The organism is Enterobacter sp. JBIWA003, from assembly GCF_019968825.1.
Taxonomy (GTDB): domain Bacteria; phylum Pseudomonadota; class Gammaproteobacteria; order Enterobacterales; family Enterobacteriaceae; genus Enterobacter; species Enterobacter quasiroggenkampii.
This window is the reverse complement of sequence record NZ_CP074171.1, coordinates 1-221,552: the sequence shown is the minus strand read 5'-3', so window position 1 is coordinate 221,552 and position 221,552 is coordinate 1. Positions and strand designations below refer to the sequence as shown.

The window sequence follows — 221,552 nt, the reverse complement described above, 5'->3', positions numbered from 1 at the left end:
TTATGTTGCACGGAAGGAGCAAATGGCACAGAAACAGGTATTGAACTTTTCTGAGCATAAAACTATACTCCCTGCATAGAGCAACAGCTTCTATACAGTTTAAGTAGGCCCCGTTAATCTTACCGTCCCGCCAAGAATGGATGAGATTATCGGGGTTTTTGCTTTTCTGGCTCCGGGTAGACACCTCATCAGAACCAGTTCCCTGCCACCTTACGGCGTGGCCAGCCAAGAATTCGTTAAAACGATCAGTAATCTAGCACCCAACGAGAAAACGATCAAGAATGTGAAGTCTTTACATCCAGAACACCACGTTCAGAAAGTTCACGTTCGAGTAAGGTCTCAATAAACTGCGCTTGAGTGAGTCCTTCCTCTTCACAGATCGTAATCATCCAGTCTTTAAGAGGATTTTTAACAAAAACCTTCACTTCTTTATGTGTTTCACGTTTACGCGCAATCGCGGCAAGCTGTCTTTCACTTGCCGACATCGGCTTACCTTTTCGGTAAGAACGCTTTTCTTTCGATGAGGAAGTTACTGCATTTTCAGCCTGCGACATCTCTGCCCCCTCAAGGATCAAACAAGGATCGTTTCGCAGAGGATACTACAGATTCCTGAAATCAGCGACTTACTTTATGAACGTAACCCGCGTTGGCGCACGGTTTACGTTTAACGATCGTTTCTTTGGGGTCAGTACGTCTGTTTCCAGTCTGATCCCTGTGCCCATCGGGATGGCGGACTCACAAGTGACGAGCGCCAGCGCCTCAAAGAGCTGGAGCAGGAAAACCGGGAATTACGGCGTAGTAACGATATCCTGCGGCAAGCCTCAGCTTATTTTGCGAAGGCGGAGTACGACCGCCTGTGGAAAAAATAATGCCGCTGCTGGATACACTCTGCGACGGGGTCGGACCGGTATGTCATGAGCTGAATATCGCCCCGTCGACGTACTATCGGCACCGTGAATATCGCCAGCATCCGGAGAAACGTAGTCTGCGTGACCGCCGTGACGACCTGCTGAGACCGGAAATACAGCGGGTGTATGGCGGAAACTACAGTGTCTATGGCATCCGTAAAGTCTGGAGACAGTTGCAGCGGGAAGGCTTCAGTGTAGCCAGATGCACCATCGCGCGACTGATGAAGGCTATGGGGCTGGCTGGTGTGCTGCGGGGTAAAAAAGTGCGCACCACGGTCAGCCGGAAAGACGTTGCGGCAAGCGACAGGGTAAACCGTCAGTTCGTGGCAGAGCGGCCCCAGTCAGCTTTGGGTGGCAGATTTCACGTACGTCAGCACCTGGCAGGGCTTCGCATATGTCGTGTTCATCATAGATGTGTTCGCCGGCGTTATTTTAGGCTGGCGGGTATCATCGTCTATGGAGACAACGTTCGTACTGGATGCGCTGGAGCAGGCACTGTGGGCACGTCGACCTTCCGGCACCATCCATCACTCGGATAAAGGTTCGCAATATGTTTCACTGGCCTACACGCAACGGCTGCAGGAAGCGAAGCTTCTTGCTTCAACGGGCAGCACGGGTGACTCTTACGATAATGCCATGGCCGAAAGCATCAACGGTCTGTGCAAAGCAGAGGTGATACACCGCCAGAGCTGGAAAAACCGGCAGGAAGTGGAGCTGGCAACACTGTGGTGGGTGGACTGGTACAACAATCGTCGACTGCTTGAGCGGCTCGGTCACATCCCACCTGCTGAAGCAGAAAAAGAGTATTACGCTTCCATCGGGAATAAGGAGCTGGCAGCCTGAGTTCCCGGACTTAACTCTCTCCCACAAAACCGGTACGGTTCATCATCATATAATATTGGTTCTTTTCTCTTCTTATAAAATCTCTCATATCCTCAATAAAGTCAGTAATTTAATTACAGGCTGCAGTCCTGTAACCAAGTGCTGAAGGCAGTCAATGCCGTAGATTTCTGTTTTGATTTTAAAAACGTCAACCAATAACTTCCCATGTTTACTTCAATATCAAAAGGCATTTTAAGCAATCCTATCTCCAATTCCCTTCTGAACATACATGCAGGTGCCAGAGCTATTCCATCAGATATGCTAGTAGCATCAACCATAAGTCTAGATGAATCAAAAATTGGTCCTGTAATTACCCATGGCTCAACACCAGCAACTTCAAGCCAGTGATACCATTCATCCTGCCGATAAGTTCGTAATAACAATTTATTTCTTAGATCATTCGGTGAGAGAAGACTTTCTGCAACAACAGGAGAGCATAGTACAGTGTGCGGTGCAGAAAATAGTTCAATATTGTCAGTAAGAGTCCATTTTCCTGTTCCAAAGCGAATTGATGCATCAATACCTTCAGTTGCCAAATTGATTGTATTGTTATGGGTTAAAATCCTTAAGTCAATCCAGGGGTATTTTTCATAAAAATCCTTAAGCCGGGGCAAAAGCCATCCAATCGCAAAAGTTCCCACCACAGCAACAGTAAGCACTTCGAGAAATTTACCTCCACGGAATTTTTGTAAAGCTGAATCCATACGATTGAACGCATCATTAACGACAGGAAGTAAATGTGCCCCTTCTTCTGTAAGAAGTAATCCTCGCGGTAACCTTCGAAACAGAGTGACATTAAGAATGTTCTCCAGAGAACGAACGTGTTGACTTACAGCGGCTTGACTAACATGCAGTTCAAGACCTGCACGTGTAAAGTTAAGGTGGCGGGCAGAAGCCTCAAAAGCCCGTAACCCGTTCAATGGGAGGCGATTTCTCATGGCGTATTAACCTAAAAGTTTTACTTATGTCTAAGCAAATATATTATAGCTTGTCACCATAAAGAGCAAATGTATAATTCATTTTGATAGACATTTTTATACCGTTATTTTTAAATTGTTATATAAATTATGGCTGTTTAATCTTGTTTTTACTAAAATTAGCTGGAGGTATCTTAATGTTAAGTTTCTATTCCCACCCCAAGAATTGCAATGTTTCAATTAAATTCCCATCGCATGAGGAATTCATATTAAATACATTGAATAATGTGCTTATGAAGCATTTTTGATTTTTATGCTAAAGGTGACCCTTTTTATTAATTGTTAGCTGAAAGGTAATCTAATATTTTAAAATTTAAAAATCATTTACTAAAAATAAAGAAATATATCACCTGGCTTGCACTGTATAATTTAATGGATCAGAAAATGAATGGTTTTTTTGTGTATTAAAAATAAATTATCTGTTTATTAAATAGCCTACCTTTGTTTTTTACAACCAGGGAAATGCTTTCAATAAAAAACATCACCAGGTTGCTAACATATTAAAAGATAAAATGTTTTTATTTTAATGAAAGTATTTAATTTCGCTTTATGTTTTACATGCGTCAACAAGCGCGGACTAATAGATGGCGTATTAATTTCTGATTTATAGCCAGTAAACTTTATAAAGGTGTTAAATATGTTAAAAAAAATGCGAAAAAATGCGATTATTCTTTCTTTTTCGCTCTGCCTTCCTTTTGCTTCATCTAACTCATTTGCAAATCAGGAAAGGAATGGCCTGGCTCAAATTAAGGAACTGGAAACTGTTTTTGGAGGGCGGATAGGTGTTTATCTTTTAAATACAGAAAATGGGAAAGAGTTTTCCTACAGGCAAAATGAGAGATTTCCTTTATGCAGTTCATTTAAGGTGTTCTTAGCTGCATCCGTATTAAAAAAAACTCAGGATAAATCTTTTTCTCTTAATGATACGGTAGAGTATTCCGGTCGTGTTATGGAGAAGCATTCTCCTGTATCAGAAAAATACCTAGAAACGGGTGCAAGCGTTCAGACTTTGGCTATGGCAGCAATTCAGTACAGTGATAATGGAGCGTCTAATCTATTAATGGAAAGATACGTCGGAGGTCCTGAAGGTTTGACTGCATTTATGCGATCAACGGGAGACACGGAGTTCAGGCTTGATCGCTGGGAGTTAGAATTAAACTCAGCTATTCCAGGCGATAAACGTGATACTTCAACTCCGAAAGCAGTAGCAATGAGCCTAAAAAATATTGCATTTGGTTCTGTACTTGATGCTAAAAATAAAGCCTTACTGCAGGATTGGCTTCAAGGAAACACGACTGGCAATGCGCGAGTCAGAGCCGCAGTTCCTGATAAATGGGTTGTTGGCGATAAAACAGGCACCTGTGGTTTCTATGGTACAGCTAATGATGTTGCTATTTTATGGCCTGATTCCAATTCACCTGCTGTTATCGCTGTGTATACAACGCGTACTAATCAAAACGATAAACATGATGAAACAATAATTAAAAATGCTGCAAAAATTGCTATAAATGCAGTGTATGGAAGTTATAAATGATTTTGTTGTAATTAAATAGAGGTATTACCTGTGTAAGCGCCCCATCAGCGACGTCTGTCGACGAACCTTTAATCCGGCGATGATAGAGTCCACTTAATTTTAAAAATGGACTCTATCAAAAATGGGTAATACCTCTGATTAGTTGAATTTGATGTATAATACTCGTTTTTAGGGTTGATGATCTTACCCAGATAATGTGGACACCGCCCTAAGCGAGGTTCTGGTTTTCAAATTGTTCCGGGCTGAGTCCGCCACAGGCACTGTGACGACGCCACCGATTGTAATCACACTCGATATAATTGAACACCGCCGTTCGCATTAATTCCCGGCTGATAAAGCGCTCTCCATGGATACATTCCACCTTCAGCGAATGGAAGAAGCTTTCCGCGCAGGCATTGTCGTAACAACACCCTTTGGCGCTCATGCTCCCGCGTAGATTATGCCGTTTCAGCAATGCCTGATAATCCGCTGAACAATATTGCCCGCCACGATCCGTATGGACGATGACATTTTCCGGTCGCTTACGTCGCCACAGTGCCATCTGTAGCGCATCACACGCGAGTTGTGCCGTCATTCTTGGCGACATCGACCAGCCAATGACAGCCCTGGACCACAGGTCAATCACCACCGCCAGATACAGCCAGCCCTCATCCGTACGTACGTGATTTCACCAGCCCATTTCTGGTTCGGCCTGCTGGCGTAAAAATCCTGCTTCAGCAGGTTCTCTGATACCGGCAGACCATGCTTACGGTAGCTGACCGGCCTGAACTTACGCGCTGCTTTTGCACGAAGCCCCTGACGACGCAGGCTGGCGGCGATGGTTCTGATGTTGTACCGGGGCAATTTATCAGCCAGACGCGGTGCACCATACCGCTGTTTTGCATCACTGAACGCCTGCCGGACAGCGGCATCACAGACCAGACGGACTGCCGTCGCCGGTTAGTCTGATGACGGCGCAGACACCATGAATACCAGCCACTCCTGGCCACGCGCAGCACCCGGCACATGGCTTTGATACTGAACTCTGGGACTCTGGGTCGAGTCCGTCAAGGTGGTGTAAATTCAGTTACAGCCTTCCGGTCCGGTAACGGGCCTGTTATGCACTGAGTGGCAGCGCGTCGATTACTTCGGTTTCAGCGGGCTGGTCTGTCTCCGCCATGCTGTGTTGCGGCAGGTAGCGGTTCTGCAGCAGCCATTCTTCGTTCTGCTCCGTCAGTACCGCACCCAGTAGCCGCATGATGCTCTCTTCGTTGGGGAAGATACCCACCACGTCGGCACGACGCTTCACCTCTTTGTTCAGGCGCTCCAGCGTGTTGGTCGAGTGGATTTTCACCCGGTGCGCTTTCGGGAAGCCGAAGTACGCCAGCACGTCCGCCTCCGCTTCATCCATCATCGCCGTGACCGCCGGGTTGCTCTTCTCCAGCTGGCCGGCAACTTCACGCCAGGTGGCATGGGCGCTTTTCTCGTCGGTCTGCACGAACACCTGCTGCAATGCGGCACGGACCACCGACTGGTTCGCCCGGCTGACGCGGCTCAGCATATTGCGCATGAAGTGGACCCGGCAGCGTTGCCAGCTGGCGGAGAACACCTGCTGTATCGCTGCTTTAAGGCCGCTGTGCGAGTCGGAGATAACCAGCTTCACGCCCTCCAGACCGCGCTCCTTCAGGCTCAGCAGGAAGGCCTGCCAGAACGCTTTGGCTTCAGACTCACCGATACCCATCCCGATAATCTCCCGGCGACCGTCCGGGCTGACCGCGCAGGCGATTATTACCGCCACGCTGAGCACCCGTCCGTTCTTGTGCACCTTCACGTAGGTCGCATCCAGCCACAGGTAGGGCCATTCCCCTTCCAGCGGCCGCTGCAGGAACGCCTACACGCGCTCATCGATACCGCGGCAGATGGAGGACACCTGGCTGCGGGAGATGCCGGTCATCCCCATCGACTGGACCAGCGCGTCAACCTTGCGGGTCGAGACGCCGTTTATCCATGCCTCCTGGATAACCGCGTTGAGCGCCTTCTCCGACAGCCTGCGGGCCTCGAGAAAGGGCGGGAAGTAGGTGCCTTCACGCAGCTTCGGGATACGCAGGTCCAGCGTGCCGAGCCGGGTGTTGTACTGCCGGTCACGGTAGCCGTTGCGGTATGTCTCGCGTTCATCGCTGCGCTCGTGAGGCTCTGCGTTGATGCGCTGAGTGACGTCAGCTTCCATGATGAGGTTGAGCATAAATTCGGTGAGCTCATGCAGGAAATCCTCGCCGCCGAGTTGCATCAGGGTGTTGCTGTTACCATCGGCACGAGTTCCGTAGACCAGTACTCTGACCACCCTGACCCGCCATTCCTGCAACCTGCGTTGCAGTGTTCTGCGATGACCTTCAGTAAATTGACCAGGATGTACGCCTTCAAGTTTGAGAAGTAATTCGGTACTGCCCAGTTGCGGTTCATCTTTAAGCCAGCATTCTATTTCGTTCCAGACGTCAGCGAAGGGATCTTGCACTGATTGCTCGCGGAGTGCCGGATTCAGGCTGAGATGCCCGTGTTTCTCCATCGCCGGAATAAGCTGGGGCAGTAACGCCCTGAGACGCTTACCGCACAACCGATCTCAAGCTTCCCACAGTACGATCAGAGCCTGCTGAACAGCTGCGCCATAAACTGAACGAGCCGTGGCTGATCGACGCCGTTGGTTGCCGCTGGTGACGGCACCATTCAGTAACCGGATTACTGATTTACGATGGTACCCACTGATCAGTATGAACTCTTTGAGGATCCGGGTTTTCTCGGCTTTACTGGCTGCCTGATAGCGTGTTTTCAGCGCCCGCAGAAGCTGACGACGGGTATCCATAGGCAACAATGCATTGCTCATAGGTGGACCTCTGGCTGATTATTTATCACACAGCCAAAGTAACAATTTTGGTGAGGCAACAGTGCACGTTGGGTAACAAAAATGCTGAGTCAATGCGCGGACTGAGTTATTTTCGTCTCATATTATACAAAAATATGTTCTTATTTGAATATTCACAATTAAGGCTAATGGTTTAAATTCATCCTGTGCGGTGAATCCCCCTGAGCGGAGGGGCTAAACAGCCAATACAGAGTTATTATCAGGTTCGTCCGTATAATAGCGAGTCACGGCGGCTGTCCAGGACTCACCGGGAGGCACCCGGCACCGCGCGTTACAATATCTATCCCTCATTCGTGTTTTCAGATGCAATGATGTGAAACCCCTGTTTTTCTCTGAACATCATATTTGTCTGATGGTCCTGACCTAGGCCACTCCCGCTTTTTCTGCCAGAGCTCCAAGTCCAGGGCCTGCAGCTCCTGCGGCTTCAAAGCACGGAGCAGTGGGTGTCGCAGCAGAGCCACATCCTGTCCGACTGCGACTGGCTTTACCATGCCCCATCTGCTGTAGCCCTTCTTTAACAAAAACTGGCCCCTGCTCAACCAGCTCTTTCAGGCCGCCACCCGCGCCATACTACACCGGGCCCGTAAGCAGGGCGTGGAAGCCGGCATCTTCTGCACCCTGCACACCCGTGGCCGCCAGCTCAGCCAGCATCCGCACATTCATGCCTCCGTCACCCGCGGCGGGCTCGATGTTAAACATGGCGTCTGGCGGGCGCTGTTTTTCAAAAAGAAGGTGGTGGAAGAAATCTGGCGGGGTGCCGTCATTCGCCTGCTGCGCAAAAGTTACGACCTGATTAATCCCGGCAGCCTGCCGGGGCTGGGGCATATCCGCGACAGGGAACAGTGGCGGCGTTACCTGCAGGCTCAGTATGGTCGCCACTGGAAAGTCCATTTTGCGAAGAAGACCCGGGGCGTGGCACAGCGTGAAATATCCGGGATGCTACTTCAAACTACCTTTTTCTTTGGCCATTCTATACCAAATCCATTCATTATGATAAGTTACATATATAGTAGTTTAACATGTAAGACCATGCTCGTTAGACGCGCTCTGATTGCTCTCTATCTATGCTTTAAAAATTTCAGGCCAATTTTTTCTGTTTTATTTTTGAATTCGATAAAATTATCTGATCCTACCCGCGAATAGTGGACACGGATGAACCACTTGCTTAGCTGTGGTTTGTTTTTGGTTTTCAGGATCTGGTAGAACTCGAGTGCCAGTTGCTGTGCTAATTTCAGCTGTGGCTCTTTTTCACACATCAGACTAATAAAACGGGAAGCGTAATTTTCTTCACCTCTGATGATTCGCCAGGGCATCAGCCAGCGGCTCACACGGGAAGCGGAAGGAAGTCGGCAGGTGATAGTAACCGGAGGGAGCCAGCCTTTACGCCATCTGGCAACGGCGTCCCTGACGATGGTTTCACTGCCTGTGAACCCTTTCGCCGCCATTTCTCGCCATATCTGACTGGCATTGTGGTTTCCGCTTTCTCGCTGTTCTTCAAGCCAGTCCTTCCATGGCTCGAGAAATCCCCGTTTTGGTGGACGGGTCGACATTTCGGGGAATGTCCCGGATTGTACCCATCGACTTATAGTCACCCGGGATAACCCGGTGATACGGGATATTTCCCTGAACCCGCATCCCTTATTATGCAGTGACATCACCTCCGACCTGCGTTGATATCGTTTTTTTCGGGTTTGCTGTTTCAGCCGCTCCAGGCGACGGAGTGATGATGGTGGCTCTACTGGCGTTGACTCTGCTGATTTTTTTGGCGACAGTTCGCTGGCAACAAGACGTATCAAAGGCATATATCTGTACATCATCCGTTCGAGCGCATCACCAATATTTTTCAGTAGATGCCAGCGATCGGCCACTTGCCTTGCCTGAGGTGCGCCTTCCCTGGCAGCCATAGCATAGATCCCACCGCGATCCCGTGATACTACCTGTATCTCCGGATATTTTCTGAACCAGGATGCCAGTGCACGCCGGTCGCGTCCGGGAAGCAGAACCAGGGGGCGGTGAGTATCCAGATTGACTATCAGCGTGCCGTAACGATGACCCCGATACCAGGCCCATTCGTCGATCCCTACGTGTGGAGTATCCCCTCATCCGAATAGCAGAAGTGCTCTGTGTATCGCGTTCGAATCTGTATGACCGGTTGCTGGAGAAACGCCAGCAACGTTCAGCCCGCTACAGCAAAGACGATGACGCCCGACTGTTACCGCTTATCCGCCAGATATGCAGCGAGCGGGCAACAAACGGCTATCGTCGCGTGACTGCGCACCTTAAGCGTGCGCTGAAGGAACAGAACTGGCGGGTTAACCCCAAACGTATTTACCGGATCATGCAGGCGAATAAGCTGTTACTGGCAAAATCTGGCTATAAAAAGCCAGAGCGCTGTCATACCGGCAACGTCGTGACACTTAAGCCGGATACGCGCTGGTGTTCAGATGGCTTCGAGTTCGGCTGTGACAACGGCGAAAAACTACGTGTAACGTTCGCGCTGGACAGCTGTGACCGTGAGGCCATAGACTGGGCAGCAAGCACGGGAGGCTATGACAGTTCGCCGTGCAGGATGTGATGCTGAGGTCGGTGGAAAAACGCTTCGGCGACAGGTTGCCCGACACACCGGTGCAGTGGCTGACAGATAACGGTTCAGCGTATACTGCGCATGAAACGCGGAGGTTCGCCAGAGAGCTGAATCTGGAACCCTGCACAACAGTAGTGAGCAGCCCACAGAGTAATGGCATGGCAGAGCGGTTCGTGAAGACGATGAAGGAAGACTATATTCATGCCAAAACCGGATGTGAGAACAGCCCTGCGAAACCTTGCAGCATCGTTAACGCATTACAACCGTACAGCGCGCTGGGATATCACTCCCCAAGGGAATACCGGAGAGGGTGGGCATCGTTAAATTAAGAGACAAAGCTGTCCGGAGATGGCGGGTCAAGATCAACTGAGTACGAGATGGCAAAAGAGAGAGCATTGACGCTTGAGGCGCTTCGAGTGATGGACGCGATTGACCGGCGTGGCAGTTTTGCAGCGGCGGCAAATGAGTTGCGGCGCGTTCCGTCTGCGCTAAGTTACACCATGCAGAAGCTGGAGGAAGAGCTGGACGTGTTGTTGTTTGATCGCTCAGGTCGCCGAACAAAATTCACTAATGTGGGGCGAATGCTGCTGGAGCGAGGGCGCGTGCTTCTGGAAGCTGCGGACAAGCTTACAGCGGACGCCGAAGTGCTGGCGCGAGGCTGGGAAAACCATCTGACATTAGTTACCGAAGCACTGGTGCCTGTAAAAGTATTGTTCCCGCTAGTCAACCGTCTGGTAGATAAAGCGAACACTCAGCTGTCGATCATTACCGAGGTTCTGGCAGGAGTCTGGGAGAGTCTGGATACAGGCAGAGCAGACATCGTCATTGCGTCGGGCAGGCATTTGCGTTCCAGTTCGGAAATCAACTCGCGCAAGCTTTACAGCGTGAATAACATCTATGTTGCTGCATCCAGTCACCCTATTCACAACGAGCCGGAACCGCTGTCTGAAGTCACGCGCGTGAAGTATCGCGGTGTTGCAGTCGCAGATACCGCACGTGAACGTCCTGTATTGACGGTACAGTTGCTGGATAAACAGCCTCGTCTGACAGTTACCTCGCTGGAAGACAAACGGCAGGCGCTGTTGGCAGGGCTTGGCGTGGCGACAATGCCGTATCCGTTTGTGGAAAAAGATATTGCTGAAGGGCGGCTGCGCGTTGTCAGCCCGGAATATAGCCATGAGGTGGATATCATTATGGCGTGGCGTCGCGACAGCATGGGAGAAGCTAAATCTTGGTTCCTGCACGAAATACCGAAGCTCTTCTCCTGCTATTCTAAATAGATTTTCGACGCCGCTAAACGAGCGTGATTCCGGACATTATCACCAGCGACGACTGGGGCAGCTAAGCCAGAGAAGTTCCGAAGGATAAGCATCTGACCTGCACAATCTTCACCCAACGCATTGAGCGCAACAACCTGAACCAGAAAACCAATAGACAGAAGATGGAGGGCATACGCTGGTGCAAACCAGCACCCCGCGCGAATGCGCGTAAGCGTACAGCGAGGGCCGTATTGACAGGGATGTATTATTGAGCTTGCAGTGCTATGCGCCAGGGTAGCAGTTCGCTGACCCGATTGACTGGCCAGTCGGCTATGACGTCAAGCACATAGCGAAGATAGCCTTCTGGCTCCACGCTGTTCAGTTTGCACGTCCCGATCAGGCTGTACAGCAGAGCCCCCCGCTCACCACCATGATCAGAACCGAAGAACAGGAAGATGGTATGACCTTTATATAATCACTTTAGCATCGGTGCATTATTGGAGGTCATCATGTTACAAAATTCCCCTTCGATTTATGTTGGTCTGGATGTGCATAAAGAATCACTGGCTATCGCGATAGCCAGTCCTGAGCGCGGTGGAGAAATCCGCTTTTATGGTAACATCCCAAATCAACAGCAAAGCATTAATCACTTATTTTTAAAGATAAAAAAGCAATACTCATACATTATGGCTTGTTATGAAGCGGGTCCCTGTGGATACAATATTTATCACCAGCTAACAGCTATGGACGTTGAGTGTATTGTTGTAGCGCCATCACGGATCCCAAAATCACCCACAGACCGCATCAAAAACGATCACCGTGACGCAGTTGGTCTGGCAAGATTATTACGTGCCGGTGAATTAACCCCAGTCTGGATCCCTGACCTGACGCACGAAGCAATGCGTGATCTGGTTCGGGCCAGGGCTGCTTCAAAGCAAGATAGCCGCATTGCCAGGCAGCGAATACAGAGCATATTGCTGCGTAATGACCGGAGATATGACAAGAAGCCGTGGAGTTACAAACATCGGATCTGGCTGGCCAACCAGACTTTTCCTCTACCATCGCAACAGATTGCATTTCAGCACTATTGTCAGAGCCTCGAACAAATAGAAAGCCGAATAATACAACTGGATCAAGAGATTGATCGGCTGTTACCCGAATGGTCGTTATACAATCTAGTCTGCCAGCTTCAGGCGCTAAAAGGCGTGGGTAAAACGATTGCAATCTCACTTGTGTCAGAACTTGGCGATTTCTCTCGTTTCCCTAATCCAAAACAAATCATGGCCTATATAGGGTTAATTCCGGGGGAATATTCCAGTGGTAACAAAACTCGTTCCCGGGGCATAACAAAAACCGGTAACAGTGAACTACGAAGGCTATTGTACGAAGCTGCGTGGGCATATCGTTCTCCGGCAAAAGTTGGAAGCTGGCTCATTACCTACCGACCAACTGAAACCACACAGGAATCAAAAGACATTGCCTGGAAAGCTCAACAGCGGTTATGTGCCCGCTACAAAGCGCTCTTACAGAGAGGTAAACGGTCACAAATTGCTGTTACAGCGGTCGCCAGGGAACTGACAGGATTCATGTGGGATATTGCCCTGACGGCTCGACAATCAGGGTAACAGTACAGCGTTAAACCCTGAAGTGCCGGGCACGGAATGAGTGATCCTCGTCAAGAACGTAGGTCGGAAGGCAACAATCCGATACCAGCAGGTAGAAAGAGGCAAGCTCACTACGAAAACCTTCGTGGGGCAACTAATCTCCGAATAAGAGTCTGTTCAATTCAGGATACAGCTCGGTCACTTCAGGTTCTCTGACGCCTGCGACTGTTTTAAAGCACAGAAAAATCAGGCTGTGCAGGACAAGTACGGCCGAAATTCTTGACAAAGGTCATAAGAGTTTTTACGACCCAGACTGACCGTCCGCAGGGCATTTTCAGCGATATTATTGTGTGTGCCTTGCAAGGCACGATCTTTCCGTCGGTGAAAGTCCGACCCGGCTAACTCTCGCTCCGGCCGGAAGTACAGGGGGCGGTCCAGGAGGTAACGAATGGGCTGAAGCTCTCCCTGAAACGGCTTCTTAAGGAAGTCAACAGGTTATGCGGTCCGTAACGTGAGTGAACACTGAGCAGGCCTCGAAATGCCGTCGTGGGTGCTGACACGCCATAATAACGGGGAAGGCCGACGATGACCGGGAAGAGAGTGAGAAATGCACCGGTCATACCCACCGGGGTAGTGGTGACAGCACGCATAACGATTGATTGAACCGCCCCGGTTTTGTGGGAGAGAGTTTAGTCCGGGAACTCAGGCTGCCAGAGCCTTTTCTCCGATGGAAGCATAATACGCTTTTTCTGCTTCAGCAGGTGGTATGTGGCCGAGTCGCCCAAGCAGCCGACGATTGTTGTACCACTCCACCCATGTCAGCGTCGCCAGCTCAACCTCTGTACGGTTTTTCCAGCTCTGTCGGTGTATCACCTCCGCTTTGTACAGGCCATTGATGCTCTCCGCCATTGCATTGTCGTAGGAGTCCCCCGTGCTGCCCGTTGAGGCCAGCAGTTCCGCCTCCTGTAGCCGCTGCGTGTACGCCAGCGACACATATTGCGATCCCTTATCGCTGTGATGGATTGTGCCTGACGGACGACGGGCCCACAGCGCCTGCTCCAGCGCATCCAGCACGAATGTCGTCTCCATCGAGGATGACACCTGCCAGCCCACGATGACGCCGGCGAACACATCGATGATGAACGCCACGTACGCGAAGCCCTGCCAGGTGCTGGCATACGTAAAATCTGCCACCCAAAGCTGGTTGGGACGGGCAGCGACGAACTGGCGATTGACCCTGTCATGAGCGGCCTGCGTTTTACGACCGACTGTCGTGCGCACTTTTTTACCACGGAGCACACCGGCCAGCCCCATAGCCTTCATCAGCCGCGCGATGGTGCATCTGGCCACGCTGAAGCCTTCCCGCTGCAACTGACGCCAGACCTTGCGAACACCATAGACGCTGTAGTTTTCGTCGTACACGCGCTGTATCTCCACTTTCAGCTGGTCGTCACGTTGCTGCCGCAGGCTACGCTTCTCCGGATGCTGACGCTGCTCCTGGTGCCGGTAATATGTCGACGGGGCGATATCCAGCTCATGGCATACCGGTCCGACCCCGTGGCTCCTGCTGAGGGTATCCAGCAGCGGTATTATTTTTCCACAGACGGTCGAACTCCGCCTTCGCAAAATAAGCGGAAGCCTGCCGCAGGATATCGTTGCTGCGCCGCAGTTCCCGGACTTCCCGCTCCAGCTCCTTGAGACGTTCGCGCTCAGAGGTGGAAAGTCCACCGTCACCTCCGCCTGCATCCCGCTCATGCTGACGAAGCCAGGTGCGCAGGGTGTCGGTGCTGCAGCCTATTTTAGGGGCAAGAGAATGGATAGCCGCGTGTTCAGAACGGTACTCATCACGCTGGTCCAGCAACATTCTGACTGCCCGTTCACGAAATTCCGGGGAGTAACGGTTTGCTGATTTTGATGCCATGTCGGATCTCCTTTTTCACTGAGAGTTTAGTCTCCCGGAAACCCGGTGCGGTTCAGCGTCACGGGGATTAACAACGGGGGCCTGGGTTCATATTCAGATGGTAGTTTTACTTTCCCTTGTCGCCATTGCTGGCGCCATTTAAACAACAGGTTGGCATTAATGCCGTTGTCCAGCGTCAGCCTGGAGATTGAAACACCAGGCTCAAATGATGCCTCGATCAGACGTTGTTCAAACACTGGCGGATAATTAGTGCAGCCCTTAGGTCTGCCGGGTGTAGCTCGCTTCTGTAAATCTGACATTTTTGGCACCCACTATTTTTAGTGGTGGATATTTTGTCGAATACGTCAGATATCAGTCCAGACGGCACAGACTGATCGCTTACCATCATGCGGCTGGATTGCCAGGCTGGTAAGAAGGGTTAACACATGTGAACTGTTAATAAACGCCGTTATCGGCAACAGGGCAAAGATGCTGAAAGACCTGAACCAAAAGGGTACGAGATCTGGTTGCTCCACAGGGCCACCCGGAGCACATAGGCACAGAGATCTCCGGTGAATAGACGGAACCCACCCTGACCTTTTTTATGCCCTGCTACCCGGACCGGGCACCGCTGGGTCGGTAAAAAGGGCGTGGAGAGCGGTATCATCTGCGCACTGTGAGTTTTCTTTCGACTGAACATCCGCTCCTGATAAGAAACAGTTATTTTAGGTTACAATAAATAATCTATGATAAGTAATTAATGCGAATTTTTTGCAATAAAAAGGGTTCTGTTATGATTAACAAAATAATATATACTGTAAACCCAACCGACACCTTAGAAATAAAAAGACACAACAGCGATAGGTTAAATAAGCTTAAAACCCACCCGCTAGCTATTATAATAAAAAACATTGCGATAGAACACAGATACGGTTTGTATATACTAACCATTAATTCAATCATACCACCATTTAATATTTTAATAGCCATAATCATGTTTGGAATAAACATGATTATGTTTGCCAGCAAATATAACCGTGCTAATGTCTCTATATCATAGAACACCCCAACTACAAAAGAACCTACCTGGAGCGTTGCATTAAAGATTGAAATATAAAATAACAAATCGGTCCTTCCTCTTGACATGAAAACAGCGCCCGTAGAACTTACCATCGCTTGTAAAATACCAACAATTGATAACCAAGTTAATAATTTTGGTAAAATACTCCACTGGTTACCAAAAAAAATAATTACAAACTCATTGCTTACTGCTGATAAACCCAGCATCATTGCCGGAACTATTAATGAAATAGCCTTAATGGTTTTTAGATAGATCCTGAAAGAATCATTTGGTGATGATTGCAATCTACTTAAAATGGGATAGAGAGACCTAGTTAAGACAGATGTTATATTTTGCACTGGGAATAACATCAATCTATATGCTAATGAGTACTCACCTAATATCGATGTGGGGAAGAACTTCCCAATAATCAGTTGGTCACTATTTCTAGAGAAATAGTTAATGAAATTAAAAAAAACCAAATTTGAACTAAATCTGAATGTCGACTTAATGTTATCTGTATTAAATGTAAAAGAAGGCTTCCATCCCGATAAGATATAAAATGAGATTGAGGTAAAAATAGAAAAACTAATTGCTTGATATACCAAGCTATAAACACCATAACTATTAACCGCAAAATAAACACCAATTATAAGTGAAGATATTGATGAGAGAGATTCTATAAAAGCTATTTTTTTAAACATTGATCCTCTTTCAAGAAGTGCTAAGTGTACGGATGTGACACTATTAAATATAAAAGATAGTGTAATTAATTTTATGGTGTACTCAAGTTTTTCCTGCTCAAAGAAAATAGATATAAAATGAGCCGAAGCATAAAATAAAATAGCCAATGCAAACCCAACAACCACATTCATTATGAAGACAGAACTTTTGAATGTCTCATCTATTTCTTCTTTTTGAATTATGGCTGCTGAAGATCCCATATCTCTAAGAATATTAACAAAATTAACCACAACTAATGTGATTGACATTAACCCTATCTCCTGTGGTGTGAGATATCTTGCAAAGACAACCAAGCCAAGTAATTGACAAATAACCTTAACACATTGAGATATTGAAACCCATCGCACATTATTTAAAAAATTCATTTATCACCTTGTTAAAAATTAATATCTCTGAAATAAGAATGAACTTTTTGTATTGATAAATCATTGTTTGTCTTTTGCATGCCAAAATATGAAAGGATTTTTTGGTAGAGCATATTGCCTAATTTAAATATGATATTATTTCTCCTGAATTGGAATGTGTTTTGCACGCTGAGGGGATTATTCCTGTGCATTATCTCCTGTACATAATTTAGTGCATCCGGACAAGCCTCAACTTTTGCATTTGATAATTCTAATATTTTACTTATCCAGATGTCATCTGTCGTTGGGGCTAAGGATATATATCCCTTATTTGTTAAAAGAGATTCTTTTATCATCTTTTTAGTTAGAACACACCCGCCGACGCCAGTAATAATATAACCATGGTTTAAGATTTTCTTTTCTAGACAAATATCATATTGACTATAAGACTGCAGTGTTCCTATGATATTTCTCTTTGTTACTCTAATTCTCGAAGCGATTGCTATCCTTTCTTCATTAGAATAAAATGCATTCAGTAATGTATCTAACCATAACTCTCCATAAATAACATCATCATCAGCGTAAACAAGTACATCAGACGGGGCCGCCTCTATTAATGCGTTTATTATCTTCCTGTAAGGTCCTGTATTTTCAACAAACTTAACATCAATAATATTTGCTATTTTATTAAAGTTGTATACCCATTCAGGAATATCTTTTATTCCATCATCTGATAGATATGCCTCTTTAGATATCCATAATACAATTTTATCTGGCTTCTTTTTTTGATTGATCAATGACCATACCGTTGCACTACAAAGCCCAAGCCGTGAAGATGTTGTTGTTAGGTTTATAGAAATCATAATAAACTCTTTTCATAGTTAAGTGATGTGCTAAAGAGCAGCTTCATAAAAATGGATTTTGAATATATTACATCGATTTATATGGCACAATTGCAAACTTATAGATGAAATAGTATTTCACATTTAGGAGATGTTCGTAAATTTAAAAAGATCTGCATTTACGCAGAAGATAACCATAATAAGAAGGTGTGTCCTGATTTTACGCACTAATCCCTTTGATTGTTGCGCATGCTGTATTTATAAATTTGAATTCCCGCGTGGTATACCAATTTTAGCTTTCCATGATCGCACTCAATGACGTTATTAAATACTTATTCTATCTATTGGCTCACGATAGCTAATAAAACATTTTTATAACCAGTTTATTACTCACTGGATAATACCAAACTGGAAAATTCCGTCCTTAGAGTGGGTTCATGTGATTCTCAAGCGGCACTAAGTCACTTGTCATCAGTATCCCGATAAGAGTAGTCGATATATTTAACTACATCCATAGAATGGCGTTCTTTAAGATAAAACCATACGCATAAAATTGCAACAAACATAATTGTTGCCAAAAATAGAATTAAAAACCACATTATCTTCACCCTTCTATGAAAAAAATGTTAATGTTCGGCCATGCTTAATATTTCAAATAATATATCAGGCATCAAGTGTTTAATGCAAGTAAGCAGGAGCCATATAAGATTTGGCGGGTAGATGTAAAGTTCACAATTTTGAAATTGCAACCTTTTCAGCCTTAGAGTGAAGTGGTTGATTTTAAAGAAATATTTATCTCAAAAGTTACAATATAAGCCAGCATCTTCCTATATTATTTTAATTTACCTATAGTTATGTTTATTTTTGCATCTTTGGGTGATTGGAAAATATTTTGATATTGTTGCAAAGAGCATCATCTCTGATGAACTTTGTGCTCTGAATAGCCACAGGTTTAACAGACACCTCAGAGTCATTTAAGATGGCTTTAAGAGAGGTGCCCATGAACGGTAAGCGTTATCCCGAAGAGTTTAAAATTGAAGCAGTCAAACAGGTTGTTATTCAGCCCATACCTGGCTGGATATACGGGCCGGAGGTCAAGATAAAAGGTCCCGATTAGCTCAGATAGCTCAGAGACGAGCCTGAGTATGACGATATCCGTTAAAGCGGCCCCGAAAAGAAAGGATTTGCCCCTGCTGCAAATCAAGAGGTCGGTGAACCCAGCGGTTCTTATTAGAAAACACGCAGAGCTATACCTTCAGCATAACGATTCAGTTACTTTATAAATGCTTCGTTGTTTCACTGCGTAATTTAAAACCACATCACATTTGACCCATTTCAGTTATGTAGTTTTTATATTACGATTCTATTTATTAAAATATACGTTTGAAAAAGTAGACTCTCTGCTGTACGCTTTGGTGTATAACTTTTCCCCGATTTTTCACGCAGCGCGCCGGAGGTTTTCCGGCCCGGACGGAGCCGAAATGACCCTGATGCCCGATGACGAACCGGATCTGAGTCTGTCCGCAGCGGTCATTCCACCTGGTGAGGCGTTTTTGCCGGCGCTGGCCGGTGAAAATGCTCCGGTCAGCCCGGCGCGGGCATACCTGCTTTCCCTTAATTCCCCCCGCAGCCGGCAGACCATGGCCTCGTTCCTGAACATCGTTGCCGGCATGCTCGGAACCCCGTCTCTCGAGTCCTGCTGCTGGGGCAGCCTGCGGCGCTATCACGTGATGGCCGTGACCGAACTGCTGCGCGACACCGGCCGGGCCACCGCCACCGTCAATACCTACCTTTCTGCACTGAAAGGGGTGGCAAAGGAAGCCTGGATGCTCCGACTGATGGACGTCGAGAGTTTCCAGCACATCCGGGCGGTGCGTAACCTGCGCGGTAGCCGTCTTCCGCGCGGCAGGGCCCTGCCACCGGAGGAGATCCGTTCTCTGTTTTCTGCCTGCGAGGCCGATGATTCCAGTATCGGTATCCGCGATGCGGCGATACTTGCCGTCATTCTCGGCTGCGGCCTGCGCCGTTCGGAGGTCGTGGGGCTGGATTTGAGTGACGTTGTCACAGATGAACGGGCACTCCGGGTACTGGGTAAGGGAAACAAGGAAAGGCTGGCCTACATGCCGGCCGGCACCTGGCAGCGGCTCAGAACGTGGATCGATGACGTCCGGGGGGAAAAAGACGGGCCGCTGTTCACCCGTATCCGCCGCTTTGACACCCTGACCAACGACCGGCTGACCGACCAGGCGGTGTACCATGTCCTGCAGGTCCGCCAGCATCAGGCAGGCATTGCTAAATGCGCCCCGCACGATTTGAGGAGAACCTTTGCCACGGCCATGCTGGATAACGGCGAAGACCTGATTACCGTTAAGGATGCCATGGGCCACGCCAGTGTCACCACCACTCAACAGTACGACCGCCGCGGTGAAGCGCGTCTTCGCAAGGCCAGAGATCGTTTAAAAATCTAACCGTCATCCATAAGGTATATAAATGCTTTTGTATCATTACAGTGACCAAAATGGTTTTATTGGAATTACTATTCCGCGCAGCTATTTAGCCAAATGACTTCTGTGTGTAAATTAAGTAAAAAAAACATATAAAAATACACCATTATAATAATAAGTTTCCATTATAATGAAAAGGTTGGATTACATCATTATTTGTTTCACATTTTTTTTTGCCCGTTCATACGGGCTTTTTCTATATGACGTTATATTATATCTCACATGAAATTGGCTTTCTCTAAAGCCTCGCATGTTAGACGCCTGAAGATGCAATTTGCTATGAGAGTAATTGGAAGCATAACGGGTTGCCATGATTTAATTCCTGCTGAAACTGAATTTTCTTTGAAGAGCAAGCAATTTAGTAACCTGGTAACACCTGAGGTGCTTAATCAGAGATAGCCCATTGATTTTATGTTCGATACGCTAATCCGTGGTATAAACTTCAAGACCTTCAATGTGTGGGTGGTTTTAACCGTGAAGAGCTGGCAATAGAAATCGATCTTAATATTCCTGCTCAGCGAGTTGTCTGGGTGCCAGACAGCATAGTGGTAAACCGGGGTTGCCTGCTGAAATTATTGACACTGGCACAATAGGAGGACTGAAGATGTTACCGACTATCCTGAAATGCTGCCCGTACTGCGGAAAACTGACGAACCCCTATGCGGGATATTGCTATCACTGTCATATATCGTCTCCTTTTGAAAGAGGAAGAAGGCGCGAGCGGAGAAGGAATATCTTGTGGGCTGCATTGGTGATGATTTTCGGTGTCATCATGATGCTCACGCTACTATAGCTGAATTTTCTGTATAATTTTTCTATTCCTTAATATGTTCATCAAAATAAGACTACTCACGGAACGGGAACAACTTTATCACTAAAAGTGATTTTGTTATTTTTGGGGAATATTTACATGCATGACACTAAACAAATATTTTTATGTATCTCTGTCATGTATTGCCCGTTTTATATGGAACTTGTAATTAAACACATCTTGTTATTAAGGAAAAATCATAAATTAACTACCCCCCCCATTAATATGGGCTTACCAACGTGTTATTGTTTTTACCACATCTATTAAAGAGAAAATCAAACCTACAAATAACAACAAATTCCCTGTATGCATTGTTGGTAGTTTTGTTTGGTCAACAAAAAAAATTGAATAACACCCCATCAAAACTGCAACAATCCAGATTATACGGCGTAATGGAAATTTCATAGGATACCCTTGAAATGTAATTGCCCAGTATATAGTCTGCTCACTTTTTTTATTTAGTTTGATTTCAGTGTGATATCATATTAACCTAATAACTCTTTAAATGGCTATTTTCCATTCCAATATCACACCCTGAAATATATAGTACAGATTATAACTTTAGTATTGGTTAAGTGATTTATATTAATTTTGAATTCATCCATGTCATTGCTAATGGATTTATAACGTATTGTATCTAACAATGGCAGCAATAAACAATGAATGATAGATTTTTTTATGTGTTTTATTGGCTATTATTTTCAAACCACTGTGCTTATAAAAATAAAAAAAGAGAACTGACCACACTGCTGCTGTCTTTCCCTCCGTATTTCGGAGATCAACTTATACAATCTAAAGGGAAAGTATCAAACACCACTTCTGAACAGATTCAAGGACAATGTAGGAGATATAATCATTTTCTGATGCCACTTCTTACAAATACACTATACTTGGAATTGAGCATATCTGCATCCTGTTACGTGAACAGATAAAGTATTCTCCCGGTGATTTTGGTTATCAGCGTTCGCGCTGGAGAACAGAACGTCTGGCGATAAAAAAATCAATGAGATAACAGGATCCCCGCTTCATGTGGGAACTCTTCATCGCTGGTTGCCCATCGCTGGGATAGTATGGCGCAGGGCGGCTCCGACGCTGTGTATGCATGATCCGCATAAAGATGAAAAGATGGCCGCCATCCATAAAGCGCTGGACGAATGCAGCACAGATCACCCGGTCTTTTATGAGGATGAAGTGGATATCCACCTCAATCCCCAAATCGGAGCGGACTGGCAGTTGCGCGGGCATCAGAAACGTGTGGTCACACCGGGGCAGAATGGAAAATATTATCTGACCGGGGCGTTGCACAGCGACACAGGAAAAGTCAGTTACGTGGGGAGAAGCAGCAAAAGTTCGGTACTGTTTATCAGCCTGCTGAAACACCTTAAAGCCACGTATCACCGGGCAAAACCATCACGCTTATCGTGGATAACTACATCATTCATAAAAGCCGTGAAACACAGCGCTGGCTGAAGGAAAACCCGAAGTTCAGAGTGATTTACCAGCCGGTTTACTCGCCGTGGGTGAACCATGTTGAGCGACTCTGGCAGGCCCTGCACGATACGATAACCCGGAACCATCAGTGCCGGACAATGTGGCAGTTGTTGAGAAAGGTTCACCATTTTATGGAAACCGTCAGCCCGCTCCCCGGAGGAAAACATGGGCAGGAAAAGTGGAGCGGTATTAGACGCAGCTATTTAGATCAGCGGCTTGTTAGCACCTTGCTTTTGTGATATTTTCCAAAAATTATCGAGGTAAAGGCAGGCAGCAGAATGAGATATATTTCATTGTTATGTTTTAGTGTTTCTATTGTTTTTTCCAGCACATCTTTGGCAAGCTCAAGTGATTCACCCCTTGGATGGTATTCTAAAAATCAGACTTTATATTATGGGAAGGAAAAATCCGATATCCGATATGGTGCATTTGCGTGCGATAAAAAATCACAAAAAATATATTTTTCTATCAATCAGGAAATGGAAGGATTAAAATCTAATAAAGAGAAAAGGATAGAAATTGTAGTTAATGAGAAAAGTTTCAGCCTTAAAGTAAAAGGTAAGTTTGATGCGGGTTGGGAAAATGCAGTTCCAGAAATATCATTCACAAAAAAAGAATTCAACAATAAAGAAAGCTTTGTTAATTACATTGCAAATCACCAGGGGGTGATTACTCATTTTTTGGGCGGAGAAAACCCGCATATCCCTCTCAATCGTGACTTCCATGAAAGATACAGCAAGCTAACAAAGCAATGTTTCGGAAATTAAAATAAAGAGGGAGACCATGTGTATATAGATTAATTACATGATCAATACATACGAATTCAGATAATAAGAATCAATCCCAGAAGGGATTGTCAGATGTCGTAACTGATAATTTCTGAAGGAGAAAATATGACGGGCGGCAAATGGCAGATCAGCGATGAACAATTCCGCCAGTGGTGTAAGTGCTGCCCCCGCACGCCCTACCATATCAGCCATCGTGCTGACGGGCAGATGGATATCTGAGCGGGCCAGCACCGACTGCTGGCGGTACAGGGGCATATGGTCGCAGTGCTTGCTGATCACCATCTGGGCGATGAGTGACGGCTCTGCCGCACCTTTCGGGATAATGTGTGCAGGCATATCACCGCTGACCACCCGCTGGCAGCAGGTACATCCATACTGCGGGCGAACGTACCGGTTAACCACGACGCGAGCCGGGATATACTCCAGTTTTTCGCTCACCTCATCGCGGATGTGACGCAGTGCGCCCTGGCAGTCAGGACAGCTTTCGGTTGAGGCCGGTTCGATAGTTTTTGTGACACGCGGGAGATGGGCCGGTAGCGGTTTTCGTGCCGGACGTTCCGGAGCTGATTTTTCTTCAGCAGGAAGCAGCGTGTCCAGTTGCGCTTCAACCGCAGCGATATCCGCATCCATATCCTCTTCGAACAGGGAGCGTTGCATACCGGCCAGTGTTTCGCCCTTTTTACCGAACCGTTGCTGGCGTGCCAGTTTCAGCGCTTCTTCCAGCAGAAGGATGTGTTGCTGAAGAGAGATATTCTGCTGGCGAAGCTTTTCTTCTTTTTCAGCGTTCTCAGACACGACATTTTGCACCATGGCAAGTGCCAGTGTGCGAAGTTGCTCGATGTCGTTGGTGGTGGAGAGAACAGAGATATCCATGCGGGTAATTATACCGCATCCGGCACAGATAGTCATTATTGTTCATAAGGTTATACTGGCTTTTGGTGCAGATTCAGTTGCATCCCGGAAGACCCATTTTGTGAGATCGTGACCTTTGACCTGCTGCCAGTCAACGCCGCTGACGAGCCAGCTGAACTCATCGGTAGTGAGGGACCAGGCAACATCACTCGCCCGGGACCAGCGGAAGTTCCCCTTGTGCAGACGGCGAACGCATAACCAGACGCCGTGTTTATCCCAGCGCAACACTTTGATACGCGAGCGGGATTTATTGGTGAAGACGAAGGCGGCTCCTTCGTGCCACGACGCGTTGAGCTCATTCTGGACATACTGCGTCAGCGTGTCGATCCCCCGACGCATATCAACGGGTTTGACGGCGAGAAAGACATTTTCAGGCGTCAGCATATTTGAGAGCCCTGAAGACATCGGTGAGTTGCGAAGGATGGCAGCACATGCGTATCCCGCCGGGGAGAAAGAGGGTTACGGGCTCATTTACCACGGGTGAAAAAGGTTCAGCAGGCGGCGTAGCTTCCGTGATATGTACGGGCAGCACAGCGGGCTCGCTGGCGCGTCGCTCTGCCTTTGCGACATCCTGCGGCCATTCACGGAATGAAGTAAAGGGTATGTCGTTAAGTTCGCAATACTGCTGACGGGTAAGACCGCTGGCCCGCCAGCTGGCGACATGGTGTTTTTTCTTCTCAATGAACCATCGTTGTCTCATCAGTAAACATCCTTCGTCAGTTAAAGATGTTGCTGATATTACCCGCTGAAATAATTAAGAAAATATGAGTTCACCGGATGCTTACGTTGTGGCAATGGCTGGAGCAGCAGAAAGAAGCGTGCCCGGAGAGCTCCGCGCTGGGTAAAGCGATCGCGTATGCACTAAAACGTCGTGTGGTTCTCAGTCGCTTCCTGGAGGATGGCGCGTTACCCCTTGACAATAATCGCTGTGAGAGGGCCATCAGACCTGTGGTGATGGGACGCTCCAGCTGGCTCTTCGCCGGTTCGGTTGCAGCGGGTGAGCGTGCCACAAAAATCATGAGCCTGCTGGAAACAGCGAAGATGAACGGTCTTGATCCACATGCCTGGCTGACGAACGTTCTGCAACAGTTACCGGGCTGGCCGGAAGAAGACCTAGACGCCTTGCTGCCGCTGCCGGGGTTCGTCTTCGTGCGCGAAGGAGCCTGACAGAAAGCCCCCGATATCCGCACTAAGGACTTGCGCGCCTGAGTCCGTAAATAGCGGGAGCCCGCTTCCCACAAGGCTTCATCGCCATAGCATACCTGACTAAGTTCCAGCGCCACACGCGCGGAATACCTCACTCAGTACTTCACCACCTGACGAACGCTTCCCGGAGAAACCTGATGCCGGCCCCATCGGAGCTGTCATTATGAGTTCACCGGATGCTTACCAGTATCTCAGCTTCTATGGCCTGATTGGTGCTGCCGGCACGAAGGCTGACTCCCGTCTGGTGTGGCGCAACAGTGTGCGGGCTGACGAGCCGGGCGGTAATCAAACGTTTAATGGTTCTTCGGTTTCCACAAACTTTGCGTACGCCGCAGGGGTGAGCATTAACCAGGTAGAAAATCTGTCCCTGAATGTCGGTTACGAAGGCAGCCGACCGGAGTACTGGAATACAACCTATTCCATCAACAGCTTCAGCGTGGGCTACCGCTTCTGACGAGATTTCACACGCCCTTCCAGGGGCGTGTTTTTATTTCCTTCAGGACAATCAAGCGGCGCTTAGTCTACCCGGATTTCAACGAATTACTATCCGCAGATGTTACAGCGAGTTATTCGCTCATGGCATCGCGCCAGAGCCTTTCCACAATGCGCTGCGCCAGAATGGCCTGCTCGCCGGACGTTTCAGGAACCGTCTGATTTTGCACGCAGGTGATAAAGTGACGGGCGCATCCTGCGAAACCGCGCTGCTCGAGGGTGCTCTGCCAGCCTGGCGCCGGGAGCGTCACCACGCCGTTGCCCTTCTCTTCCCGCCATTCGCGCATGTCCGTTATGTCGTACAGCGCGCCCTCGGTCACCGCCTGCACGGATTCACGCTGGCTTCCCGCCCGACGGTGCATGCTGGTGGTAATCTGAAGATGCTCAACGGCGAAGTGGTGCTCCGCGTAGACCATCTGCCCCTCGTCATTCGTTAACAGGGTACCGCTTTTCAGCAGCGCTTCGCCGTTGCTCAGCCACAGAGCCGTATCCACAACGTGCAGATAATCATCCAGAAGGGTGAAGTGCAGATCGTTCGGCCCAATGCTGTCGGTGCGGTGTTTATCCATCCGCAGCGAGGCGAGCGTGTCCGACTGCGCCTTCAGCTGCTGGTAAAGCGGCGCGAAGCGGCGGTTGAAGCCCACCATCAGCGTCAGTTTTTTGCGCGCGGCCAGCTCAATCAGCCGTTCGGCATCCTGAACATTTTCCGCCAGCGGCTTATCCACGCAGACGTGAACCCCCAAATTGAGCAGCTCGCTCACCACCTGATAGTGGGTTGCCGTTGAGGTATGCACAAAAACCGCATCACACTCGCGGGCCAGATCCTGCAGAGAGGCGGCATACGGAATGCGCCAGGTTTCGCAGATACGTTCTGCCTTTTCTCGGGTGGGTGACCATGCCCCTTGCAGGGTCCAGTCCGTCGCCGCACCTAAAACAGGCAGCCAGGCTTTTTGCGCGATGCCGCCGAGCCCCACCACGCCTACGCGTAATTTTTTCACCGTCATTCTCCCAGATGTGCCAGCAAGGCATCCAGACGCTGTTTCAGCCCGGCGACCTCGTCTTCCAGCGCCTCTACCCTAGCGACAAGAGTGTCAGTGCCTGCTGAGGATCCCGCGTCGCTCTCCACGGTAGCGACATCGACGTCGCCGCTGAACAGATGCATATAGCGGCTTTCACGTTTGCCCGGCTCGCGCGCCAGACGCACCACGTATGGGCCGTCTTCGCGAGAAGCCAGCCCTTCCAGGGTCTGCTCAACTTCCTGCATGTCGCTGAACTCATGCATACGGGAAGCGCACGTGCGCAGCTCTCCCGGCGTCTGCGCCCCGCGCAGCAACTGCGTGGTGATGACCGCCACTTCCGCACCGCTCAGCTTCAGGTCGCCGAATTCGGAGTTACAGAAGCGCTTTTCGTATTTGGTCACGCGGTTGCCGAAGCCGCTGACGGTGCGCAGATAGTGGCGTTTTACCAGCGCATCCAGCACGTCCTGAACCTCATGCTAGCTGAGGTTCATCACCGGCTCGCGGTTGGTCTTCTGGTTGCAGGCCATGGTTACGGCGTTGACGGAGAGCGGATACTGCTCCGGCGTGGTGACCTGTTTTTCGAGTAAGCACCCAATCACGCGCGCTTCTGTACCGTTTAGCTGATACTTCATCTTTTCTCCTTAACGACCTGCGGTCCAGTCCCGGGTGGTTAACGCCGTCAGAACGTGGTCGCGCCACTCTCCGTCTATCAGCAGCAAAGAACTCTATAGTACAATGGAGTTAATCATATAGTACGATGTTACCGCTCTTTATATATAACAAAGCCTCTGTTTTATATAGGCGCTTTTACTGCTAACGGTTTTAGTCGTCACTTTTTCTGAAGCTATTTTTAATGCTCGGTTAAACGCAATTAATGTCAAAGGGCTCTGATTAAACTTTTTGTAATTTGAATGGCTCTGGAAAATATAGACATCATCAGGATATCGTTTAGCACGTATTTGAATCAACTTTTTAAGGCTTATATTCATATTTAAAAACTCCCCTTTATATCTCCTGTGGGATTTCAGGAAAATCACATCTTCATGAACATCATTATATTTCAGCATCAGAATCCTTCCGACTGGCACTCTGGTAACAAACAACATCATCCAGAGATCAGCCCAACTGTCGGAGATTGAATAGAGATTGTTATAAATCCCAGTGAACTCAACGGGAGTTAAATGCTTTTCCAATCTGAAACCCTTAAAAAGCACCATGAGTGTATCTAAAAATAGCATGTCATGGAAAAGTTAAAAACTCAAAATAACTCATAAAAAATATTAAAACACATGCAAATCATTATAAAAATCAATTCACACAATAAAAAACACAGAACCACAACAATATGCCGGGATATTTTTTGCTGTGAACTCAGACAACCAGAACCGCAGTTTGGAGATCGGAAATTTTTGTACGTTAAGCGCATTATTTAGCCAATCGAGATTCGTAACGGATTGATTTTACGTCAGCGGCTATCGCTTTTAAGTTGTTGTTCTTGCTGTATTGCATTTAGGTTATCCAATTAAGGTCAAATCCCTGAAAACGGCGTATAGAGCGGGAGTACACCCTATTACAACAGTAAGCCTGTTCAAAAAACAGGCTTACCGTACAATAATTATCTTTACATTTGACACACTATATTTGAACGATCTGAAACTGGAAGAAAATAGACCTGTCCATATTCAAGCATAATTCCAAAACCTTGAATTCCGACTATATTGCTAACCCTGTAGACTCCATGAGTGATAGATTGAAAATCTAAAAAACCTGATCCTGAATAAGAATTCAAGGCACCCCATTCTGACCATAGAGCACCTATACCACGCGAAGGATTAAAATAGTCAGGAGTAAAAGCAGTGCTATCCGGTAGTGAATAACCCAAGTTTTCGCAATAATTTTTAGCGTTATCAAAATTTTCGATAGTTGTTCCCGCGTTAATAAACCATTTATTTACTGTAAATGTATAATTCAAGACCCTACCACCGGTAATTGGTTTTGCCGTAATGGTAACAGGAGATATAGTCCCTTCTGCAGTAAACATCACTACTCCGTTACTGACCGAGACCCATGATGCGTCTGAAGTCCATGTATAATCGCTGGCGACGGCACCGTTAGTCAGATTGAGGGTGAATTTTGCCCCTTTAAAGCCGGTAGTAGGGAACCCGGCAGCTTTAGCGAATGTGTAACCACCTGCGGTGACACCTGTTATATCTCCAGTCAGGGTGACGCCGGCCGGGGCCACCCCGAAGGCCGCACCGCCCAGCGTGGCGCTCACCGCCGCAGCGCCCGCCGTCGTTCCGGTCAGGGTCGCCGTGTAGCTGCCGTCTCCGTTGTCCGTCACCGTGCTGAAGGTCACCCCCCCGAGGGTCGAGGCAAAGGCAACCGCCTGCCCGCTCACCGGGTTGTTCAGCGCGTCGCGCAGCGTCAGGGTCAGCGTGCTCGCCGCCACCCCGTCAGCCGCTATGGTCGCCGGCGCCGCGGCCAGCGATGAACGGGCCGCATCCGGCGCGCCCGCCGTCACGCTCACGCTGGCATCTGCCGCGATGTTACTGGCTGGTATATTCGCTTTAAGAGTGTTTATGCCGGCAGACGTCATCACAACGCTCGCGGAATAACTTCCGTCTCCGTTGTCTGTCCAGACAATTCCACTGTAATCCTGTCCCGTCAGGGTGTTACTCAGCACGATATCAGAGGATTGCAGGCCTGTTACAGGAGCTGAATCGCGGTTGACAACCTTTAACGTCAGCATGCTGCTCTGCCCGGCTGTTACAGGAGAAGTTGCCAGCAGGGTCATACCGGTAACGGAGGCATTCACCGGTACAAAAGTCACACCGGTTACAAAACTGTTGCCGTTGATGAGCGTTGTACTGAGCGCGTACTGGCCCGCCCTTAAGTGAGTTATATTGAGAGCAACCTGGCCTGAAGCATCCGTTGTTGCCGCAAACCCTCCGCAGTCAGACGAGCCATTGATGGTACATTCATTCTTTCCTGTCGAAGGGGATATAATCACCTTCAGCGCCATTCCGGACACTGGCTTCCCGCTGGCGTCCGTCACCTTAACCACCACCTGATTGGCAGACCGCCCGTCTGCAAGCGCATTATCTGACACAACGCTGAGAGTGGCCTGAACGGAAGACGCCTTCACGGTTATAACCGTCCGGGCTTCCGCTTTGTTGCCTTCCCTGTCGGTCATTACTGCAGTAAGAGTGTAGGTATTTTCTTTTCCCGTTTCAGGCGAATTCCAGGCAGGCAACACCAAGCTGACCTCAAGAGGATTTGCCCCTGTGACAATCTGCCCTCCGGCTGCAATAAAGGCGCCGGCCTCCCACTCAACGCGGGAAACTCCGTACTTTGCCTTCGCCTTTGCGGTAACCGGAATACTCGTCAGCGCCTCCCCCTCAAATGACGGAGGTAATGACAATGAAACAAGCTCCTGCTTGCGGTACTGCATGACAATATTATAGTTACGGTCAACAAGGTCATAACGGCCGCCCTTAAGACTACGCATAATGCTGACATTGTCAGCACTTAACTGCTCAGAAAGCGACAATCCAAACCGCCAGTTAAAATCAATCCTGGCAAACAGGTCAGATGAGTCACCTGAACGGTGACCGGCAGTGACTGTCATTAACGGGAAAGGCGTATAATTTACGGCAGTCGTAAAGGTCTGCGGAGCATCCCGGAGGGAATCAGGAGAGGCAGAGCCTGTTCCGGAAGCTATTCCTTTTCCGAAATATTTTTCGTAGGTAAATTCCCCACCAACCTGCGGATATGCCGGCAGCCAGTACCTGGCCCTCAGGTCATAACCGTTAGCAGGGCGCTCATCATAATCACGCATGGAATCAAGCACCGACTGATGCCAGTCAGTAATTCGGAAATAACGGTTCGCTGAAAGACTGATATAGTCAGTTCTGGCCTCGAGCCCTACACCATAACGGGCATTATTGCCCGTCTGGTCATAATCATAAAAACTGTTAACTCCCAGCATGAATTCCTCTGCCGGGTAATACCGCACGCCCAGACCGCCATTCCAGATTGTTCTGTCTCTGTCACGCCGCACGCCGGCCTGACCATAAATAAGATGCTCCTGAGCATCCACCAGAGGAACCAGTAAATCAGCGCTCCCGCGTTTTTCCGTATCTATCTGAACACGTGCATTGCCTTTTTGCCCAAGCCAGTCACGTATGGCATTATTCATCACCCCATTGGCCATTCCGTTGATACGTCCAAGCGCTGCTGAGCGCGCAGCCCCGGCGCGGTCATCCGCCCCCATAACTCCCCAGACGGACTGAACCCCGCTCAGCAGGGCCTGAGGGGGTTCGGTTTTTTGGGGGGAAGTTTCATTATGTATACTGCCCGGCATTAATGGTGGACTCGCAGGCTCTGAAGAGTCCGTTCCGGCTGAATGAACTGAAATATCAGGGTTGCTGTGGTTGTTGTTTTTGCCGGGAAACGCTGCACCCCGCAAAGGCTCTGAGGATGGCTTAACAACAGACACCTCAGGCGCCGGGAGTGACGATGCCTTTCCGTAAGGTTCAGAGAGCAATGCCTCCGTCTTCCCGTGACCAGCCTCCATCAGATGACTCATCTCCCCGAGCCTTTCCATCCCATCAGGCTGGGAAGCAAATGCAAGCGGGGCAAGAGGGAAAAGAAAACTACTTATGACCCAGTAAAATAAAACAAACAGCCGCGTTTTTTCAAAAACCCTGATGTCAGCAAACACAAACAGCCCCCCGAATATATCAATAATTAAATCTTAGAAACCTGTAACATGCGGTTTCGTATTTCAACAAACGTCTGACTTTTAACCCTGTCACAAATCATATTCAGCTTATCATTCAGAGTGATGACCATAACTTCTTTAGGGTCCTTTTCCATTAATTCTTCATTAGCTTTATAGTACGCGTACTGTCGGTTAACGCTGTCAAACTGGGCTTTATATCCGGAATACGCAGACATATTAAGTTGCTTCAGGAGGTCGAAGTTATCAACACACTGGCGACCATCTGATTTTGCGCTGATGCTGCTTTTCTGGCCCTGAGATGAAACAAGAGAAACTGAAGAAGGCCGGGTCTTTCCGACCGAATTACATCCAATCAGGAGTGAAGAAACAACAGAGATAATTACTAGGTGCGTTTTTCTGTCCATGTATTAACCATCACCGTGAGATAATTTCAAAATAAACTTAATTATGATCACATAAACACATCGCTGCAAATATGCAATAAAACTCATTCAAAAACCCAAAAATCCACATTATTTAAGTCTTTTGCGTATTGAGGTAGTGACCGGGTAGCTGTGTTAATAGCTAACTTTGTACAGCGCGCTGGAAATGGATAAACCGGAGCCGGCGGCAAAGGTCTGCTACGCGCAGATGAGTAAGCAGTCCTGCGGTATGACCCGTTTGCCTGCGTACTGTGAGGTGGCCAGATGGTGTACCGCCGGGCGGTGGCGGGCCTGAATGTGCAGGAGCTGAAAATCCACGCTCGGGAAATCAGTCTGATGAGGTATATCCCGGCCTGACACAGGGAAGATCCGCCCTGAGCACTCTGACAGCCTGAAAAAGGGTTCCGAAGCCCAACCGTACGGAAACGTACGCTAAGTGCATTTCTGAACAATTCAATATGCACATAGCATATGTGAATATTGATGAGTTTTGGACATATTCCTTGTCTACGTTGGGGGCTGAGCCACAATGTAGACTTATGGAAATTGAGTTTGAAAAGATTATGTAGTGCTAATACCTATGTAGATATCAGCTTCTTCAGGACTTTTATAAGCTTCAAAATCAGTAAGAAAACTGCGACATATCTCAGGGTGTTGCTCAAAATAAGACCAGATATAAGACCAGGTTTGAATCATCGCATCGGGCATAGCCCCTCTTGCTTCAAAAACGAGATATTCCCCAGCTTCAATGACAATATTTTCAAAATCGCTGTTTGATTTATCAACAGATACACCAACGGTTAAATCATAGAAGCCGGTAGCGTCAGTTTCATAAGCTGAGTAAACGCCAAAAATTGGAGTATTTGGTAACCGTGTTGAGATCTGCTCTGTCACCCCCTCTGAATAGAACTTTGCCCATAGTCCAGGGATTTTTGCACTTTCAGAATTGAACTCATCAATGTTTTTCGTACGTACGCAAAGCCCCGCCACGCAGAAGCTTTTTATATGTTCAGTCTTTGGTTTCATAATGATTGTCTCTCTATGTAAATTTGAATTATACCCCAATGTGACAGGTTGACGCGCCCTGCGGGCTTGCCCACCCCCTCGCTCAGATGCAAGCTCTGAACATACTCACGATTTGTGCTGTGGGTCAACAAAATTAAACACGTCGCCAACTGTTGAGAGCAAAATCAAAATATTATGATTTTTTCCTTGTAACATGATGTTTTTTGCTCAAAATAACAAAAAATGTCATGAGGTGATAAATGGAAAATATTGAGCAGTTACGGAAAGTAGCTACACGTGCAGGTAAACTTCTGACATCCTTGAGCGAAAGTATCCGCCAGCAAAAAGAGGAATTGAAGCTTACTGAGTTCTATCAGGAATACAGCAAAGCTGCCCTGTATAAGCTGCCTAAGCTCAGCAAAGGGAGTGTTGAGTATGCTGTAGCCGAAATGGAAGCAAGTGGCTACATTTTTAAAAAGAAACCTTCCGGCAATACGATGAAGTACGCGATGACGATTCAGAACGTCATCGATCTGTATTTCCATCGAAAAGTCCCCAAGTACAGAGATCGATTCGATAAAGCCTTCACTATTTTTGTATGTAACCTTAAAGGTGGCGGTTCCAAGACAGTTTCTACCGCTTCATTATCCCATGCTTTTCGGGCTCATCCTCAGCTTCTGTTCGAAGACATGCGTATTCTGGCCATCGATTTCGATCCGCAGGCATCTCTGACAATGTTCCTGAGCCATGAGAATTCAGTGGGCCTGGTTGAAAATACGGCTGCTCAGGCCATGCTCCAGAACGTGTCTCGTGAGGAATTACTGTCCGATTTCATCGTGCCGTCAATTATCCCGGGCGTTGATGTTATTCCCGCTTCCATTGACGATGCATTCCTTGCTGAAGGCTGGAAGGGATTGTGTGAGGAACATCTGCCCGGGCAAAATATTCATGCAGTGCTTAAAGAGAACCTTATCGACAAGCTCCGGTATGACTACGACTTTATCTTCCTTGATAGTGGTCCTCACCTCGATGCGTTCCTGAAAAACTGTATCGGAGCGGCAGACCTGATGTTGACCCCTCTTCCTCCGGCAACGGTTGATTTTCATTCTTCCCTGAAGTTTGTAGCCAGCCTTCCTGCGCTTATTGATTCGATCGAACAGGATGGACACACCTGCAATCTCATCGGAAATGTCGGTTTTATGTCCAAAATCCTGAACAAGTCTGATCACAAAATTTGCCATAGTCAGGCTAAAGAGGTATTCGGTGCCGATATGCTCGACATGGTTCTGCCGAGGCTGGATGGCTTCGAGCGCTGCGGGGAGACTTTTGACACAGTTATCTCCGCAAATCCAGCAACCTATGATGGAAGCGCAGAGGCGCTTAAAAGCGCAAAATCTGCAGCGGAAGACTTTGCGAAGGCCGTATTTGATCGCATTGAGTTCATTCGTACTAACGGAGGTATGTGATGTCGAATGAGAAAAGGAAAACCATTGGTAGACAGTTAAATACCCAGGCGTCAATGGTCGAGATGACTGACACCCAAAGAAGTCAGGTATTTACCCTAAAAACCGGCAGGAAGATAACGTTCAGGTTTGTTCGGGTACCTGCATCGGACGTTGAAAGTAAGACATTCGTAAACCAAGAAACCAACGGAAGAGATCAACTTGCTCTGACCAGGGAGTCCCTTAAATCTATTATCCAGACGATTAAGTTTCAGCAGTTCTTTCCCTGTATTGGAATTAAGCAAGGTGAAAGGATTGAGATACTGGATGGTTCAAGACGGCGAGCCTCAGCGATTTATATCCGTACAGGGCTTGATGTAATGGTTACCGATGAACTTTTATCAGCTGATGAAGCTCGCCAGCTAGCTAAAGATATCCAGACAGCTAAAGAGCATAATCTTCGGGAGATCGGCTTAAGATTGATGGCTCTGAAAGAGTCTGGATTCAATCAAAAGGAAATTGCTGAACTGGAGGGGTTATCCCAGGCTAAGGTCACCAGGGCACTGCAGGCGGCAGCAGTACCGCAAGAATTGATTTCTCTGTTCCCAGTTCAGTCTGAGCTGTCGTTTAGTGACTATAAAATTCTGTTAGAGGTTAATGAAAAACTCAGTGAAAAGGGCTTAACGTCTGAAGGGCTCATTCAGTCTGTCTCAGATCAGCATGATGCAATTTTGAGTGACTACGAGCGACCAGAAGACGAAAAGAAAGTCAGTATACTGAAATTGATTTTCCAGGCCTCTCAGGCATTGATAGCTCCGCCTCCTAAGGAAAAGTCAGTAATTTCCGCACTCTGGACCTTTAACGAAAAAGACAAGTTCGCGCGCAAACGTGTGAAAGGGCGTACGCTGACTTATGAGTTTAGCCGTATGCCAAAAGTGGTTCAGGATGAACTGGACAAAGCTATTAACGAGGTCCTTGATAGAAATTTGAGTCAATAATTTCGCCACGGCGATTTCATATCTAACTTATTGTAATTAAGTTATTTATTTTGATAATTTCAAGGTGAAATCTCCACAATTTCAAGTCAATTTTGCTGCAGAAATATCCGCCCAGCGTGTCGTGTAAGCTGGCGAAAGTAGTTCCCTTTTAATCTACCACTCGGGGGCAATCCCCCGACCGGCGAACCTCCGGTAGAGCTGGCTAAGGAAACACCCACACGTGCGTGGGGAAGACGACACAGTCGGGCAGGCGACGCTGGCGTGGGTGGACTGGTACAACAATCGCCGGTTGCTGGAAAGGCTGGGGCATATCCCACCGACAGAAGCCGAACAGGCATATTATGCTTCCATCGGGAATAAGGATCTGGCAGCCTGAGTTCCCAACCAAAATACTCTCCCGGAAAACCGGGGCGGTTCAGGTTCACACGTTCCGTATCTGAGCCTGAGCAGAGATCATGCCACCTCAATGCCGGTTGCCGGATGGTCAGTAAACAGGTTTCCACCATCCTTATCCCGGGGTAACGACAAGAACCCGGTTTTGACAACGCTTACACGTAACGACACTTGTCCAGTGGTTCACTCGCGTTCATCTTCTCTGCTCCTACCTGACGGCTTCTTGCCGCCTTTTCCCCAGCGCTTCCTGCTGTGGCTCTTTACCACAACAGTCTGAGGTGGTTTGTATCATCCTCCTGTAAGGCGAATACGGAAGGCCATCTTCCATCTCAGACACAGCATGGACGGAGCCTTCCCGGTTCCGTCCTTCGTGTCACACTATCATCGGTATGCACTTTGCAAGCCTGGAGTGCCTCATACAGCGGACGAAGCCGGTTGCCCATCATCGCGACCCAGCGGACCATCGTGTTACGGCTCAGCACCAGCCCATGACGGGTGTAGATTTCAAAGTGTCGGTACAGCGGCGTGTGCTCCACATATTTTCCGACCAGGATACGGGCCAGCAGGCTGCTGCCCACACGACTGCCTTCTACTGGTTTGGACGGGAGCGGTGCCTGCACGATCACGTCGCACCGGCTGCACGCCAGTTTTGGCCGGACCGTTTCGATAACTTTAAAGGCGGTATTGATGATTTCCAGTTGTTCAGAGAGATTTTCTCCCCTTCAGTTCTCCACCACAGGACGGGCAGACGCTGTCCGCTGGCAGGAGAATCTGCGTTTCCCGTGGCAGGTCGGCTGGCAGCGGTTTTCGGGTGGTGTTGCGGGCGGTTTTTCCTGGCGTCGTTTGTGGTGCAACCTCAGCATCTGTTGGCGCATCCAGGACCGGTTTGTCGTCGTTCAGGCAGTTTTGGCCGCCTCCAGACGGGTATCAAGCTCTGACAACCGTTTCTCTGCCTGACGGATTTTGTTTTCCAGCTTATTACGGCTCTTTTCCGAACTCTGACCGAACAGCATTCGTCGTAGTTTATCCAGCTGTGCTTTCAGGCGGTTTATTTCCAGCTCGTAACCCGCAACCTGTCCTGCATACTGGCGCAACAGGGTCTGTTGTTTACGTAGCATGACCTTCAGCTGGTCGATGTCGTCAGGAAGTTCATTTTCCATACCACGACATTACAACAGGTTACACCCGCAGGCCAGGACGTTGTGATGACTGCGGATGTTTCCAGTTCAGGCCTTCCAGCAGCATAGCCAGTTGCGCCGGGGTCAGGTGGAGCTTCCCGTCGCTGACAACGGGCCAGGTGAAGTGTCAGCGCTCCAGTCGTTTGATGAACAGGCACAGACCATCCTCATCTGACCACAACAGCTTCACCATATCACCACGGTGTCCCTGGAAGATGTCAATGCCAAGATTTATGGCCATGACAGTCTTATATCATTGGCACTAACAGTATTGCAGGAGGAGTTTCAGACACAGGTTTTGAACCGCTCCAGAAATCCGGGAGAAAAAAGTGTCAGGGGGAGAGGTGTACAGAATAACTGATTAAAATCCGGTGCGTTTCAGCCGGTGCGGATGGCCATCAGTATCCACTGGGTGTCGTTGCTGACGGCCTCCCAACCACAGCTTTTCAGCAGCGTATTCAGTCCGCCAGCCCTGCCGCCAATTCTCGCCGGAACCGGCATAACCTGCTTCCCGTCATCATTAAAACCGATTTCCAGCGCGCTTTTCAGCAGAAAGATGCTGTTTACCGACGCTGATGGCTGAATCTGACGCCGGCCGCTCCACTCACTGTCGCTGAGGACGTGATACACCCAGTCATACTGCTTCGCCAGCTCCAGGGCGTATGTCAGGCGAAAGAGGTCGTTCTGCTCTGACAGTTCGCCCGTACAGCTGCGCCAGAGATAATCGAGCTTATGCCGTAACCCTGCCCGAACGCCAAGTCTTCGCCCCTGATCCAGTATCCAGTCAATATCCGTGGCCACGTCACGCGGGAAGCGGCGCTGTTTTTTCGCCTGCGCAAACCAGCGGTTGATAAACAGGTTTTCCTGCGACTCTGACAGTACCAGTCCGTCTTCCCGCGCCGTGTGCAGGGCAACAAGAGCGCACCATGCCAGATGGCCCGTTTTTTCCATGTTTCTCATAAATATATCCCCTGCTGAGATATTCTTACAACCCGGCTGCTGGGGTCTTTGTTATTCTGTATCTGGCAGAGAAAAGTAGCTCATTATCATATGAAGTAGTCCCATAGCTCCGTGAGCAAAAAAATAAATCTCAATGAAACTGGTCAGAAATTTATGTAATCCAATCATTATTTCTGTGTTAACACCAGAAAAGAGATAAAAATAGTCAGATAAAAACCATGATGCACCTGAAAGAGTAACGCCCAGCAGTGCCAGCACGCCAAGTCCCTGCACAGTAGCTGCAATTCCCCCTGAGTGAGCGTCAGGAAGACTCTTTTCCCTCAATGTAAGCAGATCTTTCTTAATTCCGGTAAAATCCATGAAAAGCCAGCAGTAATAATAACGAACACCTCTCTTCAGTAACATCCAGGAAAACAATACAGTACCCAGAATAATCAGACTTAGGCCTGAGATAATATGAAACCACGTGACGATATTATCAATTCCAGTCTGCTCCAGGGCATCAGTGCTTGTCATATTTGAGTTAATAATCTGGGAAAGAATCAAAAGAGCAATGAAAATATGCAGAAGACGAAAGCCTGGAAAGCTGCTATGAGGAAGCAAACCCCATATTTTTTTAATCATCTTGATTTACCTGCTTTTATTCTTAAAAATTTAATGTTTTTGTTTATGATTAATTTCGGATATACAAAAGGTATTACAGATATAAATATATCAGCTTTTATGTCATAACGACATGGAGGAGCCATCCAATACGTAATATTGTACATTCTCTGAATGTCGCAGCTACCAACGTGATAGCCTGTGGCTGTTAACATTCCTCGCCGTGTAAATCCATAATCGGGGTATGACGCTCAATGGCGCGAAAAGTCACGTTAAGAGCATTAACAATGAGGGGTCACCTCAGAAAATAGAAAATTTCTCACAGCGCATTCTACGCAACGTGAAGCGAAGATATATAGCCCTCTCACAGCTCGACGCAAGAATGGATTAGGGAGCGGAAAATCCGTGAGTATGTCCATTCGAGGAAGCAGAAGGGAGCTGATCTGTCATATGGCACTTTCTCGCCGATGGTTGAAAATTGAGCGTTTGATGTTTTGCATTGAGATTAGGGCAAAGACAGGGAACTGTCCCCTGCTTTCTTGCAGAGTTATCCACAGAGTTTGTGGGTTAAAAACTGAACCGCCCCGGTTTTGTGGGAGAGAGTTTAGTCCGGGAACTCAGGCTGCCAGAGCCTTTTCTCCGATGGAAGCATAATATGCCTGTTCTGCTTCAGCAGGTGGTATGTGGCCGAGTCGCCCAAGCAGCCGACGATTGTTGTACCACTCCACCCATGTCAGCGTCGCCAGCTCAACCTCTGTACGGTTTTTCCAGCTCTGTCGGTGTATCACCTCCGCTTTGTACAGGCCATTGATGCTCTCCGCCATTGCATTGTCGTAGGAGTCCCCCGTGCTGCCCGTTGAGGCCAGCAGTTCCGCCTCCTGTAGCCGCTGCGTGTACGCCAGCGACACATATTGCGATCCCTTATCGCTGTGATGGATTGTGCCTGACGGACGACGGGCCCACAGCGCCTGCTCCAGCGCATCCAGCACGAATGTCGTCTCCATCGAGGATGACACCTGCCAGCCCACGATGACGCCGGCGAACACATCGATGATGAACGCCACGTACGCGAAGCCCTGCCAGGTGCTGGCATACGTAAAATCTGCCACCCAAAGCTGGTTGGGACGGGCAGCGACGAACTGGCGATTGACCCTGTCATGAGCGGCCTGCGTTTTACGACCGACTGTCGTGCGCACTTTTTTACCACGGAGCACACCGGCCAGCCCCATAGCCTTCATCAGCCGCGCGATGGTGCATCTGGCCACGCTGAAGCCTTCCCGCTGCAACTGACGCCAGACCTTGCGAACACCATAGACGCTGTAGTTTTCGTCGTACACGCGCTGTATCTCCACTTTCAGCTGGTCGTCACGTTGCTGCCGCAGGCTACGCTTCTCCGGATGCTGACGCTGCTCCTGGTGCCGGTAATATGTCGACGGGGCGATATCCAGCTCATGGCATACCGGTCCGACCCCGTGGCTCCTGCTGAGGGTATCCAGCAGCGGTATTATTTTTCCACAGACGGTCGAACTCCGCCTTCGCAAAATAAGCGGAAGCCTGCCGCAGGATATCGTTGCTGCGCCGCAGTTCCCGGACTTCCCGCTCCAGCTCCTTGAGACGTTCGCGCTCAGAGGTGGAAAGTCCACCGTCACCTCCGCCTGCATCCCGCTCATGCTGACGAAGCCAGGTGCGCAGGGTGTCGGTGCTGCAGCCTATTTTAGGGGCAAGAGAATGGATAGCCGCGTGTTCAGAACGGTACTCATCACGCTGGTCCAGCAACATTCTGACTGCCCGTTCACGAAATTCCGGGGAGTAACGGTTTGCTGATTTTGATGCCATGTCGGATCTCCTTTTTCACTGAGAGTTTAGTCTCCCGGAAACCCGGTGCGGTTCAATCCGTATGTTTTGACGGACGCTACCATGCTGCTCTCCCTTATTTGAGAAGTTAACCAATAGTTTTGCAATGAAAGACCAGATGGAAGTGGGCACGCTTTAGCGTCAGGGCAAAGTCTGAACCCCTATCGTCACCATTACAGTCACGCATTCGCTTTTTCCATCCTCCTCTACCCGCACTGCCAACAGCGTCTCTTACGATTTGCCTGCCCTTAGGGCAGCAATACGGGCTTACCACGTTTCTGATGGGCTTGCCTATCTGCCGGGGGCTGTTCTGGCGACGTGTCCCAAAACTACAATGAAACATCCAGCCACCTTTACCTTTTGGTTAATGCCTGTCAGCCGTTTGGCATCTTCTTCGTTGACGACATTTATCAGCAATTCACTCATGTTGCCCATACCGACCAGCCTTGCCTCTTGGCCCTCTTTCGGCTGAGAGCTTCTGCCCCACATTTCACAATGATGAGGCACCCTGCCAGGGGAGTACGTTGTCAGAGGAGCTCCAGACAGTTCCGTTACCAGCACTGCCTGTCCTCTTAGGCTACAGTTGGTCGCACAACTGGTTAACTAACAATGCTCAATAAGCTATTGGTTTAACAATGATAAATCAGACAGTCACGTTTGTTAGGCGTGTACGTGTCGCACGAAGTTAAAGGAGCCGACCTGGGTGTTGCGCCCGTCAGCGACGATCACTTTGTCATGGAGAATTTTGTAAGTACTGACTGTACGAACCGGAATGCCCGCACCAGCCAGAAGGTTCATCGCGGCCTTACTCGCGTTGTTGTTCTTTCCGGCATTTGATTTCCAGTCCAGCACCACGGCCACATCCACACCGCGCCTTTTTGCCCGGACAAGCGCCGTACTTCCTGTGACTCTCGATGCAGCTGCCGTACAGTCAGAGCCACTCGTGGAGGCCCCGGAAACCCTCAGTATCAGCTGTGAGGTAACGTTCCGGCACGGAACGCTCCGTCTCAATGGCACTGTCAGCGAAAAGCTCCTGACCCTGCTGATACAGGAGCTCAAACGGTGATCCCGTTACCAACAGGCACCAAAATATGGCTGGTTGCCGGTATCACCGACATGCGTAACGGCTTCAATGGTCTCGCTGCAAAGGTGCAGACGACGCTGAAAGACGATCCGATGTCCGGCCACGTCTTCATCTTCCGGGGCCGCAGCGGCAATCAGATCAAACTGCTGTGGTCTACCGGTGACGGGCTGTGCCTGCTGACCAAACGGCTGGAGCGCGGCCGCTTCGCCTGGCCGTCAGCCCGCGATGGCAAAGTGTTCCTGACACCGGCGCAACTGGCGATGCATGTGTTCTGCATATTTTCCAACCAGGATACGGGCCAGCACGCTGCTGCCCACACGACTGCCTTCTACTGGTTTGGCCGGGAGCGGTGCCTGCACGATCACGTCGCACCGGCTGCACGCCAGTTTTGGCCGGACCGTTTCGATAACTTTAAAGGCGGTATTGATGATTTCCAGTTGTTCAGAGAGAGTTTCTCCCATCACCTTCAGTTCTCCACCACAGGACGGGCAGACGCTGTCCGCTGGCAGGAGAGTCTGCGTTTCCCGTGGCAGGTCGGCTGGCAGCGGTTTTCGGGTGGTGTTGCGGGCGGTTTTTCCTGGCGTCGTTTGTGGCGCAACCTCAGCATCTGTTGGCGCATCCAGGACCGGTTTGTCGTCGTTCAGGCAGTTTTTGGCCGCCTCCAGACGGTTTTCCAGCTCTGCCAGCCGTTTCTCTGTTTGGATTCTCTAACTGGTGCCTCAATGGGAAAAAGAAATTTCAGATACCTTGGCTATTCAGTCGTTTGCCGCAGTGAAGTGGTCCACAAAATTCTTTGCCTGATCGTCAAGCCATTTAGAAAAACGCTCCAGAGTGCCCCAATTGTGTGAGCGGTGAGGCCAGACTAGATAGTAGCTGAATGTGTGTGTAGCTTCGATAGCTGTTACCTGAACAAGTTCTCCACGTTCTAGCAGACCTGAAGCAATTGAGCGGCGGGTGAGTGCTATGCCCATTCCTGTTCTTGCAGCTTCCAGCATGTGTGTCGAATCGCTGAAAAGTAATGAAGGTGGGAGGGCGTCAAACGTACACGCCTCTGTTCTTCCGGACAACCATGTTGACCAACTCTCGGTGGCTTGTAACCTAGGAAATGCAAGGACTTCTTCCACAGTTTGCAGCCCACCAGTAGAGAATAGCCGCGGAGCAGCAACCAGCAACAATGAATCCCCCATAAGTCGGTGGATATGCATATTTGGCCATTCACCGTGTCCGAAGCGAATTGCACAATCTGCTGGCCCAGTATCAAAGTCGGTCAGATCCGTCGACGCCTCAAGATTGAGAGTAATAGTGGGGTTGCAGGCTAGCCAGTCAGACAACCTAGGTACTAACCAGTGCATGGCAAAGGAGGGTAAGACAGATATCCTCAAATACTGGCTACCTACTTGGTATCGAAGGTGCTCGGTGGCAGAGACAATATTCTCCAGTGCTTGACTAATCTGGTACGCATAAACTCGCCCCTCATCAGTGAGGATAGTCCGGCGGCCGGTACGGTTTACCAGTGATATACCAAGATAATTTTCAAGGGCGTGCATCTGGTGACTGATCGCACTGTGTGTCACATGTAATTCATCAGCAACAGCACCAACCGAGCCCAGACGTGCTAAAGCAACGAAGGCACGAAGTGCCGTTAAAGGAGGGAGTTTTGATTTCATGTTAGTTTTCCTAACCGCGTAAAAGAAAATATGTCACACATAGTTCTAGGCCGCAAAGCTATACTTTGGTGGCATTGCAATTCTTTCATGTCAGAGGAATTATATAAATGGTTATTAAAGAAATTCAGGAGTTTCTTGGTTCATACTTTGATGTGCTTCAACATCAGGATCTATCGCTATTTGATCGGGTGTTCCACCGTGATTGTGTGCTCTATTCACAGCAACAAGGTAACACAATAGTACGTCCATTATCCGAATACCGGAAAATGGTTAAAGGACGAAAATCACCGGAAGAAGGTGGATTTCCACGTTCTGATGAAGTGTTAATGATCGATGTTCTGGCATCGGATATGGCACTGGCTAAGGTCCGCTTACGTTTGTTCGACAATATTATGATCGATTATTTGAATCTTATGAAAGTTGACGGGCAGTGGCAAATTGTGTCGAAGCTCTTCTATCGAGTGGAGTAATAACATAGGTTCTGTTGCATTAAGGGAGGGGGCTGGCAAAATCCCCCTTATTTTCTCAAGTAACCAGTCATGTCTCTGATCCGAAAAGCCTTCAAACGACTCCATTATCCTGTCGATGTTATCGCCCTGTGAAGTTAAAATTCCTAGCTTCGGAATGGGTCTTGCAATTGTTGACGGGCTTGTGAAAGCCTTAAAAGGCGAAATTGAAGTAAAAAGTGAAGAGGGGATAGGCAGTGAGTTGATTGTAAAATTACCAGTCATTGTTGAACAATCAGTTGATCTTCAAAACACTTCACTTAAACAAATAGATTATCCAGTGCCAGCCAACCTAAACATCATTGTTATAGATGATAATGAACTATCATGTTTTACAATAGCTGAAATGTTATCAACCTATGACCATATATGTGAAACATCAACCTCCCCTACTCGAGCACTAGAAAAGCTTGCAAGAAAACCATATGATATAATTTTATGTGATTTGCAAATGCCAGTCATTACCGGCGATCAATTACTTAAACATATAAGAGATAATGAAGGCCCTAACATGAGAACCCCCTTCGTTTTCATAAGTGCTTACGCAGAAAAATTTAAAGTAATGAACACTAAAGTTATTTCAAAACCTGTGCATTCAGAGGAACTTCTTTCTGTAATATCTAAAGCCATCATAAAATAAATACCATAGTCCATTGTCAATAACTGACAATGGACTTTCCATTCTATTAACCTTAACCTTCATCATCCGGAAAGAAAATTCCAACATTTTCTTTAGCAACCTTATCAATAAATAGCTTAATAGTTTGTCCGTCAAATTTACCACTAGCTACAGACTCCTCACTAAGCATATTCATTCTCATAATTTCACTACACATAGCCCTGACTCTAACCAAACTGTCCAGCATAACCTTGTTGTACTCCATCTGGTTAAAACCGCCTTCCTTCCTTTCTCTCTGAATACGATAAACTCTGAGCCCTAGCTCTACTAACATGGAAGTTATTGACGAAACTGTTGCATCAGTCTCCGTTGCTCCTTCCTGCCTGCGCTCAGTAATAATCGCATCTATTTCTTCCCTGACCTGATTACTGACAAATGTTTGTATCCGTGGCATTCTTTGCTTTTCCTTACAGATTTAGAATCTTATTAAAATATAAATTCGGAAAATTATCCATAGTATGTTCAGAGTATATCATTTATTTTTGCAGAGTATAGTAACGAGTACACCCCCTCGGAAAACCAGAGTATACTCTAGAGTGCACTCTATCTATATAATTGATTTTAAATGTATAGTATAAAAAGAGTATATATATACTCTAATTATACTCTGCATAGAGTATATATATACTCTATGCATCAATGATGCAAATGACTTTGCAGTCTTAAAAAAACTATAACAGCATGATTTCAAAGAAAAACCAGGCAAGATGCAATCTTGCGAGGTGTGTGGGACTTTGAAGTTAAGAAGCAGGTTTAGACAAAATTGTCCGCCGGGCAGGATTCAGTAATTAGTGAGCAAAAATCCCGCCAGCGAAAGGGCGGGATTAATTTTATTCTTTAGGATCTGATGGCGTCTTTTTACGAGCGTTAAATACATCAATTAGTTTAAAAACGACAGCGGCAACTGTTATCGCCGTGCCTGCAATTGTTCCAAAAACCAAAGCTCTTTTGATTTGATGTAAAGGGAAAAACCAATATCCCTTACTGAAATAAATTAATGATGCTACCCCTGCACCCAGTACCAAACAAACTCCGATAGAGAAAACACAGGCATAGATGAATAGCTTCAAGTAACTAATCATTTTTTAGCCCCTGATTTTTCTTCAGATGGATTGTTTAATGCTTCTTTCGAGAATCCGTTAATAAACTCACTACCAACACCTCCGATAGCATCATAAACAAAATCAGGAATGTTATTCCCGTTTAATACTTTATCTACGCCAACTGGCGCATACTTCCCAAATGCCCCACCCAGACCAGCACCAATACCAGCCCCGGCCAGTGACACTGTATTTGGACCATCAGTAAAGAATGCCCTACCCATTGCGATACCTGTGTTCGCAAGGACACCACGACCGGGAGCCATCATGCCTGTTGTAAATGAGGTCGCGCTTCCCAGATAGTCCCACGACTTATTCGCATTCTGCGGCTGGTTTAAATCATAGACCTGATAACCACTATTGGCCGCCAGTCCAAGAAGCCCGCCACCAAGAACTTTACCTGCTGACGCAGCAGGCCCCAGATACCATGCCCCGGCAATCATCACACCATCCTGGTAGCCATCCACGATCACTTTCGTGATATTGGTGCTGTCCGGCATATCACCTTTCGCTATCTTATCCAGCCCGGCCTGCTTTTGTTCCGGTGTCAGATTATTGTCCACCGCGTACTTGTTCCATGATGTAGCCGCCGCAGCATTGCTTTCAAAACCATCACCGAAGCTGAGCGCGTTATTCTCAACAACAACTCACTCCGATAGCGTTATTTGCGTCTGTTTTTCCTATAGTGCTGGTAGTACACAAACCAGCAACCTATAGCTCCAATAACACCACCAACAACGCTGCCTTTCAAAATTTTCACATAATCGATGGATAATAAATCCACAGACAATCCGCTAGTAATAAAATAAAACAATTTTATTACAACTTGAGTGGCAACCGTTGTAATAAATATTCCAATAGGTAAAGCAATTACTAAGTAGAGTAAGATCAAAAGCCATTTTGAGAGTGAAACTTTCATTTCTGCCCCTCCGTTGCTTTTCCTGCTTGATCATTGCCATACTCTGTTGTGACTGAACCAGTTATGTTGCCAGCAACGCCGGGCACTGGATTAATCGGCAGTGGTTTTGATATTCCCATCCCGACATCTGTCCAGATCCAGTCTTTCCATGGTTTCATTGGATTAAGGACTTTATCAAATGGCAATTCAACCAATTTACCTGCGCCATAACCCAACCCAGATGCTATGCCGCTGATTGCTCCACCTTTCCACGGGTCATCACCTTTAAGGTAACTTGATGTCGCTCCACTACCAGCATTCACCGCCATTGTGCCCCATAACCCAGTTCCTGCTGTCAATGCACCTGTCCAGTAACCAAGGATTACATCATTCGGATTCACTTCACCATTAATCAGTAAGCCTACACCAGCATTTGCACTCGCACCGATCAGACTAGTGGTAGCAGCCATCTCGGGCAATAACGGCCAGGCAAGAGCGCTTCCTACCGCTGCCATTGCCGTTTCACAGGATACTGGAGTATTTCCACTACAAGCCTCTTTAATTGCTGCCTGAGTACCTGACGCGTAGTTTTCTGTTGTACCTGGTTTATTCGCGTTTGCGGCAGCTAAAATACTTCCAAGCGCGTTATTCTCAACTTAACCCCAGCCGCAAGGTCTAGGATTTGTATCCTATCTGTTCTTGTTTTTCCTGTAGTGCTGGTAATAGATACACCAACAACCTGAACCTGCAAGTCCTCCACAGAATACACCCGCTTTTATTGTTTTATTAAAATGAATATTTGAGAAACTAAACTCCCCACTATAATACAGCGAGTAACATAATTCAGTTCCAACTTGCACAAGCATGAACCATAATGGGAAAATAAGCATTAAGGCTAAGTTGAGATATAAAAAAACAAATAAGTATTTAAATTTGCTAGACCTCATTTTTTGCTCTCCGAATGATCTTTAACCCATTTACCTGCTTGATCATTAGAGACTTCAGTTGTACCTGAACCAAATATATTTCCAGCAACCCCAGGTAATGGCTCTAACTGTAAAGGCTTCGATATCCCCATTCCGACATCCGTCCAGAGCCAATCTTTCCATGGTTTCATTGGGTTAAGGAGCTTATCAAACGGAACCTCAACAAGTTTAGCGGCACCATAACCAAAACCGGACGCAACACCACTGATCGCTCCGCCTTTCAGCGGATCATCACCTTTAAGATAACTTGACGTGGCTCCACTACCAGCATTCACCGCCATTGTGCCCCATAAACCAGTTCCTGCTGTCAATGCACCTGTCCAGTAACCAAGGATTACATCATTCGGATTCACTTCACCATTAATCAGTAAGCCTACACCAGCATTTGCACTCGCACCGATCAGACTAGTGGTAGCAGCCATCTCGGGCAATAACGGCCAGGCAAGAGCGCTTCCTACCGCTGCCATTGCCGTTTCACAGGATACTGGAGTATTTCCACTACAAGCCTCTTTAATTGCTGCCTGAGTACCTGACGCGTAGTTTTCTGTTGTACCTGGTTTATTCGCGTTTGCGGCAGCTAAAATACTTCCAAGCGCGTTATTCTCAACAACAACTCGTTCCGGTACACATTGCTGCGATGAACACGTTTTTTCCCTGTCCTTTCCGTGAGTTACAGCCGCTTTTGCACGCTGTACTTCCGGCACTGCAACTTTTTGCCCCGACGCGCCTTTTTCGCCCGAACACCCTACCGCCCCGGTGAAGATCACCAGGCACAGTAACAGGCTCATCAGACGTGTCAGCTTTTTTGGCATGCAGCATCATAACCCATCTTTGCTGTAATGAGTTATGCCGTTTTGAGATTCTATTCAGGGAGTTAGCGGGATTATACGGGGACAGCCGGGATAAGGCCGGAGAGGCCTCTGCGGGCCTCAGCTCTGGCTGTATTGCCCGGCTATCTTGCGGGAGGTGTGAAGTACTCGCAGGATGCGCACACGAGCGCTTTCTGCCACATACACTACGATGAACGGGAAGTGCGGCACCACCAGTTTACGCTGCTTCTCTGAGCCTCCGGCTTTCACTCCGGCAAGCGGGTTTTCCGCAAGGATAGTGACCATACCCGCCAGACGGTCGTCAGCCGCGATAGCCACCATTGCCCCCGCCTCGCGGTTCAGGTACCGGAAGAGGTTTTCTCTGTCATGCTGTGCGCGTTTTTCCCACTCAACCCTGATGCTCACAGCTTACCCCGCATGGCCTGTTGTTTCAGCGCCTTCATTCGCTTTTCCATTTCATCGTTGCTGATGTACTCGCCTTCACCTGCATCATGGCGGCTGAACGCCTGGGCTATCTGTGTTTCCAGCCAGCCTTCATGCTCGCTGCTCTGATGGCGACGTTCTTCTGCGGCCAGCTCTTCGGCCCGCTGGCGCATCAGCTCTGTAAGGCTCATCTGCTGGCGCTCTGCGGCCTGCATCGCCAGGCGTTTGGTTTCTTCGTCGATTCGGAAGTGGATAGTGCTGCTCATCGCCATAACCTCACGTGGTGTCAGTTGTGTTGTCATTATGATGATTGTCCTCAAGGTTGTCATCCAGGATTCGTGCTTCCCGCTCTGCCGGATGGGTTGAGGCATGAACCGCCTGTAACGCCCGCACCGACACCTGCGTGTATATCTGCGTCGATTCCACGCTGACATGGCCCAGCATCGCCTGTATCCACCGCAGATCTGCGCCGTTTTCCAGCATCTGGGTCGCCATCGCGTGCCGGAACAGGTGACAGCTTCCCTGCGCAACCAGCCCGGAGGCTCTCATATGGTGGCTGACGATGTTAGTGATCCCGTTGGGCGTCAGCCCCTCCACACCATCAAGGGCCACGAACAGCGCCTTACAGTGCGGGTTAACCAGTAACTGTGGCCGGACGTGGTGCAGGTAACGCTGCACCCACCACAGCGCACGCTCGCCCACCGGCACCACCCTGTCCTGCTTTCCCTTGCCCTGAACGATGGTCAGGATGCGGCGGTTTGCATCCACGCTGAACACCTCAAGCCCTGCGGCTTCGCTGCGCCGTATGCCCGTTGACCACAGCACCTCCATCAGCGCACGGTCACGGATGCCGCCGGGCGTGCTCAGGTCAGGCAGCGCCAGCACCTGCTCCACCTCGTCCACGCTCAGGATATAGCGCGGCAGGCGTTTTTCCAGCCTCGGCAGCTCAAGGTCGGCCGCCGGGTTCGCCAGTATCAGGTTCTGCTGCGTCATCCAGCGGAACCACACCTGGATGGGCTGCACCGCCGTGCGCTGGGTCCGGGTGGTCAGCGGCTCGCCGTTGCGCTTGCGGTACTGGTACAGGTGGCGCTGGTAGCGTTCCAGCACCGGACGCGTCACCTCTGCCGGATGGTGCAGCCCGCGCTCTGCCGCCCACTGGACGAACCGGTAGCTGTGGTGCGTCTGCACCTTCAGCGTCGTCTCTGACCAGTTGCGCTCCCGCCGCCACGCCACGAACCGCAGCAGCAGCGCGTACAGGCTCTTCGGGTCTGAGGCCGGGCCGACAGGCTGACGGTACACGTCATCGACCGTCAGCAGACTGCCACGCCGTTTTCGGTTAGCCATGCGTTACCGCCGCTGCGAAGGCGCTGTTGTGGTGATTATCGCTGTGATGATGGGGGGCAGTAGTGTGATGCGGCGCTTGCGGGTTATCACTCTTTACTGCGTTTTCGTTCAGCCCGTCCGGTTGTGGCTCCGGGCCTTGCACCGTGAGGCCTGGAGCTGTCTGCTCTGTACCAGACAACGGGCAGACCTGACCCTGACCTGAACCAGACCTTACGCCATCAGAGGCAGACTTGCGCTCGCTGCCCTCTGTTTTTGAGGCCGCGTTTATCAGCTCGCCCACATCCGGCAGACCGCACAGGTGCGGGGCCTGTGTGTTGTCGCCGTCCCACAGCAGCTCGTAGTGCAGCAGGTGGCCCCGACTCCCGCCGTGCAGCAGCAGGTATTCCATTTCCACCAGGCGCACACAGTGGTTTTTAAGCTGGCTGTCGCTCCACCCGGTACTGGCCCGGATATCACGGCGGGTGAAGCGAACCTCGCCCGGCAGACACTGCTGACGACCCGCCATCTCCCTGACCATCGCCTGTATCAGCAACAGCAGTTTGCGCGTCTGTGGCGGCATTTCATCCAGCGTCCGGCCCAGCACCTCGTGCGCCAGCCGGGTTGCCAGCGCGATATCGGCTTTTGTCACCTCGGTATACTCGATGACCTGCCCGCGATGGGTCGCACGTTTCACCTCCCGCTGGTACTGGTGCAGCAGCGCCACCGCCTGTATCAGCGTCAGGTATTTCATATGGTCGCGCCGGGTGCGGGTTTTGTCGCTGAGGAACGTTAACTGGTGCGCATACGGGTTCACTACTTTCAGCGGCCGCAGCAGCCGCTGGGCGTTCTGATGCAGGGTCGTCAGGTACTGTTTCTCACTCTGCGCCAGCAGACCCTCCAGCGTCTGCCCGTGGCGCTGCATCGCGTGTATCGCCTGCGTCTGCTCCCGGCTCTCGTTCACCGTCAGCACCAGGCAGCGGTTCAGCAGCTCTTCGTCCACGTCGATGGCCGTGGTCGTCAGCATCAGCATCACCGGACCCTGAACGCTGTATTCCCGCGTCACCAGTTCGCCGCTCTGCTCGTTCTTCCCCGTGCTGGCGATGGTCAGCGACCCGTCTGACTGCAGCAGCTTCAGCGCATACGCCGCCTGCCGCACACCTTCTTCCTCGGCGATGGCCAGTATCTTGTGTTGCAGCGAGGTTTCACCCAGGTAGTACAGGCTCTGGCCCGTCATCGCGCTGTACTGCACCCGTTCTTCATCCGGCATCAGCCCCAGCACCGCATCCATCAGCGAAGACTTCCCCGCCGCCGACGAGGACTGGATAAGTACTGCCAGCGGTTTATCCAGCTTGCGCGATACCGCCGCAAGATACCCGGTCAGCAGATTGGTGGACTCACCCACCACACCGCAGGCCGCCAGGTCATCGGTGATACGCGCCGCAAGGTCCGGGGATTTCAGGAGTGCCAGCGCCGCCGCTTCATCGTCAGCGTTCATCGTGATGGCGGTCCTGTTGTCGGTGGCTTCAGACTGTCGCGCCTCGTCCTGTTTCTGCTCCAGCAACAGCAGCAGGCGGCCGCATTCGCGTTTGATAACCGATTGCTCACAGGCCAGCTCTGTTGCCGCCGTGCTGACGTAGTTCTGCCGGCTCCGGGCATGGTACATATCCAGGCTGTCCACATGGACCGCCCCGCTCAGGCTGTCGCGCACCTGCACGTTAACTTTCATCACCTCCGGCTGACGCTGTTTCTGCCAGCCCCGTACCCGCCACGCGCGCGGGCCGCAGGTCAGCAGCAGGTCGCCGGACGCGCTCACCTCGTGCGCCACCGTGTCTGTCGTGGCCGCTGACGGTGCGGGGGCTGAGACGGCTAAGGAAGGGCTGTTGTCCGGTATGCCCGCCGTTACTGACGAAGACGGGGATTCATGGCTGAACACCACGCCGGGGCCATTACCCGTTCCCAGCCACTTCGCCTGCTGCAGGGCCAGACCCAGCGCCGACTCCGGGCTGCCGCTTTTCAGCGCATATTCATTCGCATCCATCCCCGCCGGGAACGGCACCCGCCACGCCTCCAGCCCACATGCCAGCAGTTCAGTTGCCACACGCTCTGCGCCACGGTCGCCCGCCTCGTCACGGTCATACGCGATAAGCACCCGCTTCACGCCGTGGTAGCGCAGGGCCGTCAGGTGGTCGGGGGTGAAGCCGTTCACCCCGTAAGCCGTGGTGACGTTGCGCAGCCCGGCACACCAGAAGGTCATCGCGTCGATCAGGGATTCACACAGGATGATGTCTGAGGAACCCCGCATCGCCGCTTCGTTCCATACGCCACACAGCGGCGACGGCAGATACAGGTGACGCGAAGATCCTTTCTTGATCTGGTTATCGGCCATTGTTCGCCGTCCGTACACTTGCAGCATTCTGCCACGGTGCGCCACGATGGCAGATTCAGACCATCCCTCTACAGGCATTGTCACGCAGCCACGGAAGTGATCCTGTCGGGTCTGCTCACGCAACACACCCAGCGCGGCCAGACGTTCCCGCAGACGACGGCCCTCTTTGCTCGTCGTTGAAGGCAACAGCCCCGTATCGCCGCTGATACCGTGCGTACCCGCGAACCCCAGCCGGAAGTGACTCACCAGTTCGGGATGCGTCAGGCCACGGTGCGCCAGCCATGCCTGCGCTTCCGGGCTGTCCAGCAGATTGCGGTGATAGAAGTCCGTTACCTGACGCAACAGTGCCTGACCGTCCACGTCCAGATCGACGAGCAGCTGACGCGCTGGCGTCGCTTTTGGCTCCACAGACGGGACAGCTAAGGAAGAAGCGTTACCGTCAGTCCCCGCCAGCCGGGCTTTCAGGAACGCCACCGCCTCCCGAAGCCCCTGCCCGGTGGTGCTCATCTGCCAGTCGATAACCGAGCCTTTGGCCCCGCAGCCGAAGCAGTGGTACAGCCCCTTTGCCGGGGTGATCACGCAGGACGGCGTTTTCTCGTCATGGAACGGGCACAGGCAGACGTAGCTGTCTGCCCCATGTTTTTTCAGCTTATGGCCCTGCGACTGGGCCAGTGTGAGCAGCGAGACGTGGCGTTTCAGCTCATCCAGTTCATGCTTCGGGATCCGGGCCATAAGCGTACTCCTTGCAAAAATGCGTCAAGATTCTGTTGTGGTTTATTTTAGTATCCCATATGCTACCAATGTCAAGATGATTATTTTTAGGGGGATATGATGACTGCATTGTTTTCTTATTGGTTAAATTCAATGAGTGTTGCCGATCGTCTGATTCATCTCCGCAAGAGTAAGGGTCTGACTCAGCAGGCACTGGCGGATGCTATAGGCCTGCATGTCACACAGATAAAACGTTATGAGGCTGGAAGCTCCCAGCCTTCGCTGGATGCGATTAAGAAGATTGCACAGACCTTACGCGTCACCACTGATTCGTTGATATTCGAGTCTGATGAGCTGGCTCCGGATGCTGATTTGGCGTTACAGTTTCAGGCCATTTCGCATATGGCCCCGGAGCAGCAACAGGTTATCAAGCAGCTTCTGGAAGGAATGATCATCAAGTACGAAGCAGAACGCTGGTCTTCAAGAGTGAAGTGACCGACGGTTAAAAAAGGCCGTCACACAAGACAGTTAATAAAAAATAACCATGCGCGATCTGTGCATGGTTTGGGGTGCCTTTTTTTATTTTTAATACAGTAATAAAAACAATACTTTTAAACCTTCTGCATCAGTATGATCCTTCCGCTATTTATCCCTCCCCTGCTACATCTGATATCCAATAATAAAAACGACGAACACTGACAGATTTTAATCTGGCGGTGTGAAGCGTTGGACAACGAGCAACGCGAGGCGTCAGGTAATATGTCCAGCATAGCTTATTTACTTACCCGTTGCCCCCGAAATTTATTCGGCAGCTTCCCCTGTTACTTGCAGGTGTGATTAGCACCTTAAGGCACCATGTCGCATGAATTATATTTACACATGTCACACTTACACAAAATAATTTATTTTTGTAGGTGCTTGCTTTTATTTAAAATTTATTTACCTCGTGGAAGTGGTGATTCAGAAACGATTCACACAATTAAATATGGTGATTCACTAACGATTCACAGGCTCCAGAATGACGATTCACATATAACGTAAATGGCGATTCGAATCTGGATTCGAATCGCATTAAGTCACTGATTTAAATGAAGTGAATCACATGTGAATCTAGATTCGAATCGGATACGATTCATGTACGATTCGTAAGCGATTCATAAATTCATCCCAGGTTAAAAAATACCACTTTAAAAGTTTCATAAACCATTTTTTTTAATGACAAATCAGGCAAGATACAATCTTGCGACGGGTGTGGGGATTTTGAGGTGAGAAGCAGGCTATTGTGAAATAGCCTGCCGGGATGGGTTCAGGTATTACCGGGAGAAGGAAATTTTAATTATATTATTCTTTTCATTCACCTACAGGCAAACAGCCTCCAACGGTTCAATATAATGCCAGACATTATGCATAGTTCAGAACAACGAACCACGCATAATTTGCGTTATGTCTGGAACCCTACAGATGCCTGCAACTGTACTGTCTGCGTTATGTCAAAAGTCACTCAGAGTTAGGCGGTGTTTTCTTTGATTTATATCTGGCTATCAATTTAGAAAAAACAATCCCAACCCATGCAGTAAACCCGGTAATAGCACCAAAATAAAAAGCCCTTTTTATTTGATTGATTGGGAATAAAAAACCATCATTTTTGAGAGAAAAAAACAGAGATACAACCAAACCGACTCCAAGTAACGCTATTGTAAAAAACAGGCAGCAGTACAGAAGGAGAGTTAAATAATTCCACAAAATTCTCATTTATTCTCCTTTTTTTCAGGAGTTTGAGGATTATTGAGATCCTTGATAATTCCATTGGTAAACTCAGAGACAGCACCACCGCCAAGCTCATAAATAAAGCCCGGCACAGGGTCACTCCCTAAGATTTTCCCCACGGCTGTGGGGGCATACTTCCCAAATGCCCCACCCAGACCAGCACCAATACCAGCCCCGGCCAGTGACACTGTATTTGGACCATCAGTAAAGAATGCCCCCCCCATTGCGATACCTGTGTTCGCAAGGACACCACGACCGGGAGCCATCATGCCTGTTGTAAATGAGGTCGCGCTTCCCAGATAGTCCCACGACTTATTCGCATTCTGCGGCTGGTTTAAATCATAGACCTGATAACCACTATTGGCCACCAGTCCAAGAAGCCCGCCACCAAGAACTTTACCTGCTGACGCAGCAGGCCCCAGATACCATGCCCCGGCAATCATCACACCATCCTGGTAGCCATCCACGATCACTTTCGTGATATTGGTGCTGTCCGGCATATCTCCTTTCGCTATCTTATCCAGCCCGGCCTGCTTTTGTTCCGGTGTCAGATTATTGTCCACCGCGTACTTGTTCCATGATGTAGCCGCCGCAGCATTGCTTTCAAAACCATCACCAAAGCTGAGCGCGTTATTCTCAACAACAAAAATCATCTATCCGGCTCGTCAGATGTTTTTTTTCTGGCGTTGTACCAATCAATAATTTTGCTTAATAAAGCATACAGCCAGACAGCACAACTTGCGATTAAAGAAAAAACAACCCCTCTCTGAACCTCGGATAAAGGAAAGTTAAAGTATCCATTATTGTAATAAGATAATAGTGCTACCGCCGCTCTGAATAAAAAACCCATCACCATAAAAAAAACAAAGCAGTAGATAAACAAAACAAATGATTTCAATAAGTTACTTAGCATTTTTATCTCCTTTGTTTTCAGATGGCTTTAATGCATCTTTTATTGCACCGCCAGTAAACTCAGATATAAATGAACCACCAATGTCATAAGCAAATCCGGGAAGCTCTTTACCAATCTGTTTATCCACAATAACTGGCGCAAATTTCCCGAATGAACCACCGGCCAGCCCGCCGAGTGCAGCTCCGGCAAGTGACACTGTATTTGGACCATCAGTAAAGAATGCCCCCCCCATTGCGATACCTGTGTTCGCAAGGACACCACGACCGGGAGCCATCATGCCTGTTGTAAATGAGGTCGCGCTTCCCAGATAGTCCCACGACTTATTCGCATTCTGCGGCTGGTTTAAATCATAGACCTGATAACCACTATTGGCCGCCAGTCCAAGAAGCCCGCCACTAAGAACTTTACCTGCTGACGCAGCAGGCCCCAGATACCATGCACCGGCAATCATCACACCATCCTGGTAGCCATCCACGATCACTTTCGTGATATTGGTGCTGTCCGGCATATCACCTTTCGCTATCTTATCCAGCCCGGCCTGCTTTTGTTCCGGTGTCAGATTATTGTCCACCGCGTACTTGTTCCATGATGTAGCCGCCGCAGCATTGCTTTCAAAACCATCACCAAAGCTGAGCGAGTTATTCTCAACAACAACTCGTTCCGGTACACATTGCTGCGATGAACACGTTTTTTCCCTGTCCTTTCCGTGAGTTACAGCCGCTTTTGCACGCTGTACTTCCGGCACTGCAACTTTTTGCCCCGACGCGCCTTTTTCGCCCGAACACCCTACCGCCCCGGTGAAGATCACCAGGCACAGTAACAGGCTCATCAGACGTGTCAGCTTTTTTGGCATGCAGCATCATAACCCATCTTTGCTGTAATGAGTTATGCCGTTTTGAGATTCTATTCAGGGAGTTAGCGGGATTATACGGGGACAGCCGGGATAAGGCCGGAGAGGCCTCTGCGGGCCTCAGCTCTGGCTGTATTGCCCGGCTATCTTGCGGGAGGTGTGAAGTACTCGCAGGATGCGCACACGAGCGCTTTCTGCCACATACACTACGATGAACGGGAAGTGCGGCACCACCAGTTTACGCTGCTTCTCTGAGCCTCCGGCTTTCACTCCGGCAAGCGGGTTTTCCGCAAGGATAGTGACCATACCCGCCAGACGGTCGTCAGCCGCGATAGCCACCATTGCCCCCGCCTCGCGGTTCAGGTACCGGAAGAGGTTTTCTCTGTCATGCTGTGCGCGTTTTTCCCACTCAACCCTGATGCTCACAGCTTACCCCGCATGGCCTGTTGTTTCAGCGCCTTCATTCGCTTTTCCATTTCATCGTTGCTGATGTACTCGCCTTCACCTGCATCATGGCGGCTGAACGCCTGGGCTATCTGTGTTTCCAGCCAGCCTTCATGCTCGCTGCTCTGATGGCGACGTTCTTCTGCGGCCAGCTCTTCGGCCCGCTGGCGCATCAGCTCTGTAAGGCTCATCTGCTGGCGCTCTGCGGCCTGCATCGCCAGGCGTTTGGTTTCTTCGTCGATTCGGAAGTGGATAGTGCTGCTCATCGCCATAACCTCACGTGGTGTCAGTTGTGTTGTCATTATGATGATTGTCCTCAAGGTTGTCATCCAGGATTCGTGCTTCCCGCTCTGCCGGATGGGTTGAGGCATGAACCGCCTGTAACGCCCGCACCGACACCTGCGTGTATATCTGCGTCGATTCCACGCTGACATGGCCCAGCATCGCCTGTATCCACCGCAGATCTGCGCCGTTTTCCAGCATCTGGGTCGCCATCGCGTGCCGGAACAGGTGACAGCTTCCCTGCGCAACCAGCCCGGAGGCTCTCATATGGTGGCTGACGATGTTAGTGATCCCGTTGGGCGTCAGCCCCTCCACACCATCAAGGGCCACGAACAGCGCCTTACAGTGCGGGTTAACCAGTAACTGTGGCCGGACGTGGTGCAGGTAACGCTGCACCCACCACAGCGCACGCTCGCCCACCGGCACCACCCTGTCCTGCTTTCCCTTGCCCTGAACGATGGTCAGGATGCGGCGGTTTGCATCCACGCTGAACACCTCAAGCCCTGCGGCTTCGCTGCGCCGTATGCCCGTTGACCACAGCACCTCCATCAGCGCACGGTCACGGATGCCGCCGGGCGTGCTCAGGTCAGGCAGCGCCAGCACCTGCTCCACCTCGTCCACGCTCAGGATATAGCGCGGCAGGCGTTTTTCCAGCCTCGGCAGCTCAAGGTCGGCCGCCGGGTTCGCCAGTATCAGGTTCTGCTGCGTCATCCAGCGGAACCACACCTGGATGGGCTGCACCGCCGTGCGCTGGGTCCGGGTGGTCAGCGGCTCGCCGTTGCGCTTGCGGTACTGGTACAGGTGGCGCTGGTAGCGTTCCAGCACCGGACGCGTCACCTCTGCCGGATGGTGCAGCCCGCGCTCTGCCGCCCACTGGACGAACCGGTAGCTGTGGTGCGTCTGCACCTTCAGCGTCGTCTCTGACCAGTTGCGCTCCCGCCGCCACGCCACGAACCGCAGCAGCAGCGCGTACAGGCTCTTCGGGTCTGAGGCCGGGCCGACAGGCTGACGGTACACGTCATCGACCGTCAGCAGACTGCCACGCCGTTTTCGGTTAGCCATGCGTTACCGCCGCTGCGAAGGCGCTGTTGTGGTGATTATCGCTGTGATGATGGGGGGCAGTAGTGTGATGCGGCGCTTGCGGGTTATCACTCTTTACTGCGTTTTCGTTCAGCCCGTCCGGTTGTGGCTCCGGGCCTTGCACCGTGAGGCCTGGAGCTGTCTGCTCTGTACCAGACAACGGGCAGACCTGACCCTGACCTGAACCAGACCTTACGCCATCAGAGGCAGACTTGCGCTCGCTGCCCTCTGTTTTTGAGGCCGCGTTTATCAGCTCGCCCACATCCGGCAGACCGCACAGGTGCGGGGCCTGTGTGTTGTCGCCGTCCCACAGCAGCTCGTAGTGCAGCAGGTGGCCCCGACTCCCGCCGTGCAGCAGCAGGTATTCCATTTCCACCAGGCGCACACAGTGGTTTTTAAGCTGGCTGTCGCTCCACCCGGTACTGGCCCGGATATCACGGCGGGTGAAGCGAACCTCGCCCGGCAGACACTGCTGACGACCCGCCATCTCCCTGACCATCGCCTGTATCAGCAACAGCAGTTTGCGCGTCTGTGGCGGCATTTCATCCAGCGTCCGGCCCAGCACCTCGTGCGCCAGCCGGGTTGCCAGCGCGATATCGGCTTTTGTCACCTCGGTATACTCGATGACCTGCCCGCGATGGGTCGCACGTTTCACCTCCCGCTGGTACTGGTGCAGCAGCGCCACCGCCTGTATCAGCGTCAGGTATTTCATATGGTCGCGCCGGGTGCGGGTTTTGTCGCTGAGGAACGTTAACTGGTGCGCATACGGGTTCACTACTTTCAGCGGCCGCAGCAGCCGCTGGGCGTTCTGATGCAGGGTCGTCAGGTACTGTTTCTCACTCTGCGCCAGCAGACCCTCCAGCGTCTGCCCGTGGCGCTGCATCGCGTGTATCGCCTGCGTCTGCTCCCGGCTCTCGTTCACCGTCAGCACCAGGCAGCGGTTCAGCAGCTCTTCGTCCACGTCGATGGCCGTGGTCGTCAGCATCAGCATCACCGGACCCTGAACGCTGTATTCCCGCGTCACCAGTTCGCCGCTCTGCTCGTTCTTCCCCGTGCTGGCGATGGTCAGCGACCCGTCTGACTGCAGCAGCTTCAGCGCATACGCCGCCTGCCGCACACCTTCTTCCTCGGCGATGGCCAGTATCTTGTGTTGCAGCGAGGTTTCACCCAGGTAGTACAGGCTCTGGCCCGTCATCGCGCTGTACTGCACCCGTTCTTCATCCGGCATCAGCCCCAGCACCGCATCCATCAGCGAAGACTTCCCCGCCGCCGACGAGGACTGGATAAGTACTGCCAGCGGTTTATCCAGCTTGCGCGATACCGCCGCAAGATACCCGGTCAGCAGATTGGTGGACTCACCCACCACACCGCAGGCCGCCAGGTCATCGGTGATACGCGCCGCAAGGTCCGGGGATTTCAGGAGTGCCAGCGCCGCCGCTTCATCGTCAGCGTTCATCGTGATGGCGGTCCTGTTGTCGGTGGCTTCAGACTGTCGCGCCTCGTCCTGTTTCTGCTCCAGCAACAGCAGCAGGCGGCCGCATTCGCGTTTGATAACCGATTGCTCACAGGCCAGCTCTGTTGCCGCCGTGCTGACGTAGTTCTGCCGGCTCCGGGCATGGTACATATCCAGGCTGTCCACATGGACCGCCCCGCTCAGGCTGTCGCGCACCTGCACGTTAACTTTCATCACCTCCGGCTGACGCTGTTTCTGCCAGCCCCGTACCCGCCACGCGCGCGGGCCGCAGGTCAGCAGCAGGTCGCCGGACGCGCTCACCTCGTGCGCCACCGTGTCTGTCGTGGCCGCTGACGGTGCGGGGGCTGAGACGGCTAAGGAAGGGCTGTTGTCCGGTATGCCCGCCGTTACTGACGAAGACGGGGATTCATGGCTGAACACCACGCCGGGGCCATTACCCGTTCCCAGCCACTTCGCCTGCTGCAGGGCCAGACCCAGCGCCGACTCCGGGCTGCCGCTTTTCAGCGCATATTCATTCGCATCCATCCCCGCCGGGAACGGCACCCGCCACGCCTCCAGCCCACATGCCAGCAGTTCAGTTGCCACACGCTCTGCGCCACGGTCGCCCGCCTCGTCACGGTCATACGCGATAAGCACCCGCTTCACGCCGTGGTAGCGCAGGGCCGTCAGGTGGTCGGGGGTGAAGCCGTTCACCCCGTAAGCCGTGGTGACGTTGCGCAGCCCGGCACACCAGAAGGTCATCGCGTCGATCAGGGATTCACACAGGATGATGTCTGAGGAACCCCGCATCGCCGCTTCGTTCCATACGCCACACAGCGGCGACGGCAGATACAGGTGACGCGAAGATCCTTTCTTGATCTGGTTATCGGCCATTGTTCGCCGTCCGTACACTTGCAGCATTCTGCCACGGTGCGCCACGATGGCAGATTCAGACCATCCCTCTACAGGCATTGTCACGCAGCCACGGAAGTGATCCTGTCGGGTCTGCTCACGCAACACACCCAGCGCGGCCAGACGTTCCCGCAGACGACGGCCCTCTTTGCTCGTCGTTGAAGGCAACAGCCCCGTATCGCCGCTGATACCGTGCGTACCCGCGAACCCCAGCCGGAAGTGACTCACCAGTTCGGGATGCGTCAGGCCACGGTGCGCCAGCCATGCCTGCGCTTCCGGGCTGTCCAGCAGATTGCGGTGATAGAAGTCCGTTACCTGACGCAACAGTGCCTGACCGTCCACGTCCAGATCGACGAGCAGCTGACGCGCTGGCGTCGCTTTTGGCTCCACAGACGGGACAGCTAAGGAAGAAGCGTTACCGTCAGTCCCCGCCAGCCGGGCTTTCAGGAACGCCACCGCCTCCCGAAGCCCCTGCCCGGTGGTGCTCATCTGCCAGTCGATAACCGAGCCTTTGGCCCCGCAGCCGAAGCAGTGGTACAGCCCCTTTGCCGGGGTGATCACGCAGGACGGCGTTTTCTCGTCATGGAACGGGCACAGGCAGACGTAGCTGTCTGCCCCATGTTTTTTCAGCTTATGGCCCTGCGACTGGGCCAGTGTGAGCAGCGAGACGTGGCGTTTCAGCTCATCCAGTTCATGCTTCGGGATCCGGGCCATAAGCGTACTCCTTGCAAAAATGCGTCAAGATTCTGTTGTGGTTTATTTTAGTATCCCATATGCTACCAATGTCAAGATGATTATTTTTAGGGGGATATGATGACTGCATTGTTTTCTTATTGGTTAAATTCAATGAGTGTTGCCGATCGTCTGATTCATCTCCGCAAGAGTAAGGGTCTGACTCAGCAGGCACTGGCGGATGCTATAGGCCTGCATGTCACACAGATAAAACGTTATGAGGCTGGAAGCTCCCAGCCTTCGCTGGATGCGATTAAGAAGATTGCACAGACCTTACGCGTCACCACTGATTCGTTGATATTCGAGTCTGATGAGCTGGCTCCGGATGCTGATTTGGCGTTACAGTTTCAGGCCATTTCGCATATGGCCCCGGAGCAGCAACAGGTTATCAAGCAGCTTCTGGAAGGAATGATCATCAAGTACGAAGCAGAACGCTGGTCTTCAAGAGTGAAGTGACCGACGGTTAAAAAAGGCCGTCACACAAGACAGTTAATAAAAAATAACCATGCGCGATCTGTGCATGGTTTGGGGTGCCTTTTTTTATTTTTAATACAGTAATAAAAACAATACTTTTAAACCTTCTGCATCAGTATGATCCTTCCGCTATTTATCCCTCCCCTGCTACATCTGATATCCAATAATAAAAACGACGAACACTGACAGATTTTAATCTGGCGGTGTGAAGCGTTGGACAACGAGCAACGCGAGGCGTCAGGTAATATGTCCAGCATAGCTTATTTACTTACCCGTTGCCCCCGAAATTTATTCGGCAGCTTCCCCTGTTACTTGCAGGTGTGATTAGCACCTTAAGGCACCATGTCGCATGAATTATATTTACACATGTCACACTTACACAAAATAATTTATTTTTGTAGGTGCTTGCTTTTATTTAAAATTTATTTACCTCGTGGAAGTGGTGATTCAGAAACGATTCACACAATTAAATATGGTGATTCACTAACGATTCACAGGCTCCAGAATGACGATTCACATATAACGTAAATGGCGATTCGAATCTGGATTCGAATCGCATTAAGTCACTGATTTAAATGAAGTGAATCACATGTGAATCTAGATTCGAATCGGATACGATTCATGTACGATTCGTAAGCGATTCATAAATTCATCCCAGGTTAAAAAATACCACTTTAAAAGTTTCATAAACCATTTTTTTTAATGACAAATCAGGCAAGATACAATCTTGCGACGGGTGTGGGGATTTTGAGGTGAGAAGCAGGCTATTGTGAAATAGCCTGCCGGGATGGGTTCAGGTATTACCGGGAGAAGGAAATTTTAATTATATTATTCTTTTCATTCACCTACAGGCAAACAGCCTCCAACGGTTCAATATAATGCCAGACATTATGCATAGTTCAGAACAACGAACCACGCATAATTTGCGTTATGTCTGGAACCCTACAGATGCCTGCAACTGTACTGTCTGCGTTATGTCAAAAGTCACTCAGAGTTAGGCGGTGTTTTCTTTGATTTATATCTGGCTATCAATTTAGAAAAAACAATCCCAACCCATGCAGTAAACCCGGTAATAGCACCAAAATAAAAAGCCCTTTTTATTTGATTGATTGGGAATAAAAAACCATCATTTTTGAGAGAAAAAAACAGAGATACAACCAAACCGACTCCAAGTAACGCTATTGTAAAAAACAGGCAGCAGTACAGAAGGAGAGTTAAATAATTCCACAAAATTCTCATTTATTCTCCTTTTTTTCAGGAGTTTGAGGATTATTGAGATCCTTGATAATTCCATTGGTAAACTCAGAGACAGCACCACCGCCAAGCTCATAAATAAAGCCCGGCACAGGGTCACTCCCTAAGATTTTCCCCACGGCTGTGGGGGCATACTTCCCAAATGCCCCACCCAGACCAGCACCAATACCAGCCCCGGCCAGTGACACTGTATTTGGACCATCAGTAAAGAATGCCCCCCCCATTGCGATACCTGTGTTCGCAAGGACACCACGACCGGGAGCCATCATGCCTGTTGTAAATGAGGTCGCGCTTCCCAGATAGTCCCACGACTTATTCGCATTCTGCGGCTGGTTTAAATCATAGACCTGATAACCACTATTGGCCACCAGTCCAAGAAGCCCGCCACCAAGAACTTTACCTGCTGACGCAGCAGGCCCCAGATACCATGCCCCGGCAATCATCACACCATCCTGGTAGCCATCCACGATCACTTTCGTGATATTGGTGCTGTCCGGCATATCTCCTTTCGCTATCTTATCCAGCCCGGCCTGCTTTTGTTCCGGTGTCAGATTATTGTCCACCGCGTACTTGTTCCATGATGTAGCCGCCGCAGCATTGCTTTCAAAACCATCACCAAAGCTGAGCGCGTTATTCTCAACAACAAAAATCATCTATCCGGCTCGTCAGATGTTTTTTTTCTGGCGTTGTACCAATCAATAATTTTGCTTAATAAAGCATACAGCCAGACAGCACAACTTGCGATTAAAGAAAAAACAACCCCTCTCTGAACCTCGGATAAAGGAAAGTTAAAGTATCCATTATTGTAATAAGATAATAGTGCTACCGCCGCTCTGAATAAAAAACCCATCACCATAAAAAAAACAAAGCAGTAGATAAACAAAACAAATGATTTCAATAAGTTACTTAGCATTTTTATCTCCTTTGTTTTCAGATGGCTTTAATGCATCTTTTATTGCACCGCCAGTAAACTCAGATATAAATGAACCACCAATGTCATAAGCAAATCCGGGAAGCTCTTTACCAATCTGTTTATCCACAATAACTGGCGCAAATTTCCCGAATGAACCACCGGCCAGCCCGCCGAGTGCAGCTCCGGCAAGTGACACTGTATTTGGACCATCAGTAAAGAATGCCCCCCCCATTGCGATACCTGTGTTCGCAAGGACACCACGACCGGGAGCCATCATGCCTGTTGTAAATGAGGTCGCGCTTCCCAGATAGTCCCACGACTTATTCGCATTCTGCGGCTGGTTTAAATCATAGACCTGATAACCACTATTGGCCGCCAGTCCAAGAAGCCCGCCACTAAGAACTTTACCTGCTGACGCAGCAGGCCCCAGATACCATGCACCGGCAATCATCACACCATCCTGGTAGCCATCCACGATCACTTTCGTGATATTGGTGCTGTCCGGCATATCACCTTTCGCTATCTTATCCAGCCCGGCCTGCTTTTGTTCCGGTGTCAGATTATTGTCCACCGCGTACTTGTTCCATGATGTAGCCGCCGCAGCATTGCTTTCAAAACCATCACCAAAGCTGAGCGAGTTATTCTCAACAACAACTCGTTCCGGTACACATTGCTGCGATGAACACGTTTTTTCCCTCTCCTTTCCGTGAGTTACAGCCGCTTTTGCCTGCTGTACTTCCTGCCCGCCGACTTTTTGCCCCGACGCGCCTTTTTCGCCCGAACACGCTACCGCCCCGGTGAAGATCACCAGGCACAGTAACAGGCTCATCAGACGTGTCAGCTTTTTTGGCATACAGCATCATAACCCATCTTTGTTTTAATGAGTTATGCCGTTTTTATTTTCTGTTCAGGGAGTTAGCGGGATTATACGGGTATAGATGGGATAAGGCCGGAGAGGCCTCTGCGGACCTCAGCTCTGGCTGTATTGTCCGGCTATTTTGCGGGAGGTGTGAAGTACACGCAGGATGCGCACACGAGCGCTTTCTGCCACATACACGATGATGAACGGGAAGTGCGGCACCACCAGTTTACGCTGCTTCTCTGAGCGTCCGGCTTTCACCCCGGCAAGCGGGTTTTCCGCAAGGATAGCCGCCATGCCTGCCAGCCGTTCATCGGCTGCGATGGCGACCAGTGCGCCGGCTTCCCGATTCAGGTACAGGAAGATGTTTTCTCTGTCAGTCTGTGCGCGTTTTTCCCATTCAACCCTGACCGTCACAGCGTACCCCGCGTGGCCTGTTGTTTCAGCGCCTTCATTCGCTTTTCCATTTCATCGTTGCTGATGTACTCGCCTTCACCTGCATCATGGCGGCTGAACGCCTGGGCTATCTGTGTTTCCAGCCAGCCTTCATGCTCGCTGCTCTGATGGCGACGTTCTTCTGCGGCCAGCTCTTCGGCCCGCTGGCGCATCAGCTCTGTAAGGCTCATCTGCTGGCGCTCTGCGGCCTGCATCGCCAGGCGTTTGGTTTCTTCGTCGATTCGGAAGTGGATAGTGCTGCTCATCGCCATAACCTCACGTGGTGTCAGTTGTGTTGTCATTATGATGATTGTCCTCAAGGTTGTCATCCAGGATTCGTGCTTCCCGCTCTGCCGGATGGGTTGAGGCATGAACCGCCTGTAACGCCCGCACCGACACCTGCGTGTATATCTGCGTCGATTCCACGCTGACATGGCCCAGCATCGCCTGTATCCACCGCAGATCTGCGCCGTTTTCCAGCATCTGGGTCGCCATCGCGTGCCGGAACAGGTGACAGCTTCCCTGCGCAACCAGCCCGGAGGCTCTCATATGGTGGCTGACGATGTTAGTGATCCCGTTGGGCGTCAGCCCCTCCACACCATCAAGGGCCACGAACAGCGCCTTACAGTGCGGGTTAACCAGTAACTGTGGCCGGACGTGGTGCAGGTAACGCTGCACCCACCACAGCGCACGCTCGCCCACCGGCACCACCCTGTCCTGCTTTCCCTTGCCCTGAACGATGGTCAGGATGCGGCGGTTTGCATCCACGCTGAACACCTCAAGCCCTGCGGCTTCGCTGCGCCGTATGCCCGTTGACCACAGCACCTCCATCAGCGCACGGTCACGGATGCCGCCGGGCGTGCTCAGGTCAGGCAGCGCCAGCACCTGCTCCACCTCGTCCACGCTCAGGATATAGCGCGGCAGGCGTTTTTCCAGCCTCGGCAGCTCAAGGTCGGCCGCCGGGTTCGCCAGTATCAGGTTCTGCTGCGTCATCCAGCGGAACCACACCTGGATGGGCTGCACCGCCGTGCGCTGGGTCCGGGTGGTCAGCGGCTCGCCGTTGCGCTTGCGGTACTGGTACAGGTGGCGCTGGTAGCGTTCCAGCACCGGACGCGTCACCTCTGCCGGATGGTGCAGCCCGCGCTCTGCCGCCCACTGGACGAACCGGTAGCTGTGGTGCGTCTGCACCTTCAGCGTCGTCTCTGACCAGTTGCGCTCCCGCCGCCACGCCACGAACCGCAGCAGCAGCGCGTACAGGCTCTTCGGGTCTGAGGCCGGGCCGACAGGCTGACGGTACACGTCATCGACCGTCAGCAGACTGCCACGCCGTTTTCGGTTAGCCATGCGTTACCGCCGCTGCGAAGGCGCTGTTGTGGTGATTATCGCTGTGATGATGGGGGGCAGTAGTGTGATGCGGCGCTTGCGGGTTATCACTCTTTACTGCGTTTTCGTTCAGCCCGTCCGGTTGTGGCTCCGGGCCTTGCACCGTGAGGCCTGGAGCTGTCTGCTCTGTACCAGACAACGGGCAGACCTGACCCTGACCTGAACCAGACCTTACGCCATCAGAGGCAGACTTGCGCTCGCTGCCCTCTGTTTTTGAGGCCGCGTTTATCAGCTCGCCCACATCCGGCAGACCGCACAGGTGCGGGGCCTGTGTGTTGTCGCCGTCCCACAGCAGCTCGTAGTGCAGCAGGTGGCCCCGACTCCCGCCGTGCAGCAGCAGGTATTCCATTTCCACCAGGCGCACACAGTGGTTTTTAAGCTGGCTGTCGCTCCACCCGGTACTGGCCCGGATATCACGGCGGGTGAAGCGAACCTCGCCCGGCAGACACTGCTGACGACCCGCCATCTCCCTGACCATCGCCTGTATCAGCAACAGCAGTTTGCGCGTCTGTGGCGGCATTTCATCCAGCGTCCGGCCCAGCACCTCGTGCGCCAGCCGGGTTGCCAGCGCGATATCGGCTTTTGTCACCTCGGTATACTCGATGACCTGCCCGCGATGGGTCGCACGTTTCACCTCCCGCTGGTACTGGTGCAGCAGCGCCACCGCCTGTATCAGCGTCAGGTATTTCATATGGTCGCGCCGGGTGCGGGTTTTGTCGCTGAGGAACGTTAACTGGTGCGCATACGGGTTCACTACTTTCAGCGGCCGCAGCAGCCGCTGGGCGTTCTGATGCAGGGTCGTCAGGTACTGTTTCTCACTCTGCGCCAGCAGACCCTCCAGCGTCTGCCCGTGGCGCTGCATCGCGTGTATCGCCTGCGTCTGCTCCCGGCTCTCGTTCACCGTCAGCACCAGGCAGCGGTTCAGCAGCTCTTCGTCCACGTCGATGGCCGTGGTCGTCAGCATCAGCATCACCGGACCCTGAACGCTGTATTCCCGCGTCACCAGTTCGCCGCTCTGCTCGTTCTTCCCCGTGCTGGCGATGGTCAGCGACCCGTCTGACTGCAGCAGCTTCAGCGCATACGCCGCCTGCCGCACACCTTCTTCCTCGGCGATGGCCAGTATCTTGTGTTGCAGCGAGGTTTCACCCAGGTAGTACAGGCTCTGGCCCGTCATCGCGCTGTACTGCACCCGTTCTTCATCCGGCATCAGCCCCAGCACCGCATCCATCAGCGAAGACTTCCCCGCCGCCGACGAGGACTGGATAAGTACTGCCAGCGGTTTATCCAGCTTGCGCGATACCGCCGCAAGATACCCGGTCAGCAGATTGGTGGACTCACCCACCACACCGCAGGCCGCCAGGTCATCGGTGATACGCGCCGCAAGGTCCGGGGATTTCAGGAGTGCCAGCGCCGCCGCTTCATCGTCAGCGTTCATCGTGATGGCGGTCCTGTTGTCGGTGGCTTCAGACTGTCGCGCCTCGTCCTGTTTCTGCTCCAGCAACAGCAGCAGGCGGCCGCATTCGCGTTTGATAACCGATTGCTCACAGGCCAGCTCTGTTGCCGCCGTGCTGACGTAGTTCTGCCGGCTCCGGGCATGGTACATATCCAGGCTGTCCACATGGACCGCCCCGCTCAGGCTGTCGCGCACCTGCACGTTAACTTTCATCACCTCCGGCTGACGCTGTTTCTGCCAGCCACGTACCCGCCACACGCGCGGACCGCAGGTCAGCAGCAGGTCACCGGACGCGCTCACCTCGTGCGCCACAGTGCCTGTCGTGCTCGCTGACGGTGCGGAGGCCGGGACGGCTAAGGAAGGGCCGTTGTCCGGTGTCCCTGCCACCTCTGACGATGGCGGGGATTCATGGCTGAACACCACGCCGGGGCCACTGCCCTGCCCCAGCCACTTCGCCTGCTGCAGGGCCAGACCCAGCGCCGACTCCGGGCTGCCGCTTTTCAGCGCATATTCATTCGCATCCATCCCCGCCGGGAACGGCACCCGCCACGCCTCCAGCCCACATGCCAGCAGTTCAGTTGCCACACGCTCTGCGCCACGGTCGCCCGCCTCGTCACGGTCATACGCGATAAGCACCCGCTTCACGCCGTGGTAGCGCAGGGCCGTCAGGTGGTCGGGGGTGAAGCCGTTCACCCCGTAAGCCGTGGTGACGTTGCGCAGCCCGGCACACCAGAAGGTCATCGCGTCGATCAGGGATTCACACAGGATGATGTCTGAGGAACCCCGCATCGCCGCTTCGTTCCATACGCCACACAGCGGCGACGGCAGATACAGGTGACGCGAAGATCCTTTCTTGATCTGGTTATCGGCCATTGTTCGCCGTCCGTACACTTGCAGCATTCTGCCACGGTGCGCCACGATGGCAGATTCAGACCATCCCTCTACAGGCATTGTCACGCAGCCACGGAAGTGATCCTGTCGGGTCTGCTCACGCAACACACCCAGCGCGGCCAGACGTTCCCGCAGACGACGGCCCTCTTTGCTCGTCGTTGAAGGCAACAGCCCCGTATCGCCGCTGATACCGTGCGTACCCGCGAACCCCAGCCGGAAGTGACTCACCAGTTCGGGATGCGTCAGGCCACGGTGCGCCAGCCATGCCTGCGCTTCCGGGCTGTCCAGCAGATTGCGGTGATAGAAGTCCGTTACCTGACGCAACAGTGCCTGACCGTCCACGTCCAGATCGACGAGCAGCTGACGCGCTGGCGTCGCTTTTGGCTCCACAGACGGGACAGCTAAGGAAGAAGCGTTACCGTCAGTCCCCGCCAGCCGGGCTTTCAGGAACGCCACCGCCTCCCGAAGCCCCTGCCCGGTGGTGCTCATCTGCCAGTCGATAACCGAGCCTTTGGCCCCGCAGCCGAAGCAGTGGTACAGCCCCTTTGCCGGGGTGATCACGCAGGACGGCGTTTTCTCGTCATGGAACGGGCACAGGCAGACGTAGCTGTCTGCCCCATGTTTTTTCAGCTTATGGCCCTGCGACTGGGCCAGTGTGAGCAACGAGACGTGGCGTTTCAGCTCATCCAGTTCATGCACCGGGATGCGGGCCATAAGCGTACTCCTGTAAAATGCGTCAAGATATATACAATATACTTTTACAGTACACTATAATATACTTACGTCAAGTCAGCTCAACAGGAGGGGTTAGTATCATGGGTAACATTCATCACTGGTTTACTACCATGAGCTTTTCCCAACGCATCGTTGCACTGCGTAAGCAGCGAGGATTGACACAGCAGGGACTGTCCGATGCCACAGGCATTCATGTCCAGCAGATAAAGCGCTATGAAGCTGGTAGCTCTTTACCTACTGCTGACGCCCTCAAGAAGCTGGCGATTGTTTTACATGTCACCTCTGATTTTCTCCTGTTTGAGCCGGGGGAACGTGAGCCAGAAGATGACATGAAGCTTCGGTTTGAAGCCGTTGCGGCAATGTCTGATGAAGACAGGGAGATCGCCAAAGCGGTACTGGATGCAATGATTGTAAAGAGTCAGGTCACGCAAGCTGTTGCCAGAGTAGGCAAAGCGACAGTTAAAAAGATCTGAAGACCGACAGTTAATAAAAAAATAACTATGCGCGATCAGTGCATGGTTTGGGGAGCCTTTTTTTATTTTTAATACAGTAATAAAAACAATACGTTTAAACCTTCTGCATCAGTATGATCCTTCCGCTGTTTATCCCTCCCCTGCTACATCTGATATCCAATAATAAAAACGACGAACACTGACAGATTTTAATCTGGCGGTGTGAAGCGTTGGACAACGAGCAACGCGAGGCGTCAGGGAAATTTAAAGGATTCCCCTTTGGCGTGCAGCTGTATACAGTCTGTAACGTGTCTCTGTCAGATAATGTAACGAAAAACCATATCAGGGAACTTTCGTTAAGTTGCATTAAATTTCATTACTGCCTTTTATTATTTCCATGAGTTACACCAAATAGCGCTGAGTTGATTTAAGCCTCGCAATGGAAAATTTATCAACTGCAGATTCACGCTGTCATTATCCTGAAGTATAAATAACACCTTACTGTAAAATTATTATTTAAAGGATTTTTGAGATTTATTTATACGAATATTATTCACCTTTTTCGTAGAGTCGGATTAGAGTCGTCAATAATATTTATGGGATTCACTGTCTAAAAAATGACGACTCTACTCCCTGTAAAAATCAGAGTGCACTCTAGAGTACACTCTACTTAAAGCCTTGCTACATGTGGGCATACTCTAATCAGACTCCAGAGTGTACTCTAATCAGAGTCTATGTAGAGTCGTCGGCGACTCTGTTTCATTATCCGGCGTTAAAATTACCATAACATTTTCCAGATAACCATTTGAATTTAAACAATAATCATGCAAGATGCAATCTTGCGACGGGTGTGGGGATTTTGAGGTGAGAAGCAGGCTATTGTGAAATAGCCTGCCGGGATGGGTTCAGGTATTACCGGGAGAAGGTAATTTTAATTATATTATTATTTTCATTCACCTACAGGCAAACCACCTCAAACTGTTCAACATAACACCATAAATTATGTCTGGCATCATTCGGAGATCACTGCAAAGATTTTGGTTGGCAGTTTTCAGTTTTTTTTACTGCTCTGACGCTCTTGCAGCCTTGCTTTTATCCACAAGCCTAATCCAAGAGTAAAACCTATAGCTACTCCTTTTTCTAGCGAGATAAAAACGGTCTCTTTCCAGTCAAATAAAAATGAACCGATTTTGAGAAAAACAAAAACAGTCGCTAGTAAACGACCTAAAAAGACTATTATTATAAAGATGAAAATATTACACCCAACAAATATTAAAAACTGAGTTAGATTATTTTTTCTCATCTTGCTTACCTGCTTGATCAAGCAACTCTTTTGTTCCATTACCGAATACTTCGCTTATAGCAGAACCACCAACCGTACCAGTTAAATCTGCTGTAGTATCTTTAACGATACCAGCTGCTTTATCAGTAATTACTTTACCTGCAGCGCCACCGACCACACTCCCGAAGCCAGCCCCAATAACCGAATTCGTCGGGTCTTCTCCTTTAATCCCACTCCCTATTGCAGCACCACCCATATTGATAGGGGTCGAGACGATAATACCTTTTCCTGTTGTCGCTGCTGCTGTTACGCCAGCCATTATCGCATCCACATAACTGAAGGGGTCTTTTCCTGCAAACTGAGCGGCAGAGTTAACTCCAACACCAATTGCGGCATTAGCTGCCATACCTTTCACTGTAAGTCCCAGCACGCTGCCTCCGAACATTACAGGCGCATCACCAATACTGGCGTTGGATTTATGATAACCCCAGGTGTTCATGATGCTCTGGGCTTTAGACATGGCTTCGGAGTCAGGATCTCGTTTCATGTAATCCTGACCAGAGAGCAGACCTGTAACCAGTTGCTGTGCTACCGCTGGCCCGTAAGTATTTTCCATTTCAGAGGCATAAACACGCAGATACCCGGCCAGTTCAGCACGCTCTGTGCTGGTCATTTCTGAAGGATCTTTGGTGAATTTGGATACCAGAGCATCACTGCGTTTATCGGCATTTTCTAATTTCAGCAGGTCATTAGCCGCTTCCAGTGATTTATCGCCGTTCCTGATTTTCTCAATGGCTTTGTCGAGTTTGTCTGAGGATGTGGCACCGAGGAAGTTATTCTCAACAGCGTTCTTACCCGCCAGTGCCCCCGCAACAACATTAGCACTGCTATCACCCACTACGCCACCAACCAGTCCTGCCGCCAGGGTACCCAGCGCACTGATGGTCTGACGTTGTTCTTCCGTCAAGTCGTTGCGGTCGATACCGGGGTACATCTGTTGGGCGATAAATTCCCCCATCACTGCGCCGCTGGCTCCAGCCAATGCACTGTTGCCATTGACCGCAGCTGTCACCGCACCGAGAACCGCGTGGGCCATCAGGTTGGCCTCGGTGTTCACTATCTTGCCGTCCGCACTGGTGGTCATATTGTGGATGACTTCCGCCAGATACGGTGCACTGGCTCCCGCCAGGGCTTTAGCCATATCACCGCCTGCAAGCCCCTGAATGGCCGCCGTTGCCGCCTGGATACCTTGCTGTAGTGCACTACCGGTGCCATATTGCTTCATGGCATCTTTATACTCTTTGGTTTCACGAAGTTGCTCAGTTGTCTTGTCCGGGTACTTCTCTTTCGCCGCTTTCAGCCCGTTGATATCCCCCTGCGTCCGGGCAATATCTGCCGCCTGGCTACCGATCTCACCGATCAACTGTGCTTCCCTTAACCGGTTCTGTTCTTTCTCTTTATCAAAGATTTTGTTCAGACCCGGATTCGCATTCTCGACATCACGGCTCAGCCCAGCCACGTCTTGCTTCTGGTTGGCCTGGTCACGAATGGTGATGGTGCCATCACTGACTGCCGACTGGGTTGTTGAACTGGCGCTGCCGCTGCCATTCACCCCGGTCAGGAGACCATTCGCCATATTCCCCGCGAACTGCCCGCCGATGCTACCACCCGAGCTGATACCCACACTCTGATGCTCAACGTCGTACCTGGCCTTGTTCTCGATGTTGCTGAAACCCAGCGTACCGGTATCCAGTTTATTCTTGTCCGCTGTGGCGGTAGAGCCGATAACTGCCCCGTTGAGTTGGGTATGCTCACCCACGGTAATGTCGAAGCCACCTTTTCCGGCGAACACCCCGGTCTGCTCCTGCACCGCATCGTAAGTGGAGTGCATCCTGTCACGGCTCAGATTGACCGAACCACTGGCAGAACCGAAACCGACGCTACCGCCTGCGCTGGCGTTCTGCTGCTTCGAGTCGTAGTTGTCGCTGTCGCGCTCACTGGTTAAGGTCAGGTTGCGGCCCACATCCATCGTCACCTTCTCACCGCTCACCTGTGCTCCTGTGAGGGTGGTGTCGCGGCCGCTGGTGATATTGAGGTTGTTACCGGCGTTCAGCGTGGTCTCGGTATGGGTCAGCATATTGCCGCTTTCCGAACCTTTTCCCTTGTTCACGCTGGCATTCAGCGTCAGGCCGTTCTTGCCCTGGCCGAAGTTCACACCCACACCCACCGAGCCACCCTGGCTTTCGCTCCTGCCATCCACCGTCTGGGTGTTCCGGGCTGAAAGCAGATTGACGTCCCGCGCCGCATTGAGGTTGATATCCTTCCCGGCCTGCAACTGGCTGCCCTGGACATTGATATCGGTGCCGGTCGAGCGGATGTTCAGATTGTTGCCTGCGGTCAGGGTGCTGCCCTGGCTTTGCGATTGCACCGTAGTCTGCTCAGATTTTGACGACTGGCTGCCCCAGGAGAGGTTCAGCCCCACCAGGCTGGTATTTTCATCTCCGGCGTTGTGCACTTCATTCGCCTGCGCCGCCTGTACCCCGCTCAATGCCGCTTTCATCCCCTGCAAGGCAGCGAGACGCCCGTTACTCTCCTTGCTGGCGTCACTGGCGCTCGATACTGCAGAACTCACGGCACTGCCCACCGTACCGGACAGCGCCAGCGTCAGGCCACTTTGCTTCTGCTCCACCACATGCTTCCGGGTGCTCTGATTTTCTGCGGCAAGGACATTAACTTCCTTGCCGGTCAGGTTGATGTCTTTTCCGGCCAGCACATCAGAACCCTGTACCGTCAGGCTATTACCCGCATTCAACGTGACATTCCCCTGGGTGCTGCCCACCGTGCTGCCGACGCTGGTCCGGGATTTGCCATCATCGGTGGTTTTGGTGTCACTGGTGCCGTAGCTGAAGCCAATGCCGCCAGTGCCGGACAGGCCGCTTTTCTTCTCCTGCAGCATATGGGTTTCATCGCGCTGTTCGGTCGCCGCCTGCAGGTTCAGGTTGTTACCGGCGGTTAAATTGACATCCTGCGTAGCCGCCACGCTGCTGCCCGTGACGGTTAAATCACGTCCAGCCTGCATGCTCACCGTGTCGCCGCTCAACTGGCTGCCATTGACAGTCTGCTGGCTAATGGTGTCCCGCGACTCGGTGGTGGTTTTCGAGAGCATGCCGCTGCTGCCGGTCGCCTTGTAATGCTGGTCCAGCGTGTTGGTATCAACGCCATGCTGAATGTTGATATCGTTACCTGCCGCCACACTGAGCTTATCACCGGCAGAGACGTTGCCTGCGGTGATATTCACATCTTGTCCGGCTCCCAGTTGCACGTTACCTGCACCGACGATTTCACTGCCGACCTGCTGGCTGCTGGAGTGGTGCTGCCAGTTGTCGCCCCAGTTGAGGTTGTCTGTGCTGCCGGTAGTCACCGTATTGAGGTTGAGATCACGCCCTGCCGTGATGGAGGTGCTGCCGCCTTCCCCGCTATTCACAATCTGCGCCGCCGTCAGATTCACATCGCGCCCTGCCTGCAATGCCAGCGTACCATCCGGCTGCTGCACATATAGCCCGGCGACGCGATCCAGCGTAGTGCGTGCAAAATCGCCACCGGCGCTCTTGGCGCTGCGGGTGGTGGTGGTGGCGTTGATATCCCGCCCGGCGGTTGCGGTGAGGCTTTGTTGCCCGGCGATCACCCCACCGACATTACTGATGTCGGTCCGCGCCTTCAGCGCGACATCGTTCCCCTGGATCAGGCCGCCCAGGTTGCTGATGTTTTCTGCCAGGATCTGCGTACTTTGCTGGCCGTTGATGCGCCCACTGTTAGTCAGATTGCCGCTCAGGTTCAGGCCGATGGTTTTTCCGGCAAGCAGTGCGCCGCTGCCATCCAGATCCCCTGCCTTGACGGAGGCATACACCTGTGGCACCAGTACCTGACGGGTACTTCCGTCCGGCAGGGGCACGGTCTGCGCCACCATCCAGACGATATCGCCCGTCAGCAAGGCCATCTGTTCAGCGGTGAGCGCCACACCCAGCGTCAGATTGTATTTCTTGCCGAACTCCACCCCGTTGTTCATCAGGGCCTTGTACTGCTCTTCGTCGTTCTGGAAGCCGTCGAGGTAACGGTTACCGCTCAGAGCGATCACCTGTTCACGGATCAGCCGCTGCTCGTAATAGCCATCCCCCAGGCGTTTCAGCACGTTGTTCGGATCGGTGGTGAAGGCGTTCATCATGTAATCCGAGCCCAGCCACTGTTTCTTGTCCGTGAAGCGCGGATCGGTTTCCACCAGATACGGGCTGCTGTCCGGTCGTACCCGGAACAGGCTGTTGTCCGGCAGGCGGGTGTTTGGTCCCACCAGACGCACCACCTTACCGGAGTCCCCGAGGTTCACCTCGAAGGTTTTGCCTGCTGGCAGAGTAATCGCCCCCGGCACCACCGGCAACAGGTTACCTGCGCCCGGCCCGGCAATTGGCGTGGCATTAATGCCCACTGCCCCCTGGATATCGCCATTAATATCGGCCTGCTGCTGGGCATCAATCACCAGATTGCTGCCCTGGCTCTGGGTGTATTCTGCCAGCGTACTCGGTTTCAGGGTGATGGCCTGGATCACCGTCGGTGGTTTATAGGCGGTCACATCGACATTGGAAGAGTCTCCGCCTTTACTCTGATGGCGTGAATAGTAGGTAGCGGTGCCCACATCGTTGATCTGGCGGTTGGCCTCCACCTCGACGTTATTCAGCGATCCGCCCTGGAGCGCCAGTGCCCCACCGGCGATGATCTGGCTCTTGTCATTCAGCACGCTGCCCGCATTGATGCTGAGATTGCCCCCGACCAGGATTTTGGCAGGGTCAGACTCTTTCACCCGATCTTCTGTGATGGTGCGGGTGTAGTCGTAGCGGGTAAAACGGTCTCCGTCGGTGGTGTGGCAGATCACCCCTTCGATACACAGGATATTGACTTCGTCCTTGTAGATATAAATGGTGTAGTCTTTGTCGTTATAGCGCACGCCGTTATTCAGACGCGCCACTTCGTACTCGGAAACGTGCTCCTGGGAAACCAGCACGCTTTCCAGCGAGAAATGGTCATTGATGTTGTTGATTTGCGCGATATTGAGCGCCATATCCCCGGCAGATTCAATAGTGGAACTGTGGTTGTTGAGTACCCCGCCCTGGCCGATGGCCTGATAGCTGCCATCCAGCGCCCCGCCAATCGTCATAAAGCCGTCGCTGTAAATCAGCGCATGGTCGTAGTTGTTGAGGGTGCCGCCCCCCAGATCCAGGCGCTGACGCGCGGCAATCGTCGCCGCCTGGCCGTTCTCCGCCTGGTTGTTCAAGGTTCCCGCCTGGATAGCTAACGCATCGCCATAAATACGGCCACTGCCGATATTGTTGACGGCGGTGCTGTTGAGGCGGGTATAAAAACCGTCAATCAAGCCATAGTTGGTCAGGGTCTGGGTGGCGGTGAGTTGCGTGGTACCTGCGCTGATTTCCGCAGCGGTACTGTTGAACAGGTTGGTGGCGACCAGATCAAGTTTGTTACCCGCCTGGATCAGCGACCGGTTGGTCAGAGTACCCTTGGTGGTCAAGCCCAGGTCATGACCTGCCTGGACTGACCCGGTATTGAAGAAATCCTGCACCAGCGTGAGCGACATGTCCCCCAGCGACAACAGCGAGCCGTCGCCGGTCAGAGAACCACTGGTGAGATTCAGTTGCTGACCCGCTTCCATGGCACCGGCTCTATTGGTGACTTGTTGGGCCAGGGTGTGCAGGCTATTCTGCGCACTCAACAGCCCCGAGGTGTTGTTCAGGCTGCCGCTCAGATTAAGCGTCAGCGCATCATCGACGCGCAATGCACCCTGGCTGTTATCAACATCCTGCGCACTCAGCGTCAGGCTGCCGCCCTGGATGCCATTTTGTGCACCGAGGGTATTCTGGTTGAGAATAGTGGCAGCGTTCAGGGTGACCTTCAGTGCCCCCTGGATCAGCCCGGCCCTGTTGTCGATAACGGACTGAACCGCGTTAAGCGCCATATTACCCAGCGCCTGGATCTGGCCCTGCTGGCTATTGATGTTGCTGGCTGTGAGATCCAGTGTCCCTTTACTGAACAGGTTACCCTGCAGGCTGTTATCGAACGCGGCGGTATTGAGCGCCATCGCCCCGCCGGAAGCCAGCAGCCCATACTGGTTATTCGCATCTGCGGAGGTCAGCGACAGGTCACCCTGCGCACTGAAGGTGCCGTGCTGGTTATCCAGCCCGTCCCCCTGAGTATTCCACTGTAAATTCTGCCCGGACTGCAAGGTACCCCAGGCGTTATTCAGCGCCTGCGTCAGGGCATTGATACTGCCCAGTGCAGCGATCTGGCCCTGTTGGTTATTGACGGCCCCGGAGGTCAGGGTCAGTTGCTGATTACCGATCAGAACACCCTGCTGGTTATCCAGCGCAGCGGTTTTAAGCGTCAGCGAACCCTGGCTGGTGATGCCCCCCTGGTCACCGCTGCGGGTGTTGATGAGGGTCCCCCCCTGGGTGTCAATCGCCAAATCAGCAGCGCTTTGCAGCAAGCCGCCGTCATCGTTCAGGAGCCCGGTGTTAAACAGTGACAGATTACTGAGGGAAGCCAGTTGGCCGCCCCGGTTATCCAGTAAGCCGGTGCGCAGTAACGTATCGCCACCGCCCACCAGTTTGCCCTGACGGTTATCCACTGCACCGCTGGCAAGCGATAGCGCGCCAGTTGCGCCGATCAACCCACCTGCCGAGTTGTCGAGTGTCTGGCCGTGCGTGTTCAGCGTCAGTACCGCACCGGACTGAATGTTCCCCGCCTGGTTGTTGAGAACGCCGCTGCTGAGCGTCAGCCCCTTGTCTGCCAGGATTTTGCCTGCGGCATTATTGAGTGTGCCGGTCCGGGCATTCAGGGTGCTGGCAGCAATCTGGCCGTTGCGGTTGTCGAGGTTGCCGGTCGCAAGCTGCATATCACCTGCGCTGACAATGCCGCCCTGTGCGCCGCTGTTGCGGTTCAGCACCTCGGCTCCGCGACTGTTCAGACTCAGGGTGGAACCCGCCTGCATCAGCCCACCGGTGTTATCCACCGCACCGCTGAGCGAGATCAAACGACCATCGGCGGCAATCAGACCATCGCGGTTGTAGAGCGCACCGTCCAGGGTCAGCGTTACATCGTGCTTGTCGGCAGCAATCAGCTGGCCTTGCTGGTTGTTCAGGGTTCCCGCCGTCAGCGATAACGCACCGTTGGAGAAGATTTCCCCTTCCTGATTGTCGAGCAGGTCGGTAACATTCAGGTTCAACGTGCCGCTGCCGGTCTGAGTCATCTGCCCGCCACGGTGCGACAGGCTACCGGCATTAAGGGTAATATTTCCCGCCTGGGTGGTGGTGTTATCCAGTTGCAGTTGGGTACCGCTGAGCGCCAGACTGCCGTTGGACAGTACCGCGCCCTTATCACCGTTCATCTGTGTAGCCTGAATGATCAGCGCACCGTCACCAGCATGCACAAGGGTGCCTTGCTGGTTGTTGAGATTCGCCGTGTTGAGCGTCAGGTTTTTACTGTTGCTGGCGATAGTACCTGCACGGTTGTTGATGCTGCTGACGTGGGATAGCGTCAGATCCTGCTGCTCGAGCTGCTGCACGGTACCCTGCTGGTTAGACAAGCTATTGGCAGTCAGGGAAAGCTGGTCGGCACTGAGTTTACCGCCGTCGTTATTGAGCATCCCGCCGGTACGTGCAGAGAGTGTTTGTGTGGCCGCCAGATTGGCCCCGGCGGTGCGGATATCACCCACCGTGGCCTGGAGAACGATGTTGTTGCCGTAGGTCTGGCTGCCGCTGAAATCCAGCGCGGTGCCGGTAGCGGACAATTGCCCTGCTGCGGAGTTCTGGCCGTTGGCGTTGAGCTGACCCTGGCTGTTGAGCGTCAGGTTACCGCTGCTACCGAGTTTCCCATTGCTGGCCATCCCTGCTGCCAACACCCCTTGTGCGGTGCTGTTAATGCTGGCTGTGGTAAGTGTGGTGTTGCCCTGTGCGGCCAGAATGCCGCTGTTGGTCAGTGCGCTGCGGCTCTGCACCTGGGTATCTGCCCCGGCGTACAGCTTGCCGCTGTTATTGATATCCCCGGTGGTCGTCACCTGGACGGCCTGAGAAGCGTTAATCGCCCCGCTGTTGGTGAGCATCCCATCCGCATTGACCACCACGTCACCAGCGATGGCATTGAGCGCCCCGGCATTGTGCACGCCCACCCCGGCCTCGGTGCCCAGCAGGCGGATTTTATTGGCGTACATGCCGCCCAGTTGTGACACATCCACCGCCACCTGTGGACGGGGGTCGCCGTCAGCGGTCTTTGCTGCGACAGTTTGATGTGCGGCATCCACCTCGTTGCGCCCGGTGGTCACCGCCAGATCGTTGGCCCACAGCCCGGCATTGATTTTGACCGAACGCGCAATCAGATCGGTATGATCCTGCAGGCTGCTGTCCAGCCCCTTGCCCTGTATGACGATTTCACCGCGTTCGACGTTATAGCCGGTCAGTTGGCCGTTGGTCATCTGCGCCTGACCGGTGGTGAGCGTGGCGCGGTTGGCGTTGATAAATCCACAGCCGCTACAAGTAATACCTGCCGGGTTGGCGATCACCACCTGCGCTTTCTGCCCGGCCACTTCGATAAAACCGTTCAACTGGCTTGGGTTACTGGCATTGACTTCATTGAGAATGACTTTGGCTTCGCCTTTTGCCAGCCACGGGTTGGCGGTGACCATGCCAGCGATCTGGGTCTGGGTGTTGAGGTGGCTGTTATTGAGCACCACGCCCTTGTTATCGATGTCGAACTGACTGTAGACGTTGCGCGAAACGCCCTCTGCGCTTGGCGTCTGGATATTGACCTGTGGCGTGCCGTTGGCACTGCTGATAATGGTCGGCTGCTGGTTACCCGGTGCACTGCCATCGGCCACGATGTTGGCCTGCACCGGCTGTATAGCCCCCAGGGCCAGTAGCACCGCAAAACTCAGTCCATGAACTTTACCTATCATCTGGCTGAGGGTATGACCGGTACCCGACGGCGACGATGCGGCCCCCGCACGGCCAGCCCCGGCGATATCGGGCACCACCATCAGCATGCCACGGGCGGTATTAAAAACGATACGATAGAGATTCTTGTTCACGGTAACATCCTTGACCGGTCTTGCGGGTATTCGGGAAGAGAAACAGATAATGGGTTGGCCACACGCCAGGCGCGGGCCTGTGGGTGACTGACCTGGTCACCCTTGAAATTCATCACGCGTTTACCGCGTTGTGCACCACGGTGATAAAGGGAACGAAAACAGTGCTCAGGGAACAGCACGGCCCCTACCAGGCGGCGCATCACCCGGACATCGCCAAACGGCGCGATCCAGTCACGGAGCCACAGGCGATCGCCGCTGGCCCAGTCATCTTCCTTCACCAGAATGGCCGGTTGCGTGAGATAGCGCGCTTCCGCCTCCGCGCTCAGCCACATCCAGCTGAGGAAAAACAGCGGCTGTGTACCCCGGCTGACCAGCATATAGTGCTGGTGTTTGATAATCGGCAACAATACCGTGGGCAACGCATGCAATGGCAGATCCCGGTGCTGTGACGAGTGCATCCACAGCCACACGGCGGCCCCGAGCACCTCGGCTTCACTGAGATCCCCACCTAACATCAACGGCGCATGGACGTCATAAGCACCTGTCTGCATAGTCCTGCCCTCAGAAATCCCAGTTCAGGGTAAAGCCCAGCGTCAACGGGCTGGTCTTGAAGCCATCCGGTCTGGAGAGCGGTACACCGGCAAACAGATCATAACGCGTCTTTAAGGCGCTGCCGCGCATACCGAGCACGCTACCGGCCAGGTTGGTTCCCGCCAGGTTTTCGGTGCCACGGCCGCTGACGTGACCGTAATCTGCCCCCAGATACAGTTCCTGGTTCGGCACTGGCGTGCTCCAGGCCAGCTCATTGCGCACCGACCAGCCCGCACTGGCATTGAGAGTACGTTCTCCGTCAAAACCGCGCACCGTAAAGCGGCTGCCGATGGCAAACTGGTCCTGCGGCGTCAGCGGGGTGCTGCTCATCTGGCGCTGATACTGAACGTTGTAACGGAAGGTCTGTTTGCCCAGCGCAAACGGCACATTAAGTTGGCTGGAAAGCTGTATAATCTTGCTAAGTGCAGTGGCATCGCCATACGACTCTTCCGGCGCAGGCAATGCCCCGAACCAGCGGGTGCCACGCTGATAGCTGATACCGGCGTCCAGTGTCGCCTGCTGGATAAAGTGGCGGTGTTGCAGCCCCATACGCCAGCCTGCAGTGCGGCGGCGCTGTACTTCCACTTCGGTGTCATTGATGTAGTTCTTCGACCCGCGCGTCAGGATATCGTAGGTGAAGGTAGTTTTCTGATTGCTGCTACGGTGCAGGACGCGGCTCAGTTGCACCGTCAGGTTCTGGCTGTCGCCGCTGTAACGGTAATCGCTATTCAGCCCGGCCACGGTCTGGTGATAGTTGTAGTCGTTGGCAGTCACCGACAGCATCGCGTAGCGGAACGGCACCGAGTAATGGGCGGTGAGGTTATTGCTGCCCTTGTCATTACCGGGTTGCAGCGCACGGGTACCGGAGATGTAGAACAGGTCGCTGAGCGACAGCGGGTTATCCAGCGAGAAGGTCAATCCGCCCTGGTAACGCCCGGTACTGCGGGTGCCGGAATCGTCCAGCGACGCACCCAGCCGCCATATTTTGGCCTGCTGCCAGTTGAGCTGAATATCACTTTCGCCGGGTTTTTCACCGGGGACAATTTCCATCCTGGCCTGTACGGTCGGCAGGCGCTGCAGGTTCTCCAGGCCTTGCTCAATGCCGCGCAAATCCAACAATTGACCGGATCGCGGCGGGAACGCATTGAACAGCGTGATATAGCTCCCGCTGTCCGGCGTCAGTTTCACCTGACGGATGAAACCAGGCAGGATGTTCAGCTTCAATGTCCCTCGTTTTAAGTCTTGCTGCGGGGCCAGCACGCGGGTGGTGATATAGCCGTGGTCCACCAGGCGATTCTGCATCGTGCTCATCAGGAGATTGATGCCCTTGCCGCCCAGACACTGGCCCTGCGTCTGATTGGCGATGCGTTGTAACGGTAACCAGCGTGGCAAGGCTTCCTGACCACTCAGTTCCACGCGATCGATATTGAAGCAGGTTTTTTCTGTGGGGAAAACAAGATGAGAGGGAGAGGACGCTTTCTCAGAAAGACGGATATCCGGTGCTTTTGGTGTAAGAGCCTCGTCTCGGGCTTTTTGCTGCTGCTCCTGCAGCTGAAACTGCCGTGTGGCATCCTGTTGAAGCAGGTTTTGCAGGATAAAAGGTTCATCGCCAGTGGGTGCCGCAGAGACGGGGACAACACCGGACAACATCGCTGAAATACAGACAACACAAAAAGAATGCTTACGTATCCGTGAGCGACGCTGAACATCCATGTCGATATAACCCTTACACAATCGCATTATCTTTTAAAATGGAAACAAAGGACTGAATATAACCGATATGGCTGCATTGATTCATTCCATAAAAACCTTTGTTATTCAGTAAAATAACGCAAAGCAATCGTCTTGCAAGGAGGGTTTTATGCTGCCATTCATGGCGGTAACTGCCACATTCCCTCCGTAAAAAGTATATCTGACCAGTCAAATGCGACCATACCCCCCTGAAATGAAGGACAGACATCTTTTCTGGATGCAGGGGCTGAACACCGCGGTCAGGCGTAAGATGGTGCTGTCGTCCTCTGTTTCGCGTACCACCACGATATCCGGTGTGATGGTGTAGTCGCTGCCGAGAGCTGCCGCCAGTTCTGGAGCGGCCTTGGAGGACCGGTGAACTAAGCAGCCTGTCGGCTGCAAATTGCCCCCCCCCGCCATCGGTCAACCGCTAGCTGCTCAACGACCTCTGCCGCCTCGCCGTCGATAATCTCCTGTACGCCGCCGGCAAAAGGGCACTGGATATCGGTATTTTCTGCGCGATTCACACTTATGGGCGTCGTCTGAACAGGGACTGGCGCAGCGCGTCATCCTCACACGCAACCTGCTGGGCATGCTGCGCAATCGGGAATTGGCGCAGGGTGCCAAGGACATTGCCGCCGAAACAGGTCTGGAGCATCTTCCGGTGGCCGATAGGCAGCGCGTGGCCGGCATCTACCGGCACTCCGTCATGCTCGCCAGCGGGCGCTACGCGATGCTGGACGATGGCATGGGATTCAGCCTGGTTCCGTGGCGGCCAGTGATCGAACAGCGGCTGGGACAGCAACTTGCCGCAACAGTGCGCGGCGGCGGCGTGTCGTGGGAGATTGGACGGCAGCAGGGGCCGGCCGTTGGTGGCTAGTTTCCAGATGACGCGGCAAGCCGTCTCATGTCCCCAGCTCATCAAATTTATATTTGACTGATCGTTCCATTATTGGCTATAACCTCAGCGAGGTCACGCACCTGCACACGCAGACCAAGTATTCAGAGTTACGTCATGAGTGGAAGACCCCGGGAATTCGACGATGAAGCCGTCATTGAGGCGGCTATGGACGTGTTCTGGTCGAACGGCTATCAGGCCACTTCGTCGCAAGAGCTGGTCGAGCGTACCGGCCTTGGACGCGGCAGCCTCTACAACGCCTTCGGCAGCAAACAGGGGCTGTACCACGAGGCACTCAAGCGCTATCAGGAACAGGGCATTCTTGCGCAGTCGCAGATTCTAAATGACCCCGGCGCAGTCAAGGAGCGCCTGCGCAGCCTCATGCTGTGGGGCATTGAGGGCGACCTTGATCCGGTCAAGCAGCGCGGTTGCATGGCGCTGTTCGCCGCTCTGGAGCGTTCCAGCAAAGACCCGGTGGTCGTGCAGATCAGCCGGGGTTATGTGAATCGGCTGGAGCAGGAGCTGTGCTATTTGTTTGCCGTGGGTCAGCGCAACGGAGAGGTGTCTTCCTAGAGGTCGCCATGGTCGCTGGCGCGCGCCTTTCTGAGCAGTTACTACGGCTTGCGCGTTCTGGGCCGGTCGATGCAGGAGCGCGCGTTCCTCGAAGATGTGATGGAAGGTACGCTCGCCCTGCTGTGAGGCTCACCACTACCCTGCCGTGACAGCCTTTTTATTTCCCCAATTATGTAATGAATGTTAAAAATATGACCCCGAAATAGCCCGTCCCCTTCGTTGTTTGTCTGCTGGGCCTGACGATTTTCGCCTTGACCACAGCCGAGTTCATGGTGGCCGGCATGATGCCGTCGCTGGCGGTGGCGCTGAGCGTCTCCGTCGGGGAAATCGGCTACCTGATTTCCTGGTATGCACTGGGCATGGACATCGGTGGCCCAGTGCTGACGGCTCTGTTGTTCGCATTGCGCATTCCCGACAAGCGAGCGTTGCTCTGGTTGCTGGTTCTCTACGTGGCTGGTTCCGGGCAGCATTGGCAGCGTGGTCATGGGCATCGCCAGCCCGCCTTACCTCGGCGTATCGCTGAGTATTTTCGCCGGGCTGGTCGCTCCAGAAGCGCGCGGTCGCGCGGCGTCTTTCGTGCTGGCGGGCCTGATGCTCGCACCAGTGTTCAGCGTGCTGGCGACGGCCCTGATCGAGCTGCAGCATGGCTGGCGTACCAGCTTCTGGGCCGTGGCGTTGCTGTCCATGCTCTGCACGGCGGTGGTGGCCTCCGTGTGTCAGTCTCGAAGGGGCAAGCGCAGGTGAGCTTGAGCGCCGAGTTGCTGTCGCAGCGCAATAGCGGATTGTGGGCCGCCTATGCCACCAGTGCACTCATCATCGGCGCGACGTTCACCGCCTTCAGCTATTTATCGCCAATCTTCACCGAGGTCACGGGCTTTTCGGCCCAAATCATTCCCTGGCTGCTGGTCGTCTATGGCCTGGCCAACGTCATCGGCCGCGTGGCCGACCGTCACACTATGGCGGTGCTAACGGTCGGCCTGGGCATCCTGGCTATGGGGTTGGGCGCGTTCGCCCTGTTTGCGCACAGCGCCACGATCAGCGTGACGGCATTCCTGGTGATCGGCCTGACCGGGGTATCGCTGAATCCGGCAATGGTTGTTCGCGTCATGCGTGCTGCTTCGCTTGGGCCGCTGGTGAACACCATGCACGCATTGCTGATTACTGTTGGACTCGCGTTCGGTTCCTGGGTCGGCGGGGTAGCGATCAATGATGGTTATGGGCTGCGATCCCCCTTGTGGATAGGCGTTGCATTGGCTACGCTAGGCCTGCTGAGCCTGTCGCCTTATTTGAGATTCCGGCATTTCAGCGTCAAGCGGACGACGGATGTGTGTTTGGGAGTATAAAGGAGTTGCTATGAAGACAGATTCTTTTTCGGGAAAGAACGCGCTGGTCATTGGCGCGGGTTCGGGTATCGGGCGTCAGATCGCCATCGCCTTGGCTAGGCAAGGCGCTCGCATTGTTCTCGCAGGCCGGAGAATCGCGGAGCTTGAACAGACGGGCCGGGAGATCGATCCGGATGGGCGTAATTGGCTGGCCGTCCCGAGTGATGCAACGGATGAAGAAAGTGTGCGGTCTCTGATGGTTCAGGTGCTGGCAGGGCCGCGGCAGCTTGACATCGCCGTCAATGTGGCCGGCGTGTTCCGGATGGGTGCTGTGGACGAAACCGAAGTCGATGCCTTCAGAACGCTTCTCGATACCAATGTGATCGGCACCTGGCTCTGCATGAAACATGAAATTCTTGCCATGAAACGGCAAGGCGGCGGTGGCTCCATCGTGAATATTGCATCGAATGTCGGCCCCCACCTGATCCGACCCGGAACGGGTGCATACGCGGCATCTAAGGCTGCCGTATCCATTCTGACCCGTACGGCCGCACTGGAGGCGATCAGCAGCGGTATCCGCATCAACAGCGTCAGCCCTGGTCCTGTCGATACGCCGATGTCCTTCCGACCTGGTGAAGACCGGACTGCGCGTGACGCCCGCATGGCGCAAGTGAACCCTTCTAAGCGGGTCGCAAAGTTGGAGGAAATTGCTTCCGCCGTGCTTTGGTTGTGCTCTGAGGGCGCGGCGTACACGGTAGGACACGATTTGGTCGTTGATGGTGGTGCATCGGTGTGAAGTAACCGTAGATGGAACTCAGCGATGGAACTTCGCCATCTTCGTTGCTTTCTTGCCGTAGCCGAAGAGCTGCACTTCGCCCGCGCAGCCGAGAAACTGCATATCGAGCAGTCTCCGCTGTCACGAGCCATCAAGGAATTGGAGGAAGAGCTGGGCGTGGTGCTGTTCGCCCGTACCACGCGAAGCACGCGGCTGACCCGCGAGGGCAAACTGTTTCTGGATCATGTGCCACATGTTTTCGGTAAGCGTCACTAAATCCCCACAGTGATCTGCTACGGGGTTTAAGGCAGGGTGATTTTCCAGGGCAGCAGCGCGTCCACAATCAGCACCAGATCATTGATGCTTTTGCGGAAGTCGATATGCTCCGGATAAAGCCAGATAGCGGGTGGTTCGACAAACATCTTCATGGTGCCATCTCCCGCAGCAGGGTGGCCAGCCAGCGTGGCGGGATATCGGCGGGCAGGGAGAGGGTAGCGTTGTGTAAGGTGAGAGTGAGCCGCAGGTTTGCGGGCGGAGCTTAGATAACACTCCCCGTAGGCAGGATTGCACTGGCTGGCCCGGGCCTGTTTTCTTCTGTCCCGGGAGGGAGTGCGGAAACTGAAGGGTGTGATGGAGGCGTCGCTGGCAGAGAGTCGCAGCCAAGCATTTGAAAATGCGGAGCGCGTGATGCCATGCAGGCGGCAGAACTGTGTTTTAGTGAGGCCAGAGCGGAATTGTTCGTCAAAAAGGGAGTGCCATTCTGCGGGGATGCGGGTGTTTCTCATGAGTCTGATCCTTGTTGGTTATCGGGAACAAAATCATGGCAACATCGCGAACACAAAAACAGGTGGGGATTTAGTGACGCTTACGCTCAATCAGTGGGATGCGCTGTGCTACTACTGCGATGATGGTCTTGCGGAAGCTGGTAGAGTAGAGATGTGGCGCGGTGGTTTTAGTTCAGGCATATCTGTTAATCCACCTCTTTCGATTGGTGGTGCCTTACTGTCCTGAGCGTGACTCCGTTTCCACATCCCTCTCATCGAACCGGACTTGCGGATTTCCCGCATCCGGCTCTCTTGCAGCACATCAGACCTTCGCGTTCGGGCGGTTACGGGGAAGGTCCAGCAGGCGTATCAGTCCTAACTGCTCGTACAGGTACTGGTCGGGGTACTGGCGATATCCCGTTCCCCGCTGGCCCTTCCTTCGCTGTAACCAGATCCTGACTCGTCTCGCCGTGTAGTTGTCAATGTCACGATATATCTGTAACACCGGACCCTGACTGAAGTAACTGGACCAACCCCTGAGGAGCGGATTCAATCTTTCCGCTCTCTCAGCGGCAGGTTTGCAATTCCAGCGTGATGTTGTCTGGGCGTGTATTTCCTGTTTGAGCCGTTTGATCGCTTTCCGGGATATTGCTGTGCCCCAGTAGGGGCGCCCACCTTTGCCATAAAATCGGCCAATGGTATATCCGAGAAAATCAAAATTCCCTTCAGGTAGAGCGACCAGCCGGGTTTTACTTTCGTTAACGGTCAGCCCCAGCCGTTCCATCAGGCGCTTCATCCTTGTCATGGCCTGTTCTCCGGTTCCCCTTTTGCATAATATCACCAGATCGTCGGCATAATTGACGATCTCGCTGTTCTTCTCCCAGAAAGGAGTCCCGCTATTCCATGCCAGAATAAATCGCCTGAAATAGAGGTTTCCCAGCAACGGGCTTATTGGTGAACCCTGTGCCGTTCCACGATGAGTGTTACGGTCAGCTGTGGTCCGGATTTCGACACCCTGCCTGGTCCGTTCCACTACCGGGGCTCTGAGCCACTGGCGGATTATCCCCAGTACGCTACCATCACTTATCCTCCGGGCGATGCATTTCATCAGTTGCCCATGAGGGATCGTACTGAAGTAGTCAGATAAATCCGCATCAACGACTTCTCTGGCGAAGCGTTCAGAGATGCTAAAGTAGACTCTGCGTATGGCCATTTTGGCGTCGATGTGACTTCTGAAACCGTACTGCCGTGGGGACAGATCGGTGTCGAAAACGGGGTTAATAACGAGTAACACCGCCGTCTGAACCACTCTGTCTTTTATTGTCGGGATACTCAACGGGCGTTGTCCGCCGTTGGCTTTGGGGATCCATACACGCAACAGGGGCGAGCAACGATACTGCTTTGTGCTCAGCTCCTGCTTTAATCTTCGCAACCATTGCCCTAATCCCTGCTGTTCTATGCCAGCAAAAGACTCTCCATCCACGCCGGGGGCTCCCCGGTTGAGACGGCATCGCCTGTAAGCTTCCACGAGAACATCCGGTCGGCAAACCTTATCCCACAGACTGTGGAATTTAGCCGTTGCGTTACCCTTTGCTTTTGCCTGTAGTGTCTTCTGCAGGTTCTGAACCGATTCGAGCGGAGTTGTTAGGCTGATGCCAATCCCCGGGCTCTTCCTGCTTGGTACACTGGTACTGCAACAGGTGGCCTTCGCTCCTCTGGCATTACTCAGTCTCTTCACTACTACACCCCCATCCGCCATCCATAACAACCGACTCAGCCCCTCACGGGGCGTCGTTGCCCGTCTGCCGGACGGGCATCGTTATGGACTTCCCTTGTTGCACGATCGATCAATCGTTATGCGTGCTGTCACCACTACCCCGGTGGGTATGACCGGTGCATTTCTCACTCTCTTCCCGGTCATCGTCGGCCTTCCCCGTTATTATGGCGTGTCAGCACCCACGACGGCATTTCGAGGCCTGCTCAGTGTTCACTCACGTTACGGACCGCATAACCTGTTGACTTCCTTAAGAAGCCGTTTCAGGGAGAGCTTCAGCCCATTCGTTACCTCCTGGACCGCCCCCTGTACTTCCGGCCGGAGCGAGAGTTAGCCGGGTCGGACTTTCACCGACGGAAAGATCGTGCCTTGCAAGGCACACATAACAATGCCGCAGAACGCGCGCTACGAGCGGTCTGTCTTGGGAAAAGAACTACATCTTCTTCGGCAGTGACCACGGTGGCGAGCGTGGAGCACTGCTGTATGGTCTTATCGGGACATGCAGGCTCAATTGCATCGATCCGGAGGCTTACCTTCGCCATATCCTGAGCGTACTGCCGGAGTGGCCGTTGAACAAAGTTGCCGAACGCCTGCCATGGAACGTAGAGTTCACCAATAAATAATCGTCAATACGGTGCTCACTTAACACTTACGCATGATGGTTGTAGCAAGGGAGTCTCCCTAACGGGGGCCTCCCCGGGCTGACGCCCGATCTCGTTGTCCCGGAAGCTTCAGACCTCGCCGTTGCCAGCAACGCCTGTTCCGGTAGGCTACAGCTAATGGAATAGCTATTTTTATCAATGTAAAACAATATGTTAAACGGCTTCCTGTCGACAACCACCTCCGGCTCACCATGCTATGCTGCCTGATGGCTTTACGGAAGAAGCTTAGAGAGGCAGCAGCATCTCGTTTGCCGGGAATTACCGATACAGGGTACCAAGGATTTACCATTTTATATAATGTGTAATTTTAAATATTGCACTTTACTGATTTTATGGTAATTATATAATTTGAAAATTGCTTGAGCTGTTTTTTCTTTGCAAGAAGGGAAATATTGGAACTACGAGGTAGTTTTCAATTTATATTATTACATGTTTAAAAATTAAGTAACATCCGAATTAATTACTGCCAAGATTAATGAGAAGGTCAAGTATGAAAGAATTTGATAATAAGGTTGCATTGGTTACTGGTTCTTCTCGCGGTATTGGTGCTGCTATAGCAATTGAATTAGCGAAGAAAGGTGCTAACATAGTATTAACGTATTCATCTTCAAAAGAGAAAGCCGAACTATTATTAAATAAAATAAAAGCAATGGGTTCTGATGTAATGCTTTTAAAAATGGATGCAAAGAACCCATCAAGCATGTCTAAGCTAATTGATTCGGTTAGCGAGAAATTTGGAGGGATTGATATACTGGTAAATAATGCAGGCGTGTTTAATGCTTTTGGTTTGATAGGTGATATTGATGAGTCTGAATTTGAATTTCAGTTATCGGTTAATGTTCGTTCGGTCTTCAGTCTTACTCAGGCGGCAGTGAAAAAGATGAAACCTGGTGGAAGGATTATAAACATTAGTAGTATGGTTGGTGAGAGAGCTGCATTTCCTGGTTGTAGTGCTTACATAATGACTAAGTTTGCAATTTCAGGATTAACTCGTGCCTGGGCACTAGATTTATCTTCAAAAGATATTACCGTAAACGCCGTTTTACCAGGGCCGATCGCAACAGACATGACTGCTGGTTTGCAAGGAGCAGATCAAACGCCAGCGTTGAAAAGATTAGGTACACCAGAAGAAATAGCAAATGTAGTTGTGTTTCTTGCCAGTAGTGCTTCAACATTTATGACTGGTGCTTTGGTTACTGTTGATGGTGGTGCTAATGCATAATAATAACCTATCCCAGAAGGGATTGTCAGAATGTCTTAACTAGTAATTTCTGAAGGGAAATATTGCAGGCAGAAAATGGTGGATTATCGATGAGTTTTGGGAAAATGACATCACTTATCCTTGATGGTTAGGAAAATGAATCATCGTTTTAAAAATATCCTGACCATGGATGTTATCGTCGGGAGCGTAATAGTTGCGGGAGGTTGTGGCACTTATGACGATAAAATGAGGTTTCCGGCGAGTTTTTAACCTGAAAGTAAGGGATTTACTGCCCTGGATATTGAGTGCATTACTGATTGCCGTTTTTGTTTGTAGCAGTCTGTTTTTAGTTGATTTTTGGAGGTTTTTTTATGAAACTTTATTATATTGTAGGTTCTTGTTCTTTAGCTGTTCGTATTGTGATGAATGAACTAAACATTCAACATGAATCAATCAGGCTTCAGAAAAAGAAAGTTGGTAATGGGTATAAGGTTTACACTTCAGAAGGGATATTATATGAAGACACTATTAATAAGAAAAATGCGGTCCCTTTGTTGGTTCTCGATGATGGTAGAGAATTGACAGAGGTATCTGTAATATTACAGTATTTGGCGGATAAGTATAACGGAAAAATGATTTCCCCTGATAATGGAAGTTTTGAACGTTACCAGGTTCAGGAGTGGTTAAATTACATTGCATCTGAATTGCATAAAAACTTCACTTTAATATTTTATAAAAACGATTATCCAGAAGGCTCTGGTGATTTATTTATGGAGCAGGCAATAAAGAAAATTTCATTTTTGAATTCATGTTTAAACAATCGAGAGAGTTTGGTAGGTGATTTCTCTATTGCTGATGTTTATATGTTCGTGGTGTTATCCTGGTGTCAGTATATTGGAATTGATTTGAAAAAATACACGCATATTGTAAGTTATTACAACCGAATTCTTCAAAGGAAGTCTGTCATTGAATCATTAGAAGAGGAAGGTCTTAAATATCACTTAATCTGATATTGTATAATTTTAAAAACGTATACCGAATCATGCGTCAGAATGCACTTCTGACAGAATGATTTGCTTGCCTGTGGGCATCTGGACGGCATTGACTGGTCCTGATTGTCGATGGACGGCTGTATGATTAAATCGCCGCTGGCAGGGATAAAAAAACAGACCGTAATCCCACAGAAAGAGGGAAGCAAGGCGTAAAGCGCAGTCTGATGACAGATTCCAGCGGGCTTCCTCTGTCGCTGGCCGTCGCAGCTTCGAACACGTACGATATCAAACTGGTTGCAGATACGCCCGATGCATTTCAGACGGGTCGTGCGGGGCAAAAAATCAGGCTCTGCCTGGACAAAGGTTGCGAAGCAGGCTGGCTGGAAAAGTATCTACAGAGCCGTCGCCACGAGCCGCATATCCAGTCCTGTAAGGAAGAATCTTACGGAAGTAAAAACACGTACTTCAAAACCCATGGCTGTGTTGTCGTGAGGACTCATAGTTGGATGAATCGCTTTCGGCGGGTCCTGACCCGATGGGAAAAGAAGGCCCAAAATTACGAGGCCATGTTGCATTTTGTCTGTGGTCTTATCGTCTGTAATAAATCTCTGTTGAAATATACTCTTAACTTACCTCCATAATGGAGGTGTTTAGTGAACCAGAAAACCAAAATTTCGTATTTACATGCTAATATAAACAAGACTGTTATGCAAGCTGCAATAAAATCAATTTAAACTCTTCATCATCAAACTAAAAGGAGATAAGTTATGGGGAAAAATTTAATTATCCTGGCGCACCCTGATATAAATAAATCAATCTACAACAAAAAAATCATTAGTGGCTTAAAACACATTGAGGCCACACAAATAAAAAATATTTATGAGTTATACCCTGACTTTAAAATAAATACCGCCATAGAACAAAGTGATTTGTTGCATGCGGAAAAAATTATATTCCAATTTCCAATGTACTGGTATGGAGCTCCGGCATTATTAAAGCAATGGGAGCAGTATGTTCTCACTCCTGATTTATGCTCGGGAGTTACAGGTGATAAATTAAAAGGGAAAGAACTTATGATATCTGTTACAGGTGGTGGATCTATGGAGGAATATGAAAGAAAAAAAATGGATTATGATGTCATGAAATTATGGGCTCCATTTTTTTATATTGCAAGGTATTGCCAGATGCAATTCCATGAACCTGTGTACACTAATGTCCCTTATATACCAACTGGCCATGAAAATTGTGACCTTAGTAAGGTCGATGATATCATAAAGCCGCATATAGAAAAAATCCTGAAATTCATAGAGTCCCCAAATAAAAGCAGAAACTTAAATTAAGTTCCAGCAGGAGTCGCCTAAGAAAACGGAAAATAAAGTACGAGAAACGTGTGCAGAGGCAGGAGTCCAGCGATATAGCGTAGGAATGGACATGCTGAGATTCTTGCCCACGTCCTTGGGCTGCAATCCACTGGCCAGTAGCTCTTTGGCTGCAGAAAACGTATCGAACTATCTTCGAGAGTAAGCGTCACATCCAGACCGTATTGACGCTTATGCAGATGTGAGATCGGTTTTCCACGGCAGCAGGTCGCGCAGCCGGTTTACCGGCCAGTCCTGGATATGTCCCAGGACATAGCGCAGCCACGCCTCCGGCTCCACACCATTCAGCCGGCAGGTGCCGATCAGCGAGTACAGGATCGCAGCACGTTCACCGCCCGCGTCTGAACCCGCGAACAGCCAGTTCTTCCTGCCCAGGGCTACGCCACGTAGTGCGTTCTCCGCGATGTTGTTGTCGATCTCCGCCCACCCGTTGCTGCAGTACAGGTTTAACGCGTCCCACTGCTTCAGCAGGTAGGCGAACGCCTTCGCCGTATCCGAGTGGCGCGACAGCACCTTCATCTGTTCCTGTATCCAGTCATACAACGACTGCATCCGCGGTATGGCTTTGGCTTTTCTGGTCGCCAGCCTTTCCTCTGCCGGACTGCCGCGTATCTCCGCCTCGATGGCGTACAGTTCGCCGATGCGCCTCAGTGCTTCGGTTGTGATATCTGTTGGGAGGCGGACGTGGACGTCGTGGATTTTTCGGCGGGCGTGTGCCATACACGCCGCTTCGGTGATGCGGCCGTCTTCGTACAGCGCGTTGTAGCCACCGTACGCGTCCGCCTGCAGGATACCGCTGTACCCGGCAAGATGTTGCTGTGGATGCACGCCTTTCCGGTCCGGCGAGTACGCGAACCATACCGCCGGTGGAAGTTGTGACCCCGCGTTACGGTCATCCCGGACGTAGACCCACAGCCGGGCCGTGCGGGTTTTGCCGCTGCCCGGCTCCTGCACCGGCACAGGGATATCGTCGGTATGCACCTTACCCGGCATCAGCACGTACTGGCGAAGCAGGTCGTACAGCGGCTCCATCAGTTCGCTGACCGCGCCGGACCAGCGCCCCAGCGTGGCACGACTCAGTTCAACACCCTGACGACGGTATATCTCTGACTGACGATAGTGAGGCACATGTTCGGCGAACTTCGCCGTGACGATGCGCGCCAGCAGGCCGGGCCCCGCATAGCTGCGCTCAATGGGTTTTGAAGGCATGGGTGTCTGAACGATGTGGTCGCAGCTGCAGCAGGCCAGCTTCGGCCGCTGCGTTTCGATAACCTTAAAGGCGCTGCTGATAAGCTCGAGCTGCTCCGATACGTCGCAGCCCAGCGCAGTGAGCTCGCCACCGCATTCCGGACAGGCGGTTTCTGCCGGCGACAGCGTGCGGGTTTCCCGGGGAAGCGATGCCGGCAGCGGTTTGCGAGAGGAAGACTGGCGCAGCGGCTGGGGCAGTACCGGGTCATGCTGCTCTCCCAGCACCTCCGCCATCTCCTCCTGCAGGGCGCTGATGCGCTCCTCTGCCTCGCGCACCTGGCGCTGCGTTTTCTCACGCAGCTTTTCGGAGCTTTTGCCGAACTGCATCCGCTGCAGCTTAGCGACCAGCGCCTTCAGCCGGTTAATTTCGCTGGCGTACGCCGCCACCCGCTGTGAGAGCAGGCGGTTATACTCCGCCATTTTGCGGATGGTGGTCTGCTGCTCCTGCAGCAGCGCCCTGAGCCGGGCGTTTTCATCAGGGTATGAGGTCTCCATAACCCCACTTTACAGCAGGTTACAGGCGTATTCCAGGGCGTTCCGTTCGCTGCGGATGCTTCCAGTTAATGCCTTCCAGCAGCATGGACAGCTGCGCCGGCGTCAGGTGGATTTTGCCGTCGCGGGTCACCGGCCAGACGAAGCGCCCCCGTTCCAGGCGTTTGGTGAACAGGCACAGGCCGTCCCGGTCCGCCCACAGCACCTTTATCATGTCGCCGCGACGCCCCCGGAAGATGAACAGATGCCCGCTGAAGGGGTCATCCCGTAACGTGTTCTGCACTCTGGAAGCAAGGCCATTGAAGCCGTTGCGCATGTCCGTCACGCCGGCGACCAGCCAGATGCGGGAGCCCGCAGGGAGTGATATCACCGGCATCCTCCCTGCATTTCCCGGATAAGCATCTGCAGCAGCTCTGGCGTCAGCTTTCCACTAATACGCAGCGTACCGGCGGGCAGAACCAGTTCGCAGCAGGGAGACTCTTCCGCAGAGGGTGTCAGCGGGCTGACCTGCCTTTCGGTAGCGGTCAGCGTCACGGGGAGCAGTGCTGGCGTGCTGGCCGGAGTCCCTGACAGCTCCTGCTGATAACGACGTCGCCAGTTGAACAGGAGATTGTCGTTAATGTTATTTTCACGGGCCAGCTGTGCCACGCTGACGCCGGGCTGCATCGACTGCGCCACCAGTGCGATTTTGAAGTCGCGGGGGAAGTTGGGACGTCGTGGTCGTTTGCGGGCGACAGGGATTTCGCAGAGCGCAGGGACTACGGGAAGAATGGACGATTTTCGGGAGTTCTGCCGGTAAAGGCGTTTATCCAGGTTTTTTGCGTTGATCCGTGGCGGCAAAGGCCAGGAGAGACCGGCTTTCCTGAAGCGAACAAAGAGATCGCAGGCCGTGGTTTTGGGGATGCCTAACCGGCGTCCGGCCTCAATGCGCGGCAGTTTTTCTTCAAAGTGGAGGCGAAGTACCTCGAGAAGCCATGTCCGGTGTTTCAAGCGATAGTGTCCATTTAAAATGATCTGCGCCCCAGATCTTGGACAACTTATGCAGCCTGACTCAATCGATATTGTACCGGACTAAGACCGCCAAGTTTTTCCTTTATCCTCAATTGGTTATAATAATCAATGTAATCGATAATGTCTCGCTTTAAGTCATCCACATTTTTATATTCATTGAGGTAATAACATTCTGATTTCAATGTTCCAAAAAAACTCTCTATCACTGCATTATCAAGGCAATTTCCCCGACGAGACATACTCTGGGCGATGCCACTATCTTTTAACCATCGTTGCCAGCGTGACATCTGATATTGCCAGCCTTGATCGCTGTGCAATATTGGGTGTTCGTCTTTCGGCAACTGTTTCAGCGCATCCGTGAGCATAGTCTGCACCATTGAAGGTAGAGGGCGGTTAGCGAGGTTATAAGCAATGATTTCGCCATTATAAAGATCCATGATGGGCGACAAATACAGCTTTTTGCCATTCACTTTAAACTCAGTGACATCTGTGACCCACTTCTCGTTGGGGCGTTCTGCGTCAAACTGGCGTTTCAGGAGATTATCGCAAATTCGTCCTTGTTCTCCTTTATATGAACGGTACTTTTTGACGCGAATCAGGCTGCTAATACCCAGTTCCTTCATGAGTTTTCTAACGGTTTTGCCATTAAGTAAAACCCCCTCGTTACGACATGCCAGCCTGATGCGTCTGTAACCATAGCGACCTTTGTGCTGGTGATAAATTTTCAGCACAAGCGCTCTGGCAGACTGGTATCGGTCCGGAGCCGCAAGACGTTTTACATGATAGTAAAATGTACTCCGGGGCAGCCCAGCAACGATTAACAATCGGGACAATGGCCATTCCTGCCTTAGTTCACTTACAATGCTCACTTTTTCCTGGGCGCTGAGCATGTTTTCTGCTGAACCAAGGCCTTCAGCTTTTTTAAGTAGGCATTCTCGACCCTGAGTTGTTCAAGTTCCTCTCGCTCAACATCGGTTAATGCTGGCTGTGGTGGGACTGGCGTGATGCTTTTATCTGGCACTGGGATGATCTTTTGATTTTTTCGGGTGAAAGCATCCTCGCCATGTTTTCTATATTTTTCAAGCCAGGTACATACAGTACCAAAGGCTGGTATCCCATGTTTTACCGCAGTTTCACGAACAGAGAAGCCATCATCCACAACTTCTTTTACTACCATAAGTTTGAAATCAGCAGAGTAGCGTCCCTTTTTACCCGTAAGCACACCGATCCCATGCTCCCGGTAGGCATAAGCCCATTTTCTTACCGTGCAAGGGCTTATGTCGTACATCCTGGCTACAGATTTCAGACTCAACTCATCTTCCAGATACTTCTCTGACACTTCCTTTTTGAATTCCAATGAAAATTTTGCCATGCGCCCTCAGTTTTTGATCTGGTGTCTAACTTTTGGGGCGCACTACAAAAATGATGGACACTATTTTCCCGGAACCGGAGCCTGCTGCACAGACGGTCTAATTGTGACGCTTACCTTCGAGATCACGCAGGCTCAAAGCATAAGCAAGGTACCAGCGAATGCACCGGGCGATGACATCGACAGAAAAATGGAGTCGTTTGAAGGCTTTTCGGATCAGAGACATGACTGGTTACTTGAGAAAATAAGGGGGATTTTGTCAGCCCCCCTTAATGCAACAGAAACCCCGGGATTGCCGGAACATCAGTAATTCGCCGGAAGTGACTTTTTATCCATCAGCCTTCCCCTGCGCATTGTAATATATCCGCCGGTGCTGAGCTCCTTCAGAATTTTGTTCAGTGAACTGCGTGAGACGGTCGTCCGGCTAAGAATGAACTCAAAGGCTGAAAACCTGCTGCGCTGCTCTTCATCCATTTCCCACAGCATTTCAAGGTGCTGTCTGACAATCCCGTAGACGTTTCGCGATGCGAATGCTTCATCGCGAATGTAGCATTTATTTACCACATCCACACAAAGTGTGAAGGCCTCCTGCCAGAGTGATTGCTCTTCGATAAGGCGCAGCGCGCGTTCCTGCCTTATTGCCATCAGCTCGGCCGGTCTGGTGGTTCTGAGATAATGAAAGATCGTATCCTTCTCCCGGAGGGTCAGTCCGGTGACGGCGGGGGCTTTGACGTAAGCCACGACGGTATCGTCTGACAGCCTGCGGACCTCTGCTTCACCCGCGCACAGACAGTACACGTACTGCGTCTCTTTCTGACGAAATGGTATGGTCTGCTTTTCGCCGGCGACAACCCTGTGAAAACAGTCAGCGCTCTCAATATTGTCAATGATACGTTCTGCAGCAAGCTGTGCGGATATACTGGTCATCATCATTCCGTGTAAAAATACCCATTAATTTAGTGTGGTAAAGGTGTTAACGGAGTTTAATATAGGCGAATTATGATATTATTTTGTATCAGTGATTGTGGAATATTGAAGCTGTGACTGGTATCAAAAAATTCAGCAAGCGTTTGACATTATTCCTGTGGTCCTGACCGGCCTGCCACCTCCGGACAGCTTTTTTCGCTTAAGTTGACGATCACCGCATCCGCCGGTATATCACTTAACTGAACCGCACCGGGTTTCCGGGAGACTAAACTCTCAGTGAAAAAGGAGATCCGACATGGCATCAAAATCAGCAAACCGTTACTCCCCGGAATTTCGTGAACGGGCAGTCAGAATGTTGCTGGACCAGCGTGATGAGTACCGTTCTGAACACGCGGCTATCCATTCTCTTGCCCCTAAAATAGGCTGCAGCACCGACACCCTGCGCACCTGGCTTCGTCAGCATGAGCGGGATGCAGGCGGAGGTGACGGTGGACTTTCCACCTCTGAGCGCGAACGTCTCAAGGAGCTGGAGCGGGAAGTCCGGGAACTGCGGCGCAGCAACGATATCCTGCGGCAGGCTTCCGCTTATTTTGCGAAGGCGGAGTTCGACCGTCTGTGGAAAAATAATACCGCTGCTGGATACCCTCAGCAGGAGCCACGGGGTCGGACCGGTATGCCATGAGCTGGATATCGCCCCGTCGACATATTACCGGCACCAGGAGCAGCGTCAGCATCCGGAGAAGCGTAGCCTGCGGCAGCAACGTGACGACCAGCTGAAAGTGGAGATACAGCGCGTGTACGACGAAAACTACAGCGTCTATGGTGTTCGCAAGGTCTGGCGTCAGTTGCAGCGGGAAGGCTTCAGCGTGGCCAGATGCACCATCGCGCGGCTGATGAAGGCTATGGGGCTGGCCGGTGTGCTCCGTGGTAAAAAAGTGCGCACGACAGTCGGTCGTAAAACGCAGGCCGCTCATGACAGGGTCAATCGCCAGTTCGTCGCTGCCCGTCCCAACCAGCTTTGGGTGGCAGATTTTACGTATGCCAGCACCTGGCAGGGCTTCGCGTACGTGGCGTTCATCATCGATGTGTTCGCCGGCGTCATCGTGGGCTGGCAGGTGTCATCCTCGATGGAGACGACATTCGTGCTGGATGCGCTGGAGCAGGCGCTGTGGGCCCGTCGTCCGTCAGGCACAATCCATCACAGCGATAAGGGATCGCAATATGTGTCGCTGGCGTACACGCAGCGGCTACAGGAGGCGGAACTGCTGGCCTCAACGGGCAGCACGGGGGACTCCTACGACAATGCAATGGCGGAGAGCATCAATGGCCTGTACAAAGCGGAGGTGATACACCGACAGAGCTGGAAAAACCGTACAGAGGTTGAGCTGGCGACGCTGACATGGGTGGAGTGGTACAACAATCGTCGGCTGCTTGGGCGACTCGGCCACATACCACCTGCTGAAGCAGAAAAAGCGTATTATGCTTCCATCGGAGAAAAGGCTCTGGCAGCCTGAGTTCCCGGACTAAACTCTCTCCCACAAAACCGGGGCGGTTCAGTACCGGACGAAGAAGTTCTCCTTAAGATATTTCACCATTCGTTCCACCTTGCCTTTGGTTCTGGCCCTGCGCGGACGGCAGGCGCGTGGCAGGAAGTCATAGTGGTCGGCCAGCAACAGAAACCCGGAGTTGAACACCACTTTCCCGTTGTTATTCTTCAGCACCGCCGCCTTCTGGTTATCAACCAGCACGGTTTTCACGCTGCCACCGAAGTATCGGAAGGCGCGGACCAGAGACTCATAGATGTGTTCAGCGTCCTGCTTTGGTGCGGCGAAGACATGGAAGCGACGGGAGAACTCCAGCGCATTCACCGCGAAGTTAACTTTGCATCGCTGTCCAGCGACCTCCACCTCGACTTCGCCCCAGTCGTGCTGCAACTGGTAACCGGGCTGGGTTTCGAAGCGGACTGTTTTCTTCGATGGCCGCATTTTGCGTTTGGGCTGGATGTAATAGCGCAACATGGAGCGCCCGCCGGTGTAACCCATTGCTTTAATTTCTGCGAGGATAACCTCGCCATTCCAGACATTCTCAGCCAGGCGCGTGTCGATATAGTCCATGAACGGCTTCAGTTTGGCCATTTTGTGGCGTGTTTTTCTGGCCGGTGGTTCAGGGTATTTAAGATACCGCCTGACAGTACGCTCAGAGGTAAGCGTCGTCTCAGTACCGTCTGGCAAATCCTGAAATTCCTGAGAGGATAGTGGACACCAAATATGTAGTGCGCCCCAAAAGTTAGACACCAGATCAAAAACTGAGGGCGCATGGCAAAATTTTCATTGGAATTCAAAAAGGAAGTGTCAGAGAAGTATCTGGAAGATGAGTTGAGTCTGAAATCTGTAGCCAGGATGTACGACATAAGCCCTTGCACGGTAAGAAAATGGGCTTATGCCTACCGGGAGCATGGGATCGGTGTGCTTACGGGTAAAAAGGGACGCTACTCTGCTGATTTCAAACTTATGGTAGTAAAAGAAGTTGTGGATGATGGCTTCTCTGTTCGTGAAACTGCGGTAAAACATGGGATACCAGCCTTTGGTACTGTATGTACCTGGCTTGAAAAATATAGAAAACATGGCGAGGATGCTTTCACCCGAAAAAATCAAAAGATCATCCCAGTGCCAGATAAAAGCATCACGCCAGTCCCACCACAGCCAGCATTAACCGATGTTGAGCGAGAGGAACTTGAACAACTCAGGGTCGAGAATGCCTACTTAAAAAAGCTGAAGGCCTTGGTTCAGCAGAAAACATGCTCAGCGCCCAGGAAAAAGTGAGCATTGTAAGTGAACTAAGGCAGGAATGGCCATTGTCCCGATTGTTAATCGTTGCTGGGCTGCCCCGGAGTACATTTTACTATCATGTAAAACGTCTTGCGGCTCCGGACCGATACCAGTCTGCCAGAGCGCTTGTGCTGAAAATTTATCACCAGCACAAAGGTCGCTATGGTTACAGACGCATCAGGCTGGCATGTCGTAACGAGGGGGTTTTACTTAATGGCAAAACCGTTAGAAAACTCATGAAGGAACTGGGTATTAGCAGCCTGATTCGCGTCAAAAAGTACCGTTCATATAAAGGAGAACAAGGACGAATTTGCGATAATCTCCTGAAACGCCAGTTTGACGCAGAACGCCCCAACGAGAAGTGGGTCACAGATGTCACTGAGTTTAAAGTGAATGGCAAAAAGCTGTATTTGTCGCCCATCATGGATCTTTATAATGGCGAAATCATTGCTTATAACCTCGCTAACCGCCCTCTACCTTCAATGGTGCAGACTATGCTCACGGATGCGCTGAAACAGTTGCCGAAAGACGAACACCCAATATTGCACAGCGATCAAGGCTGGCAATATCAGATGTCACGCTGGCAACGATGGTTAAAAGATAGTGGCATCGCCCAGAGTATGTCTCGTCGGGGAAATTGCCTTGATAATGCAGTGATAGAGAGTTTTTTTGGAACATTGAAATCAGAATGTTATTACCTCAATGAATATAAAAATGTGGATGACTTAAAGCGAGACATTATCGATTACATTGATTATTATAACCAATTGAGGATAAAGGAAAAACTTGGCGGTCTTAGTCCGGTACAATATCGATTGAGTCAGGCTGCATAAGTTGTCCAAGATCTGGGGCGCAGATCAATATGGTGGACGCTATCCATGAAATCATTAACCGCAGTGCGTAAAAAAAGCCCTAATTATCCCGTAGAGTTCAAAATCAAAATGGTTGAACTCTCGCATCGACCAGAGATCTCCGTAGCGCAACTCGCTCGTGAGCATGGGATAAACGATAATCTGTTGTTCAAGTGGCGTCAGTACTGGCGCGAAGGAAAACTACTTCCTCCTTCAACAACAGAAAACAGCGTGCCTGAGCTGCTCCCGATAACACTTGATGCCGAAGATGTTGTTCCTGCAACCTCCTCACTGACACAACCTGTAGCTGCTGCGGCACCTGAATCACTCAATATCAGCTGTGAAGTGACGTTCCGGCACGGATCACTCCGTCTGAATGGTGCCATCAGCGAAAATATCCTGAACCTGCTGATACGGGAGCTCAAACGTTGATCCCATTACCATCAGGGACAAAGATCTGGCTGGTCGCTGGTATCACCGATATGAGAAACGGTTTTAACGGCCTTGCGGCAAAGGTGCTGACGACGCTGAAAGACGATCCGATGTCTGGTCACGTTTTTATCTTCCGTGGGCGTAATGGCAGTCAGGTAAAACTCCTCTGGTCTACCGGTGATGGGCTGTGTCTGCTGACCAAACGGCTGGAGCGTGGCCGCTTCGCCTGGCCGTCAGCCCGGGATGGTAAAGTGTTCCTCACACCGGCACAGCTGGCGATGCTCCTTGAAGGTATCGACTGGCGGCAGCCTAAAAGACTGCTTACGTCCCTGACTATGTTGTAGGCCTCTTTATCCTGGTCGACGCTGAATGAGCCTGGTAATATACCCGGCATGAACAGCTCACATCCTGACAATATCGACGAACTGAAACGTCTTCTTGCCGAACAGGAAGCGCTGAATCGTGCCCTGCTGGAAAAGCTGAACGAGCGTGAACGCGAAATAGATCACCTGCAGGCGCAACTGGATAAGCTGCGCCGAATGAACTTCGGCAGCCGCTCCGAAAAAGTCTCCCGCCGTATCGCGCAGATGGAAGCCGACCTTAACCAGTTACAGAAAGAAAGCGATACCCTTACCGGTCGGGTGGATGACCCGGCCGTGCAACGCCCGCTGCGGCAGACCCGTACCCGCAAACCGTTCCCTGAATCACTTCCCCGTGACGAAAAACGGCTGCTGCCAGCAGCGTCATGCTGCCCGAAATGTGGTGGTACGCTGAGCTACCTGGGTGAGGATGCCGCTGAACAGCTGGAACTGATGCGAAGCGCCTTCCGGGTTATCCGGACAGTACGTGAAAAGCATGCCTGTACTCAGTGCGATGCCATAGTGCAGGCTCCCGCGCCTTCGCGGCCCATCGAGCGGGGTATAGCAGGACCGGGGCTGCTGGCCCGCGTGCTGACCTCAAAGTATGCAGAGCATACCCCGCTGTATCGCCAGTCAGAAATATACAACCGCCAGGGTGTGGAGCTGAGCCGTTCACTGCTGTCGGGCTGGGTGGACGCATGCTGCCGACTGCTGTCACCGCTGGAAGAGGCGCTTCAGCACTATGTAGTTACCGACGGCAAACTCCATGCCGATGATACCCCCGTGCAGGTGCTGCTGCCGGGTAATAAGAAGACGAAGACCGGGCGGTTGTGGACATACGTTCGTGATGACCGCAACGCCGGGTCAGCGTTGCCACCGGCGGTGTGGTTCGCGTACAGTCCCGACAGAAAAGGCATCCACCCGCAGACTCATCTTGCCGGCTTCAGCGGTGTGCTGCAGGCAGATGCTTACGCCGGGTTCAACGAACTGTACCGCGATGGCCGGATAACGGAAGCGGCTTGTTGGGCTCACACCCGCCGTAAAATCCACGATGTGCACGTCCGTACGCCGTCGGCGCTGACGGATGAAGCCCTGAAGCGTATCGGCGAGCTGTATACCGTTGAGGCGGAGATAAGGGGAATGCCGGCGGACCAGCGCCTTGCTGAACGTGAGCGGAAAACGAAACCGCTGCTGAAATCCCTGGAGAGCTGGCTGCGTGAAAAGATGAAAACGCTATCGCGACACTCGGAGCTGGCGAAGGCCTTCACGTACGCCCTGAACCAGTGGCCGGCACTGGCGTACTATGCAGAGGACGGCTGGGCCGAAGCAGATAACAACATCGCTGAAAATGCCCTACGGATGGTCAGCCTGGGTCGTAAAAACTGGTTGTTCTTCGGCTCAGACCACGGAGGTGAGCGTGGAGCGTTGCTGTACAGTCTGGTCGGGACATGCAGACTGAACGGCGTGGATCCAGAACGCTACCTTCGCCATGTCCTTGACGTCATAGCTGACTGGCCGGTCAGTCGGGTGAGTGAACTGCTCCCCTGGCGCGCAGCACTGTCAACTGAATAACCCGTCCCCGTCAATACGGTTCTCGCTTGACGCTTACGCTCAGAGCAACCAACCTGAGTCGCAATATCGATAATGTACGCCCCTTGCTTACGCATTTGCTTTATCATGTAAAAGTCCTCTCTGCTCAGCATGTCGATGTCCTTTCTGGTGTGAGAACCTCAAGGAAACAACATGTTGGGTGGAGCGGACAACTCAAATGGCAAATGACAGTCTTATATCATTGGCGCTAACACTATCATCGCCGGATTAAAGGTTCGTCGACAGACGTCGCTGACGGGGCGCTTACTTCGAAGATATGCCTATTGAAAGTATACTGTCTACAGTATATTCAGAATTAGCCTTTACCCTGAATATCTGGAGAGACCTGTTTTTGAAAATGGCATACTGCCTCATTTCAATTTCAGTACTGTATGTTTTTTCAATTCCCCCCATAATTTCCCCTGCTCTCGTTAGCGTCATGCTGGGATGAATTCCCCATTTATTTTTACACCGCACATCAAACGTTTCGATATATATTATTCTACCAGCTGAATTCACTATGGCATCTAAGCTGTAAAATTTGTTCACATTTAGATGCCATATAAAAATGCCATCTACATTCTTTTCCTTGGCGTACGAAATCTCCTTAACTTTTAGGTAATCAACAATTTTTGTATTTAACTTTACCTGACCGATAGAGTTATCGTAAATAAGGCAACGCTCCGAAATATCAGTGGCATAACTATTTAATGGAAATAATAAATATAATACAATAAACTTAAGCAAAGTGTTTTTTTTAAATTCATATAAATCCGCCATCCCCTAATAACATTATAACAATAACTCTTGGGTGATTTCATCTTGTAAGATCTTTACAGTGTGAAGCCTTAACCCCTGCATATATATGAAGTGAATTATAGAGTTCTTTGCGTAAACTTCCACGCTGGCAGAAATCACAGGAACCACCCGCGTCCACGTCAGAAATCTTTGTCCCCTGAGTGCCATCATTAACCTTGAAAGTCCCGGTAAAGACAGTGCCGGACCCATAGTCAAAGAGTACCCTCACAATGCTCCTTTTAGTGCCGGGAATCATAACAGAAGAAATAATCTCTGAACTCTGCGGTCGCTCCCATGCATTAGGCAGAAATGGATTTCCTTCCACAAAAGGAGGTTTCTCGCCAGGAGCTTCCCGGATAGCACGTTCCCGTAAATCAGATACACTCTCCAGCAGGCACAGCAATTCCGGTGAAATCAGTGAAGGAAGTTCGCCACCTAGTTTTTCACGATAGATACCGCTTGGTTTAATATTCCTTTCCCACTTCAGAAAGCGCTCAACCGTTTCATGAGCCCTGTCCTGAGGATTTGCTCCAACAAGGGAGATCTGTAGAAATACAAAAACGCCTGAAAAGTAGATGATTATCTTTTTCACATAATTTCTCCTTCGCTAATATAACTGTCATTTTGGGCCTCCTTTCACTGAGAGTTTAGACTCCCGAAAAAACCGTACAGTTCAAGCGCAACTAAATTTAAGATAGTGTGCTTATGCTTCAAAAGCACGTGTCCCTCATATATTACTTTACACCCGTTAAGACAGTTCAGCAGGCGCTGACGGACATCAGGATCCAGTGCTCGTGTGGCAGACGGCCTGCCAGCCACAGCTTTTCAGCAGTGAGTAAAGCCCTTCAGCCCGCCCCCCAATTCTGTCCGGTACCTGTATAACCTGCATCCCGCCATTATTGGGGGCTGTTCTGGTCGAGTTAACCAGACTGAACCGCCCCGGTTTTCCGGGAGAGTATTTTGGTTGGGAACTCAGGCTGCCAGATCCTTATTCCCGATGGAAGTATAATATGCATGTTCGGCTTCTGCCGGTGGGATATGCCCCAGCCTTTCCAGAAACCGGCGATTGTTGTACCAGTCCACCCACGCCAGCGTCGCCAGCTCATGCACGGCTTTTCCAGCTTTGCCTGTGTATCACCTCCGCTTTGTACAGGCCGTTGATGCTTTCGGCCATCGCGTTATCATAAGAGTCACCCGTACTTCCCGTTGAAGCCAGAAGCTCCGCCTCCTGCAACCGCTGTGTGTATGCCAGCGACACGTACTGTGAACCTTTGTCGCTGTGATGGATGGTGCCTGATGGCCGGTGGGCCCACAGCGCCTGCTCCAGCGCATCCAGCACGAACGTGGTTTCCATCGATGACGACACCCGCCAGCCCACGATGGCTCCGGCGAACACGTCGATGATGAACGCCACATACGCGAAGCCCTGCCAGGTACTCACGTATGTGAAGTCTGCTACCCAAAGCTGAGTGGGATGCTCTGCCACGAACTGATCCTACCCGCGAATAGTGGACACGGGACTAAGTGAGTAAACTCTCAACCAGAGGTGACTCATGACCAAATCAGCCACAACCAGCAACAAGCTCCGCAAACAACACTCGCCCGAGTTCCGTCAGGAAGCCCTGAAGCTTGCTGAACGCATTGGTGTAGCCGCCGCAGCCCGTGAACTCAGTCTGTACGAATCTCAACTTTATACCTGGCGTAAAAAACAACAGCAGGCCCTGTCTGGCTCTGAGCGGGAGCAGCAGCAATCCGTTGAAATTGCACGTCTTAAACGCCTGCTGGCTGAACGGGACGAGGAGCTGGCCATTCTCCAAAAGGCCGCGACATACTTCGCGAAGCGCCTGAAATGAAGTATGTCTTTGTCGAAAATCATCGGGCAGAGTTCAGTGCCGGGTGCTGCGCGTGGCCAGGAGTGGCTGGTATTCATGGTGTCTGCGCCGTCATCAGACTAACCGGCGACGGCAGTCCGTCTGGTCTGTGATGCCGCTGTCCGGCAGGCGTTCAGTGATGCAAAACAGCGGTATGGTGCACCGCGTCTGGCTGATAAATTGCCCCGGTACAACATCAGAACCATCGCCGCCAGCCTGCGTCGTCAGGGGCTTCGTGCAAAAGCAGCGCGTAAGTTCAGGCCGGTCAGCTACCGTAAGCATGGTCTGCCGGTATCAGAGAACCTGCTGAAGCAGGATTTTTACGCCAGCAGGCCGAACCAGAAATGGGCTGGTGAAATCACGTACGTACGGATGAGGGCTGGCTGTATCTGGCGGTGGTGATTGACCTGTGGTCCAGGGCTGTCATTGGCTGGTCGATGTCGCCAAGAATGACGGCACAACTCGCGTGTGATGCGCTACAGATGGCACTGTGGCGACGTAAGCGACCGGAAAATGTCATCGTCCATACGGATCGTGGCGGGCAATATTGTTCAGCGGATTATCAGGCATTGCTGAAACGGCATAATCTACGCGGGAGCATGAGCGCCAAAGGGTGTTGTTACGACAATGCCTGCGCGGAAAGCTTCTTCCATTCGCTGAAGGTGGAATGTATCCATGGAGAGCGCTTTATCAGCCGGGAATTAATGCGAACGGCGGTGTTCAATTATATCGAGTGTGATTACAATCGGTGGCGTCGTCACAGTGCCTGTGGCGGACTCAGCCCGGAACAATTTGAAAACCAGAACCTCGCTTAGGGCGGTGTCCACATTATCTGGGTAAGATCACATTGCCCCCTGCGCCTGTGGCGCCAGATATTCGAATTCGGACTCATATCCCCTCTCCCGTTACGTTATTCCTGAACCAGTAGCAGACCGGCCCGTCGCAGGTATCATGGACTGACCCCAGGAACCAGCCGTCATCGTCCGGCGGTTCGGGTATCCAGCCCCGCGCATCCGGTGCCTCATCAGTGAATCCGTCTGCAAAGGCCTCAGGTGCCTCATCCCGCATGGTCATCACGAAGCACGCCAGCCCGTGGGTTCTCAGCCAGTAACGAAGTTCTCCCGGAGTTTCACAACCGCTGCGGACAAGCGCAGGATGCGTCGAGTATCCGTGTTCATCGCGTTCTGCATCGACGGGAACAATCATTTTCCGCCCTCCCTGAGTTCAGCACGTTCATCCGCCGCGTCCGTCCCTGAAAAGGACTTATCGCCATCGTGTTGGGGTTCTACGCCGGAAACCTGGATTTTTCCGAAACCAGTAACGGCGAGGGTTGTCACATAAACGACCAGTTGAGTGACAATCATTAAGACAACGATTTTAATGCTGAAGCCTGTCACATAACCCGTCATTCAACGCCATGCAAATCTGAGGAGCTTTAGGTTTGGTGACGAAATTTTCTGGGATTCCGGCGTAGAAAACCATGTGAATAAAGCCCGCATCAAACGGGCTTTATTGGCTTTGCTATTTGTCACCATAGTGATAACGGGCTGCGTAGATGATGATTTCTCCGCTCTTGATTGAATAGACCAGACGGTGACTCTGATCAATCCGGCGGGAATAGAGCGCCGGATCTTTGTGGTGCCGCAGCCGTTCGGGTTTTCCGATACCTGTCAGCGGATCAGCCTCGATGCTGCGCAACAGCTGCCGGATACGCTCAAACTTCTTTTTGTCAGTATCACGCCAGTAGCTAAGGTCATCAGCTCCGTTCCTGGTGAACTTAATATTCCACTTCGACAAATTCGCCGCGCTCCGCCTGTTTCATTGACTCATTGATATGCGCGGCGTTCGCCGGATTGCTGAACAGATAGACCGTTTCGATTAGCGCCTCATACTCTCCTGCATCGATCATAACAATATCAGGTGCGTCACGACGCATGACGCGTACAGGTTCAGCATCATCAGTGACGCGCTTCATGGTGTCAGCAAAATGTTTACGGGCATCAGTAAAATTGATTGCATGCATGTTGTTAGCTCCCATTTTTGGGCTTAGTATATAACACGTACGCAAATAAGTACACATTAGCATTCCATAACGACGAATTCACTATGTAAATTGGCTGGTGTTTTGTTGGCCGCTTAACGGCGGTCACTGTTCCACTGAGCCTCAACCCCCAACACCCCATCATACATCTGGCAGGACTTAACCAAAATGTATCCATATGGCATAAGATGTTATGTAAGAAAGCAGCACAGCGGAGGACACCATGAAACGCCAGAAACTGACTGAATATGAATCCCGCCGCCTGGCAGACGCGATTGCAGCTGAGGTCAGGGCTATGGGATTACACGGCAGGGTAAGGATGCCTCAGGAGACAAGACGCCGCATCCGGGAACAGGTACTGAAAATCATTCTTGCTGAACGGGAAGCGGACAAAAAACGGGAAGCGGCACAGGCGCAGGGTCTCGAACCAGAAGACACCTTCAGCTGGCGGCCACAGCGTCGCCGGTGACGGTGATGGAAACGGAGACCATTGAACATAACGTCCTCTTGCGCGCACAGCTAAAACGGAATGAGAGCGTTTCCGGGGTCAGACGGGCGAAAGTCGTGGCTGTTAAACCGAAAAACCACCGGAAACGCGCCCGGTAAATTTTAACCGTCTGCATGACCATGCAGCAAGATGAATGGCAATCTTTTCCTGCGTAGTCTTACGCTTACGAAGCTCCAGCCCCAACAGTATTCCTATCACCTCAAAATTAGAACCAGTATTAGACATATGTTTAAACCTATCTCTTATTTTAAGATACATCTACTGTCTGGTGTTTCTTGGGGACGCCCCATGAAGTACATTTATCCGCTTTTATCGTCCTGTTATTCGTAAGCGTAAAGCCAGCGCCGTATGTAGCCATTAAGCAAGTACTGGTAACTTAGATGCCCACCTGTTATGTAGTGCGCCCCAAAAGTTAGACACCAGATCAAAAACTGAGGGCGCATGGCAAAATTTTCATTGGAATTCAAAAAGGAAGTGTCAGAGAAGTATCTGGAAGATGAGTTGAGTCTGAAATCTGTAGCCAGGATGTACGACATAAGCCCTTGCACGGTAAGAAAATGGGCTTATGCCTACCGGGAGCATGGGATCGGTGTGCTTACGGGTAAAAAGGGACGCTACTCTGCTGATTTCAAACTTATGGTAGTAAAAGAAGTTGTGGATGATGGCTTCTCTGTTCGTGAAACTGCGGTAAAACATGGGATACCAGCCTTTGGTACTGTATGTACCTGGCTTGAAAAATATAGAAAACATGGCGAGGATGCTTTCACCCGAAAAAATCAAAAGATCATCCCAGTGCCAGATAAAAGCATCACGCCAGTCCCACCACAGCCAGCATTAACCGATGTTGAGCGAGAGGAACTTGAACAACTCAGGGTCGAGAATGCCTACTTAAAAAAGCTGAAGGCCTTGGTTCAGCAGAAAACATGCTCAGCGCCCAGGAAAAAGTGAGCATTGTAAGTGAACTAAGGCAGGAATGGCCATTGTCCCGATTGTTAATCGTTGCTGGGCTGCCCCGGAGTACATTTTACTATCATGTAAAACGTCTTGCGGCTCCGGACCGATACCAGTCTGCCAGAGCGCTTGTGCTGAAAATTTATCACCAGCACAAAGGTCGCTATGGTTACAGACGCATCAGGCTGGCATGTCGTAACGAGGGGGTTTTACTTAATGGCAAAACCGTTAGAAAACTCATGAAGGAACTGGGTATTAGCAGCCTGATTCGCGTCAAAAAGTACCGTTCATATAAAGGAGAACAAGGACGAATTTGCGATAATCTCCTGAAACGCCAGTTTGACGCAGAACGCCCCAACGAGAAGTGGGTCACAGATGTCACTGAGTTTAAAGTGAATGGCAAAAAGCTGTATTTGTCGCCCATCATGGATCTTTATAATGGCGAAATCATTGCTTATAACCTCGCTAACCGCCCTCTACCTTCAATGGTGCAGACTATGCTCACGGATGCGCTGAAACAGTTGCCGAAAGACGAACACCCAATATTGCACAGCGATCAAGGCTGGCAATATCAGATGTCACGCTGGCAACGATGGTTAAAAGATAGTGGCATCGCCCAGAGTATGTCTCGTCGGGGAAATTGCCTTGATAATGCAGTGATAGAGAGTTTTTTTGGAACATTGAAATCAGAATGTTATTACCTCAATGAATATAAAAATGTGGATGACTTAAAGCGAGACATTATCGATTACATTGATTATTATAACCAATTGAGGATAAAGGAAAAACTTGGCGGTCTTAGTCCGGTACAATATCGATTGAGTCAGGCTGCATAAGTTGTCCAAGATCTGGGGCGCAGATCATTACAGACGGACATCTAAATATGGAAACCCAATCCTGACGAAAAGAACCCTGAAAGAATTATTGGGGTTTGGGGAGTAGTGGAACCAAAAAGACGGTTAAGCGGTTCAATTGAATGGTCAATAACAGGTAAATCAATCTGTTGAGAGCCACTGCGTCTTTTGCTCCGCAAACGGCCAGGATGGGTATAGTTAATTTGGCTATCGTAAAAGAGGTGGCTAAAAATGGCAATATGCGATGTAAATTGGCTGGTTAATTTTTGGCTATTTAAAATGACCGCTTAACGGTGTTTACTGTTCCGTTGCTCCCGAAACCCCAACAACATCTAACACATCATTCACGACTCAATAAAACCAAATTCTTTAAAATAGCATCTAAATACACCCCTCGCAGAATTCCCTAAACATTACCTTACGCATCCGGAAAGAAAATACCAACGCTTTCTTTAGCAACCTTATCAATAAATAGCTTAATAGTTTGTCCGTCAAATTTACCACTAGCTACAGACTCCTCACTAAGCATATTCATTCTCATAATTTCACTACACATAGCCCTGACTCTAACCAAACTGTCCAGCATAACCTTGTTGTACTCCATCTGGTTAAAACCGCCTTCCTTCCTTTCTCTCTGAATACGATAAACTCTGAGCCCTAGCTCTACTAACATGGAAGTTATTGACGAAACTGTTGCATCAGTCTCCGTTGCTCCTTCCTGCCTGCGCTCAGTAATAATCGCATCTATTTCTTCCCTGACCTGATTACTGACAAATGTTTGTATCCGTGGCATTCTTTGCTTTTCCTTACAGATTTAGAATCTTATTAAAATATAAATTCGGAAAATTATCCATAGTATGTTCAGAGTATATCATTTATTTTTGCAGAGTATAGTAACGAGTACACCCCCTCGAAAAACCAGAGTATACCCTAGAGTACACTCTATCTATCTAATTGATTTTAAATGCATAGTATAACAAGAGTATATCAAGCACTCTAATTATACTCTGCATAGAGTATATATATACTCTATGCATCAATGATGCAAATGACTTTGCAGTCTTTAAAAAACCATAACAGCATGATTTCAAAGAAAAATCAGGCAAGATGCAATCTTGCGACGGGTGTGGGACTTTGAAGTTAAGAAGCAGGTTTAGACAAAATTGTCCGCCGGGCAGGATTCCGCATATTCCGGCATTGCCGTTTTTTATCGGAAATGGCACTCTAGACATGGGATATGACAGATATGGAATATTGCAGATGAAGAACGTTCTTCTCGCTGGATTACTCGTGGTTACCTCTCCAGCCATTGCTCAGGACTGTTTTGATATGGCGGGAAGGGATTACCATATTGAACCTGATTTATTGCGTGCAATCTCTTTCAGAGAGTCATCATGGCGCCCTGATGCAATGAACGTTGTCAGCAATCAAAGTTACGCTGTCGGTATGATGCAAATACACTCGCAGAATTTTTCGCATCTGGCTCAGTATGGGATCACGGCTGGTAATCTTTACAGAGATCCCTGCATGAATATCTATACGGGTGCCTATTATCTCGCAATTGCTTTTAAGCGCTGGGGATACTCCTGGAGGGCAGTAGGAGCTTATAATGCAGGCTTTCGTGAAACGGAGGCGCAGGAGAGGAAACGCCAGAAGTACGCAGAGGAAATCAGAGCTATTTATAACGGAATCAAAAAAAATGCGTCACCTGAATGACGCATCAGCTGTTAATCAATAGCACGCCATATCAGTTCGCGTTCCGGGTGCTGAATAATGCTGACATAATCCTTTAGCGCATCCTGACGGGCGATGAGATGATTAAGGACCGTGGCATATTCCGGCCCCATACCTACCACCTTCCATGATAGCCAGTTCATTATCATCAGGGTAGAAATAATTCCTGCTGCATCAGCACTGACTTCTGCCTCAAAGTAATTACCGGGAATAACCATGTTATAGCGCTGTTCACCTTCTGGTGCGATATATCCTGTTTGTGCGGTGGTGAACCTGACACAGTTCGGAGCCACGTTTCCGCCAGTACCCTGCGGAATAATCCAGTAATTCCAGAAACCACCATCATAATCTGAATGCTGACGTAACCAGCTGGCAATCATGTTATCAGCAGAAGGCGTAAAAAAGAGCGCGGGAATAAAATCAAGACGTTCATCTCCATCTGTAACACAGTAGCGCTTGCGTTCATCGATTTTAAATTGTTCGGCTGATGCTAAAAGCAGCCCTCCGCGAATTGATGAAATCGGGAGATAGTCACACAAGGAGAATGCACACCTCCCGGAACGTAAAATCGGCGCAAGACGAATTACCGTTACGGACATCAGAGCGGCGGTAATTTATTACCGCCACGGTGAAAGCGGCGCATCCTTTCAGGATGCAGCAAGCGTGATTTTGAATTTGCGTCAGGATGGACGCCCGAAGGGCAGAGACAGCTTGCTGGCTCTGTTCACGACGTGCCGTGTCCCTTCAGGGACGACGCCCGGACTAATATTTATTATTTTCAACGCAAGGAATAAATAGCAGATAAGATAAACAGCAGTATGCCGGATGAAATATCACAGGTCTTCATAACTAATAATGAGAAACCCACGCGACGGAGTAATATGGGCGGCGCGTAGCGCTGCCGGTATTACTCTGCGCCGCAGGCGCGCGGCCTTTGATGCCACGAAAGGCAGGGTATTCCCCTGCCCTTCAGGCTAGTTATGCAGCTTTATTCATGGATCGCATAAATTGGCGCATGGCATTAATTCGGCGCTGATCCTCCAGGCGCTTCTCAAAGTTGTTGATATAGTACACCGGCGTATACCTGACCCTGTTAAGCTGCATCGTCAGCGTATTGCCCGTGATCACCTCAGCAGGAATACCCAGCAGGGATAGCTGGATAAAGGCCATATCCGCCGCGATCGGATCAATATCGATGCAGCTACCGAACATGTGCTCAGACGGGTTATAGCCCGCCTCCAGCAGATATTCCGCATACGCCACAATCATCCCCGCCGCACCGCTTGCCGGATCGCTGACGGTCACGAATCCCTCACGGCGTATCGTTTCGTCGACGTCCGGCATCAGCAGCCTCGCCAGCAGTGACTGGACGTGATACGGCGTGAAATATTGCCCGTTCCGGTCGTCGCCCAGCTCAAGCTCCATGAAGATCGCACCGAGAAAGTCGTGAAATTTCGCCTCCAGCGCGCAGACCATAAGGCAGAAAAGCGTATGCATATTGCTGATATCGCTCTCGCCGTACTTCGAACAGATTTCACGGCTGCGCTCAATGTTCTCCGGCGTTCTTATCCGCGCCATATCCAACTCGCTGGCCGCCAGCGTGATAAAGTCGCTGAACACCTCCCAGCGGCGCAGCTGGCGGGCGGTATCCCTGAACACGCTGATAAACTGGTGCCGTGCTTCGTCAGTGCTCATCATCCGGTGCGGTATCGTCGGCGCGTTCACGGCTGGCAATACGGGTTTCGCGGGTGTTAAGGGTGCGGCCGCTTTCGCCTGGTCAAAAAAACAGGCAAAACTGAGTTGAGACATATTTCCTCCTCAAATGCCGCCCCCTGCGGGGCGGCTCCTCCGTCAGTTAAATGCCCGCTTCATCTCGAGCGTGCGTAACACCTGCCCCCACTCACTCCCGCGCATGGCAGGAATACGAACGGCGCGCCTCTTCTTCCGGCAGTGCGCTATGTGACGACCCAGCGCCCGCATTTCGGCGCTGATTTCGTCACGGTCGATATCACTGCGTTTAATGCGCACCTGTTTTTTTACGGGTGCGTTTTCCGCCTCAAGCATCTGGACATACAGGGCGGTCGGTGTAACAATTGACGCTCTTCTGAAATGATTCATAGATGTTTCCTTTTAGTTGAGGCCGGATTCATCGTTCCCAGGCGAATAAATCCGGCGGGATATGGCAGACGAAAGTCTGCCTTTTTCATATCTGGCGCTGCATTTCCTCCTTAACGCGGGCCAGGATCTCCGCGTGGTTAAGGCTGCTGTAGTCGCGCATCCGGTAATAACGGATACCGATCCGCGCATAGATTTCGGTCACGTTGCCGCAGACCATCTCCGCCAGCATAAAGGTTTCACACTCGCCGTTCTCACTGCTGCGCCAGTTCATCGGGTACATCAGCCCCAGCGCATCATGGAAGGCGTGAACGTCAATTTCGACGGGCGCTGCGATATACGATTTTTCGCGGCTCAGCCAGTATTCACGCTCTGCCTCACTGGTCGCGTAAATACCCGCTTCAGCGCAGGATTCGGTCAGATTTAAGTGCATGGTTTATCTCCTTCTGGTTTATGGCGCCTGAATGTCGCCGCTGTGGTTAATCGTCAAACGTGATGCCGGAAAATTGAGCCATCAGGTTCAGCATGTCGGCTATATCGTCAACTTTCTGCTGAATGGCAGGTGTTGCCTTAACGATGCGCATAACCGTTGCTTTCAGCTCGTCCATACCGCTGTTTGCCGCTTCACCCAGCGCCGTTTTATCGGTGTTGCTCTGGTACTTCAGCAGGGCTTTGCTGACCTTGTTTTGCAGGCTCTCAAGCCCGCTGAGCGCGCTTTTCTCCCATGCGTCGAGGCTGAATGTGCTGTTCGCATTACCGTTGCTGATGCTCATGATGTCTCTCCGATGTAACTGGCGGCATCCCCTGCCGCCGTGTTTAGTCAGGCCAGTGCACTCACTCTGCGAGCATGGCGTATTCAAAGTTCATGCAGTTTTTCAGGCTCTTGTTCGCATACGTCCACGCCGCCATCCCCGTTGCACCGTATAACCGGACGGCGTGAGCCTGAGCCTGTAACCACGGCTGTACGACATGGAACGACAGCAGCGGCTTATCACGCATCCAGTTGAGCACGCCCTCGTCCCAGACGTTTTTGCTCATGGCGCAAAGGATGTTGCAGACTTCTTCCGCCTCGTCGGCCTCTGACAGTTGCAGGTTCCAGACCTGACACAGCTCCAGCAGGTATGACTTTTGCTCTGCGATAACACAGGCCAGACGGACTTTCGGGTCTGTACCCCATCTTCCGGTAGATTCTTGAGCGGCGGTTTTGACGTTGACGTTTCGTGTGTGCATCCTGGTTTTCTCCTGTGGTGATGGTTGTCCATCTCCCTGGTGAGTTCTCTCGCGGCAAGGGCCGAGTAGCAACGGCGGGGCGGCAGGAGAAGGGCGGAGACAAAAGTTTTTGCGCCCCGCAAAAAGTTTTGGCGGAGTGCATTTCACCCTTCGGATGACGACCCGACGGTGCTACGAATAGCCCTCCGCGTGAGGACGCACGGGAGATAGCTTCACCGGGAGAACAGGATGCACACACCCGACACGTCGGAACGGCGTGGCGCCATTAAAGCGACGGCATCAGCCGGCGCGGTGAAGGCGTTCCGGACGGCACGGCCGGAGAAGCCGCAGCCCCTGACCTTCGCCATCAGACCCTAGCCGTATGGCACGAACCCCGAAGGGGTTCGGCGGAGCCCGGCGGGTGCGTCAGCGGCCGCCCTGGCGGAGTGGGGCTCGACGACCGGACAGCAGCGCTGGCCGGGAGCCGAAGGGGGACATCGCCCTGCCCTGTTTTCGGTTTATGGCCACGGAGCTGCAGCTGAGAAAGTTAACCAGCAGGACGCCGGATATGACACCCGGGATGAAGAACACAGGGAAAACAATGCTGAAGCCAGGTACAGGCAGGTAACTCATGGCGCTCTGACTTCAGCAAATCAGGCAGGAAAGGCTGGAGTGTGGACAAGGCGGAGGGAGCAGAGGGGCAGCGCCGGAGGCGCGTCCCCCTTCCCCTGTTCCCCGGAGGGGAACAGCCCTTCCCGGAAGTTCAGGCGTGCGGTCGCGCCAGGAAGGAAAAAGGGGCTACCATCTAACCGGTAACCCCTTCATAAAGGCGCTTCAGGCATGTCAGAGCAACTCAGCACCTGAAAAGGCGGGGGGTTCCCCCGCCTCCAGGTAGCTTACTTACCGGATTCGTAGGCCATAAAAGCCGCCACCTCCCTGTTCGTGTCCCTGTACCGGATTTCGCAGAGCGATTTTCGGGTCAGGTAAGTGAATATCAGCAGTGTGAGACACACTATCAACACGCACCAGAGCAGGGTACTTCGTGGCAGTTTCATAGCTGACTTCTCCTTGCCTTTCGGCAGGTAAGCGGCTAATCTGATGTTGTTCAGGCATACAGACTAAGCCTCGTGGGTTAATGAAAATTAACTACGGGGCTTTTTGCTTTCTGCCGCACAACACGGTAACAAACCACCTTCACGTCATGAGGCAAAAAGCCTCAAGCGCCACGTCGATTATACCGGGCAGATGCTCTTTCTGACCAGGAATATCATCGAGCTATGAGCCAACCAACGGCACGAATAAGCAGGCAGAACATGTAAAAAATGACCGTTGCAGTAAACATCCCGATGAGTATCGCCTGAGACACTTCAGGAGCACCTGACCACATACCGTCACTCCTGAACACCAGGAATGAAAATAACGCACCGAGTCCGGCAAGAGACAAAAACTGAAGAATAAATGCCCGCTTCCGGGTCATAACAACACTGATGATGAGATATCCATATCCTGCGCTAATTACGGCTATTAAAACAAACATTCGCAAAAAATGAGTAAAGGCATACTGAACTTCTGTCATAACTGATTTCCATTCCGGGTGAGTTTCGGTGATACCAGCCAGTTCATTAGCCAGGCCAGCATCATCAGCATTCTGGCAGAATAGGGCACTGCATTATCCTGGCAACATTCAGGTTAACGGTTCCTGATATGTACCAGGATACCACACAGAATGACAATCCCTGCCAGCAGAGCCATGTCTGGAATTAGGATATCGAAAGCGCTACTGACCAGTTCATCCGGATTGTGATCCCCCCAGATTGCCAGTCCGTATCCAACCCCCCAGACAAAAAATGCCAGCCCCGCAGCCAGAACTCCCAATTTAAAAAGAAAGAAAAGCACGTTGTCCAGCTTACCAGGCGGATCGTGCCAGGTGATAACCATCGAGACCAGGGCACAGATTGCCCCCCCGATATAGTAAGCCTTGCTTCCGAACATCTCCGGCGCACCGAAGTCTATGATCATCGTTAACAGGCCATTTAACAGCGTGACCAGTATCCAGTATCTCATCTGTAAATTATCCTTTTTAATACCCTGCCGACCCTGTTTCCGGCAAAGTAAAATATCATACTCAATGAGGCGACTTTCCCCGAAAATACTCAGGCCGTGTCATCATTTCCCGCTCAATGAGTTCATCAGCAAACAGCGGCGCAATCCGGTTCACGCGACGTTCCAGATTCCGCCGACGGGCAGCCGCTTTTCGTTCATCACTCCAGCGTCTTATCTGCCTTTCATCCAGAAAATCGACACACACCGCATACCCTGCTCCCGCCACCCAGAGAGCCATCACCGATTCAGGGGCGGGCTTCCCTGCCTCCACCACTTCTGACGCCAGCTCTGGTTCACCGGGGCAGGGAAAGGGACGCTTCCAGCGCAGTGAGTAACGCCACTTCATACACGGCTCCGTGCTGTCAGCTTGTTCGGAACCATCCAGCGCTCCAGCTGCCTGACAGACTCAGTGCTTTCCCGCGCCAGCGCATCCGTTTCGGCCATCACCGTCCAGAACGGCTGGTTCTCCGTCATCCAGCGCTCCATTGGCTCCAGCGACGGGAAACGCTCGCTCCAGCGCCAGAACATCTCCTCCAGGTCGAACTGGCACAGTTCAGTCCCCGACCAGCGTGCGCTCCAGCTGCTGACCGTTTGCGGGGTATGGAATGCCAGCTCAATCTCCGCCTGCCCTGCCAGCGCCTGATACGCTGTTTCGTGCTGGCACGCTTCCTTACGGCGCTGGCGGGTGTATTTTTCATCCCGCAGGGCGTCCTGACAGCGAACCCGCTCGGTCTGCTGAAAGGCCACCTCCGGAAAGAGGCGCTGACCGGCACCGACAGGAAGCGGCAGCCAGCAACACGTCCCGCGGCTTTCAATCAGGGCATCGATGGCACTGAGCCAGCTGTCCCTGCTGCCCCGCAGCTCCCGCGCCGTCAGCACCGGCGCAAAATAATGGATTTCCCTGAGAGTGATGCGCGAGCTGCCCGTGAGCCGCCGGAAAAAGGCGCTGGCATACGGGTACATCATGGACACCGCGCCGCGCGACCGCCTGCGCTCAACCTCGGCGATGGCTTCCATCGCGGCGCGTCGCTCAGGGCTGAAGGGAACCAGAGAGAGATGTGAAGGGATCATACCGCGCCCTCCGCTGCCAGAATGCTGATGATGCTGGCCTGACTGTATCCGTCCGCATCGAGACGCGCCGTCAGGCTGACGGTGTGGCTGACAAACTCCGGCTGGTAGTCGCTCAGGGTACGAATAACGGAGAACGGGCGACCGCTGGCGGGAACGAACACCACCATCCAGACGGGACTGATGCCACCGGGACTGCATACGGCAAGATGATACTGCCCGTGGGAAGGGGTGAAGCGGATTTGCACCGGGAAGAAGCCGCCGAACTCGCTGCGGTACTCGCCGTTCATGCCCCAGCTTTCAGGGCAGGACAGGTCACGCATGACGGCGTGGGTCAGTTCGCGGCGGTAGTCCTCACCGCTGTCGCGCCAGTCCTCAAACTCATCACAGGACATCGTTTTCAGTACATCGGGGGTCAGAATAGTGCGCATACGAATCTCCTTATCGCCGCCCCGCAGGGCGGCGCTCCGTTATCAGGCGGCGTGTGCCGTGTTGGTGGTATCGTTGTCAGTGGTGTCGGTATCTGAAACAGCGTCGTCAGCACCGGATTCAGGCGCTGGCTCAGGTCCTTTCAGCCATGCCGGAACCCAGCGGGTGTGCTGCATGAAGTGCTCCGCATGTGCTGCGGCGTCGCCCTTCTTCATCTTCTCCGCGTCACCCGCCGCGCCCGTCAGCCCCGCCTCTTTCAGGGAGGCGACAATCTGCGGATGTTTCAGGCTGCCGAAGTAGTTGTCCTTCGTCGGCTGCCACCAGTCGCGCAGGTGGAACCCGATTGCCGCCTCGACCGCATCGAGTGGACTTCGGGAGGTATGCCCCATATCGCGGGTCTGAACCCCGTCAACGGAACAGGCGGTGCAGAAGGCCATAAATGACATGAGAGCCTCCCCGCTCAGGGTAAAGAAGGTGGTGAAGTCCTTCTCCCAGCCTTCCGGCAGCAGGGCTTTCAGACGTGCTTTCTCGGTCATCAGGAGGTCAAACGCTGCGCCGCCCTTACCTGAGGGGGCATTTTCCGTCAGGCTGCTGTGTGAGACCGTCAGGCTGATGCGGAACGGGTGCGTCGTGGTCAGACAGCCGGAAAAGACGCAGGTACACATGCGCCAGACCATCAGCGCCACCGCCTTTTCGGGCTGCTGCATCAGCGCCGCCTGTAATGCCAGCGTACGCTCGGAGGTCATTTTCGTGAGCAGCGGGACGCTGATCCCCTCTGCGACGTCGGGCTGGCGTGAGGTGAACGGCACCGTTACGCTGCCAGATTCGGTCTCTTCCGGCATATCTGCTTTCAGGCGCACACCGCGCTGCACGTACACCTGCCCTTCGTACAGGCTGACCATCACCCCCGCGCCGGACTTCATGTCGTCAGTCCACGCGCTGACTTCTGCCGCCTCCTGAATGGCGAGGATGTCCGCTTCGATCGCATCCGACTCGTCGCAAACGCTGTCATATGCGTCGTACTGCTCCCGCAGCGCATCAAGACGCTGCTGCTGCTCAGGGGTGTACACCGGATCGGGTTCAACAGGCTGAACGAACTCTTTACCGTCTTCGCCGTGGTACCAGATACGGGCTGCGCGTCCGCGACTCCATGCCCAGCCCTCACGCTGCTGAATGTCCAGTGCGATACGCTCCAGCTTCTCCTGCACCAGACGCTCAACCAGCACGCTGTCTGCCGTGCCGTCGCCCTCGCCCTGGCTGAACAGATCTTCACGGACGTAACCCCCTGCCGCCTCGTAGGCATCGCGCCCGATAAAACGGAATTTTGTGTTGTCGGTGCGTATCTCGGTTTCGGTAATGGCGCGTTTAATCAGGTGCGCGGGGGCATTCGACCAACTGGCTTTTACACTTTCGAATACCTCAACCTGACGGGCAGGATCGTCCTCGAGACAGAGCGCCTGACACTGCTCAACGGTCAGTTCGTCCTGCGCGAGCTTATCCATCAGGGCAGGCGCAAGATTTGCCAGCTTCAGCATGCGCTGCACGTGGCGGGTGCCGAAGCCGAGCGCATCACCAATCTGCGCAGGGCTTTTGCCCTGCACTGCTAAGGTGCGGAAACCCGCGATCTGCTCGGCAGGATGCATGGCAGCACGCTGCTCGTTCTCCGCGACGGAGGCAAGGGCAGCAATGTCGTCTGAGACGCGCTTCACGGCAACGGTGTAACCGGACGGGAGACGGTTTTCTTCTGCCAGAAGCTGCATGGCGGTGAGTCGGCGGCCACCTGCGGCTACGCCGTATTTACCGTCCGAGAGAGTGTGAACAATCAGGTTCTGCAGCAGTCCGAGCGCCTCAATGGAGTCGGCAAGACCGCGAACGCTGTCCACGGAATACGGGATAGTGCGCACGTTAAAAGGTGATTTAACGAGATCGGACAGCGGAACATACTCGATGACAGCGGCCTCAAGGGCGGCTTTCAGGGCATCTTCCTGCGCCTTCGTGATTTTTTTAGTGCTGGTTTTTTTGGGTGCTTTTGCTTTAGACTCGGTTACTGACATAGTTAATACCTCGAGTGTTATTGATGATTGTCCGGCCCTGCGGAGGGACGTCTCCGGCAGGGCACCTCTTACTGCTTACTTCGTTTTACGGATACCGTAACGTTCGATGTAATGGTTTAGCCATTTCCCGGCATCCGCTTCAAAATTCCATGCGCGCCAGACCATCTCGCCATCCTTACGGACAACGAGGCGAAAGTGCGTCCCCTGGTCGTCCTCAATCGCGACATTCGCAAACTCCGCCGCCACGGCTTCGGCCTGTTCGCGGGTGAAGGTGTCATCGGGTAACGGTCCGGCGTTATAAATGCTCATGTTTTCTCCTTCAGCCCCGACAGTTGCGGGGCGTGTTCATCAGGTTTCTAGAACGGGGCATCATCATCCATCGGCGGATAGTCGTCCGGTAGCGGCTGCGGAGCCTCCTGAGACGGCGCGGCGCTCTGACGGCCTTTTCTGCCGCCCTTCGCTTTAGGGGATTTATCAGCAGTGCCAGCAGGTTGTGCCGCAGCGCCAGAGTTCTGCGGTTGTGCGGGCTGCTGCGGTGCGGCACTCTGAGCCTGACCGCCGTCACGACGCCCGCCGAGCATCTGCATGGTGCCGTTCTGCCCGACCACGATTTCGGTGACGTAACGGGTCACGTCATTGTCGTCCTGCCAGTTACGGGTACGCAGCTGGCCTTCGACATACACCTGAGCACCCTTGCGCAGATACTCCCCCGCCACTTCCGCGAGCTTGCCGAACAGCACGACACGGTGCCATTCGGTGTTTTCGCGCATCTCTCCGGTCTGCTTATCGCGCCAGGACTCAGAGGTGGCGAGGCTGAGATTAGCCACCGCACCGCCCCCAGGCATGTAACGGACTTCAGGGTCCTGCCCCAGATTGCCCACGATGATGACTTTGTTGATTCCGCGTACTGTCATGATGAATTTTCCTTCCGGTTGTGTTGCCCTTAAAACCATCACCCGTTGAGTTGCCGGGGCCGCGGTTTTGACGTTTTGCGGGGACCTGCTGAACGCGCCCCCTGGTTGTTACCTTCACCCGTTTGAGAGCCGTTCGCCGCAGGGGCGTAAACCAGCACGGGCGATGGCGGATGTCCAGGGCGCGGTTTACCGCGTGCCATTTACCCTGGACAGCTGACAGCGACTGTGCTTGTCTCAGCCCCGGCGAAAGGACTCAGAGGGGTGAAATGACCAGGAGGAAATGAGCAGGAACCCGCCGCAACGACGGAACGCGCGGGCGCGAAACGGCGTTGCGCCTTACAGCCCGGCGTCAGTTTGCCGGGGTGCAGAAAGCGCAGGATACGGCGCGTGAAGGGCGGCGTGACCGGAACGGTCGCAGCAAGCCTGCCGTTGACGTTGCGACAGAGGGATGGAAACCCGCTGCCCCGAAGGGGCCGGGCAGAGACAGCGAAGCTGGCTCTGTGCGGAGCATGACAGCCCCGGTTCCCGCCAGGGAAGTCGCCCGCAGTCATATCGCTCAGGAAGAAAAGCCGGCAGGACAGTGATATCAACCAGTACGCCACCGGTATGGACACTATTGCCAGCGGCAACGGCAACGGCAACGGCAACGGCAACGGCAACGGCAACGGCAACGGCAACGGCAACGGCAACGGCAACGCAGAGATTATCACCGGAACAGAAATAACGCCGACCAGCTGCAGCACACCGGTGTTCATACCCTGACACCACAGGTACATCAGACACTGGCGGAGATGCGCGGCGCCGCAGGCGCGGCGTACTTCGCCGGCAGGCAGAGCCTGCCAGGGTTTTGCGCGCGGGCTGACAGGCGGCTGAACCGCCTGCCGGGGAAAATCAGTTGCTGAAGACGTACCCATCATGGAATACATAACCGCTGCTGAACAGGTCACGCGCCCAGGCTTCAAAATCGAAGTAGCTGCGAAGCGGCTCCGGCACCTCATTCAGCAGGCCGTTGTCCTCCACCATCTCCCGCGCGTAGTCCTCCTCGCTTTCCGCTTCGCCGCGATATGCATCATCAAACGCGTCATAGTCACACTCGCCGGTATACTCCGCCCAGGCGATAAACGCGCCCTCCCTCCCCTCTTCTTCAGCCTGTTTGAACGCGGCGATAAAATCCCAGTCGATGGAGCATTCAGAGACGAACTGCGACGGGATGCCCTCCCAGTCCTGAAACATAAATTCGGCGTCCCATTCATCGTTATGCAGCGCCTGGCAGGCCTCGTAAAAATCCTCCCTGCCGTCAAACTCTGTCAGGTCAAACCATTTGCCGTAAATGCTGCCGCAGTTGTACTTGTGATACGTGCCAACGTAGACAGCAGGCGTGGTGGTCGTAGTGCGCATAAAAATTCCTCCGTGGTCGATGTTGTCTGAGTTCCGGCTTACGCCGTGCCGACACGACAGCCCGACAGGGAGCGAAAAATGCAGGGGCGATGCATGAAGCCGCAGCGCCGGTAAACAGCGGAGAGGGTCTGGACGGTTAGCGAGCGAATATTGAGCGAGATAACGACGGGAAGAACCGCGACAAGACTTTAAACATACGGCGACCGGGTGAAGGCATCGACGTCAGTGAACCCTTGCATTTGCAGCGTTCGGGCTAGAGTAGAGGCACGGCGTAAGCCGCAGAGCGCACGAACGTCATTCACCGCGCGGCCGTAACGCCGTGGAGGTCGCGCCGGAACAGAGGAGCTGGCGACATCCTTTTGCGTTGCAGGACCGGCAGGGCCAGGATTGCTCCCGGCCCTGTGGCTGCATCAGATCCGTTCCATCAGCATTCTGACATCGTGCAGTGCCTGTTTGAGGAATTCAGGCGTGGGTCGGCCCACCTCCCATGCCTGCCCGACAAGATTTTCCAGGTCGCCTTCCTGTCGCCGCAGTACGCGCATGAGCAGCGCCGCGGGAACGCTTACCTCGCGTGCCACGGCCTCACGGTGTCGTACCAGAAGGTCGCATACGCCAGAATTTGTAACGCCTTCCCTGCGATATACAGCCATATCCGTATTACCGGTTGTTTCCATCAGCCCCTGAATCTCGGCAGGTTCCGGCTTTACATCAAGTTCACCGCAGGCGACATAAAAAGCTTCTTCGGTCCAGACCAGCAGGACCAGCGGCTCGTCGGGGGTGAACATGTTTTCGAGCCGGGTGCAGAGTTCTTCGCGTGTTCCGTACATTTTGATTCTCCTGTGTCGTTTTCTGACGGGCGTTTCCGCCCGTCCGTGTCAGTCTTTAAAGCTGGCGTCCAGCTCCAGCGCCTGCCGGTATGCTTCAAGATAAAGTGCGTTGATGCGGCAAATTGTCTGGCGGGCCAGCCGTTCTGTCAGGTTCTCCGCGTCGTAGCGGTAGCGCGATTCCAGCGCATTCAGGGTGACGCGAAGGTCGCACATGCTGTTTGCCAGGGCGGCAACGTCGGCACGCAGCGCTTCGTTTCCGGCGTAATTCGTCATGCAGCCTCCGGAAGCCAGTCACCGTTGGCAGCGGGCAGGCACATTGAACGCCGGACAGCGGCCAGCCGCTGAACGCCGGCCCGGTGATACTGTTCGAGCAGCTCAATACCGATGTACCGCCGCCCGGCCTGTAGTGCGGCCACGCAGGTGGAGCCGCTTCCGGCAAACGGGTCGAGCACAATCGCACCGGGATGCGTGAAGGACTCAATCAGCGGTTGCAGGCTGGTTACGGGTTTTTCGGTCGGGTGGTGCCGGTTGCCGCTGTATTTCCAGCCCAGCACGTCCGGCAGCGGGTTTTGTGGCAGACGTGGACGGCCTTTTGCCAGCAGGTAGGCACACTCATGGCGGTAGCCCACATAGGCGGACTTCGATGTGTAGGTTTTGGTAAACACCAGGTGGCCGACAACGCTGAATCCGGCATGTTTCCAAGCAGCCATAAAGCGATCGACGCGGTTCCAGCCGTAGAAGCTCACCATCAGCGCGTCTTTTTTTAGGACGCGGTACATCTCATGGCAGGCGGGTTGCAGCCATTCATCGGTTTTATCGCCGGCGATGGTACGCCCCTGACGGTCACGAAAACCTACCAGATATGGTGGGTCGGTAAGGATGAAATCGACAGCATTATCCGGAAAGCCGGACATGATATGGACGCAGTTACCCAGGATGAAACGGGACATAATCATTCTCCTTTCTCAAATGCGGCGCCAGTTACGCCGTGCCGATACGACAGCCGGGTTAAAAGCGGAGAATGCAGGGGCGGTGCCGCAAGCCGCAGCGCAGTGAAAAAGCAGACGCTGGCTGGACGGTTTGACGGCGAAAATTGAGACGGAAAACGACGGGAAGACAGCGGGTAATGCCTTTGAAATTAACTGCGACCGGGTGAGGACACCGGCGTAGCGAACCCTTGCATTCGAAGCGGCCCGGCTACAGTAGCGGCACGGCGTTCACAGCAGAGCGGTATGAATGAGGAGCGCAGCGACATCGTATTTTCATCGTTGCTGTCCACAATTTCGGTGGGCAATCCTGTGTATAAAATGAGGGTATTCCGCGCAGGTCGCTACCAGCACGGATGACAGCACGCCTGACAAAACGGTTATCTTTTAACCACACTACGCAGACTTCACTTTTCCTGGTGTGGTATGTTGATGCTGAATGTACACAACCGGAGCGGAGAAAGATGGACAGAGAAATGCTGGCAGAGTGGCTGCGGGATATTGCCCAACATATAGAAGAGGAAAGTCCACTGATTCGTGATGTCAGTGTGGATGATGCCCTTTCTGATGAGGGGCTGGCCAGAAAGATCATCACCATCACGTTCAATGCGCCTGGTCGCGCCCCACAGCCTGAAGAGGACGCCAGCAGTATCCCTCGACACTGACAGTCCGATGTACATTACTGCTTAAATGGCGGTTATTCATTTTCTTTAAGCCAACCATCTACAAGTTGGTTGATGACATCCGTTATTGAAGTTCCATTTCGCACGCAGGCGGCTTTAAATCTGGTGTGTTTATCCTCATCAAAATTGACGTTAACACGCTTAACTTTTCCTGATAGGGCTGGCGCAGAAACCACCCTATCGAGGTCTCTGTTCTCACCGAATGTCATTTTTTTGCTACCACTATGGGCTTTTTCAAGTGCCATATATTTACTCCTATCATCAATTACTCATTTGAGTATATAAGTAAAGACACAATTACTCAAATATGCTAAATATTTCTTTTGTAAGGATTTCAATTTCACCTTTAGCCGCTCCATCACTAGACTCGAACACGCTGTCACCATCAAGAATCGATTTGACGTAAATCTGACGCTGGGTAATAGCCGTGCGGAACGATTTAACTCCAGTGTCCCTGATGCTTTCTTTTAGAACACTAAGCATGGTTGCCTGTTCGATTTTTCGGGTGATGAGAAAACGAGCTTCAACTTTCCGGCTATATGCCTGCGCTTCAAGGACAGTGACAACGCTTCCTGCTGCAGAAAAATCAAGCGGGCTGGGAGTAACCGGAATGATAACAAGATCGCTGACCATTACCGCAGCAGATGTAATAACGGAAAGCGAACCGGCACCATCAACGATGACAAAATCATATTCAGTAAGGTCTTTCCTAATGCCATATACATCTTTTTCAGAAGCGGCTGTAAACACATCAAATGCAGCCTTCCCAGATTTACTCCAGGTTGTCAGGCTCATCTGAGGATCTGTATCCACAACTGCGATGTTGTATCCCGCTCGAGCCATTGCAGTACTCACATTGATTACTGCCGTGGTTTTACCTGAACCGCCTTTAGGGTTAAGAAAAGAAATCACCTTCATACTCAAAAACTCCTTTGTGTATTTACTCAATTACTCTTCTGAGTTTTTGAGTTTACCATCTCAGTTAAATGAGTAAAAGCAAAAACACACATTTACACAAAGACTCATATACTCAAAAACTCACGGAGTAAGTAAAAACTCAAATGAGTAAAAGAAAGACACGCATGACGGTATATCAAAATGTGAAGGGATAACCGATGTCGCATTAGGGTATACCCGTATTCAACCACTAAAACTGACTGATGTTGCGGCATGCCGCGTGCCAGGTAACCAGCCCTGAGTGACCGGGGTCAGAATGACCACTTATATGTTCCCTTTGAGTATGGCCACCGCATCGGCCCCGGGCATCTGGAACTGTACGCGATGACGCGCCGCCACATCGAGCGCAAACACCTTAGTGTACACCTCCGTCGAACTGATGCTCTTGTGCCCCATTAAACTCTGCAGCACCTTCAGCGGAATGCCGGCATACAGCATGTGCATGGCGTAGGAATGGCGGAACGTGTGCGGTGTCACCGGCACGGAGAACGTCACCCCGTCGGCCGCCGCAGCCTCCACCGCTTCACTGAGCCAGGTGCGGACGGTCCGGTCAGTGATCTCCCAGATACGCGCCTTCCCGGTTCTGCCGCTTCGCTTGTTGCGTCGTTCAAGGGGAATTTTCAGCGTGGCCACCATCATCTCCAGCTGGCTGACATACTGCGGATCGGAGAGCGGCACCAGACGGTGAATCTGGCTACCTGCGGGAGTGCGGCCGGCCGTTCGGGCGGCTTTTTCGGAACGTTGTTTGAGTGTGGCCAGCTGCACAAACGGCCAGGGTGGCACCAGGGAAAAATCTCCTCTCGTCAGCGCCAGCGCTTCGTTAATACGCGCCCCCGTATTCCAGAGGGTTGCCAGCAGCATCTTGCGGTGCAAATCGGGCACGTAGTGAAGCAGGGCGCTCACCTCCGGTGTCAGCAGGTATTTTGGCAGTTCGTTATGAACGAGGGCCATCTGGCGCAGTGCCAGTGCGGCAGGGTAGTCAATGGCAACCGGTAAATGAACGGGCTGAGCCGCGAAATGCAGCGCAGGCAGGTTGCTGCTCATCCTGGTCTTCGCTCTCCTGAACGATCGCGCCCGTCAGGTTCGACCGGGGCAGACGTTTCCGTCAGTCCTGCTGAATGGTGCCGCATTCTATACCCCCCAGAACATCAGGTTAATCGCGTTCTTGATCTCATTCTCCCTGTGGCTGAGATCGGCCACCTCCTCGCCGGTAACGGCTGCGGTGACGCTGGCCATATCAGTGGTCATCAGCCGGTAGCTGTCGTCCCCGATGTGCACCACCGGATAGAGTTCGCGGGAGACCTTGTCCGACAGCAGGCGGGCACTGGCCAGCGGGATCACCATTCGCCGTCCCGGGGTATCAACAATATCACTCTGCACATCCACGAACAGACGGTAGCGACTCTCTCTTTTATATGTGTAAACCCTGAACTGCATATCACCAGTCCCTGTTTTCGTCGGCAAACGAGCCGTTCGTTTCGATAAACCGGGCAACCTCAGCCATCCCTTCCTGGTTTTCAGTCTGCCAGCGTTCTGCACGAAGACGTCGGGCTTCGTTCTGCATGGCGGTATTCACCAGACCCGAGATATTGACGTCCGCGGATTTCAGTAACCGGTAACTGTCGCTGTCTATGGTGACAGTTATACGCTGCTTCATAATAAGCCCTCACTTGCATACTTCAGGTATGATTAACAGTATAGCTTACCGGTTTGCTTTTTACAGGCGTTACTGATACATACCATTACATCGCTATTGGTTTACAACGGTTATATTCACTGTCTGAAAAATATCTTACATTATAATAAGCAGCCATACAGCCACGAAGATAAATTACCGGATGGCCGTTCCGGCTGGATCCGATTTTTACGGTATAGCGCAGTTTCCGGAAGTGTACCACGCACGAGGAATAACCACACCGGCCTTTTATGGTGGTGAGCGGGCAGTCACGGGGCAGGAGGGAAACACTATATATAGAAGAAAAATCAGCTGACGGAGTGGCACATGTTGTGTTTGCTGGCCACAGCACCCCGGTGGCAGGAATGAAGATCCGGAACTGGTAATTTTCGGATCTGTGGTGAAAAAGAGAGTGGAAAGGATAGGTCAAGCATATCCATATGCCATGCATCTGCATAGGCCAGGCATACGCATATGCTTACCATCTGTATATGTTACATCTATACATATGCTCAACATCTGCATATACTGAACATATGCACACGCCCGGTGCAATCAACCTCATTCCGGATATGCATCATATATCCGTACTTACCCGGGAGAGAATCATGAGAACCGTATCCATTTTTAAAAACGGCAATAACCGCGCCATCCGTCTGCCCCGCGATCTGGATTTTGAGGGCGTCAGCGAGCTGGTGATTGTCCGGGAAGGAGACAGCATCATTCTGCGTCCCGTCCGGCCGACCTGGGGCTCGTTCGCGCAGTTCGAAAAAGCCGATCCGGACTTTATGGCGGAGCGCGGGGACGTTGTCAGCGACGAAGGGCGATTTAACCTGTGAACAAGACCTATATGCTCGACACGAACATCTGCTCATTCATCATGCGCGAGCAGCCTGAAGCGGTGCTGAAGCGCCTGGAGCAGGCGGTGCTGCGCGGTCACCGTATCGTGGTCTCGGCCATCACCTGGTCTGAGATTTCATTCGCCGCCCGGGCTGCAGGGCCGGTCACGCAGCAGCTGGCTGAAGCGTTCTGCGCCCGCCTCGATGCCATCCTGCCCTGGGATCGCGCCGCGGTGGATGCGACCACGGAGGTAAAGGTGGCGCTGCGCCTCGCCGGGACGCCGCCAGGCCCGAACGACACGGCGATAGCCGGGCACGCCATCGCCGCCGGCGCGGTGCTGGTGACGAGGATCGGGGGAGAGTTTGAACGGGTACCGGGGTTAATGCTTGAAGACTGGGTGAAATAAGTAAGAAACGATTAAGGGAACAGGCAAAAGTGACTGAACTACATCCACAATCTCTGGATTCAATGGATTAATCTGAAGTGGTCAACAAAAACTGGCCACAGCTTTAGAGTTTTTCCAGTATCGGTTTTCCGATTCGTTTGGTGGTAACCCACCGTTATATTCATGCGGTCTGAGCGCGCTGTAATATCCAACGATATAGTCCGTTATTGCGTGAGCTGCATCGCTGAAGCTTACGTAGCCTGTCACTGGCATCCATTCGTTCAGAAAATAAGGGGGATTTTGCCAGCCCCCCTTAATGCAACAGAAACCCCGGGATTGCCGGAACATCAGTAATTCGCCGGAAGTGACTTTTTATCCATCAGCCTTCCCCTGCGCATTGTAATATATCCGCCGGTGCTGAGCTCCTTCAGAATTTTGTTCAGTGAACTGCGTGAGACGGTCGTCCGGCTAAGAATGAACTCAAAGGCTGAAAACCTGCTGCGCTGCTCTTCATCCATTTCCCACAGCATTTCAAGGTGCTGTCTGACAATCCCGTAGACGTTTCGCGATGCGAATGCTTCATCGCGAATGTAGCATTTATTTACCACATCCACACAAAGTGTGAAGGCCTCCTGCCAGAGTGATTGCTCTTCGATAAGGCGCAGCGCGCGTTCCTGCCTTACTGCCATGAGCTCCGCCGGTCTGGTGGTTCTGAGATAATGAAAGATCGTATCCTTCTCCCGGAGGGTCAGTCCGGTGACGGCGGGGGCTTTGACGTAAGCCACGACGGTATCGTCTGACAGCCTGCGGACCTCTGCTTCACCCGCGCACAGACAGTACACGTACTGCGTCTCTTTCTGACGAAATGGTATGGTCTGCTTTTCGCCGGCGACAACCCTGTGAAAACAGTCAGCGCTCTCAATATTGTCAATGATACGTTCTGCAGCAAGCTGTGCGGATATACTGGTCATCATCATTCCGTGTAAAAATACCCATTAATTTAGTGTGGTAAAGGTGTTAACGGAGTTTAATATAGGCGAATTATGATATTATTTTGTATCAGTGATTGTGGAATATTGAAGCTGTGACTGGTATCAAAAAATTCAGCAAGCGTTTGACATTATTCCTGTGGTCCTGACCGGCCTGCCACCTCCGGTGACGGAGACGCCTCATACAGGTACAGTCAGTCAGCGGAATGTGCGGCCTTTGCTTTTTTTTGCCTCAGGTATATTCGCTTTACCTCTGCTGTCAGCGCTTCCTCCTCCGTGACCATGCCCACAGGTCTGCCCGAGGCGTCATACCGGAAAGCCCCTTCCCTGATGCCCTCCAGATACATCTCGCTCCTGACCAGCGCTTTCAGCGCGAATGCCACCTGTGTAAGCGTTAACGGCAGCTTCCGGGCATCAATGTCCCCTGCCAGCTGGTCTTTTATCCCCACAACCACAGGCCTGGGACGTTCTCCGTCAAACAGACCGGGCCAGAACCGACGCAGGGTATTCACCGCATCGGGTAACTGCGTGGCCGGTAATGGCAACACCGCCGCAGGAGCCTGTGCAGGTTTCTTTCGCATATCAGGCGGAGGGGGCGGATTTCTGGTTATCCTCCGTTTTTTGTGCTTTATCAGGCCGGAAAGACGCGACACGGCCTCAGTCGCCGGGACTTTTTTCTCTGCTGACATAAGTTTCTTCCCTGCAGGTTAAGGTGGTAAATAATACGCTGCGGGCAACATCCGGCCCGCACTGCTCCGCTGATTCGCAGTACCTGAGGAACACCGCAGATACCGCCGGAGCGGGAAGCTGGATTTCCCGCTCCGGCGGTATCCGACAACAACGCCCTGCGCGCACTGACTCAGCATTTTTGTTACCGAACGCGCACTGTTGCCTCACCAAAATTGGGTGATGCCTCTAATTAGTTGAATCTGATGTATAATACGGGCTTTTGAGGTTATCTCATGGCCAGCGTTAACGTTCATTGTCCCCGTTGTCAGTCTGCACAGGTCTACCGCCATGGTCAGAACCCTAAAGGCCATGACAGATTTCGCTGCCGTGACTGCCACCGTGTGTTTCAGCTCACTTATGCTTATGAAGCGCGTAAGCCGGGTATTAAAGAGCAGATCACTGAAATGGCCTTCAATAGTGCCGGGGTTCGCGATACCGCCAGAACACTGAAAATTGGCATTAACACCGTCATCCGGACTTTAAAAAACTCGCGCCAAAGCGAATAACGTCTTCGCCTGTTGCCCATGCTGATGTGGCGCTTATCTGCGAACTTGATGAGCAATGGAGCTTCGTTGGCAGTAAAGCCCGGCAGCACTGGCTCTGGTACGCGTACAACACCAAAACAGGCGGTGTACTGGCCTACACTTTCGGTCCTCGAACCGATAAAACCTGCAGGGAGCTACCGGCACTGCTTACACCATTCAACATCGGCATGATCACCTGCGACGACTGGGGCAGCTATGGCCGGGAGGTGCCCCCTTTATTTCATACAATGATTATTAAAAATATCAATAGCTTTAATTCCGGGTGCCGGGCGGGCACCCGTCATATCGGGAGCGTCAGTCCGTCAGGGGTGCGCGCAGTTTCCAGGTGCTGCCGCCAAAGAGCACGGGTCCGACAACCCGCTCCCACTTTTCAGCCTCCGTCAGGTGGTCGGCTACCGACAGGAAGTCGGTATGGTTCAGGATAGTTTCATCCCGCTCATCGGCAGAAACCAGCGTGTAGCCGTCAGGAATACGGGGTATCTGCTGGCCCGCCGTTGACGCAGAAGCACGCCAGAACGTCCGGATGCAGCCGCCCCTGCTCAGGGCGGTAAGAATAACATTTTCAGGTACGCGCATACGCCAGTTACTGTCCGGCAGCATGACTGATGGCCTGCTGCAGGGCCTCCGCGCTGGTGTATCCCGGAATAACCGTCACGTTATCAGCGCTGGCGCCGCTTGACGGGAGAACCACCAGGGCCGGGGTACCGCTGAAGCCCAGCTGCTGCGCGAGTGTGTTTATGCCATCCAGGGTCCCCTGAACGTCTGGTGCTGTTTTCGCATCGAACTTCACGGCTTTTGCGGCCGCGCTGATATCAGCATCGGTCAGCTTGCCCTCGTTGTGGCCGGTGGCGTAAATCGCGTTGTGATAGTTGAGGTAAGCATCGGCCCCCTTCTGCTTCCAGACCTGGAGCCCGGTTTTCGCCGCGCTGAGCGACGCCGGCCAGCGCTGGCCAAATATCGGGAATTCCTTGAAGACAAAGCGCACGTCCGGGTTCGCTTTTATCACTTTCTCCAGCTCCGGCGCCAGGCGGGCACAGTAGATGCACTGGTAATCAAAGAATTCAACGACCGTCACTTTTGCATCAGCGGGACCATATGACGGCGTGCCTTTATCGTTCAGCAGCGCTGCCTGATTCTGAACCACGGCGGCCGTCATCGCCTGCTGCTGCGTCTCCTGCCGTTGGGCCTGCAGCTTCTGGCTGACCTCAACCAGCACCTCCGGATGGGCCAGCAGGTAGTCTTTCGCGATTTCACCAATGCGGGCTTCCTGCTCCGGGGTAAAGGCAGCGGCAGGTTTCTCTGCTGCACCCGCCACGCCGGAGACCAGAAGGCCTGCGGCAAGCATGGCTGAAAGGGTTTTATTCATGTTCATCCTGTGTTTTTCTCTTCTCGGTTGTTATCAGTTTGTTTCGTGCACGGGTGGCGACGCTTCTGACCGCCCTGCGCATGTGTTTAGCGTGCTCCTGAGCCCTGCGCTCCACGGCATACGCCGCCTCCTCTGGACTCACCGCTGCGACCGGTTCACCGGCAAGGTTTTTACGCCACGCGCCCACCGTCATGACGCCCAGATACGCATCCGGGCGGGTGACGGCGGCAAGGCAGCGTTTCAGCGTCTTCACGGAAACCTCCAGCCCGCGCCGGCGAATGTCATTCACCATCGCCTCCCGGATGTTGACCTCCAGGAGCTGCGGCTGGCCGTCCGTAACGAGGGACGGCCAGCATTGCTCCAGGAGCGCGAGCGCGTCCGCAAGCGGCATGACCTTCCGGTAAACCGGTTCAGGTGCAGGCTTGCGCCTGGCCGCCCGCATGCGCGAAAAGAGTTTATGCCTGACTGCAGCGGCCAGCCACTGCATCACGAACAGGTGCTCCTGCAGGGGAGAGTAAATTTTTCCTTCCCGCCCGGCGAGGCGGACCGCCACGGTAATACACCCGGCGAGATGCGCCAGTTCATTGAAGGACGTTTATGGGCGACAGCTGTCAAACCGCACGCCACTCTTTTTAACCGTAAACACGGTATACCCCACGTCTCGCGCTGTACGCAGCGCGTTTCCTTGTCACCTGGCGTCACGCGCCTGTAACCATTCCTGCAGGCGAAAGCGCGCGCCGCAGTCACGACAGACCACCAGAGGGTTATCCGGTGAAATTTTGGTCACCCCCTCCATCACCAGATGTCCTGAGGTGCAGGAGATGCAGCTCACGCCCTGCTCGGCCGGGGAAAAACCGAGCATCTTGCGCGGTCGCGGCGTGACGGGTTTATCCCCGCGACAGGCGTCAATAAGGGGTCTGAGCCGTTTACGGTACGGTGTGATACCGCAGTTCGAACCGATCTGACACACCGACAGGCTTTGTGCCTGTTTCCAGGAGGTCCACAGGCATACCAGAACCGTGTAGAGCCGGTACCAGAAATGCCGGGGTATATTATAAAAAACGGTCCCCTCCGCCTCGCTGAATCTGGACTTACAGGCTGCGCAGTAGTAATAGGTGGTGACAACACCGGGCGTGTGGTATTGCGACAGACCGGTGCTGCCGCAGCGGACGCAGGCATGAACGCCCCCCATCAGGGGATTCTGTGCATCGAGCTCACCGGCGACCTCCCTCAGCAAAGGTTCTCTCAGCCAGACCTCTCGCAGGTGCTGATACTGTCCCGGCGTGACGTGGGCAAACTCCCGGCGAAACCAGGCGGGGACCGCCATGTCCCGCCCACGGTTAGCCGGCACGGGGGAGAAGGTATCCGGCACTGTCGGCGATCCCACGGGTGACCCTGTCACGTCATGCATCAGGAACGTCCGGTGGCAGTCTTCGCAGTGGATTAGCGGGTTATCCGCAGGGGCCGCCTCCCCCCAGTTCAGCCAGGCCGAGTCACAGTGCGGGCAGTGAAGCCCCAGTTCGCCGGGCAGAAATCCCAGCACATACCGGGGAACCGCGGTCACCGACCGGCCTGAAACCTGGCGTAACAGCGGCGTCAGGCGGACGATATACTGATCCCAGGAGGTCTTATTGATGCAGTGACTCAGCCAGACCGCCTCTTCCTTTCGCCAGCATCCCCAGAGCGTCAGCAGAATGGCATACAGCCGGTGGTGCAGGGCATGCATCAGCCCCGAGAACGGCGTGCCGTGGTACAGGGAGCTGTTACGGTGGCAGCTTTTACAGTGCAGTTTTTCAGGGGCTGACGGGTTAACGTGATACACGCGTGTGCTGTGACACAACGCGCAGCGCAGGGTTTCCGGCTGCCGGAACTTATCCAGTCTGGCAGCCAGCTCGCGAAGCACGGGTTCATTCTGCCAGAGGGTTATCACCCGCCGGCGGTCGGCCTCGTCAAGATGTGTCAACGACGGGTAAAAAGTGATCCACTTACATCTCCACCGACGGTCTAATATTGATCCACCGTTTTACTCAGGATTAGCCTCAGCGATAACCCCGGCCTTGCGTTTCTGTTTCAGTCGATAGCTCTCTCCTTTTATTTGAACTACATGTGAGTGGTGTAAGATCCGGTCCAGCATCGCCGATGTCAGGGCTGCATCACCGGCGAACGTCTGGTCCCACTGCCCGAACGGCAGGTTGGATGTCAGGATCATCGCGCTTTTTTCGTAACGTTTGGCGATGACCTGGAAGAACAGCTTTGCCTCTTCCTGACTGAACGGCAGATAGCCTATTTCATCGATGATGAGTAGCTTCGGCGCCATAACGCCACGGTGAAGCGTTGTTTTATAACGGCCCTGGCGTTGCGCTGTGGACAACTGAAGTAACAGATCTGCCGCAGTAGTGAAGCGAACCTTGATGCCCGCCCTTACCGCTTCGTAGCCCATCGCTATAGCCAGATGGGTTTTACCCACACCGGACGGCCCCAGCAGTACGATGTTTTCGTTGCGCTCTATGAAGCTCAGTGAACGCAGCGACTGGATCTGCTTCTGCGGCGCACCGGTGGCGAAGGTGAAGTCGTATTCTTCGAACGTTTTCACTGCCGGGAAGGCCGCCATCCGGGTATACATCGCCTGTTTACGCTGATGTCGGGCCAGTTTTTCCTCATGAAGCAGATGCTCCAGGAAGTCCATATAGCTCCATTCCTGATCCACTGCCTGTTGTGACAGAGCGGGTGCGGCGCTGATAAGACTGTCCAGTTGCAACTGTTCAGCAAGTACCATCAGCCGTTGATGTTGCAGCTCGACCATCATGCGACTCCTCTGCTGAACGTGTCATAGATAGACAGCGGATGATGCAGTGGCTGCCTGTCGAAGGTCACCAGGCTTTCGTCTACCTGCACGTCATACTGTTTTTTCTCCGGCGGCAGAGCCAGCATGGACTGCTGTTCTTCGATCCAGCGATCGCAGGGGCGGGTCTGGATAGTTTCATGCTTCCTCTGGTTGGCAACATCGTGCAACCAGCGCAGGCCGTAGCGGTTGGCTGTTTCAACGTCAACGGTGATCCCCATCGGGCGCAGGCGCGTCATTAGCGGGATGTAGAAGCTATTGCGGGTGTACTGCACCATCCGCTCCACCTTGCCTTTAGTCTGTGCCCTGAAGGGGCGACACAGTCGTGGAGAGAAGCCCATCTCTTTGCCGAACTGCCACAGGGATGGATGGAACCGGTGCTGGCCGGTCTGGTAAGCATCACGCTGCAGCACTACAGTTTTCATATTGTCGTACAGCACTTCCCGTGGCACACCGCCGAAGAAGCTGAACGCATTGCGGTGGCAGGATTCCAGCGTGTCATAGCGCATATTATCAGTGAACTCGATATACAGCATTCGGCTGTACCCCAGAACGGCAACGAACACGTGAAGGGGGGATTTGCTGTTACGCATGGCGCCCCAGTCAACCTGCATTTGCCGTCCGGGCTCGGTTTCGAAGCGAACGACAGGCTCCTGCTCCTGAGGGATGGCAAGTGAGCGTATGAACTCTCTCAGGATGGTCATGCCACCACGATAACCCTGCTCCGCGATCTCGCGGGCGATGACCGTTGCAGGAATTTTATAAGGATGGGCATCGGCGATGCGTTGCCGAATATAGTCCCGGTATTCATCCAGGAGTGAATCGGCTGCGGGACGCGGCGTATATTTTGGCGGCTCAGACTGCGCACGCAGATAACGCTTTACGGTGTTACGGGAGATACCCAGTTCCCTGGCTATAGCCCGACTGCTCATACCCTGCTTATGCAGGATTTTAATTTCCATAACTGTCTCAAAAGTGACCATAAGCTCTCCCGAATCAGGAGAGCAGATTAACCCCTGGATCTGATTTCAGGCGTCGGATATGGATCACTTTCGCACCGTTGGTAACAAGATGGGCAAACGCGGGCGAAAACCAGTCCGGCAGTTCGGTATCATGGCGGCGATCACGGTGTGGCATCCTGCCCCTCCTGTGACGAAATGAGCAGGACATAACGTGCCAGCAGCTGCTTCAGGTGTAGTGCCGTCTGTTCGCGCAGGGCAGCAGGCTCCGGCGCGCCTTCCGGACGGGAGGCCAGCTGGCGCAACATCTCTTCCGCGGGCACGGTATGGTTAAAGGCCTGGCTGATGGCAAAAATCTGCGACTTAAGCTCGCTGACCGTCATGTACTTTCCTTTCTGTTCATCCAGATCGTTGAGGCGGCTGGTCAGTTTCTGCAGCCGGGACATGCCCTGATACCAGCCCTCCAGGCTTTCAGGCGATGCGGCGGCAGCGTTCAGCAGGCTCTGCCACTGCTGTGCGAGCGCGACGGTTTGCGGTTGCGCGGGCCACAGATGCTGCGCCTGGTGCACGAGAAGGCTGCCGTGCTTCATCGGCCAGACCGGTGACAGACGGGACAGGATGTCCAGCTGTGCCCGAGCCTGCGGGAACCATGCGTTGCCGTTCTCTGCGGTGCGGGGAGACATCGCCTCAAGCTGTTCCGGCGAAAGTACGGCAGGCAGGGGCGCGACGGTGGACATCAGTGCCAGCCTGTCAGGATCGGTGGTCAGACGGCCGGCGCCCCACATCACCAGGGTGCAGGTAACCAGCATGGCCAACATCCCTGCGACAAAAGGCCGCCATGGCGAGGCAGGATTGACGCGAACGCGGGGCTCAGGCGCGGAGGGCAGAACCCAGACCAGCCGCGGGGAAGGAGGATGACTGTTGAGCGCCGCTGCGGGAAGGCTGGCCGGCGGTATCGGTGCGTCATGCGTCCTGTCGCTGTTGTTTTCAAGCCGGACCGCGGCATGACAGAGCTGCTGGTAGAGGGCATCCAGGCCTGTCTGGTGCCTGAGTTCCAGGCGCTGCAGCGCCTCCGCGATCGCAGAAAGATGTTGTTCTGCCTGATAGAGGGCGATCAGGTCCGTATAGCCCGGCACCTGCGTTCGCAGGTGCTGCTGCAGTCGACGGGCGAGCGTGCTCAGGATCTCCACCCGGGCATGAACGGCCTGCGGCCACAGGCTTCCCCACAGGCGGCAGATCAGCACCTCAAGAATGGCCAGGCCTTCATTCATCCCCGGTAATCCCGTCCGCTGTGAGCGAACCAGTGTATACCAGGCGGCCGTCTGCAGCTCCACCCCATTGTGTTCAAACAGGTTCAGGCAGAGCGTTTCGGCATACGTCCAGTTAACGTCCGGCCGGGCCGGGTGGGTCAGCTTGCTCAGTTCATCACGCAGGGCGGCACAATCCGGTAGCGTGCGCGGATCACCACCGATTTTGATTTTTTGTGGGGTAATGTCATTCATGGCTGAATATCCCTGTCACGTTTACGGGACTTTGTTTTCTGTTTAAGCGGCTTCCCGCGGGTCGCTGAAGCCACTGCCTGCCGAAGGCGCTATGGCAGAAGCGATAAAATGAGGCCAAAAAACGCGCCTTCATCAAAATGCTCTCCGGGCAGGGCAGGTTCCCCGGGGTAAGTCAGCCTCCAGTCGTTAAGCTGACCTGCCCGCATCAATAAACGCCCCAGTGAAGTGATCACCCCTTCTGCGTGAAGGGTCACGTCCACACATCCGACCACGCCCTGACCGTACAAAAATACCGGCGTAAACTTTACCGCCCGGTCGTCGATGCGCAGAACGATGCCGGCGATATCAAATGCTCCGACCTCCGCCAGCAGGTCCGTAACGGAGACGCTGAACGTCCCCACATTCAGCCCGGTACCGTCGAGCCACGTATCCATCTGCTCCTGAAGCAGCGTCATTCTCAGGTGAAACTCTGCGATATCGGCCTGACACCTGGTAGCGGACGGGACCGGCACGGATTGTCTGGCCTGCAGCTGTTTCAGAAACTGTGATTTTAGTGACATGATGTTATCTGACCTCAGAGACGGGTTGCTGAGTCCACATACTGCTGACTCTTCAGGTGTCGCAGCAGCACGCGGCCTTCGGGCATAAATTCAGTGCCGTAGCGTACAGGGCCAATGCCCTTCAGCTCAGCATCAATGGCATAACGCAACTCACCGGGGACGTTCTGCTCAAGCAGAACGACCGCTATTTTCTTCAGACGGGGCTCATATTTGAGCAGGACAGCAGACAGGGTGCCCATCAGCTCATGGGCGGTACCCGGCATCCCCTGGAGAACTCTGGTCATATCCGGCAGACCGTAGTCCGGCAGGTGCGCCAGCGTGCCGGCGCGACAGTTGAGGATGCGCTGCATGTTATCGAGTACGGACAAAATAACCTGGTTCTCTTCGCTGACCTGTTGCAGAGGAAGCCCGCCGGCAAAATGACCGGTTAATATTTCATACAGCGATGGCGTCTTGTGTCCCTGTGGCATCAGTCGTCCTTGAGAGGTTGCAGCGTAAGATGATTGTGACCGGCCTCAATAACCCGGGCTTTATCCGGGTCAAGGTCTTCACGCCCTATCACCAGCTTCCAGGTGTTGTTGACCATATCCGGGTGACGGAACAACCCGACCACGGCGACACACTGCGCATCTTCTTCCATGGGCATATCAAGATTTGCATCCCCGCCAGGTTTCACCACGATATCGCGGGAGGCCAGCAGGTCAGCCTTCAGGATTGTGTCGCCATCCCTGAGGAGCTGCTGGTAGACCATTTTGTCGAAGGTTTTACGGTCCTTTAACTGGTATACCCGTACCACAACAGGTTCAGACAGCGAGTTACTCTCGCGGGAGTCGGTATTCAGCGCTTCACGGGCGGTGAAATCGAGGTGCAGTACCTTAATTTTTTTGTAGAACACCCCATTAAACACCGATTTGGTACCATCGGTGATGCTTTGCGTCACCCCGCAGCCTGCAAGGCTGAATGCCAGCAGCGGTAACAACCAGCGTATGGTTTTAGTTAAACTTGTACGTAACACGTCGGTTTCCTTGTTGTGGTGTCGCGGACTGCAGACCGGTGTAACAGCCCAGTTCGGTTGTACAGGTCTGCGGGATATCGTCCGGGAGGTCTTCGTCATCCGCGCCCAAAACGCCATTCATCCCCAGCCAGAAGGGGCCTTCCCCGAGCGGCGGCGCGGCCAGCAGACGGGTGGCGGTGGTCAGGGTGATTTTTGCCTTAAAGCGCCAGCCCAGATAGACACGCAGCATCACGAGAAAGTCCTGATACAGCAGACCATCAGGTTTCCAGCCCTGTGATTCCTGTTCGTTATCGGTGGACAGGGCAATCAGCAGCTGACTGTTAGCATCCATAGCTTCTTCACCCAGCGGCGTGTTGCCATCCAGAAGAAAATCGTCATCGCCGTAAAAGCCCAGCGGCTGACTGACCTCCACCGGCCGCAGACAGTAGGGGCTGACCTTCACAGTGGTATCCGGGGCCAGCAGGCTCACCAGCGCCTGCATTCCCTCCTGGGTTTTGCCAGGCTGCTGCAGAACCCCCAACAGGGCCAGAAAGCGCGACACAGGCGTGGCAATGTGCTCTGCAGTACCCGGTATGCCCAGCCCCACCAGGCCCAGCATCGATTGCGAAATGCTGTCGGTTCCGCCGGACTCAAACGTGGCCGGATACGAGTACTTACGCCAGACGCGGTAAAACTGCGTCAGGATGCGATGACTGAAAATATCCAGAAAGTCCTGCAGCGCCTCATGCCCTTCCCGACGCTGGGTGATATCATCGAGATACGCAGTCGGTAAGGGTGAATCGACACCGTACATCCCCATAAAGGTCGTGCGGATGAGCGGTGGCCTGCTGTCATCATCCTCGTCATATTCGACAGCCTTCAGTTCACTGACCGGGAACCCCATTCCGGGGTGCGGTGCAAAGCGTACCGGGTCATCCGCCGGATGGCTGGTAGAGCCCATCAGCGGTCGGTCCGGATGGCGCTTCTCCAGTAGCTGACATAAACGATAAAAGTTGATGCGGTGGAGGTCGGCTTCCAGCCGCGGGGTCAGCCGGGAATGCGGCGGTTGTGCTTCTCTTCCCATTCCAGGCGCTCTCCGGTCGGTTGCAGGATGATAATCAGGCGGTTAAACAGATAGATGTCGGTGTAGAGCGCGAAGAAACGGCTCAGCATTTCGCCAAACAGGCAGATGTCGCCGCGCCCGGCAAAACCGTGGCTGTCGAGGGTTACTTCAATCTGCACGCCGCGCACCAGGTAGCCCTGCTCAAAGCGCCCGGTTTCGCTGTGCTTCACGTCAATGATGGCTTCCAGGCGGCGGCGGTTCATCTCGCTGTCGGTCCATTCGTACAGCGCCAGGGTGCCACGCAGCACGTCTGCATTGTCCATCATCGACAGGAACCCGCTACCGAGGTGACTCAGCACACGCCAGTGAAAACGGTCCTGCGCAGGTGGATAACAGGGTAACGTTGGCGCACACAGGTTACGCACGGCGATACTGGCGGAGGTGGTTTTCATCACCGTATCGAGCACCGTACTCTGTAGAGCACGTCGTGGCAGTTGACCGTTGGTGCCGGTGAGCGTCAGCGACAGGCTCTCGTCTTCCGGGACCGTGTGGTTATCAAAGGCTTCACCGCCGAGGATAAGCCAGGTGTTATGCAGGCCCGACGGGCCACGGCGCACGCGGGTGTGGTAGTAATATTCCGGCGCTTCATGACGCATCATTCCGCCTTTGTGGCGGAAACTCGAAAACGGCACGTAGGTGTGCTGGCTCGATGACATCACCGAATCCACCGCGTATATCTCGGTATGGCCATCCTGCACGCGCATCGGGCGCAGCATGTATTCGGTCTGCAGGGAGTTGAGCGTCAGCGGGTCGGATTCCAGCGGGAACAGGTTAATCACCGGCACACAGTTCAGGCGCAGATGCTTTTCGGTAAAGCTGAAATCATGCTCCCAGCGCTCCGCCAGCACCACGTCGATTTCAAACCATGGGAGCTCAGCCGGAAAGACCACGGTCTCCAGCCCACGCAGCCCTGTGAACATGAATTTTTCACGGAAGGTGAAGTATTCCAGCAGCAGCTGATAGCCGCTAAAGCTGCTGCTTCCCTTAGGCCACAGGTCATCGTCATCGCCGAAACCCAGCGCGGTGAAATACCCGTCGAGCGGTCTTCTGTCCATGTCACCCGGCATCCGCAACCACAGGCGGGCCATGTTCATGGTAAAGGCCTCATGCATGGCGCAGGCCAACGGTGCATCAGCGTTGAAGTAGAACGGGAGCTGGCTGAGATCGACACGGCTCCAGTCGGCAAGATGGCTGCAGTTAAAACGCAGCGTGATGACCGAACGGCCATCCGGATCGGTCGCCAGTCGTGCACTCTCAAGCGACAATGGCTGAAGGGTAATCTCTTTGGTTGTGGTATACCGGCAACGCGTGCCCTTCTCACCGATCGGCCGCGAGTTCACCTCAAAGCCTTTGACGATGCGCATCTGCTCTTTCATCTCACGCCAGTCAGGGGTGAACTCCACCACCGACATCGACGGTATGGTACGCAGGTAATGCGGCCACAGCAGGCTGACCAGCCCTTCGGTCAGTTCAGGCAGGTCGTCATCAAGCTTCTCACGCAACCGGCCCATCAGGAAGGCAAAGCCCTCGAACAGTCGCTCCACGTACGGGTCGCGCGCCCCTGCTTTATCGAGATTGAGCATTGCCGCCTGCTCGGGGTGAGCACGGGCAAACTCTTCACCGGCTTCCAGCAGATAGCGCATTTCAGCGTCATAATAACGCAGGGTTAAATCGTCCATAATAACCTGAATATATGTGTTTTAAAGGTATGCCAGGTGTTGTTACCCGCAAAGCACTGCACTGCTTGCCGGATCAAGCGCAATCAGACCTGCCAGAAGCTGGTCCATCTCCGGTTGAAGCCGCGATTTATCGGTTTCACTGCGTGTGGCTTTCATGCGCAGCAGTCTGAGGCGACGTGATTTCACTTCAAAGAGCAGTGTTGGTGTCCACTGCGTGAGGGTGATGGACTGAGCTGCACCATCGAGTTCACCAAGCAGATGCATAGCCAGCTCATTTTTGCCCTTCTGCTCTGCTACACGGGCCATCAGCAGGCGCAGCAGCCATTTGTCTTTTGTGGAGTCCGTACCAGGCCGGGTCTGCAGCCAGTGGAGTGTGTTATCAAGACCTTCGCTGTCCGCTTTCTCCAGTGCCTCAGGCTCGAGCGCCAGAATATCGTTATCCTCCGTGCTGGCTGCGCTGACCGGTTCATCCCGCCAGCCGGACATATCGTCCAGTACGCTCTGGTTTATCCAGTTCAACGTCACTTCATCAGCAAACGGCGTACCGTCGTTAAAGGCCAGGGTTTCAAGCCCGGTGAGGCGGCGCAGCAATCCTTTCAGGTCTGCAACGATGATATCGGCCAGTACATCCTGCCCCGATTTCATCAGTGCCTGGTGGATATACCACTGCAAATCCAGCCAGAGGTGGTTGGCTCCGCGCGAGAAGGTATTGTCCGCTTGCTCCAGTATTTCCAGCCAGCTCTGTTGCAGGTACAGGCGTTTGAGCATGGCCCGCTGGTCAGCCCGCGGCGGTTCGATGCGCGTTTTCCCTTCAGCATCCGGTGCCGGAATAGCGCTTAGCGTGTCATGACGCAGACTTTTCATCAGCCGATGCGCCGCAAGCCAACCACCGGGTTGTTCACGCAGATACCCCGTCAGGGTGCGAGCCTGGGCCAGCAAATCCTGACCGGAGGTGATGCGACCCAGCACTGGCGCATCCTGTTCTGTCGTGTGAGATGATTGCTGCGCACGTGTCTGACTGCTGGCGTTCTGCGGTACCACTGCATCCACGCCCCCGCCTTTCATCAGGCGGGACTCCAGAGCACTGTATAGTGCATTGAGCTCCGGCCGTGACGCTTCAGGCTCTGTTTCCAGACTGTCAGTGATGAGCAGTAGCGCCCCGGAGGTACGCTGTGCATCCTCGCCTGCGACCTCCGGGTACAATGACAAACTGTCCAGCACACGGTTACCGGCGAGCCATTCCAGAGCGGCCTTGCGGCTGCGGTCCCGCTGTGGGTGAAGCTGCATGCCGTAGCGCTGCAGTAATCCCGCCAGCAGTTCAAGCCCTTCGGCAAAACCAGCTTCGCCATCCTGGTGCAGGCGAGCCCAGCAGTAATAAGTCACGACCCGGATATCTTTAGCCACGTTGGTCAGTAACTTTTCGGCAAGCGTGCATATCAGCCCGGTATCAATGCCGGAGAGCTTATTGACCTCTTCGCGGATACGCTGAAAATCATCGTCATATCCCGGGTCTTCCCCAGTCGGACTGGCAACGCTTACCGGAGCAAGCCAGGGTTGCCAGTTTTCCGTGCGTATCTGCGCCTGCAGCCTCTGCTGAGTTTCGTCAGCCTGACAGACGGCAACCAGATTATGCAGTGTGCTCATTATTCGACACCCTCAATGTCATTGTTTCCCGTATTAGCCATAAGCGCCTGAGCGGTGGCCGCGCTGTCGACACTGAATATTTGCTCCGGCAGCGTGAAACCGCGCAGTTCCAGCAGCGCCAGCGGACCTTTTCCGAGCTGTGAGCGCAGCACCCACTGCAGGGTGCGACCATCCGGAGCGGTAAAGCTCATCATCCACTGGCTGCGGTCAAGCTGTTGACGCTTGCTCAAGTCCAGCCAGCGGATAAAGCCCCAGGTCCCGCTGTAATCCCCGAACAGGCGCGCACCGGCGTTGACCGTGGTCCATGTCAGCATCGTTCCCGGCTTGTAAGTCTCTCCCGGCCAGCGGAAGCTTTGCCAGTCGGCCATCTGGTTGAAGTAGTGCAGCTTTTGTCCATCAATGGTTAGCTGCGTCTCCACCACCTGTGGCACAGGACGCGCCTGCAGCTCAAAGCTGATGCCCTGACTGCCATCGGTGAACAGGATGTCTGACAGCTGGCTCAGCTGGTTAATGGCCCGCAGGAAGGCCGGGTTAAAGTTCAGTCCCTGGCTGTTGACCTTATCCGGTACCCACTGGCTACCCTCTTTGTGCAGCACACCGTTGAGCTCTGTCGTCAGGAAGCGCTCTATCCGTCCACTGTCCTTACGCACAAATTCAGCCAGCATCGGTAAAGAGGCATCACTTTTGCTGGCAGCAAACGGGAAACGACCGTCAAAGGCAGTTTGCCAGTTCGCGACAACCGAGCGGCTCCATTTGTCATTCAGGCTGGCTGCCGACGGCTGAAGTACGGTCTCCCAGGCCTGGGTCAGCGGCTGCACAAACATTGTGCTGCCAAATCCGCTCCACTCCTCGCCAAGACTTGCCGAAATCAGGCTGCCGTATTGCTGAGTGTCGGTGAGGTCCACGCTTTTGCCCTGGAATACGGTCTGCGCCAGGGTCTGCATCATTGCCTGCGGGTCAGAAGCGCTGGCCACCTGCTGCAGCCGCAGACGCACGCGGGTGATACGGGTCAGATAGGTCTGCAGGCTCAGGGAGTTGTCTGCCGACATGACGTTGCCGCCTTTGTTTTTACCCAGAAGCTGCAGCAGCGGGCCAAAGGTTTCATCGAGCGGCCCCTGCGGCCCCGACGCAGACTGGTCAATCGCAGGTTTGTCTTTCCCGCCGACCAGGTCTTTTGCCGATTTGATGATGGAATCCGACAAGCCTTCGCTTTGCTGACCGGTCTGCCCCTGCCAGGCGAGGGTGTTCATCAGGGCAATCAGTGGCGACTGACGGACATCGCTCATCAGCGTAAGCTGGTCGGTAACGTCCGCAATATTGTTTGCCGGGTTCCAGTGCAGGCTGTTAAGGAAATTCAACCAGCTGCCGGCAAAGTCAATGAAATAACGCTCTGTCAGGCGTGCTTTGAGCGCTTCCGGCGACAGATCCGCCGATACGGCTTTCCGGCTGTCACTCAGCACCCAGTCAATTTCATCGCGGCGCGACGTTGCCGCCTTCTCAATGGCCTGCTGAATACCCCCTTCCCAGGCCTGGCGGGTAAACATGCCCGGCACCACTTCGTCGGTAGTGAACAGACGACGCGCATCGGTACCGCTGGTCATATCCTCCAGGGAGACATCGGCAAAGTTACGACGCACTGACTTGAGCATATTTTCATACAGGGTGCTTTCCGCGTTACGTCGTCCAATTTGCTGCAACAACACCTGGCGGCTCTGGCTCACCAGCTGCGCATCCGGCGTGATTTTCCACTGTGGCTGCTTTGGCAGTTCGTTGATGTAGAAGGCCCACAAATCCGGCGCCAGGCTTTGCCACAGACCGGTAGAAATACCCATTCGGGTCGGCTGCACGGTTTTCAGGGTCTGCGCGTAGAATGCCCCATCAACCTTATCCGGGCGGGCCATCATCAGCCAGGCTTTAAGCTGGTCATAACCCGGCTTCGCCAGCTGTGCACGCTGGTCGCTGTTGGGGGCAGAGTTTGCCAGCGCGCTGAGCTTCTGCTTAAGCGCCTCATTTGCCGCGTCGCGTATCAGGCGGTTGTTCGCCACGCCGTACCAGGGCAGCATCGCGTCAAGCAGCTGCTGGTTATGGTCCAGACCAAAACGCTGATACCATGGTGCGCCGTCCTGAATACGGTGCTGCAGGCGACCGGCGTCATTACGCAGAGTATGCAGGGCCGTCAGCTGGTAATCCGAGACGGAAGGATGCTCCACCAGAGCATGCGCCTGCCCGGCAACAGAGACTATCTGCATACGGTTGACCGCGAACGACAGCAGTATTCCCGCGCCCCAGACACCGATGATGGCCATCAGCGTCCAGGCAAGGGTCTGCTCCCACGCCATACCGACACGGCGGCCACGCACGCGGGTGCAGTCATCCACGATGCCCTGCCAGGTTGCCGGGAGGGTCAGCGCATGGCGTTGTGATTCGGGGATAAATTTCTCAGGGTCAGCTGCTGCCCCCTCTGACGTATCAACAGGATTGTTCTCCGGCAGGCTGAACATCAGGCCACGCAGCGGGACACGCTGCTGAGAACCAGACAGCCATGGCACCAGTTGCTGAGTCCAGCGGGCACTACCGCCGTCTTTGAGGTACTGGCCCAGGCGCAGCAGGAAATCGTGGCCGTTATTCTCAACGACCTGACTCATCCCCTGCGTCCGCAGTGTCGGCAGCATCAGTTCAAGCTGGCGGGCAATATCGTCAGGCTTAGCACGAAGCGGGAAGGTGGCTCCTACCGTCTGTTCAGTGCGCTTTGCCTGCGACCACTTGCTGTCGCATAGCTGCCACAGCCAGACAGGAGCGGAATAGCGCAGCAGCTCACTGATTTTTTCCAGCCCGCGTAAATCGTTGTCACTAATTTGTGGGCTCAGATTAAGCGACGCAGGCATGACGCGAACAATACCGTCCAGTGGGCGGCCGCGCCGCAGTTTTCGCAGCGCGGTGTATTTTTCCTTATCGGGCTCAGCAGTCAGACTGCCGCCGTAAATCAGAACGGTACGGTTACCTTCAAGCCACTGGCTTTCCTGCAGGCCAGGTAGCAGTTGTTCAATCGCAGCGTCGTCACCGGTAATCAACAACAGGCGGACCTTGTTGCGCCAGAAGAGGCTATGGCGCGATCGGAGGTGTGTCTTAAGCCGTCGGTAAGCCGCTTCGTGGCCCGTAACCTTTGCAGGCGCACGTTTGCGGGATGACGACGGGCTAACCTTATCCTTAATCAATAACCGGAAGGCCATAAACCCCAGTACCAGCATGCTGAGCGCAACTCCCCAGACAATAAAGCCAGAGACAATAAGCGGACGCAGCGTGTCCCATTCCGTTGACCGTTCGGTCGCCCACAGCCACCATGCCACTCCGCCCAGTAGTACAAGTAAAGTGGTCACAGCAATACAGACAGTTGCCGTGGCTGCCACAGAAATGGCAGCAGGCTTATTGACGTTGTCCATCAGGTTTTACTATTCCAGTTGCGAGGGTGTTCATCGGGTCGCGGGCAATCCAGCCGCACGATTGTTGGTGGTGCGCGGCATAGATTGCCGCCAGGGATAAAACAATCAGAGTTTCCATATCGCCAACTTCCCCCCAGTTGGCATCCTGCAGATGCTGGCTGACATCCCATCCAGTACTCGCCAGCGCCTCAAGGCCGGGTAGAGAAAACAGCGTACAGGCCTCCGGTGGGTCTTTCATCTCGCTCTGTTCCAGTGCACGGGCGAACACGGTGAGCAATATGTCGCCTTGTTCTGGTGAAAAAGTTTCACCACGCGTCAGTTGTACCGGGCCATTAAGTCCGGCCAGCCACAGTGCCGCAGATTCTCCGGCGGGACGTTCTGTGCTTGACTGCGGCGCGATGACCTGACAACCGGCGATCAGTATCGTGTCATCAGGTTTAGCAACGGCAAGCTCACCCGCTATTTCGGCCAGGCTGGCTTCCCCTTGCCAGGGCTCAGGTCGGGCTGGCAGTGCAATGTCCGGAAAAGCGATCGCCATCTGTGCGCGAAATGCCTGCCAGGCGATGTCGGCACCCTGCCAGTAGCAACGCAGCGGTGGAGTGAGGTTTTCTTCACTACACTGCTTTTGCCACTCAATCACCAGCAGTTCCGCCAGCCGCTTTTCACGAGCTATGGGATCCATAACCGAAATTTGTGGCAGTCTCAGCGCACTGCCGCCGCCCTCTTTTTTTTCCTCCGGCGGACGTTGTTCACGGTTAAGCACACGCAGCCAGTCAACTGAACGCGTACCTGCTGGCCCCAGCAACAGGCCTTCTTTTAACCAGAACGCCTGCCGGTGCGCCGCCCACCACCGCTTCTGTTCATATGCCACCAACTGATAGTAGAAAGCGGCGTTATGCACGCTGACACGGTAGTACAGAAGCCGCACAAGCCAGCCAGTGCCCGACAGCAGCAGTGTCACCAGGATAACGGCGGCCACCAGAGAGCTGTTACCCTCGGCAGAGGGCAACAGACCGCCAGCACCGCCGCCGATCAACACCAGCAAAGCCGTGGCCGACAGCCACCTTGCGGTACCAGGTGGACGTGCCGTTTTGTACGCCGGATAATCAGGAACGGACCTCACTGGTCAACACCGCAGTCAGGAAACGAGCTGACCAGCGTACAGCCGCAGGCACAGTGGTGACCATGCAGCGCGACGGGCTGTCCATCAACCGTTGTCAATGAGCTACCTTCCGCGATGGTCGTCATGCCGTGTTTGTTACAGCGAACCGGATCTCCCTTACAGGCAAATCCCTGACCAAAACACTGGTAGTGCCCTCCTAAAACCTTGCCACCATATTCCCGCAGACTATCTCCTTTGCGGATGACTTTACTCATCGGCCCTCCTTACTCAGCTTTATCCCGTCACCGTCAGGACGTCCTCAAGCCAACTGGCCGGGATCGCAGCCTGCGCCCGCGCCAGCTGTTGTTCAGCCACCAGCGCTTTTCGCTGTGCAACCACAACTCCCGGCTCCCGGGTAAATGCCCGCTGTTGTTCCCCGCCCGGCAGTTCCGGCAGGGGTTCACGGGTGATCCTGTCCAGCACCTCAACCTGCAGCGATCGTACAGCGCCTGTCGCGGCCAGCCCCGCCAGCTTTCCGGTCAGGCTCTTTTGCTTGAAGCTCAGTACAACACCCGTGGTCAGGGTGGCAAACCCGATAAGATCCCCGGCGATCACCAGCGGCGACAGGGACTTATTACATTTGTCGCTGAAATAAATCATCCGGTAGCGGAAGTAGCCGCCCCACATCTCGCGCGTACCCAGCGCAGCGTGCATGAACCAGGCTCGCGAGTCGTGCACCTGGTCGTCGAATAACGCCCTGACCAGCCCGGCTGGCTGTTCCGCATTACTGGCCTCACCGGCAGCAGGGAACAGGACTGCCACCCGCGCATCTCCGTCAGCCTTTATTTGCCGGTATTCCTGGGGTTCATCATCGGTATTAAGTACGAAAATCATCGGCTGCAGCACGGTATCCAGCACCGCCTGTGCCAGGTTCTCCGGAATTCGGTAGCCGTCGTGGTAATCCTTACCGAACTCCTTCGCCGCTTCAAACAGCTGGGTCTGCGCCATATCCGGGTCAAAATCCTTGACGCCCGGATAGAGCACAAGCTCATCCATCTTGTCGGCAGACTGTTTTGCTATCTGGTCCTGACGCGTTTTGAGTACCTTTTGCTGCTTCTCATCCCGTGCTTCTTCTGCCGCCTTACGCGCGGCAGGCAGCGCTTCGGTATTCGTGGCGCGCTGGTAGAATGGCGTTTTCAGCATCGAACCTCTGGCATAGCGTTCGATACGCCAGGCGGTGATCCACGCAATCTGGTTTTCAACGACGGTTTCCAGACTGCCGCTGGCACGCGGTGGTTCGTATTCGCAGGCCTCTTCGGGCGTGATTTTTTCTGGTGTGGACAGATTCAGGGTAAGTTCGCGCCAGGCGTTGAATCTTGATATCAACTCCGGTGCGACGACAAAATCTCTAACTTGCTCAGCATCAAGAGCGCGCCAACTGTCCTTTGCTAAACTCTCCGGCAAACTAGATTTATTGACTTTCAGTGGTGCGCCAGAAGAAAAAGCGTTTGAATACAAGTCATGCAACACTATTTGCGACAGCAAATACCCATCATGCTCAGCATTCGCCTTCCCTTGATCCCCTGGCGGATAACCGCCCCCCAAATCCGAGTGCATCCCCGGGTAAACTACCTCGGTGGCGTAGGGAGGATACTTGCCGTCACCCCGGCGCACCGAGTCCAGCGGAAAGCAGAGACGCTGCTCATGCCCGGACACCAGATGCACGCATTTTTTTATCAGACCGCCATAGGTTTTATCGTCCGGCAGCTCCATGGTGCCATCTGCCCAGGACATATGCCCCTCGGCAATCGGCACCACGTGCGCTATCCCAACGGAGGCCACGGTATCCAGCAGCCCAAGAAATTCCACGCTGATAGGCAGCTGCATCTCGCCAATCTGCAGGCACTGCGGGGGTTTTTCGCCTTCCGCCTTTGGCGGGGGAAGCAGTTCGCTCAGCCAGCGTACAAACGTACGCGCAGCGGCAGCTCCGCGGGAAAACCCATAAACGTACAGTTTGATGCCTAACACCTTAGGCTTACCCGGCTCCGGCTGCGTGAGCAGCGGTTTCAGTTGCGGGGCTAACTCATTCAGTAAACGACTGAACTCTTCGTAACGGTTGTGGCTGCCGCCAAACCACAGCCGGTTCCAGCTGGTCCCCATTTTACCTATGGACTTACGGCTCGCACCCTCGGACAGTTTTATACTGTTTTTTTCCGGGTCCTTACTTACGCGCATTAGCACATCAATAATGCGCAGCAGCGCCCAGTTAATCCGCTCTTCGCCCTTGGATGCTCCCACCAGTCCCATGGTGGAATAGTCCGGGTCGTTCACTTCCGGGAACGGGGTGCCCACGCCGGGAATATAAAACTTGAAGTACTTTCCACCGCTGTCGCTTGCCGCATCCAGCGGCACCTCCTTCGTATCAGGTACGCCACCGGCGGTGCCGTCTCCAATAGTGGCACGAAACAATCGCGCGATATTGGTCGGATGCTTCGGGTCAGACAGCAACAGGTCATTGTTCAGGTTATTCCCCGTACCGTCGAAAAACAGACTGATATGCAGCGTTTTGCAACACGGCGGCTCCACGCGTCGCCCGGCAGCCAGACACAGTTCCTGGCGGTAGAGCCGCTCGGCGCTGTTCTGCTGATGGCAGTTCTGCCCGACCTGCAGCGCCTGGGTCGGCAGGCGTCCCTGGACCGGAAACGGCGGCGGCACCCAGGCTAAATCGGTTTCCTTTATCTCGGACATACTTTTGGCTCCTTCATCCTGATGGGCTCTTTTATCGGGTAGGACGGACTGCCGTAGGTGTAGCAACTGGTCGTCACCTTCACGTCATCACAGGGTAAAAAGTGCACCGTGATACCGCAGACATCCTGGCCGTTATAGTCGGGAACCGGGACGGTTTTGCTGTGCTGCCGGTTCTGATCTCTCATTTTCTTATCCCAGGCGAGATATTTTGCTCGGTCCTGATAACCGGGAAATCCATCCATATCCCCCACCCCTGTTTCCCAGTCAATACGTACCGTCATACCCGGCGTCCAGCGGGCGGGTACGCTGTAGCAGCACCCACCACCGCCGCCCTGAAATGGGCCAATAATGTCGATGCCCGACTGGTTATCCACGCTGAAGTGGTTAATAGCCCATTTCGTGTGGTTGATGGCGTCAATGGTTCCACCACCACCGCCTCCGGCCTGAGCAGCAGGCTGCGAGCAACCGGTTAACAGCAGAAGACCCGCCAGCAGCGGACTTAAGAATGCATGTTTCATCTGACTTTCCTTACAGAGGCGGGACTAAAGAGAAAACGGCGGCGGCACCCAGGCTAAATCGGTTTCCTTTATCTCGGACATACTTTGGGCTCCTTCATCCTGATGGGCTCTTTTATCGGGTAGGAGGGACTGCCGTAGGTGTAGCAACTGGTCGTCACCTTCACGTCATCGCAGGGTAAAAAGTGCACTGTGATGCCGCAGACATCCTGGCCGTTATAGTCAGGAACCGGGACGGTTTTGCTGTGCTGCCGATGACTGGCTTTGATTTTTTTTTCCCATTCCAAATACTTGTCCCATTTTTCGTACCCTGGGAAACCTTCTGTTGATGCTTCCCCACTTTCCCAGTCAATACGCACCGTCATACCCGGCGTCCAGCGGGCGGGCACGCTGTAGCAGCAGCCCCCACCGCCGCCCTGAAACGGGCCAATAATGTCGATGCCCGACTGGTTATCCACACTGAAGTGGTTAATCGCCCATTTGGTGTGGTTGATGGCGTCAATGGTTCCACCACCACCGCCCCCGGCCTGGGCGGCAGGCTGAGAGCACCCGGTTAACAGCAGCAGGCCCGCCAGCAACGGGCTTAACAGTGAATGTTTCATCTGACTTTCCTTGTATGAAAAGAACATCTACAAAGGGAGGAGAATTTGACGGCGGGTAAAACGGTTTATTTTCAGTATCAGGTAATTACTTATGTGGGAAGCCACTTTTTCATGACCCAGGCCTCGCGTGCTTCATCCAGAATAATGCCCTGGTTTGTTGCCTCCACCATGCCCTGGTAACAATCAGAAAAAAGCGCCTGTTGTGATGCATACCTGCCCGCTGGCGGTGCGCGGTGCGACAGGAGGGTCATGACATCACATACGCACATCAGGTGCTCAAGCTGGCGATCGCTTAGGTCGATTTTGTCAGGTTTTTCGTCGCGGGTTTGGGGCGTACCGCTACCTTTTATACCTCTGGCATTACCATCCATATCCTGCCATGCCCAGAACAGCACAGGGCGCAACAAAGGCTTTTGCTGTTCCTCGCTGAGAACGTCCGTAAAAAGCACAGGGAAAATTCGTGTATCGTAAAACCGTAAAATCCCGCTCCGTCCTTCCTGCTGAATATCCATACATTGTGTGAGCCATCCAGCCAGGACAGAAAAAGGCCAGTGTGAACACAATAGCAGCAACGGAGCCTGAACGGCAACCTGCTGACTCATGTCCTTGAGCCACTGCAACTGCTGAAGATCGTCAAGTCTAATGCGTGCAACCAGCGGAGCATCATCGACGATAAACGCTTCCGGAAGCCCGTGATAAAGTGACTGCCACTCCACCGACAGTGCATTTAGCGCCGGAATAACGCTGAAATCCAGCCCTGCCTGATCAACGATGATATCAAGATAATCAGTTCCGGAAGTCCGGCAGGTAACAGCGACTTCTTCAATCCATTGCGCGGTCATTTATGCCTCCCTGGGTACAAAACCCTGCGCCAGTTCCTGAGCTTTTTTAAGACACTCTTTGCATACTGATGCCGGCAGTTCTGGCAGAGGAAAATCCTCGCTGGCAGGCCCCTGCAAATCGTGCAGGCCTTTAAGACTGATTAATCCCGGCCCGTGAATATGCACCTCTCCCTGTGGCGTAAGACGAATATAAGCCCCGCCACAGCCCAGAGTAATGCCATTTTTAGCCGTCAACTGCAGGTGTCCCTGTGTTGACTGGACAGTGACTTCTTTCAGGGAAGTCAGCGACAGCGCATCACTATGTGACTCAATCTCCAGTGAACCTTTGGCGGATACCAGCCGCATTCCTTCCTGTTGGGCCAGCAGTGAGACCGCCTGGCTCGCGTTCACCGAATAGTGTTGTGCTGCGGTGATATTGACTTCCCCCAGGCTCTGCAGATACAACCCTTTCCCGCTGTGCATCAAGGCTGTTTCCGGCGTAACGGAGGCAATACCTTTCGGTGAAGACAGCAACAGCGCAGGCTCTTTAAGCTCACTGGCACCGGAAACCAATGCTCTTAATGGCTCAGAATCAGGCGTAATATTGTGGTGAGTCTGCGTAATAGTTCCCCATCCAGTTACCTGATTCAACGCCCCTTTTAGCAGACTGATGGCTGGCTGCATGTCCAGCATGGGCCCCTGCGCCTTTGCCTGGCCATCAGTACTGATAAATATCCCTTTCTGCGCCCGGATGGCGCCCCAGCTGTCGGTTCTGAGCTCAAACCCCTCACCGCGCTTCTGCTTTTCGCTGTCGACCAGGTGCCCGAGATTGAGCTGGCTCTTGCCGCCGTACTCCGTCGACACCTTGATATGCTCTTTCCCGCGCTCGTCATCAAGGCGGATTTTGTTGTTCGCCGGAGTGCGGAGGACGTTGCGTTTGTAGTTGCGGATGGTGACGTGGTCGCCGTGCGCCGAGTCGTGCAGCACGCCGGCAATGTACGGCCGGTCCGGGTTACCGTCCTCAAAACCAATCGCCACTTCAGTGCCCGCCAGCAGCGGCAGGTGCAGACCGTAAGTGTCACCGGCATACGGACGGGACTGGCGCACCCACAGGCTCTCGAACCCGGTTTCCCAGTTATCACGGTCAAACAGCATGTTGACGCGATAGCGTCCGTCTTTATCGATGTGGCCGTAGGTGTCGTTCTCGGTGGTGCTCGTGACGCGTGCCGGCAATGTACCGGCCATCACCGGACGTGAGCAAGGCTCAGGGCGGAAACTAAAATCAGTGCTGTCCGGGATTCCGTCGAAGCTGACGCCAAAGTCTTCATCACGGCGGGCATGGCTGTGCATCGCCGTGACGACCACGCCCTGAGCAAACACGTCGGCCACTTCGTACCCGCCGGTGACTTTCAGTACCTGACCCGGAGAGAGGGTCGGACAGCTGGTGATGGCCTGCGTCTGCGTCTGGCCATTCAGATAACGCTCATGACGAATGCGGGCATAAAAGGCGCCGGACTCCGGGGACGGATTGCGGTCATACGCGCTGCCTGGCATCAGATAATTGTCGGCATAGTGGTACGCTTCCCCGTACGTGGTCGCGTCCCCGCGGGTCGCATCCACCAAGGTGTTCATGTCCTGCGTGGCCTGACGGTAGTTGTAGTCCCGGGTGCTGACCTGCTTCTGCACAACGTTGTGACGGCATACCATACCCCAGACCGAGTCCACACCGTCCGAATGTTGTCCTGATGGCGGAACAGATGGCAGCGTCAGGCCTTTTTCATACCCCTGCTGACCGTCGTAAAACTCCACCACGTCAATGTTGAGGCGCGTGTCGGTGGTAAAGCGGAACCAGATACCAACTTCGCCCAGCAGGCGGGTAATAAAGTGCAGGTCATTCTCGCCGTACTGCATCACCTGCTCACGACGCGGGTACTCTTTTGCAAGCGAAAACAGAAAATCCTGACCGCGCATGTTGTGACGCTCGCGCAGAATTTTTTCCACGATTTGTGGGACCGACATGTCCTGATAAATGGCGTTCTGATGCGAACGGTCAAGCAGCGCCAGGCGCGGCTGGAGCGTCAGGGCATAATGGGTTTCATCTTTTGAGGTACTGAGACGTTCAAAGCCGCTCACCACCCCCTGGAGGGTGCGCACGGCCTGCTGCATTTTGATGCCGTAACCCTGGTCAACCGGGGCCTGCAGCGTCAGGGAGGCTGCTTTCATCAGCATCATCTCTTTGCTGATGGCATGGTCAACGCTTGTGAATTCAATACGGTAACTGAACGGCGTGCTCAGGGCTTCATCGCCTTCAAACGCCAGTACATCGAGTTCTGCTTCACATCCCTTCACCGACAACTGGTGATGGTTGTGGCTGAATCTGATCGGGGGATTACTGCTCATGCGTGCACTCCTTGTACTCGGTCAAACTCCAGCCCGATACCCTCTTCCTCACTCCAGCTAAGGCATAGCGACTGTGGTTTCTGTTTCGCCGCCATGTGGGTCAGCAGCATCTGACTCAGCACCGGCAGAATTTGCTGGCTGAGCAGGCTGTCGACGTTGCGCGCACCGGTATCCGGCAGCAGGCAGGCATTGGTCAGCGCGTCATACAGGCTCTCATCTATCTGCGTGGTCAGGCCGTAGTGACGGTTCAGTCGCCTGCTGACCTGTGCGAGTTTCATCTCCACGATGGTGCGCATAGCCGCTTCCGCCAGAGGACGGTAAATCACGGTCTGGAAACGCGCCAGCAGCGCCGGCTGGAAGTGGTCGCGCAATATCGGGCGCAGCAGTTCGTGCAGGTCGGCTTCGCTGGCCTCCGGCTGTTCGTCAAGCAGCTGCATCAGGTGGTCGCTGCCGAGGTTGGAGGTCATCAGGATAACGGTGTTGCGGAAGTCGATTTCACGCCCTTCACCGTCGCGCATAAAGCCGCGGTCGAAGACCTGGTAGAACAGGTTCATCACGTCGCGGTGCGCTTTCTCCACTTCATCCAGCAGCACCACGCTGTAAGGACGTTTGCGCACCGCTTCGGTGAGAATGCCGCCCTGACCGTAGCCGACGTAGCCCGGCGGCGAGCCTTTCAGCTGCGACACGGTGTGCGGCTCCTGGTACTCCGACAGGTTGATGGTGATGAGTGACTTCTCACCGCCGTACAGCACGTCCGCCAGCGCCAGCGCGGTTTCGGTCTTACCGGTGCCGCTCGGGCCAACCAGCAGGAACACGCCCTGCGGACCATTCCCGGACGTCAGCCCGGTCTTCGCCGCGCGCAGGCGCCGGGCGATAGCCTCAAGGGACACATTCTGCCCGACGACACGCTGGCCGATTTCACTTTCCAGGGTCAGCAGCTCAGTCTGCTCATCTTTCATCAGGGAAGAGAGCGGCACGCCCGTCCAGTCGGCAATCACGTTGGCAACCGTGCGGGTGTCCACATCCACCTGAACCAGCACGTCTCCCTGCTGTGCCTGTTCGAGCTGCTGCAGGCCGGAAATCTCAGCCTGATTGCTGATGTCCTGGCGGCTGGCCATCAGCTGCTGCGCCAGCGCTTTTTCGTTGCTGAAACGCGCTTCCTGCTCCGCAATACGCGCTTCCAGTTCAGTCCGCTGCTGCTCAATGGCACCCAGGCGGTCACCATGGCGGTTGCTGCCGGCGGCGATATCTTCCAGCAGCGCCTGTTCTTCCAGTTCCAGCGCGGTCAATTGTGCTTTCAGGCGCACAATCTGTTCCGGCACCGTATCAAGGCTCATACGCACGCGCGCGGCGGCGGTATCCAGCAAATCAACGGCCTTGTCCGGCAGCTGGCGGCCCGTCAGGTAGCGGCGCGACAGGGTGACAGCGGCTTTGACCGCATCGTCAGTAATATGCACGTTGTGGTGTTCGGCGTAGCGGGATTTCAGGCCTCTCAGCATCAGGCACGCCGTCTCATCGTCCGGCTCGTGCACCTTCACCATCTGGAAGCGGCGCTCAAGAGCGGCGTCACGCTCAAAATACTGCTTGTATTCAGACCAGGTCGTCGCGGCAATGGTGCGCAGTTCGCCGCGCGCCAGTGCCGGTTTCAGCAGGTTGGCCGCATCCGCGCCACCCGCCTGATTGCCAGCCCCGATAATGGTGTGGGCTTCGTCGATAAACAGTAAAATCGGCACCGGTGACTGCTGCACCGCGTCGATGACGTTTTTCAGGCGCTGTTCGAACTCGCCTTTCACACCTGCGCCCGCCTGCAACAGGCCGAGGTCAAGGGTACGCAGGATGACTGGCCTGAGCGATTCAGGCACGTTGCCCTCTGCAATACGCAGCGCCAGGCCTTCAACCAGCGCGGTTTTACCCACGCCGGGTTCACCGACAAGGATTGGGTTATTTTTACGGCGGCGCGAGAGAATGTCCACCATCTGGCGGATTTCAGTATCACGGCCGAATACCGGGTCAATCCTGCCCTCTTTCGCTTTGGCCGTAACGTCGAGGGTGAATTTATCCAGCGCGTTCTGCAGCGCCGGGGTCAGTTCGCCCTCTTTCAGCTCTGCACCGACCGGGCGGTCAACAAACTCCACGTCACCACCGTGATTCAGCGCCAGCTCTTCTTCGTGCTGCACTTCCGGGCGCTCGTCAGACTGCGCATCCAGTAACGGGCGCAGGCGGGACAGCTGGCTCATCCCGAGCGTCAGCAGTGGCCACAGGCCGTCGCAGTGAGGGAGTCGTGGGTTTTCCGTCAGCGCCATCAGCAGGTGTACGCTGCGGATACTGTCCTCTCCGGCAAGTGAGGCCTGCATCCAGGCTTCCTGCATTAGCGTCTGAATGCTGTCTGAAAGCTGCGGGCGACGGCGAACAGAGCGGGGAAGTGAATCCAGCCAGCTGAGCAAATCCTGCCACAGCGCATCCATATCCCACTCGTAGCGGCGTGCCAGCACCGTCAGGTCACCTTCCCCCTGTTCGAGCAGCTTCAGCAGCCAGTGCTCCGGCAAAATTTCCGCATGGGCGCGGGTCTGACAGAGTGACGCGGCCCCTTCCATCGCACGGGCACAGTAAGGGTTCAGACGTCGCAGCAGGATGGCTGGATTTTCCATGACTCTCTCTCTTTGTCGGTTCCTGGACACGCTACCGCCCCTCGCTGTTTCCCGTGAAGGAGACCAAAGCGCATACGGTCGGGCTGGCAGATTGTGGGTTTCTTTGCTCAACGCCCGGACGGGCAGACGTTCAGCAAAGACAAAAAAGCGGACAGAGGGGACTGTCCGCTTGTGACTTACGCGGTGGCGCGTTCGTTCCAGGAATCGGAATGAATGATGTTGCCGTCCTTGTAGGTCCAGGTGATTTTTTCGTAACGCAGTTCAATGCGCTCAAGGTGGTTGTGCTTCTCTTTAGAAGGATCCTTGATGTCATACATTTCAGGGTTCACTTTCACCACCTTCACGTTTTCCAGTTTAGTGTTGAAGTATTCAACTTCCTGGCCCGCGTCGTTGATCTTGTACCACCTGAATTCCGCAGACTTCAGGGTCTGACCGGTGGTCACAGCCTTGTACAGGTACGGGCTGGACGAGTCGATTTCCTTGGTAAACAGGAACGGGGTGTGGATACGGGTACCGGTCAGCTTGCCGGTGTTGTTATCGGTCGGGATGTACAGGTTATGCTTCTGCGCCACCACTTCGATGCTGCCTTCACGATCCTGAACGTCAACAGAACCTTTAATGTCCGCGCCGCCGTCGTCTTTCAGCCAGAGATAAACAGGAATTGCCATGGAATTACTCTCCATTGTGTTGTGATGCGCCATCATCCTGCGATGACGCTGAGGGTTGGCCCGGTATCTGGCAGGCGTTCGCCTGCGGCACCAGACTGATTTCGACACGGCGGTTGAGCGCGCGCCCATCCGGGGTGTCATTGGTTGCGATCGGACGGCTCTCGCCATAGCCCTGAACCGCAAAACAGCTTTCAGGCACGTCACCGGTATCACGCATCCAGTTGCGCACCGCTTCGGCACGTTTCAGGGACAACGTCTGGTTCAGTTGCGGATTGCCGGTGTTATCGGTATGCCCGGACACGACAATCAGCCAGCCCGGCTTCGCCTTCACGCCGACCAGAGAATTGACCAGCATTCTGGTCGAGCCGGCTTTCAGCACCGCCCTGCCGGAGTCAAACAGCGACATACTGTCGAGACGGACAATTTTGGGTACCGGTTCAGGTTTCGGCTGTGGTTTAGGTGGCGGCACATACGAACGGATCGCATCCAGCACAGGCATTCGCAGACGCTCCCCCTGATACAGACCAAGGCCCATCCGCGCCGGTACGCCATTGCGCGCATGGTCATCCAGCTCTGCCGCATCGTCACGCAGGACAGCAACGGCATCGGCTTTGGGTCCGAAATCATGCATCGGGATACGCTCATAGCGGGCAATATCGAAGCTCACACGCTGCAGCAACCGGTGATTGTTCCAGCCACTGCTGAGCAGCGCAGCAATGGCCGCCAGCGTGAAAATCCCGAGCGCACAGCGGAAGGTTCGCCCGCGTGGCGTCAGGCCTCGTCCTTCCGGCAGCAGCGGCAGGATAAAATCCGGTAGCGGGGAAATAACCGTACTGTCCGTTCCCACCGGTTGCCAGCCCGCGACCTGCTGCATCTCAGTGTGACGGGAAAGCCACTCGGTCCAGACTGATGTGGCCAGACTTCCGGCAAGGATCGGTCCCATACCCCACAGCATCGCGCCAGGGGCAATGACTGGAACGTCGGAGTTCTCATCCATAAAGACAGCGTTGACGTGCTGATGGAACCAGCTCATCAGGCTGTTCATCAGCACCTGTTGCTGCATCGCAGGCGTTCCACCAGTGGTGACCCATGCAGCGATTGAGGCCGGCGCTGAAGACTCACGCCAGACTCTCACGCCTTCCCCCGGAATAGCCACCTGCCAGAGCAGGTCATTCGTCATCGTGCTGCCAATCTGACTATTCAGAACCAGCGGCACAGAATGACCTGTTTCTTTACGCAACTGGCTGATTTGCCAGCGCAGGGCCAGCAGACGGCTGGTAAGCGCTTCGCTGTCAGCGTGTTTCTGCGGACAGACGCTGACCATCACCGACAGCTGGCGCCCCCAGTCAGGGCGCAACCCCAGTACCTGGCGGGCGGCCTGTTCCAGATCCTGGTGGTCCTCAACGCGGATCCAGCATCCCTGCGTGACAGTAAGCACCGGTGACTGCTGCATACATGACAGCGGCAGATCGCCACAGACCAGCACCACGGGCTGACGGTAAGTGGCTTCCGGGAGGTCATCCAGACGCAGGGTGACGTCATGCTCCGCACGACGACTGGCGACATACAGGAACGCCAGAATAAGCCACAGCATCACCAACAGAATAAGCACAGAAACCAGTCGGGACACCGGCAGGAAGCCCAGGCAGACCACTGCACTCAGCAGGGCGGCCCACAGCGCAAGCCCGCGCTGTTGTGCAGGACTCATTTCACAGCTCCCGGCAGCAGGGTCAGCAGTGTCTGATCCAGCCAGTGGCTCAGTCCCCACCACAGCGCAGCAACCACCACCACACTCAGGCTAATTCGCACGGGCCATGACGCCAGCCAGCCGCCCATTCCACGCCCGGTACGACTTTCCGCCAGGACAGGATGGGTTTGTGGATAACTGAACGGCGTGACATGTTCACTGAGCGCGTTGACGAGTTTCTGGCGCTCCGGATCGTTCAGCGAGCGGAAACTACCGAGGAATCCCAGCATCATGACCCGCTGGAAGCACGTCACGACAGCATGCTCAGGCGCCGGTTCACGCAGCACATCGCGCATCCGATCGCACAGCGTATCACCGGCATCCATGGTGCCGAGAAAGTGTCCCTGCAGGGGAATGTCATACCACTGCACGCAGGCATCATCCTCCACACCGCGACCTTTGACGGCTTCATCAAGCAGCGCACACTGGGCAGTGAGAATATGCTGACAGCTGGCTTCATCGAGTTCACTCGCTTTCAGCTCACGCTGTACACGTTCGACATCAGCAATGCAGCGCTCCCACAACGTGCGACCTTCTCCATCCTGAAACGTCGGACCGTGACGGAGGCTTATCACCTGCAGCCAGGTGTCCTGCAGCAGGGCATCAATATCAATGGACGCGGCCGGGCCGCGTTTGCGCTCACTCATGTTCTCAGTACCGCAAAGAGTTCAAGTTCAGGCTCGCCGAGCATGCCTGGAACGTAAAACATACAGGTGCCGCCCTGAAGCATTTCGGTGGCCAGAGGATGAGAGACATCGAGGCTGAAATACTGGTTTTCCAGACGCAGTGGAATGGCGGCCGGCACGTGACGCAGCGGCGTCAGCGGCACACCCACCCGTGAAGAATTGACGATACTCCTGACATGATCGGGACTGCCGACCTTGCACTGGCGCGGAAACTGTTCCTGCAGCTGTGCCACGGGCATCGGTGAACGCACGGAGAGATAGTAATCCGCCCCTTCGCGCAGGCGTGGGTCATGCAGACGGGCCTGCCAGAAGTGCAGCCGGGCATCATGCTCAAGCTCTATCGCCACCACCCGCGACGGCAGGCTGGCTTCCAGCAGGTCGCCCAGCAGGTCAAAGAGTGGCGGGAAGACGTTATTCAGCTGCTCATGCTGCCAGACAGGAATGGCACTCACCTGATGTTCCAGTGAGAAGGTCAGCAGGCTGCCCGCAAGGCGTGCCAGCTCCGGGTACAGACGCTCCGGTGGACTTTGCAGGTGACGCTGAAACTGTCCGAGCACGGGTTCTGCGCTGTTCAGGGCGTTGAGCAGCCAGAACAGGGACACATCTGCCACGGCAAAATCGGCCATGCGCTCGTTACTTTCACGACGCATGTTCATCAGGCGACTCAGACGGGCGCGCAGTTGCGTCATCAGCTGTTCCAGCTGGGTCACCAGCCAGCGGCTGCCCTGCAGAGCCAGCAGTGGCGGAAGAAAGGTTTCATCGAGTGCCCAGCGCCCCTGTGAATCCTGCTGCAGACGGGCGACCGGACAGGTCAGGTAATCACTGTTGTTCTGATGGGCGAAACGCAGCGTCAGCTCGGGCTGCATCACCGCAATCTGGCGGGTATCGTCCCCAAAGGTGTTGCGGACATCCCGCCAGCGCTGGCGATAACGTACAGGACGTTCAGCCATTTCATCGGGCTTAAGGCAGTTGCCTCCATTCGCCCGAAGCAGCGGAAGGGCCAGAACCACCACCACTTCCTGTGATTCGTCCTCAAGCGCCAGTACCGGCGGCAGGGAGTCGGCATTATCCGTGTCGATAAGCGTGCCGTCGGGGAAACGGATGTGCAGATGACGGGCCTGCAGGCGGCCCAGTTTCAGTGCATCCGGTTCGAAAGTGGCCTCAATCATTCCCCAGGGATGGGAGAGACCCAGTCGTGCAATGCATTCCGCAGACCAGGCCGCATACGCGGCCTGTTGCTGGAAGTGCTGGGGAGAAACCATAACGCCCCTGCCCCATAACGGTTGTTCCGTTTTCATTGACTTCCTGCCTTAGCTTATGACTTGGCTTTCGGCATCTGGGAAACCAGTGACAGATTGACGTCCATCCCTTCCACCTGGAAATGCGGCACGGCAAAGAGCTGCACGCGGAAGAAGCCCGGATTGTCTTCGATGTCTTCCACCACCACCTTCGCGTCGCGCAGCGGGTGAGAAGCCTGCAGCTCGTCGCCCGGATCGGTCATTTCGGTCACCAGACTGCGCACCCAGGTGTTGAGCTCAAGCTCCAGCAGGCGACGGTCCTTGGTGGTGCCGATGTTTTCACGCTGAATCAGCTTCAGGTAGTGAGCGATACGGGACAGCAGGAAGATATACGGCAGACGCGCGTTGATACGGCTGTTGGCCGTGGCATCCGCGGTGTCATACAGTGCCGGCTTCTGGGTGGAGTTAGCGCTGAAGAAACAGGAGTAATCTCTGTTTTTATAGTAACTTAGTGGAATAAAGCCCAGGTTCGCAAACTCAAACTCACGGGTTTCCGGGATCATCACTTCTGACGGGATCTTCACCTGATTGCCGGTACCCAGATCGTACAGATGGATAGGCAGGTCCTGCACGGCACCACCGGCCTGCGGGCCACGAATTTGTACACACCAGCCGTTGTTGATGAAGCTGCGAACCATGTTAGAAGCGAACGCAAACGAGGCGTTAGTCCACAGGTATTTATCGTGATCCGGGCCCTTCACTTCTTCCACGTAGTTGAAGCTACGAACCGGTACGGTGTCCGGACCATACGGCAGGCGACCCAGCACGCGTGGCATTACCAGACCGATATAGCGGGCATCGTCCGTCTCGCGGAAGGATTTCCACTTGATGTACTCCGCACGGTCAAAGTAATTACCGATATCCTTGATGGCTGCCACTTCTTCCATTGAGTCCTTGAGGAAGAATTTCGGGCCGGCAGAGCCGATAAACGGCATATGCGCTGCGGCAGACACTTTTGAAATGTTGCGCAGCAGAGCAACATCCTGCGCAGACGCATCAAACTCGTAGGCAGAAATCAGCGCGGCAATCGGCTCACCGCCCGGGGTGTCGTACTCATCGATATATGTGTGTTTATACAGTCCGCTCTGGATGATTTCCGGACTGTCTTCGAAGTCCTGACGCAGGTCTTCTTTTGACATATCCAGCAGCTCAACCTTCACGTTCTGACGGAAATCGGTTTTGTCGACCAGGGATTTCACGCCGCGCCACAGGCTCTCCACCGCCTGGAATTCTTCGCTGTGCATTACCGCATCCAGCTGACGGCTAATCTGGTAGTCCAGCTCAGCGATATGGTGGTCGAGGAGGTTACGGTCCAGCTTCTCAACTCTGGAGCCTGATTTGGTCAGACACTCCAGAAAGACCTGCATCCCCGCCGTTAAACGTTCATCCGCAGTCGCATCCGACATCGCCTGTGCGTCCTGCCAGATATCCAGCGCACTCAGCTCAGAGACCGGGTTCAGGTTGATTTTTTCAAACAGGGATGCATAAACCCCACCCGCAGCAGGACGTTCCAGTAACACGCTTTCGCCACCAGTCGTATTCTCATTTTTTACAGACATCAGCATCTTCCTTTTTAATCCGTTAAATCATCGTGACCGTTATGGCTGCTCAGGCGCCAGAGCTGAAAGCTCGGCTCTGAGTTCTGCGCTTAACGCCGGGTCGAGGAGAATTTTTTCCAGCTCCCTGCGGAAGGCCTGATTGTCCAGGAGGTTCGCTTTTAAATCGCGAAGCAGATTGCGCATGGACAGCATCGCTTTCATCTGAGGAATTTGACGTGCGACCTGTTCTGGTTCAAAATCTTTCATGCTCCGGAAGGTCAGGCTGATGTTGTCTTCGCTACCATCATCAGCAAGCGTGTTTTTAACGGTCAGACTGACTTTTGGGGAATATTCGGACAACACTGAGTCGAAATTATTTTTATTCAAATCAACTTTTTTGCGCTCAGACAGAGGGGCAGATTCCTGACCATTGCTGAAGTCGCCCGCCACCAGTAATTTCAGGGGGAGCTCCGTTTTCTTGCTCGCTCCCCCCGTATGCAGATCTAATTTTAGATTAATACGCGCTTTAGGAATTTCGCTCTGAAAGGAATTACTCATAAGGTCTCCTGTCTTTCAGACAAAAAAAAATAATCTGAAATGTGCACAGGCTGCCTGAGGAAAATACAGAACGACAGGTCACATCAGATTCGTCAATAACTCGTTAAAAATCATATCCCTTCATGGTCCCGGGCACCACAATCAAAATTCTTTCTTATTGCTCATTTATTTACATAAAAATAACCATTGCATTTTAGACAACGCGATCAATTATTTTATTTATATATCCCTTTGATTCACGCATACTTCAGGAAGAATGTAAAAATGAGCCCAGGAAAGGAACGAAACCGCCGTCAGCGCTGGACGCTGGCTGAGATGCGTTACGTGGAGCAGCACTACGGGACGGTCAGGGCCAGAGTGATTGCGGAGCATCTGGGCCGCCCGGTGACCAGCGTCCGCACGGTAGCCGGTCATCTGGGATGCAGCAGAAAAGGCTCTGCCCCCTGGACAGAAGAAGAGAAGGATATTATCCGCACCCACTACGCGCGGGGAGAAGGTATCACCCGGGTGATGCCCCTTCTGCCCGGACGCACGCGCAGTACCATTTTCGCCATGGCGGCCGCCCTCGGGGTCACCAGCGCACGCAGCTGGAGCCGGGAAGAATTGCGCATTCTGAAAGCCTACTATACTACAGAGGGTACCGCCGTTTCGCGCAGACTCCCGGGGCGCACACCGGAGGCGGTCAAAATTAAAGCCCACGAGCGTGGCCTGACCTTTTGCGGGGATGGTCTCCAGGGACGACAGCGGATGTGGCAGCCGGAAGAGCTTGCCCTGCTGAAAGCAAACCTGCATCTGGAGCAGTCCAGGCTTGCCCGTCTCTTTCCCGGACGCTCACTGATGTCGGTTAAAAAAGCCCGGGAGCGCCTCAGGCATCATCAGAAGAAGGTTTCAGAGTAATGAGGTCCGGCTCTGCCGCCTCAGACAGCAGTCCGAAAGAGAACGTAGCGCCCTTAGAGGGCGAGCGTCACGGCTCTGCCGTTCCGATGGTGTTCATGCCCGGCTCACGGCCTTATACTCTGCGGTATGTTAATACCCGAAGGATATCTCCAGCATGCCGCGCAACAAATCTCCGGAAAAACGTAAACAGCACAAACCCGGAAAACCCGGCAGGTCTCCTGCTGACGGGCGTATCCCGTAGCGACGCTACCCCAAACGTTTCATGGTCTCCGCGCCTCCTGAGCACGGCCATGAGACCCCGCATGAGTTCTTTTATGACTGTCCCGAAGAAGCCATACAGCACTGCGTCCGCCTTGGGCCTCAGTTTTTTCTCGACACGCTGAACTATCCGCCCCTGCGAGGCATTTGTTAACTCGTTAGGCGGTGGAGGGTAGAGTCTTAGGGCGTGGTGTAAATTCGGAAGGATGGTGAGAGCCATCGGCTTATCCGGTAAGGTAATGGTTACTAAGACATTATCTTAAAAGGAGTCAACCGATGGCTGACAACAGCATGACATTCAGCAACACCCTGATGCAACTCGGCGGCGAGGACTTTCTGCGTGAACTCACCGAATTTATGCTCAACCGTATCATGGAAGCCGATGTCACTCAGCGTATTTATTAACGCAGAGCCCCATGAGCGCAGTGATGAGAGGGAGACCTACCGCAACGGCTATCGTGACCGCCAGTACAACACTCGACTCGGTACCCTGGACCTGCGTATACCGAAGCTGCGTGAAGGCTCGTACTTCCCGTCCTTTCTTGAGGCCCGCAGGCTGTCGGAGAAAGCGCTGAACGCGGTAATCCAGGAGGCGTGGATAAATGGCGTCTCCACCCGCAAGGTTGACGCGCTGGTGCAGTCGATGGGCATGACCGGTATCTCCCGCAGCCAGGTATCGTCCATCTGCCGCGGTATCGATGAGCGGGTGCAGGCGTTCCTGCACCGTCCGCTGGAAGGAGAATGGCCCTATCTGTGGCTGGATGCGACTTACGTGAAGGTGCGCAAGAACGGCCGGGTGGTCAGTGTGGCGGTAATAATTGCCTGCGCGGTTAACCTGGACGGACGCCGGGAAATTATCGGAATGGGTATCGGTGAGTCAGAAGCAAAAGCGTTCTGGCTGGCCTTCCTGCTGAGCCTGAAAGAGCGCGGGCTGGAGGGTGTCAAGCTGGTTATCTCCGACTCGCACAGCGGCCTGAAGGCGGCGATACAGCAGGTGTTCTGTGCCAGCTGGCAGCGCTGCCGGGTTCACTTCATGCGTAACGTGCTGGGCCGAGTCAGCAGAGCCAGCCAGTCGGTTGTTCGTGCCACCCTGCAACAGGTGTTCGTGCAGACGGAGGAACAAAACGCCCATGCGACCTGGCGCGAAGTTGCGGCCCAGCTGGAAAAGAACTTCCCGTCAGTTACGGAGATGATGGACGAAGCGGAGGAGGACGTGCTGGCATACTTCGGGTTCCCGAAAGCACACCGGGTGAAAATCCACTCGACGAACACGCTGGAGCGGCTGAATAAAGAGGTGAAGCGGCGTTCCGACGTGGTAGGTATCTTCCCCAACGAAGAGAGCATAACCCGGCTTCTGGGTGCAGTGCTGACGGAGCAGAACGAAGAATGGCTGTTGCAGAACCGCTACCTGCCGCAGCACAGCATGGCGGAGATAGATCAGACCGCAGAAAACGATGTGATCGAGGCGCTGCCACTCAGCGCTTAACAGACATATTACCGGACCGGAAGGCTGGCTCTGAATTTACACCACCTTGACGGACTCGACCAATGAATGCAGTTTCTGCAACCACTGGGCGTCGTTGACATCAGTCTTGCGACCAGGAACATTTTTTGCGTCTCTGGCATTTACGAGGATCACATTGAAACCCGCGGCTTCAAGGATCTCAAAAGCAGGCAACCAGTAAACGCCGGTGGACTCCATGGCGATGGTCGTAATGTGACAGGTTTTGAGCCAGTCAGACATCCGATGAAGGTCGCCGGTGAAACTTTGAAAAGTCCTGACTGGCTCGGCGTCAGCGTCAGGCGGTACGGCGACAACGTGAAATTCAGCGCCAATATCAACGCCCGCAGCATGAGAATGGACAATAGACATTCGGGAGGATTTTTTCATGGGAATCTCCTTGCTCATTTTTGATGAACGAAGGAGGGGACGACGGAGAAATCACCTTCCTGAACGGGATCAAAGTCACCACTGTCGGATCCGCCACAGTCCCTGAACCATGTTTTTTTACGGGGTCATACCACCAAAAGGCCGACGGCTGCTTCCTTCGCTAAATTAGCCTGCCAGCTTTTCCAGGGAGTTTCTGAGACTCAGGACGGGGTTTCACCCATGGACAGTTTTTTAATATGTCCCGTTCGTCGGTAACCCGCTTCAGCTCTTTCTGGAGACGGCGGATCTCGGCCTGAGCATCTGACTGTTCTTTATGAGTGGAAGAATCCGGACCGTAGCTCTTTATCCAGGCGTAAAGGCTGTGGGTGGTGATATCGAGACGCGTTGCAACGCTGGCAACAGAATAACCGCGATCAACAACCTGTTTGACTGCTTCAATTTTAAACTCTTCGGGATAACGCTTACCGCTCATGGGCACCTCTCTTTAAGCCATCTTAAATGACTCTGAGGTGTCTGTTAAACCCGTGGCGATTCACACAATAGTAATTCTGTCCAGTTCTGCTGGCTGCGAGGGGGCTGGCATTGTATATTGAAACCACTTAAATCTGTGTTAAGACGAGGGTTGAATGTTTGGTAATGAAGCTGAAATCAGCAATTACGTATTGTTGAGTCTATTGGTGCTTGTCGGTGCAAAACTCCCGGCGAAACCAGGCGGGGACCGCCATGTCCCGCCCACGTTTGGCCGGCACGGGGGAGAAGGTATCCGGTTCACTTTTCCAGTTTCCTAACCATGAGCCTTTAAAAAAATTTTTATTTTTAAACCCATACTCTCTATTCTACACGATAGCTTGTGCGGTTCTCTACACCTTTATCTCACTGGGAAATCTACACTTAAACCAACACCAACTTCTTTAATATCAACATAGCGGGAGAGATGAATCTTGGCAGTAAGATCTGTACAGTGGCAGGGATAAAGAGCTTTTGCGGAAAGTGACTTCAGATATTTTCCCGTTTCATCCAATAATTTACTATCTGCATTCATAAGATGAAAACCACCTATTACTGAATTAATCTGTGAAACGCCTGTAACCTTTTTAGCGTATTCAATGATATTGCAAATTCCGGCATGTGAACAGCCCGTAATAATGATTAGACCTTTTTCCGTTTCTATCACCAGCGCTGAGTCATCAAGCACAAAGTCATCTGTTAATTTGCCGTTTACACCACATGTATGTCCAACTGATTTTTGGGCTTCAAATTTATTAACTCGAGGTATTTGTCCTAAAAAAGTTATATGTTCTGACATTTTCAGCGGTTCGATTGTACTAACTATTTTAAAGAAATATTCTTTTTCATCCTGACGATGGTTCATGCCAATGGGTTTCGCTTCGAAATATTTAGGTATTAATGCGGCAGGATGTGCTATGATATCTATTTTTCGCTTGTTTTTTTTAATTGTGCGGTCATAGTATTGTATTAAATGATTTAAACCCCATGTATGATCATTATGTCCATGTGAAAATACGATTTTATCAATGGATGTTAGATCGATAGAGAGTAACTGTGCATTTTTAATAAAAACATCAGAATAACCAACATCAAACAAAATTTTTAACTCATCACACTCAATGTAATAGGAAACTCCCGGCTCTCCAATCAGATACTCATCGATAAAAGTATTGTTATCAACTAAGATTGTTAGTTTCATGTAGTTAAAGTCCAATTCCGCTTCCCTATATTCTGTATAACAGAATTAATAAAAATATACCTAGTAAAAATACCACTAATTCAGCGCTGTGTCAAAAAGTCAATATTTTCGGGTGAAAATATTGTACTTAAATACATTGTCAGAAAGAGACTTATCACCATCAGGTTATGGCTATAGGGCAGGACCGTCTGCGGTAATACGGGTTTAGCGGTTATTAAGAGTGCAGCTTCTTTCGCCAGGTCAAAGAAACTGGCAAAACTGAGTTGAGACATATTTCCTCCTTAAATGCCGCCCCTGCTGGGGGCGGCTTGTCCCCGGCTGAGCAGTTCTATCTGATGGTTGCCTAAAAAAGGGCACCGCAAACTTTACTCGCGCTCTACCTCTTAATGCAACAGAACCAAAAGGCCTGCACCCGGTGCGACTGCATCGTTGAAGCGTCGGCACCATCATGCCCCATCGATCGGGGTATCGCCGGGCCGGGTCTGCTGGCCCACCTGTTAACGGCCAAATACTACGAACACCTGCCGCTCTATCGCCAGTGCGAAATCTTTGCCCGCCAGGGCGTGGATCTGAGCCGGGCTCTGCTCTCCAACTGGGTGGATGCATGCTGCCGGTTGATGTCACCGCTGGATGAAGCCCTTTATCGCTACGTGATGGACTGCCGCAAGCTGCATAGGGACGATCGATACCCCGGTGCCGGTACTGACCCCGGGCAGAAAGAAGACGAAAACCGGGCGCATCTGGACGTATGTTCGCGATGACCGGAACGCTGGCTCGTCAGACCCGCCAGCGGCATGGTTCGCCTTCTCGCCAGACCGACAGGGGAAACATCCTCAGCAACATCTTCGCACTATCATGGTGTGCTGCAGGCGGATGCGTTCGCAGGCTACGATCGGTTGTTCAGCGCCGTGCTCTTCTCCGACGAATGTCCCCCGTAGCCTGGCAGCATATCTTTCTGAATAGCCATTACACCTTTATCAGTGAAGGGAAAGAACTCGATCTGGACGCCATGATTGAGGGACTGACGTTGTCATAAGCCGTATGGCAAGCCCGCAAAATTTTGGCGGCTTCCCGCTTACAACCCCTATTTGCGCATTGCTGCGTGAGCTTGTTAAGCATTCTCCCGGCGATTTCGGTTATCAGCGTTCCCGCTGGAGTACAGAACTGCTGGCGATAAAAATCCGTGATGTCACCGGTTGCATAAATGCGCCAGTGTTCATCGGGTTACTCCCACGCTGCCCGTTAAAAGGTATCTTTGTCTGTTGCATTAAAAGGTGGCGCGTTTTTTTCAGTAATTGCAAGTTTTATTGTTTCATTTAAATCCCTGACCGAAACGGGTCTTTTCACATCCCCTCAAATAGCACATAAAGTGCAACAATTATTCTTGTACTTAGTTAAGCGCCTTCCTACAATCGCCGCGATAGTGTATTCGCAACTGTTACAGTTTTGTGGCGATGAACGACACAAATAGCCTTGAGACAACCACCGGAAAAAGGAAGTGGCGCAGAGCCTCCTGCTGCGTCTTGCCCGGCGGCGACAATTACCGGAATAAAAATAATGAGCCTGCAAAAAACCTGGGGTAACTTTCATCTGAACGCGCTGGGGGCCATGTTGCTCTCCGTGCTGCTCGTCGGATGCGATAACAGCGTCGCGCAAAACGCCGCGCCGCCTGCGCCCGCCGTCAGCGCTGCTGATGTGGTGGTGAAATCCATTAGCCAGTGGGATAGCTTTAACGGCCGGATTGAAGCGGTGGAGAGCGTTCAGCTGCGTCCGCGCGTTTCCGGCTACATTGATAAAGTGAATTACACCGACGGCCAGGAAGTGAAGAAGGGCGAGGTGCTGTTCACGATTGATGATCGAACCTATCGCGCGGAGCTGGAACAGGCGCAGGCGAACCTGGCGAGAGCTAAAACGCAGGCCAGCCTGGCGCAAAGTGAGGCTAATCGTACCGATAAGCTGGTCAATACCAACGTTGTCTCCCGCGAAGAGTGGGAGCAGCGTCGTTCGGCCGCCACTCAGGCGCAGGCCGATATTCGTGCCGCGCAGGCAGCAGTTGACGCCGCGCAGCTCAACCTGGACTTCACCAAAGTCACCGCGCCTATCGACGGTCGCGCCAGCCGGGCGCTGATCACCAGCGGAAACCTGGTGACCGCGGGTGACACCGCCAGCGTTCTCACCACGCTGGTCTCGCAGAAAACGGTTTACGTCTACTTTGACGTGGACGAGTCGACCTACCTTCACTACCAGAATCTGGCCCGCAGCGGGCAGGGGGCGTCCAGCAATCACACGGCGCTTCCGGTTGAGATTGGCCTGACGGGCGAGGAGGGATATCCCCACCAGGGTAAAGTGGACTTCCTGGATAACCAGCTGACGCCGAGCACCGGCACCATCCGTATGCGCGCGCTGCTGGATAACGCGCAGCGTCAGTTCACGCCGGGACTTTTTGCTCGTGTACGCCTGCCGGGCAGCGCGGAGTTCAAAGCCACGCTTATCGACGACAAAGCGGTGCTGACCGATCAGGATCGTAAGTACGTTTATATCGTCGATAAAGAGGGGAAAGCGCAGCGCCGTGACATTACGCCGGGCCGTCTGGCAGACGGTTTACGCATCGTGCGGCAGGGGCTGAACCCTGGCGATAAAGTCATCGTCGAGGGTTTACAAAAAGTGTTTATGCCGGGGATGCCGGTTAACGCGAAAACCGTTGCCATGACCGCCACCAGCGCCCTCAACTGATCCCTTGACCTGAGAATCCATCCATGGACTTTTCCCGCTTTTTCATCGACAGGCCGATTTTTGCCGCGGTGCTGTCGATTCTGATTTTTATCACAGGGTTAATCGCCATCCCGCTGCTGCCGGTAAGCGAATACCCTGACGTCGTGCCGCCAAGCGTGCAGGTGCGCGCGGAGTACCCGGGCGCCAACCCGAAAGTGATTGCCGAGACGGTGGCGACGCCGCTGGAAGAGGCGATCAACGGCGTTGAGAACATGATGTACATGAAGTCCGTCGCGGGCTCCGACGGCGTGCTGGTCACCACCGTCACCTTCCGTCCGGGTACCGATCCGGATCAGGCGCAGGTGCAGGTGCAAAACCGCGTCGCGCAGGCCGAAGCGCGTCTGCCGGAAGACGTGCGGCGCCTGGGCATTACCACCCAGAAACAGTCCCCTACGAATACGCTGGTGGTGCATCTGCTTTCGCCCAACGGCAAGTACGACTCCCTGTATATGCGTAACTACGCCACGCTGAAGGTGAAGGACGAGCTGGCGCGCCTGCCCGGCGTCGGCCAGATCCAGATTTTCGGCTCGGGTGAGTACGCGATGCGCGTCTGGCTGGATCCCAACAAGGTGGCGGCCCGCGGGCTGACCGCGTCGGACGTGGTCACGGCGATGCAGGAGCAGAACGTGCAGGTGTCCGCCGGGCAGCTTGGTGCCGAGCCGCTGCCGAAAGAGAGCGATTTCCTGATCTCCATTAACGCCCAGGGGCGTCTGCATACCGAAGACGAGTTCGGCAATATTGTCCTGAAAACGACGCAGGACGGTACGGTCGTCCGCCTGCGCGACGTGGCGCGTATCGAAATGGGGTCCGGCAGCTATGCCCTGCGTTCCCAGCTGAACAATAAAGACGCGGTCGGGATTGGTATCTTCCAGTCGCCGGGGGCGAACGCCATTGATTTGTCTAACGCGGTGCGCGCGAAAATGGACGAACTGTCCACGCGCTTCCCGGCAGATATGAAATGGGCGGCACCTTACGATCCAACCGTTTTCGTACGCGATTCGATCCGTGCGGTGGTGCAAACGCTGCTGGAAGCGGTGGTGCTGGTAGTGCTGGTGGTGATCCTGTTCCTGCAAACCTGGCGCGCGTCGATCATTCCGCTGATCGCGGTGCCGGTTTCGGTGGTGGGTACCTTCAGCATTCTCTACCTGCTCGGCTTCTCGCTTAACACCCTGAGTTTGTTCGGGCTGGTGCTGGCCATCGGCATCGTGGTGGACGACGCCATCGTGGTGGTGGAAAACGTCGAGCGAAACATAGAAGAGGGGCTTGCTCCGCTTGCGGCGGCGCATCAGGCGATGCGCGAAGTGTCCGGGCCGATTATCGCGATTGCGCTGGTGCTGTGCGCGGTGTTTGTGCCGATGGCGTTTCTCTCGGGCGTTACCGGGCAGTTCTACAAGCAGTTTGCGGTGACGATCGCTATTTCCACGGTCATCTCCGCCATTAACTCGCTGACGCTCTCTCCGGCGCTGGCGGCACTGCTGTTAAAACCGCACGGCGCGCCGAAAGATTTCCCGACCCGGCTTATCGATCGTCTGTTCGGCTGGATTTTCCGTCCGTTTAACCGCTTTTTCCACCGCAGCTCGAACGGCTATCAGGGGCTGGTGGGCAAAACGCTGAGACGACGCGGCTCGGTATTTGTGGTGTATCTGCTGCTGCTCTGTGCCGCTGGCGTCATGTTTAAAGCGGTGCCCGGCGGGTTTATTCCGGCGCAGGATAAGCTGTACCTGATTGGCGGCGTGAAGATGCCGGAAGGTTCGTCGCTGGCGCGCACCGACGCGGTGATCCGCAAAATGAGCGAAATCGGGATGAATACCGAAGGCGTGGACTACGCGATCGCGTTTCCGGGGCTGAACGCGCTGCAGTTCACCAACACGCCGAATACCGGCACGGTCTTCTTTGGCCTGAAGCCGTTCGACCAGCGTAAACATACTGCGGCGGAAATTAACGCGGAGATCAACGCGAAAATCGCGCAAATTCAGGAAGGCTTTGGCTTCTCCATTCTGCCGCCGCCGATTTTAGGGCTGGGTCAGGGGGCGGGCTATTCCCTGTACATCCAGGATCGCGGCGGTCTGGGGTATGGCGCGCTGCAAAACGCGGTGAACACCATGTCCGGCGCGATTATGCAGACGCCGGGAATGCACTTCCCGATCTCAACCTACCAGGCTAACGTTCCGCAGCTGGACGTGCAGGTCGACCGTGACAAGGCGAAAGCGCAGGGCGTGTCGCTGACCGATCTTTTCGGTACGCTGCAAACCTATCTTGGCTCGTCGTACGTGAACGACTTCAACCAGTTCGGCCGTACCTGGCGCGTGATGGCGCAGGCCGACGGACAGTTCCGCGACAGCGTGGAAGATATTGCGAATCTGCGCACCCGTAACAGCCAGGGCGAAATGGTGCCGATTGGCAGTATGGTGAAAATCACGACCACCTACGGGCCGGATCCGGTGATCCGCTACAACGGCTACCCGGCGGCGGATCTGATTGGCGATGCCGACCCGCGCGTGCTTTCGTCTGCACAGGCGATGACGCAGCTGGACGCCATGTCTAAGCAGATCCTGCCAAACGGGATGAACATTGAATGGACGGACCTGAGCTTCCAGCAGGCGACGCAGGGCAACACGGCGCTGATCGTCTTCCCGGTCGCGGTGCTGCTGGCGTTCCTGGTGCTGGCGGCGCTGTATGAAAGCTGGACGCTGCCGCTGGCGGTGATCCTCATCGTGCCGATGACGATGCTCTCCGCGCTGTTTGGCGTCTGGCTGACCGGCGGCGATAACAACGTCTTCGTGCAGGTGGGGCTGGTGGTGCTGATGGGGCTGGCGTGTAAAAACGCGATTCTTATCGTGGAGTTTGCCCGCGAGCTGGAAATTCAGAGCAAAGGCATTATGGAAGCCGCGCTGGAGGCGTGCCGCCTGCGTTTACGTCCGATTGTGATGACCTCCATCGCCTTTATTGCCGGGACCATTCCGCTGATCCTCGGCCACGGGGCGGGCGCAGAAGTGCGCGGCGTCACCGGGATCACGGTCTTCTCAGGGATGCTGGGCGTGACGCTGTTTGGTCTGTTCCTGACGCCGGTGTTTTACGTGACGCTGCGTAAGTTCGTGACGCGCGGGAAAAAAGAGGAAAGGGACGTTCTGCCCGCGTAGGGACGTTGCCGATAATAAAAAAACCGCCTTCACAGTGAAGGCGGTTTTTTTCGCATCAGGTAAAACGTTAAGACGTTTTTTGATACTGGGCAATAAGGTCCGGGAGCGGATCCCATCCGCTGCTGTCGGCGTTTTTGACCGCTTCCAGGGCGCTTGCCACGGTATAGCGGGCAAGTACTGAACCGCCCCGGGAATCCTGGAGACTAAACTCCTTGAGAGAGGTAAACAGGATGACTAAAAATACTCGCTTTTCCCCTGAGATTCGTCAGCGGGCCGTTCGTATGGTTATTGAAAGCCAGAATGACTATGACTCGCAGTGGGCGGCCATCAGTTCCATCTCCCCTAAAATCGGCTGTACGCCCGAGACCCTGCGTATCTGGCTGCGTCAGTATGAACGTGATGCCGGTGGCGGTGATGGTGGCCTCACCACCACTGAGCGTCAGCGTCTGAAAGAGCTGGAGCGGGAGCGGGAGCAGGAGAACCGCGAGCTACGGCGCAGCAATGATATCCTGCGACAGGCCTCAGCTTATTTTGCGAAGGCGGAGTTCGAGCGCCTCTGGAAAAATAGCCCTCCTGGTGGATACCCTGAGCGATGAACCTGCGAACCGTTTTCCCGCCAATACGTTGTGTCTCCAGAAGCTTGAACGATGGCTGAAAGAAGTTAATAAATAATCGATTAGCCATGTACATCTGATTCATCGCTTTTACAGCAGGTTCACCGTCAAGACGACTATATCCCGCCAGTTTTCTTACCACAGAACCATTTTTTGCTCTATCCAGGCTTGATCGTTCAGCGAGTATTATACATCGAATTCAACTAATTAGAGACGTTACCCGCTTCACGTTACCCGCTTCAGTTCATTTTTGACAATTTTTTATTCATAGCAAAAACTGTACCTACTAAAGAAAAAACTAGAACTAAGATTACAGCCCAGGCAAAAGATGAAGGTCCTATCGTATCAAGTAAAATACCACCGACAACTCCGCCACATGCAACAGCAATATTCCAGCCAGTGGTATACATAGACTGGGCCACATCAAATGAGTTACCAGAAAAACGCGATAATGCTGTTTGGGTAATAGTCGCAAAGCCTCCAATAGAAAGTCCCCAAATGAAGACTGAAGGATAAACTATTTGCTCAAAATGTCCCCATAATCCGAGAAGAAAAGCAGAAAGTCCAAAAATAATAATGCTTGCTACTGCAAGAAATTGCAACTTACGATCTACCATTACACCAATGAACCATAATCCAATGATTGAGCCAAAGCCAAAAACAAATAAAACAATATGGACATTCGCTGATAAACTTGACATTGTCAGAAAGGGTTCGATATAAATGTATAGAATGTTGTGGGCAAGAACGAAAGACATGACAACAAAAAGCACCGCGCAAATACCTGTCTTATTAAAGACACTTATTAACGACTGACGCAGTTCTCTGGATTGCCCCGGGAAATCAGGTACAATACTTATTATCCATATAATAAGTAAAATTGCCAAAGCACTCATCAGTCCAAAAGTGCCTTGCCAGCCAATTATTCTCCCCAGTACTGAACCAAACGGGACACCTAGTACTAATGCTATCGTCGCACCTGCCGATACAATTGCTATAGCTCTCCCACTTAGCTGAGATGGCGACATACGTACTGCATAGCCTGCCAGTAACGACCAGACGAGACCACCGAAAATGCCGGCAAAGAATCGTGCACCGATAGATAAAATGAAATTATCAGAAACTGCTGTAATAAGGTTTACAAGCGCAAATCCTAATATCGCAGTTAATAGTAATGGGCGCCGACGTATTCCTTGAGTAAATACAGTCATAGGAATAGCTGCAATAAGTGCCCCTACAGCATAAACTGTTATAAACTGACCGGCAATACTCTCGGAAACATCTAATCCTTCGGAAATATACAAGAGCAATCCAGCTGGTATAATCTCGGTCAATAGTGTCAAAAATGCTGCTATTGATAGTGCCAAAAGCGCACTGAGTGGTAAATGCTGACTATTTACACTAGCATTAACAATATTAGTTTTTGAAATCATTCTCTCTCCCTATATCCTTGTATTAAAAATCAATTAACTATCATTCATACACTATATATGAACCTACTTATTCATTTGTGTTATAGATTAGTGTAATATCTTAAAGGGCGGAGCCTGTATCATTTAAACAGAGACTTTATTCCAGACGATAAAACCCCAGGCAAATTGGCCTCGTAATTTTCGGTCTTCTTTTCCCATCTGGTCAGTACCCGGATAAAGTGATTCATCCAACTACGAATTCTTTCGACAACCCAACGGTAGCGATGGACTTTGAAGTCCTAGTTTTTACTGGCATCAAACTCTTCTTTACGGGGCTGGATATGCGGCTCGTAACAGCAACTCTTTAGAACCAACCCTATTAGCAACCTTTGTCCAGGCAAAACTTGATTTTTTGTCCCAGCCCCCCCGTTTGAAGAGTATCGGTCTTCTCCACAACCAGTTTGATGTCATACGTTGTTGCTGATGCAACAATCAGCAATAAAAGAAACCCGTTACCATCCATCAGTAGACTACGCTTTACACCTTGTTTCTAACTGATTGCTGCCTGTTTTTGTTCTTGAATGCAGTGATCCGGTCATGCAGCCGTCCATTGACAACCATGACCAACCAATACCGTCCTAATGTTCATAAGCAAATAAACCATTCTGCCAGAAGCACTCAAAGATACCGATGTCACACCATTCCTGTAAACACCGGTGTACAGGAATCGATGAACATATCCCGGTGGCATTCCACTGGCAATCATTCCTGAGAACGAAGAATATAACATACATGGCAGCTCATTTACGGTGAGTACCGAACAGATGATTGGTTTTGCGCTCAAGGATAAATGATGTCATTTTTCCCAAAGCTTTATCGCTAATCCACCATTTTCTGCCTGCAATATTTTCCCTTCAGAAATTACCAGTTAAGACATTCTGACAATCCCTTCTGGGATAGGTTATTATTATGCATTAGCACCACCATCAACAGTAACCAAAGCACCAGTCATAAATGTTGAAGCACTACTGGCAAGAAACACAACTACATTTGCTATTTCTTCTGGTGTACCTAATCTTTTCAACGCTGGCGTTTGATCTGCTCCTTGAAAACCAGCAGTCATGTCTGTTGCTATCGGCCCTGGTAAAACGGCGTTTACGGTAATATCTTTTGAAGCTAAATCTAGTGCCCAGGCACGAGTTAATCCTGAAATTGCAAACTTAGTCATTATGTAAGCACTACAACCAGGAAATGCAGCTCTTTCACCAACCATACTACTAATGTTTATAATCCTTCCACCAGGTTTCATCTTTTTCACTGCCGCCTGAGTAAGACTGAACACCGAACGAACATTAACCGATAACTGAAATTCAAATTCAGACTCATCAATATCGCCTATCAAACCAACAGCATTAAACACACCTGCATTATTTACCAGTATATCAATCCCTCCAAATTTTTCGCTAACCGAATCAATTAGCTTTGACATACTTGATGGGTTCTTTGCATCCATTTTTAAAAGCATTGCATCAGAACCCATTGCTTTTATTTTATTTAATAATAATTCAGCTTTATCTTTTGAAGATGAATACGTTAATACTACGTTAGCACCTTTATTCGCTAATTCAATTGCTATAGCAGCGCCAATACCGCGAGAAGAACCAGTGACCAATGCAACCTTTTTATCAAATTCTTTCATACTTAACCTTTTCATTAAACTTAGTAGAAATTAATTCGGATACTACTTAATTTTTAATTAAGTAATAACACACATTGAAAATTATCTTGTAGTTTCCTTTGTTGTTTCTTCTTGCAAAGAAATAAATAATTCAAACAATTTTAAAATTATATTATTACCATAAAATCAGTAAAGTGCAACAATTAAAATTACACATTATATAAAACGGTAAATCCCTGGTGTCCTGTATCGGTCATTCCCGGCAACAGGGAAAGCTCTTCAGCAAGCAAACGCCACTCGTTCCTGTCATCAGTGACCTGTTCTGGTCGAGTTAACCGGACACTTTTTCCAGGTGATGCCTCTAATTAGTTGAATCTGATGTATAATACGGGCTTTTGAGGTTATCTCATGGCCAGCGTTAACGTTCATTGTCCCCGTTGTCAGTCTGCACAGGTCTACCGCCATGGTCAGAACCCTAAAGGCCATGACAGATTTCGCTGCCGTGACTGCCACCATGTGTTTCAGCTCACTTATGCTTATGAAGCGCGTAAGCCGGGTATTAAAGAGCAGATCACTGAAATGGCCTTCAATGGTGTCGGGGTTCGCGATACCGCCAGAACACTGAAAATTGGCATTAACACCGTCATCCGGACTTTAAAAAACTCGCGCCAAAGCGAATAACGTCTTCGCCTGTTGCCCATGCTGATGTGGCGCTTATCTGCGAACTTGATGAGCAATGGAGCTTCGTTGGCAGTAAAGCCCGGCAGCACTGGCTCTGGTACGCGTACAACACCAAAACAGGCGGTGTACTGGCCTACACTTTCGGTCCTCGAACCGATAAAACCTGCCGGGAGCTACTGGCACTGCTTACACCATTCAACATCGGCATGATCACCTGCGACGACTGGGGCAGCTATGGCCGGGAGGTGCCGAAGGATAAGCATCTGACCGGCAAAATATTCACCCAACGCATTGAGCGTAATAACCTGACGCTCCGCACCCGCATTAAGCGATTGGCTCGTAAAACAATCTGCTTCTCACGCTCAGTTGAGATCCACGAAAAAGTGATCGGAGCGTTTATCGGAAAATACATGTTCTACTAATTGGATGCACTACCTTTTTTCAGACACTTCAGTAAACCCTAGAAAGCTTTCCCCAGTACAGTTATCATAATATAAATTAACTTTTATCTCTAAGGCATCTCGATAAATGATCATTGTTGTCGTTGCACATCCCAATCTCGAAGAATCTATTTTAAATAAAAGTCTGGTGGAAAAACTTTCCAACGAGAAGAACATTGAAGTTCTTGATCTTTATGAGCGCTACCGCCATGCAACCTATAATGGTCTGCCTGATGATAAGCTAGAAGAAGATCGCCAAAAGTTGCTTACGGCAAATACCATCGTTTTGCAATTTCCTTTCTATTGGTATTCCACTCCAAGCTTATTGAAGCAGTGGATTGATGACATCTTACTAAACGGTTGGGCACATCATGGAGGCGTGGAAGGTAAAGATTATGCTCTTGCTTGTAAGTCGCTGTTGCTCGCTCCGACAACGGGTGGCTCTAAAAGCTCCTATGGCCCAGATGGCTACAACATGCATTGGTTTTACGACTTCATGGTACCTTTCGTGCAAACGGCGAGAACCTGCAAAATGCGTTTTATTGATCCATACGTCATTCATGCCGATCAATTTAAGCCGACAGAAACACCCAATGAGTATGTTGAGTTCATCCGGTCAATTGGCCAATAAATTCTGGGTCTGACGCTCAGTGGAACGGGCAGAAAAGGGCTGACCTTCGGTTAGGGGAGCGATAATTGACGCCATTCTAACCGATTACGATTTGCAGCCACCAGGCTGCTTCGTTCGTACCTGCAAGCTGAACAGTAGCGCCCTTGCAGGGCGAGCGTCACCGCTTCGCGGTTCCGATGGATTGCATGTCCCGAACCCGGCTTTATACTCTGCGGCATGTATATTCCTCGCCCTGCAAAACTCCTCTTCACCGTCGATGACGGCTGGAATTTGTTCATCAATAAGTTCGGCGATAGCCTGACCCCGTGGACCCGTCTTTGCGTCGAGCGCATGCTCGCCTGCGGCACCGCTGCCATGGGCGTTCGCCGTTACTGCTGCGCACCGGCCGACTGCACCCACTCCCGCTTTTTCTGCCAGAGCTGTAAGTCAAAGGCCTGCAGCTCCTGCGGCTTCAAAGCCACGGAGCTGTGGGTGTCGCAGCAGAGCCACATCCTCCCAGACTGCGACTGGCAGCATATCACCTTTACCATGCCTCACCTCCTGTGGCCCTTTTTTAACAACAACTGGCCCCTGCTCAACGCTCTGTTCCGCGCCGCCACCCGCGCCATGCTCCGGTGGGCCCGCAAACAGGGCGTGGAGGTCGGCATCTTCTGCGCCCTGCACACCTGTGGCCGCCAGCTCAACCAGCACCCGCACATTCATCTGTCCGTCACCCGCGGCGGGCTGGATATAAAACACAGCGTATGGCGCGACCTCTTCTTTAAGAAGCAGCCTGTAGAGGAAATCTGGCGCGGGGCGGTCATCCACCTGCTGCGCCACAGCTATGACCTGATTAATCCCGGCAGCCTGCCCGGGCTGGGGCATATCCGTGATAAAAAGCAGTGGCAGCGCTACCTGCAGGCGCAGTACGGGCGCCGCTGGAAGGTCCACTTTGCGAAGAAAACCCGGGGCGCCTGGCGGAGCGTCAAATACCCTGGCCGGTACCTGAAGCGACCGCCGGTGTCGGCGGCAAAGCTCAGGCACTACAGCGGCGGCGCCGTGGTGCACCACTATTACGACTACCGGACGCAGCAGCACCGGAAACAGACGCTGACTCAGGAAGAGATGATCGGGCGCTACATCAGCCACGTGCCGGAAAAGCATTTTAAAATGGTGCGCTACTACGGCTTTTTGTCTAACCGGAAACGGGGCGAGCTGCTGCCGAAAGTGTACGAAGCCCTGCAGATGGAAGCGAGGAAAAAGCCGAAGCAGCCGGGCTTCGCCGCGCTGATGAAGGAATTTCTGCGCACGGATCCCTACAAATGCATTCTGTGCGGCAACCGGCTTCGCTTCAGCGGCGCAGAGGCCGGCAGGCACGCCACCGAACTGGTGGCAGAAAGGCTGCACGGCATCGACAGGAAACGATGGCTTCTGGCGCAGACTGCAGGATAAGTGCGCCTGAAAAATGGGTTTCAGGTTAAAAAGGCACCGAAAACCGAATTTTATCGCCATTAGCGTCACTACCACCCGCCATCACTGCGCTCCAAAAGACTATGTTCATGGTCAGGATATTTTTAAAACGCTTTTCCAGTCTCCTAACCATCAAGAGTCTGGGGTTCAGGTAACCTTCGCTGGTGTTTGCAGAGCTAAGAAAGGCGGCTTAGCGTTGCACTGCGAACTTGAATCCGACACCAGCTAAAAATTTTCCCACTTTTTCTGTAAGAAATTAGCACCGCTAACGACTTTATTAGCAAGGAGTACATAGCTCTGATATCTGAAAGACGAAACGCTCACACTGGAAAATTAAGGAAATAATTATGAAAAAGAATACAACTGCAGCTTTACTGGCGCTGACCGTTGGAAGCGTATTGGCGGGCATCAGCTCTTCGGCTCATGCCGAAACCACCGCGAATTCGGAAAAGTGCTACGGCGTATCGCTGAAAGGTAAAAATGACTGTAAAGCTGGCGCCGGGACGACCTGCGCCGGGACCTCTAAAGTCGACTATCAGGGCAATGCCTGGAAAATGGTGCCGGCGGGAACATGCGTTACCCTGAAATCTCCGACGTCAACGACTGGCTTTGGTCAGCTCGACTCCTTTAAACACAAAGCCTAAACCGCTGGAACTGGAGCACATGCCGTGCAAAATACTGCCTCTTTTCCCGCTGACAGTTGTTCTGATGATGTAGCCGGTGCTCCTGTTATCTGCTCCTTGCCCGCGAAAGCGGGCATTGGCCTTAAGCCCGAGCATTATGACGACATTATCAGACTCCAGCCGGATATTGGTTTTGTCGAAATCCATGCGGAAAATTATCTGGTGGCAGGAGGCCCCATGCACGCCGGACTTCGTGCAGTCTGTGAGAAATATCCCCTTTCTGTCCACGGTGTGGGCCTCTCTATTGGTGGCGAAGACCCGCTGGTTGAAAACCATCTCACGCAAGTTGTCTCGCTCGTGGAACGTTATCAGCCAAAAATATTTTCTGAACATTTAGCCTGGTCAACGCATGGGAACGCCTTTTTTAACGACCTGCTGCCGTTGCCTTACACCAAGGAAACCTTAGAGCGGGTCTGCGATCATATAGATCAGGTACAGAATGCGTTGCGTCGCCCTATGCTTCTTGAAAACCCATCAACGTACGTTGAGTTCAGTGCCTCAACCATGAGTGAAACAACATTCATCAGCGAAATAATAAGGCACACCGGCTGTGGTTTACTGCTTGATGTAAATAATCTCTACGTAAGCGCAGTCAACCACAACCTGGATGCGCACCGCATGCTTCTGGAGCTCCCCTTGCAGCATGTGGGAGAAATTCACCTTGCGGGGTACACCGAATGTATTGACGGTGCCGGAGATCGTCTGTTGATTGACTCACACGACAAAGAAGTGAGCGTTCCGGTTTGGACGTTATACAAAGAAGCGCTGAAGCACACGGGCGCAGTTGCCACGCTGATTGAATGGGATGGCAACGTGCCACCACTAACGCGTCTGCTTCAAGAATCGGCGCGAGCTCAACAATGTCTGCTAATGAGAGATTAACATGCAGCGCGCCTTCATCAATGCATTACTGGATCCTGATGCAGATCCTCCGGCAGGCTTAAAGATATGGAACGGCAGCGATCCTGCCCTGCGGTTTTCAGTATATCGTAACAACGTAATGGCTTCGCTCGTCGACGCGCTGGCTGCTAATTTTCCCGTGCTGCAGGAGCAGGTCGGAAGTGAATTTTTCCGGGCTATGGCTGCCACGTTCATCCGCCAGCATCCGCCCTCTTCTTCTGTGCTGGCTCGTTATGGCGAAAATCTTCCTGCGTGGATCGCGGCCTTTGAGCCGCTGGCTGACTGGCCGTGGTTGGGAGATCTGGCAAAACTTGAGTTTTCTGTCATTGATTCGCTGAACGCTCTCGATAACGAGAAAGAGCTAACGGCGTTAATCCCTGCGTTTGACCCGCAGAACAATGGATTGATGCTTGAGCCTTCCTTGCGGGTCATCACTTCGCCTTATGCCATATTTCAAATCTGGTGCGCCCATCAGGAAGCGCTGCCGGAAACCATTGATCCGTATCAGGCGGAAAATGTTCTACTTTTCCGCCAGCAAAACGCTGTTAGGATTTTGCCTGTAAACGCAGCCCAGGCGCACTTTGTCAACAACCTGCGACTGGGCAAATCGTTAATAGCTTCACTCGAAGCGAGTGAGGGATTAGACCACGAACTCGATGTGGGACAAACGCTGCTGACTCTTCGTCAGCATGGATTGATAATCACAATAAGAGAAAATATATGCTGAAGATCATTCACACTTACATTCGGACTGTGCAACAATTGAGTCAGACGGCACTTATAGCCATCATCGCCCGCATTGGACTTGCCGCCACTTTCTGGCTTTCTGGACAAACAAAAATTGAAGGATTCCAGTTTGATCTCTTTGGCGAGCAACCTCTGCAGTTGGGGGTTCCGAACCTCACAGAGGGGGTCGTAGCCTTGTTTCGTGATGAGTATCGCCTGCCATTCCTGGAACCGGAACTTGCTGCGACGATAGCAGCCACAGCGGAACATATGTTGCCCCTGCTGCTTATACTGGGACTGGCTACCCGCTTATCGGCGCTGGGATTGCTGACGATGACAATGGTTATCCAGATATTCGTCTATCCGGATGCCTGGACTGTGCATACCTTATGGATAAGTGCGCAATTGTACCTGCTGGTATATGGCGCAGGCAGCGTCTCACTGGACCGCTTAATATCGCGGCGTTATTAAGGCTTGTTACTGCCGTCATCACCCATGGCAAATGCGCGGCTCACAACACGTAAATCGTCAAGCTGATGCAAAAAGTTTCGGCAACCTGAGCAGCACAGCAAATGCCACCGCAGTACCAGCCGTTGAGAAACGGCTAAATTCTCATCCTGCATCTGAGATATCAGCCGCGTTGCGTTGATACAATTAAGCATGTATACCCTCGCCTTCAAACCAGCGCTGTGACAGGCACTCGCGTAAACGCATTCGGGCACGCCACAGTATAACGTTCAGATTACTGACGGACACGTCCATCTCCTGGCAAATCTCAGGCGTTTCAAGACCAATGAATTCGCGCATCATGAATGCCCGGGCGTGCTTCGCGGGTAAATTTGACAGACACATTTCAAAAATCTTCCAGAATTTTTCCTGTTCTATTGCCTGATCAGGCATGTGCCAACGTTTAGGTTCTTCGCCTGTGGCCCAATGCCCCGACTCATCAAACAGCATATCAAAATCCAGTTCTTCCTGCGCACTACTTTGTGTCGGCTCGGAAGCACGATAACGCTGTCGCAGTTCATCAGCAATTTTATGACGAAGAATAGCAAATACCCAGCTTTTCCAGGCGCCTTCACCTCTGAGCGTGGACGCATTTTTCATAGCACCTTCCAGCGCCTCCTGAACGACATCTTCTGCCAGACAGCGGTCACCTAACTGCAGCTGGGCAAACCTCACCATTTGTACACGTAACGCAATCAGGAAATTAAGCTCATCCGCTCCATGTGGAACATTCTGCATAAATGTATTGCCTATTTAAGGTGAAATTTAAACGCGCATTAGACACATGTAGACCATGCTCACTTCAGCAATGATTCAGAGATGCTTAGCGGAGCTTTGAAGACCTTACGGACCAATAAATTTTATATTCGTTATTATTACAAATATTTAGCTCGTGGAAAATAAAATTTACGTACGGCAATGTGAATCGCCAGGTAATGACGCAGATTTAGTGGTAATGGAGGATTGTCGGATACCAGCCGATGGTCTTGTCGTGCATAACCACCATTGATTGCAACTCCACCAGACCAGGAACCGCACGCAAGCCCAGCGTTAATCAGAGATTGATCTTGACCTGCTATCTCCAGACAGCTTTTGTAGCTTAAGTTAACGATGCCCGCAGCGCCGGTATTATTTCGGGGAGTGATATCGCAGCACGCTGTGCGGATGGTTTTCATTGTAATAATTGAACGTAGCGCCCTTAGAGGGCGAGCGTCACGGCTCTGCCGTTCCGATGGTGTTCATGCCCGGCTCACGGCCTTATACTCTGCGGTATGTTAATACCCGAAGGATATCTCCAGCATGCCGCGCAACAAATCTCCGAAAAAACGTAAACAGCACAAACCCGGAAAACCCGGCAGGTCTCCTGCTGACGGGCGTATCCCGTACCGACGCTACCCCAAACGTTTCATGGTCTCCGCGCCTCCTGAGCACGGCCATGAGACCCCGCATGAGTTCTTTTATGACAGTCCCGAAGAAGCCATACAGCACTGCGTCCGCCTTGGGCCTCAGTTTTTTCTCGACACGCTGAACTATCCGCCCCTGGTCACGGTTATCCGGGGTTTTGAGCAGCATCCCGGTGATGCTGAGAGGGCCGGATACGACTGTACCGATGGCGCAATGACTGAAAGCATGCCCGTGGATCAGTTCATGACCTGTACAGAGCTGGGGATAATGCCGGTGTCCTTCGACCCATGGGACAAATCCACCGACAACTGGGCTGACAGACCCGACGAACTCGACTGCGACTGCGACTGCGACTGCGACTGCGACTGCGACTGCGACTGCGACTGCGACTGCGACTGCGACTGCGACTGCGACTGCGGGCAGTATGTCGATTTTAGTTTCACCGGCAAGATACCCGGCCTGTAATACCCCGGATGTATATCCCGCGTCCCGCAAAACTCCTCTTCACCGTCGATGACGGCTGGAACAGGTACCTCGGTTCAAATGGCGACAGCGTCAGCCTCTGGACCCGTCTCTGCGTTGAGCGCATGCTCGCCTGCGGGACCACTGAGATGGGTGTTCGTCGTTTTTGCTGTTCGTCACCCGGTTGCACCCACTCCCGCTTTTTCTGCCAGAGCTGCAAGTCAAAGGCCTGCAGTTCCTGCGGATTCAAAGCCACGGAGCAGTGGGTGGCGCAGCAGAGCCACATCCTCCCCGACTGCGACTGGCAGCACATCACCTTTACTATGCCCCACCTGCTGTGGCCGTTTTTTAACAACAACTGGCCACTGCTCAATCAGCTCTTTCAGGCCGCCACACGGGCCATGTTACGGTGGGCCCGCAAACAGGGCGTGGTGGTCGGTATCTTCTGCGCCCTGCACACCTGTGGCCGCCAGCTCAACCAGCATCCGCACATTCACGTCTCCGTCACCCGCGGCGGGCTCAGCATGAAGCACGGCGTCTGGAAAAGTATCTTCTTTAAAAAACAGGCTGTAGAAAAAATCTGGCGCACTGCCGTCACGGAGCTGCTACGGGACAACTATGACCGGATTAACCCCGCCAGCCTGCCCGGCCATGGTCATCTCCGGGATGAAAAACAGTGGCGCCGTTATCTGCAGGCGCAATACGGACGTCGGTGGAAAGTCCACTTTGCGAAGAAGACCCGGGGTGCCTGGCGGAGCGTCAAATACCTCGGCCGGTACCTGAAGCGACCGCCGGTGTCGGCGACGAAGCTGAGGCACTACAGCGGTGGTGCCGTGGTGCACAATTATTACGACCACCGTACACAGCAATACCGGCAGCAAACGCTGACCCAGGAAGAGATGATCGGACGCTATATCAGTCATATCCCGGAGAAGCATTTTAAGATGGTGCGTTACTACGGTTTTTTGTCAAATCGTAAACGGGGCGAGCTGCTGCCAAAAGTGTATGAAGCCCTGGAGATGGAGACGCGGGAAAAACCGGAGCAGCCGGGCTTCGCCGTGCTGATGAAGGAATTTTTGCGCACGGATCCGTACAAATGCCTTCTGTGCGGCAACCGGCTGCGCTTCAGCAGTGCACAGGCAGGGAGACATACGACCGAATTAGTGGCAGAAAGGCTGCATGACATAGACAGAAAACGATGGCTTCTGGCACAGGCTGCAGGATAAGTGCGTCTGAAATATGGGTTACGGGTTAAAAACACGTCAAAAACAGCATTTTATGACTATAACGTTCCCGATGGCGCATCATTACTGCATTGTTGACACTGCTGTTCATGGTCAGGAAATTTTCAAAACGATGATTCATTTGTAAGCGTCCAGCGAGGGCCGTCTGGTCATAATCTGATGCATCCGACAAAGTGGTGTCCACTAAATAAGTGTAGTGCGCCCCAAAAGTTAGACACCAGATCAAAAACTGAGGGCGCATGGCAAAATTTTCATTGGAATTCAAAAAGGAAGTGTCAGAGAAGTATCTGGAAGATGAGTTGAGTCTGAAATCTGTAGCCAGGATGTACGACATAAGCCCTTGCACGGTAAGAAAATGGGCTTATGCCTACCGGGAGCATGGGATCGGTGTGCTTACGGGTAAAAAGGGACGCTACTCTGCTGATTTCAAACTTATGGTAGTAAAAGAAGTTGTGGATGATGGCTTCTCTGTTCGTGAAACTGCGGTAAAACATGGGATACCAGCCTTTGGTACTGTATGTACCTGGCTTGAAAAATATAGAAAACATGGCGAGGATGCTTTCACCCGAAAAAATCAAAAGATCATCCCAGTGCCAGATAAAAGCATCACGCCAGTCCCACCACAGCCAGCATTAACCGATGTTGAGCGAGAGGAACTTGAACAACTCAGGGTCGAGAATGCCTACTTAAAAAAGCTGAAGGCCTTGGTTCAGCAGAAAACATGCTCAGCGCCCAGGAAAAAGTGAGCATTGTAAGTGAACTAAGGCAGGAATGGCCATTGTCCCGATTGTTAATCGTTGCTGGGCTGCCCCGGAGTACATTTTACTATCATGTAAAACGTCTTGCGGCTCCGGACCGATACCAGTCTGCCAGAGCGCTTGTGCTGAAAATTTATCACCAGCACAAAGGTCGCTATGGTTACAGACGCATCAGGCTGGCATGTCGTAACGAGGGGGTTTTACTTAATGGCAAAACCGTTAGAAAACTCATGAAGGAACTGGGTATTAGCAGCCTGATTCGCGTCAAAAAGTACCGTTCATATAAAGGAGAACAAGGACGAATTTGCGATAATCTCCTGAAACGCCAGTTTGACGCAGAACGCCCCAACGAGAAGTGGGTCACAGATGTCACTGAGTTTAAAGTGAATGGCAAAAAGCTGTATTTGTCGCCCATCATGGATCTTTATAATGGCGAAATCATTGCTTATAACCTCGCTAACCGCCCTCTACCTTCAATGGTGCAGACTATGCTCACGGATGCGCTGAAACAGTTGCCGAAAGACGAACACCCAATATTGCACAGCGATCAAGGCTGGCAATATCAGATGTCACGCTGGCAACGATGGTTAAAAGATAGTGGCATCGCCCAGAGTATGTCTCGTCGGGGAAATTGCCTTGATAATGCAGTGATAGAGAGTTTTTTTGGAACATTGAAATCAGAATGTTATTACCTCAATGAATATAAAAATGTGGATGACTTAAAGCGAGACATTATCGATTACATTGATTATTATAACCAATTGAGGATAAAGGAAAAACTTGGCGGTCTTAGTCCGGTACAATATCGATTGAGTCAGGCTGCATAAGTTGTCCAAGATCTGGGGCGCAGATCAATAAGTAGTGGGAACCAAAGTGTCAGAGATGCAGAAAAATGTGACTCCCGGCAGGCGTAAAGGCTGCCCTAATTATTCTCCTGAGTTTAAGCAGCAGCTCGTTGCTGCTTCCTGCGAACCCGGAATATCCATCTCGAAACTGGCGCTCGAAAATGGCATTAACGCCAATCTGTTGTTCAAATGGCGCCAACAATGGCGCGAGGGAAAGCTGCTATTACCTTCTTCAGAGAGCCCCCAGCTACTTCCTGTGACTCTCGATGCTGCTGCCGTACAGCCAGAACCGCCCGCAGAGGACCCGGAAACCCTCAGTATCAGCTGTGAGGTAACGTTCCGGCACGGGACGCTCCGCCTCAATGGCACTGTCAGCGAAAAGCTTCTGGCTCTGCTGATACAGGAACTGAAGCGATGATCCCGTTACCTTCCGGGACAAAAATCTGGCTGGTTGCCGGAATCACTGACATGCGCAACGGCTTCAACGGCCTGGCCGCAAAAGTGCAGACGGCGCTGAAAGATGACCCGATGTCCGGCCACGTCTTCATCTTCCGGGGCCGCAGTGGCAGTCAGGTCAAACTGCTGTGGTCTACTGGCGACGGGCTGTGCCTGCTGACCAAACGGCTGGAGCGCGGCCGCTTCGCCTGGCCCTCGGCCCGTGATGGCAAAGTGTTCCTGACGCCGGCGCAGCTGGCAATGCTGTTGGAAGGTATCGACTGGCGGCAGCCTAAGCGGTTGCTGACCTCCCTGACCATGCTGTAGGTCTCTTTATCCTGGTTGTCACAGAATAAGCCTGGTAAAATGCGGGCTTATGAACGACACCTCTCCTGACGACATCCTTCTGCTGAAACAGCGCCTGGCCGAACAGGAAGCGCTGATCCACGCCCTGCAGGAAAAGCTGAGCAACCGGGAGCGTGAAATAGACCATCTGCAGGCGCAGCTGGATAAGCTTCGCCGGATGAACTTCGGCAGCCGCTCCGAAAAGGTATCCCGCCGTATCGCACAGATGGAAGCCGATCTGAACCGGCTTCAGAAAGAGAGCGATACACTGACCGGTCGGGCGGATGACCCGGCAGTACAGCGCCCGTTGCGTCAGACCCGCACCCGCAAACCGTTCCCCGAATCACTCCCTCGTGACGAAAAACGGCTGCTGCCGGCAGAGTCTTGCTGCCCTGAGTGTGGTGGCTCGCTGAGCTACCTGGGCGAAGACGCAGCCGAACAGCTGGAGCTGATGCGCAGCGCCTTCCGGGTTATCCGCACAGTGCGGGAAAAACATGCCTGCACAAAATGCGACGCTATAGTGCAGGCTCCCGCGCCTTCACGCCCCATCGAGCGGGGTATCGCCGGACCGGGGCTGCTGGCCCGGGTGCTGAGCTCAAAGTATGCAGAGCACACCCCGCTGTATCGCCAGTCTGAAATATACAACCGTCAGGGCGTGGAACTGAGCCGTTCACTGCTGTCGGGCTGGGTGGATGCGTGTTGCCGGCTGCTGTCACCGCTGGAAGAGGTGCTTCAGGACTATGTCCTGACCGACGGCAAACTCCATGCGGATGATACCCCCGTCCAGGTGCTGTTGCCGGGCAATAAGAAGACGAAGACCGGGCGGTTGTGGACGTATGTTCGTGACGACCGCAACGCCGGGTCAGCGCTGGCGCCGGCGGTCTGGTTCGCCTACAGCCCGGACAGAAAAGGCATCCATCCGCAGACCCATCTTGCGGGGTTCAGCGGTGTGCTGCAGGCGGATGCGTACGCCGGGTTCAACGAACTGTACCGGGATGGCCGGATAACGGAAGCCGCCTGTTGGGCTCATGCCCGCCGTAAAATCCACGATGTGGATGTTCGTACCCCGTCAGCCCTGACGAAGGAAGCCCTGAGACGGATCGGCGAACTGTACGCCATCGAGGCGGAGATAAGGGGAATGCCGGCGGAGCAGCGCCTTGCCGAACGTCAGTTGAAAATGAAACCGCTCCTGAAATCCCTGGAAAGCTGGCTGCGTGAAAAGATGAAAACCCTGTCGCGACACTCAGAACTGGCGAAAGCGTTCGCATACGCCCTGAACCAGTGGCCGGCACTGACGTACTATGCAGAAGACGGCTGGGCCGAAGCCGATAACAACATCGCTGAAAATGCGCTGCGGATGGTCAGTCTGGGTCGTAAAAACTGGTTGTTCTTCGGCTCGGACCACGGTGGTGAGCGTGGAGCGTTGCTATACAGTCTGATCGGTACATGCAAACTGAATGGAGTGGATCCAGAAAGCTACCTCCGTCACGTGCTGGACGTCATAGCTGACTGGCCGATCAATCGGGTCAGCGAACTGCTCCCCTGGCGCGTAGCGCTGCCAACTGAATAACACATCCCCGTCAATACGGTTCTCGCTGGACGCTTACATTCATTTTCCTAACCATGAACGTTAACGCTGGCCATGAGATAACCTCAAAAGCCCGTATTATACATCAGATTCAAATAATTAGAGGCATCACCAATTTTTCAATTGTTGAAAAAGGTACGACACTTTATGGAAACCATAAGCCCGTATCTGGATGGCAAAAATGCGCTGGCAAAGGTGTAGCAATATTAGGACAATTTTTATTGTCCTATTTTATTAAACGAATTGTCTTAAATATTCTGAATTCCAAAACAACAAGGAGGTAAGTATCATTCAACCTCAACACGTTCACGTTATATGGAGTAAAAAATGTCAACATATTTACCTAAGAAAGTTATCGCTCAGTTAGTCGCTGGTACTTTTTCCGTCGTATTAGGAGCACAAGCCATGGCAGCCACCACTCATTCTACAGTATCCAGCAAGACTCATGAGGTTAAACAAGTACCACAGTCGCTGGAAATGTTGTCACGTGATAACACGGTTCTGGTGCTGGTCGATCACCAAATAGGTCTATTCACTGGTGTGAGAGATATCCCTGTGGCCGACCTCAAACATAATGTCGTGGCATTGGCAAAGGCGGCCAAGGTATTGGGTATTCCGGTTATCATGACGGCAACTATGCCTGATGGTCTGTGGGGACCAACCATTCCTGAGCTGACCTCTGCATTGCCCGATGTACCGATCATCACCCGAACAGTAATCAATGCTTGGGATGATCCTGCTGTTCGGGCAGCCATAGAAAAGACAGGGCGTAAACAGATTTTGATTGCGGGTGTTTCACTGGAAGTTTGTGCGGCATTTCCAGCGATTGCTGCTAAAGCTGCTGGATTTGATACCCGTGTAGTATTGGATGCTTCTGGTACCTTCAATGATGCCAAACGTGAGGCAGGTATCCAGCGCCTGACCGTGGCGGGTATACCGTTAACGGATTATGCCTCCGCAGGTGTAGAACTATTGGGAAGCAATACCGATCCGAAAGCTCACAATGTCTACAATGCGCTGGATATTCCCTTTGCCACACTGGTTTGGCAGTTGAAAACTACCCCACAACCTGACAATCAAAAGTAAAGGAAATGAGCACTCAGCTATCAAATGTCATTACGGCAAAGATGCACCCGATAGGCACCGGGTGTACCATCGCACAGTTTCGACATGACTTGTTCAATGCTGGAATGATGTCGCCTTTTGTTATGGTAGATCATTTTTATATGTGGGAGCCTACGTTTGATGTGCATCCCCATGCGGGTTTCTCTGCTGTAACGATGGTTTTTGAAGACACTAAAGGCACAATGATCAGCCAGGATTCTCTTGGCAATAATGCGGTGTTTGGTGCTGGTGACCTGCACTGGACCATGGCTGGCCGGGGAATCATGCATACACAGGTTCCTGTTGGCGCACAATCCCATATTCATGCACTGCAAATTTTTGTCAATTTACCAGCAGCGCAGAAAAATTTGCCAGCAGATTCGTTTCACATCAGCAGCGATAAGATACCAATCATCGAGAATGAAGGGAGCCGCGTGCGTGTTGTCTCTGGCGATTTTCAGGGAAATATCTCCTTGACCCGAGCCCCTCGGTCAATACTGATGCTTGATGTACAATTTCAAAAAGCTGATGCCAATATTGAAGTCCCTCTACCTGGTCAATGGAATGCATGGATACTTATAGTTGAGGGAGATGTCATTGTTGATAACAGCAGTGAAATCGTGTCAGGCCAAGCGATCTGCGTCAGTGCCGATGATCAAGGCGGCACATTCAGGCTCAAAGGAAGTGAAGGCGCTCAGTGTGTTGTTTTGGCTGCTGAGCGGATCGATGAGCCGATGATTGTCCAAGGTCCGTTTGTATTCGAAAGTAAAACTTCTCTTGATAAAGCAGTAGATGATTTTCGCGCTGGTAAGTTCGGCTCTGTCGTCTTTAAACAAATGGATTCAGACTAACAGAATCTATTAATTGGAGTTACCCAATGCGACCAGCAATCGCACTGGGTAATTCATCAACCAGATAATCCAATAGTACCCGAACTGCGGGCAACCATCCTTGTTGAACGGGAGCCACGGCAGTCAGTTGTGAATCACCTGCAAGCCATTGTGGTAATACGCACACTAACTTCTCTTCTGCCACACCCTCACGGCACACATAATCTGGTAAAGCAACCACACCTAAACCCGCTTCAACTGCCTGTTTCAGTGCTACCATGTTATTACTCACAAATCGCGCGTTAAAGGGCACGGTAACGGTTGGTTTATTCAGAGAAAAAAGCGACCAGCTTTGTGCAGTTCCTCGGCCAAGAGCGATGGCATCGTGGGTCAATAGATCATCAGGGCAATGCGGATTCCCTTTTAGGGGTTCCGTGGTCATTTCTGCAATAACACCCGCTAAGGAAAAATGAAGTTCTTTGGATTGAATCGCTTAGTGCGAACTGGCCTGTACCGTTCAAGGGGACGGTCAATTTCGTTCCACAGGTAATCTCCGGTGAGAGATATATGACCCCACGGTAGTGGCGCCACGCTGGACAACAGCTCTTCCGGTATGATGATCCCCTGGCTGCGAACGTAATCAACAGCACGGCTGAGATAGACCGTGTTCCACAGGACTATTGCATTAACAACAAGGTTGAGGCCAGATGCCCTGTAAGCCATAGCCTCGGCAGCTCTGTTACGAAGCTCGCCAAGTTGGTGAAGAAAAATGGCGCGGGCAAGGGCATGGCGGCTTTCGCCTTTGTTGAGAATGGCATGTGATCTGCGACGTAAGCGGGTATCAAGCAACCAGTCACAAATAAAGATAGAGCGTTCAATGCGTCCCATTTCTCGCAAAGCCTGGTTGAGCCGGTTTTGTCTGGGAGACGCTGCCAGCTTTTTCAGTATCACTGATGGAGGCACCAGACCTGCGCCGATCGAAGCCTTTAGCCGCAGCACCTCATCCCAGTGTTGCTCTATAACATCCATCCTGGCTCTTCCGGCAATCAGAGCATCAAGTGGCCTGTATTCCTCCGAGGGAGTAATGACGTACAGTCTGCGACTACCCAAATTGCGAATGCGGGGAATGAGCCTGTAACCAAAGGAGTGAAACATCGAAAATGTTGTTTCAGTCGCACCGGCAGTATCGGTGGCATGTTCATGAATTTCCACTGAACTTTCGTTGTGAAGCAAACCATCGAGTACGTAAGGTGCTTCACTCTCAGAGGCCTGGATCATTCTGGAGAAAAAGGACGCAAACCGGTTCGACAGAAAGCCATAAATCGACGCTCCTGGCCGCTTGCCGTATTTTGCATTGTATTCAAGGCTGGCTTCACCACGTCCGCCGGCAGGGAAAAACTGCCCGTCCGAGGATGATACATGGCCATCCCCCCAGATAGCGGCAAAAGGATGTTCCTGCTGGGCATCGACCAGTACCGAGGTTGCAGCTGCATAGGTTTCAGCGCGTAAATGACGATCCACCATTACCATCATCTGGTGAATGGTGACACCACGTGAACTCTGTGCCATTCGTTCAGCTCCGGCATTAGTCGCATCAGCAAGGATCGCTGCCATGAGCGACGCTTCGTCTTCAGCCTGTTCTCCGGTGCGATAATGGGTGAAACAATCAAGAAAATTAGTCCAGCTATGGACTTCAGCGAGCAGGCTGGTGATCCTGACCCGGGGAACCAGCATGTAAAGCTTTCGGCTGAGTGTGGTAATCCTGTCGCTATCCTCCTCGCGGATTGGTGAAACGGACAGCCCTCTGTCAGAAAGCTCTGCATCAGGTATGGCATTATCAGCGGCGGCTTTTGCCAGCGCTTTTAGTTTTGTATCTAGAGTGGCGGTACGCTCCGCCCTCCATTCCGAAAAATTATCCGGAATGGCAAGTCCGAGCCGTGATTCTGTACGCATCTGGTCGAAAACATGGCGTGGTAGAAGATAATCCTCAAAACTGCGCCAGGCCCTGCTGCCATCAACCCATATGTCTCCGGTTTTCAGCCGCTCCCGCAGATGAACGAATACGGCAACCTCCCATGCCTGAAAATCTGTATTTCCCGCCCCCGGACTGACTCGCCGCAGCCATTTACGGGACATAAAATCGAGCGGTACCTTCGAGGGAAGTTTTCGACCGCGGTAGAGTGCCAGAAGATGATCCACAGCCAGCAGAACCGGCTCATCCGCGCGAAACGCCCTGAAAGAAAAAGTACTGAAAATAAGCCGCCCCAGCTTACGTAATGATTTTTGTCTTCCGATAAGCTCGTCAAATTCGGTATTACGATGGGGTGATGCGACAGAAGCCGCAGCAGCCATACTGGCGATCAAACCTTCCCAGCCAAGTGATGCCGTTATCGCTGATGCAAAATCAGTCTTGCCGTCACGGGCATCCAGAAGCGCCTGACCCAGCTTTATATGAACCAGAGCCACGACTTCAAGCACTTCTGCGGCTTTCAGTCGACGCTCCTTCTGGCTTATCTCTGCCTTGCGCCTCGTGCTGCCAATCAATTTGCAGAACATATCAATAGCCAGATCGGTAATTATCGCCTGTTTTTCGATGACGAAGGCTGCCAGCGTGGCGCGGCGGCGTTCGGACGCCAGACGTTGTATCTCACGTGCATGTAAAACACGAGAATCGCGGGCAATAATACCGTAACGGTTTACATGGATCCTTTTGCGCTGCTCATCGGAGATTGCCGCTGCCCGTAATATCTCGAGCCGGCTAATCAGTCCTCTGAGATTCTTGAGTTTCACACCTTCCGGAGCTTCGGCTATCCAGCCAAGAAGGCTCCTTTCACCGGCTCGTTCGGTAAGTAGTTGCTCAAGTGCGGTGATAGATGAAGGCTCCAGATCCCTGATCAGCTCCCGGTAGGACAGCCGGCGGGCGGCTGCCCGCCCCGCCATTGCCAGGCGAACGAGTTGTGTCGGGACAGGGACCAGTAACTTTTTGTCCTTTAGCTTGTCGATAACCGCTCTGGTGATCGGTAGCCCCCGTTCGGTTGTTGCTGCCTCGCGTGCGGCCGCAAGAATGAGCATTCTGTAATCGCTGACCCGGACGGAACGAAGACCCAGGGCAGAGACAATTTCGCGGGCATGCTCCCGACGAGTCTCCTCGCGTTGGGCGTAAAGTGTAAAAACGGCTGGGTCAATATCCAGTTGCTCTGCAACAACAGCGATAACCGCCTCCGTAGGAACCTCTCCTGCACGTAGCGTACGACCGAGGTCGCGGATAAGTGCGAGCTGAACAGCAAAACCAAGGCGGTTATGAGACCGACGATGCGATCTGGCGAATGCAACATCTTCACAGGACAGTGCAAACCGGGAAAGCGCCTCCTCATAAACCTCAGGCAGCGCAAAAAGAGCATCATGCGATTTGGCGTCAAGAAAGGACATCGGCCTGGTCTGCCTTCAGATTGCAGGATCCTGGCCCGGTCCAGCCGATTCGCCGCAGCGTATCGATGAGTGTCGAGCGCGGTACCCTGAATGTGCGACACACTGACGCTTTACTGGCACCGGTTTCCAGAGCAGTGAGGATCTGCTCAACCTTTTCAGCATCTATCGTCGGTGGTCTTCCACCTTTTCGCCCCCGTCGGCGAGCTGCAGCCAGGCCCGCATTAACACGTTCAGCGATAAGCGTTCTTTCATATTCAGCGAGGGTGCCGAAAAGATTAAAGAGGAACGAGCCATGTGGCGTTGTTGTATCGATGGCTTCAGTCAATGACTTAAAGGCAACACCGCGGATTTTCAGGTCTTCTACAATTCGGATCAAATGTGAGAGTGAGCGACCAAGCCTATCAAGCTTCCAGACTATCAGGACGTCACCTTCTCGCACCTCTGCAAGGCAGGTCTTAAGTCCCGGGCGATCATCGCGCGCACCAGAGGCATGATCCTGATGTAAATGGCGGGGGTCAACTCCGGCAGCAATCAATGCATCACGCTGCAAAGCAACAGACTGACGTTCATCATTGCCTGATACTCGCATATAGCCAATCAACATGTGCGACAAACCTTAAAATTGAGCTTGTCGTACAATGTCTCATTCCGACAGTGTTTGTCACGTAAAAAATAAGGAGTTTACCCCCTCAATTTTCTCCAGCGGCAAGATCTGACGGAAAACACTTGTTTTCCGTCAGGGCGAAAATCGCTTAGCGTGTATTATTGCAGAAATGACCACGGAACCCCAGCTGGGCTGGGAAGTGCCGCTGTGGTTGTGGGAAACTCACGCGCCGGATTGGGAGCAGCCTGGGCTTCCGTTGCAGGGAACCGGCTTCCTGTCAGCGCCGGGCGATGAGGCTGATGATTTTCGTCATTCCCTGAACCAGCTTGAAGTGGCACTGGTACAGCAGGGGATGCAGCAGACGCTCAATGACCGCAGGCATACATTCCTGTTGCAACTGGCCCACAGCCTCCGTGATGGCGGTACTGAACGCCTGACGCACACGCTTTCACAGCTGGCAGAAGGCGCACGTTCTCTGCCGCTCGGCGGGATGGTTTTCAGCCCGGCCATCACCTCGGGCGCGGCCTCCTTACGGCATGCCTGGCAACCGGGTAAAGCCTGGCTGGATTTACTCGCGCAGCGCTGGCGAAAACCGGTAGCGACCGGCGTGTCGTGGCGCAAATCCTTACTGCTGACCTGCACCTGCCTGCTGGCGTTCTGGCTGGCGGCAACGGTCTTTTCCTGGGCAGCGAACCTGCGTCTGATGCAGGCTGATCAGCAGCTGGCGCAGAATGCCACTGATACACGCCAGCCATTGCCGACGCGGCTGATGGCGCTTTACCAGCTGCAACATGAAATTGAACGCCTGCAACACCGCCAGAAATACGGTGCGCCGTGGTATATGCGCATGGGCCTCAGTCGTAACGATGACGTACTGGACGCGCTCTGGCCGTACTGGCAGCAGGCGGCGATGCCATTGTTGCGGGATGCGTCAGCACAGCACCTGTCCTCACTGATGAACAGCTGGCGCAATCTGCCGCCAGACGACCCGCAGCGAGCCACGCAGTCGAAAGTGATGTATGACCAGCTTCGGGCGTACCTGATGCTTTCCCGCCCGGATAAAGCTGACCCGGCTTTCTTCAGCACGACGACCATGCAGTTCTGGCCGCAGCGCGAGGGTGTGCAGGATGGCACATGGCGAGCGGTTGGTAACAGCATGCTGGCGTTTATGATGCAGAACCTTCCTACGCACATGGAATGGCGAACCATCCCGGATATGCGTCTGGTCAGCGGTATGCGCTCAGCCCTGCTTCGCCAGATAGGGGCCAGCAATGCGGAATCCACGCGCTATCAAAAGATGCTTGAACAGGTATCCCGTGATTATGCGGATATGACGCTGAGTGCAATGGTTAATGGTACGGACAGCAGCCAGCTGTTCAGTACCGACGTGAGTGTACCGGGCGTATTCACGCGTAAGGCCTGGGAAGAAGAAGTGCAGCCTGCCATCGAGAAGCTGGCAAAATCGCGCCGGGAAGAAATTGACTGGGTCCTCAGCGATGCACAGCATTCCAGTGACACCGCCGATACGGTTTCCCCGGATACGCTGAAAGCCCGGCTGACGGCGCGATACTTCTCTGATTATTCCGGGGCGTGGCTTAAGTTCCTCAACAGCCTGCAATGGCATCAGGCCGGAAGCCTGTCTGAGTCAATTGATCAACTGACGCTGCTGGCTGATGTGCGGCAGTCACCGCTGATTGCGCTGATAAACACCCTGAACGTGCAGGGCCGTGCCGGGCAAACCGGGGGCGACCTGACCGACTCGCTGGTGAGTTCAGCAAAAAACCTGATCCACAGCGACAAGGCGAAAGAGGCCATTCAGCAGGCCGGGAATGAGGCGCACGGGCCGCTGGATGCGACCTTTGGCCCGTTACTGTCGCTGACGGGCGGGAACGACTCACAGAATAGCCTGAGCCTGCAAACCTTCCTGACCCGCATCACCCGTGTTCGCCTGCGGCTTCAGCAGGTGACGAATGCGCCCGATCCGCAGGCGATGATGCAGTCACTGGCGCTGACCGTGTTTCAGGGCAAGGCGGTCGATCTCACTGACACCCGTGACTACGGAAGTCTGATCGCCGCGAGTCTTGGTCAGGAGTGGAGCGGCTTCGGCCAGACTGTTTTTGTGCAGCCGATGATTCAGGCCTGGGAGCAGGTGCTTTCCCCAACCTCAGCGAGCCTCAACAGCCAGTGGCAAAGCGATATCGTGACCCCGTGGAACGCGTCTTTCGCAGACCGTTATCCGTTTACCGACCGTCAGAGTGAGGCTTCACTGCCCGAACTGGCGCAGTTTATGCGCTCTGACACCGGGCGTATTGCGCAGTTTATCCAGACCCGTCTGGGTGGCCTGCTGCGACTTGAAGGTGATAAGTGGGTGCCGGATGCGATGAACAGTCAGGGGCTGACCTTTAACCCGGCGTTTCTCGACGCGCTAAACCGCCTGACCCGCGTGGCAAATGTGGCCTTTGCTCATGGCGACGTGGAGCTGCATTTCCAGCTGATGGCGAAGCCTTCCCGCGATGTGGTGGAATCCGACCTGACGCTGGACAGACAGAAACTCCAGTATTTCAACCAGGAAGAAAGCTGGCAGACCCTGACCTGGCCGGATAACCGCTGGCAACCCCAGACTACTCTTACCTGGCGTACCGTGAAAACCGGCGCGCGTCTCTATTCCGATGAGCCGGGAAGCTGGGGCTTCATTCGCCTGCTGGATAAAGCACTGGTGACGAGTCTGGGCGACAACCTCTATCGCGTGGCCTGGATCACCCCGGACGGCGTGGCGCTGAATTACCAGCTGCGCACGGAGCTGGGGAAAGGGCCGCTGTCACTGCTTGATCTGCGCGGGTTTGTGCTGCCATCACAGATTTTCTCGTCCGGTGGCGCTGCCACTGCGGGAATCCGCACTGGAGGTGAATAATGAACATCCGGCCATCCCGTTATTTGTGGTTATGCCTGCCACTGTTGCTGCTGAGCAGCTGTGGCCTGTACCAGAAAACAAAGCAGGGTACACAGAGCGTGGCGAAAGCGATTTTCTATCGCCAGGTGGAGACACTGCACCTGAGCTTCGCTGCCCGAAGTGCCATTAACGCCGATGACGCGCAGCAGGCGATGCCGCTGCGTATCCGTGTCCTGCAACTGAACGACCGCAAGACCTTTGATAACACGGAATACACCGACCTGCTGACACAGCCGGATTTGGTGCTGAAGGAGTCGCTGCTGACACAGCGCCAGCTGAGCGTTTATCCCGGTCAGACGGTCAACCTCGATATTCCAGTGGATGAAAAAGCGCAGTTTGTGGCGGTGGTCGGGCTGTTCCGCAAGCCGGACAGAACCCGTGGCACCTGGAAGCAGGTGCTGAGCCGCGATGCTCTTGACCCGGATGAGCCGCGCGTCATTGAAGTCCGTGATAACACGCTGCTGCTGAAACCGGTGAAAGAATGAATGACCATGATTTTCTGAAATATTTCGACAGTGAAATGCGCTGGCTGAAGGCGGCGGCGCGTGAGTTTGCTGAACAACATCCGGAGGCCGGTCGGCGGCTGGGTATCGACCGACAGTCTCATAAAGCTGATGATACCGTAGAGCAGCTGTTCCAGGGCTTCTCGCTGATGATGGCCCAGCTCAGGCGCAAGCTGGATGACGATATCCCGGAGCTGACGGAGCCGCTGCTGGGCCATCTGCTGCCGATAGCCAACCGGACACAACCCTCGATGGCCGTGGTCGAGCTGACCCCGGAAATGGTTGCGCAGGTCAGGGATGTGGTGATCCCCGCAGGCACGACACTGCTGACCCGGCCAATGGATGATACCGGGCTGCGCTGCCCGTATCGCACGACCGATGAACTGGTACTGCACCCGCTGGAGCTGCACAACGTCCGACGACAGTTTCACACTGACGGCCATCAGGTGCTGACGCTGCGGTTTTCATTCAGCCAGTACGCCGACCCGTCGCAGACGGATTTGAGCCAGATCCCGCTCTATATTCACGGTGATCGGCCCTTACAGTCGATGCTGTATCTGGCGCTGACGCATCATGTCTCGCATATCACGGTGCGCCTGCCACAGACCGGTAATCTTGACCCGCAGCCGTTTCACGGCAAGCTGTCGTCGCGCTGGCAGCAAAACTGGTCGTCAGTCTGGCCGGAAAGCGACAGCCCGGCGCTGTGCGGTGAAGTTCGCCCGTTACTGGAATACTTCAGCTTTCCGGCCCGGTTTGCGTTCTTTACCCTGACAGGCCTTGAAACGCTGCCGCTCGGAGAAGACTGTCAGCATTTTGAGCTGGAATTTCATCTGAGCAAACCACTGAACCGGGATATTCCCGTGCCGGAAGATATTCTGCGTATCCACTGTGTACCGCTCATCAATCTGTTTACCCTCAACGCTGAACCCCTGAAGGTGGAACCCGCACAGCTGGATTACCGGCTGCGGCCACACCGGCTTCGCGATCATCACACTGAAATTTACAGCGTGGATAAGGTGGCCGCGAGCGAGACGCTGGACAAGCGTCAGTATGTGCCGTACCGGCAATTCCGGCACAAGGGCGGGATGTTGCAGCGTAAGGAGAGCTGGCCGGAACGGTACTTTCATACCCGTATCTGGCGCGGCGTAAGTGGTCTGCATGAGACGTTGCTGATGCTGGGCGGTACGTCCGGTGAGCAGGATCTACACGAAGAAAATGCCACGCTGTTTATGAACATCACCTGTACCAACGGCAACTATCCGCGCATGACGCTGGATGCTGCGGTCTTTGATGGCGTAACCATGACCGGCAATCATACACTGCGCTGCCAGACCCGGCATGCGCCCTCTATGCCTTGTTACCCGCCGTTATCGCAATTGCACCAGTGGCATATCATGGCGCAACTGCATCCCCGCGCCCTGAGCCAGATGATAAGCGATGCCGAAAATCTTCGGGCGGTCTTGCAGCTGTTTAACTGGACGGAAGATGAGAACAACCGTCGCCGGATTGAGGGTATCCGGGAGGTCAGCTATCAGCAGGCGTACAATTCTTCCCGCAGCTGGCACGGCGTACGCATTCGCGTCGCACTGGATGAAACACAGTTCAGTGGCGTGGGTGATGCGCGGTTATTCTGCGAATTGCTGGAGCAGTTCTTCACACAGTACGCCAGCGTTATTCGCTTTACGCAGCTGACGGTGGTGCTCACCGAGTCCGCCACGGAATGGGTGTGGCCGGAACGCCGGATTGACAGGGTGCTGATGTGAACGACGCTGAAGATAAAAAAACGTTGCCGCCTTTCTGGCTCGACAGCGACGGCAACGATCAGACTGCCCGGTTCAATTTCTACCGCTTCTGTCAGCTGCTGGAGAAGGCTGGCGGGAACTCGCTGGGTACAGGTTTTTATCCTGACAGCGACCCGGTGCGCTTCAGGCCCGATCCCCATTTAGGTTTTCCATCCGGCGAACTGAAGCGGACTGAAATCGACCCGGATAACCCGGATGCCCCGCCGACCGTCAGAACAAAATTTCTGGGATTGTACGGCGTGGATTCGCCGCTGCCGACTGCCTACATTGACGATATCAACCAGGGGCGGGAAGGGGCTGATGCAATGGCCGCGTTCCTTGATATCTTCAATCACCGGCTGATGACGCAGTTTTACCGTATCTGGAAAAAATACAGTTACCCCGCAACCTTTGAAGACGGCGGCACGGATAAGTTCTCCCGCAGCCTGATGGCGCTGACCGGCATTACCCACAGTCGGGAACTGCCTGCGTCACGCCTGCTGGCAATTATTCAGCCGTTGCTGCATCCAACCCACACGACTGAAGGTGTGGCCGCAGTGATCCGCAGCCAGGCTCCGAATACACAGGTGAAGGTCATCCCGCATCACCCGGTCTGGATGCCGGTGGCTGAACGGGCGCGACTGAAGATTCACGGAGGAATGACGCTGGGAGAACGTCCGATTCTGGGGGATGAAGTCGAAGATGCAAACTACTGCATGCGGATTGAAATGAGCACCGAGGATGCCGATGAGGCGAAAGGGTGGATGCCTCGGGGCCAGCTGCGCAGGGACGTGTTTGCGCTGCTGGAAACGTACCTGGGATGTGATTATGATGCCAGCCTGCACCTGACCATCCCGATTCGCCTGCTGCCTCGTCCGAGGCTTGGCGACCCGGATCTCTTTTCGGGGTACAACATCATGCTCGGGCTTCGGGATGACAATGAAGATCAGATGCCGCAGACGATGCGGATGAGGGTAGGGAAACTTCGTGGCAAGGACTTTGACGACTGACAGCTGGCGGGTAAACGTTCCGGTTAATCTGCATACGGAGGCAGAAACGTTCCTCGGATACCTGCGCCTTATACCAGCGATGAAACCTGTTTGTTGCCCGTGGTGCGCCGCAAAAAACTTCGTTTTGCGCGATCCGCGACTGTATGAATGCCGCAACTGTAAGCGACGTTTCACACCCTGGACAGGCACACCTTTCGCTAATTGTCGTCATCAGGATTCATGGTCGGCTTATGCTGTTTTGCGGCTGGCCGGACTCCTGCCGGGAAAAGCCGGTGATACGGCTGGTTTAAGTCATGGTGCTCAGACCTACCGTGAGGAAGTGCTGGAGGATCTTATTGTCCGGCGATGGCCTTTGCTACTGGCATGCTGGCGAGGATTTGTCGGCAACCAGAAGCCCGTACCGCTGCGTACCACGCCATTTTCCAGCAAGGAAGAAGCGGAAGCGCACCATAATCACGAGTATGTGCAGTGCCTTGAGTGCGGCAAGCTATTTTCGTCTGTGGGAACGCATGTTCGTATGGCCCATGATATGACCGCGATGGAGTATCGTGAAAAATGGCAGATCATGAAGAAAATCCCCATATCGGGTTTTGCCAAACGGCGACAGCACTCTGAATTCATACGAAAACAAATAGAAGTTGGCAATGTCGATCCGGTTGCGCTGGTTCAGGCCATGCATGAAGCCAATGCCCAAAATGGCCGTAAAAAGCCCTTTGTCACGAAGTACATAGCTGAAATGCACACCAAAAGACTGCAAGCACAGCGGCTCTGGGAGCAGTCACCGGCGATAAAGATGCTGGATGAAAACACAAGGCTGGCGGCGGTTGCCAGAATGCAGGCACGAAAGGAAACTGGCGAGAAAGTGAAAGATATTGCTCTTGAGTTAAGCGTCGCGTGCCAGACGTTGTATAGCTGGCTAAAGAAGTATGGTTAGCACCAAAAATTGAGCGAAATTAGGGTTATCGGGTCGCGCAAGGGACGCCGGGCTTCATCGACTGCGCCACCAGTGCGATTTTGAAGTCGCGGGGGAAGTTGGGACGTCGTGGTCGTTTGCGGGCGACAGGGATTTCGCAGAGCGCAGGGACTACGGGAAGAATGGACGATTTTCGGGAGTTCTGCCAGTAAAGGCGTTTATCCAGGTTTTTTGCGTTGATCCGTGGCGGCAAAGGCCAGGAGAGACCGGCTTTCCTGAAGCGAACAAAGAGATCGCAGGCCGTGGTTTTGGGGATGCCTAACCGGCGTCCGGCCTCAATGCGCGGCAGTTTTTCTTCAAAGTGGAGGCGAAGTACCTCGAGAAGCCATGTCCGGTGTTTCAAGCGATAGTGTCCATTAAAAAATGATCTGCGCCCCAGATCTTGGACAACTTATGCAGCCTGACTCAATCGATATTGTACCGGACTAAGACCGCCAAGTTTTTCCTTTATCCTCAATTGGTTATAATAATCAATGTAATCGATAATGTCTCGCTTTAAGTCATCCACATTTTTATATTCATTGAGGTAATAACATTCTGATTTCAATGTTCCAAAAAAACTCTCTATCACTGCATTATCAAGGCAATTTCCCCGACGAGACATACTCTGGGCGATGCCACTATCTTTTAACCATCGTTGCCAGCGTGACATCTGATATTGCCAGCCTTGATCGCTGTGCAATATTGGGTGTTCGTCTTTCGGCAACTGTTTCAGCGCATCCGTGAGCATAGTCTGCACCATTGAAGGTAGAGGGCGGTTAGCGAGGTTATAAGCAATGATTTCGCCATTATAAAGATCCATGATGGGCGACAAATACAGCTTTTTGCCATTCACTTTAAACTCAGTGACATCTGTGACCCACTTCTCGTTGGGGCGTTCTGCGTCAAACTGGCGTTTCAGGAGATTATCGCAAATTCGTCCTTGTTCTCCTTTATATGAACGGTACTTTTTGACGCGAATCAGGCTGCTAATACCCAGTTCCTTCATGAGTTTTCTAACGGTTTTGCCATTAAGTAAAACCCCCTCGTTACGACATGCCAGCCTGATGCGTCTGTAACCATAGCGACCTTTGTGCTGGTGATAAATTTTCAGCACAAGCGCTCTGGCAGACTGGTATCGGTCCGGAGCCGCAAGACGTTTTACATGATAGTAAAATGTACTCCGGGGCAGCCCAGCAACGATTAACAATCGGGACAATGGCCATTCCTGCCTTAGTTCACTTACAATGCTCACTTTTTCCTGGGCGCTGAGCATGTTTTCTGCTGAACCAAGGCCTTCAGCTTTTTTAAGTAGGCATTCTCGACCCTGAGTTGTTCAAGTTCCTCTCGCTCAACATCGGTTAATGCTGGCTGTGGTGGGACTGGCGTGATGCTTTTATCTGGCACTGGGATGATCTTTTGATTTTTTCGGGTGAAAGCATCCTCGCCATGTTTTCTGTCAACGACGGGTAAAAAGTGATCCACTTACATCTCCACCGACGGTCTAATATTGATCCACCGTTTTACTCAGGATTAGCCTCAGCGATAACCCCGGCCTTGCGTTTCTGTTTCAGTCGATAGCTCTCTCCTTTTATTTGAACTACATGTGAGTGGTGTAAGATCCGGTCCAGCATCGCCGATGTCAGGGCTGCATCACCGGCGAACGTCTGGTCCCACTGCCCGAACGGCAGGTTGGATGTCAGGATCATCGCGCTTTTTTCGTAACGTTTGGCGATGACCTGGAAGAACAGCTTTGCCTCTTCCTGACTGAACGGCAGATAGCCTATTTCATCGATGATGAGTAGCTTCGGCGCCATAACGCCACGGTGAAGCGTTGTTTTATAACGGCCCTGGCGTTGCGCTGTGGACAACTGAAGTAACAGATCTGCCGCAGTAGTGAAGCGAACCTTGATGCCCGCCCTTACCGCTTCGTAGCCCATCGCTATAGCCAGATGGGTTTTACCCACACCGGACGGCCCCAGCAGTACGATGTTTTCGTTGCGCTCTATGAAGCTCAGTGAACGCAGCGACTGGATCTGCTTCTGCGGCGCACCGGTGGCGAAGGTGAAGTCGTATTCTTCGAACGTTTTCACTGCCGGGAAGGCCGCCATCCGGGTATACATCGCCTGTTTACGCTGATGTCGGGCCAGTTTTTCCTCATGAAGCAGATGCTCCAGGAAGTCCATATAGCTCCATTCCTGATCCACTGCCTGTTGTGACAGAGCGGGTGCGGCGCTGATAAGACTGTCCAGTTGCAACTGTTCAGCAAGTACCATCAGCCGTTGATGTTGCAGCTCGACCATCATGCGACTCCTCTGCTGAACGTGTCATAGATAGACAGCGGATGATGCAGTGGCTGCCTGTCGAAGGTCACCAGGCTTTCGTCTACCTGCACGTCATACTGTTTTTTCTCCGGCGGCAGAGCCAGCATGGACTGCTGTTCTTCGATCCAGCGATCGCAGGGGCGGGTCTGGATAGTTTCATGCTTCCTCTGGTTGGCAACATCGTGCAACCAGCGCAGGCCGTAGCGGTTGGCTGTTTCAACGTCAACGGTGATCCCCATCGGGCGCAGGCGCGTCATTAGCGGGATGTAGAAGCTATTGCGGGTGTACTGCACCATCCGCTCCACCTTGCCTTTAGTCTGTGCCCTGAAGGGGCGACACAGTCGTGGAGAGAAGCCCATCTCTTTGCCGAACTGCCACAGGGATGGATGGAACCGGTGCTGGCCGGTCTGGTAAGCATCACGCTGCAGCACTACAGTTTTCATATTGTCGTACAGCACTTCCCGTGGCACACCGCCGAAGAAGCTGAACGCATTGCGGTGGCAGGATTCCAGCGTGTCATAGCGCATATTATCAGTGAACTCGATATACAGCATTCGGCTGTACCCCAGAACGGCAACGAACACGTGAAGGGGGGATTTGCTGTTACGCATGGCGCCCCAGTCAACCTGCATTTGCCGTCCGGGCTCGGTTTCGAAGCGAACGACAGGCTCCTGCTCCTGAGGGATGGCAAGTGAGCGTATGAACTCTCTCAGGATGGTCATGCCACCACGATAACCCTGCTCCGCGATCTCGCGGGCGATGACCGTTGCAGGAATTTTATAAGGATGGGCATCGGCGATGCGTTGCCGAATATAGTCCCGGTATTCATCCAGGAGTGAATCGGCTGCGGGACGCGGCGTATATTTTGGCGGCTCAGACTGCGCACGCAGATAACGCTTTACGGTGTTACGGGAGATACCCAGTTCCCTGGCTATAGCCCGACTGCTCATACCCTGCTTATGCAGGATTTTAATTTCCATAACTGTCTCAAAAGTGACCATAAGCTCTCCCGAATCAGGAGAGCAGATTAACCCCTGGATCTGATTTCAGGCGTCGGATATGGATCACTTTCGCACCGTTGGTAACATTTTCTATATTTTTCAAGCCAGGTACATACAGTACCAAAGGCTGGTATCCCATGTTTTACCGCAGTTTCACGAACAGAGAAGCCATCATCCACAACTTCTTTTACTACCATAAGTTTGAAATCAGCAGAGTAGCGTCCCTTTTTACCCGTAAGCACACCGATCCCATGCTCCCGGTAGGCATAAGCCCATTTTCTTACCGTGCAAGGGCTTATGTCGTACATCCTGGCTACAGATTTCAGACTCAACTCATCTTCCAGATACTTCTCTGACACTTCCTTTTTGAATTCCAATGAAAATTTTGCCATGCGCCCTCAGTTTTTGATCTGGTGTCTAACTTTTGGGGCGCACTACATTTTTTAATGGACACTATCGCTTGAAACACCGGACATGGCTTCTTGAGGTACTTCGCCTCCACTTTGAAGAAAAACTGCCGCGCATTGAGGCCGGACGCCGGTTAGGCATCCCCAAAACCACGGCCTGCGATCTCTTTGTTCGCTTCAGGAAAGCCGGTCTCTCCTGGCCTTTGCCGCCACGGATCAACGCAAAAACCTGGATAAACGCCTTTACCGGCAGAACTCCCGAAAATCGTCCATTCTTCCCGTAGTCCCTGCGCTCTGCGAAATCCCTGTCGCCCGCAAACGACCACGACGTCCCAACTTCCCCCGCGACTTCAAAATCGCACTGGTGGCGCAGTCGATGCAGCCCGGCGTCAGCGTGGCACAGCTGGCCCGTGAAAATAACATTAACGACAATCTCCTGTTCAACTGGCGACGTCGTTATCAGCAGGAGCTGTCAGGGACTCCGGCCAGCACGCCAGCACTGCTCCCCGTGACGCTGACCGCTACCGAAAGGCAGGTCAGCCCGCTGACACCCTCTGCGGAAGAGTCTCCCTGCTGCGAACTGGTTCTGCCCGCCGGTACGCTGCGTATTAGTGGAAAGCTGACGCCAGAGCTGCTGCAGATGCTTATCCGGGAAATGCAGGGAGGATGCCGGTGATATCACTCCCTGCGGGCTCCCGCATCTGGCTGGTCGCCGGCGTGACGGACATGCGCAACGGCTTCAATGGCCTTGCTTCCAGAGTGCAGAACACGTTACGGGATGACCCCTTCAGCGGGCATCTGTTCATCTTCCGGGGGCGTCGCGGCGACATGATAAAGGTGCTGTGGGCGGACCGGGACGGCCTGTGCCTGTTCACCAAACGCCTGGAACGGGGGCGCTTCGTCTGGCCGGTGACCCGCGACGGCAAAATCCACCTGACGCCGGCGCAGCTGTCCATGCTGCTGGAAGGCATTAACTGGAAGCATCCGCAGCGAACGGAACGCCCTGGAATACGCCTGTAACCTGCTGTAAAGTGGGGTTATGGAGACCTCATACCCTGATGAAAACGCCCGGCTCAGGGCGCTGCTGCAGGAGCAGCAGACCACCATCCGCAAAATGGCGGAGTATAACCGCCTGCTCTCACAGCGGGTGGCGGCGTACGCCAGCGAAATTAACCGGCTGAAGGCGCTGGTCGCTAAGCTGCAGCGGATGCAGTTCGGCAAAAGCTCCGAAAAGCTGCGTGAGAAAACGCAGCGCCAGGTGCGCGAGGCAGAGGAGCGCATCAGCGCCCTGCAGGAGGAGATGGCGGAGGTGCTGGGAGAGCAGCATGACCCGGTACTGCCCCAGCCGCTGCGCCAGTCTTCCTCTCGCAAACCGCTGCCGGCATCGCTTCCCCGGGAAACCCGCACGCTGTCGCCGGCAGAAACCGCCTGTCCGGAATGCGGTGGCGAGCTCACTGCGCTGGGCTGCGACGTATCGGAGCAGCTCGAGCTTATCAGCAGCGCCTTTAAGGTTATCGAAACGCAGCGGCCGAAGCTGGCCTGCTGCAGCTGCGACCACATCGTTCAGACACCCATGCCTTCAAAACCCATTGAGCGCAGCTATGCGGGGCCCGGCCTGCTGGCGCGCATCGTCACGGCGAAGTTCGCCGAACATGTGCCTCACTATCGTCAGTCAGAGATATACCGTCGTCAGGGTGTTGAACTGAGTCGTGCCACGCTGGGGCGCTGGTCCGGCGCGGTCAGCGAACTGATGGAGCCGCTGTACGACCTGCTTCGCCAGTACGTGCTGATGCCGGGTAAGGTGCATACCGACGATATCCCTGTGCCGGTGCAGGAGCCGGGCAGCGGCAAAACCCGCACGGCCCGGCTGTGGGTCTACGTCCGGGATGACCGTAACGCGGGGTCACAACTTCCACCGGCGGTATGGTTCGCGTACTCGCCGGACCGGAAAGGCGTGCATCCACAGCAACATCTTGCCGGGTACAGCGGTATCCTGCAGGCGGACGCGTACGGTGGCTACAACGCGCTGTACGAAGACGGCCGCATCACCGAAGCGGCGTGTATGGCACACGCCCGCCGAAAAATCCACGACGTCCACGTCCGCCTCCCAACAGATATCACAACCGAAGCACTGAGGCGCATCGGCGAACTGTACGCCATCGAGGCGGAGATACGCGGCAGTCCGGCAGAGGAAAGGCTGGCGACCAGAAAAGCCAAAGCCATACCGCGGATGCAGTCGTTGTATGACTGGATACAGGAACAGATGAAGGTGCTGTCGCGCCACTCGGATACGGCGAAGGCGTTCGCCTACCTGCTGAAGCAGTGGGACGCGTTAAACCTGTACTGCAGCAACGGGTGGGCGGAGATCGACAACAACATCGCGGAGAACGCACTACGTGGCGTAGCCCTGGGCAGGAAGAACTGGCTGTTCGCGGGTTCAGACGCGGGCGGTGAACGTGCTGCGATCCTGTACTCGCTGATCGGCACCTGCCGGCTGAATGGTGTGGAGCCGGAGGCGTGGCTGCGCTATGTCCTGGGACATATCCAGGACTGGCCGGTAAACCGGCTGCGCGACCTGCTGCCGTGGAAAACCGATCTCACATCTGCATAAGCGTCAATACGGTCTAGATGTGACGCTTACCCTGATTCTACCCATTAACTGAAGAAAAAACACGCAAGTTCAATAAGGCCCGACATCAACAACCAGCCTCGGCACTCGCCGGGGCTTTTTTACATCCAAAAACCAAAGGCCCCGGTCGTTGCAAGCGATGCGGGGCCTTTTACTTTCCACCGTTACGGGACTAACGAGGAACATGTGATAGATTTTAGCAAACTGATACGGGAGTTGCGACCAAGCTGGAAGTTTATCCTGCTGTGGCTGGTAGCAATCACCGCCTCGCTAGGGTATTTCATCGGTCAGGTTAGATGGTGGTAGCCTGCCTGAGTGGGATTTGCTTTAACTGACTTCCACCCACTCACCATTTTGGGTTTTTTCTACTTCGATAAGTGTATCAAACTGTCGCTGACACTCAGCCGGGTCTTCATCCCAGGACGGCATCTCCGAAAGCCAATTTTCTTCTGTATCAACCGATCCTGTCACGGGATTCATGAGAAATTTTTCAGTAGTCATAGCGATGGCCTCTTCAATTTTAAATTTACGATTTTTCAGCATGATGACGATATCCGCTGAAAGTTTTGCCGGGATGCGGTTATCACCGGACACCCACTTACGGACTGTGCGGTCTGACACGCCGAGCGCTTCCGCCATGTCAGTCTGCCAGCGCGACCCGAAAGCCGCCTCCCCGGCCGCAATTAACTGATTTTTATCCATTCTTAAGCCTTGGCGATTGACCATGTTGTTTTCAGCGCCTGAGCGAAAAATTCGCAAGCCTGAGCACCTGGGATGTTGGAAGCTATGCGGCGAGCGCGGGCCCATGCTTCGCGCATGATTGCACCTTTGTTGAATTTGCCATTGACAACCAGGATGGCTTTGAGTGCGGCGTTTTCGTTTACGAGTGCTTTTTTGAAGTTCATGGTGAATCCCCTTGGATTATCGGTCGGGACCAATTCCCTTACCGTGAAAACATAATAACAGGCCTAAATTTAGGAATCAATATTTTTTTCGAATTTTTTAGCCGACCCAATAGCAAGCCCGGTATCTTTGCTGCGGCGGTCGCCGCCACGCTTTGCCACCCATTCGGGGCCGCACTGTTCAAAATTTGAACTTTGATTCCTGAAATCTGAGGAATCAAAAACCACGTAATCAGCACTCAGGCTAAAGCCATCTTCAGCGTGGTCAGGTATTCATGACTGACCTGCTGGCGAGATTTTGAGCTACTCAAATTTGGGGAGCGCAAAGTTTCAACAATGATGTAATCCGTACCTTCCTTAACATTGGCATGCTGCAAGCCCCACACCAGAGGAAATAACAGCCAGTGATAAGTGGGGGTAATTTTAGTTTAGTGGGGGTTGTACGCCGGAACCGCCGGAATTTCCGCGACGCATCTTTTTGGCTCTCGTGTGCCTGTACGTTAGGCCACCGTTAATCGGACATCAAAAAAAGAGCCATTCATGGGAGAAAACTACTGATTGCTGCGTCTCATATATCTGGTACGCATAGATTCTCATTCATGGCTCCATAAACGTACACATCAGTACATGTTACCTACATGCTTTTTACTTCATCATTAAAAGCTGTTTGAACGACATCTTTGCGTTTCAGAAGTAAGTTAATCATTGAGTCAAGATGATTGATTTCATCCTGATACCACCGCAATGGTTCAGGTAATGGAATATCCGGGAAGAACCGATCTAACCCAGCTTCTTCCATCTTAAGAAGCCATTCTGGTTTCTTGCCTAAACGTTCTTCTAGTGTCAGGGATTCGTTGAGCCGATCATTGATGAGTTTTGTTACGCTGATGTTTTTATGCACAGCGATCTGCTTTAACGAATGATAAAGTTCAGATTCGATTGCTAAGTTTAAACGTTGTGTTGTCATTGCTACCTCCAATGTGTGTACCTATACAATACACATAATGATATCGCAAAAATACAATGAGTAAAGGTCTTTTTGGCGGCGGCCACTCAAACCGCAACAAATTCCCGATGCCGGAAATTTCGGCGGTTCCGGCGTAGAACCCCAATAGAACGTAACTGATTTTCAAGGCCGCAGAAGCGGCCTTTTTTATGCACCATAGCTAATTTACATCAATTGCGAGCCTGTACATTGCATCCATAGCCGCCGGGCACCTAATCTCGTTTGTCCGGTAATCGTAAGCCAGCATACCATCATGCGCCTGCGTGACGATGCAGGCCCCCTGGAGTTACCCGAATAACAGAGGAGGGGACCGAACCACCCCGGAACGGTCCCCGGCGAAACAGAAGGTACCAGGACCTCAGCTCCGGTATAATACTGCCAGATGAGTACACTTAAACCAACGGAGACGCGGAATGTCAGGCAGAAACAGAAAGAGCGGGAAGTCACCGGTTCCCCATGACGGGCTGTTTAAAACCTTCCTGACCCACACGGATACCGCCCGGGATTTTCTGGCTCTGCATCTGCCCGCAGAGCTGCTGCAGCTGTGCGACCTGACCACCTTGCAGCTGGAGTCAGGCTCCTTTATTGAGGAAAATCTGCGAACCTATTTTGCTGACGTGCTGTACTCCCTGAAGACCACGGAGGGTGAGGGATACATTTATACGCTCATTGAGCACCAGAGCAGTCCGGACAGGCATATGGCGTTCAGACTCATGCGGTACTCCATTGCCGCCATGCAGAAACACCTGGATGCCGGTCATGAGCAGCTACCGCTGGTTATTCCGCTGCTGTTTTCCCACGGTCGTGGCAGCCCCTGGCCCTACACGCTGAACTGGACAGAGCTGTTTGCCAGCCCGGGAACAGCACGAAAACTGTATACCGGTGATTTTCCCCTCATAGACGTCGGTGCCATTGATGACGATGAAATCATGAAGCACCGCCGGATGGCCCTGCTGGAACTGATGCTAAAGCACGCACAAACCCGCGACCTGGCCGAGCTGACTGAGCATCTGGTCACCCTGCTGATTGCGGGTTACACTACCGATGAGCAGCTGGTCACTTTAATGAACTGGATGCTGCAGACGGGAGACACAGCCAGACCCGAGGCGTTCCTGCAGGAGCTGGCCCGCCGATCACCGCAACACGAGGAGATTTTAATGACTATTGCACAACGACTGGAACAGAAGGCCCGTGAAGAAGGCATCCAGCTTGGCGAACAGCGCGGCATCGAGAAAGGTGAGCGCGAAGCGACCCTGAAAATTGCCCGCACGATGCTGCAGAGCGGCATCGACCGCAATACAGTGATGGCCATGACAGGTCTGACTGAAGAAGATCTGCGGCGCATCACCCACTGACGTTACCAGGGTGCCTGCGCGCGCCCCGTTCTTTACTGATCAACCAGCACTGATGGTCATCAGTTTCCAGTGGTCGTCATTACTGACGGCCTCCCAGCCACAGCTTTTAAGCAGCGCATTAAGCCCCTCGGCGCGCCCGCCAATTCTCGCAGGCACAGGTAGCACCTGCGTCCCGTCATCATTAAAACCGATATCCAGCGCGCTTTTCAGCAGACAGATACTGTTCACCGATGCCGATGGCAGAATCTTATTTCGACCGCTCCACTCACTGTCGCTGAGGACGTGATACCTCCAGTCGTACTGCTTCGCCAGCTCCAGTGCGTAGGTCAGGCGAAAAAGGTCGTTCTGCTCAGACAGTTCGCCGGTGCAGCTACGCCAGAGATAATCCAGCTTATGGCGCAGCCGCGCGCGAACGCCGAGCGTACGGCCCTGGTTGAGTATCCAGTCAACATCGGTGGCCACGTCACGTGAGAACCGGCGCTGTTTTTTTGCCTGGGCAAACCAGCGGGTAATAAACAGGTTTTCCTGCGACTCGGAGACAACCAGACCATCTTCCCGTGCTGTCAGCAAGGCAATCAGTGCACACCATGCGAGGTGCCCTGTTTCTTCTTTCATTCAGTCTTCATCCTTGTTTTTCCGGCACTCTGCTACGGCGTATCAGAGTGGAGTTACCGAAACCCTTTTCGCTTTAGCGTCTTCAATCAGTTGACGGAGCTCATCTACAGACAATGGCCTGGATTCATTGCCTCTGTGCACCATCGCATGACAGTTAGGGCACAGCGGAACCATATCCCTGCCCGGATCAATTTTATAGCCCTCGCCCATGGTTGCCAGGGGCGTAATGTGATGGACGTGGATGAAGTCTTTGCCCAACTCACCGTAGGTTTTTTCGAAATCAAATCCGCAGCCCTTGCAGACGGTACCATGACGCCGGATACAGGCTTTCCTTGCTTCAGGATCCCTCTCGTAGGCATTGACGGTAATGGCCTTTCTGGCACCTTCAGTGTACTGCTCAGGAAAGGTGAGCTCGTCCGGATAAGCGTGACCGGTAATATCGGCATACCAGACGCTCCCTTCCTTCCGGAGATAACGTTTTTCAATCTGATGTTCGAAATCTTTTATCGCGGCAACGTCAGGATTATCAGGCTTTGGTGAGTGAATCATGTTGAAGGTGTAAAGATCATACCCTTCGTTCAGGTACCCGAGATGTTCAATAGCCTGCGTGTAGCCCGGAAGTCTCTTTTTTTTGGCGCTGAACTCCCACTCTTCGCGCAGGATAACTGCGCGATCCTGTTCACGCTCAGATTCCCAGGCACCGAAAATCACTATCTGCCGGTCGTGGCTGATAAAAGACCAGCTCCAGCTCCAGTTCTTACAGGTTGCTCCCTCATTCTGTATAAACTGCTTTCTGTTCATTGTTTACTCCATTTGGCCGTTAACTCATTGAACGCCCAATCTCAAATACTGCAGCTGTGCGCCATGACTTGACCGTTTCAGTTTTCCTGTCGTCAACATACCAGTGAATACCGTCAGTTCTTATCCTCTCAAAAAGAAAAGACATATCCCATACATGCTGAGGAATAAGTGTTCCTTCCCCGGCAATAATTCCGGCTGTAATTGAATGATTCCCTCCCTCCACAAAACCAATACGCCACGGAAGCCACAGCTCGACGTAGTGGTTATTACGATCCTGCTGCCATGGCCTTCCTTTTGCGGTACCAATCCGGGAAACATTATTGATGTAACGCGACCTGCTCCAGGGCCAGGGCAGAACCATATCACTGGCCAGTGAAAGAGGATAATCCTGCGGATTACGTTCCCCAGACTTCATACGGTCATAATCCTGAACTTCTCTAATCCCCTTGAAGAAAAACTCTTCTGGGTCCATATCCGGGCGCGCATCAGTTCCCTCTTCTGCCACCGCAAGAAGAAAATCGCTTTGCAATGGGCGGACGATTACCCGAATAAAATCCGGCAAAGCCAGGATCGGCAACGATGACGCAACCGACAAAAGATGGTCAAAGTTATTTTTTGCTGCGATTACCATTCTGTGTTTATTGCTTACTTTCCAGAACATCCTTTTCTCCGGGTATCCATTTAGGGTTTACTCCCGCGCTATATGCCGTTTTCAGGGTGTTTGACCTTAATCGGATAACATTAATGCGATACCGCAAGAACGACAACTTAAAAGCGATAGCCGCTGACGCAAAATCAATCCGTTACGCATCTGGATTGATTAAATAATGCGCTTAACGTACAAAATTTTCCGATCTCCAAACTGACCCCTTTATGAGAGAATGAACCGGACAAGCACCGTAAACAGATATAACTGACACAGGACCTGAAGCATTCTCCATCCCCATATGTGATATCGCCACTTCTGTTTTTCTCTCGCATCGGCATCAGCAATCACCATGTCAGCCCGGCTTTTTTTTTGCCAGTCTCTGTACATGCGCCAGAAGAACCAGGGCCACAAGATAAGCAGTAAGGTTATTACCGTTTTTTCATATATCATGCTCATTATGTTTTGACCTGTGAAATCTTTTTCAGTTTATGTTCCGAAGAAGTTTAAGAAAGACAACATCCGCTGTTATTTAATCTTGCTGTTAAGCCGCACACAGATATGGCTTTACTACATTCAACCGATTGGGACCAGTGAATAAACCAGCAGTAATTGTAAGCCACACAGTCACTTCGCAGCCTGGTGTTCAAATTCACGTAATTCTGGTGTGTTCCCCTGACGTTCTCAGCTCTCCTGTCCCGGAACGAACCGCACCTGTTCCAGTAAATCAATGGCCAGCTGGAGGTAAAGTACCTGGTCCGGCGCCCATTTTCCGGTTTCCGCAATCTCACTGTGCAGCACGGCGACAATGTTTTCGCGGCGCGAATCATGGCCGGCTTCGGCCAGCATAAAAACGATGCTGCCGACCACCTGGCACATCTCTTCATGCTGGCGCATGAAAGCGTCTGAATACTCCATTCTGCTCTCCCTTAAACGATAACCCTGCTTCAGGTGTGATTATGCCGTGAAACGGCATGGAGGCGCAAAGCGCCGGAGGCCCCCGCAGCGAAGCGAGGACGAAAAAAGCATTACGGCTTCAGCCGTAATAACCCCCAGCCTGTAAAGCCCAGACAATCCAGCTTTAAGCCGCGAAGATGCCTCTGTGCGCCGCCGGAGTGGTCACGACAAGGCGTAGCCGCAGTCGGGGCGTATCTCCGCGTTAGCGGGCCGTAAGGGCCGCTTACGGGCGTGTACGCAATACTTCCAGCGATACCACCCACAGCAGGGAAGAAGTCTAGTTACAACATCCATCACTAAAAGCGACACCACTCCCGGCCTCCGGCCGGGGGCGGCGGCGCTTTTCAGGGGTGGGTCCCGGGGCAGGTGGTGCCGCTGTGCACGGTCTGCCGCTCTCATTGTTTTGTATGTTGTAACTATGCGCGCGCGACAGCGCCCGCTGCAACGCGGCGGGACCAACCTTTGTTGTTTCCGAACCGGCGCAGACGTGAGTCCGCTGCAGGGGCGGGCATTCTCCTGAGCCTGTCCACAGGGCAGGCGACGAACAGGTTATTTATTTATAAGAAGTAATCTTATTTATTTAAAAGAAGTACAGAGCTGGTTTTTAAAGGAAACCACGCACTTTGAAAATACGTCGGCTGGCGCTCTGTAAGCTGTACGGTTGTAACCTTACGGAAAGGTCCCTTGCAGTTAAATGTGAATAAATGGATTCAGCGACCGCAGCGGGCTCCGGTGGGCAGATTTCTGGCCGTTCTGATGGCCGGATGACGGGGATGCCGGTGCAGCTGGCCACCGTTCCGCTCAGAAAATGAGCGCCGGCGGGCTGCAGGCGTGGGAAATCCTCCGGCGTCAGCCGGATTTTTCATGAAGGAGGGTTATATGGGGACGGTGGCCAGTCGCGTGTAGTTGTTGCCCCGCGACATCAGCATGCGCTCTTTCACGCGCCGCTCAAGCTCGCGCTTCATCGCATCCAGCCCGCCGGTAAAGCGGCCGGTGGCGTACTCGCGCGTCAGCTGCTGTTTCACCAGCGTGACAATGTCCTGACGGGTTCTGCCCGCGTCGCGGCGCGCGCGGGCGCGCTTCAGCCCGTGCGACTTACGCTCGGTCTGGTAAACACGGAACCGCTCGCGCACAAAACGCCAGGCCTTCGCTATCAGCTCGTCCATCCCCAGCGGCTGGAGGCGCTGTTTTTTACGCTGCTGGTTTTCCCATTCGACGCGGCTGCGGCGGGCGGCCACCACGGCCACGTCTGAGACGTCCAGCGCCGAGAACAGCGCCGGCGTGAAGGTGATATCGGTCGGGATATTGCACCCAATCTGCGGGTCATATTCGGTCTGGTAGGTAATCAGACCCAGCTCCGCCATAAACCTGAGCGCCCGCGTGGCGCGGGTGATGGAGAGGTTCCCGCTCTTTGACTCCGTCGCCAGCCCGCACTCGATGGCCAGATTGGTGATGGAGCGCTGGACGCGGTTGGCCAGCGGGTCGTAGTGGAAGCAAAGCCCCTGCAGCAGCGCATCGATGGCACGACGGCGCAGCACCGGCGGCATGCGGTGACGCTTACCCAGCGAGCGCACGAACGCCACGTGGACGGAAAAATCAAAACGGGACGTGAAGCCTTCGGCTTTCGCCATCAGCTTACGACAGAACGGCAGCGTCTTCTTTCCTTCGCGCGGCGTGAATGCCGGATGCGGGTTTCTGACCTGCCGGTAATGGGAGAACAGGGTCTGAGCGTCAGTCACACCTTCCCGCAC

Annotated in this window: 195 protein-coding genes, 50 pseudogenes and 4 other annotated features; of the genes and pseudogenes, 84 read left to right on the top strand and 161 right to left on the bottom strand. The window is 53.0% G+C overall.

All coding sequences use genetic code 11. The features are described 5' to 3' along the window. Positions 1-136 precede the first annotated feature (136 nt). Positions 137-240, top strand: a pseudogene (locus KGP25_RS26740) (replication protein RepA). Positions 241-275: 35 nt separating this feature from the next. Here the strand turns inward: KGP25_RS26740 and KGP25_RS25625 are convergent. Then, positions 276-554 carry a replication regulatory protein RepA gene (locus KGP25_RS25625; RefSeq protein ID WP_123061079.1) on the bottom strand — a complete coding sequence of 93 codons (279 nt, stop codon included), beginning with the start codon at positions 552-554 and terminating at the stop codon, positions 276-278. Positions 555-731: 177 nt separating this feature from the next. On the opposite strand from KGP25_RS25625, the pseudogene KGP25_RS25620 reads away from it, so the two are divergent. Beyond that, positions 732-1,751, top strand: a pseudogene (locus KGP25_RS25620) (IS3 family transposase); the annotation flags it as partial. Next, positions 824-934: a sequence feature (AL1L pseudoknot), on the top strand. Its footprint overlaps the pseudogene before it by 111 nt. 113 nt (positions 1,752-1,864) lie before the next feature. Here the strand turns inward: KGP25_RS25620 and KGP25_RS25615 are convergent. Further along, a complete protein-coding gene (locus KGP25_RS25615) occupies positions 1,865-2,728 on the bottom strand; it encodes a LysR family transcriptional regulator (protein ID WP_223540642.1) in 864 nt (287 codons plus the stop codon). A 676-nt stretch (positions 2,729-3,404) separates the two neighbouring features. On the opposite strand from KGP25_RS25615, the gene KGP25_RS25610 reads away from it, so the two are divergent. Continuing rightward, the gene (locus tag KGP25_RS25610; protein WP_140423308.1) at positions 3,405-4,301 is read left to right on the top strand and encodes a carbapenem-hydrolyzing class A beta-lactamase FRI-8; all 897 of its coding nucleotides are present in this window, start codon (positions 3,405-3,407) and stop codon (positions 4,299-4,301) included. Between the two features lie 208 nt (positions 4,302-4,509). Here KGP25_RS25610 and KGP25_RS25605 read toward each other — a convergent pair. From KGP25_RS25605 to KGP25_RS25595, 3 genes and pseudogenes are all read right to left on the bottom strand, one after another. Continuing rightward, a pseudogene (locus tag KGP25_RS25605) lies at positions 4,510-5,326 on the bottom strand (IS3 family transposase); the annotation flags it as partial. A 71-nt stretch (positions 5,327-5,397) separates the two neighbouring features. Then, a pseudogene (locus tag KGP25_RS25600) lies at positions 5,398-6,567 on the bottom strand (IS256 family transposase). A gap of 330 nt (positions 6,568-6,897) precedes the next feature. Further along, positions 6,898-7,158, bottom strand: a complete 261-nt coding sequence (locus KGP25_RS25595; RefSeq protein WP_164472304.1) for a hypothetical protein — start codon at positions 7,156-7,158, stop codon at positions 6,898-6,900. A gap of 633 nt (positions 7,159-7,791) precedes the next feature. Here KGP25_RS25595 and KGP25_RS25590 point away from each other — a divergent pair. After that, positions 7,792-8,340 carry a transposase gene (locus KGP25_RS25590; RefSeq protein ID WP_223540641.1) on the top strand — a complete coding sequence of 183 codons (549 nt, stop codon included), beginning with the start codon at positions 7,792-7,794 and terminating at the stop codon, positions 8,338-8,340. Here the strand turns inward: KGP25_RS25590 and KGP25_RS25585 are convergent. After that, positions 8,265-9,287, bottom strand: a pseudogene (locus KGP25_RS25585) (transposase); the annotation flags it as partial. The gene KGP25_RS25590 and the pseudogene KGP25_RS25585 overlap by 76 nt on opposite strands. 158 nt (positions 9,288-9,445) lie before the next feature. Between KGP25_RS25585 and KGP25_RS25580 the strand changes: the two are divergent. The 3 genes and pseudogenes from KGP25_RS25580 to KGP25_RS25570 all read left to right on the top strand — a co-directional run. After that, positions 9,446-10,110, top strand: a pseudogene (locus KGP25_RS25580) (DDE-type integrase/transposase/recombinase); the annotation flags it as partial. A gap of 48 nt (positions 10,111-10,158) precedes the next feature. Continuing rightward, positions 10,159-11,061, top strand: coding sequence for a LysR family transcriptional regulator (locus tag KGP25_RS25575; RefSeq protein WP_223540640.1), 903 nt, complete (start codon positions 10,159-10,161; stop codon positions 11,059-11,061). Between the two features lie 35 nt (positions 11,062-11,096). Continuing rightward, positions 11,097-11,225: pseudogene (locus KGP25_RS25570) on the top strand (IS1 family transposase); the annotation flags it as partial. Positions 11,226-11,305: 80 nt separating this feature from the next. Here the strand turns inward: KGP25_RS25570 and KGP25_RS25565 are convergent. Then, positions 11,306-11,494 (bottom strand): annotated as a pseudogene (locus KGP25_RS25565) (transposase domain-containing protein); the annotation flags it as partial. 55 nt (positions 11,495-11,549) lie between these two features. On the opposite strand from KGP25_RS25565, the gene KGP25_RS25560 reads away from it, so the two are divergent. Next, a complete protein-coding gene (locus tag KGP25_RS25560; RefSeq protein ID WP_223540639.1) occupies positions 11,550-12,665 on the top strand; it encodes an IS110 family transposase in 1,116 nt (371 codons plus the stop codon). A gap of 681 nt (positions 12,666-13,346) precedes the next feature. Here KGP25_RS25560 and KGP25_RS25555 read toward each other — a convergent pair. The 4 genes and pseudogenes from KGP25_RS25555 to KGP25_RS25540 form a co-directional block, all read right to left on the bottom strand. Beyond that, positions 13,347-14,565: pseudogene (locus KGP25_RS25555) on the bottom strand (IS3 family transposase). Beyond that, positions 14,163-14,278: a sequence feature (AL1L pseudoknot), on the bottom strand. It overlaps the preceding pseudogene by 116 nt. Positions 14,566-14,591: 26 nt before the next feature. Continuing rightward, on the bottom strand, positions 14,592-14,864 hold the full coding sequence (locus tag KGP25_RS25550; protein WP_223540638.1) for a transposase: 273 nt from the start codon (positions 14,862-14,864) through the stop codon (positions 14,592-14,594). Between the two features lie 424 nt (positions 14,865-15,288). Then, positions 15,289-16,713, bottom strand: coding sequence for a lipopolysaccharide biosynthesis protein (locus tag KGP25_RS25545; protein WP_123061073.1), 1,425 nt, complete (start codon positions 16,711-16,713; stop codon positions 15,289-15,291). 11 nt (positions 16,714-16,724) lie between these two features. Further along, positions 16,725-17,555, bottom strand: coding sequence for a glycosyltransferase (locus KGP25_RS25540; protein ID WP_123061072.1), 831 nt, complete (start codon positions 17,553-17,555; stop codon positions 16,725-16,727). A 1,460-nt stretch (positions 17,556-19,015) separates the two neighbouring features. On the opposite strand from KGP25_RS25540, the gene KGP25_RS25535 reads away from it, so the two are divergent. The 4 genes and pseudogenes from KGP25_RS25535 to KGP25_RS25520 all read left to right on the top strand — a co-directional run bounded on the left by KGP25_RS25535 (position 19,016) and on the right by KGP25_RS25520 (position 23,107). Then, a complete protein-coding gene (locus tag KGP25_RS25535) occupies positions 19,016-20,002 on the top strand; it encodes a tyrosine-type recombinase/integrase (protein ID WP_123061070.1) in 987 nt (328 codons plus the stop codon). Positions 20,003-20,440: 438 nt separating this feature from the next. Further along, positions 20,441-20,565: pseudogene (locus KGP25_RS25530) on the top strand (IS3 family transposase); the annotation flags it as partial. A gap of 1,182 nt (positions 20,566-21,747) precedes the next feature. Next, positions 21,748-22,579: pseudogene (locus tag KGP25_RS25525) on the top strand (IS630 family transposase); the annotation flags it as partial. A gap of 39 nt (positions 22,580-22,618) precedes the next feature. Next, complete coding sequence (locus KGP25_RS25520; RefSeq protein ID WP_223540637.1) at positions 22,619-23,107, top strand: hypothetical protein; 489 nt, start codon at positions 22,619-22,621, stop codon at positions 23,105-23,107. A 165-nt stretch (positions 23,108-23,272) separates the two neighbouring features. Here the strand turns inward: KGP25_RS25520 and KGP25_RS25515 are convergent. From KGP25_RS25515 to KGP25_RS25505, 3 genes and pseudogenes are all read right to left on the bottom strand, one after another. Next, positions 23,273-24,037 (bottom strand): annotated as a pseudogene (locus KGP25_RS25515) (IS66 family transposase zinc-finger binding domain-containing protein); the annotation flags it as partial. 6 nt (positions 24,038-24,043) lie between these two features. Next, positions 24,044-24,424 (bottom strand): IS66 family insertion sequence element accessory protein TnpB, encoded by a 381-nt coding sequence (gene tnpB, locus KGP25_RS25510; RefSeq protein ID WP_143345826.1) that lies wholly within the window; start codon positions 24,422-24,424, stop codon positions 24,044-24,046. Then, on the bottom strand, positions 24,411-24,743 hold the full coding sequence (locus KGP25_RS25505; protein ID WP_123061067.1) for a hypothetical protein: 333 nt from the start codon (positions 24,741-24,743) through the stop codon (positions 24,411-24,413). Before KGP25_RS25505 ends, tnpB (KGP25_RS25510) begins: the two co-directional genes overlap by 14 nt. Before the next feature lie 83 nt (positions 24,744-24,826). Here KGP25_RS25505 and KGP25_RS25500 point away from each other — a divergent pair. Beyond that, positions 24,827-25,207 (top strand): annotated as a pseudogene (locus tag KGP25_RS25500) (transposase); the annotation flags it as partial. A 202-nt stretch (positions 25,208-25,409) separates the two neighbouring features. Continuing rightward, entirely contained in the window at positions 25,410-25,700 is a 291-nt protein-coding gene (locus KGP25_RS25495; protein ID WP_123061066.1) for an Ail/Lom family outer membrane beta-barrel protein, read from the top strand. A 112-nt stretch (positions 25,701-25,812) separates the two neighbouring features. Here the strand turns inward: KGP25_RS25495 and KGP25_RS25490 are convergent, their stop codons facing one another. The 6 genes and pseudogenes from KGP25_RS25490 to KGP25_RS25465 all read right to left on the bottom strand — a co-directional run bounded on the left by KGP25_RS25490 (position 25,813) and on the right by KGP25_RS25465 (position 31,905). Continuing rightward, entirely contained in the window at positions 25,813-26,736 is a 924-nt protein-coding gene (locus KGP25_RS25490) for a Gfo/Idh/MocA family oxidoreductase (RefSeq protein WP_223540636.1), read from the bottom strand. 2 nt (positions 26,737-26,738) lie between these two features. Beyond that, positions 26,739-27,389 (bottom strand): annotated as a pseudogene (locus KGP25_RS25485) (YceH family protein). 9 nt (positions 27,390-27,398) lie between these two features. Next, positions 27,399-27,473, bottom strand: a pseudogene (locus tag KGP25_RS25480) (30S ribosomal protein S5 alanine N-acetyltransferase); the annotation flags it as partial. 54 nt (positions 27,474-27,527) lie between these two features. After that, entirely contained in the window at positions 27,528-27,950 is a 423-nt protein-coding gene (locus KGP25_RS25475) for a hypothetical protein (protein WP_223540635.1), read from the bottom strand. Positions 27,951-28,378: 428 nt separating this feature from the next. Next, positions 28,379-31,480 carry an inverse autotransporter beta domain-containing protein gene (locus tag KGP25_RS25470; protein ID WP_223540634.1) on the bottom strand — a complete coding sequence of 1,034 codons (3,102 nt, stop codon included), beginning with the start codon at positions 31,478-31,480 and terminating at the stop codon, positions 28,379-28,381. A 26-nt stretch (positions 31,481-31,506) separates the two neighbouring features. Continuing rightward, positions 31,507-31,905: a hypothetical protein gene (locus tag KGP25_RS25465; protein ID WP_223540633.1), complete on the bottom strand. Its 399-nt coding sequence runs from the start codon at positions 31,903-31,905 to the stop codon at positions 31,507-31,509. 166 nt (positions 31,906-32,071) lie between these two features. Here KGP25_RS25465 and KGP25_RS25460 point away from each other — a divergent pair. Then, positions 32,072-32,280, top strand: a pseudogene (locus KGP25_RS25460) (IS91 family transposase); the annotation flags it as partial. Positions 32,281-32,484: 204 nt separating this feature from the next. Here the strand turns inward: KGP25_RS25460 and KGP25_RS25455 are convergent. Beyond that, positions 32,485-32,949: a GyrI-like domain-containing protein gene (locus tag KGP25_RS25455; protein WP_123061062.1), complete on the bottom strand. Its 465-nt coding sequence runs from the start codon at positions 32,947-32,949 to the stop codon at positions 32,485-32,487. A gap of 239 nt (positions 32,950-33,188) precedes the next feature. Here KGP25_RS25455 and KGP25_RS25450 point away from each other — a divergent pair, with 239 nt between their 5' ends. Further along, positions 33,189-34,394, top strand: coding sequence for an AAA family ATPase (locus KGP25_RS25450; RefSeq protein ID WP_123061061.1), 1,206 nt, complete (start codon positions 33,189-33,191; stop codon positions 34,392-34,394). Beyond that, on the top strand, positions 34,394-35,368 hold the full coding sequence (locus tag KGP25_RS25445; RefSeq protein ID WP_172621953.1) for a ParB family protein: 975 nt from the start codon (positions 34,394-34,396) through the stop codon (positions 35,366-35,368). The genes KGP25_RS25450 and KGP25_RS25445 overlap by 1 nt, the downstream gene beginning before the upstream one ends. An 81-nt stretch (positions 35,369-35,449) precedes the next feature. Here KGP25_RS25445 and KGP25_RS25440 read toward each other — a convergent pair. Next, positions 35,450-35,554: pseudogene (locus tag KGP25_RS25440) on the bottom strand (DUF4113 domain-containing protein); the annotation flags it as partial. A gap of 64 nt (positions 35,555-35,618) precedes the next feature. Here KGP25_RS25440 and KGP25_RS25435 point away from each other — a divergent pair. Then, positions 35,619-35,744 (top strand): annotated as a pseudogene (locus KGP25_RS25435) (IS3 family transposase); the annotation flags it as partial. A 394-nt stretch (positions 35,745-36,138) separates the two neighbouring features. Here the strand turns inward: KGP25_RS25435 and KGP25_RS25430 are convergent. From KGP25_RS25430 to KGP25_RS25405, 6 genes and pseudogenes are all read right to left on the bottom strand, one after another. Continuing rightward, positions 36,139-36,921: pseudogene (locus KGP25_RS25430) on the bottom strand (transposase); the annotation flags it as partial. A gap of 19 nt (positions 36,922-36,940) precedes the next feature. Further along, positions 36,941-37,162 (bottom strand): annotated as a pseudogene (gene tnpB / locus KGP25_RS25425) (IS66 family insertion sequence element accessory protein TnpB); the annotation flags it as partial. Between the two features lie 155 nt (positions 37,163-37,317). Further along, on the bottom strand, positions 37,318-37,899 hold the full coding sequence (locus KGP25_RS25420; protein WP_123061056.1) for a DUF2913 family protein: 582 nt from the start codon (positions 37,897-37,899) through the stop codon (positions 37,318-37,320). 51 nt (positions 37,900-37,950) lie between these two features. Continuing rightward, a complete protein-coding gene (locus KGP25_RS25415; protein WP_123061055.1) occupies positions 37,951-38,523 on the bottom strand; it encodes a cytochrome b/b6 domain-containing protein in 573 nt (190 codons plus the stop codon). 596 nt (positions 38,524-39,119) lie between these two features. Beyond that, positions 39,120-40,338, bottom strand: a pseudogene (locus tag KGP25_RS25410) (IS3 family transposase). Beyond that, positions 39,936-40,051 (bottom strand) — a sequence feature (AL1L pseudoknot). It overlaps the preceding pseudogene by 116 nt. Before the next feature lie 699 nt (positions 40,339-41,037). Then, positions 41,038-41,250: pseudogene (locus KGP25_RS25405) on the bottom strand (phospholipase D-like domain-containing protein); the annotation flags it as partial. Positions 41,251-41,418: 168 nt separating this feature from the next. Between KGP25_RS25405 and tnpB (KGP25_RS25400) the strand changes: the two are divergent. After that, a pseudogene (gene tnpB / locus KGP25_RS25400) lies at positions 41,419-41,703 on the top strand (IS66 family insertion sequence element accessory protein TnpB); the annotation flags it as partial. Here the strand turns inward: tnpB (KGP25_RS25400) and KGP25_RS25395 are convergent. Both KGP25_RS25395 and KGP25_RS25390 read right to left on the bottom strand, forming a co-directional pair. Then, positions 41,704-42,141 (bottom strand): annotated as a pseudogene (locus KGP25_RS25395) (IS66 family transposase zinc-finger binding domain-containing protein); the annotation flags it as partial. A gap of 54 nt (positions 42,142-42,195) precedes the next feature. Beyond that, the gene (locus tag KGP25_RS25390) at positions 42,196-43,107 is read right to left on the bottom strand and encodes a LysR substrate-binding domain-containing protein (protein ID WP_143345814.1); all 912 of its coding nucleotides are present in this window, start codon (positions 43,105-43,107) and stop codon (positions 42,196-42,198) included. Positions 43,108-43,214: 107 nt separating this feature from the next. On the opposite strand from KGP25_RS25390, the gene KGP25_RS25385 reads away from it, so the two are divergent. Together KGP25_RS25385 and KGP25_RS25380 are read left to right on the top strand one after the other, a co-directional pair. Next, positions 43,215-43,577, top strand: a complete 363-nt coding sequence (locus KGP25_RS25385; protein ID WP_143345813.1) for a nuclear transport factor 2 family protein — start codon at positions 43,215-43,217, stop codon at positions 43,575-43,577. Positions 43,578-43,731: 154 nt separating this feature from the next. After that, on the top strand, positions 43,732-44,253 hold the full coding sequence (locus tag KGP25_RS25380) for a response regulator (RefSeq protein ID WP_172621951.1): 522 nt from the start codon (positions 43,732-43,734) through the stop codon (positions 44,251-44,253). A gap of 52 nt (positions 44,254-44,305) precedes the next feature. Here KGP25_RS25380 and traM (KGP25_RS25375) read toward each other — a convergent pair whose 3' ends face one another. The 10 genes from traM (KGP25_RS25375) to KGP25_RS25330 all read right to left on the bottom strand — a co-directional run bounded on the left by traM (KGP25_RS25375) (position 44,306) and on the right by KGP25_RS25330 (position 52,970). Next, positions 44,306-44,686, bottom strand: coding sequence for a conjugal transfer relaxosome DNA-binding protein TraM (traM, locus tag KGP25_RS25375; protein WP_123061013.1), 381 nt, complete (start codon positions 44,684-44,686; stop codon positions 44,306-44,308). Between the two features lie 436 nt (positions 44,687-45,122). Continuing rightward, complete coding sequence (locus KGP25_RS25370; RefSeq protein WP_143345811.1) at positions 45,123-45,374, bottom strand: hypothetical protein; 252 nt, start codon at positions 45,372-45,374, stop codon at positions 45,123-45,125. Continuing rightward, on the bottom strand, positions 45,371-45,955 hold the full coding sequence (locus KGP25_RS25365) for an adhesin (RefSeq protein ID WP_143345810.1): 585 nt from the start codon (positions 45,953-45,955) through the stop codon (positions 45,371-45,373). The genes KGP25_RS25370 and KGP25_RS25365 overlap by 4 nt, the downstream gene beginning before the upstream one ends. Before the next feature lie 98 nt (positions 45,956-46,053). Beyond that, positions 46,054-46,311 carry a hypothetical protein gene (locus KGP25_RS25360; RefSeq protein ID WP_143345809.1) on the bottom strand — a complete coding sequence of 86 codons (258 nt, stop codon included), beginning with the start codon at positions 46,309-46,311 and terminating at the stop codon, positions 46,054-46,056. Continuing rightward, positions 46,308-46,805, bottom strand: coding sequence for an adhesin (locus KGP25_RS25355; RefSeq protein WP_223540632.1), 498 nt, complete (start codon positions 46,803-46,805; stop codon positions 46,308-46,310). Before KGP25_RS25355 ends, KGP25_RS25360 begins: the two co-directional genes overlap by 4 nt. Before the next feature lie 428 nt (positions 46,806-47,233). Continuing rightward, on the bottom strand, positions 47,234-48,088 hold the full coding sequence (locus tag KGP25_RS25350; RefSeq protein WP_223540631.1) for a hypothetical protein: 855 nt from the start codon (positions 48,086-48,088) through the stop codon (positions 47,234-47,236). A 117-nt stretch (positions 48,089-48,205) separates the two neighbouring features. Continuing rightward, positions 48,206-48,511: a type II toxin-antitoxin system RelE/ParE family toxin gene (locus KGP25_RS25345; protein WP_223539163.1), complete on the bottom strand. Its 306-nt coding sequence runs from the start codon at positions 48,509-48,511 to the stop codon at positions 48,206-48,208. Next, positions 48,508-48,795, bottom strand: a complete 288-nt coding sequence (locus KGP25_RS25340; RefSeq protein ID WP_223540567.1) for a damage-inducible protein J — start codon at positions 48,793-48,795, stop codon at positions 48,508-48,510. Before KGP25_RS25340 ends, KGP25_RS25345 begins: the two co-directional genes overlap by 4 nt. A 10-nt stretch (positions 48,796-48,805) precedes the next feature. Further along, positions 48,806-49,873, bottom strand: a complete 1,068-nt coding sequence (gene xerC, locus KGP25_RS25335; protein WP_223539164.1) for a site-specific tyrosine recombinase XerC — start codon at positions 49,871-49,873, stop codon at positions 48,806-48,808. Further along, complete coding sequence (locus KGP25_RS25330) at positions 49,866-52,970, bottom strand: CHC2 zinc finger domain-containing protein (RefSeq protein WP_223539165.1); 3,105 nt, start codon at positions 52,968-52,970, stop codon at positions 49,866-49,868. The genes xerC (KGP25_RS25335) and KGP25_RS25330 overlap by 8 nt, the downstream gene beginning before the upstream one ends. 132 nt (positions 52,971-53,102) lie before the next feature. Between KGP25_RS25330 and KGP25_RS25325 the strand changes: the two genes are divergently transcribed. Continuing rightward, entirely contained in the window at positions 53,103-53,444 is a 342-nt protein-coding gene (locus tag KGP25_RS25325; protein WP_345790654.1) for a helix-turn-helix transcriptional regulator, read from the top strand. Positions 53,445-54,446: 1,002 nt separating this feature from the next. Here KGP25_RS25325 and KGP25_RS25320 read toward each other — a convergent pair. From KGP25_RS25320 to KGP25_RS25285, 8 genes are all read right to left on the bottom strand, one after another. Continuing rightward, positions 54,447-54,701, bottom strand: coding sequence for a hypothetical protein (locus KGP25_RS25320; protein ID WP_223539167.1), 255 nt, complete (start codon positions 54,699-54,701; stop codon positions 54,447-54,449). After that, the gene (locus KGP25_RS25315) at positions 54,698-55,369 is read right to left on the bottom strand and encodes an adhesin (protein ID WP_223539168.1); all 672 of its coding nucleotides are present in this window, start codon (positions 55,367-55,369) and stop codon (positions 54,698-54,700) included. Before KGP25_RS25315 ends, KGP25_RS25320 begins: the two co-directional genes overlap by 4 nt. Further along, positions 55,366-55,629, bottom strand: a complete 264-nt coding sequence (locus KGP25_RS25310) for a hypothetical protein (RefSeq protein ID WP_223539169.1) — start codon at positions 55,627-55,629, stop codon at positions 55,366-55,368. Before KGP25_RS25310 ends, KGP25_RS25315 begins: the two co-directional genes overlap by 4 nt. Then, positions 55,619-56,482 carry an adhesin gene (locus KGP25_RS25305; protein ID WP_223540630.1) on the bottom strand — a complete coding sequence of 288 codons (864 nt, stop codon included), beginning with the start codon at positions 56,480-56,482 and terminating at the stop codon, positions 55,619-55,621. Before KGP25_RS25305 ends, KGP25_RS25310 begins: the two co-directional genes overlap by 11 nt. Before the next feature lie 117 nt (positions 56,483-56,599). Continuing rightward, entirely contained in the window at positions 56,600-56,905 is a 306-nt protein-coding gene (locus tag KGP25_RS25300) for a type II toxin-antitoxin system RelE/ParE family toxin (protein WP_223539163.1), read from the bottom strand. Next, on the bottom strand, positions 56,902-57,189 hold the full coding sequence (locus tag KGP25_RS25295; RefSeq protein WP_223540567.1) for a damage-inducible protein J: 288 nt from the start codon (positions 57,187-57,189) through the stop codon (positions 56,902-56,904). The genes KGP25_RS25300 and KGP25_RS25295 overlap by 4 nt, the downstream gene beginning before the upstream one ends. 10 nt (positions 57,190-57,199) lie before the next feature. Next, the gene (xerC, locus tag KGP25_RS25290; RefSeq protein ID WP_223539164.1) at positions 57,200-58,267 is read right to left on the bottom strand and encodes a site-specific tyrosine recombinase XerC; all 1,068 of its coding nucleotides are present in this window, start codon (positions 58,265-58,267) and stop codon (positions 57,200-57,202) included. Further along, complete coding sequence (locus KGP25_RS25285; protein ID WP_223539165.1) at positions 58,260-61,364, bottom strand: CHC2 zinc finger domain-containing protein; 3,105 nt, start codon at positions 61,362-61,364, stop codon at positions 58,260-58,262. Before KGP25_RS25285 ends, xerC (KGP25_RS25290) begins: the two co-directional genes overlap by 8 nt. Positions 61,365-61,496: 132 nt before the next feature. Here KGP25_RS25285 and KGP25_RS25280 point away from each other — a divergent pair, with 132 nt between their 5' ends. Continuing rightward, positions 61,497-61,838 carry a helix-turn-helix transcriptional regulator gene (locus KGP25_RS25280; RefSeq protein ID WP_345790654.1) on the top strand — a complete coding sequence of 114 codons (342 nt, stop codon included), beginning with the start codon at positions 61,497-61,499 and terminating at the stop codon, positions 61,836-61,838. Positions 61,839-62,840: 1,002 nt separating this feature from the next. On the opposite strand, the gene KGP25_RS25275 is transcribed toward KGP25_RS25280, so the two are convergent. The 8 genes from KGP25_RS25275 to KGP25_RS25240 all read right to left on the bottom strand — a co-directional run bounded on the left by KGP25_RS25275 (position 62,841) and on the right by KGP25_RS25240 (position 69,758). Next, positions 62,841-63,095: a hypothetical protein gene (locus KGP25_RS25275; RefSeq protein ID WP_223539167.1), complete on the bottom strand. Its 255-nt coding sequence runs from the start codon at positions 63,093-63,095 to the stop codon at positions 62,841-62,843. Next, positions 63,092-63,763 (bottom strand): adhesin, encoded by a 672-nt coding sequence (locus KGP25_RS25270; RefSeq protein WP_223539168.1) that lies wholly within the window; start codon positions 63,761-63,763, stop codon positions 63,092-63,094. Before KGP25_RS25270 ends, KGP25_RS25275 begins: the two co-directional genes overlap by 4 nt. After that, a complete protein-coding gene (locus KGP25_RS25265) occupies positions 63,760-64,023 on the bottom strand; it encodes a hypothetical protein (protein WP_223539169.1) in 264 nt (87 codons plus the stop codon). Before KGP25_RS25265 ends, KGP25_RS25270 begins: the two co-directional genes overlap by 4 nt. Then, a complete protein-coding gene (locus KGP25_RS25260) occupies positions 64,013-64,876 on the bottom strand; it encodes an adhesin (RefSeq protein WP_223540629.1) in 864 nt (287 codons plus the stop codon). Before KGP25_RS25260 ends, KGP25_RS25265 begins: the two co-directional genes overlap by 11 nt. Positions 64,877-64,993: 117 nt before the next feature. Continuing rightward, positions 64,994-65,299, bottom strand: coding sequence for a type II toxin-antitoxin system RelE/ParE family toxin (locus tag KGP25_RS25255; protein ID WP_223540628.1), 306 nt, complete (start codon positions 65,297-65,299; stop codon positions 64,994-64,996). Next, positions 65,296-65,583 (bottom strand): damage-inducible protein J, encoded by a 288-nt coding sequence (locus tag KGP25_RS25250; protein WP_223540710.1) that lies wholly within the window; start codon positions 65,581-65,583, stop codon positions 65,296-65,298. Before KGP25_RS25250 ends, KGP25_RS25255 begins: the two co-directional genes overlap by 4 nt. Positions 65,584-65,593: 10 nt before the next feature. Continuing rightward, positions 65,594-66,661: a site-specific tyrosine recombinase XerC gene (xerC, locus tag KGP25_RS25245; protein ID WP_223539164.1), complete on the bottom strand. Its 1,068-nt coding sequence runs from the start codon at positions 66,659-66,661 to the stop codon at positions 65,594-65,596. Then, entirely contained in the window at positions 66,654-69,758 is a 3,105-nt protein-coding gene (locus KGP25_RS25240) for a CHC2 zinc finger domain-containing protein (RefSeq protein ID WP_223540627.1), read from the bottom strand. The genes xerC (KGP25_RS25245) and KGP25_RS25240 overlap by 8 nt, the downstream gene beginning before the upstream one ends. A gap of 131 nt (positions 69,759-69,889) precedes the next feature. On the opposite strand from KGP25_RS25240, the gene KGP25_RS25235 reads away from it, so the two are divergent. Then, positions 69,890-70,252, top strand: a complete 363-nt coding sequence (locus KGP25_RS25235) for a helix-turn-helix transcriptional regulator (protein WP_348984754.1) — start codon at positions 69,890-69,892, stop codon at positions 70,250-70,252. A gap of 1,030 nt (positions 70,253-71,282) precedes the next feature. Here the strand turns inward: KGP25_RS25235 and KGP25_RS25230 are convergent. The 5 genes and pseudogenes from KGP25_RS25230 to KGP25_RS25210 all read right to left on the bottom strand — a co-directional run. Next, complete coding sequence (locus KGP25_RS25230; protein WP_223540625.1) at positions 71,283-71,534, bottom strand: hypothetical protein; 252 nt, start codon at positions 71,532-71,534, stop codon at positions 71,283-71,285. Continuing rightward, complete coding sequence (locus KGP25_RS25225; RefSeq protein WP_223540624.1) at positions 71,521-80,655, bottom strand: hemagglutinin repeat-containing protein; 9,135 nt, start codon at positions 80,653-80,655, stop codon at positions 71,521-71,523. The genes KGP25_RS25230 and KGP25_RS25225 overlap by 14 nt, the downstream gene beginning before the upstream one ends. After that, on the bottom strand, positions 80,652-81,206 hold the full coding sequence (locus KGP25_RS25220; RefSeq protein WP_223540623.1) for a toxin-activating lysine-acyltransferase: 555 nt from the start codon (positions 81,204-81,206) through the stop codon (positions 80,652-80,654). The genes KGP25_RS25225 and KGP25_RS25220 overlap by 4 nt, the downstream gene beginning before the upstream one ends. A 10-nt stretch (positions 81,207-81,216) precedes the next feature. Then, positions 81,217-82,896 (bottom strand): ShlB/FhaC/HecB family hemolysin secretion/activation protein, encoded by a 1,680-nt coding sequence (locus KGP25_RS25215; protein WP_223540622.1) that lies wholly within the window; start codon positions 82,894-82,896, stop codon positions 81,217-81,219. A gap of 351 nt (positions 82,897-83,247) precedes the next feature. After that, positions 83,248-83,352, bottom strand: a pseudogene (locus KGP25_RS25210) (NgoMIV family type II restriction endonuclease); the annotation flags it as partial. A gap of 50 nt (positions 83,353-83,402) precedes the next feature. On the opposite strand from KGP25_RS25210, the pseudogene KGP25_RS25205 reads away from it, so the two are divergent. The 7 genes and pseudogenes from KGP25_RS25205 to KGP25_RS25180 form a co-directional block, all read left to right on the top strand. Beyond that, a pseudogene (locus KGP25_RS25205) lies at positions 83,403-83,525 on the top strand (IS91 family transposase); the annotation flags it as partial. Further along, positions 83,519-83,857, top strand: a pseudogene (locus tag KGP25_RS25200) (DUF3363 domain-containing protein); the annotation flags it as partial. The pseudogenes KGP25_RS25205 and KGP25_RS25200, both read left to right, overlap by 7 nt. Positions 83,858-83,992: 135 nt before the next feature. Then, positions 83,993-84,574 (top strand): annotated as a pseudogene (locus KGP25_RS25195) (TetR/AcrR family transcriptional regulator). Between the two features lie 357 nt (positions 84,575-84,931). Further along, the gene (locus KGP25_RS26815; RefSeq protein ID WP_332107299.1) at positions 84,932-85,192 is read left to right on the top strand and encodes an MFS transporter; all 261 of its coding nucleotides are present in this window, start codon (positions 84,932-84,934) and stop codon (positions 85,190-85,192) included. Positions 85,193-85,194: 2 nt separating this feature from the next. Continuing rightward, entirely contained in the window at positions 85,195-85,791 is a 597-nt protein-coding gene (locus KGP25_RS26810) for a hypothetical protein (RefSeq protein ID WP_348984753.1), read from the top strand. Between the two features lie 10 nt (positions 85,792-85,801). Then, the gene (locus KGP25_RS25185) at positions 85,802-86,566 is read left to right on the top strand and encodes an SDR family oxidoreductase (RefSeq protein WP_143345802.1); all 765 of its coding nucleotides are present in this window, start codon (positions 85,802-85,804) and stop codon (positions 86,564-86,566) included. Between the two features lie 24 nt (positions 86,567-86,590). After that, positions 86,591-86,806 (top strand): annotated as a pseudogene (locus KGP25_RS25180) (LysR family transcriptional regulator); the annotation flags it as partial. Between the two features lie 41 nt (positions 86,807-86,847). Here the strand turns inward: KGP25_RS25180 and KGP25_RS26765 are convergent. Next, on the bottom strand, positions 86,848-86,973 hold the full coding sequence (locus KGP25_RS26765; RefSeq protein WP_282440867.1) for a hypothetical protein: 126 nt from the start codon (positions 86,971-86,973) through the stop codon (positions 86,848-86,850). A 355-nt stretch (positions 86,974-87,328) separates the two neighbouring features. On the opposite strand from KGP25_RS26765, the gene KGP25_RS25175 reads away from it, so the two are divergent. Next, a complete protein-coding gene (locus KGP25_RS25175; RefSeq protein WP_172621950.1) occupies positions 87,329-87,556 on the top strand; it encodes a hypothetical protein in 228 nt (75 codons plus the stop codon). A 75-nt stretch (positions 87,557-87,631) separates the two neighbouring features. Here KGP25_RS25175 and KGP25_RS25170 read toward each other — a convergent pair whose 3' ends face one another. Continuing rightward, positions 87,632-88,792: a reverse transcriptase domain-containing protein gene (locus KGP25_RS25170; protein ID WP_245405061.1), complete on the bottom strand. Its 1,161-nt coding sequence runs from the start codon at positions 88,790-88,792 to the stop codon at positions 87,632-87,634. A gap of 675 nt (positions 88,793-89,467) precedes the next feature. Here KGP25_RS25170 and KGP25_RS25165 point away from each other — a divergent pair. From KGP25_RS25165 to KGP25_RS25145, 5 genes and pseudogenes are all read left to right on the top strand, one after another. Continuing rightward, positions 89,468-89,706 (top strand): annotated as a pseudogene (locus KGP25_RS25165) (transposase domain-containing protein); the annotation flags it as partial. Between the two features lie 529 nt (positions 89,707-90,235). Beyond that, positions 90,236-90,967 (top strand): 3-oxoacyl-ACP reductase family protein, encoded by a 732-nt coding sequence (locus tag KGP25_RS25160; protein ID WP_143345834.1) that lies wholly within the window; start codon positions 90,236-90,238, stop codon positions 90,965-90,967. Between the two features lie 350 nt (positions 90,968-91,317). After that, complete coding sequence (locus KGP25_RS25155) at positions 91,318-91,956, top strand: glutathione S-transferase N-terminal domain-containing protein (RefSeq protein WP_143345833.1); 639 nt, start codon at positions 91,318-91,320, stop codon at positions 91,954-91,956. Between the two features lie 48 nt (positions 91,957-92,004). Beyond that, positions 92,005-92,579, top strand: a pseudogene (locus KGP25_RS25150) (IS5/IS1182 family transposase); the annotation flags it as partial. Between the two features lie 126 nt (positions 92,580-92,705). Beyond that, positions 92,706-93,278, top strand: coding sequence for an NAD(P)H-dependent oxidoreductase (locus KGP25_RS25145; protein ID WP_223540621.1), 573 nt, complete (start codon positions 92,706-92,708; stop codon positions 93,276-93,278). Positions 93,279-93,488: 210 nt separating this feature from the next. Here the strand turns inward: KGP25_RS25145 and KGP25_RS25140 are convergent, their stop codons facing one another. The 6 genes and pseudogenes from KGP25_RS25140 to KGP25_RS25115 all read right to left on the bottom strand — a co-directional run bounded on the left by KGP25_RS25140 (position 93,489) and on the right by KGP25_RS25115 (position 98,364). Beyond that, on the bottom strand, positions 93,489-95,060 hold the full coding sequence (locus KGP25_RS25140) for an IS66 family transposase (RefSeq protein WP_223540620.1): 1,572 nt from the start codon (positions 95,058-95,060) through the stop codon (positions 93,489-93,491). A 19-nt stretch (positions 95,061-95,079) separates the two neighbouring features. Next, a complete protein-coding gene (gene tnpB / locus KGP25_RS25135) occupies positions 95,080-95,427 on the bottom strand; it encodes an IS66 family insertion sequence element accessory protein TnpB (RefSeq protein ID WP_143345776.1) in 348 nt (115 codons plus the stop codon). Beyond that, positions 95,424-96,047, bottom strand: coding sequence for an IS66-like element accessory protein TnpA (gene tnpA / locus KGP25_RS25130; RefSeq protein ID WP_143345831.1), 624 nt, complete (start codon positions 96,045-96,047; stop codon positions 95,424-95,426). Before tnpA (KGP25_RS25130) ends, tnpB (KGP25_RS25135) begins: the two co-directional genes overlap by 4 nt. Before the next feature lie 47 nt (positions 96,048-96,094). Next, positions 96,095-97,440, bottom strand: a protein-coding gene (locus KGP25_RS25125) for an IS3 family transposase (protein ID WP_123060779.1) whose coding sequence is annotated in 2 segments (ribosomal slippage) — positions 96,095-96,955 and positions 96,958-97,440 — 1,344 coding nt in all. Because the reading frame shifts where the segments join, the coding sequence is not laid out codon by codon here. A gap of 115 nt (positions 97,441-97,555) precedes the next feature. Then, a pseudogene (locus KGP25_RS25120) lies at positions 97,556-97,663 on the bottom strand (IS6 family transposase); the annotation flags it as partial. A 77-nt stretch (positions 97,664-97,740) separates the two neighbouring features. Further along, complete coding sequence (locus tag KGP25_RS25115; protein ID WP_223540619.1) at positions 97,741-98,364, bottom strand: helix-turn-helix domain-containing protein; 624 nt, start codon at positions 98,362-98,364, stop codon at positions 97,741-97,743. A gap of 295 nt (positions 98,365-98,659) precedes the next feature. Here KGP25_RS25115 and KGP25_RS25110 point away from each other — a divergent pair. Then, a pseudogene (locus KGP25_RS25110) lies at positions 98,660-99,878 on the top strand (IS3 family transposase). Further along, positions 98,947-99,062, top strand: a sequence feature (AL1L pseudoknot). Its footprint overlaps the pseudogene before it by 116 nt. A 42-nt stretch (positions 99,879-99,920) precedes the next feature. Here the strand turns inward: KGP25_RS25110 and istA (KGP25_RS25105) are convergent. Next, positions 99,921-100,565 (bottom strand): annotated as a pseudogene (istA, locus tag KGP25_RS25105) (IS21 family transposase); the annotation flags it as partial. 114 nt (positions 100,566-100,679) lie between these two features. Here istA (KGP25_RS25105) and KGP25_RS25100 point away from each other — a divergent pair. From KGP25_RS25100 to KGP25_RS25085, 4 genes are all read left to right on the top strand, one after another. Beyond that, positions 100,680-102,025, top strand: a protein-coding gene (locus KGP25_RS25100; RefSeq protein WP_123060779.1) for an IS3 family transposase whose coding sequence is annotated in 2 segments (ribosomal slippage) — positions 100,680-101,162 and positions 101,165-102,025 — 1,344 coding nt in all. Because the reading frame shifts where the segments join, the coding sequence is not laid out codon by codon here. A 45-nt stretch (positions 102,026-102,070) separates the two neighbouring features. Next, positions 102,071-102,475 (top strand): transposase, encoded by a 405-nt coding sequence (locus tag KGP25_RS25095; RefSeq protein WP_223540618.1) that lies wholly within the window; start codon positions 102,071-102,073, stop codon positions 102,473-102,475. Next, positions 102,472-102,819, top strand: coding sequence for an IS66 family insertion sequence element accessory protein TnpB (gene tnpB / locus KGP25_RS25090; RefSeq protein WP_223540617.1), 348 nt, complete (start codon positions 102,472-102,474; stop codon positions 102,817-102,819). Before KGP25_RS25095 ends, tnpB (KGP25_RS25090) begins: the two co-directional genes overlap by 4 nt. Before the next feature lie 48 nt (positions 102,820-102,867). Beyond that, complete coding sequence (locus KGP25_RS25085; protein ID WP_223540616.1) at positions 102,868-104,406, top strand: IS66 family transposase; 1,539 nt, start codon at positions 102,868-102,870, stop codon at positions 104,404-104,406. 282 nt (positions 104,407-104,688) lie between these two features. Here the strand turns inward: KGP25_RS25085 and KGP25_RS25080 are convergent, their stop codons facing one another. From KGP25_RS25080 to KGP25_RS25070, 3 genes and pseudogenes are all read right to left on the bottom strand, one after another. Beyond that, on the bottom strand, positions 104,689-105,204 hold the full coding sequence (locus KGP25_RS25080) for a hypothetical protein (RefSeq protein ID WP_223540615.1): 516 nt from the start codon (positions 105,202-105,204) through the stop codon (positions 104,689-104,691). Between the two features lie 37 nt (positions 105,205-105,241). Then, positions 105,242-105,814, bottom strand: coding sequence for a hypothetical protein (locus KGP25_RS25075; protein ID WP_123061076.1), 573 nt, complete (start codon positions 105,812-105,814; stop codon positions 105,242-105,244). A 380-nt stretch (positions 105,815-106,194) separates the two neighbouring features. Further along, a pseudogene (locus KGP25_RS25070) lies at positions 106,195-106,714 on the bottom strand (IS3 family transposase); the annotation flags it as partial. Positions 106,715-106,775: 61 nt separating this feature from the next. Here KGP25_RS25070 and KGP25_RS25065 point away from each other — a divergent pair. Further along, positions 106,776-107,908 (top strand): annotated as a pseudogene (locus KGP25_RS25065) (IS3 family transposase). A 73-nt stretch (positions 107,909-107,981) separates the two neighbouring features. On the opposite strand, the gene KGP25_RS25060 reads toward KGP25_RS25065, so the two are convergent. The 4 genes from KGP25_RS25060 to KGP25_RS25045 form a co-directional block, all read right to left on the bottom strand. Beyond that, positions 107,982-108,299: a hypothetical protein gene (locus KGP25_RS25060; protein ID WP_223540614.1), complete on the bottom strand. Its 318-nt coding sequence runs from the start codon at positions 108,297-108,299 to the stop codon at positions 107,982-107,984. Beyond that, positions 108,296-108,502 carry a hypothetical protein gene (locus KGP25_RS25055; RefSeq protein ID WP_123061046.1) on the bottom strand — a complete coding sequence of 69 codons (207 nt, stop codon included), beginning with the start codon at positions 108,500-108,502 and terminating at the stop codon, positions 108,296-108,298. The genes KGP25_RS25060 and KGP25_RS25055 overlap by 4 nt, the downstream gene beginning before the upstream one ends. A 112-nt stretch (positions 108,503-108,614) precedes the next feature. Then, positions 108,615-108,890 (bottom strand): Txe/YoeB family addiction module toxin, encoded by a 276-nt coding sequence (locus KGP25_RS25050; protein ID WP_123061045.1) that lies wholly within the window; start codon positions 108,888-108,890, stop codon positions 108,615-108,617. After that, on the bottom strand, positions 108,871-109,116 hold the full coding sequence (locus tag KGP25_RS25045) for a type II toxin-antitoxin system Phd/YefM family antitoxin (RefSeq protein WP_103061436.1): 246 nt from the start codon (positions 109,114-109,116) through the stop codon (positions 108,871-108,873). The genes KGP25_RS25050 and KGP25_RS25045 overlap by 20 nt, the downstream gene beginning before the upstream one ends. A gap of 241 nt (positions 109,117-109,357) precedes the next feature. Between KGP25_RS25045 and KGP25_RS25040 the strand changes: the two genes are divergently transcribed. Continuing rightward, positions 109,358-109,603: a hypothetical protein gene (locus KGP25_RS25040; protein ID WP_123061044.1), complete on the top strand. Its 246-nt coding sequence runs from the start codon at positions 109,358-109,360 to the stop codon at positions 109,601-109,603. A gap of 480 nt (positions 109,604-110,083) precedes the next feature. Then, positions 110,084-111,429, top strand: a protein-coding gene (locus KGP25_RS25035; RefSeq protein ID WP_123060779.1) for an IS3 family transposase whose coding sequence is annotated in 2 segments (ribosomal slippage) — positions 110,084-110,566 and positions 110,569-111,429 — 1,344 coding nt in all. Because the reading frame shifts where the segments join, the coding sequence is not laid out codon by codon here. A gap of 436 nt (positions 111,430-111,865) precedes the next feature. Here KGP25_RS25035 and traM (KGP25_RS25030) read toward each other — a convergent pair. Continuing rightward, entirely contained in the window at positions 111,866-112,240 is a 375-nt protein-coding gene (traM, locus tag KGP25_RS25030; protein WP_123061042.1) for a conjugal transfer relaxosome DNA-binding protein TraM, read from the bottom strand. A gap of 467 nt (positions 112,241-112,707) precedes the next feature. Between traM (KGP25_RS25030) and KGP25_RS25025 the strand changes: the two genes are divergently transcribed. Continuing rightward, positions 112,708-113,163 carry a transglycosylase SLT domain-containing protein gene (locus KGP25_RS25025; RefSeq protein WP_143345793.1) on the top strand — a complete coding sequence of 152 codons (456 nt, stop codon included), beginning with the start codon at positions 112,708-112,710 and terminating at the stop codon, positions 113,161-113,163. Positions 113,164-113,174: 11 nt separating this feature from the next. Here the strand turns inward: KGP25_RS25025 and KGP25_RS25020 are convergent, their stop codons facing one another. The 16 genes and pseudogenes from KGP25_RS25020 to ssb all read right to left on the bottom strand — a co-directional run bounded on the left by KGP25_RS25020 (position 113,175) and on the right by ssb (position 123,073). Further along, a complete protein-coding gene (locus KGP25_RS25020) occupies positions 113,175-113,693 on the bottom strand; it encodes an antirestriction protein (protein ID WP_223540708.1) in 519 nt (172 codons plus the stop codon). A gap of 466 nt (positions 113,694-114,159) precedes the next feature. After that, positions 114,160-114,990 carry an N-6 DNA methylase gene (locus KGP25_RS25015; protein WP_143345791.1) on the bottom strand — a complete coding sequence of 277 codons (831 nt, stop codon included), beginning with the start codon at positions 114,988-114,990 and terminating at the stop codon, positions 114,160-114,162. A gap of 42 nt (positions 114,991-115,032) precedes the next feature. After that, positions 115,033-115,245 carry a hypothetical protein gene (locus KGP25_RS25010; protein ID WP_143345843.1) on the bottom strand — a complete coding sequence of 71 codons (213 nt, stop codon included), beginning with the start codon at positions 115,243-115,245 and terminating at the stop codon, positions 115,033-115,035. A gap of 139 nt (positions 115,246-115,384) precedes the next feature. Then, positions 115,385-115,729: a hypothetical protein gene (locus KGP25_RS25005; protein WP_143345790.1), complete on the bottom strand. Its 345-nt coding sequence runs from the start codon at positions 115,727-115,729 to the stop codon at positions 115,385-115,387. 46 nt (positions 115,730-115,775) lie between these two features. Then, complete coding sequence (locus tag KGP25_RS25000) at positions 115,776-116,069, bottom strand: hypothetical protein (protein WP_223540705.1); 294 nt, start codon at positions 116,067-116,069, stop codon at positions 115,776-115,778. 61 nt (positions 116,070-116,130) lie between these two features. Beyond that, entirely contained in the window at positions 116,131-116,526 is a 396-nt protein-coding gene (locus tag KGP25_RS24995; protein ID WP_143345789.1) for an ammonia monooxygenase, read from the bottom strand. 875 nt (positions 116,527-117,401) lie between these two features. After that, positions 117,402-117,527, bottom strand: coding sequence for a type I toxin-antitoxin system Hok family toxin (locus KGP25_RS24990; protein WP_223540704.1), 126 nt, complete (start codon positions 117,525-117,527; stop codon positions 117,402-117,404). Beyond that, positions 117,469-117,618: pseudogene (locus tag KGP25_RS24985) on the bottom strand (DUF5431 family protein); the annotation flags it as partial. The pseudogene KGP25_RS24985 and the gene KGP25_RS24990, both read right to left, overlap by 59 nt. A 154-nt stretch (positions 117,619-117,772) precedes the next feature. Next, entirely contained in the window at positions 117,773-118,081 is a 309-nt protein-coding gene (locus tag KGP25_RS24980) for a hypothetical protein (RefSeq protein ID WP_123061034.1), read from the bottom strand. 113 nt (positions 118,082-118,194) lie between these two features. After that, entirely contained in the window at positions 118,195-118,569 is a 375-nt protein-coding gene (locus KGP25_RS24975) for a hypothetical protein (protein ID WP_123061033.1), read from the bottom strand. Between the two features lie 61 nt (positions 118,570-118,630). Next, on the bottom strand, positions 118,631-118,954 hold the full coding sequence (locus tag KGP25_RS24970; protein ID WP_123061032.1) for a theronine dehydrogenase: 324 nt from the start codon (positions 118,952-118,954) through the stop codon (positions 118,631-118,633). Beyond that, entirely contained in the window at positions 118,951-119,679 is a 729-nt protein-coding gene (locus KGP25_RS24965; protein WP_123061031.1) for a plasmid SOS inhibition protein A, read from the bottom strand. The genes KGP25_RS24970 and KGP25_RS24965 overlap by 4 nt, the downstream gene beginning before the upstream one ends. Continuing rightward, a complete protein-coding gene (psiB, locus tag KGP25_RS24960; protein ID WP_123061030.1) occupies positions 119,676-120,107 on the bottom strand; it encodes a conjugation system SOS inhibitor PsiB in 432 nt (143 codons plus the stop codon). The genes KGP25_RS24965 and psiB overlap by 4 nt, the downstream gene beginning before the upstream one ends. A 42-nt stretch (positions 120,108-120,149) precedes the next feature. Further along, on the bottom strand, positions 120,150-122,159 hold the full coding sequence (locus KGP25_RS24955; RefSeq protein ID WP_223540703.1) for a ParB/RepB/Spo0J family partition protein: 2,010 nt from the start codon (positions 122,157-122,159) through the stop codon (positions 120,150-120,152). Between the two features lie 75 nt (positions 122,160-122,234). Further along, complete coding sequence (locus KGP25_RS24950) at positions 122,235-122,468, bottom strand: DUF905 domain-containing protein (protein ID WP_143345785.1); 234 nt, start codon at positions 122,466-122,468, stop codon at positions 122,235-122,237. 47 nt (positions 122,469-122,515) lie between these two features. Then, complete coding sequence (ssb, locus tag KGP25_RS24945) at positions 122,516-123,073, bottom strand: single-stranded DNA-binding protein (RefSeq protein WP_123061027.1); 558 nt, start codon at positions 123,071-123,073, stop codon at positions 122,516-122,518. Between the two features lie 280 nt (positions 123,074-123,353). Here ssb and KGP25_RS26805 point away from each other — a divergent pair. The 3 genes and pseudogenes from KGP25_RS26805 to KGP25_RS24935 all read left to right on the top strand — a co-directional run. Next, positions 123,354-123,496: pseudogene (locus tag KGP25_RS26805) on the top strand (hypothetical protein); the annotation flags it as partial. Next, positions 123,436-123,657, top strand: a complete 222-nt coding sequence (locus tag KGP25_RS24940) for a hypothetical protein (protein WP_338328190.1) — start codon at positions 123,436-123,438, stop codon at positions 123,655-123,657. The pseudogene KGP25_RS26805 and the gene KGP25_RS24940, both read left to right, overlap by 61 nt. A gap of 22 nt (positions 123,658-123,679) precedes the next feature. Next, positions 123,680-123,835 (top strand): hypothetical protein, encoded by a 156-nt coding sequence (locus tag KGP25_RS24935; protein WP_223540701.1) that lies wholly within the window; start codon positions 123,680-123,682, stop codon positions 123,833-123,835. A gap of 129 nt (positions 123,836-123,964) precedes the next feature. Here KGP25_RS24935 and KGP25_RS24930 read toward each other — a convergent pair whose 3' ends face one another. The 4 genes from KGP25_RS24930 to KGP25_RS24915 form a co-directional block, all read right to left on the bottom strand. Continuing rightward, the gene (locus KGP25_RS24930) at positions 123,965-124,471 is read right to left on the bottom strand and encodes an antirestriction protein ArdA (protein ID WP_123061026.1); all 507 of its coding nucleotides are present in this window, start codon (positions 124,469-124,471) and stop codon (positions 123,965-123,967) included. A gap of 410 nt (positions 124,472-124,881) precedes the next feature. After that, positions 124,882-125,298: a DUF1380 family protein gene (locus KGP25_RS24925; RefSeq protein ID WP_123061025.1), complete on the bottom strand. Its 417-nt coding sequence runs from the start codon at positions 125,296-125,298 to the stop codon at positions 124,882-124,884. 48 nt (positions 125,299-125,346) lie between these two features. Further along, the gene (locus tag KGP25_RS24920) at positions 125,347-125,571 is read right to left on the bottom strand and encodes a hypothetical protein (RefSeq protein WP_123061024.1); all 225 of its coding nucleotides are present in this window, start codon (positions 125,569-125,571) and stop codon (positions 125,347-125,349) included. Next, positions 125,568-126,248, bottom strand: coding sequence for a DNA methylase (locus tag KGP25_RS24915; RefSeq protein WP_123061023.1), 681 nt, complete (start codon positions 126,246-126,248; stop codon positions 125,568-125,570). Before KGP25_RS24915 ends, KGP25_RS24920 begins: the two co-directional genes overlap by 4 nt. 500 nt (positions 126,249-126,748) lie before the next feature. Between KGP25_RS24915 and KGP25_RS24910 the strand changes: the two genes are divergently transcribed. Next, on the top strand, positions 126,749-126,949 hold the full coding sequence (locus tag KGP25_RS24910; protein ID WP_017694174.1) for a hypothetical protein: 201 nt from the start codon (positions 126,749-126,751) through the stop codon (positions 126,947-126,949). A gap of 32 nt (positions 126,950-126,981) precedes the next feature. Here KGP25_RS24910 and KGP25_RS24905 read toward each other — a convergent pair whose 3' ends face one another. From KGP25_RS24905 to ccdA, 5 genes are all read right to left on the bottom strand, one after another. Further along, positions 126,982-127,212, bottom strand: coding sequence for a plasmid partition protein ParG (locus tag KGP25_RS24905; RefSeq protein WP_017694173.1), 231 nt, complete (start codon positions 127,210-127,212; stop codon positions 126,982-126,984). A 52-nt stretch (positions 127,213-127,264) separates the two neighbouring features. Further along, a complete protein-coding gene (locus KGP25_RS24900; protein WP_123061021.1) occupies positions 127,265-127,885 on the bottom strand; it encodes a ParA family protein in 621 nt (206 codons plus the stop codon). 303 nt (positions 127,886-128,188) lie between these two features. Continuing rightward, a complete protein-coding gene (locus KGP25_RS24895; protein ID WP_223540700.1) occupies positions 128,189-128,968 on the bottom strand; it encodes a site-specific integrase in 780 nt (259 codons plus the stop codon). 87 nt (positions 128,969-129,055) lie between these two features. Continuing rightward, on the bottom strand, positions 129,056-129,361 hold the full coding sequence (ccdB, locus tag KGP25_RS24890; RefSeq protein ID WP_123061019.1) for a type II toxin-antitoxin system toxin CcdB: 306 nt from the start codon (positions 129,359-129,361) through the stop codon (positions 129,056-129,058). A 1-nt stretch (position 129,362) separates the two neighbouring features. Then, positions 129,363-129,581, bottom strand: coding sequence for a type II toxin-antitoxin system antitoxin CcdA (ccdA, locus tag KGP25_RS24885; protein WP_123061018.1), 219 nt, complete (start codon positions 129,579-129,581; stop codon positions 129,363-129,365). Positions 129,582-130,207: 626 nt separating this feature from the next. Between ccdA and vapB the strand changes: the two genes are divergently transcribed. Together vapB and KGP25_RS24870 are read left to right on the top strand one after the other, a co-directional pair. Beyond that, positions 130,208-130,438 (top strand): type II toxin-antitoxin system VapB family antitoxin, encoded by a 231-nt coding sequence (gene vapB / locus KGP25_RS24875; protein ID WP_123061017.1) that lies wholly within the window; start codon positions 130,208-130,210, stop codon positions 130,436-130,438. Continuing rightward, positions 130,435-130,845 carry a PIN domain-containing protein gene (locus tag KGP25_RS24870; protein WP_123061016.1) on the top strand — a complete coding sequence of 137 codons (411 nt, stop codon included), beginning with the start codon at positions 130,435-130,437 and terminating at the stop codon, positions 130,843-130,845. Before vapB ends, KGP25_RS24870 begins: the two co-directional genes overlap by 4 nt. 81 nt (positions 130,846-130,926) lie before the next feature. Here KGP25_RS24870 and KGP25_RS24865 read toward each other — a convergent pair. The 3 genes and pseudogenes from KGP25_RS24865 to KGP25_RS24855 all read right to left on the bottom strand — a co-directional run. After that, positions 130,927-131,106: pseudogene (locus KGP25_RS24865) on the bottom strand (IS110 family transposase); the annotation flags it as partial. Positions 131,107-131,171: 65 nt separating this feature from the next. After that, positions 131,172-131,795 carry a helix-turn-helix domain-containing protein gene (locus tag KGP25_RS24860; protein ID WP_223540699.1) on the bottom strand — a complete coding sequence of 208 codons (624 nt, stop codon included), beginning with the start codon at positions 131,793-131,795 and terminating at the stop codon, positions 131,172-131,174. 212 nt (positions 131,796-132,007) lie between these two features. Continuing rightward, positions 132,008-132,394 (bottom strand): ProQ/FINO family protein, encoded by a 387-nt coding sequence (locus tag KGP25_RS24855; protein WP_223540698.1) that lies wholly within the window; start codon positions 132,392-132,394, stop codon positions 132,008-132,010. 381 nt (positions 132,395-132,775) lie between these two features. On the opposite strand from KGP25_RS24855, the pseudogene KGP25_RS24850 reads away from it, so the two are divergent. Beyond that, a pseudogene (locus KGP25_RS24850) lies at positions 132,776-133,299 on the top strand (IS1 family transposase); the annotation flags it as partial. An 82-nt stretch (positions 133,300-133,381) separates the two neighbouring features. Here the strand turns inward: KGP25_RS24850 and KGP25_RS24845 are convergent. The 29 genes from KGP25_RS24845 to tssB form a co-directional block, all read right to left on the bottom strand. Then, complete coding sequence (locus tag KGP25_RS24845; RefSeq protein WP_223540697.1) at positions 133,382-133,687, bottom strand: cytoplasmic protein; 306 nt, start codon at positions 133,685-133,687, stop codon at positions 133,382-133,384. Then, positions 133,671-134,453 (bottom strand): DsbA family protein, encoded by a 783-nt coding sequence (locus KGP25_RS24840; RefSeq protein ID WP_123061154.1) that lies wholly within the window; start codon positions 134,451-134,453, stop codon positions 133,671-133,673. The genes KGP25_RS24845 and KGP25_RS24840 overlap by 17 nt, the downstream gene beginning before the upstream one ends. Continuing rightward, positions 134,446-135,006: a fertility inhibition protein FinO gene (gene finO / locus KGP25_RS24835; protein ID WP_223540696.1), complete on the bottom strand. Its 561-nt coding sequence runs from the start codon at positions 135,004-135,006 to the stop codon at positions 134,446-134,448. The genes KGP25_RS24840 and finO overlap by 8 nt, the downstream gene beginning before the upstream one ends. A gap of 135 nt (positions 135,007-135,141) precedes the next feature. Beyond that, positions 135,142-136,356, bottom strand: a complete 1,215-nt coding sequence (locus KGP25_RS24830) for a hypothetical protein (protein ID WP_223540695.1) — start codon at positions 136,354-136,356, stop codon at positions 135,142-135,144. Between the two features lie 120 nt (positions 136,357-136,476). Then, positions 136,477-137,259 carry an IS21-like element ISSen3 family helper ATPase IstB gene (gene istB / locus KGP25_RS24825; RefSeq protein WP_032666787.1) on the bottom strand — a complete coding sequence of 261 codons (783 nt, stop codon included), beginning with the start codon at positions 137,257-137,259 and terminating at the stop codon, positions 136,477-136,479. After that, entirely contained in the window at positions 137,256-138,278 is a 1,023-nt protein-coding gene (gene istA, locus KGP25_RS24820) for an IS21 family transposase (protein ID WP_223540652.1), read from the bottom strand. Before istA (KGP25_RS24820) ends, istB (KGP25_RS24825) begins: the two co-directional genes overlap by 4 nt. A gap of 13 nt (positions 138,279-138,291) precedes the next feature. Continuing rightward, on the bottom strand, positions 138,292-138,432 hold the full coding sequence (locus KGP25_RS24815; protein ID WP_223540694.1) for a hypothetical protein: 141 nt from the start codon (positions 138,430-138,432) through the stop codon (positions 138,292-138,294). Further along, on the bottom strand, positions 138,419-139,756 hold the full coding sequence (locus tag KGP25_RS24810; RefSeq protein ID WP_223540693.1) for a VasL domain-containing protein: 1,338 nt from the start codon (positions 139,754-139,756) through the stop codon (positions 138,419-138,421). The genes KGP25_RS24815 and KGP25_RS24810 overlap by 14 nt, the downstream gene beginning before the upstream one ends. A gap of 89 nt (positions 139,757-139,845) precedes the next feature. Continuing rightward, positions 139,846-140,316, bottom strand: coding sequence for a hypothetical protein (locus KGP25_RS24805; RefSeq protein WP_123061157.1), 471 nt, complete (start codon positions 140,314-140,316; stop codon positions 139,846-139,848). Positions 140,317-140,330: 14 nt separating this feature from the next. Beyond that, a complete protein-coding gene (gene tssE / locus KGP25_RS24800) occupies positions 140,331-140,786 on the bottom strand; it encodes a type VI secretion system baseplate subunit TssE (protein WP_223540692.1) in 456 nt (151 codons plus the stop codon). After that, positions 140,786-141,331, bottom strand: coding sequence for a type VI secretion system lipoprotein TssJ (gene tssJ, locus KGP25_RS24795; protein ID WP_123061159.1), 546 nt, complete (start codon positions 141,329-141,331; stop codon positions 140,786-140,788). The genes tssE and tssJ (KGP25_RS24795) overlap by 1 nt, the downstream gene beginning before the upstream one ends. Further along, positions 141,309-142,394, bottom strand: a complete 1,086-nt coding sequence (gene tssG, locus KGP25_RS24790) for a type VI secretion system baseplate subunit TssG (protein ID WP_223540691.1) — start codon at positions 142,392-142,394, stop codon at positions 141,309-141,311. Before tssG (KGP25_RS24790) ends, tssJ (KGP25_RS24795) begins: the two co-directional genes overlap by 23 nt. Further along, positions 142,358-144,112: a type VI secretion system baseplate subunit TssF gene (tssF, locus tag KGP25_RS24785; protein ID WP_123061161.1), complete on the bottom strand. Its 1,755-nt coding sequence runs from the start codon at positions 144,110-144,112 to the stop codon at positions 142,358-142,360. Before tssF (KGP25_RS24785) ends, tssG (KGP25_RS24790) begins: the two co-directional genes overlap by 37 nt. Before the next feature lie 42 nt (positions 144,113-144,154). Continuing rightward, positions 144,155-145,756 (bottom strand): type VI secretion system protein TssA, encoded by a 1,602-nt coding sequence (gene tssA / locus KGP25_RS24780; RefSeq protein WP_123061162.1) that lies wholly within the window; start codon positions 145,754-145,756, stop codon positions 144,155-144,157. Beyond that, positions 145,756-149,196 (bottom strand): ImcF-related family protein, encoded by a 3,441-nt coding sequence (locus tag KGP25_RS24775; protein WP_223540690.1) that lies wholly within the window; start codon positions 149,194-149,196, stop codon positions 145,756-145,758. Before KGP25_RS24775 ends, tssA begins: the two co-directional genes overlap by 1 nt. Next, the gene (locus KGP25_RS24770; protein WP_223540689.1) at positions 149,180-150,319 is read right to left on the bottom strand and encodes a hypothetical protein; all 1,140 of its coding nucleotides are present in this window, start codon (positions 150,317-150,319) and stop codon (positions 149,180-149,182) included. Before KGP25_RS24770 ends, KGP25_RS24775 begins: the two co-directional genes overlap by 17 nt. After that, entirely contained in the window at positions 150,316-150,573 is a 258-nt protein-coding gene (locus KGP25_RS24765; protein ID WP_223540688.1) for a PAAR domain-containing protein, read from the bottom strand. Before KGP25_RS24765 ends, KGP25_RS24770 begins: the two co-directional genes overlap by 4 nt. Before the next feature lie 19 nt (positions 150,574-150,592). After that, positions 150,593-153,046, bottom strand: coding sequence for a DUF2235 domain-containing protein (locus tag KGP25_RS24760; RefSeq protein WP_223540687.1), 2,454 nt, complete (start codon positions 153,044-153,046; stop codon positions 150,593-150,595). Beyond that, positions 153,034-153,564, bottom strand: a complete 531-nt coding sequence (tli1, locus tag KGP25_RS24755) for a T6SS immunity phospholipase A1-binding lipoprotein Tli1-KP (RefSeq protein ID WP_223540686.1) — start codon at positions 153,562-153,564, stop codon at positions 153,034-153,036. The genes KGP25_RS24760 and tli1 overlap by 13 nt, the downstream gene beginning before the upstream one ends. Before the next feature lie 68 nt (positions 153,565-153,632). After that, positions 153,633-154,163 (bottom strand): DUF3304 domain-containing protein, encoded by a 531-nt coding sequence (locus tag KGP25_RS24750; RefSeq protein WP_223540685.1) that lies wholly within the window; start codon positions 154,161-154,163, stop codon positions 153,633-153,635. Between the two features lie 89 nt (positions 154,164-154,252). Beyond that, a complete protein-coding gene (locus KGP25_RS24745; RefSeq protein WP_223540684.1) occupies positions 154,253-155,005 on the bottom strand; it encodes a DUF4123 domain-containing protein in 753 nt (250 codons plus the stop codon). Continuing rightward, positions 155,006-157,384, bottom strand: a complete 2,379-nt coding sequence (gene vgrG / locus KGP25_RS24740; RefSeq protein ID WP_123061169.1) for a type VI secretion system Vgr family protein — start codon at positions 157,382-157,384, stop codon at positions 155,006-155,008. Then, complete coding sequence (gene tssH, locus KGP25_RS24735; RefSeq protein WP_223540683.1) at positions 157,381-160,032, bottom strand: type VI secretion system ATPase TssH; 2,652 nt, start codon at positions 160,030-160,032, stop codon at positions 157,381-157,383. Before tssH ends, vgrG begins: the two co-directional genes overlap by 4 nt. A 176-nt stretch (positions 160,033-160,208) precedes the next feature. Then, positions 160,209-160,700, bottom strand: coding sequence for a type VI secretion system effector Hcp (gene hcp, locus KGP25_RS24730; RefSeq protein ID WP_223540682.1), 492 nt, complete (start codon positions 160,698-160,700; stop codon positions 160,209-160,211). A 4-nt stretch (positions 160,701-160,704) separates the two neighbouring features. After that, complete coding sequence (locus KGP25_RS24725; RefSeq protein ID WP_223540681.1) at positions 160,705-162,408, bottom strand: OmpA family protein; 1,704 nt, start codon at positions 162,406-162,408, stop codon at positions 160,705-160,707. Beyond that, entirely contained in the window at positions 162,405-163,094 is a 690-nt protein-coding gene (gene tssL / locus KGP25_RS24720; protein WP_123061173.1) for a type VI secretion system protein TssL, short form, read from the bottom strand. The genes KGP25_RS24725 and tssL overlap by 4 nt, the downstream gene beginning before the upstream one ends. After that, positions 163,091-164,431: a type VI secretion system baseplate subunit TssK gene (gene tssK, locus KGP25_RS24715; protein ID WP_123061174.1), complete on the bottom strand. Its 1,341-nt coding sequence runs from the start codon at positions 164,429-164,431 to the stop codon at positions 163,091-163,093. Before tssK ends, tssL begins: the two co-directional genes overlap by 4 nt. A gap of 17 nt (positions 164,432-164,448) precedes the next feature. Then, positions 164,449-165,996: a type VI secretion system contractile sheath large subunit gene (tssC, locus tag KGP25_RS24710; RefSeq protein WP_123061175.1), complete on the bottom strand. Its 1,548-nt coding sequence runs from the start codon at positions 165,994-165,996 to the stop codon at positions 164,449-164,451. A gap of 33 nt (positions 165,997-166,029) precedes the next feature. Beyond that, positions 166,030-166,527, bottom strand: a complete 498-nt coding sequence (gene tssB / locus KGP25_RS24705; protein WP_123061176.1) for a type VI secretion system contractile sheath small subunit — start codon at positions 166,525-166,527, stop codon at positions 166,030-166,032. Between the two features lie 264 nt (positions 166,528-166,791). Here tssB and KGP25_RS24700 point away from each other — a divergent pair, with 264 nt between their 5' ends. Together KGP25_RS24700 and KGP25_RS24695 are read left to right on the top strand one after the other, a co-directional pair. Further along, complete coding sequence (locus KGP25_RS24700) at positions 166,792-167,424, top strand: hypothetical protein (RefSeq protein WP_223540680.1); 633 nt, start codon at positions 166,792-166,794, stop codon at positions 167,422-167,424. A 534-nt stretch (positions 167,425-167,958) separates the two neighbouring features. Beyond that, positions 167,959-169,168 (top strand): annotated as a pseudogene (locus KGP25_RS24695) (IS256 family transposase). A 78-nt stretch (positions 169,169-169,246) separates the two neighbouring features. Here KGP25_RS24695 and KGP25_RS24690 read toward each other — a convergent pair. From KGP25_RS24690 to KGP25_RS24675, 4 genes and pseudogenes are all read right to left on the bottom strand, one after another. Beyond that, positions 169,247-169,573 (bottom strand): annotated as a pseudogene (locus KGP25_RS24690) (transposase); the annotation flags it as partial. 229 nt (positions 169,574-169,802) lie between these two features. After that, positions 169,803-170,045: pseudogene (locus tag KGP25_RS24685) on the bottom strand (transposase); the annotation flags it as partial. Positions 170,046-170,441: 396 nt separating this feature from the next. Beyond that, positions 170,442-171,281 carry an MBL fold metallo-hydrolase gene (locus KGP25_RS24680; RefSeq protein WP_223540679.1) on the bottom strand — a complete coding sequence of 280 codons (840 nt, stop codon included), beginning with the start codon at positions 171,279-171,281 and terminating at the stop codon, positions 170,442-170,444. 80 nt (positions 171,282-171,361) lie between these two features. Continuing rightward, positions 171,362-171,553, bottom strand: coding sequence for a hypothetical protein (locus tag KGP25_RS24675; protein WP_223540678.1), 192 nt, complete (start codon positions 171,551-171,553; stop codon positions 171,362-171,364). Positions 171,554-171,670: 117 nt separating this feature from the next. Here KGP25_RS24675 and KGP25_RS24670 point away from each other — a divergent pair. The 4 genes and pseudogenes from KGP25_RS24670 to oqxB all read left to right on the top strand — a co-directional run. Further along, a pseudogene (locus KGP25_RS24670) lies at positions 171,671-172,186 on the top strand (IS66 family transposase); the annotation flags it as partial. A 181-nt stretch (positions 172,187-172,367) separates the two neighbouring features. Further along, positions 172,368-172,481: pseudogene (locus KGP25_RS24665) on the top strand (IS630 family transposase); the annotation flags it as partial. A gap of 357 nt (positions 172,482-172,838) precedes the next feature. Beyond that, complete coding sequence (locus tag KGP25_RS24660; RefSeq protein WP_223540677.1) at positions 172,839-174,014, top strand: efflux RND transporter periplasmic adaptor subunit; 1,176 nt, start codon at positions 172,839-172,841, stop codon at positions 174,012-174,014. A gap of 23 nt (positions 174,015-174,037) precedes the next feature. Continuing rightward, the gene (oqxB, locus tag KGP25_RS24655) at positions 174,038-177,193 is read left to right on the top strand and encodes a multidrug efflux RND transporter permease subunit OqxB (RefSeq protein ID WP_223540676.1); all 3,156 of its coding nucleotides are present in this window, start codon (positions 174,038-174,040) and stop codon (positions 177,191-177,193) included. Between the two features lie 67 nt (positions 177,194-177,260). Here the strand turns inward: oqxB and KGP25_RS24650 are convergent. Beyond that, positions 177,261-177,374 (bottom strand): annotated as a pseudogene (locus KGP25_RS24650) (transcriptional regulator); the annotation flags it as partial. 49 nt (positions 177,375-177,423) lie between these two features. Between KGP25_RS24650 and KGP25_RS24645 the strand changes: the two are divergent. After that, positions 177,424-177,756, top strand: a pseudogene (locus KGP25_RS24645) (transposase); the annotation flags it as partial. 290 nt (positions 177,757-178,046) lie between these two features. On the opposite strand, the gene KGP25_RS24640 reads toward KGP25_RS24645, so the two are convergent. The 3 genes and pseudogenes from KGP25_RS24640 to KGP25_RS24630 form a co-directional block, all read right to left on the bottom strand. Next, the gene (locus KGP25_RS24640) at positions 178,047-179,240 is read right to left on the bottom strand and encodes an MFS transporter (protein ID WP_223540675.1); all 1,194 of its coding nucleotides are present in this window, start codon (positions 179,238-179,240) and stop codon (positions 178,047-178,049) included. A gap of 119 nt (positions 179,241-179,359) precedes the next feature. Then, positions 179,360-180,124 (bottom strand): annotated as a pseudogene (locus KGP25_RS24635) (IS5/IS1182 family transposase). A gap of 62 nt (positions 180,125-180,186) precedes the next feature. Continuing rightward, complete coding sequence (locus KGP25_RS24630; protein ID WP_223540674.1) at positions 180,187-180,918, bottom strand: 3-oxoacyl-ACP reductase family protein; 732 nt, start codon at positions 180,916-180,918, stop codon at positions 180,187-180,189. A gap of 387 nt (positions 180,919-181,305) precedes the next feature. On the opposite strand from KGP25_RS24630, the gene KGP25_RS24625 reads away from it, so the two are divergent. From KGP25_RS24625 to KGP25_RS24595, 7 genes are all read left to right on the top strand, one after another. Next, positions 181,306-182,000, top strand: a protein-coding gene (locus tag KGP25_RS24625) for an IS1 family transposase (protein ID WP_223540673.1) whose coding sequence is annotated in 2 segments (ribosomal slippage) — positions 181,306-181,552 and positions 181,552-182,000 — 696 coding nt in all. Because the reading frame shifts where the segments join, the coding sequence is not laid out codon by codon here. 106 nt (positions 182,001-182,106) lie between these two features. Beyond that, the gene (locus tag KGP25_RS24620; protein WP_223540672.1) at positions 182,107-182,649 is read left to right on the top strand and encodes an NAD(P)H-dependent oxidoreductase; all 543 of its coding nucleotides are present in this window, start codon (positions 182,107-182,109) and stop codon (positions 182,647-182,649) included. 216 nt (positions 182,650-182,865) lie between these two features. After that, on the top strand, positions 182,866-184,080 hold the full coding sequence (locus KGP25_RS24615) for an IS91 family transposase (protein WP_223540671.1): 1,215 nt from the start codon (positions 182,866-182,868) through the stop codon (positions 184,078-184,080). A gap of 365 nt (positions 184,081-184,445) precedes the next feature. After that, entirely contained in the window at positions 184,446-184,742 is a 297-nt protein-coding gene (locus KGP25_RS24610; RefSeq protein WP_223540670.1) for a DUF2282 domain-containing protein, read from the top strand. 87 nt (positions 184,743-184,829) lie between these two features. Next, entirely contained in the window at positions 184,830-185,663 is an 834-nt protein-coding gene (locus KGP25_RS24605; protein ID WP_223540707.1) for a DUF692 domain-containing protein, read from the top strand. A 1-nt stretch (position 185,664) separates the two neighbouring features. After that, on the top strand, positions 185,665-186,408 hold the full coding sequence (locus KGP25_RS24600; RefSeq protein ID WP_223540669.1) for a DNA-binding domain-containing protein: 744 nt from the start codon (positions 185,665-185,667) through the stop codon (positions 186,406-186,408). Next, the gene (locus tag KGP25_RS24595; RefSeq protein WP_223540668.1) at positions 186,402-186,878 is read left to right on the top strand and encodes a DoxX family protein; all 477 of its coding nucleotides are present in this window, start codon (positions 186,402-186,404) and stop codon (positions 186,876-186,878) included. Before KGP25_RS24600 ends, KGP25_RS24595 begins: the two co-directional genes overlap by 7 nt. 183 nt (positions 186,879-187,061) lie before the next feature. On the opposite strand, the gene KGP25_RS24590 is transcribed toward KGP25_RS24595, so the two are convergent. Then, complete coding sequence (locus KGP25_RS24590) at positions 187,062-187,652, bottom strand: sigma-70 family RNA polymerase sigma factor (protein ID WP_223540667.1); 591 nt, start codon at positions 187,650-187,652, stop codon at positions 187,062-187,064. A gap of 561 nt (positions 187,653-188,213) precedes the next feature. Here KGP25_RS24590 and KGP25_RS24585 point away from each other — a divergent pair. The 8 genes from KGP25_RS24585 (at position 188,214) to KGP25_RS24550 (ending at position 195,950) form a co-directional block, all read left to right on the top strand. Then, positions 188,214-188,783, top strand: a complete 570-nt coding sequence (locus KGP25_RS24585; protein ID WP_223540666.1) for a hypothetical protein — start codon at positions 188,214-188,216, stop codon at positions 188,781-188,783. A gap of 8 nt (positions 188,784-188,791) precedes the next feature. After that, positions 188,792-190,006, top strand: coding sequence for an IS91 family transposase (locus KGP25_RS24580; RefSeq protein WP_223540665.1), 1,215 nt, complete (start codon positions 188,792-188,794; stop codon positions 190,004-190,006). Between the two features lie 257 nt (positions 190,007-190,263). Then, positions 190,264-191,609, top strand: a protein-coding gene (locus KGP25_RS24575; protein ID WP_123060779.1) for an IS3 family transposase whose coding sequence is annotated in 2 segments (ribosomal slippage) — positions 190,264-190,746 and positions 190,749-191,609 — 1,344 coding nt in all. Because the reading frame shifts where the segments join, the coding sequence is not laid out codon by codon here. A 55-nt stretch (positions 191,610-191,664) separates the two neighbouring features. Then, positions 191,665-192,045 (top strand): transposase, encoded by a 381-nt coding sequence (locus KGP25_RS24570; RefSeq protein ID WP_223540664.1) that lies wholly within the window; start codon positions 191,665-191,667, stop codon positions 192,043-192,045. Beyond that, entirely contained in the window at positions 192,042-192,389 is a 348-nt protein-coding gene (tnpB, locus tag KGP25_RS24565; protein WP_042922210.1) for an IS66 family insertion sequence element accessory protein TnpB, read from the top strand. The genes KGP25_RS24570 and tnpB (KGP25_RS24565) overlap by 4 nt, the downstream gene beginning before the upstream one ends. A gap of 49 nt (positions 192,390-192,438) precedes the next feature. Further along, complete coding sequence (locus KGP25_RS24560; RefSeq protein WP_223540663.1) at positions 192,439-193,977, top strand: IS66 family transposase; 1,539 nt, start codon at positions 192,439-192,441, stop codon at positions 193,975-193,977. Between the two features lie 495 nt (positions 193,978-194,472). After that, entirely contained in the window at positions 194,473-195,081 is a 609-nt protein-coding gene (locus tag KGP25_RS24555) for an isochorismatase family protein (protein ID WP_223540706.1), read from the top strand. A 5-nt stretch (positions 195,082-195,086) separates the two neighbouring features. Beyond that, entirely contained in the window at positions 195,087-195,950 is an 864-nt protein-coding gene (locus tag KGP25_RS24550; protein ID WP_223540662.1) for a pirin-like C-terminal cupin domain-containing protein, read from the top strand. A gap of 19 nt (positions 195,951-195,969) precedes the next feature. Here KGP25_RS24550 and KGP25_RS24545 read toward each other — a convergent pair whose 3' ends face one another. Genes KGP25_RS24545 through KGP25_RS24535 form a run of 3 tightly spaced genes read right to left on the bottom strand, consistent with a single transcriptional unit; the run spans position 195,970 to position 199,962 of the window. Then, complete coding sequence (locus KGP25_RS24545) at positions 195,970-196,371, bottom strand: LysR substrate-binding domain-containing protein (RefSeq protein WP_223540661.1); 402 nt, start codon at positions 196,369-196,371, stop codon at positions 195,970-195,972. A 17-nt stretch (positions 196,372-196,388) separates the two neighbouring features. Then, the gene (locus tag KGP25_RS24540) at positions 196,389-199,358 is read right to left on the bottom strand and encodes a Tn3 family transposase (protein ID WP_223540660.1); all 2,970 of its coding nucleotides are present in this window, start codon (positions 199,356-199,358) and stop codon (positions 196,389-196,391) included. Beyond that, positions 199,345-199,962: a recombinase family protein gene (locus tag KGP25_RS24535; RefSeq protein ID WP_223540659.1), complete on the bottom strand. Its 618-nt coding sequence runs from the start codon at positions 199,960-199,962 to the stop codon at positions 199,345-199,347. The genes KGP25_RS24540 and KGP25_RS24535 overlap by 14 nt, the downstream gene beginning before the upstream one ends. Positions 199,963-200,131: 169 nt before the next feature. On the opposite strand from KGP25_RS24535, the gene KGP25_RS24530 reads away from it, so the two are divergent. The 5 genes from KGP25_RS24530 to KGP25_RS24510 are packed head-to-tail and all read left to right on the top strand — an operon-like array spanning position 200,132 to position 207,140. After that, positions 200,132-202,873 carry an ImcF-related family protein gene (locus KGP25_RS24530; RefSeq protein WP_223540658.1) on the top strand — a complete coding sequence of 914 codons (2,742 nt, stop codon included), beginning with the start codon at positions 200,132-200,134 and terminating at the stop codon, positions 202,871-202,873. Next, the gene (gene tssJ, locus KGP25_RS24525) at positions 202,873-203,397 is read left to right on the top strand and encodes a type VI secretion system lipoprotein TssJ (RefSeq protein WP_223540657.1); all 525 of its coding nucleotides are present in this window, start codon (positions 202,873-202,875) and stop codon (positions 203,395-203,397) included. Before KGP25_RS24530 ends, tssJ (KGP25_RS24525) begins: the two co-directional genes overlap by 1 nt. Continuing rightward, positions 203,394-205,178 carry a type VI secretion system baseplate subunit TssF gene (gene tssF, locus KGP25_RS24520; protein ID WP_223540656.1) on the top strand — a complete coding sequence of 595 codons (1,785 nt, stop codon included), beginning with the start codon at positions 203,394-203,396 and terminating at the stop codon, positions 205,176-205,178. The genes tssJ (KGP25_RS24525) and tssF (KGP25_RS24520) overlap by 4 nt, the downstream gene beginning before the upstream one ends. Then, a complete protein-coding gene (gene tssG / locus KGP25_RS24515; RefSeq protein ID WP_223540655.1) occupies positions 205,175-206,206 on the top strand; it encodes a type VI secretion system baseplate subunit TssG in 1,032 nt (343 codons plus the stop codon). The genes tssF (KGP25_RS24520) and tssG (KGP25_RS24515) overlap by 4 nt, the downstream gene beginning before the upstream one ends. After that, on the top strand, positions 206,184-207,140 hold the full coding sequence (locus KGP25_RS24510) for a MucR family transcriptional regulator (RefSeq protein WP_223540654.1): 957 nt from the start codon (positions 206,184-206,186) through the stop codon (positions 207,138-207,140). The genes tssG (KGP25_RS24515) and KGP25_RS24510 overlap by 23 nt, the downstream gene beginning before the upstream one ends. A gap of 46 nt (positions 207,141-207,186) precedes the next feature. On the opposite strand, the pseudogene KGP25_RS24505 reads toward KGP25_RS24510, so the two are convergent. The 6 genes and pseudogenes from KGP25_RS24505 to KGP25_RS24480 all read right to left on the bottom strand — a co-directional run. Further along, positions 207,187-207,522, bottom strand: a pseudogene (locus tag KGP25_RS24505) (IS66 family insertion sequence element accessory protein TnpB); the annotation flags it as partial. Positions 207,523-207,570: 48 nt separating this feature from the next. After that, positions 207,571-208,434 (bottom strand): IS3 family transposase, encoded by an 864-nt coding sequence (locus KGP25_RS24500; protein WP_164472293.1) that lies wholly within the window; start codon positions 208,432-208,434, stop codon positions 207,571-207,573. Then, positions 208,410-208,643, bottom strand: coding sequence for a transposase (locus tag KGP25_RS24495; protein ID WP_223540653.1), 234 nt, complete (start codon positions 208,641-208,643; stop codon positions 208,410-208,412). The genes KGP25_RS24500 and KGP25_RS24495 overlap by 25 nt, the downstream gene beginning before the upstream one ends. 38 nt (positions 208,644-208,681) lie before the next feature. Continuing rightward, a complete protein-coding gene (istB, locus tag KGP25_RS24490) occupies positions 208,682-209,464 on the bottom strand; it encodes an IS21-like element ISSen3 family helper ATPase IstB (protein WP_032666787.1) in 783 nt (260 codons plus the stop codon). Continuing rightward, positions 209,461-210,483 (bottom strand): IS21 family transposase, encoded by a 1,023-nt coding sequence (gene istA / locus KGP25_RS24485; protein ID WP_223540652.1) that lies wholly within the window; start codon positions 210,481-210,483, stop codon positions 209,461-209,463. The genes istB (KGP25_RS24490) and istA (KGP25_RS24485) overlap by 4 nt, the downstream gene beginning before the upstream one ends. Before the next feature lie 26 nt (positions 210,484-210,509). Next, entirely contained in the window at positions 210,510-210,875 is a 366-nt protein-coding gene (locus tag KGP25_RS24480; protein ID WP_223540651.1) for a transposase, read from the bottom strand. Between the two features lie 68 nt (positions 210,876-210,943). Here KGP25_RS24480 and tnpA (KGP25_RS24475) point away from each other — a divergent pair. The 3 genes and pseudogenes from tnpA (KGP25_RS24475) to KGP25_RS24465 all read left to right on the top strand — a co-directional run bounded on the left by tnpA (KGP25_RS24475) (position 210,944) and on the right by KGP25_RS24465 (position 213,501). After that, positions 210,944-211,566 (top strand): annotated as a pseudogene (tnpA, locus tag KGP25_RS24475) (IS66-like element accessory protein TnpA). After that, on the top strand, positions 211,563-211,910 hold the full coding sequence (gene tnpB, locus KGP25_RS24470) for an IS66 family insertion sequence element accessory protein TnpB (protein WP_143345776.1): 348 nt from the start codon (positions 211,563-211,565) through the stop codon (positions 211,908-211,910). Before tnpA (KGP25_RS24475) ends, tnpB (KGP25_RS24470) begins: the two are co-directional and overlap by 4 nt. Before the next feature lie 19 nt (positions 211,911-211,929). Continuing rightward, positions 211,930-213,501: an IS66 family transposase gene (locus tag KGP25_RS24465; protein ID WP_223540620.1), complete on the top strand. Its 1,572-nt coding sequence runs from the start codon at positions 211,930-211,932 to the stop codon at positions 213,499-213,501. Positions 213,502-213,846: 345 nt separating this feature from the next. Here KGP25_RS24465 and KGP25_RS24460 read toward each other — a convergent pair whose 3' ends face one another. The 3 genes from KGP25_RS24460 to KGP25_RS24450 all read right to left on the bottom strand — a co-directional run bounded on the left by KGP25_RS24460 (position 213,847) and on the right by KGP25_RS24450 (position 215,388). Beyond that, positions 213,847-214,221, bottom strand: coding sequence for a helix-turn-helix domain-containing protein (locus KGP25_RS24460; protein ID WP_223540650.1), 375 nt, complete (start codon positions 214,219-214,221; stop codon positions 213,847-213,849). A gap of 2 nt (positions 214,222-214,223) precedes the next feature. Further along, on the bottom strand, positions 214,224-214,424 hold the full coding sequence (locus tag KGP25_RS24455) for a hypothetical protein (RefSeq protein ID WP_223540649.1): 201 nt from the start codon (positions 214,422-214,424) through the stop codon (positions 214,224-214,226). 631 nt (positions 214,425-215,055) lie between these two features. Further along, on the bottom strand, positions 215,056-215,388 hold the full coding sequence (locus tag KGP25_RS24450; RefSeq protein ID WP_223540648.1) for a hypothetical protein: 333 nt from the start codon (positions 215,386-215,388) through the stop codon (positions 215,056-215,058). A gap of 452 nt (positions 215,389-215,840) precedes the next feature. Between KGP25_RS24450 and KGP25_RS24445 the strand changes: the two genes are divergently transcribed. Then, on the top strand, positions 215,841-216,782 hold the full coding sequence (locus KGP25_RS24445; protein WP_223540647.1) for an Rpn family recombination-promoting nuclease/putative transposase: 942 nt from the start codon (positions 215,841-215,843) through the stop codon (positions 216,780-216,782). 39 nt (positions 216,783-216,821) lie between these two features. On the opposite strand, the gene KGP25_RS24440 is transcribed toward KGP25_RS24445, so the two are convergent. The 5 genes from KGP25_RS24440 to repA form a co-directional block, all read right to left on the bottom strand. Then, positions 216,822-217,397: a DUF2913 family protein gene (locus KGP25_RS24440; RefSeq protein ID WP_223540646.1), complete on the bottom strand. Its 576-nt coding sequence runs from the start codon at positions 217,395-217,397 to the stop codon at positions 216,822-216,824. A 42-nt stretch (positions 217,398-217,439) separates the two neighbouring features. Then, positions 217,440-218,198: an HNH endonuclease gene (locus KGP25_RS24435; RefSeq protein ID WP_223540645.1), complete on the bottom strand. Its 759-nt coding sequence runs from the start codon at positions 218,196-218,198 to the stop codon at positions 217,440-217,442. Between the two features lie 19 nt (positions 218,199-218,217). Beyond that, complete coding sequence (locus tag KGP25_RS24430; RefSeq protein ID WP_223540644.1) at positions 218,218-218,859, bottom strand: DUF6710 family protein; 642 nt, start codon at positions 218,857-218,859, stop codon at positions 218,218-218,220. A 669-nt stretch (positions 218,860-219,528) separates the two neighbouring features. Next, positions 219,529-219,762, bottom strand: coding sequence for a DUF2767 family protein (locus KGP25_RS24425; protein WP_223540643.1), 234 nt, complete (start codon positions 219,760-219,762; stop codon positions 219,529-219,531). Positions 219,763-220,676: 914 nt separating this feature from the next. Beyond that, complete coding sequence (repA, locus tag KGP25_RS24420; RefSeq protein WP_123061002.1) at positions 220,677-221,552, bottom strand: incFII family plasmid replication initiator RepA; 876 nt, start codon at positions 221,550-221,552, stop codon at positions 220,677-220,679.

Bases quoted from the DNA above. Each gene is read 5' to 3' on its own strand.
- KGP25_RS25095 (WP_223540618.1), top strand. From the start codon at position 102,071: ATGAAATCATTAACCGCAGTGCGTAAAAAAAGCCCTAATTATCCCGTA.
- KGP25_RS24955 (WP_223540703.1), bottom strand. From the start codon at position 122,159: ATGTCAGTAACCGAGTCTAAAGCAAAAGCACCCAAAAAAACCAGCACT.
- KGP25_RS25625 (WP_123061079.1), bottom strand. From the start codon at position 554: ATGTCGCAGGCTGAAAATGCAGTAACTTCCTCATCGAAAGAAAAGCGT.
- tnpB (WP_042922210.1), top strand. From the start codon at position 192,042: ATGATCCCGTTACCTTCCGGGACAAAAATCTGGCTGGTTGCCGGAATC.
- KGP25_RS25010 (WP_143345843.1), bottom strand. From the start codon at position 115,245: ATGCTTGAGGCGGAAAACGCACCCGTAAAAAAACAGGTGCGCATTAAA.
- KGP25_RS24680 (WP_223540679.1), bottom strand. From the start codon at position 171,281: ATGAAACTAACAATCTTAGTTGATAACAATACTTTTATCGATGAGTAT.
- KGP25_RS26815 (WP_332107299.1), top strand. From the start codon at position 84,932: ATGGGCATCGCCAGCCCGCCTTACCTCGGCGTATCGCTGAGTATTTTC.
- KGP25_RS25045 (WP_103061436.1), bottom strand. From the start codon at position 109,116: ATGCATGCAATCAATTTTACTGATGCCCGTAAACATTTTGCTGACACC.
- KGP25_RS24995 (WP_143345789.1), bottom strand. From the start codon at position 116,526: ATGCACACACGAAACGTCAACGTCAAAACCGCCGCTCAAGAATCTACC.
- KGP25_RS25250 (WP_223540710.1), bottom strand. From the start codon at position 65,583: ATGAGCAGCACTATCCACTTCCGAATCGACGAAGAAACCAAACGCCTG.
- KGP25_RS25015 (WP_143345791.1), bottom strand. From the start codon at position 114,990: ATGTCTCAACTCAGTTTTGCCTGTTTTTTTGACCAGGCGAAAGCGGCC.
- ccdA (WP_123061018.1), bottom strand. From the start codon at position 129,581: ATGAAGCAGCGTATAACTGTCACCATAGACAGCGACAGTTACCGGTTA.
- KGP25_RS24750 (WP_223540685.1), bottom strand. From the start codon at position 154,163: ATGAAACATTCACTGTTAAGCCCGTTGCTGGCGGGCCTGCTGCTGTTA.
- KGP25_RS24480 (WP_223540651.1), bottom strand. From the start codon at position 210,875: ATGGCAAAATTTTCATTGGAATTCAAAAAGGAAGTGTCAGAGAAGTAT.
- traM (WP_123061042.1), bottom strand. From the start codon at position 112,240: ATGCCACGGATACAAACATTTGTCAGTAATCAGGTCAGGGAAGAAATA.
- KGP25_RS25140 (WP_223540620.1), bottom strand. From the start codon at position 95,060: ATGGAGACCTCATACCCTGATGAAAACGCCCGGCTCAGGGCGCTGCTG.
- KGP25_RS24775 (WP_223540690.1), bottom strand. From the start codon at position 149,196: ATGGACAACGTCAATAAGCCTGCTGCCATTTCTGTGGCAGCCACGGCA.
- KGP25_RS25005 (WP_143345790.1), bottom strand. From the start codon at position 115,729: ATGCACTTAAATCTGACCGAATCCTGCGCTGAAGCGGGTATTTACGCG.
- xerC (WP_223539164.1), bottom strand. From the start codon at position 58,267: ATGGCTAACCGAAAACGGCGTGGCAGTCTGCTGACGGTCGATGACGTG.
- KGP25_RS24760 (WP_223540687.1), bottom strand. From the start codon at position 153,046: ATGTCCGAGATAAAGGAAACCGATTTAGCCTGGGTGCCGCCGCCGTTT.
- xerC (WP_223539164.1), bottom strand. From the start codon at position 66,661: ATGGCTAACCGAAAACGGCGTGGCAGTCTGCTGACGGTCGATGACGTG.
- KGP25_RS25545 (WP_123061073.1), bottom strand. From the start codon at position 16,713: ATGAATTTTTTAAATAATGTGCGATGGGTTTCAATATCTCAATGTGTT.
- KGP25_RS24610 (WP_223540670.1), top strand. From the start codon at position 184,446: ATGAAAAAGAATACAACTGCAGCTTTACTGGCGCTGACCGTTGGAAGC.
- KGP25_RS24860 (WP_223540699.1), bottom strand. From the start codon at position 131,795: ATGACCAGTATATCCGCACAGCTTGCTGCAGAACGTATCATTGACAAT.
- tssE (WP_223540692.1), bottom strand. From the start codon at position 140,786: ATGCCACAGGGACACAAGACGCCATCGCTGTATGAAATATTAACCGGT.
- KGP25_RS25025 (WP_143345793.1), top strand. From the start codon at position 112,708: ATGAAGAACGTTCTTCTCGCTGGATTACTCGTGGTTACCTCTCCAGCC.
- KGP25_RS24745 (WP_223540684.1), bottom strand. From the start codon at position 155,005: ATGACCGCGCAATGGATTGAAGAAGTCGCTGTTACCTGCCGGACTTCC.
- KGP25_RS25495 (WP_123061066.1), top strand. From the start codon at position 25,410: ATGAGTTCACCGGATGCTTACCAGTATCTCAGCTTCTATGGCCTGATT.
- KGP25_RS25380 (WP_172621951.1), top strand. From the start codon at position 43,732: ATGGGTCTTGCAATTGTTGACGGGCTTGTGAAAGCCTTAAAAGGCGAA.
- KGP25_RS24460 (WP_223540650.1), bottom strand. From the start codon at position 214,221: ATGGATAAAAATCAGTTAATTGCGGCCGGGGAGGCGGCTTTCGGGTCG.
- KGP25_RS25370 (WP_143345811.1), bottom strand. From the start codon at position 45,374: ATGATTAGTTACTTGAAGCTATTCATCTATGCCTGTGTTTTCTCTATC.
- KGP25_RS25520 (WP_223540637.1), top strand. From the start codon at position 22,619: ATGAGATATATTTCATTGTTATGTTTTAGTGTTTCTATTGTTTTTTCC.
- KGP25_RS25175 (WP_172621950.1), top strand. From the start codon at position 87,329: ATGAGTCTGATCCTTGTTGGTTATCGGGAACAAAATCATGGCAACATC.
- KGP25_RS25280 (WP_345790654.1), top strand. From the start codon at position 61,497: ATGAGTGTTGCCGATCGTCTGATTCATCTCCGCAAGAGTAAGGGTCTG.
- KGP25_RS25060 (WP_223540614.1), bottom strand. From the start codon at position 108,299: ATGATTGTTCCCGTCGATGCAGAACGCGATGAACACGGATACTCGACG.
- istA (WP_223540652.1), bottom strand. From the start codon at position 210,483: ATGGTCACTTTTGAGACAGTTATGGAAATTAAAATCCTGCATAAGCAG.
- KGP25_RS24425 (WP_223540643.1), bottom strand. From the start codon at position 219,762: ATGGAGTATTCAGACGCTTTCATGCGCCAGCATGAAGAGATGTGCCAG.
- KGP25_RS24810 (WP_223540693.1), bottom strand. From the start codon at position 139,756: ATGAATGACATTACCCCACAAAAAATCAAAATCGGTGGTGATCCGCGC.
- KGP25_RS25230 (WP_223540625.1), bottom strand. From the start codon at position 71,534: ATGAGAAAAAATAATCTAACTCAGTTTTTAATATTTGTTGGGTGTAAT.
- KGP25_RS24435 (WP_223540645.1), bottom strand. From the start codon at position 218,198: ATGAACAGAAAGCAGTTTATACAGAATGAGGGAGCAACCTGTAAGAAC.
- KGP25_RS25000 (WP_223540705.1), bottom strand. From the start codon at position 116,069: ATGAGCATCAGCAACGGTAATGCGAACAGCACATTCAGCCTCGACGCA.
- KGP25_RS25310 (WP_223539169.1), bottom strand. From the start codon at position 55,629: ATGCTAAGTAACTTATTGAAATCATTTGTTTTGTTTATCTACTGCTTT.
- tssF (WP_123061161.1), bottom strand. From the start codon at position 144,112: ATGGACGATTTAACCCTGCGTTATTATGACGCTGAAATGCGCTATCTG.
- KGP25_RS24535 (WP_223540659.1), bottom strand. From the start codon at position 199,962: ATGTTGATTGGCTATATGCGAGTATCAGGCAATGATGAACGTCAGTCT.
- tnpB (WP_143345826.1), bottom strand. From the start codon at position 24,424: ATGCTGACGCCTGAAAATGTCTTTCTCGCCGTCAAACCCGTTGATATG.
- KGP25_RS25270 (WP_223539168.1), bottom strand. From the start codon at position 63,763: ATGATTTTTGTTGTTGAGAATAACGCGCTCAGCTTTGGTGATGGTTTT.
- KGP25_RS24570 (WP_223540664.1), top strand. From the start codon at position 191,665: ATGCAGAAAAATGTGACTCCCGGCAGGCGTAAAGGCTGCCCTAATTAT.
- KGP25_RS24725 (WP_223540681.1), bottom strand. From the start codon at position 162,408: ATGAGTCCTGCACAACAGCGCGGGCTTGCGCTGTGGGCCGCCCTGCTG.
- KGP25_RS25275 (WP_223539167.1), bottom strand. From the start codon at position 63,095: ATGAGAATTTTGTGGAATTATTTAACTCTCCTTCTGTACTGCTGCCTG.
- tli1 (WP_223540686.1), bottom strand. From the start codon at position 153,564: ATGAAACATGCATTCTTAAGTCCGCTGCTGGCGGGTCTTCTGCTGTTA.
- KGP25_RS25265 (WP_223539169.1), bottom strand. From the start codon at position 64,023: ATGCTAAGTAACTTATTGAAATCATTTGTTTTGTTTATCTACTGCTTT.
- KGP25_RS25360 (WP_143345809.1), bottom strand. From the start codon at position 46,311: ATGAAAGTTTCACTCTCAAAATGGCTTTTGATCTTACTCTACTTAGTA.
- KGP25_RS25115 (WP_223540619.1), bottom strand. From the start codon at position 98,364: ATGACCAGTATATCCGCACAGCTTGCTGCAGAACGTATCATTGACAAT.
- KGP25_RS24445 (WP_223540647.1), top strand. From the start codon at position 215,841: ATGTCAGGCAGAAACAGAAAGAGCGGGAAGTCACCGGTTCCCCATGAC.
- KGP25_RS25185 (WP_143345802.1), top strand. From the start codon at position 85,802: ATGAAGACAGATTCTTTTTCGGGAAAGAACGCGCTGGTCATTGGCGCG.
- tssJ (WP_223540657.1), top strand. From the start codon at position 202,873: ATGAACATCCGGCCATCCCGTTATTTGTGGTTATGCCTGCCACTGTTG.
- KGP25_RS25575 (WP_223540640.1), top strand. From the start codon at position 10,159: ATGGCAAAAGAGAGAGCATTGACGCTTGAGGCGCTTCGAGTGATGGAC.
- KGP25_RS24965 (WP_123061031.1), bottom strand. From the start codon at position 119,679: ATGATCCCTTCACATCTCTCTCTGGTTCCCTTCAGCCCTGAGCGACGC.
- KGP25_RS24900 (WP_123061021.1), bottom strand. From the start codon at position 127,885: ATGAAGGTGATTTCTTTTCTTAACCCTAAAGGCGGTTCAGGTAAAACC.
- KGP25_RS24580 (WP_223540665.1), top strand. From the start codon at position 188,792: ATGTATATCCCGCGTCCCGCAAAACTCCTCTTCACCGTCGATGACGGC.
- KGP25_RS24925 (WP_123061025.1), bottom strand. From the start codon at position 125,298: ATGTACGGAACACGCGAAGAACTCTGCACCCGGCTCGAAAACATGTTC.
- tssL (WP_123061173.1), bottom strand. From the start codon at position 163,094: ATGAGTGAGCGCAAACGCGGCCCGGCCGCGTCCATTGATATTGATGCC.
- KGP25_RS24675 (WP_223540678.1), bottom strand. From the start codon at position 171,553: ATGTCTCAACTCAGTTTTGCCAGTTTCTTTGACCTGGCGAAAGAAGCT.
- KGP25_RS24545 (WP_223540661.1), bottom strand. From the start codon at position 196,371: ATGACCACGGAACCCCTAAAAGGGAATCCGCATTGCCCTGATGATCTA.
- KGP25_RS24600 (WP_223540669.1), top strand. From the start codon at position 185,665: ATGCAGCGCGCCTTCATCAATGCATTACTGGATCCTGATGCAGATCCT.
- KGP25_RS24895 (WP_223540700.1), bottom strand. From the start codon at position 128,968: ATGAGCAGCAACCTGCCTGCGCTGCATTTCGCGGCTCAGCCCGTTCAT.
- tssH (WP_223540683.1), bottom strand. From the start codon at position 160,032: ATGGAAAATCCAGCCATCCTGCTGCGACGTCTGAACCCTTACTGTGCC.
- KGP25_RS24935 (WP_223540701.1), top strand. From the start codon at position 123,680: ATGGACACTATTGCCAGCGGCAACGGCAACGGCAACGGCAACGGCAAC.
- KGP25_RS25390 (WP_143345814.1), bottom strand. From the start codon at position 43,107: ATGAAATCAAAACTCCCTCCTTTAACGGCACTTCGTGCCTTCGTTGCT.
- KGP25_RS24950 (WP_143345785.1), bottom strand. From the start codon at position 122,468: ATGAGCATTTATAACGCCGGACCGTTACCCGATGACACCTTCACCCGC.
- KGP25_RS24915 (WP_123061023.1), bottom strand. From the start codon at position 126,248: ATGTCCCGTTTCATCCTGGGTAACTGCGTCCATATCATGTCCGGCTTT.
- KGP25_RS25305 (WP_223540630.1), bottom strand. From the start codon at position 56,482: ATGCCAAAAAAGCTGACACGTCTGATGAGCCTGTTACTGTGCCTGGTG.
- KGP25_RS24975 (WP_123061033.1), bottom strand. From the start codon at position 118,569: ATGAGATACTGGATACTGGTCACGCTGTTAAATGGCCTGTTAACGATG.
- KGP25_RS25455 (WP_123061062.1), bottom strand. From the start codon at position 32,949: ATGAAACCAAAGACTGAACATATAAAAAGCTTCTGCGTGGCGGGGCTT.
- KGP25_RS24465 (WP_223540620.1), top strand. From the start codon at position 211,930: ATGGAGACCTCATACCCTGATGAAAACGCCCGGCTCAGGGCGCTGCTG.
- oqxB (WP_223540676.1), top strand. From the start codon at position 174,038: ATGGACTTTTCCCGCTTTTTCATCGACAGGCCGATTTTTGCCGCGGTG.
- KGP25_RS25550 (WP_223540638.1), bottom strand. From the start codon at position 14,864: ATGTCAGATTTACAGAAGCGAGCTACACCCGGCAGACCTAAGGGCTGC.
- KGP25_RS24440 (WP_223540646.1), bottom strand. From the start codon at position 217,397: ATGAAAGAAGAAACAGGGCACCTCGCATGGTGTGCACTGATTGCCTTG.
- KGP25_RS25160 (WP_143345834.1), top strand. From the start codon at position 90,236: ATGAAAGAATTTGATAATAAGGTTGCATTGGTTACTGGTTCTTCTCGC.
- KGP25_RS25350 (WP_223540631.1), bottom strand. From the start codon at position 48,088: ATGCCAAAAAAGCTGACACGTCTGATGAGCCTGTTACTGTGCCTGGTG.
- KGP25_RS25330 (WP_223539165.1), bottom strand. From the start codon at position 52,970: ATGGCCCGGATCCCGAAGCATGAACTGGATGAGCTGAAACGCCACGTC.
- KGP25_RS24455 (WP_223540649.1), bottom strand. From the start codon at position 214,424: ATGAACTTCAAAAAAGCACTCGTAAACGAAAACGCCGCACTCAAAGCC.
- KGP25_RS25235 (WP_348984754.1), top strand. From the start codon at position 69,890: ATGAGCTTTTCCCAACGCATCGTTGCACTGCGTAAGCAGCGAGGATTG.
- KGP25_RS25420 (WP_123061056.1), bottom strand. From the start codon at position 37,899: ATGAGAAACATGGAAAAAACGGGCCATCTGGCATGGTGCGCTCTTGTT.
- KGP25_RS24805 (WP_123061157.1), bottom strand. From the start codon at position 140,316: ATGTCACTAAAATCACAGTTTCTGAAACAGCTGCAGGCCAGACAATCC.
- KGP25_RS24595 (WP_223540668.1), top strand. From the start codon at position 186,402: ATGCTGAAGATCATTCACACTTACATTCGGACTGTGCAACAATTGAGT.
- vgrG (WP_123061169.1), bottom strand. From the start codon at position 157,384: ATGAGCAGTAATCCCCCGATCAGATTCAGCCACAACCATCACCAGTTG.
- KGP25_RS24930 (WP_123061026.1), bottom strand. From the start codon at position 124,471: ATGCGCACTACGACCACCACGCCTGCTGTCTACGTTGGCACGTATCAC.
- KGP25_RS24615 (WP_223540671.1), top strand. From the start codon at position 182,866: ATGTATATTCCTCGCCCTGCAAAACTCCTCTTCACCGTCGATGACGGC.
- tssB (WP_123061176.1), bottom strand. From the start codon at position 166,527: ATGAGTAATTCCTTTCAGAGCGAAATTCCTAAAGCGCGTATTAATCTA.
- KGP25_RS24550 (WP_223540662.1), top strand. From the start codon at position 195,087: ATGAGCACTCAGCTATCAAATGTCATTACGGCAAAGATGCACCCGATA.
- KGP25_RS24530 (WP_223540658.1), top strand. From the start codon at position 200,132: ATGACCACGGAACCCCAGCTGGGCTGGGAAGTGCCGCTGTGGTTGTGG.
- KGP25_RS25145 (WP_223540621.1), top strand. From the start codon at position 92,706: ATGGGGAAAAATTTAATTATCCTGGCGCACCCTGATATAAATAAATCA.
- KGP25_RS24765 (WP_223540688.1), bottom strand. From the start codon at position 150,573: ATGAGTAAAGTCATCCGCAAAGGAGATAGTCTGCGGGAATATGGTGGC.
- tssK (WP_123061174.1), bottom strand. From the start codon at position 164,431: ATGAAAACGGAACAACCGTTATGGGGCAGGGGCGTTATGGTTTCTCCC.
- tssF (WP_223540656.1), top strand. From the start codon at position 203,394: ATGAATGACCATGATTTTCTGAAATATTTCGACAGTGAAATGCGCTGG.
- KGP25_RS25215 (WP_223540622.1), bottom strand. From the start codon at position 82,896: ATGTTGTCCGGTGTTGTCCCCGTCTCTGCGGCACCCACTGGCGATGAA.
- KGP25_RS24555 (WP_223540706.1), top strand. From the start codon at position 194,473: ATGTTGTCACGTGATAACACGGTTCTGGTGCTGGTCGATCACCAAATA.
- KGP25_RS24905 (WP_017694173.1), bottom strand. From the start codon at position 127,212: ATGGCACTTGAAAAAGCCCATAGTGGTAGCAAAAAAATGACATTCGGT.
- KGP25_RS25320 (WP_223539167.1), bottom strand. From the start codon at position 54,701: ATGAGAATTTTGTGGAATTATTTAACTCTCCTTCTGTACTGCTGCCTG.
- KGP25_RS24845 (WP_223540697.1), bottom strand. From the start codon at position 133,687: ATGCTGCCGGACAGTAACTGGCGTATGCGCGTACCTGAAAATGTTATT.
- vapB (WP_123061017.1), top strand. From the start codon at position 130,208: ATGAGAACCGTATCCATTTTTAAAAACGGCAATAACCGCGCCATCCGT.
- KGP25_RS24640 (WP_223540675.1), bottom strand. From the start codon at position 179,240: ATGATTTCAAAAACTAATATTGTTAATGCTAGTGTAAATAGTCAGCAT.
- xerC (WP_223539164.1), bottom strand. From the start codon at position 49,873: ATGGCTAACCGAAAACGGCGTGGCAGTCTGCTGACGGTCGATGACGTG.
- KGP25_RS26765 (WP_282440867.1), bottom strand. From the start codon at position 86,973: ATGAAGATGTTTGTCGAACCACCCGCTATCTGGCTTTATCCGGAGCAT.
- istB (WP_032666787.1), bottom strand. From the start codon at position 137,259: ATGATGGTCGAGCTGCAACATCAACGGCTGATGGTACTTGCTGAACAG.
- KGP25_RS25240 (WP_223540627.1), bottom strand. From the start codon at position 69,758: ATGGCCCGCATCCCGGTGCATGAACTGGATGAGCTGAAACGCCACGTC.
- KGP25_RS25295 (WP_223540567.1), bottom strand. From the start codon at position 57,189: ATGAGCAGCACTATCCACTTCCGAATCGACGAAGAAACCAAACGCCTG.
- KGP25_RS24660 (WP_223540677.1), top strand. From the start codon at position 172,839: ATGAGCCTGCAAAAAACCTGGGGTAACTTTCATCTGAACGCGCTGGGG.
- istB (WP_032666787.1), bottom strand. From the start codon at position 209,464: ATGATGGTCGAGCTGCAACATCAACGGCTGATGGTACTTGCTGAACAG.
- tssA (WP_123061162.1), bottom strand. From the start codon at position 145,756: ATGAGCACACTGCATAATCTGGTTGCCGTCTGTCAGGCTGACGAAACT.
- KGP25_RS24815 (WP_223540694.1), bottom strand. From the start codon at position 138,432: ATGCCACACCGTGATCGCCGCCATGATACCGAACTGCCGGACTGGTTT.
- KGP25_RS24700 (WP_223540680.1), top strand. From the start codon at position 166,792: ATGAGCCCAGGAAAGGAACGAAACCGCCGTCAGCGCTGGACGCTGGCT.
- KGP25_RS24590 (WP_223540667.1), bottom strand. From the start codon at position 187,652: ATGCAGAATGTTCCACATGGAGCGGATGAGCTTAATTTCCTGATTGCG.
- KGP25_RS25535 (WP_123061070.1), top strand. From the start codon at position 19,016: ATGACCCTGATGCCCGATGACGAACCGGATCTGAGTCTGTCCGCAGCG.
- KGP25_RS25155 (WP_143345833.1), top strand. From the start codon at position 91,318: ATGAAACTTTATTATATTGTAGGTTCTTGTTCTTTAGCTGTTCGTATT.
- KGP25_RS24560 (WP_223540663.1), top strand. From the start codon at position 192,439: ATGAACGACACCTCTCCTGACGACATCCTTCTGCTGAAACAGCGCCTG.
- KGP25_RS25260 (WP_223540629.1), bottom strand. From the start codon at position 64,876: ATGCCAAAAAAGCTGACACGTCTGATGAGCCTGTTACTGTGCCTGGTG.
- KGP25_RS24620 (WP_223540672.1), top strand. From the start codon at position 182,107: ATGATCATTGTTGTCGTTGCACATCCCAATCTCGAAGAATCTATTTTA.
- KGP25_RS24430 (WP_223540644.1), bottom strand. From the start codon at position 218,859: ATGTTCTGGAAAGTAAGCAATAAACACAGAATGGTAATCGCAGCAAAA.
- KGP25_RS25560 (WP_223540639.1), top strand. From the start codon at position 11,550: ATGTTACAAAATTCCCCTTCGATTTATGTTGGTCTGGATGTGCATAAA.
- KGP25_RS24450 (WP_223540648.1), bottom strand. From the start codon at position 215,388: ATGACAACACAACGTTTAAACTTAGCAATCGAATCTGAACTTTATCAT.
- KGP25_RS25445 (WP_172621953.1), top strand. From the start codon at position 34,394: ATGTCGAATGAGAAAAGGAAAACCATTGGTAGACAGTTAAATACCCAG.
- KGP25_RS24840 (WP_123061154.1), bottom strand. From the start codon at position 134,453: ATGAATAAAACCCTTTCAGCCATGCTTGCCGCAGGCCTTCTGGTCTCC.
- KGP25_RS24500 (WP_164472293.1), bottom strand. From the start codon at position 208,434: ATGCTCAGCGCCCAGGAAAAAGTGAGCATTGTAAGTGAACTAAGGCAG.
- KGP25_RS25315 (WP_223539168.1), bottom strand. From the start codon at position 55,369: ATGATTTTTGTTGTTGAGAATAACGCGCTCAGCTTTGGTGATGGTTTT.
- KGP25_RS24585 (WP_223540666.1), top strand. From the start codon at position 188,214: ATGCCGCGCAACAAATCTCCGAAAAAACGTAAACAGCACAAACCCGGA.
- tssG (WP_223540691.1), bottom strand. From the start codon at position 142,394: ATGGGAAGAGAAGCACAACCGCCGCATTCCCGGCTGACCCCGCGGCTG.
- KGP25_RS24855 (WP_223540698.1), bottom strand. From the start codon at position 132,394: ATGCGAAAGAAACCTGCACAGGCTCCTGCGGCGGTGTTGCCATTACCG.
- KGP25_RS25040 (WP_123061044.1), top strand. From the start codon at position 109,358: ATGAAACGCCAGAAACTGACTGAATATGAATCCCGCCGCCTGGCAGAC.
- KGP25_RS25220 (WP_223540623.1), bottom strand. From the start codon at position 81,206: ATGCAGACAGGTGCTTATGACGTCCATGCGCCGTTGATGTTAGGTGGG.
- KGP25_RS25465 (WP_223540633.1), bottom strand. From the start codon at position 31,905: ATGGACAGAAAAACGCACCTAGTAATTATCTCTGTTGTTTCTTCACTC.
- KGP25_RS25415 (WP_123061055.1), bottom strand. From the start codon at position 38,523: ATGATTAAAAAAATATGGGGTTTGCTTCCTCATAGCAGCTTTCCAGGC.
- KGP25_RS24920 (WP_123061024.1), bottom strand. From the start codon at position 125,571: ATGACGAATTACGCCGGAAACGAAGCGCTGCGTGCCGACGTTGCCGCC.
- ccdB (WP_123061019.1), bottom strand. From the start codon at position 129,361: ATGCAGTTCAGGGTTTACACATATAAAAGAGAGAGTCGCTACCGTCTG.
- KGP25_RS25055 (WP_123061046.1), bottom strand. From the start codon at position 108,502: ATGACGGGTTATGTGACAGGCTTCAGCATTAAAATCGTTGTCTTAATG.
- KGP25_RS24910 (WP_017694174.1), top strand. From the start codon at position 126,749: ATGGACAGAGAAATGCTGGCAGAGTGGCTGCGGGATATTGCCCAACAT.
- psiB (WP_123061030.1), bottom strand. From the start codon at position 120,107: ATGCGCACTATTCTGACCCCCGATGTACTGAAAACGATGTCCTGTGAT.
- KGP25_RS25595 (WP_164472304.1), bottom strand. From the start codon at position 7,158: ATGAGCAATGCATTGTTGCCTATGGATACCCGTCGTCAGCTTCTGCGG.
- traM (WP_123061013.1), bottom strand. From the start codon at position 44,686: ATGCCACGGATACAAACATTTGTCAGTAATCAGGTCAGGGAAGAAATA.
- ssb (WP_123061027.1), bottom strand. From the start codon at position 123,073: ATGACAGTACGCGGAATCAACAAAGTCATCATCGTGGGCAATCTGGGG.
- KGP25_RS25610 (WP_140423308.1), top strand. From the start codon at position 3,405: ATGTTAAAAAAAATGCGAAAAAATGCGATTATTCTTTCTTTTTCGCTC.
- KGP25_RS24970 (WP_123061032.1), bottom strand. From the start codon at position 118,954: ATGAAGTGGCGTTACTCACTGCGCTGGAAGCGTCCCTTTCCCTGCCCC.
- istA (WP_223540652.1), bottom strand. From the start codon at position 138,278: ATGGTCACTTTTGAGACAGTTATGGAAATTAAAATCCTGCATAAGCAG.
- tssC (WP_123061175.1), bottom strand. From the start codon at position 165,996: ATGCTGATGTCTGTAAAAAATGAGAATACGACTGGTGGCGAAAGCGTG.
- KGP25_RS24630 (WP_223540674.1), bottom strand. From the start codon at position 180,918: ATGAAAGAATTTGATAAAAAGGTTGCATTGGTCACTGGTTCTTCTCGC.
- KGP25_RS25355 (WP_223540632.1), bottom strand. From the start codon at position 46,805: ATGGCAGCGGTAGGAAGCGCTCTTGCCTGGCCGTTATTGCCCGAGATG.
- KGP25_RS25085 (WP_223540616.1), top strand. From the start codon at position 102,868: ATGAACAGCTCACATCCTGACAATATCGACGAACTGAAACGTCTTCTT.
- KGP25_RS24540 (WP_223540660.1), bottom strand. From the start codon at position 199,358: ATGTCCTTTCTTGACGCCAAATCGCATGATGCTCTTTTTGCGCTGCCT.
- hcp (WP_223540682.1), bottom strand. From the start codon at position 160,700: ATGGCAATTCCTGTTTATCTCTGGCTGAAAGACGACGGCGGCGCGGAC.
- KGP25_RS25325 (WP_345790654.1), top strand. From the start codon at position 53,103: ATGAGTGTTGCCGATCGTCTGATTCATCTCCGCAAGAGTAAGGGTCTG.
- KGP25_RS25340 (WP_223540567.1), bottom strand. From the start codon at position 48,795: ATGAGCAGCACTATCCACTTCCGAATCGACGAAGAAACCAAACGCCTG.
- KGP25_RS25385 (WP_143345813.1), top strand. From the start codon at position 43,215: ATGGTTATTAAAGAAATTCAGGAGTTTCTTGGTTCATACTTTGATGTG.
- KGP25_RS25615 (WP_223540642.1), bottom strand. From the start codon at position 2,728: ATGAGAAATCGCCTCCCATTGAACGGGTTACGGGCTTTTGAGGCTTCT.
- KGP25_RS25080 (WP_223540615.1), bottom strand. From the start codon at position 105,204: ATGGCGGATTTATATGAATTTAAAAAAAACACTTTGCTTAAGTTTATT.
- KGP25_RS25450 (WP_123061061.1), top strand. From the start codon at position 33,189: ATGGAAAATATTGAGCAGTTACGGAAAGTAGCTACACGTGCAGGTAAA.
- KGP25_RS24980 (WP_123061034.1), bottom strand. From the start codon at position 118,081: ATGACAGAAGTTCAGTATGCCTTTACTCATTTTTTGCGAATGTTTGTT.
- KGP25_RS25285 (WP_223539165.1), bottom strand. From the start codon at position 61,364: ATGGCCCGGATCCCGAAGCATGAACTGGATGAGCTGAAACGCCACGTC.
- KGP25_RS25540 (WP_123061072.1), bottom strand. From the start codon at position 17,555: ATGATTTCTATAAACCTAACAACAACATCTTCACGGCTTGGGCTTTGT.